Source organism: Colwellia sp. BRX8-9 (assembly GCF_014077245.1).
GTDB lineage: Bacteria > Pseudomonadota > Gammaproteobacteria > Enterobacterales > Alteromonadaceae > Colwellia_A.
In genome coordinates this window covers 115,344-294,535 of record NZ_JACGVN010000002.1, presented here as the reverse complement: position 1 = coordinate 294,535, position 179,192 = coordinate 115,344, and the positions used below count along the sequence as shown (strand labels likewise).

176 protein-coding genes, 1 tRNA gene and 1 riboswitch (1 of these 178 only partly in view) are annotated in these 179,192 nt (G+C 37.9%); of the genes, 91 read left to right on the top strand and 86 right to left on the bottom strand.

The window, feature by feature from the left end; translation table 11 throughout:
• Positions 1–161 precede the first annotated feature (161 nt).
• Complete coding sequence (locus H4J70_RS03080) at positions 162–629, top strand: PH domain-containing protein (RefSeq protein WP_182250607.1); 468 nt, start codon at positions 162–164, stop codon at positions 627–629.
• 12 nt (positions 630–641) lie between these two features.
• Complete coding sequence (locus H4J70_RS20550) at positions 642–770, top strand: hypothetical protein (protein WP_259367984.1); 129 nt, start codon at positions 642–644, stop codon at positions 768–770.
• 20 nt (positions 771–790) lie between these two features.
• Here H4J70_RS20550 and H4J70_RS03075 read toward each other — a convergent pair whose 3' ends face one another.
• Positions 791–1,528 carry a hypothetical protein gene (locus tag H4J70_RS03075; protein WP_182250606.1) on the bottom strand — a complete coding sequence of 246 codons (738 nt, stop codon included), beginning with the start codon at positions 1,526–1,528 and terminating at the stop codon, positions 791–793.
• Between the two features lie 299 nt (positions 1,529–1,827).
• On the opposite strand from H4J70_RS03075, the gene H4J70_RS03070 reads away from it, so the two are divergent.
• From H4J70_RS03070 to H4J70_RS03060, 3 genes are all read left to right on the top strand, one after another.
• A complete protein-coding gene (locus H4J70_RS03070) occupies positions 1,828–2,070 on the top strand; it encodes a hypothetical protein (RefSeq protein ID WP_182250605.1) in 243 nt (80 codons plus the stop codon).
• A gap of 19 nt (positions 2,071–2,089) precedes the next feature.
• Positions 2,090–2,704: a hypothetical protein gene (locus H4J70_RS03065; protein WP_182241747.1), complete on the top strand. Its 615-nt coding sequence runs from the start codon at positions 2,090–2,092 to the stop codon at positions 2,702–2,704.
• A gap of 732 nt (positions 2,705–3,436) precedes the next feature.
• Positions 3,437–3,820, top strand: a complete 384-nt coding sequence (locus tag H4J70_RS03060; protein WP_070374790.1) for a hypothetical protein — start codon at positions 3,437–3,439, stop codon at positions 3,818–3,820.
• Between the two features lie 226 nt (positions 3,821–4,046).
• Here the strand turns inward: H4J70_RS03060 and H4J70_RS03055 are convergent, their stop codons facing one another.
• Positions 4,047–4,187 (bottom strand): hypothetical protein, encoded by a 141-nt coding sequence (locus tag H4J70_RS03055; RefSeq protein WP_182213288.1) that lies wholly within the window; start codon positions 4,185–4,187, stop codon positions 4,047–4,049.
• Between the two features lie 312 nt (positions 4,188–4,499).
• On the opposite strand from H4J70_RS03055, the gene tkt reads away from it, so the two are divergent.
• The 6 genes from tkt (at position 4,500) to H4J70_RS03025 (ending at position 12,067) form a co-directional block, all read left to right on the top strand.
• Positions 4,500–6,488: a transketolase gene (gene tkt, locus H4J70_RS03050; RefSeq protein ID WP_182250604.1), complete on the top strand. Its 1,989-nt coding sequence runs from the start codon at positions 4,500–4,502 to the stop codon at positions 6,486–6,488.
• Positions 6,489–6,602: 114 nt separating this feature from the next.
• A complete protein-coding gene (gene epd, locus H4J70_RS03045; RefSeq protein ID WP_182213568.1) occupies positions 6,603–7,628 on the top strand; it encodes an erythrose-4-phosphate dehydrogenase in 1,026 nt (341 codons plus the stop codon).
• A gap of 52 nt (positions 7,629–7,680) precedes the next feature.
• Complete coding sequence (locus tag H4J70_RS03040) at positions 7,681–8,859, top strand: phosphoglycerate kinase (protein WP_182250603.1); 1,179 nt, start codon at positions 7,681–7,683, stop codon at positions 8,857–8,859.
• A 394-nt stretch (positions 8,860–9,253) separates the two neighbouring features.
• Positions 9,254–10,318, top strand: coding sequence for a class II fructose-bisphosphate aldolase (gene fba, locus H4J70_RS03035; protein ID WP_070374794.1), 1,065 nt, complete (start codon positions 9,254–9,256; stop codon positions 10,316–10,318).
• 143 nt (positions 10,319–10,461) lie between these two features.
• On the top strand, positions 10,462–11,292 hold the full coding sequence (locus H4J70_RS03030; protein ID WP_182250602.1) for a mechanosensitive ion channel family protein: 831 nt from the start codon (positions 10,462–10,464) through the stop codon (positions 11,290–11,292).
• Positions 11,282–12,067 carry a YdiY family protein gene (locus H4J70_RS03025; RefSeq protein WP_182250601.1) on the top strand — a complete coding sequence of 262 codons (786 nt, stop codon included), beginning with the start codon at positions 11,282–11,284 and terminating at the stop codon, positions 12,065–12,067. The genes H4J70_RS03030 and H4J70_RS03025 overlap by 11 nt, the downstream gene beginning before the upstream one ends.
• A 205-nt stretch (positions 12,068–12,272) precedes the next feature.
• On the opposite strand, the gene guaA is transcribed toward H4J70_RS03025, so the two are convergent.
• Both guaA and guaB read right to left on the bottom strand, forming a co-directional pair.
• Positions 12,273–13,850, bottom strand: a complete 1,578-nt coding sequence (gene guaA / locus H4J70_RS03020; protein ID WP_182221150.1) for a glutamine-hydrolyzing GMP synthase — start codon at positions 13,848–13,850, stop codon at positions 12,273–12,275.
• Positions 13,851–14,214: 364 nt separating this feature from the next.
• Complete coding sequence (gene guaB, locus H4J70_RS03015) at positions 14,215–15,687, bottom strand: IMP dehydrogenase (protein WP_182213278.1); 1,473 nt, start codon at positions 15,685–15,687, stop codon at positions 14,215–14,217.
• Positions 15,688–16,127: 440 nt separating this feature from the next.
• Here guaB and xseA point away from each other — a divergent pair, with 440 nt between their 5' ends.
• Positions 16,128–17,471: an exodeoxyribonuclease VII large subunit gene (xseA, locus tag H4J70_RS03010; protein ID WP_182250600.1), complete on the top strand. Its 1,344-nt coding sequence runs from the start codon at positions 16,128–16,130 to the stop codon at positions 17,469–17,471.
• Here the strand turns inward: xseA and H4J70_RS03005 are convergent.
• The 13 genes from H4J70_RS03005 to iscX form a co-directional block, all read right to left on the bottom strand.
• On the bottom strand, positions 17,468–18,151 hold the full coding sequence (locus H4J70_RS03005) for a PilZ domain-containing protein (protein ID WP_182213275.1): 684 nt from the start codon (positions 18,149–18,151) through the stop codon (positions 17,468–17,470). The two genes, xseA and H4J70_RS03005, sit on opposite strands and share 4 nt — an antisense overlap.
• Positions 18,152–18,258: 107 nt before the next feature.
• Complete coding sequence (gene der / locus H4J70_RS03000; RefSeq protein ID WP_182213273.1) at positions 18,259–19,719, bottom strand: ribosome biogenesis GTPase Der; 1,461 nt, start codon at positions 19,717–19,719, stop codon at positions 18,259–18,261.
• A gap of 133 nt (positions 19,720–19,852) precedes the next feature.
• A complete protein-coding gene (gene bamB, locus H4J70_RS02995; protein WP_182213272.1) occupies positions 19,853–21,058 on the bottom strand; it encodes an outer membrane protein assembly factor BamB in 1,206 nt (401 codons plus the stop codon).
• Positions 21,059–21,075: 17 nt separating this feature from the next.
• A complete protein-coding gene (locus H4J70_RS02990) occupies positions 21,076–21,714 on the bottom strand; it encodes a tetratricopeptide repeat protein (protein WP_182221153.1) in 639 nt (212 codons plus the stop codon).
• A gap of 9 nt (positions 21,715–21,723) precedes the next feature.
• Positions 21,724–22,998, bottom strand: a complete 1,275-nt coding sequence (gene hisS, locus H4J70_RS02985; RefSeq protein ID WP_182250599.1) for a histidine--tRNA ligase — start codon at positions 22,996–22,998, stop codon at positions 21,724–21,726.
• Positions 22,999–23,182: 184 nt separating this feature from the next.
• The gene (gene ispG / locus H4J70_RS02980; RefSeq protein ID WP_070374804.1) at positions 23,183–24,301 is read right to left on the bottom strand and encodes a flavodoxin-dependent (E)-4-hydroxy-3-methylbut-2-enyl-diphosphate synthase; all 1,119 of its coding nucleotides are present in this window, start codon (positions 24,299–24,301) and stop codon (positions 23,183–23,185) included.
• A gap of 68 nt (positions 24,302–24,369) precedes the next feature.
• Complete coding sequence (locus H4J70_RS02975; protein ID WP_182221154.1) at positions 24,370–25,368, bottom strand: RodZ domain-containing protein; 999 nt, start codon at positions 25,366–25,368, stop codon at positions 24,370–24,372.
• Positions 25,365–26,588 (bottom strand): type IV pilus biogenesis/stability protein PilW, encoded by a 1,224-nt coding sequence (gene pilW, locus H4J70_RS02970; RefSeq protein WP_182250598.1) that lies wholly within the window; start codon positions 26,586–26,588, stop codon positions 25,365–25,367. The genes H4J70_RS02975 and pilW overlap by 4 nt, the downstream gene beginning before the upstream one ends.
• 122 nt (positions 26,589–26,710) lie before the next feature.
• Entirely contained in the window at positions 26,711–27,883 is a 1,173-nt protein-coding gene (locus tag H4J70_RS02965; protein WP_070374807.1) for a bifunctional tRNA (adenosine(37)-C2)-methyltransferase TrmG/ribosomal RNA large subunit methyltransferase RlmN, read from the bottom strand.
• Between the two features lie 339 nt (positions 27,884–28,222).
• Positions 28,223–28,654, bottom strand: a complete 432-nt coding sequence (gene ndk, locus H4J70_RS02960; protein WP_070374808.1) for a nucleoside-diphosphate kinase — start codon at positions 28,652–28,654, stop codon at positions 28,223–28,225.
• 84 nt (positions 28,655–28,738) lie between these two features.
• A complete protein-coding gene (locus H4J70_RS20970) occupies positions 28,739–28,903 on the bottom strand; it encodes an invasion associated locus B family protein (RefSeq protein WP_182250597.1) in 165 nt (54 codons plus the stop codon).
• Positions 28,904–28,980: 77 nt separating this feature from the next.
• Positions 28,981–30,690, bottom strand: a complete 1,710-nt coding sequence (locus H4J70_RS02950; protein ID WP_182213262.1) for an NAD-dependent malic enzyme — start codon at positions 30,688–30,690, stop codon at positions 28,981–28,983.
• Positions 30,691–30,833: 143 nt separating this feature from the next.
• Positions 30,834–31,034, bottom strand: a complete 201-nt coding sequence (gene iscX / locus H4J70_RS02945) for a Fe-S cluster assembly protein IscX (RefSeq protein WP_070374809.1) — start codon at positions 31,032–31,034, stop codon at positions 30,834–30,836.
• A gap of 297 nt (positions 31,035–31,331) precedes the next feature.
• Between iscX and H4J70_RS02940 the strand changes: the two genes are divergently transcribed.
• From H4J70_RS02940 to H4J70_RS02930, 3 genes are all read left to right on the top strand, one after another.
• On the top strand, positions 31,332–31,577 hold the full coding sequence (locus H4J70_RS02940) for a DUF2164 domain-containing protein (RefSeq protein ID WP_182213260.1): 246 nt from the start codon (positions 31,332–31,334) through the stop codon (positions 31,575–31,577).
• A 184-nt stretch (positions 31,578–31,761) separates the two neighbouring features.
• Complete coding sequence (locus tag H4J70_RS02935; protein WP_182244156.1) at positions 31,762–32,964, top strand: NnrS family protein; 1,203 nt, start codon at positions 31,762–31,764, stop codon at positions 32,962–32,964.
• 132 nt (positions 32,965–33,096) lie between these two features.
• The gene (locus tag H4J70_RS02930) at positions 33,097–34,041 is read left to right on the top strand and encodes a D-2-hydroxyacid dehydrogenase (protein ID WP_182250596.1); all 945 of its coding nucleotides are present in this window, start codon (positions 33,097–33,099) and stop codon (positions 34,039–34,041) included.
• Positions 34,042–34,120: 79 nt separating this feature from the next.
• Here the strand turns inward: H4J70_RS02930 and ahpF are convergent, their stop codons facing one another.
• Positions 34,121–35,686, bottom strand: a complete 1,566-nt coding sequence (ahpF, locus tag H4J70_RS02925) for an alkyl hydroperoxide reductase subunit F (protein ID WP_070374812.1) — start codon at positions 35,684–35,686, stop codon at positions 34,121–34,123.
• Between the two features lie 124 nt (positions 35,687–35,810).
• Positions 35,811–36,374, bottom strand: a complete 564-nt coding sequence (gene ahpC, locus H4J70_RS02920; RefSeq protein WP_070374813.1) for an alkyl hydroperoxide reductase subunit C — start codon at positions 36,372–36,374, stop codon at positions 35,811–35,813.
• A gap of 310 nt (positions 36,375–36,684) precedes the next feature.
• Between ahpC and H4J70_RS02915 the strand changes: the two genes are divergently transcribed.
• A complete protein-coding gene (locus H4J70_RS02915) occupies positions 36,685–37,602 on the top strand; it encodes a hydrogen peroxide-inducible genes activator (protein ID WP_182213253.1) in 918 nt (305 codons plus the stop codon).
• 377 nt (positions 37,603–37,979) lie between these two features.
• Here the strand turns inward: H4J70_RS02915 and H4J70_RS02910 are convergent, their stop codons facing one another.
• Positions 37,980–38,774: an ABC transporter substrate-binding protein gene (locus H4J70_RS02910; protein WP_182213251.1), complete on the bottom strand. Its 795-nt coding sequence runs from the start codon at positions 38,772–38,774 to the stop codon at positions 37,980–37,982.
• A 102-nt stretch (positions 38,775–38,876) separates the two neighbouring features.
• Complete coding sequence (locus tag H4J70_RS02905; protein WP_182213249.1) at positions 38,877–40,247, bottom strand: FAD-binding oxidoreductase; 1,371 nt, start codon at positions 40,245–40,247, stop codon at positions 38,877–38,879.
• A gap of 108 nt (positions 40,248–40,355) precedes the next feature.
• Here H4J70_RS02905 and H4J70_RS02900 point away from each other — a divergent pair, with 108 nt between their 5' ends.
• Positions 40,356–40,961 (top strand): GNAT family N-acetyltransferase, encoded by a 606-nt coding sequence (locus H4J70_RS02900; RefSeq protein WP_083277934.1) that lies wholly within the window; start codon positions 40,356–40,358, stop codon positions 40,959–40,961.
• A gap of 34 nt (positions 40,962–40,995) precedes the next feature.
• Here H4J70_RS02900 and H4J70_RS02895 read toward each other — a convergent pair whose 3' ends face one another.
• A complete protein-coding gene (locus H4J70_RS02895; RefSeq protein ID WP_182221160.1) occupies positions 40,996–42,567 on the bottom strand; it encodes an aminotransferase class V-fold PLP-dependent enzyme in 1,572 nt (523 codons plus the stop codon).
• Positions 42,568–42,865: 298 nt separating this feature from the next.
• Between H4J70_RS02895 and H4J70_RS02890 the strand changes: the two genes are divergently transcribed.
• Positions 42,866–44,686 carry a DUF885 family protein gene (locus tag H4J70_RS02890; protein ID WP_182250595.1) on the top strand — a complete coding sequence of 607 codons (1,821 nt, stop codon included), beginning with the start codon at positions 42,866–42,868 and terminating at the stop codon, positions 44,684–44,686.
• A 71-nt stretch (positions 44,687–44,757) separates the two neighbouring features.
• Here H4J70_RS02890 and H4J70_RS02885 read toward each other — a convergent pair whose 3' ends face one another.
• The 10 genes from H4J70_RS02885 to moaA all read right to left on the bottom strand — a co-directional run bounded on the left by H4J70_RS02885 (position 44,758) and on the right by moaA (position 51,627).
• Positions 44,758–45,507: a HesA/MoeB/ThiF family protein gene (locus H4J70_RS02885; RefSeq protein WP_182221162.1), complete on the bottom strand. Its 750-nt coding sequence runs from the start codon at positions 45,505–45,507 to the stop codon at positions 44,758–44,760.
• A 24-nt stretch (positions 45,508–45,531) separates the two neighbouring features.
• On the bottom strand, positions 45,532–46,620 hold the full coding sequence (gene modC / locus H4J70_RS02880) for a molybdenum ABC transporter ATP-binding protein (RefSeq protein WP_182244161.1): 1,089 nt from the start codon (positions 46,618–46,620) through the stop codon (positions 45,532–45,534).
• Positions 46,620–47,321, bottom strand: a complete 702-nt coding sequence (gene modB, locus H4J70_RS02875; RefSeq protein ID WP_182250594.1) for a molybdate ABC transporter permease subunit — start codon at positions 47,319–47,321, stop codon at positions 46,620–46,622. Before modB ends, modC begins: the two co-directional genes overlap by 1 nt.
• A complete protein-coding gene (gene modA / locus H4J70_RS02870) occupies positions 47,314–48,111 on the bottom strand; it encodes a molybdate ABC transporter substrate-binding protein (protein WP_259367987.1) in 798 nt (265 codons plus the stop codon). The genes modB and modA overlap by 8 nt, the downstream gene beginning before the upstream one ends.
• Before the next feature lie 11 nt (positions 48,112–48,122).
• Positions 48,123–48,599 carry a molybdopterin synthase catalytic subunit MoaE gene (moaE, locus tag H4J70_RS02865; protein WP_070374822.1) on the bottom strand — a complete coding sequence of 159 codons (477 nt, stop codon included), beginning with the start codon at positions 48,597–48,599 and terminating at the stop codon, positions 48,123–48,125.
• Positions 48,600–48,609: 10 nt separating this feature from the next.
• Complete coding sequence (moaD, locus tag H4J70_RS02860; protein ID WP_182213240.1) at positions 48,610–48,858, bottom strand: molybdopterin converting factor subunit 1; 249 nt, start codon at positions 48,856–48,858, stop codon at positions 48,610–48,612.
• A gap of 3 nt (positions 48,859–48,861) precedes the next feature.
• A complete protein-coding gene (gene moaC / locus H4J70_RS02855) occupies positions 48,862–49,401 on the bottom strand; it encodes a cyclic pyranopterin monophosphate synthase MoaC (RefSeq protein ID WP_070374824.1) in 540 nt (179 codons plus the stop codon).
• Positions 49,401–49,943 carry a molybdenum cofactor biosynthesis protein B gene (moaB, locus tag H4J70_RS02850; RefSeq protein ID WP_182213237.1) on the bottom strand — a complete coding sequence of 181 codons (543 nt, stop codon included), beginning with the start codon at positions 49,941–49,943 and terminating at the stop codon, positions 49,401–49,403. Before moaB ends, moaC begins: the two co-directional genes overlap by 1 nt.
• A gap of 57 nt (positions 49,944–50,000) precedes the next feature.
• Positions 50,001–50,654, bottom strand: a complete 654-nt coding sequence (locus H4J70_RS02845; RefSeq protein ID WP_182250592.1) for a molybdenum cofactor guanylyltransferase — start codon at positions 50,652–50,654, stop codon at positions 50,001–50,003.
• Between the two features lies 1 nt (position 50,655).
• The gene (moaA, locus tag H4J70_RS02840; RefSeq protein ID WP_182213234.1) at positions 50,656–51,627 is read right to left on the bottom strand and encodes a GTP 3',8-cyclase MoaA; all 972 of its coding nucleotides are present in this window, start codon (positions 51,625–51,627) and stop codon (positions 50,656–50,658) included.
• Positions 51,614–51,764: riboswitch (molybdenum cofactor riboswitch) on the bottom strand. Its footprint overlaps the gene before it by 14 nt.
• 229 nt (positions 51,765–51,993) lie before the next feature.
• Here moaA and moeA point away from each other — a divergent pair.
• From moeA to ung, 12 genes are all read left to right on the top strand, one after another.
• Positions 51,994–53,229, top strand: coding sequence for a molybdopterin molybdotransferase MoeA (moeA, locus tag H4J70_RS02835; protein WP_182250610.1), 1,236 nt, complete (start codon positions 51,994–51,996; stop codon positions 53,227–53,229).
• A 35-nt stretch (positions 53,230–53,264) separates the two neighbouring features.
• On the top strand, positions 53,265–53,963 hold the full coding sequence (locus H4J70_RS02830) for an alpha/beta fold hydrolase (protein WP_182221166.1): 699 nt from the start codon (positions 53,265–53,267) through the stop codon (positions 53,961–53,963).
• Positions 53,964–53,984: 21 nt separating this feature from the next.
• On the top strand, positions 53,985–55,400 hold the full coding sequence (dbpA, locus tag H4J70_RS02825) for an ATP-dependent RNA helicase DbpA (RefSeq protein ID WP_182213229.1): 1,416 nt from the start codon (positions 53,985–53,987) through the stop codon (positions 55,398–55,400).
• Positions 55,401–55,576: 176 nt separating this feature from the next.
• Entirely contained in the window at positions 55,577–55,942 is a 366-nt protein-coding gene (locus H4J70_RS02820) for a YebG family protein (RefSeq protein ID WP_070374830.1), read from the top strand.
• Between the two features lie 55 nt (positions 55,943–55,997).
• Positions 55,998–56,711: a M48 family metallopeptidase gene (locus tag H4J70_RS02815; protein WP_182213227.1), complete on the top strand. Its 714-nt coding sequence runs from the start codon at positions 55,998–56,000 to the stop codon at positions 56,709–56,711.
• Between the two features lie 526 nt (positions 56,712–57,237).
• Positions 57,238–57,603, top strand: a complete 366-nt coding sequence (locus tag H4J70_RS02810; protein WP_070374832.1) for a response regulator — start codon at positions 57,238–57,240, stop codon at positions 57,601–57,603.
• Positions 57,600–58,208 carry a chemotaxis protein gene (locus H4J70_RS02805; RefSeq protein WP_182213225.1) on the top strand — a complete coding sequence of 203 codons (609 nt, stop codon included), beginning with the start codon at positions 57,600–57,602 and terminating at the stop codon, positions 58,206–58,208. The genes H4J70_RS02810 and H4J70_RS02805 overlap by 4 nt, the downstream gene beginning before the upstream one ends.
• A complete protein-coding gene (locus H4J70_RS02800) occupies positions 58,209–59,156 on the top strand; it encodes a sensor domain-containing diguanylate cyclase (RefSeq protein ID WP_182213223.1) in 948 nt (315 codons plus the stop codon).
• 323 nt (positions 59,157–59,479) lie between these two features.
• Entirely contained in the window at positions 59,480–61,936 is a 2,457-nt protein-coding gene (gene thrA, locus H4J70_RS02795) for a bifunctional aspartate kinase/homoserine dehydrogenase I (protein ID WP_182213221.1), read from the top strand.
• Complete coding sequence (gene thrB / locus H4J70_RS02790) at positions 61,936–62,883, top strand: homoserine kinase (RefSeq protein ID WP_182250591.1); 948 nt, start codon at positions 61,936–61,938, stop codon at positions 62,881–62,883. Before thrA ends, thrB begins: the two co-directional genes overlap by 1 nt.
• Positions 62,884–62,922: 39 nt before the next feature.
• A complete protein-coding gene (gene thrC, locus H4J70_RS02785; protein WP_070374836.1) occupies positions 62,923–64,218 on the top strand; it encodes a threonine synthase in 1,296 nt (431 codons plus the stop codon).
• 66 nt (positions 64,219–64,284) lie between these two features.
• A complete protein-coding gene (ung, locus tag H4J70_RS02780) occupies positions 64,285–64,974 on the top strand; it encodes a uracil-DNA glycosylase (RefSeq protein WP_182250590.1) in 690 nt (229 codons plus the stop codon).
• 75 nt (positions 64,975–65,049) lie between these two features.
• On the opposite strand, the gene rmf is transcribed toward ung, so the two are convergent.
• Both rmf and H4J70_RS02770 read right to left on the bottom strand, forming a co-directional pair.
• Entirely contained in the window at positions 65,050–65,226 is a 177-nt protein-coding gene (rmf, locus tag H4J70_RS02775) for a ribosome modulation factor (protein WP_070374838.1), read from the bottom strand.
• Positions 65,227–65,471: 245 nt separating this feature from the next.
• Positions 65,472–65,714, bottom strand: a complete 243-nt coding sequence (locus H4J70_RS02770; protein WP_070374839.1) for a DUF3820 family protein — start codon at positions 65,712–65,714, stop codon at positions 65,472–65,474.
• 127 nt (positions 65,715–65,841) lie between these two features.
• Between H4J70_RS02770 and H4J70_RS02765 the strand changes: the two genes are divergently transcribed.
• Positions 65,842–66,960, top strand: a complete 1,119-nt coding sequence (locus H4J70_RS02765; protein WP_182250589.1) for a DUF3083 family protein — start codon at positions 65,842–65,844, stop codon at positions 66,958–66,960.
• 2 nt (positions 66,961–66,962) lie between these two features.
• Here the strand turns inward: H4J70_RS02765 and H4J70_RS02760 are convergent, their stop codons facing one another.
• Positions 66,963–67,535, bottom strand: coding sequence for a response regulator transcription factor (locus tag H4J70_RS02760; RefSeq protein ID WP_182221171.1), 573 nt, complete (start codon positions 67,533–67,535; stop codon positions 66,963–66,965).
• Positions 67,532–68,794, bottom strand: coding sequence for a HAMP domain-containing sensor histidine kinase (locus H4J70_RS02755; protein WP_182213213.1), 1,263 nt, complete (start codon positions 68,792–68,794; stop codon positions 67,532–67,534). The genes H4J70_RS02760 and H4J70_RS02755 overlap by 4 nt, the downstream gene beginning before the upstream one ends.
• Positions 68,795–68,957: 163 nt before the next feature.
• Between H4J70_RS02755 and msrA the strand changes: the two genes are divergently transcribed.
• The gene (gene msrA / locus H4J70_RS02750) at positions 68,958–69,503 is read left to right on the top strand and encodes a peptide-methionine (S)-S-oxide reductase MsrA (protein ID WP_182221173.1); all 546 of its coding nucleotides are present in this window, start codon (positions 68,958–68,960) and stop codon (positions 69,501–69,503) included.
• Between the two features lie 99 nt (positions 69,504–69,602).
• On the opposite strand, the gene H4J70_RS02745 is transcribed toward msrA, so the two are convergent.
• From H4J70_RS02745 to folB, 5 genes are all read right to left on the bottom strand, one after another.
• A complete protein-coding gene (locus H4J70_RS02745; RefSeq protein ID WP_310733497.1) occupies positions 69,603–70,451 on the bottom strand; it encodes a tetratricopeptide repeat protein in 849 nt (282 codons plus the stop codon).
• Positions 70,452–70,596: 145 nt separating this feature from the next.
• Positions 70,597–71,751, bottom strand: coding sequence for an acyl-CoA dehydrogenase family protein (locus H4J70_RS02740; RefSeq protein WP_070374843.1), 1,155 nt, complete (start codon positions 71,749–71,751; stop codon positions 70,597–70,599).
• A 137-nt stretch (positions 71,752–71,888) separates the two neighbouring features.
• Positions 71,889–72,704 (bottom strand): undecaprenyl-diphosphate phosphatase, encoded by an 816-nt coding sequence (locus H4J70_RS02735; RefSeq protein WP_182250588.1) that lies wholly within the window; start codon positions 72,702–72,704, stop codon positions 71,889–71,891.
• Positions 72,705–72,752: 48 nt separating this feature from the next.
• Positions 72,753–73,250, bottom strand: coding sequence for a 2-amino-4-hydroxy-6-hydroxymethyldihydropteridine diphosphokinase (gene folK / locus H4J70_RS02730; protein WP_070374845.1), 498 nt, complete (start codon positions 73,248–73,250; stop codon positions 72,753–72,755).
• Positions 73,250–73,624, bottom strand: coding sequence for a dihydroneopterin aldolase (folB, locus tag H4J70_RS02725; protein WP_182218033.1), 375 nt, complete (start codon positions 73,622–73,624; stop codon positions 73,250–73,252). The genes folK and folB overlap by 1 nt, the downstream gene beginning before the upstream one ends.
• A gap of 220 nt (positions 73,625–73,844) precedes the next feature.
• On the opposite strand from folB, the gene plsY reads away from it, so the two are divergent.
• On the top strand, positions 73,845–74,447 hold the full coding sequence (gene plsY, locus H4J70_RS02720) for a glycerol-3-phosphate 1-O-acyltransferase PlsY (RefSeq protein ID WP_310733556.1): 603 nt from the start codon (positions 73,845–73,847) through the stop codon (positions 74,445–74,447).
• A 29-nt stretch (positions 74,448–74,476) separates the two neighbouring features.
• On the opposite strand, the gene tsaD is transcribed toward plsY, so the two are convergent.
• Positions 74,477–75,535 carry a tRNA (adenosine(37)-N6)-threonylcarbamoyltransferase complex transferase subunit TsaD gene (gene tsaD / locus H4J70_RS02715; RefSeq protein WP_070374848.1) on the bottom strand — a complete coding sequence of 353 codons (1,059 nt, stop codon included), beginning with the start codon at positions 75,533–75,535 and terminating at the stop codon, positions 74,477–74,479.
• A gap of 363 nt (positions 75,536–75,898) precedes the next feature.
• On the opposite strand from tsaD, the gene rpsU reads away from it, so the two are divergent.
• From rpsU to H4J70_RS02690, 5 genes are all read left to right on the top strand, one after another.
• On the top strand, positions 75,899–76,114 hold the full coding sequence (rpsU, locus tag H4J70_RS02710; RefSeq protein WP_011045067.1) for a 30S ribosomal protein S21: 216 nt from the start codon (positions 75,899–75,901) through the stop codon (positions 76,112–76,114).
• 38 nt (positions 76,115–76,152) lie between these two features.
• Positions 76,153–76,599, top strand: a complete 447-nt coding sequence (locus H4J70_RS02705; RefSeq protein ID WP_182218037.1) for a GatB/YqeY domain-containing protein — start codon at positions 76,153–76,155, stop codon at positions 76,597–76,599.
• A 199-nt stretch (positions 76,600–76,798) separates the two neighbouring features.
• Positions 76,799–78,556, top strand: a complete 1,758-nt coding sequence (gene dnaG / locus H4J70_RS02700; RefSeq protein WP_182218038.1) for a DNA primase — start codon at positions 76,799–76,801, stop codon at positions 78,554–78,556.
• Positions 78,557–78,670: 114 nt separating this feature from the next.
• Positions 78,671–80,512: an RNA polymerase sigma factor RpoD gene (gene rpoD, locus H4J70_RS02695; RefSeq protein ID WP_146798012.1), complete on the top strand. Its 1,842-nt coding sequence runs from the start codon at positions 78,671–78,673 to the stop codon at positions 80,510–80,512.
• 117 nt (positions 80,513–80,629) lie between these two features.
• Entirely contained in the window at positions 80,630–81,259 is a 630-nt protein-coding gene (locus H4J70_RS02690) for a hypothetical protein (RefSeq protein WP_182250587.1), read from the top strand.
• A 3-nt stretch (positions 81,260–81,262) separates the two neighbouring features.
• Here H4J70_RS02690 and H4J70_RS02685 read toward each other — a convergent pair whose 3' ends face one another.
• Both H4J70_RS02685 and H4J70_RS02680 read right to left on the bottom strand, forming a co-directional pair.
• Positions 81,263–82,423, bottom strand: coding sequence for an MbnH family di-heme enzyme (locus H4J70_RS02685; RefSeq protein ID WP_182250586.1), 1,161 nt, complete (start codon positions 82,421–82,423; stop codon positions 81,263–81,265).
• Positions 82,416–83,252 (bottom strand): MbnP family copper-binding protein, encoded by an 837-nt coding sequence (locus tag H4J70_RS02680; protein WP_182218042.1) that lies wholly within the window; start codon positions 83,250–83,252, stop codon positions 82,416–82,418. Before H4J70_RS02680 ends, H4J70_RS02685 begins: the two co-directional genes overlap by 8 nt.
• Positions 83,253–83,394: 142 nt before the next feature.
• On the opposite strand from H4J70_RS02680, the gene H4J70_RS02675 reads away from it, so the two are divergent.
• Both H4J70_RS02675 and H4J70_RS02670 read left to right on the top strand, forming a co-directional pair.
• A complete protein-coding gene (locus H4J70_RS02675; protein ID WP_182250585.1) occupies positions 83,395–86,154 on the top strand; it encodes a choice-of-anchor B family protein in 2,760 nt (919 codons plus the stop codon).
• A gap of 164 nt (positions 86,155–86,318) precedes the next feature.
• A tRNA-Ile gene (locus H4J70_RS02670) sits at positions 86,319–86,395 on the top strand.
• An 88-nt stretch (positions 86,396–86,483) separates the two neighbouring features.
• Here H4J70_RS02670 and H4J70_RS02665 read toward each other — a convergent pair.
• On the bottom strand, positions 86,484–88,070 hold the full coding sequence (locus H4J70_RS02665) for a hypothetical protein (protein WP_182250584.1): 1,587 nt from the start codon (positions 88,068–88,070) through the stop codon (positions 86,484–86,486).
• A gap of 432 nt (positions 88,071–88,502) precedes the next feature.
• Between H4J70_RS02665 and H4J70_RS02660 the strand changes: the two genes are divergently transcribed.
• From H4J70_RS02660 to H4J70_RS02650, 3 genes are all read left to right on the top strand, one after another.
• Positions 88,503–89,366: a hypothetical protein gene (locus H4J70_RS02660; RefSeq protein ID WP_182250583.1), complete on the top strand. Its 864-nt coding sequence runs from the start codon at positions 88,503–88,505 to the stop codon at positions 89,364–89,366.
• Positions 89,367–89,462: 96 nt separating this feature from the next.
• Complete coding sequence (locus tag H4J70_RS02655; RefSeq protein WP_182250582.1) at positions 89,463–89,963, top strand: hypothetical protein; 501 nt, start codon at positions 89,463–89,465, stop codon at positions 89,961–89,963.
• A 97-nt stretch (positions 89,964–90,060) separates the two neighbouring features.
• A complete protein-coding gene (locus tag H4J70_RS02650; protein ID WP_182250581.1) occupies positions 90,061–90,267 on the top strand; it encodes a hypothetical protein in 207 nt (68 codons plus the stop codon).
• 20 nt (positions 90,268–90,287) lie between these two features.
• Here the strand turns inward: H4J70_RS02650 and H4J70_RS20965 are convergent, their stop codons facing one another.
• On the bottom strand, positions 90,288–90,488 hold the full coding sequence (locus H4J70_RS20965; RefSeq protein WP_404842480.1) for a helix-turn-helix domain-containing protein: 201 nt from the start codon (positions 90,486–90,488) through the stop codon (positions 90,288–90,290).
• 361 nt (positions 90,489–90,849) lie between these two features.
• Between H4J70_RS20965 and H4J70_RS02640 the strand changes: the two genes are divergently transcribed.
• Positions 90,850–92,739 carry an Ig-like domain-containing protein gene (locus tag H4J70_RS02640; protein WP_182250579.1) on the top strand — a complete coding sequence of 630 codons (1,890 nt, stop codon included), beginning with the start codon at positions 90,850–90,852 and terminating at the stop codon, positions 92,737–92,739.
• A gap of 20 nt (positions 92,740–92,759) precedes the next feature.
• Complete coding sequence (locus tag H4J70_RS02635) at positions 92,760–94,772, top strand: S8 family serine peptidase (RefSeq protein WP_182250578.1); 2,013 nt, start codon at positions 92,760–92,762, stop codon at positions 94,770–94,772.
• Positions 94,773–95,038: 266 nt separating this feature from the next.
• Here H4J70_RS02635 and H4J70_RS02630 read toward each other — a convergent pair whose 3' ends face one another.
• Positions 95,039–96,601, bottom strand: coding sequence for a hypothetical protein (locus H4J70_RS02630; protein ID WP_182250577.1), 1,563 nt, complete (start codon positions 96,599–96,601; stop codon positions 95,039–95,041).
• A 295-nt stretch (positions 96,602–96,896) separates the two neighbouring features.
• Entirely contained in the window at positions 96,897–98,060 is a 1,164-nt protein-coding gene (locus H4J70_RS02625) for a site-specific integrase (protein ID WP_182250576.1), read from the bottom strand.
• A gap of 756 nt (positions 98,061–98,816) precedes the next feature.
• Between H4J70_RS02625 and H4J70_RS20545 the strand changes: the two genes are divergently transcribed.
• From H4J70_RS20545 to H4J70_RS02590, 7 genes are all read left to right on the top strand, one after another.
• Positions 98,817–99,542, top strand: a complete 726-nt coding sequence (locus H4J70_RS20545) for a PEP-CTERM sorting domain-containing protein (protein WP_259367983.1) — start codon at positions 98,817–98,819, stop codon at positions 99,540–99,542.
• 701 nt (positions 99,543–100,243) lie between these two features.
• Positions 100,244–100,600, top strand: coding sequence for a hypothetical protein (locus tag H4J70_RS02615; protein ID WP_182218045.1), 357 nt, complete (start codon positions 100,244–100,246; stop codon positions 100,598–100,600).
• A gap of 305 nt (positions 100,601–100,905) precedes the next feature.
• The gene (locus H4J70_RS02610; RefSeq protein WP_182250575.1) at positions 100,906–101,301 is read left to right on the top strand and encodes a universal stress protein; all 396 of its coding nucleotides are present in this window, start codon (positions 100,906–100,908) and stop codon (positions 101,299–101,301) included.
• Between the two features lie 569 nt (positions 101,302–101,870).
• Positions 101,871–102,731, top strand: coding sequence for a sensor domain-containing diguanylate cyclase (locus H4J70_RS02605; RefSeq protein ID WP_182250574.1), 861 nt, complete (start codon positions 101,871–101,873; stop codon positions 102,729–102,731).
• 259 nt (positions 102,732–102,990) lie between these two features.
• Complete coding sequence (locus H4J70_RS02600; protein WP_182218050.1) at positions 102,991–103,959, top strand: HlyD family secretion protein; 969 nt, start codon at positions 102,991–102,993, stop codon at positions 103,957–103,959.
• The gene (locus H4J70_RS02595) at positions 103,956–104,924 is read left to right on the top strand and encodes an ABC transporter ATP-binding protein (protein WP_182250573.1); all 969 of its coding nucleotides are present in this window, start codon (positions 103,956–103,958) and stop codon (positions 104,922–104,924) included. Before H4J70_RS02600 ends, H4J70_RS02595 begins: the two co-directional genes overlap by 4 nt.
• Positions 104,921–106,069: an ABC transporter permease gene (locus tag H4J70_RS02590; RefSeq protein WP_182218053.1), complete on the top strand. Its 1,149-nt coding sequence runs from the start codon at positions 104,921–104,923 to the stop codon at positions 106,067–106,069. Before H4J70_RS02595 ends, H4J70_RS02590 begins: the two co-directional genes overlap by 4 nt.
• Before the next feature lie 125 nt (positions 106,070–106,194).
• On the opposite strand, the gene H4J70_RS02585 is transcribed toward H4J70_RS02590, so the two are convergent.
• The 4 genes from H4J70_RS02585 to H4J70_RS02570 are packed head-to-tail and all read right to left on the bottom strand — an operon-like array spanning position 106,195 to position 108,551.
• Complete coding sequence (locus H4J70_RS02585; RefSeq protein WP_182218055.1) at positions 106,195–106,893, bottom strand: GNA1162 family protein; 699 nt, start codon at positions 106,891–106,893, stop codon at positions 106,195–106,197.
• A gap of 5 nt (positions 106,894–106,898) precedes the next feature.
• On the bottom strand, positions 106,899–107,255 hold the full coding sequence (locus H4J70_RS02580; protein WP_182218057.1) for a DUF4810 domain-containing protein: 357 nt from the start codon (positions 107,253–107,255) through the stop codon (positions 106,899–106,901).
• 16 nt (positions 107,256–107,271) lie between these two features.
• Positions 107,272–107,577, bottom strand: a complete 306-nt coding sequence (locus H4J70_RS02575; protein ID WP_182176360.1) for a hypothetical protein — start codon at positions 107,575–107,577, stop codon at positions 107,272–107,274.
• An 11-nt stretch (positions 107,578–107,588) separates the two neighbouring features.
• Positions 107,589–108,551, bottom strand: a complete 963-nt coding sequence (locus H4J70_RS02570; RefSeq protein ID WP_182218059.1) for a CsgG/HfaB family protein — start codon at positions 108,549–108,551, stop codon at positions 107,589–107,591.
• Positions 108,552–108,991: 440 nt separating this feature from the next.
• Between H4J70_RS02570 and H4J70_RS02565 the strand changes: the two genes are divergently transcribed.
• On the top strand, positions 108,992–109,183 hold the full coding sequence (locus tag H4J70_RS02565) for a DUF3185 family protein (RefSeq protein ID WP_070374865.1): 192 nt from the start codon (positions 108,992–108,994) through the stop codon (positions 109,181–109,183).
• 177 nt (positions 109,184–109,360) lie between these two features.
• Positions 109,361–110,449 (top strand): endonuclease/exonuclease/phosphatase family protein, encoded by a 1,089-nt coding sequence (locus H4J70_RS02560; RefSeq protein WP_182218061.1) that lies wholly within the window; start codon positions 109,361–109,363, stop codon positions 110,447–110,449.
• Between the two features lie 43 nt (positions 110,450–110,492).
• Here H4J70_RS02560 and H4J70_RS02555 read toward each other — a convergent pair whose 3' ends face one another.
• The 10 genes from H4J70_RS02555 to mlaF all read right to left on the bottom strand — a co-directional run bounded on the left by H4J70_RS02555 (position 110,493) and on the right by mlaF (position 117,207).
• On the bottom strand, positions 110,493–111,053 hold the full coding sequence (locus tag H4J70_RS02555; RefSeq protein WP_182218063.1) for a TrmH family RNA methyltransferase: 561 nt from the start codon (positions 111,051–111,053) through the stop codon (positions 110,493–110,495).
• Positions 111,054–111,207: 154 nt separating this feature from the next.
• Positions 111,208–111,810, bottom strand: a complete 603-nt coding sequence (locus H4J70_RS02550) for a flavin reductase family protein (RefSeq protein ID WP_182214623.1) — start codon at positions 111,808–111,810, stop codon at positions 111,208–111,210.
• Entirely contained in the window at positions 111,800–112,249 is a 450-nt protein-coding gene (locus tag H4J70_RS02545; protein ID WP_182214624.1) for an SMI1/KNR4 family protein, read from the bottom strand. Before H4J70_RS02545 ends, H4J70_RS02550 begins: the two co-directional genes overlap by 11 nt.
• A gap of 277 nt (positions 112,250–112,526) precedes the next feature.
• Positions 112,527–113,789: a UDP-N-acetylglucosamine 1-carboxyvinyltransferase gene (gene murA, locus H4J70_RS02540; RefSeq protein WP_182214625.1), complete on the bottom strand. Its 1,263-nt coding sequence runs from the start codon at positions 113,787–113,789 to the stop codon at positions 112,527–112,529.
• Between the two features lie 28 nt (positions 113,790–113,817).
• Complete coding sequence (locus H4J70_RS02535) at positions 113,818–114,075, bottom strand: BolA family protein (protein ID WP_070374871.1); 258 nt, start codon at positions 114,073–114,075, stop codon at positions 113,818–113,820.
• A 12-nt stretch (positions 114,076–114,087) separates the two neighbouring features.
• Positions 114,088–114,402, bottom strand: coding sequence for a lipid asymmetry maintenance protein MlaB (locus tag H4J70_RS02530; protein WP_182176367.1), 315 nt, complete (start codon positions 114,400–114,402; stop codon positions 114,088–114,090).
• Positions 114,403–114,439: 37 nt separating this feature from the next.
• A complete protein-coding gene (locus H4J70_RS02525; RefSeq protein WP_182214626.1) occupies positions 114,440–115,072 on the bottom strand; it encodes an ABC transporter substrate-binding protein in 633 nt (210 codons plus the stop codon).
• Between the two features lie 29 nt (positions 115,073–115,101).
• On the bottom strand, positions 115,102–115,569 hold the full coding sequence (gene mlaD / locus H4J70_RS02520; RefSeq protein WP_070374874.1) for an outer membrane lipid asymmetry maintenance protein MlaD: 468 nt from the start codon (positions 115,567–115,569) through the stop codon (positions 115,102–115,104).
• Between the two features lie 55 nt (positions 115,570–115,624).
• A complete protein-coding gene (gene mlaE, locus H4J70_RS02515) occupies positions 115,625–116,401 on the bottom strand; it encodes a lipid asymmetry maintenance ABC transporter permease subunit MlaE (RefSeq protein ID WP_070374875.1) in 777 nt (258 codons plus the stop codon).
• Positions 116,401–117,207, bottom strand: coding sequence for a phospholipid ABC transporter ATP-binding protein MlaF (gene mlaF, locus H4J70_RS02510; protein ID WP_182202505.1), 807 nt, complete (start codon positions 117,205–117,207; stop codon positions 116,401–116,403). The genes mlaE and mlaF overlap by 1 nt, the downstream gene beginning before the upstream one ends.
• Before the next feature lie 316 nt (positions 117,208–117,523).
• On the opposite strand from mlaF, the gene H4J70_RS02505 reads away from it, so the two are divergent.
• The 12 genes from H4J70_RS02505 (at position 117,524) to mgtE (ending at position 126,930) form a co-directional block, all read left to right on the top strand.
• Positions 117,524–118,507: a calcium/sodium antiporter gene (locus H4J70_RS02505; protein WP_182176370.1), complete on the top strand. Its 984-nt coding sequence runs from the start codon at positions 117,524–117,526 to the stop codon at positions 118,505–118,507.
• 43 nt (positions 118,508–118,550) lie between these two features.
• Complete coding sequence (locus H4J70_RS02500) at positions 118,551–119,516, top strand: KpsF/GutQ family sugar-phosphate isomerase (RefSeq protein WP_182176371.1); 966 nt, start codon at positions 118,551–118,553, stop codon at positions 119,514–119,516.
• 1 nt (position 119,517) lies between these two features.
• The gene (gene kdsC / locus H4J70_RS02495) at positions 119,518–120,063 is read left to right on the top strand and encodes a 3-deoxy-manno-octulosonate-8-phosphatase KdsC (RefSeq protein ID WP_182214627.1); all 546 of its coding nucleotides are present in this window, start codon (positions 119,518–119,520) and stop codon (positions 120,061–120,063) included.
• Positions 120,060–120,626 (top strand): LPS export ABC transporter periplasmic protein LptC, encoded by a 567-nt coding sequence (gene lptC / locus H4J70_RS02490; RefSeq protein ID WP_182214628.1) that lies wholly within the window; start codon positions 120,060–120,062, stop codon positions 120,624–120,626. Before kdsC ends, lptC begins: the two co-directional genes overlap by 4 nt.
• Positions 120,607–121,149, top strand: a complete 543-nt coding sequence (gene lptA, locus H4J70_RS02485) for a lipopolysaccharide transport periplasmic protein LptA (RefSeq protein ID WP_070374881.1) — start codon at positions 120,607–120,609, stop codon at positions 121,147–121,149. Before lptC ends, lptA begins: the two co-directional genes overlap by 20 nt.
• Positions 121,146–121,877 carry an LPS export ABC transporter ATP-binding protein gene (gene lptB / locus H4J70_RS02480; protein ID WP_070374882.1) on the top strand — a complete coding sequence of 244 codons (732 nt, stop codon included), beginning with the start codon at positions 121,146–121,148 and terminating at the stop codon, positions 121,875–121,877. The genes lptA and lptB overlap by 4 nt, the downstream gene beginning before the upstream one ends.
• Before the next feature lie 79 nt (positions 121,878–121,956).
• Entirely contained in the window at positions 121,957–123,465 is a 1,509-nt protein-coding gene (locus H4J70_RS02475; protein WP_182214629.1) for an RNA polymerase factor sigma-54, read from the top strand.
• A 23-nt stretch (positions 123,466–123,488) separates the two neighbouring features.
• On the top strand, positions 123,489–123,776 hold the full coding sequence (gene hpf / locus H4J70_RS02470) for a ribosome hibernation promoting factor (protein ID WP_146798691.1): 288 nt from the start codon (positions 123,489–123,491) through the stop codon (positions 123,774–123,776).
• A gap of 45 nt (positions 123,777–123,821) precedes the next feature.
• Complete coding sequence (gene ptsN / locus H4J70_RS02465) at positions 123,822–124,277, top strand: PTS IIA-like nitrogen regulatory protein PtsN (protein WP_182214631.1); 456 nt, start codon at positions 123,822–123,824, stop codon at positions 124,275–124,277.
• Between the two features lie 31 nt (positions 124,278–124,308).
• The gene (gene rapZ / locus H4J70_RS02460; RefSeq protein ID WP_182176378.1) at positions 124,309–125,163 is read left to right on the top strand and encodes an RNase adapter RapZ; all 855 of its coding nucleotides are present in this window, start codon (positions 124,309–124,311) and stop codon (positions 125,161–125,163) included.
• A 13-nt stretch (positions 125,164–125,176) separates the two neighbouring features.
• Positions 125,177–125,452: an HPr family phosphocarrier protein gene (locus H4J70_RS02455; RefSeq protein WP_182214633.1), complete on the top strand. Its 276-nt coding sequence runs from the start codon at positions 125,177–125,179 to the stop codon at positions 125,450–125,452.
• Between the two features lie 119 nt (positions 125,453–125,571).
• The gene (gene mgtE, locus H4J70_RS02450) at positions 125,572–126,930 is read left to right on the top strand and encodes a magnesium transporter (protein WP_182214634.1); all 1,359 of its coding nucleotides are present in this window, start codon (positions 125,572–125,574) and stop codon (positions 126,928–126,930) included.
• Positions 126,931–127,033: 103 nt separating this feature from the next.
• Here the strand turns inward: mgtE and pmbA are convergent, their stop codons facing one another.
• Entirely contained in the window at positions 127,034–128,401 is a 1,368-nt protein-coding gene (gene pmbA, locus H4J70_RS02445) for a metalloprotease PmbA (RefSeq protein WP_404842431.1), read from the bottom strand.
• Positions 128,402–128,508: 107 nt separating this feature from the next.
• Here pmbA and yjgA point away from each other — a divergent pair, with 107 nt between their 5' ends.
• Entirely contained in the window at positions 128,509–129,033 is a 525-nt protein-coding gene (gene yjgA / locus H4J70_RS02440; RefSeq protein WP_182214636.1) for a ribosome biogenesis factor YjgA, read from the top strand.
• A 153-nt stretch (positions 129,034–129,186) separates the two neighbouring features.
• Here yjgA and efp read toward each other — a convergent pair whose 3' ends face one another.
• Positions 129,187–129,756, bottom strand: coding sequence for an elongation factor P (efp, locus tag H4J70_RS02435; protein WP_070374890.1), 570 nt, complete (start codon positions 129,754–129,756; stop codon positions 129,187–129,189).
• A 56-nt stretch (positions 129,757–129,812) separates the two neighbouring features.
• On the opposite strand from efp, the gene epmB reads away from it, so the two are divergent.
• Both epmB and H4J70_RS02425 read left to right on the top strand, forming a co-directional pair.
• Positions 129,813–130,829: an EF-P beta-lysylation protein EpmB gene (gene epmB / locus H4J70_RS02430; RefSeq protein ID WP_182214808.1), complete on the top strand. Its 1,017-nt coding sequence runs from the start codon at positions 129,813–129,815 to the stop codon at positions 130,827–130,829.
• 38 nt (positions 130,830–130,867) lie between these two features.
• The gene (locus tag H4J70_RS02425) at positions 130,868–131,179 is read left to right on the top strand and encodes a hypothetical protein (protein ID WP_070374891.1); all 312 of its coding nucleotides are present in this window, start codon (positions 130,868–130,870) and stop codon (positions 131,177–131,179) included.
• A 90-nt stretch (positions 131,180–131,269) separates the two neighbouring features.
• Here the strand turns inward: H4J70_RS02425 and H4J70_RS02420 are convergent, their stop codons facing one another.
• The 4 genes from H4J70_RS02420 to H4J70_RS02405 all read right to left on the bottom strand — a co-directional run bounded on the left by H4J70_RS02420 (position 131,270) and on the right by H4J70_RS02405 (position 133,534).
• Positions 131,270–131,779, bottom strand: a complete 510-nt coding sequence (locus tag H4J70_RS02420; RefSeq protein ID WP_182214638.1) for a DUF3016 domain-containing protein — start codon at positions 131,777–131,779, stop codon at positions 131,270–131,272.
• A 111-nt stretch (positions 131,780–131,890) separates the two neighbouring features.
• A complete protein-coding gene (gene sigX / locus H4J70_RS02415) occupies positions 131,891–132,424 on the bottom strand; it encodes an RNA polymerase sigma factor SigX (RefSeq protein ID WP_182214639.1) in 534 nt (177 codons plus the stop codon).
• A 19-nt stretch (positions 132,425–132,443) separates the two neighbouring features.
• Positions 132,444–133,268: a mechanosensitive ion channel family protein gene (locus H4J70_RS02410; protein WP_182214641.1), complete on the bottom strand. Its 825-nt coding sequence runs from the start codon at positions 133,266–133,268 to the stop codon at positions 132,444–132,446.
• The gene (locus tag H4J70_RS02405) at positions 133,268–133,534 is read right to left on the bottom strand and encodes a hypothetical protein (RefSeq protein WP_182214642.1); all 267 of its coding nucleotides are present in this window, start codon (positions 133,532–133,534) and stop codon (positions 133,268–133,270) included. The genes H4J70_RS02410 and H4J70_RS02405 overlap by 1 nt, the downstream gene beginning before the upstream one ends.
• A 261-nt stretch (positions 133,535–133,795) precedes the next feature.
• Between H4J70_RS02405 and H4J70_RS02400 the strand changes: the two genes are divergently transcribed.
• The 5 genes from H4J70_RS02400 to H4J70_RS02380 all read left to right on the top strand — a co-directional run bounded on the left by H4J70_RS02400 (position 133,796) and on the right by H4J70_RS02380 (position 139,800).
• Positions 133,796–134,869 (top strand): OmpA family protein, encoded by a 1,074-nt coding sequence (locus tag H4J70_RS02400; protein ID WP_182214644.1) that lies wholly within the window; start codon positions 133,796–133,798, stop codon positions 134,867–134,869.
• An 854-nt stretch (positions 134,870–135,723) separates the two neighbouring features.
• Positions 135,724–136,701, top strand: a complete 978-nt coding sequence (locus H4J70_RS02395; RefSeq protein WP_182214645.1) for a DUF1852 domain-containing protein — start codon at positions 135,724–135,726, stop codon at positions 136,699–136,701.
• Positions 136,702–136,755: 54 nt separating this feature from the next.
• The gene (locus H4J70_RS02390; RefSeq protein ID WP_182214646.1) at positions 136,756–137,790 is read left to right on the top strand and encodes a methionine synthase; all 1,035 of its coding nucleotides are present in this window, start codon (positions 136,756–136,758) and stop codon (positions 137,788–137,790) included.
• 166 nt (positions 137,791–137,956) lie between these two features.
• Positions 137,957–138,787, top strand: coding sequence for a sulfite exporter TauE/SafE family protein (locus H4J70_RS02385; RefSeq protein WP_182214647.1), 831 nt, complete (start codon positions 137,957–137,959; stop codon positions 138,785–138,787).
• Between the two features lie 128 nt (positions 138,788–138,915).
• Entirely contained in the window at positions 138,916–139,800 is an 885-nt protein-coding gene (locus H4J70_RS02380; RefSeq protein ID WP_182214648.1) for a LysR family transcriptional regulator, read from the top strand.
• 706 nt (positions 139,801–140,506) lie between these two features.
• Here the strand turns inward: H4J70_RS02380 and H4J70_RS02375 are convergent.
• On the bottom strand, positions 140,507–141,682 hold the full coding sequence (locus H4J70_RS02375; RefSeq protein ID WP_182250572.1) for an AraC family transcriptional regulator: 1,176 nt from the start codon (positions 141,680–141,682) through the stop codon (positions 140,507–140,509).
• Positions 141,683–141,972: 290 nt separating this feature from the next.
• Here H4J70_RS02375 and H4J70_RS02370 point away from each other — a divergent pair, with 290 nt between their 5' ends.
• The 3 genes from H4J70_RS02370 to H4J70_RS02360 all read left to right on the top strand — a co-directional run bounded on the left by H4J70_RS02370 (position 141,973) and on the right by H4J70_RS02360 (position 143,174).
• Positions 141,973–142,404, top strand: a complete 432-nt coding sequence (locus H4J70_RS02370; RefSeq protein WP_259367982.1) for a DUF6326 family protein — start codon at positions 141,973–141,975, stop codon at positions 142,402–142,404.
• Between the two features lie 123 nt (positions 142,405–142,527).
• The gene (locus tag H4J70_RS02365) at positions 142,528–142,980 is read left to right on the top strand and encodes a M48 family metallopeptidase (RefSeq protein ID WP_182250570.1); all 453 of its coding nucleotides are present in this window, start codon (positions 142,528–142,530) and stop codon (positions 142,978–142,980) included.
• Positions 142,926–143,174, top strand: a complete 249-nt coding sequence (locus H4J70_RS02360; protein ID WP_182250569.1) for a thermonuclease family protein — start codon at positions 142,926–142,928, stop codon at positions 143,172–143,174. Before H4J70_RS02365 ends, H4J70_RS02360 begins: the two co-directional genes overlap by 55 nt.
• 182 nt (positions 143,175–143,356) lie before the next feature.
• On the opposite strand, the gene H4J70_RS02355 is transcribed toward H4J70_RS02360, so the two are convergent.
• From H4J70_RS02355 to H4J70_RS02340, 4 genes are all read right to left on the bottom strand, one after another.
• Positions 143,357–143,965: a hypothetical protein gene (locus H4J70_RS02355; protein WP_182250568.1), complete on the bottom strand. Its 609-nt coding sequence runs from the start codon at positions 143,963–143,965 to the stop codon at positions 143,357–143,359.
• 763 nt (positions 143,966–144,728) lie between these two features.
• Positions 144,729–146,372 carry a chaperonin GroEL gene (gene groL / locus H4J70_RS02350; protein WP_182244177.1) on the bottom strand — a complete coding sequence of 548 codons (1,644 nt, stop codon included), beginning with the start codon at positions 146,370–146,372 and terminating at the stop codon, positions 144,729–144,731.
• A gap of 120 nt (positions 146,373–146,492) precedes the next feature.
• Complete coding sequence (locus tag H4J70_RS02345) at positions 146,493–146,786, bottom strand: co-chaperone GroES (RefSeq protein WP_070374905.1); 294 nt, start codon at positions 146,784–146,786, stop codon at positions 146,493–146,495.
• 117 nt (positions 146,787–146,903) lie between these two features.
• A complete protein-coding gene (locus H4J70_RS02340; RefSeq protein WP_182214649.1) occupies positions 146,904–147,416 on the bottom strand; it encodes an FxsA family protein in 513 nt (170 codons plus the stop codon).
• A gap of 158 nt (positions 147,417–147,574) precedes the next feature.
• On the opposite strand from H4J70_RS02340, the gene cutA reads away from it, so the two are divergent.
• Positions 147,575–147,886, top strand: coding sequence for a divalent-cation tolerance protein CutA (gene cutA / locus H4J70_RS02335; protein WP_182214650.1), 312 nt, complete (start codon positions 147,575–147,577; stop codon positions 147,884–147,886).
• A gap of 5 nt (positions 147,887–147,891) precedes the next feature.
• Entirely contained in the window at positions 147,892–149,718 is a 1,827-nt protein-coding gene (locus tag H4J70_RS02330; RefSeq protein ID WP_182250567.1) for a protein-disulfide reductase DsbD, read from the top strand.
• A gap of 38 nt (positions 149,719–149,756) precedes the next feature.
• Here the strand turns inward: H4J70_RS02330 and H4J70_RS02325 are convergent, their stop codons facing one another.
• From H4J70_RS02325 to H4J70_RS02315, 3 genes are read right to left on the bottom strand one after another with little or no spacing between them, the layout of a single operon-like run.
• The gene (locus H4J70_RS02325) at positions 149,757–152,219 is read right to left on the bottom strand and encodes a bifunctional diguanylate cyclase/phosphodiesterase (RefSeq protein ID WP_182244179.1); all 2,463 of its coding nucleotides are present in this window, start codon (positions 152,217–152,219) and stop codon (positions 149,757–149,759) included.
• A 13-nt stretch (positions 152,220–152,232) separates the two neighbouring features.
• Positions 152,233–153,417, bottom strand: a complete 1,185-nt coding sequence (locus H4J70_RS02320; RefSeq protein ID WP_182244180.1) for a hypothetical protein — start codon at positions 153,415–153,417, stop codon at positions 152,233–152,235.
• A gap of 1 nt (position 153,418) precedes the next feature.
• A complete protein-coding gene (locus H4J70_RS02315) occupies positions 153,419–153,817 on the bottom strand; it encodes a hypothetical protein (protein WP_182244181.1) in 399 nt (132 codons plus the stop codon).
• A 418-nt stretch (positions 153,818–154,235) separates the two neighbouring features.
• Between H4J70_RS02315 and aroQ the strand changes: the two genes are divergently transcribed.
• From aroQ to H4J70_RS02290, 5 genes are all read left to right on the top strand, one after another.
• Entirely contained in the window at positions 154,236–154,691 is a 456-nt protein-coding gene (gene aroQ / locus H4J70_RS02310; protein ID WP_182214659.1) for a type II 3-dehydroquinate dehydratase, read from the top strand.
• Positions 154,692–154,770: 79 nt separating this feature from the next.
• Positions 154,771–155,208: an acetyl-CoA carboxylase biotin carboxyl carrier protein gene (gene accB / locus H4J70_RS02305; RefSeq protein ID WP_182214661.1), complete on the top strand. Its 438-nt coding sequence runs from the start codon at positions 154,771–154,773 to the stop codon at positions 155,206–155,208.
• Between the two features lie 31 nt (positions 155,209–155,239).
• Positions 155,240–156,586, top strand: coding sequence for an acetyl-CoA carboxylase biotin carboxylase subunit (gene accC, locus H4J70_RS02300; RefSeq protein WP_070374912.1), 1,347 nt, complete (start codon positions 155,240–155,242; stop codon positions 156,584–156,586).
• Between the two features lie 137 nt (positions 156,587–156,723).
• Entirely contained in the window at positions 156,724–156,921 is a 198-nt protein-coding gene (locus tag H4J70_RS02295) for an oxidoreductase-like domain-containing protein (RefSeq protein ID WP_182214663.1), read from the top strand.
• Between the two features lie 30 nt (positions 156,922–156,951).
• A complete protein-coding gene (locus tag H4J70_RS02290; RefSeq protein ID WP_182243128.1) occupies positions 156,952–157,107 on the top strand; it encodes an oxidoreductase-like domain-containing protein in 156 nt (51 codons plus the stop codon).
• A gap of 2 nt (positions 157,108–157,109) precedes the next feature.
• Here the strand turns inward: H4J70_RS02290 and elbB are convergent, their stop codons facing one another.
• From elbB to H4J70_RS02275, 3 genes are read right to left on the bottom strand one after another with little or no spacing between them, the layout of a single operon-like run.
• On the bottom strand, positions 157,110–157,763 hold the full coding sequence (elbB, locus tag H4J70_RS02285; protein WP_182244182.1) for an isoprenoid biosynthesis glyoxalase ElbB: 654 nt from the start codon (positions 157,761–157,763) through the stop codon (positions 157,110–157,112).
• A gap of 1 nt (position 157,764) precedes the next feature.
• The gene (locus tag H4J70_RS02280; RefSeq protein ID WP_182243124.1) at positions 157,765–158,967 is read right to left on the bottom strand and encodes a multidrug effflux MFS transporter; all 1,203 of its coding nucleotides are present in this window, start codon (positions 158,965–158,967) and stop codon (positions 157,765–157,767) included.
• On the bottom strand, positions 158,964–160,412 hold the full coding sequence (locus tag H4J70_RS02275) for a PLP-dependent aminotransferase family protein (RefSeq protein WP_182221204.1): 1,449 nt from the start codon (positions 160,410–160,412) through the stop codon (positions 158,964–158,966). The genes H4J70_RS02280 and H4J70_RS02275 overlap by 4 nt, the downstream gene beginning before the upstream one ends.
• Positions 160,413–160,609: 197 nt before the next feature.
• Between H4J70_RS02275 and H4J70_RS02270 the strand changes: the two genes are divergently transcribed.
• The 3 genes from H4J70_RS02270 to H4J70_RS02260 all read left to right on the top strand — a co-directional run bounded on the left by H4J70_RS02270 (position 160,610) and on the right by H4J70_RS02260 (position 163,744).
• Positions 160,610–161,506 carry a DMT family transporter gene (locus tag H4J70_RS02270; RefSeq protein WP_182214669.1) on the top strand — a complete coding sequence of 299 codons (897 nt, stop codon included), beginning with the start codon at positions 160,610–160,612 and terminating at the stop codon, positions 161,504–161,506.
• A 218-nt stretch (positions 161,507–161,724) separates the two neighbouring features.
• Positions 161,725–162,486, top strand: coding sequence for an ABC transporter substrate-binding protein (locus H4J70_RS02265; RefSeq protein WP_182244183.1), 762 nt, complete (start codon positions 161,725–161,727; stop codon positions 162,484–162,486).
• 148 nt (positions 162,487–162,634) lie between these two features.
• Positions 162,635–163,744, top strand: coding sequence for a M28 family metallopeptidase (locus H4J70_RS02260; protein WP_220470355.1), 1,110 nt, complete (start codon positions 162,635–162,637; stop codon positions 163,742–163,744).
• 69 nt (positions 163,745–163,813) lie between these two features.
• Here H4J70_RS02260 and H4J70_RS02255 read toward each other — a convergent pair whose 3' ends face one another.
• Positions 163,814–166,246: a zinc-dependent metalloprotease gene (locus H4J70_RS02255; protein WP_182250566.1), complete on the bottom strand. Its 2,433-nt coding sequence runs from the start codon at positions 166,244–166,246 to the stop codon at positions 163,814–163,816.
• Positions 166,247–166,468: 222 nt separating this feature from the next.
• Here H4J70_RS02255 and H4J70_RS02250 point away from each other — a divergent pair, with 222 nt between their 5' ends.
• The 4 genes from H4J70_RS02250 to H4J70_RS02235 all read left to right on the top strand — a co-directional run bounded on the left by H4J70_RS02250 (position 166,469) and on the right by H4J70_RS02235 (position 170,635).
• Positions 166,469–167,437: a class 1 fructose-bisphosphatase gene (locus H4J70_RS02250; RefSeq protein WP_182243118.1), complete on the top strand. Its 969-nt coding sequence runs from the start codon at positions 166,469–166,471 to the stop codon at positions 167,435–167,437.
• A 392-nt stretch (positions 167,438–167,829) separates the two neighbouring features.
• Positions 167,830–169,020: a chromate efflux transporter gene (gene chrA / locus H4J70_RS02245; protein WP_182214675.1), complete on the top strand. Its 1,191-nt coding sequence runs from the start codon at positions 167,830–167,832 to the stop codon at positions 169,018–169,020.
• Between the two features lie 152 nt (positions 169,021–169,172).
• Positions 169,173–170,093 (top strand): manganese-dependent inorganic pyrophosphatase, encoded by a 921-nt coding sequence (locus H4J70_RS02240; protein WP_182176428.1) that lies wholly within the window; start codon positions 169,173–169,175, stop codon positions 170,091–170,093.
• A 2-nt stretch (positions 170,094–170,095) separates the two neighbouring features.
• Positions 170,096–170,635 carry a GNAT family N-acetyltransferase gene (locus tag H4J70_RS02235; protein ID WP_182214677.1) on the top strand — a complete coding sequence of 180 codons (540 nt, stop codon included), beginning with the start codon at positions 170,096–170,098 and terminating at the stop codon, positions 170,633–170,635.
• Between the two features lie 446 nt (positions 170,636–171,081).
• Here the strand turns inward: H4J70_RS02235 and fadA are convergent, their stop codons facing one another.
• From fadA to H4J70_RS02205, 6 genes are all read right to left on the bottom strand, one after another.
• Complete coding sequence (fadA, locus tag H4J70_RS02230; protein WP_182250565.1) at positions 171,082–172,245, bottom strand: acetyl-CoA C-acyltransferase FadA; 1,164 nt, start codon at positions 172,243–172,245, stop codon at positions 171,082–171,084.
• 15 nt (positions 172,246–172,260) lie between these two features.
• Positions 172,261–174,429 (bottom strand): fatty acid oxidation complex subunit alpha FadB, encoded by a 2,169-nt coding sequence (gene fadB / locus H4J70_RS02225; protein WP_182214679.1) that lies wholly within the window; start codon positions 174,427–174,429, stop codon positions 172,261–172,263.
• A gap of 420 nt (positions 174,430–174,849) precedes the next feature.
• Positions 174,850–176,085, bottom strand: coding sequence for an ABC transporter permease (locus tag H4J70_RS02220; RefSeq protein ID WP_182214680.1), 1,236 nt, complete (start codon positions 176,083–176,085; stop codon positions 174,850–174,852).
• Positions 176,085–177,296, bottom strand: a complete 1,212-nt coding sequence (locus H4J70_RS02215) for an efflux RND transporter periplasmic adaptor subunit (RefSeq protein ID WP_182214682.1) — start codon at positions 177,294–177,296, stop codon at positions 176,085–176,087. The genes H4J70_RS02220 and H4J70_RS02215 overlap by 1 nt, the downstream gene beginning before the upstream one ends.
• Positions 177,293–178,450, bottom strand: coding sequence for an HlyD family efflux transporter periplasmic adaptor subunit (locus H4J70_RS02210; protein ID WP_182250564.1), 1,158 nt, complete (start codon positions 178,448–178,450; stop codon positions 177,293–177,295). Before H4J70_RS02210 ends, H4J70_RS02215 begins: the two co-directional genes overlap by 4 nt.
• Positions 178,443–179,192 carry the 3' portion of an HlyD family secretion protein gene (locus H4J70_RS02205; protein WP_182250563.1) on the bottom strand. It continues 222 nt past the right edge of the window, so only the last 750 of its 972 coding nucleotides appear in the window; the start codon falls outside the window, past its right edge; its stop codon occupies positions 178,443–178,445. The genes H4J70_RS02210 and H4J70_RS02205 overlap by 8 nt, the downstream gene beginning before the upstream one ends.

Below are 179,192 nucleotides of genomic sequence, written 5' to 3'. Positions count from 1 at the left end.
GGCTATTTAAGGGCTATTTAAGGGCTATTTAAGGGCTATTTAAGGGCTCTAAATTATTAAGTTTTTTACTGATAAGTAGGTAATAACGTGAAAAAGACGGGAAAACAAATTTTTTGCTTAGTTACAGACAGTTTTTCGGACTATAAAAAGGATAGTAGTTAATGGAAGAATACTCGACAAGTAAAGTAATACGAAGTGTTGAAGCTTTTCTGGAAATTGGATTTAAATTAGCGGGTGTTTATATTACCTATCTAGCATTTAATTTTTGCGGTGAATTTCTATTCGAAGGTGATTTCAACTCCGATACATTGTTTAGTTTATTGATGCTACCAGCATTGTACGTTCTGAAGACTGCCCACGTTATTGTTTCACCATATTTTGTACAAGTTAAAATATCAGGAATAGAAGTTGAATCAAGAACGGGGATTCTAACTCAACGCTTAGATAAACTTAATCTCAAAACAGTCGAGAATATTGAGGTAGTAACAACATTGGGAGGAAGATTATTCAAATACAGCACCATTTATTTGTATGCTCATGGTTCGTGGGTTCGTCTACCTTTTTTGAAAAAACCTAATCAAATAAAACTAAAAATTGAAGCTAAATTAAATACGATAAATGGTAATTAAAGCATTAAATGTATGACTCTAAATCGTTTCACTCAGCTAGCTAATGTTTATATTGATGGTACACGTTTGGGTACGCTACTTATCAAGAAAAATTTGGCTGTTAGATACCAAGGAAAAATCAAAAATCATCATCGAGTATGACCATCTGTAAACAATTTATATTAAGTTTTCTTTTCAGATTTTAGTTGGTTAAAAAGAGCCAAACGCTTATCTTGATTTTTATTTTTTTTAATATCTTCATACAAGTGACCAAAGAGGAAGCCCAAAATGACTCCAATAATTATATACTCATAATATAAACCTATTAAGCAACCTACTATGCTAAACATAATACATGTAGGCGTATAACTATTACTGGCGTCATAAAGCTTCATAGTTTTATCAACTTCTTCCCAAATAAGCTTTTTTTCTGATTCTTCAGCCTTTAGTCTTAATAGTTTTTGTTTTTCTAATTCGTAACCATGAAAGTAGTCTTCTTCTTTCATCGGTTGAGTCGTTATCATACTTAAGAGGAATTGATACGTTTCTTGATCTTTAATTAACGCATTCAAAATAAAGTTATTACTGAAAGTTAGTTTAATTGTTACCTCAAGGTTAACAACTTCTGTTGAAACGTTTTGGATTGTTGTCTTCTTCTCACCTGAAAGCGCGGCTACGAGCCCAAATGTGGGACCAGCTATTACAGCCCCTAAAACACCTCTACCAATCATACTACCACTACTGGATTTACTTACAGCATCACCTGTTCCATAGGTTGTCATAGTGCTTGAATTAAGCAGAACTTCGACATTTTCAAGTAAGTCTAGCCTTTGTTCATTCAATAATAATGGCCCATTATCAAATGATTCTTTTATGATAGCTAACTGTGGTGTCCCTGTTTCTAATATGTATATTTCCATAAATATTCCAAATATCTTTAAAGATTCATCCAACCTACCCAGTATAAACAATAAAGGCCTATAAGCTATATGAAATCGATGAATGAAAAAGATTATGTAATAAATTATCTGTAAAATTAAATGTTATTTACACTTAGAAATTATTACACGATAAATAACGCACGCATTTCTATCTATTCAAACTCACACGATCCAATAAATAAGAAATATTTAATATTGAGATCGGCATTAAAGCCTATTTTTCGTACAAGATAAAAATGATATACTGTAATAATATTATTACAAACTAGGTTTTTAAAATGGCGGCAGACAACAAAACATCTACCAATAAATACATGGCTGGCGGTATAAGACATTTAATCAATCAAGCCATTCAAAATGAATTAACCAAGTTACCAGCGACACTTTCAGAGATTAAAGACCCTATCCAAAGATTGAACTTTTTAACAAAACTTATGCCTTTTGTATGCGCCCCCATTAAGCAAGTTGGCGTTATGACTGCTCGTAGAGAAACAGGTGAAGATGATGTTTTTTCACTTTAGTTTTTCGGAGTAAATAGCTATGCCTAAAGGTCATCATTACGGGAGAACACAAAAAAGGGCTTACACTGGTGAGTATCATCGTATATCTGCTAAGACATTTAAAAACTTATTAACTGTCCCATTCGGTAACTACTCACTTAATGCTGACTTTCTTAGTAATGAACATCAAAAATTTAAATTAACAGCATTAGAATGTGGTGTTCGTTTGATGACATTCACCATAAACGATAAACCTCACAAAATAGCCTTAAAGCGAGATAATCGAAGCGCCAGCAATAAACTATACATCACTTGCCCCTACTGCCAAAAACAGCGACAAAGCCTTTACGCGATCAAATACGCTTATGGTTGTCGGCAATGTATCGGATTACATTATGCCTGCCAAAGTGAACGACCGAACGAACGGCTAATGAGGCGCATTAGAAAGCTTAGAAAAGAACTATGGGGTTATGATTGGCCTAATGTAAACAATATGTTTGAACCAATCGCTTATTGGCCTAAACCTAAATGGATGCGCTGGAAAACTTTTAATCTAAAACGAGATAAGATAACCGAGTTAGAAAATAAATACTGGCCTATGGTTGATGTTCAAATGAAAGCTATGTTTGGTCATAATTTTATGCCTGACTGTTAAGATTTGTTAAGGTTTTTCCTAGGTCATAAATAGAATAATTTAAAGTGACTTTTTATTATGGTAACACTCCAAGTAACACTAGAGACAAGACTAAAGCACAAACAAGATACTTAACAGTTAGTTAAGCATTGAAAACGACGTCTCTCAGGGACACCATAATCACTAAACTAAGTCATAATTTAAAAACAGACAACTAGCCTTTTACCGCTAAGTAACCCACTTATAACAGCCCTCACACTTATCATTGCTATAATAAAGTCACAATCAAAGAAATAGCTCTTGGTTAATAAAAATTAACCTGGCACTAAATGAAATATTCACCTGTTTTGTTAATTTTTCTTTAGTTAAAAATACCATTTATAGATCTTTTAAAAGAGAAAGGATTAAAGAAAAACCTGAAAAACAGCATCTTTAATTATTAGCCAAAGCTCGTAATCGGCCTCTATAGCAAGCACATAAGAACCTATAAAGCATATAATATAGGGAATACTCTGCATTGCTCTACCATCACATAATCTACTTTATAGATAACATCATAGGATTGCGCCCCACTTTTAATAGTCCATGTCCAATAAGTAATTTTATCGTTAAACATCAGCTATTAACCTAAAACCCGCTATTTTATTATTAACTAGCTCCTCGATACATTTATCCGTAGATCAGCCTACTAGTAATTCCAAAAACAGACTACAATTGTTGCTTCATCAAATACATTTCACTATGAGTCCCCAAATGGAAAAACACAGATTAAGTTTTGTTCAAATAAACCTTTTAAATGAAAAAATTGCCGAAGTGATTTTTGATAAAGGCGTTTATATCTCAATTGAAATGATGGAAGAAATTGAAACTTTTTTTTGTACTTTTTTTAAAACTGATTTTGGTGTTATCGTCAATAAAATTTATCCTTACACCTATTCACTTGAGGCGCAGTTAACGATGGGTTCTCTAATTCATATGAAATCAATAGCCTCAATCAACTATTCTAAAGAAGGTGTTGCTAACACTGAAGATATTATCAATAAACGTAGTAATGATAAGTTAAACGTTAAGCAGTTTAATGGTTTAGAGCTCGGTCGCCAGCAAGCACTTAAATGGCTACAGAAAGAACTAGCTTGATCGCTGGTTGATTCGGAACATAGACACTCCTTGCCACCTCGGTAACCGCTACTGCTTTACTCTACTTCCTGCATCAATACGGTCACAGCACCGTACTATTGCCTCCATGGATAAGGGTCTATAATTTTTCGTAAAAAAATAACGTGCAGAATGCACTAATGCAGCGTAGAGATAAAAAAGCCCCGTAAACGAGGCCTTTAAAATTCATATAATTTATTACCAACGACTACTCACTGGTAGATTTTTCTATTGTAACTTCCTTGTCACCTACGATTGAGATATTACTCAATGCCGCTGAAACAGCCAATACGATTACCGCAAAAATCACTGTTGTCAGCTTAAATCCTCGTGAAGATGACCTGTTCATAAATGTTCCTGTGTCAGGTTTTATAGTTGTTATTTTGACATCTGTACAAAACTCAACCAATCTATACGATTAACATTGGTAATTCAACCATTTAAAATTAATAAAACAGATAAATTATAAACAATTGACCAGTGAGAGAATGTTATATTAATGGTCTTTTTAGCCATTTGGTCTAAGTAATACCAAAAAAAACACTTATTTGCATAATATCGTTTGCAGTTTAGTGGTGGTCTAGGTGAAAATGGTGGCACTTTCACCCCTCATATACTTAGTTCATTTTAAGTATAAATATAATAAAGATTTGGAGTCAATATGCCGTCTCGTCAAGAACTGGCCAATGCAATTAGAGCTTTAAGTATGGATGCCGTACAGAAAGCGAAATCCGGACACCCTGGAGCCCCAATGGGCATGGCAGATATTGCCGAAGTACTATGGCGCGATTTTCTAAAACATAATCCAACAGATCCAAATTGGACCGACCGCGATCGTTTTGTTTTGTCGAACGGTCATGGCTCAATGCTTATATATTCTTTATTACATTTAACCGGTTATGAATTACCGATTGAAGAATTAAAGAATTTCCGTCAATTACATTCTAAAACACCAGGCCACCCAGAATACGGTTACACCCCAGGTGTAGAAACAACGACAGGACCATTAGGTGCTGGTATTTCTAATGCCGTTGGTATGGCCATTGCTGAAAGAACACTTGCTGCACAATTTAACCGTCCAGGTCACGACATCGTTGATCACTTTACTTATTGTTTCTTAGGTGATGGTTGTTTGATGGAAGGTATTTCTCACGAAGTATGTTCATTAGCCGGCACTTTAGGATTAGGTAAATTAGTCGCCTTTTGGGATGACAACGGTATTTCAATTGATGGTAAAGTTGAAGGTTGGTTTACAGATGATACACCTGCTCGTTTTGAAGCTTATGGCTGGCACGTAATAAGCGTTGACGGTCACGACTCAGCGGCTATAGCGGCGGCAATTACTGCAGCTAAAGCAGTAACGGATAAACCATCAATGATTTGTTGTAAAACAATTATTGGTTTTGGTTCACCAAATAAAGAAGGCACACATGATTGTCATGGCGCACCATTAGGTGATGATGAGATTGCAGCGACACGTAAAGCGTTAAACTGGCCACATGCCCCTTTTGAAATTCCAAGCGATGTTTATGCTGAATGGGATCAAAAAGAAAAAGGCCAATCGAGCCAAGTTTCTTGGAATGACCAATTTTCAGCATACCAACAAGCTCACCCAGCACTTGCTGCCGAATACGAGCGTCGAGTTATTAAAGGTGATTTACCGAGCGATTTCGAAGAAAAAGCCAATGCCTTAGTGCAAGCTTGCCAAGATAAAGGCGAAAATATTGCTTCGCGTAAAGCCTCACAAAATACTATTGAAGCTTTTGGCGCTATATTACCTGAGTTATTGGGTGGTTCTGCTGATTTAGCGGGTTCTAACTTAACGTTATGGTCAGGCTCTAAAGGTATTGAAAAAGACGCTGCCGGTAACTACATTTATTACGGCGTACGTGAATTTGGTATGAGCGGCATTATGAATGGTGTTTCATTGCACGGTGGTTTCATTAATTACGGTGCAACGTTCATGATGTTTATGGAGTATGCGCGTAACGCAGTTCGTATGTCGGCTTTAATGGGTATTCAAAATATATTTGTTTACACTCACGATTCTATTGGCCAAGGTGAAGATGGTCCAACACATCAGCCAATCGAACAGTTAACGAATTTACGTACTACCCCGAATATGGATACTTGGCGCCCATGTGATGCAACAGAATCTGTTGTTGCTTGGAAATCAGCGATTGAACGTAAAAATGGCCCTACGTCATTAATATTTTCTCGCCAAGGTTTACCGGCAGTAGCGCGTAACAGTTCACAAGTAACAGACATTGCCAAAGGCGCTTATGTATTGCAAGACTGTGAGGGTACTGCTGACGTTATACTCATTGCAACGGGTTCTGAAGTATCATTAGCCCTTGATTCTGCAAAACAATTAACCGCTGATGGTAAAAAAGTACGTGTAGTTTCTATGCCGTCAACCAATACTTTTGATGTACAATCAAGCGAATACAAAGAATCAGTATTACCTTCATCTGTGATAAAACGTGTCGCTATCGAAGCTGCTCACACTGATTTTTGGTACAAGTATGTTGGTTTTTCTGGCGCTGTTGTCGGTATGACAACTTTTGGTGAATCTGCACCAGGTAACGTGTTACTTGAACATTTTGGTTTCACCGTGGCAAATGTTGTTAAGACTGTAAACCAGCTTTAATCATTAACTAAAGCCTATAAGTTAAAGCCTTCAAGCGAAATGTATACTCGTTTGAAGGACTTTGACTTTTATAAACACCCTAAATTAATACCATCAACCTATGCCGATAAACTTATGTCTGTAAACATTGCTATTAATGGCTTTGGCCGAATTGGTCGAAGTGTTGCTCGTGCCCTCTATGAGAATGCTGATAACCAATATTTAAAGCTTGTCGCAATTAATGAGCTTGCCGAGCCTAAAGGTATTGCGCATTTATTAAAATATGACACCACCCATGGTCGTTTCCCTTTTTCAGTTGAGTTAGCTGACAATCAGTTAGTTATCGCTGGCGATGTCATACAACTTAGCCATGAAAAGTCCCTCGAAGACATGCCATGGAAAAAACATAACATAGATATCGTTCTTGATTGCACCGGTAAATTTGCCAATCAACACGATGGAAATATTCACTTGAGCCAAGGAGCCAGTAAAGTACTTTACTCTTATCCTGGTGAACAAGACGTTGATGCCACCATTATTTATGGTATTAATCATCAGCAACTCAGTGAAAAAGATAAAATAGTCTCGAACGGCTCATGCACCACGAATTGCGTTGTGCCTGTCATAAAAGTCATTGATGAAGCTTTTGGCGTTGAAAGTGGCAGTATTACCACTATTCATTCCTCTATGCATGATCAACAAGTTATCGACGCTTACCATCCAGATCTTCGTCTTAGTAGAGCAGCAAGCCAATCTATCATCCCGGTTGACACCAAGTTAGCAGCAGGTATTGAAAGAATACTGCCTAAATTTGCTGGACGCTTCGAAGCGATTGCCGTGCGAGTACCAACGATTAATGTTACCGCGATGGATTTAAGCCTAACCTTGTCGACAGATGTTGATATTAACGCGATTAACCAAGCCATTATTCGTGCACAAAACAATGGACTACAAGGAATTTTAGGCTATACAGAAGAACCACTGGTTTCTGTAGATTTTAATCATGACCCACATTCTTGTATTGTTGACGGCAACCAAACGCGTGTTAGCCACAAGCGTTTAGTGAAAATGCTAGTCTGGTGCGATAACGAGTGGGGCTTTGCAAATCGTATGATAGATACGGCAAAAACCATGGCAAAAGATATTCAGCTTAAAAAATAATAACAGTAAAAAACACCCATAACTTTAAAATTTATCGAATAGGAAACAGCAAATGTCAGTAATTAAAATGACCGACTTGGCGCTAGCCAATCAAAGAGTTTTGATCCGAGAAGATCTCAATGTACCTCTTAAAGACGGAAAAATAACCTCTGATGCTCGATTAAGAGCGGCTTTACCTACCCTTAAACTTGCTTTAGAAGCGGGCGCAAAAGTGATGATAATGTCTCACCTTGGTCGTCCAACTGAAGGTGAGTTCAACGAAGAATTTTCATTAAAACCTGTCGTTGACTATTTAGCTGCCGCATTAAATGTCCCCGTGCATCTAGCAAAAGATTACTTAGATGGCGTTGATGCAAAAGTAGGTGAATTAGTTGTTTTTGAAAACATTCGCTTTAATGTCGGCGAAAAAAATAATGATGATATTTTATCAAAAAAATTAGCTGCATTATGTGATGTATTTGTCATGGATGCCTTTGGTACTGCGCACCGCGCGCAATCTAGTACACACGGCGTAGCAAAGTTTGCACCTATTGCTTGTGCGGGTCCACTATTGTCCGGTGAATTAGCAGCACTTGGTAAAGCACTAGACAATCCTGCACGCCCATTAGTGGCGATCGTTGGTGGTTCTAAAGTTTCTACAAAATTAACCGTGTTAGAGTCATTAGCGAAAATTGTTGACCAATTAGTGGTTGGCGGCGGCATTGCAAATACTTTTATAGCAGCAAGCGGACATAATGTGGGTAAATCATTATACGAAGCCGATTTACTTGATGAAGCTAACCGTTTGACGCAGCAGGCAAGAGCAAATGATGGCGATATTCCGGTGCCAACAGATGTTATTACTGGTACAGAGTTTTCAGAAACGGCTGTCGCAACGTTAAAGTCAGTTAACGATGTTAGCGATGAAGATATGATTTTTGATATCGGACCAGATTCAGCGCAGGCACTCGTAGAAATAATTAAAAATGCTGGCACTATTGTTTGGAATGGACCTGTTGGCGTTTTTGAATTTGATCAATTCGGTAGTGGTACAGAAACTATTGCAAGAGCAATTGCCGAAAGCTCAGCCTTTTCAATTGCTGGTGGTGGCGATACCTTAGCTGCTGTTGATAAATATGATATAGCCGATAGAATCTCCTATATTTCAACCGGTGGTGGTGCTTTCTTAGAATTTTTAGAAGGGAAAGTGTTACCCGCTGTCGCTATCTTAGAAGAACGCGCTAAAACGTAAAACACGTTAATTAAATCATCAACGTCAAACCGCTCTTTATTTTATAAAAGGCGGTTTTTTTTAGCTTTCTTTATTATTTCTAAAAAACTTCATAAAAACTATCAACGGCGCTTTCATTACATTTCACTCTTTCGTTGTAAACTTACAAAACAAAAGCACAAATATTCGCTATAAATCGAGTTTATCGACCTTCTTGATAGTAATTATAGAACATTATTTAAAATCGTTATAAATAAACAGATAAAAACCATTAATGGCATTATTTTTTCTTTTGCCATGTCAATTTCTTATCTGATATACTTACGTTACGAAAGCTTAAATTTCACAATGAAACTTGTTTTTTTTGAGATTGGGCAAATAATATATGACATCTTAAACACTTAGGAGTAATTCAATGGCTTTAATTTCTATGCGCCAAATGTTAGATCACGCTGCAGAATACGGATACGGTATTCCCGCTTTTAACGTTAACAACTTAGAGCAAGTTAGAGCAATAATGATCGCTGCAGACAAAACCAATAGCCCGGTTATTTTACAAGGCTCTGCAGGTGCTCGTAAGTATGCTGGCGCTCCTTTTCTTCGTCATTTAATTCTTGCAGCAATTGAAGAATTCCCTCATATTCCCGTGGTAATGCATCAAGATCACGGCACTTCGCCGAGTGTTTGTCAGCGTTCAATTCAAATGGGTTTTTCATCAGTTATGATGGATGGTTCTTTAATGTCTGATGGTAAAACGCCTTCAAGCTATGAATACAACGTTGATGTAACACGCAGAACCGTTGAAATGGCACATGCTTGTGGTGTTTCTGTTGAAGGTGAATTAGGTTGTCTTGGTTCATTAGAGACAGGTGAAGCGGGTGAAGAAGACGGTATTGGTGCAGTAGGGATATTAACAAAAGAACAAATGTTAACTGACCCAGAAGAAGCCGCTGACTTTGTTAAGAAAACTCAAGTTGATGCTTTAGCGATTGCTTGTGGAACTTCTCATGGCGCTTACAAATTTACGCGTCCACCAACAGGTGACATCTTAGCGATTGACCGTATTAAAGCGATACATAACCGTATCCCAAATACCCATTTAGTTATGCACGGTTCATCATCAGTGCCACAAGAGTGGCTTGCTATCATCAATGAATATGGTGGTAATATTCCTGAAACTTACGGCGTGCCGGTAGAGCAAATTCAAGAAGGCATTAAAAATGGTGTTCGTAAAATTAATATTGATACTGATTTACGTTTAGCATCAACGGGGGCAACTCGTCGCTTCTTAGCACACAACCCAAGCGAATTTGATCCACGTAAATTTTTAGCTGAAACCACTAAAGCCATGACTGAAATTTGTATAGCTCGCTATGATTCATTTGGCGCATCGGGTAATGCAGATAAAATCAAACCCATTTCATTAGATACTATGTTTGATTTATATGATGCTGGCAAACTGAACGCTATTATAAAATAACATCAGCTAGCCATTAAGATTAAGGAGCTTCGGCTCCTTTTTTTGTAAATTTTTCGTTATATTATTAGAAAAATGTAATATTATTAGAAATATGTTGTCAAATTCACTATAATATTCCACAATTTTTAAACGGAGTACAAAAAATGGACAATATTACTAATTGGTTAGTTGAAAACCAGGCTATGTTACAAGAAAATCTAATAAAATTTATCATCGCGATCGCTATCTTTGTGATTGGTAAATTTGTCGCAAAACTGATCAGTTCTGCAACAAAAAAAATCCTTACTCACAAAAAATTCGATAATACCGTAACTTCTTTTATCGCTAGCTTAATTTATGGCTTAGTTGTGATGGTTGCCTTTATTGCTGCGATTTCTCACTTAGGTTTTAATACCACCTCATTAGTGGCTATTGTTGGTGCTGCAGGTCTTGCAATAGGCTTAGCATTACAGGGTTCATTATCAAACTTTGCCTCAGGTATTTTGTTAATTTCATTAAAGCCTTTTAAAGCCGGTGATTTTGTTGAGATTTCAGGTACCGCAGGTATTGTTGAAGAGGTTCATGTATTTTCAACACAGTTAAGAACAGGTGATAACAAAACAGTTATTATTCCTAATGGTGGCATTACAAGTGGCACCATTACAAATTATTCAGCTAAAGCAACCAGAAGAATAGATTTAGTCATTGGTGTTGGTTATAGCGCAGATTTAAAACAAACAAAGCAAATACTAAAAGATGTTGTGAGTAATCATGATTTAGTATTAAAAGACCAAGCTATTACTGTTGGTGTTAGTGCCTTAGCTGATAGTTCAGTGAATTTTGTCGTTCGTCCATGGGTAAAAACAGCAGACTATTGGCCTGTGCATTTTGATTTGCTAGAAGCGATTAAAATAGAATTAGACAAAGCTGGTATCGAAATACCTTTTCCACAACTTTCTGTACATGTTAATCAAGAGACCAAAAATGAACAATAAATTAGCAATGGTTGCTTTATGTAGCAGCTTATCACTTAATGCTTTTGCCGAAGAAGCAGTCGCTCCAAAAGATCCATTAAGTATGTCTGCTGAATTAGGCGCACTATTTAAAACGGGTGACAATAAAAGCACAGATATAAAAGCTGGCTTCGATTTAGATCATGAATTAGGTTTATGGCGAAGTACTGTTCGCTTTGACTTGCTTGCAAGTAAAGCAGAGATTGAAGATGAAGAGGGTGTTCAACAATCTCAAACAACAGATCAGCAATGGAAAATAGTCGGTCAAACTAACTATACCATTGGCGCTAAAAAAACTAACTACGTATACGCTAATGTATCTCACGACGATAATCGTTTTGGCGGATTTGAGACTCAAAGCTCTATATCTGCTGGTTGGGGTCGTCGTTGGTTTGAAAGTAAAACAGGCACATTTGATGCTGATATCGGACCCGGTTATAAAAAAGACGTTGTACGTTTAGAAGATGAAAATGGTAATGAGTATACTGAAAACAAGTCTGCTTTCATTATACAAGCACAAGCTTTGTATACGCGTAATTTAAACGAACATGTTAAATTTAAGCAGCGATTTGTTGCTAAGTATGCGACTAAAAGTGGTGAAAACAGTAATTATCAAGCAGAAAGCTCAATAACTACTAAGCTTATTTCAACGTTACAATTAAAAGTTAGTTTTAAGATTGATTATAATACTGATGTTGAAGAAGGCAAAGAAAACACCAATACTCAAACGGCGTTAACGCTCGTTTATAGCTTCTAGTTGACCTAAACTAAGATGCTTTATTTAGCCTTCAACTCTTTTGAAGGCTAAATATATTTCCTTTTCATCCCGACTCTCTCTCAACACAGATCTCATCACCTACTTTATTTTTACTTGTTAGAACCATCTATAAAAAAATAATAAAAAAAAGCCCTAACATTTAAATGCTAAGGCCATTATTATTTATAAGTAATAAAAGTGCTGTTTATTCCCACTCAATCGTCGCGGGTGGTTTACCTGAAATATCATAAACGACACGTGAAATACCATCAATTTCGTTAATGATCCGATTAGACACTAAACCTAAGAAATCATAAGGCAAATGTGACCAACGTGCTGTCATAAAGTCGATGGTTTCAACACAACGTAATGATACAACCCAATCATATTTACGGGCATCGCCCATAACTCCTACTGATTTTACCGGTAAAAATACGGTAAACGCTTGGCTTACTTTGGTGTATAAATCATGCTTGTGTAATTCTTCAATGAAAATAGCATCGGCACGACGTAATAAATCAGCATATTCTTTTTTAACTTCACCTAGAATACGTACACCCAACCCAGGGCCAGGAAACGGATGGCGGTAAAGCATATCGTACGGTAAGCCAAGCTCTAAGCCTATTTTACGTACTTCATCTTTAAATAACTCACGTAATGGTTCAACTAAGCCTAGTTTCATGTAATCAGGTAAGCCGCCAACATTATGATGTGATTTAATAACATGCGCTTTACCGGTCGCTGAGGCGGCCGATTCAATGACGTCAGGGTAAATAGTGCCCTGTGCTAACCATTTGGCATTATCTAACTTATTCGACTCTTCTTCGAAAACATCAATAAAAACATTACCAATAATTTTACGTTTTGCTTCTGGCTCACTTTCACCCGCTAAGCGGTCTAAAAATCTATCTTCGGCTTCAATTTTTATAATATTTAAACCAAAGTGATCGCCAAACATATCCATGACTTGCTGGCCTTCATCTAAACGAAGTAAACCATTATCAACAAATACACAGGTCAATTTATCGCCAATCGCTCGATGTAATAACATAGCAACTACTGATGAATCAACACCGCCTGAAAGACCTAAGATAACTTCGTCGTCGCCGACTTGAGCTTTCATTTTTGCAATAGCATCATCGATGATTGATGATGAAGTCCATAATTTTTCACACTGGCAAATTTCAACAACAAAGTTTTCTAAAATGCGTAAACCTTGTTTAGTGTGGGTCACTTCAGGGTGAAACTGCACACCATAGAATTGCTTTTCTTCGTTTGCCATTGCTGCATAAGCACAACTTGCTGTTTGTGCAACCGTAACAAAGCCTGTTGGTATAGCTGACACTTTGTCGCCGTGGCTCATCCAGACATCTAGTAAAGCATTACCGTTAGTACCAATACTGTCTTCAACATTGTTGAATAACGCAGATTTAGCAATAAGTTCAACCGCGGCATAACCAAACTCTTTGTGCGTTGAACTTTCAACACCACCACCAAGTTGTTCAGCCATTGTTTGCATGCCATAGCAAATACCTAGAACAGGAACGCCAGCGTTATAAACATATTCAGGTGCACGAGGTGAATTTTCTGCAGTGACCGACTCAGGGCCGCCAGCTAGAATGATACCTGTCGGGTTAAAACCTTTAATTTGCTCTTCGGTTACATCCCAAGACCAAAGTTCACAATAAACACCTATTTCACGTACGCGACGAGCAATTAGCTGAGTATATTGTGAACCAAAATCTAAAATTAGTATTCGGTGATCATGAATGTCTTTACTCATGTTGTTTTCCTACTTTAACGCTCGTTATGTCTAAACTTTATACTGCGTTGTATTCGTAATGAAACAAAATCATTTATAAAACCTTATTTATAATAAGATAAGTCATTTGTTTAATTACTCAACAGCCTTGCCTAAAGCTCATTCATTTAGAGCGGATTTATAAAATGAACAGGCTGAGTTATTTATTGATAACTCAGCCTGTAGAATCTTTTGTTTTCCAGTTAACTAAAAGTAACTAAGAATATTTTCAATGCATCAAGTTGAGAATATTTTAGCTCTAGTTCAAGGCGCTAGCGCGGAGTTGACGATAGTCAATGAGCACTTGCAACGCAGAAATCGAGCTTAAATAACTCAACCAATATTACTACCCCATACGATAGTTTGGTGCTTCTTTGGTGATGGTTACGTCATGGACATGCGACTCACCCATACCTGCCGAGGTAATTTTCATAAACTCGGGTTTAGTTCGCATGGTCTCAATATCTTTACTGCCGGTTAAACCCATTGATGAGCGTAATCCGCCCATCTGCTGGTGGATAATTGCAGAAACAGGCCCTTTATAAGCAACACGACCTTCAATACCTTCCGGTACCAACTTGTCAGCTTCGCCATCAGATTTCTGGAAATAACGATCACTTGAACCTTCTTTCTGGCTCATTGCGCCTAAAGAGCCCATACCGCGATATGATTTGTAATAGCGACCTTGATAAAGTTCTACTTCGCCAGGTGCTTCTTCGGTTCCAGCAAACATACTACCAACCATCACACAATGCGCGCCAGCAACCAGTGCTTTAGCAATATCACCAGAGAATCGAATACCACCATCGGCAATAACAGGAATGCCAGTACCTTTAAGCGCTTCTACTGCATTTGAGATAGCCGTTAATTGTGGTACTCCAACGCCAGTTACAATACGCGTAGTACATATTGAACCTGGGCCTATACCAACTTTAACCGCATCTACGCCAACATCGGCTAATGCTTTTGCACCAGCCCCTGTCGCCACATTGCCAGCAACAATTTGTAAGTCAGGATATTTTTGACGGGTTTCTTTTACTCGATCAAGAACACCTTGGGAATGACCATGTGAAGTATCAATTAATAAGACGTCAACACCTGCGGCAACTAACGCGTCAATACGTTCATCAGTACCCGCGCCGACACCGACAGCGGCGCCCACTCGTAAACGACCTAATTTATCTTTACAAGCATTAGGTTTACTTTCAGCTTTTTGATAATCTTTAGCTGTGATCAAACCCACTAATTTAAAGGCATCATCAACCACTAAAATTTTCTCAATACGGTTACTGTGCATTAAGCCAAGTATTTCTTCACGCGCGGCACCTTCTTTAACCGTGACTAATTTTTCTTTAGTCGTCATTAACGCTGAGACAGGCTTAGTTAAGTCTGTTTCAAAGCGTAAATCACGGCCAGTAATTATACCGGTAAGATTGCCATTTTCATCAACAACAGGGAAACCTGAAAAGCCAAGATCATCAGCTTTATGCATGACTTCTTCAATAGTAAAGTTAGCATTGACGGTCACGGGATCGGAAACAATACCACTTTCGTATTTTTTAACTTTTAATACGTTAGCCGCTTGCTCAGCGATGGTCATGTTTTTATGAATAAAACCTAAACCACCTTCTTGCGCTAGTGTAATAGCTAAAGGTGCTTCAGTAACTGTATCCATAGATGCAGATACCATAGGTATATTTAAATTAATTTTACGGGTTAATTTAGTTTTTAAATCGGCCGTATGTGGGAGTACTTCTGAATGAGCAGGTACAAGTAATACATCATCAAAAGTTAGTGCTTCTTGGGCAATTCTTAGCATCGCAACATCTCTCTAAAAAGGTTGGTTAGGGAGTGAATATTGCGGCAGAATTTTAACCGTTTTGTGGTTTAAGAACAACTTAAATTTAACGATAAACTGAAATAATTATCTCTGAGGAGTTTAAAGGAATATATAATTTACTGGTTCCACTTTAATAGGTAAGATCCAAAGGGAATTATAAACGCCTTTAAGCAAGATATTGATTGAAAATAATAGTTATTCTATTATTGAAATCAATAACGTAAAATAAAGTGTTCATAAGCCCCCCTTCGGGAATCGGAATAAGTAATACGCGTCGTTACATTTTATTTAAGGGAATAACCTTTAACAAAAATATGTGCTTAGATTATGATTCGCTTAGGTTTGCTGAAACATTCATATTCAAGCAAAGCAGATATATCGACTCAAATCGCCTTAACATTAGATAAAGTAAGTATTTTATGGCTACGCAGCACATTTTACAGATAAGTGAACTGACGAGAAAAGTTAAGTTCATGCTAGAAAGTGAACTTAATACAGTATGGTTGTGTGGTGAAATCTCAAATTTCATTGCTGCTAGCTCGGGTCATTGGTATTTGTCACTCAAAGACAGTAAATCGCAAGTGCGTTGCGCAATGTTTAAGGGCAACAATCGACGAGTAAGGTTAGCGGGTGGTTCAACGCCTCGCAACGGCCAACAGGTGTTAGTACGCGCCAAGGTTTCTTTGTATGAGCCACGAGGTGATTTTCAATTAATTATTGAAATGATGGAGGATGCGGGTGAAGGTTTATTGCGACAACAATTTGAGCAATTAAAAAGTAAGCTCAATGCACAAGGTTTGTTTGCTCAGCAGTTCAAGCAAGCCATTCCTAAAAATATTAACACGGTTGGCATAGTTACCTCGCCAACGGGTGCTGCAGTTAAAGATATCATATCTGTTTTGCAAAGACGTAATCCAGCAATTACTATCGTTATATACCCTGCACTTGTGCAAGGCGAGCATGCTAAGAATGACATTGTTCATGCCATCGATATCGCTAATCAACGTGAAGAATGCCAAGTATTAATTGTTGGTCGTGGAGGAGGCTCTCTAGAAGACTTATGGAGCTTTAATGAAGAAGACGTAGTCAATGCTATTTTTCATAGCCGCATTCCAATTATCAGCGCTGTCGGTCATGAGGTAGACACAACATTAAGTGATCTCGTTGCTGATTTAAGAGCGCCAACACCTTCAGCGGCAGCAGAACTGGTTTCACAAGACAATAGTGAGTTACAAAGTCGCTTACAAGAATTATCAAAGCGGGCTCAGCAGTTATTTACTCAAAAAGTAAAACAAGAAAACTCAGACCTACAAAACCTTAATCATCGCTTAACGCAAGTTCATCCAGAAAGAAAACTTCAGCAGCATCAACAAAAATCAGATGAATTGAATATTCGTTTAGATAAAGCAATAAAACGTGAATTGGCACGTTTCAAACAAAAACCCGAAAAGTTAGTACGCGATTTACAACACGTAGATCCAACAAAAGTGATCATTCAACATCAAAGTACCTTGCGCCACTTAGATGACAGATTACAACGGGCATTAGACGTTAGCGTAAAAAATAAATCTGAGCACTTTGTTAGCATTATTGAGCAGCTCCATATTGTCAGTCCGCTCGCGACTATTGCCCGTGGTTATAGTGTCAGTCGAAATAGTCATCAGCAAATTGTTCGCACAAAAGATCAAGTGAGTATTGGCGACGAAATATCTATTCAAGTCAGTGATGGTCGTATTTTAAGCCAAGTTATTGATAAGATTTAATTTTCAGCAATAACGGCATGCTGAAGTAACTTTATCACTGATGCTTTACTTTTTTCTTCAAACTTTAAACCGATACAAAGGCCATTAGCTTGTGATTTGTAGCTACAGGTTTCTGCAGAAAACTTTAAATTTCCTAATCCTTGAAAGTCTTCGACAATTAATTCGACAGATTTATTTTTTTCCATCACTAACGACTCGCCGTTAGTGATCAATACTTGGCAGCCATTAACAGAAATATCTATAATGGTCGCTTGCCAATATTCTTTAGCAATATTTATCTTAGCAACAATATCGGTATCAATGCGCATCGCTGAACGTAAGCTTTGTAAGCTAACAGAACGTGGAAAATCAAGAACAATTAGTCTCGAGGGTATTTGTAAGGTTTGTTTAACATTACTGATAAAAGCAACCACCGCGCCCTCATGCCCTTCAATTAAACCTCGCACCGTAATACCAGCACCTTGGGTAATATATTGGGAAAAATTCCCTAATTTATTTGCATCAGGAAATTGCACTAAAACATAATGCTTGGGGAGGTAGCCAATGAAGGTGCTACGAAACTTTGCTTTTTGTCCGGCTGGTGTGGCTATATCGATAGTAATCGTTGAGCCTGACTGCAATAAGCCAAGGTTTCTGTCTAAGCGGTTAACCAATGCAATTTTTTTAGGAGTGGCTGCCATAATGTTAACATTTAAGAATAAGTATTTTAAATGTAGCACTTAGCAAAAAGCCAATCAAATGATTGGCTTCAGTAATGTTAAATTATTATCAAAAAAAACGTAAGTTTTTAGTCTTTCTTATAACCTTCAGTAGCTCTGGCCATTTTCTTTTGCTCGGTATAAGTTAACTTTTTCTTGCCAGCAAACGGGTTACTTGTTTCTCTAAACTCAATTCTAATCGGCGTACCCATTATTTTTAATGATTTACGGTAATAATTCATTAAATAGCGTTTATATGAAACAGGAAGCTTTTTGGCTAAATTACCATGAATAACAATGATAGGTGGATTATAACCACCGGCATGCGCATATTTAAGCTTAATGCGGCGTCCTTGACTCATCGGTGGTTGATGATCAAATGTGGCCATATCTAATATTTTGGTAACCATTGAGGTAGATATACGTTTAGTTGCTGAAATGAAAGCTTCTTCAACTGACTCATATAAATGGCCAACACCGGTACCGTGTAAAGCAGAGATAAAGTGGATACGTGCAAAATCAATAAAACCTAAACGACGATCTAGTTCGGTTTTAATACGATCTTTAACATGCTCTTCTAAACCATCCCATTTATTAACCGCAAGTACCAAAGAACGACCTGCTTCTAAAATAAAGCCCAGTAAACTTAAATCTTGATCGGTAATACCTTCACGAGCATCAATAATTAACAAACAAACATTGGCATCTTCTATGGCACGTAGTGTTTTAATAACAGAATACTTTTCTACAACATCAGTCACGTTTTTACGACGACGAATACCTGCAGTATCAATTAATGTATATTCACGGCCATCATGTTCCATCGGGATATAGACACTATCGCGAGTGGTACCTGGCGCATCAAAAACAACAACGCGGTCTTCACCTAAGATACGGTTAGTCAGTGTTGACTTACCCACATTAGGTTTACCAATGATAGCAAGTTTGATTTTATCATTTTCAAACGGTGCTTCGGCAATTTTTTCTTCATCAGTTTTAGCTGAGAATTCTTGTGAACCATCAAACTCATCATTTTCACGTGCTTCACCAAGTGCTTCTATATGAGGTGTTAATGCCAGTGTTAATAATTGTGTAACACCACGACCATGCGCGGCGGCAATTTTATGAACGGTATCACCCAGTGATAATTCATAAAATTCAGCAACGGCAGAATCAGCATCAATACCATCAACTTTATTCGCAACCAAAAATATTTTCTTATTTTGTTTACGAAGGTAGTCAGCGATACCGATATCCGCTGATGTTAAACCATCACGAGCATCAACCATAAATAAAACAGCATCGGCTTCTGCTATCGCCATTAATGACTGTTCGGCCATTAATGCGTCAATACCTTGTTCATTACCATTAATACCGCCGGTATCAATAACAATAAATGGGTGATCTTCTACTTTCGCTTGACCATATTGACGGTCACGCGTTAAGCCAGGATAATCTGCTACGAGAGCATCTCGGCTTCGGGTTAATCGGTTAAATAACGTCGATTTGCCAACATTAGGACGTCCGACAAGTGCAACAACTGGAAGCATGTTTACCTCTATAAATTCATTTGTAGAGTAAACAACGTCATGCAAAATGCAAAACTTTTACTCTATTTAATAACAAACAACGGCTCCAATGCATTCTGCAATGGAGCCGTTTAATTCTAGCTGATAAAAAGACTTATGGAATTTTTATCGCTTGCAAATCACCATTACGTGATTGTGCGTAAATAATATTTTCGTGTACCGTGGGTGCTATATTTAAACCGCTACTGTCAACTTCATGACGTGCAACGATATCACCTGTTGTTTGGTCGATAAAATGAAGATAGCCTTCAAAGTCGCCAACAACAATATAATCACCAATAATAGCAGGACCGGTAACACCACGATTAGTCAGTGCAAGTTGGCTCCACTTTTCAAAACCGTTTAAACGGTCAACCGCATAAATATGGCCTTTAATATCAGTTAAAAATAGGCTGTTACCACTAATAGCCATATCATGATATGACGAATACTGACGTTCCCAAATCATCCGACCGGTACGTAAATCTATAGCGGTCAAATTACCCTTTACAGAAATACTATAAACTTTATCGCCATAAATAAGTGGCGCAGAGTCAACATCTATGACTCGCTCTAATTGTGTCGAGCCACCGGCTTCACCAACTTCTACTGTCCAACCTTGTTGACCAGTTTCAAGAATATAGACGCTCATGGTTCCATTAGCTGAACCAACCATCACACCACCAGAAGAAATCGCTGGCGAACTAACACCACGTAACGTTAATGCTGGTACTTCTTGTTCGATTTGCCATTCATCTTGACCGTTCGAAGCGTTAAAAGCCTTGATGACACCTGAAGCAGTATTGACAACTAAAATACCAGCATCAATGGCAGGAGCTGCAATAACTTCGCCTTTTACTTTTCCTTGCCAATCAAGCTTACCTGTATCAGCATCTAATGCGAATACTTCGCCATTTTCACTGCCAATAAAGACTTTTTGAATACCTAAAATTGGGCCGCCATTTAATAAAGCAGATTGTCGACGTTCAAAAAAGCCGCGTTCGCCTTTTACATCACTTAAATCTGTTGACCAAATTTCTTCACCATTTTCTAGTTCCAAAGCAACAACATCACCGTAACGACTAGCACTGTAAAGTTTGCCGTAAGCAACATTAGGTTTAATACGTGAAAAATAATCGCTAACACCATTACCGACACTGGTTTCCCAGAGCACATCAGCATCAAAAGCTTGTTTGATTTCTGTTAATTCAGCAACTTTAGTCGCTTCATCTTCTTCGTCAGTTGAAGAACAAGCGACAAGCCCTAAGGACACTAGCGCTATCACTAATAACTTTCTATTAAAGCGTAATTTTTTTAACATATGAATGATTAGCCTCTTTATTTAGCAATCGATGATAATTGGGCTAAATCATTTAATTTCATTTGTAAGGCACCATTATTTGTTTGACCTTCAACGTCAAGTGCTGCTTGATAAGCATTACGAGCAAGTTCTACTTTACCTTGCTTGAAATATGCATCGCCTTTAGTTTCTTCAATCGCACTTTTAAATGACTCTGGCAGTGTAACCGATAGGGTTGCCAATGCTTCAGTGTATTGCTCAAGTTGAATTTGCACACGCGCTAATCGAACACTTGCGATAGCTTTAATACCTTGATTGGTAGAGCTTTCAATAGCACTTGCCAAGTGAATAGCAACTTGTGGCCAATCTTTATGAGTAGCCGCTTCTTTTGCTAGCGCAAGCGCCGTTAATGATGCGTAGCTAGAGTCTTTATTTTCAGCAATAAATTTACTTGCACTTGCTGAAAAAGCCTTTCCGTCTACACCAGCACTTTCCATCACTGTTTGATAAGCATCAGACGTTAAAACTTCATTCTCAAGTTGGGTATCTTTATATACGTTAAAGCCAATAAAACCAGCAAAACCTAAAACTAAACCGGCAATAACTGCAGTACCATTTTCTTTCCAAAAACCTTTGATGGCTTCGACTTGTTGTTCTTCTGTTTGATAAACGTCCACTACTTCACCTTAAATTAAACTGTTTAATAAAGCTGGCACTTGTTCAAGCGACACCTTCTGTTGTTCTTGTTGTCCACGCAAATATTTTATCGTCACGCTTTGCTCAGCAAGTTCATCTTCACCGATGATAATTGCTACTTGCGCACTCGATTTATCTGCCCGTTTCATTTGTTTTTTCATATTACCACCACCGCAGTGGTTTTGTATGCGAATATCTTTAACTTGGTCACGCCATTGTTCACTGAGTAGCGCTGCTTGAATATCAACCCCCTCACCTAAACCAATAACATAAACATCAACTTGTGCACGAATATTGTTAGCTTTTTCTAAGCTCGTTAACATGAGTACCAAGCGTTCAATACCTAAGGCAAAACCAAATGCTGGTGTTGCTTTGCCACCAAGTTGTTCGACTAAGCCATCATAACGACCACCCGCACAAATAGTACCTTGTGCGCCTAAGCTGTCAGTCACCCATTCAAATACCGTACGATTGTAATAATCTAAACCGCGAACTAAGCGGTCATTAATAATATAGTTAATACCCGCAGCATCTAAACGCTGACAAACACCCGCAAAGTGAGCTTTAGATTCATCATCAAAATAATCACTTAATTTTGGTGCGCCCACTAAAGCGGCTTGTACATCTTTATTTTTACTGTCTAAAACGCGTAATGGATTGGTATGCATTCTGCGTTTAGAGTCTTCATCAAGCTGATCTTCTTTTTCTGTTAAGAAAACAACTAAAGCATCGCGATAATTTGCACGCTCTTCATTTGAACCTAACGAGTTTAGCTCTAGTGTGACAAACTCATTGATGCCAAGTTCCCGCCAAAGACGAGAAGTTAGCATAATAATTTCTGCGTCTATGTCAGGTGTTCCAATTCCAAAGGCTTCTAAGCCGAATTGGTGGAACTGACGATAACGACCTTTTTGTGGGCGTTCATGCCTAAACATCGGCCCCATGTACCATAAACGTTGTTCTTGGTTATATAATAAACCATGCTGATTGCCTGCACGCACACATGATGCTGTACCTTCTGGTCGCAGTGTTAAGCTATCACCGTTACGGTCATCAAAAGTGTACATCTCTTTTTCAACGATATCAGTAACTTCACCAATAGATCGTTTAAAAAGTCCAGTAGACTCGACAATCGGCATACGTATTTCAGCAAAACCATAGCTACTAGCAACTCGGCGTAAAACTGATTCAACCATTTGCCAAATAGGAGTTTCAGTGGGTAAACAGTCGTTCATCCCTCTGACGGCTTGTAATGTTTTGCTCAAAGTAAGGCTCTCTTTCATCTATTGTATAAAATAGATATTTATATAAAACGGGAAAAATTAAGTGCAGCGCGCATTATAGGCAGTTTGAGACGAAACGTAAATAGTACAGCTGTGATACCTCAAAATGCAGGTTTCAACTGAACTGTCACCGCTATAACGTTTCGCTCTTTTTAAAGTTATTTTATTACTCTATTTCTTTAAATTTTATTTTGTAAGCCGCATCAAGAAGTTTCGCTTTAGCACGAATTCGCTCTTCGAGCTGGTCTACTAAGTTATTATTATCAAAGCGATCTTTTTGGCGGATGCCATCTAAATAATAACCACTTTTTCGGCTACTACCCGTTAAGCCCAAATCAGAAATAATCGCTTCACCCGGACCATTAACGATACAACCAATAATAGAAACATCCATTGGCGTTAATATATCTTCAATACGTTGTTCTAACGCATTAACGGTGGCGATAACATCAAACTCTTGGCGAGAACAGCTTGGACAAGCAATAAGATTGATACCTCGACTACGTAATTTTAGTGACTTTAAAATATCAAAACCGACTTTAATTTCTTCTATGGGATCTGCTGCCAAAGAAATGCGTAACGTGTCGCCAATTCCTTCAGCTAATAACAAGCCTAAACCTACAGAAGACTTTACTGAGCCAGAGCGCAAGCCACCTGCTTCGGTAATACCAAGGTGAAGTGGGTTATCAATCTGCTTTGCTAATAAACGGTAAGATTCGACCGCAAGAAATACATCTGAGGCTTTAACACTAACCTTAAACTGATCGAAATTAAGCCTATCTAGAATATCAACATGGCGCATTGCCGATTCAAAAAGTGCTTCTGGCGTTGGTTCAGTATATTTCTCTTGGATATCCTTTTCTAATGAACCACCATTTACACCAATACGAATAGGAATATTTAAGTCACGTGCACATTCAACAACACTACGCACTCGGTCTTCGCGGCCGATATTGCCAGGATTAATACGTAAACAATCTGCGCCATACTCAGCAACTTTTAAGGCGATTCGATAATCAAAATGGATATCAGCAACCAGTGGAACTTTCACTAGTTTTTTAATTTCGCGAAAGGCTTCGGCTGCATCCATCGTCGGTACGCTCACCCGAACAATATCAGCACCCACACCTTCTAATGCTTTAATTTGTGCAACGGTTGCTGCCACATCAGTCGTCAACGTATTGGTCATTGACTGCACAGTTATCGGTGCATCGCCACCAACAGGAACATTACCCACCATTATTTGACGAGATTTACGGCGGATGATTGGAGATTCTTTAAACATAATAATTCACAACTTTGGTGGTTTGTCACTTAAGCGCAACAAACGTTATTTATACAAAATGCTAATGACTAATTGGTAACAGGCAAAGTAAATTTAGCGATATTACCACTGTTAAACTGACTCATATCAATGACTTCATCGGCAAAGTTTATTGCCACTAATTCAGGTCTTCCTAGGGTAACATCAAAAGGTGCTTGCCCAGATATTGTCATAACGTAACCCAATTTTTTCACACCCCAAGCAATGCGCTCACCTGTTGAATCTGAAATATTTACCCAACAGTCACCAGAAAAAGTAAAAATGACTTCAGTTAAAGGCACTTCAGTCAATGCTTCCTCTGCTGTTGGGGTATTTTCAACTGCAATGATGTCAGCTTCGCTCACTTGACTATTTTCTACATTAACCGCTGCGGGTGTAATATCATTACTTTGCGGCTCTAACACGGCAGTAGCTAAAGGTGCCTCAGTAATAGTTTTAGTCACGTTATCAATGTTAACTGTCGAAAGATCACTCGTTTGATTTTCGTTAACATCGTCAGCACTTTGAGTAATTATCTCAATATCTTCAGCCAGCGTTTGAGCTTGTTCTTTATTATTTTGCAACCACCACATCATAGTAGAACCAATGAGAATGGCTAAAATGATATAGCTTATCCACATAATACGATTACTTTCTGCTAACTTTTCCGTGCCTTTAGAAAAACTTTGTAGTTTAGAAACTTGTGCTTTAGCTATATTTAATTGTTCATAGCTTACCAATACATCATCTTGAGAAACATTAACTAATTTTGCATAGCTACGTAAATAGCCGCGATTATAAGTTTCCGGCAAATTACTATTAAACAGCTCACTTTCTATCTCATTAACTAAAGTAAGACGAAAATTGAGTTTACTCGCAACCTCTTGCTGAGTTAAGCCTGCTTTTTTTCTAGCATCACTAAGAATTTGTCCCGGCCCAATGATTTTACTATTGTCAGAAAGGTCGTCTTCGGAACTGTTATGCAAGGGTTCTGATGATGCAGTAGCTTGTGCCTTTTTGATATTATTAGGCGTTTCAACATGGGTCATTGGGTTTTCTCTTGTTCAACTTTATTAGTAGCATTGTTGGTTGGCATAGTATCAGTATGCTCTGGTAAATAAACATAGAACGTTTGGCCTAGCTTTAAAATATCGCTACGAGTAATATTATTCCAGCGCTCTAGTGTCTTCATATGAATATTGTATTTTTTTGAGAGGCTAAATAAACTGTCGCCTTTGACAATAATATGTATTTTTGCTTCAAGGTCATCCTTTAACTGTTCTTGGGTATCCTTGATACTCATCGTCTCTACGTTAGTACTTTTAGCAACTGTTGCTTTTTTAGCCTGTTGTTTTAGCCGTTTTTTTTGGGGCTTATTCGGTGACAAAACAACGACACGTTTCGGTGGTAAAGCGTCACTAGTTGTTAATATCGATGCTTGATAAATCTTTGCTAAGTCATCCGCTTCAGTATGCTCAAGCGCATTTAAAATATATTGCTTAGCTTGGTAAGAAGTTGGGAACATTTTTACCAACATACTGGCATAATTTTTAGCTGTACGATAATTGCGCTGCTTTTCAAAAACCTTATAAGCCAATGAAAGTGCTTCAGGACTAAAGCGACGAGTTGCTTTTTCATAACGTTTCAAATAACGTTGCGCGGATTTATAATCGCCAATAGCGTACTGTAAGCGAACCATTTGTAATAAAGCTGATGCACGATTAGGACTATGCTGAATAGATTTTGTAAAGTATTTTTCAGCCTTAACAAATTCACCGGCTTTTAGTTGACAAAGCGCCAGGTTTTCGTAGCTTTGCGAGACCATTAAGTACGTTGGGATTGCTATCGCTTTTAAAGTGTATTTTTCAGCGTCAGCATACTTTTCATGTCGACAAAGAAAAACCCCATAATTATTTAAGGTATCTGGATTTTTTTCATCGATTGATAACGCTTGTTCATAAGCATTGGTAGCAAGCTGTGATTCGCCAACCACATCATAATAATGAGCAAAGGCCGTATAAACTTGGGATAAGTTCGGTGAAAAGCGCTTTGCTTTCTCCAAGTTTAATTTCGCTTGGCTAGTATTTCCCATTTTTAAATAGCCAAGGCCTAATGAAATTCGAGTCATCGCCATTTCATTATTACTTGAGTCACTTTCTACTACAGGTATTGTACTGTCGTTCTCATAATTTTGTGTTACACACCCAGAAAGGACAATTAACAAAGCGATAACGCTCGTTATAAATAACCGCGGCAGAAATTTAATCATATGGCAGAATGTCACTTATCGTAATGTAATAATTACAGATTATACCTATACCCGATCTACTTCAAGATGCTTGTTGAACTAGCATGCTGTCGAACGGGTATAAATACCTCGAGAATAAAGTGTTAGACCAGTTTAACTGAAATCTCTTGGGCTTTAGACTCGTCATTTTTTGAAGAGTTCATTGCTGTTCGCTTTGTTCTATCAAAAACATCACCGGCTAATTGGCCACAAGCTGCATCAATATCATCACCACGGGTACGGCGAGTAATAACGGTTAAACCATATGACTGCAGTACTTTATCAAAACGGTCAATACGTGAATTACTTGAACGTTTATAAGGCGATCCAGGGTAAGGATTAAACGGGATCAGATTGATTTTACTCGGTAAATCTTTCAAAGCGATAGCAAGTTCATGTGCTTGGTCAGTACTGTCATTAACATGATCTAACATCACATATTCAATCGTTGCCTGCTTATTAGCTTTTGAACCATCAATATAACGTCCAGCTGCCGCAATAAACTCTTCTAAAGGATACTTTTTGTTTATCGGGACCAATACATCACGAAGCTCGTTGTTACCCGCGTGAATTGAAATAGCTAATGCACAATCTATTTTTTCTTTTAACATATCAAGCGCCGGTACTACACCAGAAGTACTCACTGTTACTCGACGTTTTGAGAGGCCGTAGCCTAAATCATTTAACATAGTATCAAGCGCTGGAATTAAATTTTTCATATTTAAAAGCGGCTCGCCCATTCCCATCATAACAATATTAGTAATGGGACGTTTTCCAGCGATACGTGTCGCGCCAATATCATTAGCAACACGCCATACTTGACCAATAATTTCGCTCATAGACAAATTGCGATTAAAGCCTTGTTGCGCCGTGGCACAAAACGTACATTCAAGTGCACAACCGACTTGCGAGGATACACATAATGTTGCGCGATCGTTTTCAGGGATCCACACTGTTTCAACTTCTTGACCACCTTCGAGGCGTAAAGAGTATTTTATCGTGCCGTCAGTTGATACTTGCTTTTCAGATATTTCTGGTGCGCTAATTTCTGTTTCACGTTGTAATTTTTCACGTAATTTTTTGTTCAAATTAGTCATTAATTCAAAATCAGAGTAACCAAAATGATATATCCATTTCATCATTTGATCGGCACGAAATGGCTTTTCGCCAATTGAAGCAAAGTATTCACGCATCCCTTGATGGTCCAAGTTTAATAGATTTACTTTCTTCTTTACCGCAGATACGGTCGGGCTTACAACTTCAGTCACTTCACTCATGATTCACTACTTCTCAAACAACAAAATTACAAAAAACAATTGTACAGCTTTCATACAAAACATGACAATTTACAGATCAAATTATATCAAACCTTAACGTTTTTAATTAAATTTCTCTTTTTGTAAAACAGAGAGTTAGTAAATTAAAAAGCTTAAGGTTTATTATAACTCTAAAAATAACAAAAGGATTTTACTGGAAACAGTAAAACCCTTTAATATTCTATTTCTAGATTAAACTAAGTTAATGATGAAAATTCAAAAAGGATAGCGCGGAGCTTACGTTAGTAAGTGAGCACTTTTCTTACAGAAGTTTCGCCATTAACAACGTTTAATATCAGATTAACGAGTGCGTGGGCAAATTTCGTCATCTGAGAAGAAGTAAGCAATTTCACGTGCAGCAGATTCTAAAGCGTCAGAACCGTGAGCAGCATTTTCGTCGATGCTATCAGCAAGATCAGCACGGATAGTACCAGCAAGTGCTTCAGCTGGGTTAGTAGCACCCATGATTTCACGGTTTTTAAGAACAGCGTTTTCGCCTTCTAAAACTTGAACCATAACTGGACCAGAAGTCATGAATGAAACTAAAGCGCCAAAGAAAGGACGTTCGCTATGTTCAGCGTAAAAGCCTTCAGCTTTTTCTTGGCTTAAGTGAATCATTTTAGAAGCAACAATTTTTAAACCAGCAGTTTCAAAACGGTTATAAATTTGACCAATGAAGTTTTTAGCAACTGCGTCTGGTTTTACGATAGAAAAAGTACGTTCGATAGCCATGATAAGCCCTTATATATATTTTAGATAAAATAGGTGTATAAATTTTGGCGCGATTATAGACGAATTTGAACAAAAAAACTAATATTATTCACTTAGTACTCTTTTTGATTTTAATGTCTTGAACCCAGCCTCGAATCCTTCTAGAGATATGGGTAACGTAAGTTGCTTTTTACTCTCTAAAGCAAAAGCGATCATACCGACCTTAGCGTTTTTCATCTCATTGAGTAAAACATCATCGATTTTAATCATACTTTAAGGTGTAAAATAAGCAGATATAAAAAAACTGACATTGAGTCAGTTTTTTTATATGAGTAACAAAATACTAACTACACACTGCTTCGACGATACTGTCGATATTCTGGTTGCCAAAAGTTCTGTTCTATTTTTGCGAGTAAGCTTTCATCATCGATGCGTAAAGCTAAGTTTTGATCAAAAGCTACTTTCGCGACAGCAAAGGCTATTTTACGACTTAAACTGGCAATCTCAGTGAGTGGAGGTAAGAGTTCACCCAGCCCGGTGTTGGCTAATGGTGAAGCTTTAGCAAGAGTTTCGCTGGCAACCATTAACATTTCATCGGTAACACGGTTAATATTGGCTGAAACAATACCCAAACCTAAACCAGGAAAAATATAACTATTATTACATTGCACGATAGGAAAAGTTTTACCTTGATATTCAACGGGTTTAAAGGGACTGCCGGTTGCAACAATGACCTCGCCTTGCGTCCAATTAATGACTTGTGTTGGCGTAGCTTCTACTTGTTTAATAGGATTACTAAGCGGGAAAATAATCGGCATTGGGCAGTGTGATTTCATTGCTCTAATCACAGGTTCGGTAAATAAACCCGGCACACCTGACACGCCGATTAAAATATCTGGCTGAGCATTATTCATCACTTCTAATAATGTCGCATATCGCCCTGAAACAGCCCACGTAGAAATTGTACGAGGTGATTGCACCAGTTTTTGCTGAAAGTCTCGTAAATCAGCCATACCATCGGTTAATAAACCAAAACGGTCGACCATAAAAATTTGACTGCGTGCTTGTTTTGCAGAAATACCTTCACTGACCATTTGCGCAATAATTTGTTCGGCAATACCGCAACCGGCAGAGCCACTGCCAACAAAGACAACTTTTTGCTGTGATAATGTGGTTTCTTTAGCAAGCTTACGCCCTTTAATGCGGCATGCTGCTAGTAAAGTACCGACAGTCACTGAGGCGGTTCCTTGAATATCATCATTGAAACAACAAATTTCATCACGATACTTATTAAGTAATGGTGTGGCATTGGGTTGAGCAAAATCTTCAAATTGCAATAATACATGTGGCCAACGACGTTTCACTGCTTGAATAAACATGTCAACGAACTCGTTGTATTCTTCTTGATTAATACGTTTATGACGACGCCCCATATACATAGGGTCATTCAATAACTTTTCGTTATTGGTACCAACATCGAGCATTACCGGTAAAGTATACGCGGGGCTAATGCCGCCACAAGCGGTATAAAGTGAAAGCTTGCCGATCGGAATACCCATTCCACCTATGCCTTGGTCACCCAGACCAAGAATACGCTCGCCATCGGTAACAACAATGACTTTTATTTTATTTTTTGTCGCATTACGAAGAATATCATCCATGTGATGTCTATCTTCATAAGAAATAAATAATCCACGCGAGCTACGATAAATATCTGAAAATTGCTCACACGCATCACCTACTGTCGGCGTATAAATAATCGGCATCATCTCAGCTAAGTGCGCCTGAACGAGCCTGAAAAATAAAGTTTCGTTGTTATCATGAATTGTACGTAAATAAATATGCTTATTTAAGTTGGTTCGAAACTTATTATATTGCATAAAAGCACGTTCAACTTGCTCGTCTATTGTTTCATAACGGGGCGGCAATAAGCCCATTAAGTTAAAATTAGTGCGCTCCTCTTCGTCAAAAGCGCTACCTTTATTTAATAGGGGGGTTTCTAAAAGACTTGGACCAGCATAGTGGATATATAACGGACGTTTAATATTTATTGTCATAATAATTTTTGATGTAGACCATATGGTTGATGAATAGTCAAAATTCATGGTAGTGATATATGCGGTAGTATAAGCCAGATGAGGTTTATAAAACAATCAATTACCTAAACAAGACTAAAAATTACCCTTAAATTTATCTGCCGCTAATCGACTTCAGAAATCCACGCTAATTGAATGGCCTCAAGCACTCTTTCACCACAATGCTTAGGATCATCATCAAAATTATCGAGGGCTATCACCCATTGCATCAATTCTGGAAAATGTAATTTAAGTGGATCAGCATCCGGATGCTCTTCCATTAAGTCTAATGCTAACTCTAATGAGTCTGTCCAACGATATCCCATATATAACTCCAACTTTTAAAATAAAAGATTAAACCACAATGCATCTATTGCAATCATGATAATTAACCAAATAAACATTCTTCGGTATTTAAGGCAAAATTGACAATCAGTTTGCCACCATTTTTTCAATGTCTCTTTCACTTAAACCACCCACCTTAACGCTTGGTCATAAGTATATACCTATGATACATCAAAGGCGCTACTTCAGCAGGAAATATAATCCCTTAAGATAGAATTGATTGAAATATTATGGTTATAATCTCGTCAAGAATTTTTATTAAAAGAGCAGAGAATAATATGAGTGAAATTAAGTTTTCATCCGCACAAAAAGAGTTACTGGTTCAAAAACTACAGCATTATTTTGCAAGCGAACTTGATCAAGAGCTCGCTCAGTTTGACGCTGACTTTTTGCTTGATTTTTTTACTAAGGAAATGGGCAATCATTATTATAATCAAGGTATTTATGATGCCCAGCAATTATTAACAGAAAAACTTGATTATATTTCTGATGAAATGTATCAATTAGAAAAACCAGCCAACTAATGACCACTGAGCAAAAATAGATTAATTAACTTGAGCCTTAACAATATTCTCTACCCTTTATCTGCAAGATTAATTTTAAATTGTATTATCAAGCGGCAATTATAATAAGAGTTGATTTATCACAACGATTATTCTGATAAATACGCTAATATGGCTTTACTGATTATTTGAAATACAAACTATAATGCAAATTACTGATTTAAATGAAGAGCAGAAAATTCTGCCAATATTTCGCTTAGGCTTTCGACCCTTTTTTTTAGGTGGCGCTGTTTTTAGTTTAATTGCCATTACTTTATGGTTGTTAATCTATAAAGGGACCATTAGCTTTTCACCTTACGGTGGTGGATATTGGTGGCATATTCATGAAATGATTTTTGGTTTCGGCAGTGCCATCATTGTTGGTTTTTTACTCACCGCAGTGCAAAATTGGACAGGTATTGCCAGTGTTAAAGGCAAACCCCTCGCCGCTTTATTCTTGCTATGGTTATTAGGCCGAGTGGTCATGTTAATGCCCGACTTATTAGGGGCAACATTAAGCGCTTTGATAGATTTAAGTTTCTTATTAGCTATCGCTTATACACTCGCCAAACCTATATTAGCGATAAAGCAGTATCGAAATTTATTTTTTGTACCACTATTGGTGATGTTTACCATCGCCAATGGAGAAATGCACTTAGCAACCCTTTACCCACAAAGTTTTTCGTTGAGCTACTCAGGTTATGCCGGTGTTTTATTAGTGGTATTTTTAATGTCCGTTATGTCTGGACGTGTTGTGCCAATGTTCACCGCTAATGGAACACAAACCACAAAAACAACCCCTGCTCCTTTACTTGATAAACTTGCTAATGGCAGTTTACTGCTTGCTATGCTGATGTTGTTGTTACATCCATTGGTGGGTTTTGTGCCGATGTTTTTTGGCATTATCTTAATTTTTGCTGGTTTATTTCAGTTAATTCGTTGGTTGAGATGGCGACCTTGGATAACACTGGGCGTACCACTTTTATGGTCATTACATTTCGCTATTAAATTTATTTGGTTTGGTCTTATCTTATTAGGATTTAGCTACATTATTGATGAAATCCCCAGTAATCATGTTTGGCATCTATTAACCATTGGTGGCATGGGGGGGATTATTTTAGCAATGATTTCTCGTGTTTCTTTAGGGCATTCTGGTCGACCATTAACCCCACCTAAAATGATGTCAGTCGCTTTTGCATCTATTACCCTCTCGGCTATGGTTCGGGTATTTGGGCCTTGGTTAGTACCAGAGAAAACTTTACTCTTTGTCGATATAAGTGGTTTTTTCTGGTTGGTTGCTTTTGGACTCTTTACTTTTTACTACGGGCCAATGTTGCTAAAAGCACGAGAAGATGGTCGTCCTGGTTAAACTAAGTAACACTCATGCCATAAAATAAATATCACATGATAAAACGGTAAACAGAAATATACGCTGATTGCCGTTTTTTTTTATCTTGATTTCTATTAAGCTAACAACATAATTTCTTTTTGACTACTCGCTATGCAAACCGTTTTTTTAGATCAACAAACCTTTAGTGCCAGCATTTCTTTGACCCGTATAAAGTCTGAGGTCAGTACATTAAGCTGTTATGCCACCACCACTGACAGTCAAATTATTGAACGTTGTAAAACGGCTGAGATTATTATCACCAACAAAGTGTTGTTATCTAAAAATATACTCGAGCAATTACCCCAACTAAAATTAGTGTGCATTGCCGCAACAGGTATGAATAATGTTGACCTAGTTGCTGCTAAAGCACTTAACATTGCGGTTAAAAACGTCAGTGGTTACTCACAAGCCTCAGTCAGTCAATATGTCTTTGCGCAAATGCTTGAATATTTCAGTAATACCGCACACCACAACATCAATACTCAACAAGGACATTGGCAAAACAGTGCTACTTTTTGTTTTCATGGCAAAGGAAGTCAAGAATTAGCAGGAAAAACCATCGGCATCATTGGTTTTGGCAACTTAGGTAAAGCGGTAGCGAAAATTGCTCAAGCTTTTGATATGCACGTCATGATTGCTGAACGTCCTAATGCGATAAAAATAAGAGAAAACCGTCATAGCTTTACTGAAGTATTAAATAAAGCCGATGTTATCAGCTTACACTGCCCACAAACCGAGGAGACGATAAACTTAATAAATAGTGAAACTTTAGCGCTTATGAAACCCTCGGCGTTACTGATTAACACGGCGCGAGGTGCACTGGTTAATAGTACGGATTTACTGCAGGCATTAAAGAATAAAATCATATCTCACGCCGTGCTCGATGTATTAGAACATGAGCCGCCAACAGTGAGTCACCCGTTAATTAGTGCATTAATGAAAAAAGAAATCGATAACTTGTCGATAACTGCCCATATTGCTTGGGCCAGTATCGAGTCGCAGCAGCGATTAATTGATTTAGTCGCTTTAAATATTAAAAACTATAAAGCCGTATAAGGTTTATGTATACGGCTTTTGATAAGACACATCTAAACGAATAGCTATACTATAAGTTCAGATGTGTGGTTGATGTTGATTAACTTTCTCTAATAAGATAATCGAATGCTGACAAGGATGCTTTTGAACCCTCACCCATCGCAATAACAATTTGCTTATAAGGCACGGTAGAAACATCTCCAGCAGCAAATATACCCGGCTCAGAGGTCTGACATTTTTCGTCAATGATGACTTCGCCATATTTAGTACATTCAACAACACCCTGTAAAAAATCACTGTTGGGTAATAAGCCTATTTGGATAAATATTCCCGACAAGCTTTGTTGCTTCATCTCCCCTGTTGCTCTATCTTCATAAGCCAGAGCAACAACTTTACCACCTTCAGCAATTACTTCTTTAGTAGCAACATTTTTAATGATGGTGATCTTTTTATGCGCTTCTGCTTTTTCTACCAATATTTTATCTGCTTTCAAGCCAGGTAAGAATTCGAAGACGGTAACATGATTAACCATACTTGCTAAATCTAATGCCGCTTCTATTCCTGAGTTACCACCACCAACCACAGCAACATCTTTACCTTTGAAAAATGGGCCATCACAATGCGGACAATAAGCGACACCAGAACCAATATTTTCTTTTTCTCCTGGTATACCAAGTTCACGCCATTTAGCCCCAGTAGCAATGATCACCGTTTTAGATTCGATAACTTCGCCGCTAGAAAGATGTAGCTTTTTCGGTACTTTGCTCTCGGGCTCACCTTTATCTATTTTTTCAACACGTACAAACTCTCTTGTCGTTATCTCGTAATCATTTAAGTGCGCTTGCATATTACCCGTTAGTTGTGTGCCGGTCGTTTTAGAGACTGAAATTAAGTTCTCAATACCTACGGTATCTTTGACCTGACCACCAAAACGGTCAGCAATAATAGTCACTTTCAAACCTTTACGAGCGGCATAAATAGCAGCAGCAACACCGGCAGGACCTGCGCCTATAACGGTAATATCTTGTAACGGTAACTGCTCGTTGTCATCGCCACCGACAATATAAGGGAAACGTTCGATAAGTTTATCGACTAATTGACCGGTGTCTATTTTTCCATTCGCAAATAATTCGCCATTAAGGTAAACACTCGGTACACCTTGGATATTACGTTCGTCTATTAAGTGCTTAAATAAGCCACCATCAATCATTTCACTGCTGATACCTTCGTTTAATAAGGCAAACTGATTCAACGATTGCACAACATCAGGACAGTTATGGCAACTTAAGGAAATAAATACTTCAAAGTGCAAATCTTCTTTGATTTTTTGCACCATTTTAGTCAAGGTGCTGTCTAATTTCAGTTCGGTACCAGATGACTGTAAAATAGCTAATATCAACGAATTAAATTCATGTCCACTGGGAATACCAGAAAAGTGGATGCCATTATTGTTACCGTCAATTTCTAAGTAGAACGTAATAGGGCTGCGTAAACCATCATCGCGTTCAACAAGTAGTAGATTGTCTGATACTGATGTTAACTGTGTTAAAAATTCTTTTAATTCATTGCGTTTTTGATGTTCACCCGTCTGTAAAACTAGTGATACTTTGTTGGTCATATTTTGGGTATAAGCTTTTACTGCATTTAAAATATCTTCACTTAACATGGGGCTACCTCATTATTTATCTTGTTGAATTTGACATAAGAGCTGTCATTTTGTTGGTTGAAATAAGGAGGAAGAAGTCTGGTTAACCAGAATAACGACTTCCACCCATAACGAGACTGCTGCCTTAGATTTTACCAACTAAGTCTAAACTTGGTGTTAAGGTTGCTTCACCTTGTTCCCAAGCTGCTGGACATACTTCACCGTCATTTTCACGCACATATTGTGCAGCTTTTACATTACGCACCATATCTTTTGCACTTCGACCGATACCACCCGCATGAATATGGGCAACTTGAATAACACCATCTGGGTCGACTAAAAATGTTCCACGGTGTGCCATATGATCTTCTTCAATCATCACATCAAAACCACGAGTAATTGTGCCAGTTTGGTCACCAATCATCGGAAATTTAATTTTACCAATCGCTTCTGAAGAATCGTGCCATGCTTTATGTGAAAAATGTGTATCGGTTGATACCGAGTAAACTTCAACACCAAGACCTTGCAACTCTTCATACTGGTTTGCCATGTCTTCTAATTCAGTTGGACAAACGAATGTAAAATCTGCAGGGTAGAACAAAAAGATTGACCATTTGCCTTTAGTACTCTCAGATGTTACTTCAACAAACTCATCGTTATGAAATGCTTGAGCTTTAAATTCTGGGATAGTTTTGCCTATTTGAGCCATGGGTATTACCTCTGTTATTTAAAAATGTTTAGTTAAATGGTTTTGTTTTAAAAGCATGTTTGCTTTCGATGTGGGTATAGTAGATTCTGTTGAACGATAAATAAATTTGATTAAATAGATTTTAATATTCTAAAAAACAGAATTACCAAATATTTATTATGATAACTAAACAAGAGATTATGCGAATGTCGGTTTCACATTATCCATCGAGAATATCAATATCAAAATAAGTTACCTGCGAACAAGATGACTAATTCAATAAATTCGATTAGGATGACATCTATGTTCAATATAAATTATCGTTATAAATATGATTTCAATAAAACAGCTTCATTACGCACTCGCTATCGAAAAGACTTTACACTTTAAAAAAGCTGCAGAGGCATGTAATGTTTCTCAATCAGCGCTAAGTACGGCCATTAATGAGCTTGAAAAGCAGTTGGGAATGATGATATTTGAGCGCAATAACAAACAAGTCTTAGTCACTCAAAAGGGGCAGCTGATCCTTAATAAGGCTCGCCAAGTAAAACTAGAACTAGATGAATTATTGCAAATTGCGAAAAGCGACAATCAACCTTTTTCTAGTTCGATGTCGATAGGTGTCATCCCAACTATAGGTCCATACCTTTTGCCTAAGGTGTTGCCCGAAGTTAGGCATCAATATCCAAATTTCAAATTGAAGATACTAGAAGAACAATCACATACCTTAGTTGATATGGTGCGAACCGGAGCGATTGATGCAGCGATATTGGCGTTACCCTATCCTATAGAGGGTTTAATGAGTTTCAGTTTTTGGCAAGAAGACTTCTATTTAGTCTGCCATAAGGATGAATGTCCACAGAAAACCCAAGAAATTACCAGTGAAGAGTTAGCGACAGAAAAACTAATGTTGTTAAAAGATGGCCATTGCCTCAAGGAACATGCACTAGCGGCTTGTCAATTACAAAACCCAAAACAAAGTGCTGATTTTGGCTCTGCTAGTTTGCATACACTGATCCAAATGGTTGCCGGTAAACTAGGAACAACGCTCGTACCACAAATGGCCTTAGATCAATTGACTTATAACGAATCTGAACTTCGGGCTATTCATTTAAATGAACCGGGGCCACACAGAACAATCGCGTTAATCATTAGACCTAATTATGTAAGGACCGATGAGCTGACTATCCTCAAAAATATTTTTACCGCACAACTTACTGAAAAGTGCAGTGATCATTATCTTAAATAATCGTTTCATTTTATAGAATTATATATTTAATTTTATGAAATTTACTGAATGATAATGTTAGGTGACAATCGTTTTATCGAAAATAAATCAGGTAACTCAGATGAAAAATATTATTAATAACATCAAGACAATTTTTAATACACCAACAGATAAAAAAGCTGTGGTTAATTGTAACTACTCAAATAATTACTATGGCGATCAGTATTGTCAGACGCAGAAAAAATAAAAGTATGGATGAGGTTAGGCGCTAGTAAGTGTTTATAAAAAACTAGCCCTTGCACACCAATATTGAGTAATAAACATTATAAATCAGTTAGAAATATATTAGCGGCATGACATTACTGTGCCAGTAAACCACTTCACCGAATTAACGTGTGTTATTTAAAATTGAGTTGGTATTTATTTAAAAGGACTTGATAATAAGGTGCTGCTTTAAATTTTTTGATGAGTTGTCCTAGTGTTTCTTTTATTTCTTTCGAATCCGCCCTAGCTTTGGTTAATCCTAGGTAGACTGGCGTTTTCGCAACATAAGGCTCCATCGCCTGAACTTTAGAGATAACATTATTTTTTTTAATCAATTGATTAAAAACATATGGATTAGATATAGCCATATCGATGCGCCTGGTCAGTAACAGCTTTAATAATACTTCTTCAGTTAATGCTGGTAATTTGGTGAGATAGTTAGCGCTATCAAAAGCTTTTCCATAGGAAAACTCTCTTTTGGTTCCAATTGAATAAGGTAATAATTGCTTTAATCGCCCATTATATTGAAAATTATTATCGGCAAGCGTAAATAATTGATTAATCTCATAACCGTAAGAGGGTTCAATAAAGTGATATGTTTTTGCACGCTTTTTATTTTTAAATAATGTAAGTATCAGATCAACTTTACCTTCTGCAACGAGATAAAGTGCTCTTGGCCAAGGTAAAGTGACAAACTCAAAATCATATTTTGAGTTTGCTTTAATATAATCGAGAACATCAATAGTAAAACCTTTTATTTCTCCATTTTCTTTATAATTATAGGGAGAATAACCTATTTCCTCTATAGCGACTTTCAGCGTAACTCTAGCTTTACCTAGATGATTACCGTCTGTCTTTAGACGGTTGTCGGCTAAAATAAAGAACGGAAAAAGGTAAAAGAAAAATAGTAATTTTTTAAGTATCATCATAAGTAAAAGTATAACGGTTTCTTTTTGTGTTTCCAGCGACTGGATTATAAATATTGGCTAACTACCCGTTATTATAGTTGAGTACCTTGCAAAGAAAAATGGCTAGAGCCACTCATCTTTAATCTTTCCATAATGAAAATATCCCCATTGGCCAACCCGTCGCAATGGTGCAAATGGAAATTTTGGTAACTGACAATTATAAAGAGGCAAGTTTTCTATTTTAGGGTCAATAGCTTTTTCAGCGACTTTTTCAGCCAACCGCTTACCTGCTTGCACCGAAAATGACACGCCAGAGCCACAGTAACCCATGCTATAAAAAACATTTTTCTTAGGATTTTGATAAATATGAGGTAAGTCGTCTAGCGACATACAGATCCAACCTGACCAAGCATACTGGTAGTTTAACTTAGCTAACGGTGGAAAACTTGTTTTTAACACTGCCAACAAACGCTGTGCGTAATAAGGATCATCAGCAGACTTGCCCGTTATTGCGCCACGCCCACCAAATAGAATGCGGTTGTCGGGCAGCTTTCTGTAATAGTATTTTAGCGCTCGTGTATCCATCACTACATTCGACGTTAAAAAGTTACAATCGGCTAACTGCTGCTCTGACAAAGGTTCGGTGACAATAATTTGTGAAAGTACCGGCAACGTTCGATCGGTTGTTAATGAATGAAACCCTTTAGGTGTATATCCGTTGGTAGCAATAACAATCTTTTTAGCCGTAACAACACCTTGAGGTGTTATCAATTTTTGTTGGTGCCCTTCATCTAAAATATCTAACACTGGAGAGCTGGTATGAACTTTAGCGCCTGCTTCACGTGCTAATCGCTGATAGCCCCAGGCCAGTTTCAACGGATTTAAACCAAAACCGTCTTGATAGCGAATCGCGCCATAAGCATTTTTATCGTCCATGTATTGTTGACGAACTTCGTTTCTCGTTAAAATCTCCACATCACTATTTTTAATACCTGCAAAGGTTTTTTGTTGCAGTTTTGCTTGGCTAATAAGCTCAGCTAATTTGCTCGGCTTATGCGCTACTTTTAAAAAACCACGCGTTTGTACGTCACAGTCAATACCTTCAGCGATCAGTGATTTTACCGTTTCAACGCCAGCGCACATTTCATCATAAATGCCGCGCATCACTTCTTCACCCCATTTTTGCGCCATATCGCTATAAGACTTACGTCCTGAAGACTTGAGAATAAAGCCAGCATTTCTCCCACTACAACCCCAAGCCGTTTGATTTGCCTCTAACACATGCGCCTTAATACCATGTTCACGCGCTAAATGTAGCGCACAAGAAAGCCCGGTATAACCAGCGCCTATAATAGCAACATCAACATCTACGTCTTGATTAATTTGTCCATCACTTGCTGGGGCATTTGTTTCAACATCTGCATTTTCAGCCCAGTAACTTTTAGGGTATGGGGCACCACAACCAGGAGATTTATCGTGTAAAGGATCGTACATTTTTCAAAACTACTTTAAGAAAGAAAACCACAGAAACTTTACCGTATTTATAGGAAATTTGCTAAGATCAATTTTCTAAAAATCACTTTATTTAAACAAATATAAAAAATGAAAAAACAGTTTAATTCAGTAAAGTCTCAAGTCTTATATCGTGAAATGTTACCCAGCGATTTTTCAGCAATAATTGCCTTAGGCACAGCTGTTCATGGTGCTGGTTATATTGACGACTCAAACATGGGCGTCTGGTATAGAAAAGGTATATTAAAAATAGCTGATAGTAGCGAAATCAATGCAAACTTTGTCGCTTATCTAGATAACGTACTGATAGGTTTTCGCTTAACTTACGCCATTAATCAATGGGAAATTGACGCTTGGTGCAGCCCTGAATTATGGCAACAACCCAGCGAAAAAGTTTGTTATTTCAAATGTAATACCGTTGATGAGAATTATCGTGGTTACGGTGTTGGCAGTCAGCTACTCAAATTATCAACACAAGCAGCAATTAAACAAGGTGCAAATGCGGGTGTTAGTCATTTATGGAAACAAAGCCCCGGTAATAGCGCAGTAAAATATTTCACTAAATGTGGTGGCGTGTTAATTAAAGAACATCCAGAACGCTGGAATGAACTCAGTAAGCAAGGCTATGAATGCCCAGAATGCCCAGACGAATGTCATTGTGTGGCTGCGGAAATGATCATTCACTTTGAAAAATAATCATTACACCACTCATTCGGATGACATTCAGTAACTAGCCAAATATTTTCTTAAATAATGAAGCTGGTGTTTTAATTTCAGCCACGTGATTTTGTACTAGATCCCCCTGACATTGAGTGTCTATCCTTGCAACATCGGGTAGCACTAAGGCATTAAAGTCATTGAGACTTGGATATTCAACCGCAGAATTTTTATGTTCAAAGTCTCCTGTAGCAGGGTTAAAACGGTATTCTTTCGCCCATTCAACAATATTTTCAGTGACTTGATTAATCGCTTCAACAATATACCTGACTTCTTTATCAGAGGTCGTAGGATGAAATGACGCACGTATCCAACCAGGTTTTTCAGCATAATCACCCCTATTAATTTTTTCAGTGATTTTGTTAGACGTATCATGATCAACATTCAATAATATATGACCATAAGTGCCCGCACATGAACAACCACCACGCGTTTGAACACCAAACTTATCGTTGAGCAATCGTACCACTAAATTATAATGAACATTAGGTATGTAAAAAGAAACAATAGCTAAACGGTCTTTAACATTCTTTTCTAGCATCACTACGTTGTCATTTTTGGCTAATTCAGTCATTACATAATCAGTAATTTCTTTTTCACGGGCGGTAATGTTGTTAACGCCCATAGCGTTCTTTACTTTTATCGCTAAGGCAGTACGAATACACTGTAAAAACCCAGGAGTTCCGCCATCTTCACGCATTTCAATATTATTGAAAAAGCTGTGCTCTCCCCATGGGTTGGTCCAAGTGACTGTTCCACCTCCGGGGTGATCGGGTACTCTGTTTTTATAGAGCGCTTTATTGAAGATAAGCACTCCCGAACTGCCAGGCCCACCAAGAAATTTATGAGGAGAGAAATAAATGGCGTCTAAACTTTGCTTGGAGTTTGTTGGATGCATATCAATATCAACATAAGGAGCTGAACAAGCAAAATCAACAAAACATAAGCCGCCGTGTTCGTGCATTTTTTCTGCTAACAAGTGATAAGGGGTTTTAATGCCAGTGACATTGGAACAAGCAGAAAACGAGCCTATTTTTACTTTTCTAGCTTGGTACTTTTCTAACAATAATTGTAGATGTTCAAGCGATGGTAAACCATGGCTGTCAGGGTCAATAATCTCTAACGTGATATCACACTCATACCAAGTAGTTTGGTTTGAATGGTGTTCCATATGGGTAATGAAAACAACGGGTTTATCACAGTCATCGAACTTCACTTGCTCTTGCATACGCTCAGGAATACGTAGACCTAGAATACGTTGAAACTTATTAATAACACCGGTCATTCCTGCTTCTGCCGTGATCAATACGTCATTATCGCAGGCATTTACATGGCGTTTTATTATTTTTTGCGCATCGTGATATGCATTCGTCATCGCACACCCGGTTAAATTAGTTTCGGTATGGGTATTAGCGACAAAAGGCCCTAAGGTATGGCTGATATAATGTTCAATTGGCGCATAAAGTCGACCACTTGCAGTCCAATCAGCATAAACAATATCTAATTGCTTACCATTGATTTCATGGCTTAATGATTGACCAATGATATTATTTCTAAAAGGAAGAAAGTGATTTTCAAGTGACATGATTGACGGCTCGTACGTTGTTTCGATAAATAATTCTAGCAAAACCGCACTAATGAGCAATCAAAAACCAATTAAAACAACCAATACGCAAAATTAATTCATATAAAAGCAATTTATAGAAAAATACTCTAAACTCAACTGCTTTTCGTTAAGATAACGAAAACTCAGTTTCGCGCAAATGCTGTACTTGTCAGGTGCTTGATCGGATAAGAAGAACAATTCGTCGTACAATACTATTTACTTGGATAAAATTACGTTACTTTATTAGCTGTTTATAACCGTAGGAATTTAATAAAATATGAATTTTTCTTTGTGTAAGTTTCTGGTCGTGCCCGCTATTCTTGTTTCACTTAGCGCTTGTCAACTCACCATGAATAGCAAAAACTCGCCACAGACCACCGCTAACGAAAAATTTGATAGTACGGTTAAAGCCCTGTTAGATCATCGTGCCAGTAAAGGTATTTATCAAAAAAGTGCAGCACTAAACGAAGAAAGCTATTGGCCTGATTTATCACCAGAAATGTTGGAAAAAAAATACCAACAACGCCTCACTATCGCGGCAGCATTTGAAAAGATAAATCAAACGTCACTGTCAGACGATAATAAAATTAATTATGCAATTATTAAAGCCCAACTTGATAATAGTATTGCTGAGTATTATTTTAAAGCTCATTACATGCCATTCAATGCTGAATCAGGCTTTCACTCTAATTTAAGTTTTTTCATCAACAATACAGCATTTAATAAAGAAAAAGATATCGACTTCTATTTGAATAAATTATCGGCGCTTCCGCTATATTTTGATCAAAACATTTATTGGATGCAGCAGGGATTATCGACAGGGATCACTCAACCTCAAGCGGTATTAATCGGCTATGAACAGTCAATACTTGCCTTTATTCCTGAGCATGCTGAAAATTCTGAATTTCTTAAGCCTTTTAGCACAGCGTCAAATTTAATTGCACCTGACGTGCTTTCTGATAAAAAAAGCCAGCTTATTGCGCTATTAAAAACTAAAGTTATTCCTGCTTATCAGCACTACTATCAATTTTTTACCAAAGAGTATTTTCCAAATGCCCGTAAAAATATTGGCGTTTCAGCGACAGCTAACGGTAATGAATTTTATCGCAATAGAGTTAAACACTACACCACAACAGATATGACACCTGAGCAAATTCATACCTTAGGTTTGAGTGAAGTAAAACGTATTCGTCAAGAAATGGCTGAAATCATTGTAAAAACTGGTTTTAAAGGGACTTTTTCTGAGTTCACCAATTTCTTACGAACTAATGAACAGTTTTATGCAAAAACGCCGTTAGCGTTACTTAAAGAAGCTGCGTATATTGCCAAACAAATGGATGCTAAATTACCCGCACTCTTTAAGCATTTACCCCGCACACCTTATGGCGTTGCACCAGTACCAGACAGCATCGCACCTAAGTATACTATTGGGCGCTACATTCGTGCGCAAAATGATACTCAGCCCGGTTATTATTGGGTTAATACCTACGCGTTAGACAAACGTCCACTTTATGTATTACCCGCTTTAACCTTACATGAGGGTGTCCCTGGGCATCATCTGCAAATATCATTAAATGGCGAATTAGATAACCTACCTTCATACCGAAGAAATGCCTATATTTCAGCTTTTGGTGAAGGTTGGGGCTTGTATGCTGAATGGTTAGGTATTGAAGCCGGCATATACCAAGACCACTATAGTAATTTTGGTCGCCTGACCTATGAAATGTGGCGGGCAGCCCGTCTTGTTGTTGATACCGGCATGCATGTTATGGACTGGTCAAGAGCGCGTGCCATAAACTTTATGACCGATAACACCGCACTTTCATCACACAATGTGAAAACAGAAATTGATCGTTATATATCATGGCCTGGACAAGCGTTATCTTACAAAATTGGTGAGATAACCATCAGAAATCTCCGTAAAAAAACAGCAGCTGAATTGGGACAAAATTTTGATGTTCGCGAATTTCATCATCAAATTTTGAAAAATGGTTCCGTCCCTCTAAACGTACTTGAAGACCAAATTAACGCCTATATTGCCACAACGTTACTAACAATCGCAGCAGAAGATAAGAAAAAAAGCATCGCAAGTGAGTAGACACTCATAGCCATATGAAGCGACACTGAGTTAGTTCATTTAACTCAGTGTCGTTAATGAGCATGAATTATCTAGCTCGTTCGACAAACCGGACAATCGTCCTGTTTATTTAGGGTAAATTGTTGCCATTGATTTGATAAACCATCAAAGAGATTTAACTGATTAATATGTATGGTGTTGCCTGTTAATAATTTAATGGCCTGTAACGATTGCATACCGGCTATAATCGCTAATACCGGACCGACAATACCAAGGGTTTGACAATTTTGGGTCGGCGCTTTTTCACTTTCAGGAAATAAGCACTGATAGCAAGCACTTGCTGGATTTCGAGGATCAATGACTAATTGCTGACCGTCAAACCCCGTAGCCGCCCCAACGATTAATGGTGTTTTTTGCTCAACACAGATTTTATTTAATAAATAACGTGTGGTGATATTGTCGGTGCAATCAAGGACCACATCGACCTGTTCAATGTAATAGTTTGCTAATTCTTCATCAAGCATCTCATCAACGACTTCAATAGTAATGTCACTGTTATGCTGTTGCAATTTCTCAGCACCAACATCAGCTTTATTATTACCGATATCATTTTCAGTGAATAATATCTGTCGCTGTAAATTGGTCATCTCAACCTTATCACCGTCGGCAATAAATAAAGTTCCTACTCCGGCGGCCGCTAAATATAAACTGGCCGGATTACCTAGCCCACCAACACCAACGATTAGTACTTTGGCTTCACGCAGGGCTAACTGCCCTTGCTCACCTATTTTATTGAGCATAATTTGACGGCTGTAACGTAGTTGTTCGTGTTGAGATAACATCAGCTAAATAGTTCCTAAAGAAAGTTAACGCAGTGAACGTACTGCATTCGCTTTAAATTGAATAAATATACTTTGACCCAGCATTAACGATAAGCGCTTAGCCGACCAAGTCGTAATGGTGACAAAAAAGGGTTGTGCTGAGCAATTAACCGTTATTAGCATTTGAGCATTAGCGCCATCAGACGATATGATATGACTAATTGCTGTTATTTCGCCATGTAAGTGATTAACAATAGAGCTTTCGATAGGTTCATGTAAAGTAATGCTAATATCACTAGCGGCAATAATGCAGCGCACTTTTTTCTTTTTGTCTGATGGACTGTCACAAGCAATAAATATTTGTTGCTCGCCTAAACGTAAACTTGTTAAGCCGTATTCGGGTAAATGCTCTTTCACCATCAATGATAAGCTGGTTTGATGCAATATTTCGTTATTGGTGGTTAGTTGATGAATAACGTGGTGAATATCACCATGATGACTCACTTTTCCTGAAGAAATAACCAATAGCTTATCGGCTAGTTGTTGAAGCTCATCTAAAGAATGGCTGACATATAACATTGGTAAATCAAGCTGTCTCTTGACCCTGTCGAGTAAAGCTAACAAGATAATTTTATTTTTATCGTCAAGTGCACTCAAGGGCTCATCAAGTAATAACAATCTTGGCTCAGCTAATATGGCGCGCGCTAATGCAACACGCTGTTGCTCGCCCCCAGAGAGTTGAGTAACCGCTTTATCGAGCAAGCTTTCAAGCTGGGTGAGTTCAACTATTTCTGCAAAACTTAACCGACAATTCTTATGTCGCTTTTGCCCAAAACGTAGGTTTTCTTCGACATTTAAATGAGGAAACAAGCGACTATTTTGAAAAACTAAACCTATGCGACGTTGATGTGGCGCAACAAACGTTTTTGCCTCGCTATTAAATAAGTATTCATCATCAAGTAATACCTTGCCATGTGCTTGTTGTTCTAATCCGGCGATCACTTTTAATAAGGTTGATTTTCCAGAGCCAGAATGACCAAAAATCCCTGTGATACCGGTTAAAGATATTTTGTCATCAATTGTTAATGAAAACTCGTCATGCTCAACGGTGAAATTTAGTGCTAGCTCAGCCATTAATTAAACCTCTTTGATTTAACTCGTTTATTTTTAGCAGGCCGATTCAGTAAATAAATTAAAGATAATAGAACAAGCGATGAGATAACTAAACTTATTGAAATAAGGTGTGCTTGTGCATAATCGAACGCTTCAACATGATCGAACAAGGCAATTGACAGCACACGGGTTTCACCTGGAATATTACCGCCAATCATTAAGACCACACCAAATTCACCAACCGTATGAGCAAAGCCTAAACTGGCTGCGGTAATAAAACTGGCTTTAGTCATTGGCATAACAACAGTAAAAAATCGATCGAAAGCGCTAGCACCAAGCATAGCTGCTGCTTCTAATAAGTCATCGCCCAATTGCTCAAATGCCTTTTGTAATGGTTGCACAACAAAGGGTAAAGAGTATAAAACAGAGCCAATAACAATAGCAGAGAAGCTAAACGCTAGTTGTTGACCGGTTGCCTGTTGCCAAATTTGTCCTGGAAGGTATTGTGGAGAAAACAACAATAATAAATAAAATCCCAGTACTGTCGGTGGTAGCACTAAAGGTAAAGCCACTAATGCTTCAATAAAAACTTTCAAACGGCTTTTCATTTTAGCGAGATACCAAGCGAGTGGCGTGCCAATTAACATTAAAATAACCGTGGTTAAGCCCGCCATTTTTAATGTAGTGATCAGCGCCAGCATATCTGGGTGGGTATTACTCATTGGCATTGATCTCATTCGACGATGCATAACCTGATTCAGTAATAAACTGTTGAGCTTGCTTACTCATCAACAAGGTAACAAAACGTTCGGCTTGGGCTATTTTTTTACTGTGCTTTAAAATAACTAATTGCTGTTTTATTGGTTGATGTAAATGTGAGGGGATCAATACTCCCTTAAAATTATTGAGCACTAATTGACTATTACTGACAATGCCTAAGTTTACCGCTTGCGAACGTGTTTGCTGAAACGTTTGGCCAATATTAATTCCTTGAATTAATCGGTCTTTATAATCATCCCAACGTTGTAAATTTTCTAATACTTGCTTAGCAGCCTTACCGTAGGGCGCAATCCTGGGGTTAGCAATGGCAAGACGATGTTTATTATTATTAAGGGCTACCAAGAGATCGCTGTCAATATTACCCTTTGCAGACCAGAGAGCTAGCTGCCCAAAAGCATAGGTTTGCAGACTTCCACTCACCGCTAAGCCGCTTGTTGATAATAATTGTGGTCGTTCACTGTCAGCAGATAAAAACACATCAAAAGTAGCGCCATGTTCAATTTGTAGAAATAAAGTACCACTGGATGCCGCGATAAGAATTGGTGATAAAAATTGTTTTTGATTTGAATTAAAGCGAGCTAGTAACTGTTTTAATGTCGGTGCAAAATTCGAAGCAACGGCAATGCGCAAGGGTGCTTCATTCTCACTTACCGTGTCTTTAGCCGCAACTAAAGTTATCGGTAACATAAGTAGCGCTATCAATAAAAAACGAGTAGATATACTCGCCAGCATTAATGCCAAAGCTATTTACTCCACGCCTGTGCTTTTTCTTTATCACTGGCTTTCGCTGCTAACCAGGTTTCACCAAGTTCAGTGAGTTCTTTTTTCCAAAATGGCGCGGCCACTTTTAAAAAATCCATAATAAATTCATTAGCAGCAAATGCATCTTGACGATGTTTACTAGTTACACCAACAAAAACAATTTGTTCACCTATGGCTAACTGGCCGATTCGGTGAATGACTTTTACACGGCCAATATCCCAGCGTTTTTTTGCCGTATCAATGATTTCAGCTAATAGCTTTTCAGTCATATCAGGGTAGTGCTCAAGGAATAATCCTTTAACTTTCAAACCCAAGTTATTATTGCGCACTCGACCACTGAAGGTAACAACGGCACCATCTTCAACATTATCATTCTCTAACAGATTAACTTCAACACCGTGATCAAAGTCTTCGGTTTGAATACTGATCTCTGGGTACTTATTATTGAGACTCGCCATATTAACTATTTTATCCTCCGGTGACGGGTGGAAAGAAAGCCACTTCGTCTCCTGCTTTCACCAAAAAATCATTATTAACCATTTGATGATTAACCGCACAAAGTAATGAATTATTGGTGAGGTAATGTTGCCAATCATTATTTTTTTCACCTAACGCCACTTTAACTTCAGCGACGGTAGTGGCAAGGTCAGCACTTATTTCAGTACCCGCAGAGCCGAGCTGTTCTCGCAACGCGGCAAAAAATATTACTTTGATCATAGCTTATCCTTTATTCTTTGAATCTTCTAAAGCTTGCTCTGCTTTTGCTTGCCAAGAGCCTGATTTACCCCCTTCCTTAGTCATTACACGAATACCGTGAATTTCCATTAAAGGGTCAGCGGCTTTACACATATCAAATAATGTTAAACACGCAACAGCAACCGCTGTTAGGGCTTCCATTTCGACACCCGTTTGTCCGGTTAGTTTACATAAACTTGTCACATGCACTTGGCTACGTTCTTCATCGATGGTGAAATCAACATTTACTTTAGTTAACATCAACGGATGACAAAGAGGAATTAAATCACTGCACTTTTTTGCTGCTTGAATACCTGCAATGCGAGCGACAGAAAATACATCACCCTTTTTATTATCACCTTGGGTAATTAACGACAAGGTATGTGCCGACATTTGGATATAACCTTCGGCCGTCGCAGACCGTGACGTCAGCGCTTTATCGGTGACATCAACCATATTTGCTTCACCACGTTTGTTGACATGGCTTAAGGCGCTAACATGGTTATTATTTGCTAAAGTAGTCATTAGTCGCGCGTCTCACAAACTTCTGCCATTTTTAAATGAGGTACAAAATTACAAGGGCGATGGCTCGCATCAAGTTGCTCTCTAATGAGTTTATCCCAAGCAGTACGACAGGCATTAGTTGAGCCCGGCACACATAAAATAACTGTGCTATTAGCAATGCCGCCAAACGCTCGCGACTGAATTGTCGACGTGCCAATTTCATCAAGCGAAATAGCCCGGAAAACTTCACCAAAACCTTCGACATTTTTATCAAATAAAGGTACTAAGGCTTCAGGAGTATTATCACGAGCAGTAAATCCGGTGCCGCCGGTCGAAATTATCGCTTGGACATTATCGTCAGCAATCCATTTTGAAACAATGGCGCGTAGTTGATAAACATCATCTTTAACAATCACTTTATCGGCAAGTTTATGACCCGCTTCAGTTAAGCGTTCAACAAGTACTTGCCCTGATGTGTCATTTGATTCATCACGGGTATCAGAAACAGTTAATACCGCAATTGATAAGGGAATAAAAGCGTTACCGCTATGTAAAGAGCTCATGATTTTTCCTAAATTTTATTAGTTTTCTGTTGATTGTTAAATAAAAAACGCAAAAATTCACACAGAAAAGCGTTGCTGCGCTTGTTGCCATTCTTGCGGTGTATTGGTATTAAATAAACACTGTGGTGACTTTACAGCTAAAACTTGATGTGGCACTTGTGCAAACATCGAACGAATAGACGGACCATTTTTCTTAGGGTTATTTTTTTCGCTTAACGCACCTTTATTACCTTGCAAATACTGGAGAAAATGCGTGGTAAAGAATTGCTCAACAAAAGCATTGTTAGGTAAATAAAGTGGTAAAAAATGATCAGAAAAAAAGCAGGCTTTTTGAGCTAACTCACCTTTTATTTTTAACTGCGCAAGTGTTTCCTTGGTCATTAAAGGTAAATCAACCGGTAATATCAATAATGATTTAGGTTGGTATTTTTTAATAACACTGTAAATACCCCCCATTGGGCCAAGTTCTGCAAATTGGTCAGTAACAAAATTTTCGCTGTTAACATCAGCCCCATCAATGTTTCCACTGACGACAATGTTATTTATACCAATATTTTTCAGCAAGTTCTTACTAAAACTGAGCATATTTTCTTTGCCATTTACTGCAGTCTTATTACGCATTAACAAAGCTTTATTGCTACCCATACGAGAAGATTTCCCACCCGCTAGCACTACGCCTAAACATCCTTGATTAAACAAAGCTGCATTCATCTTAGCCACCCAACATCGCAAGATTTTTGGTGGCACCGGTGAGTTTATCTTGCAGAAAATGTGTGGCTTTTTTATCGGTCATCATCGCGCGAATCTGTGCTTTCAATGGCTCAATATCATCTTGCTGTAAATACTCTTTTAACGGTAAACCTTCTTCGGTAAATAAGCATAAATGTAATTTACCTAATGAACTGACCCGCAAACGATTACAAGTATTACAAAAGTCTTTACTGTACGGCATAATTAAACCGATTTTACCTTGATAATCAGGATGATAAAACTCTTGTGCTGGGCCTGCTGCTTTATCGTTAACTACAGGTAACCAACCATCTAATATTAAATTTTGCTTAATACGTGCACCTTGTACATGTTGTGCATCAAAAAATTCTTGGTTATCACCCGTTTGCATTAATTCAATAAAGCGCAAAGTCACCGGAGTCACTTTCAGCCAATCAAGAAAGGTTTTAATGTCGTGACCATTGTATTCGCGCATTAATACGGTATTAATTTTAATTGTTGCACGACCATCTGCCAACGCCATATCTATGCCTTTTAAAATATGGGGTAACTTATTATGACCGGTGATTGAATGGAACATGCGCGGGTCAAGACTATCAATACTGATATTAATCGCGTCAATTCCAGCATCTAGCCAGCCTTGCAGATGTTCAGGTAATTTATAACCATTAGTGGTTATCGCGACTTTTTTAATACCGGGCGTTTGCTTACAAGCAGCAATAATTTCAGGTAAGTCTTTACGCAATGAAGGTTCGCCACCGGTAATACGGATTTTCTCTGTACCCATTTGAGCAAAAGCGTTGGCAACACGCTTAATTTCGTCAAAGGATAGAAAATCACGATCATGGTCGCATGAATAACCATCAGGCAAGCAATAGGTGCAACGGAAGTTGCAAACGTCAGTAATAGAGAGGCGCAAGTAATAAAACTTGCGACCGAAGTTGTCTGTTAACATCTCACCTTTCCAAATGTAGGGAGGCTAACAAGTTTCCCTGTTAACCCTGGTGGTTATAGCAAAATTACTATTAACCACGGCTTAAATAGCATTCTAAAAAAAGATTTAGCTAGAAAAGCTCGGCGAATAATTCATTTAATGAATACAAGTATAGTAAACTATTTCACTATTAAAATACGGCTAGACGATAAGTAATTTTGATTTGCATCAAAAAGTCATCACTTTACACGTATTATTGATGAGTAAATTTACGTCATAATAACGTATTCCTATGCCGTTAAGTAAATTGCAATAGACGCGAATGGGAATAACAAGCAGGCGGTGCTAATTTGCCGTGTAAAAATAAATATAAAAGAAGAGTTACTTATGGTTGATTGTTGTTCTGCTCCTGGATTATTACCTTTCGAACAAGCGATGGAAAAAATGTTGTCGGCGATTACGCCGATCGATAAAACTGAGTCGGTTTCTTTAGCATTAGGTTTAAATCGTGTGTTAGCTCTCAACATTTCGAGCCCATTAAATGTTCCTCCTCATCATAATTCAGCTATGGACGGTTATGCCTTTAAATGGGCAAGTTTACAAACGACCGATACATTAACTATGATTGGCCGGTCAATGGCTGGCGCGCCTTTTCAAGGTGAATGTAAAATCGGTGAATGTATTCGTATAATGACAGGTGCAAAATTACCAAGTTGTTGTGATACCGTTGAAATGCAAGAGAACTGCCAAGCAAAAGATACCGGCATTACATTCCTAGAAAACCGAGAATTTAACGATAACATTCGCTTTACCGGTGAAGATATCGCAATAGACCAACCCGTTTTTAGCCGAGGTAAAAAACTTTCGGCGATAGATATTGGTGTACTGGCATCTTTAGGTGTACCAACAGTAGAAGTCTATCGTAAAATTACTGTTGCTGTATTAGCAACCGGCGATGAATTAAAATCTCCGGGCGAAGTCCTTAATGACGGTGATATTTATGAAAGTAATAGCCATGCATTAATTGCGATGTTGACTAAGCTGAATGTTACGGTGATTAATTTTGGTATTATCGCTGACGATGAACAAGCAATACGCACTGCATTTGAACAAGCCGATCAGCAAGCCGATGTTGTAATTTCCTCAGGAGGTGTTTCTGTAGGTGACGCCGATTATACTAAGTTGATACTTGAACAATTAGGCGAAATTGGTTTTTGGAAAATAGCCATGAAACCCGGTAAGCCTTTTGCTTTTGGAAAATTACCTAATAGTTACTTTTTTGGCTTACCCGGCAACCCTGTTTCAGCCTTGGTCACCGCACATCAATTGGCTGTACCCGCATTGTTAAAATTACAGCATGCTCAAGCTAAAAAGTTACCGCTATTAAAAGTAAAAACAGCCACCCAATTAAATAAGCGCGCCGGACGCATGGACTTTCAACGGGCGATATTGTCAACCAATCACCAAGGCGAGATGATAGTTACCAGTACAGGTAGTCAAGGCTCAGGAATTTTAACCAGCATGTCGACGGCCAACTGTTATATTGTTTTACCGGCAAACCAAGGCAACGTTCCCGCTAATGAAATGGTTAACGTGCAACTATTTGATGATGTTATTCAGTAGCGTTATCTATTTTTAGCTTGTTATGAACACACAATATGACGATTAAAATATATTGCCTACCGGGTACCATGTGCGATCAACGTCTGTGGCAGGCTTGCATCACTTACTTACCTGAAAATGTGGAGCTTATCCACATTGCCATCCCCGTAGAAAATAGTATTGATAAAATAGTCACTGCGCTTGAACAAAAATTCCCAGTAGGAAAAATAAATTTAGCGGGTTTTTCTTTAGGGGGATATATCGCGTCGGCTTTTGCGCTGAAATATCCTAATAAAATTAACAAACTACTGCTTATTTCTAATATGTCTTATTTGTTGCCACCTGCTCAATTAAAAGAGCGCAGCCGCACGATTGCTTATGTTAAATTGCATGGTTACTCAGGCATCACCAGCAAACGTATAACTGCCCTGCTGCATGCAAGCAAACACAACAATCAAGGCATCATTAACTGTATTAGAGCAATGGATATTGAGTTGGGTAAGGATACACTTATCCATCAATTAACAGTGACCACCCAACGCGAGAATTTATTAGTAAAACTTCCTACGCTTGCCATCCCCATTCAGTTCTTAATTGGTGATAATGACTCGCTGGTTAAGTTAACGCGCATTACCGCTATTTTAACGCAATCGCCGCTGATTTCTTTAATAACACTTGCCGACACCGGCCATATGTTACCGCTTGAACAACCAGAAAAGTGTGCTGGCAATATGATTCGTTTTTTTATCGAGTAATAAGCATTTAAACAAGGTAAAATGACGTATTATTTTTATGCCAAGGAATTCCCGTTGAGCCAGCTTAGTTTTTCCACCTTACAACTCAAACCTGAGTTAATTCAAAATTTAGAGTCTATGGGTTATCAACAGATGACCGACATTCAAGCCCAAAGCTTGCCAACTATTATTGCCGGTGGTGACGTTATTGCCCAAGGTAAAACAGGCTCTGGTAAAACCGCTGCCTTTGGCCTAGGTGTTTTAGAAAAACTAGACGTAAAACGTTTTCGTATTCAAACACTGATCCTTTGTCCAACACGTGAATTAGCCGACCAAGTAGCGAAAGAAATTCGTAAATTGGCCCGTGCCATCCATAACATAAAAATATTGACCCTTTGTGGCGGTATGCCTTTTGGCCCGCAAGTCGGTTCTTTAGAGCATGGCGCTCATATCATTGTTGGCACGCCAGGAAGAATTGAAGATCATTTAGGTAAAGGCACATTGAAATTAGACGATGTGAATATGCTAGTGCTCGATGAAGCCGACCGTATGCTAGAAATGGGCTTCCAAGCCTCCGTTGACTTTATTATTAGCCAAATTCCTCAACAACGACAAACCTTATTATTTAGTGCAACTTACCCGGCAGAAATTGCCGATATTGCTAAAAAAATAATGCAATCACCGACCAAGGTAACCGTTGAGGGGAATCACGAAGAAAGCACCATATCACAGCATTTTTATAAGGTAGAGAATGACAGCGAGCGTATCGACGGTATCCGTTTATTGTTATTAAAGCATCAACCTGAATCAAGCATCGTTTTTTGTAACACCAAAAAAGACGTACAAATTGTTGTCAATGAACTACGTAATTACGGTTTTAATGTTCAAGATTTACATGGCGATTTAGAGCAAAGAGATCGTACCGAAGTATTAGTTCGCTTTGCCAATAAAAGTATTTCAATTTTAGTCGCCACCGATGTTGCCGCGCGTGGTTTAGACATTGATGCGCTAGATGCAGTATTTAATTATCATATCGCTCGTGATAGCGAAATTCATGTACACCGTATTGGCCGCACAGGCCGAGCGGGTAGCACAGGTATTGCTTGTTCTTTTTTCAGTGAAAAAGAAAGCTACAAAATAGGTTTATTAGAAGATTACCTTGACCGAACTATCGAAGGCGAATTACTGCCAGACGCTAGTGTATTAAACGCCTCGGTGTATTCTCCGAAAATGGCAACAATACAAATAGATGGCGGTAAAAAGCAAAAAGTACGTGCGGGCGATATCCTTGGCGCTCTAACTGGCGATAAAACTATTTCAGCTAGCGAAGTGGGAAAAATTCAATTATCAGATAACTGGGCTTATGTAGCTGTAAGTCGAAAGTTTGCCAAACAAGCCTTTAAAAAACTTAGTGATGGCAAGTTAAAAGGTCGTAAATTTAGAGTGAGATTACTATAGTTACTATCGGTTAAAACAGTATTTATCAATAACGAGGTTTTATAAAATGATTGTATTTTAATGAAAACCTCGTATGATACTGTTGTTTTGTACAGTTAATTTTGATTGTATAAGCGGTTTTAAATCGTATATGATAAAACCATCAAGCGTAATATTGATCCTATAAGGGAAAAAAAATGGCAGTTGAAAGTCGATTTGTCGTCATTAGACAAGGTGTGGAGGTAGAAACATTCATGGATAAAAAAGCAGCAGACGAGTATGACAAAATGCTTGATATGGCTGACAGCTTAGCCGAGATGTTTGAAGCCAGCAGCTTTAATATTGATGAAAAAGTGCGTGAAGAACTCTGTATTTATCTAGCTAAGAATCGTGAAGATGTGCTTGTTGCTTTGCAAGCTAAGAAAGCTAAGCCAGAGACTGCTGCTAAAAAGAACGTTACAGCACCAGTTGAAACAGTAAATAGCACTGACTCGTCGCCAGAAATTGAAGCAACAGCAAAAGTAAAAGCGCCACGTAAGGCTAAAGCGAGCACAAGTAAATAAAGTGCGCTGTACTGGTTTGAATTTATCTTTACTTAACACTAGATAATATTGAATTATGTTGTCATATCAGCTCATTCGTAGCGTTAAAAGAAAAACGGTTGGCTTACAAGTTAAGCACGGAAAAATTATAATCCGTGCGCCAAAATATGTTTCTGAAGATGATATAGCGAACATTGTTAAATCAAAAAGCCTTTGGCTGCACAGAAAAATTGCCGAGCAAAACGCACAACCTGCCACTCAAAATAATCATTATCAAAAAGATAGCCAATTGCTTATTAATGGCGAACTTAAAACACTTGATATTCATTATGGTCTATTTCCAGAAATAACGCTTCATCAAGATATCATCATAGCGACTCTCGCTAGTAAATTAAAAATCAAAGTAGCTGATGATATAAAGAACCAAGATAAATATGTAAAGCAACAACTTGAAGCTTGGTTAAAGCAGCAAACTTATGCTTATATTGATGAAAACTTATCTCATTATGCGGAAAAAATTGGTGTTTTACCCAAATCGTTTAAAGTCAGATTATATAAGTCTAGATGGGGCAGCTGTAATAGTAGAAGTGAACTGAGTTTCAGTTCTTTATTAGCCATGACGCCTAAATGGATTATCGATTATGTAATAGTTCACGAGCTTTGTCATCTTAGGCACATGAATCATTCAACTAAGTTTTGGCAATTAGTTGCGCTTAACTACCCTAACTACGCTTCAGCTAAAACGTGGTTAAAATCCCACCAAAACCAATTACAATGGCCGACTCTTTAATGGTCATAATATCCTCGTAGGGGATAAATGAGCGAATAAATAAATCTTTTTATAAAGAAGATAAAATCAATTCAGTATTAGACTAATAAAATTATCAACAATTTCTTCAACTTACATTATATTGTGGCACGAATATCGCTTAGTATTTGAATACTAATTTAAATTCACAGGATATGACAATTTATTAGCCATTGTTATAATCAATAGATGAAGAGATAAATGATGAAATTCAAAACATACAGCTGGAAAGCTATTGCGATTTATACCCTTTCGACAATAATGTCTATCGTGTTAATTAACCTAATAATCACCTTCTAATTAGGTAAAAAAATAAAAGTATCACGGCAAAATTATCACTAATTTTTGACCGTATTATTATTAGCTTGTTGTTATATTGTGCAATTATTAGAGAGATCTTCATTAAAAGCATAAAAAATCAGCATTTTGTACTTTATTAATTAACAGTACCGCTTATTTAAGGTAGATTAACGCCATAAAATAAAAAAAATAAAGGATTACCCATTACATGAGCTTTTCAGTTCTTGTTTGTGATGACTCTAATATGGCCCGTAAACAAGTTTTACGTAGCTTACCAGAGCAACTATCAGCTAATGCACAATTAGCAAAAAATGGTCAAGAAGCTGTTGAACTTTTACGCAGTCAAGTATTTGACATTCTATTTCTAGACCTTACCATGCCTGTTTTAGATGGCTTAGGTGTACTCCAAACCCTAAAAGATGAAAACATTACACCGGCAATTTTTGTTATATCAGCCGATATACAACCAGAAATGCAAAGTAAAGTGCTTGAACTCGGTGCCAAAGCTTTTTTACGTAAACCAGTTGAATTAGAAGTCCTTAACACTAACCTAAGAAATCATGGTTTTTTATGAGCAACCTCAACTTAAATGAAGATCAGCAAGATTGTTTACAAGAAATAATTAATGTTGCTATGGGTCAAGCAAGTGACCAACTTGCCCGATACTTAAATACCTTTGTTTATTTAAAAGTACCTAGTATTGAACAAGTCAGTACGCTAAGCCTGCTTAACTCGTTAAACAGTGATGAAAATTCTGCTGCGGTAGTAAGTCAAGGCTTCTTTGGTTACGAAGGCATTCGCGGTGAAGCACTGCTTATGTACAAGCCAAAAGATTCTGATCGACTTGCAGATTTACTGGGCTATGAGCCTGATGAATTATCTGTTGAAGAACAAATTATCGACTTAAGCTCTATTTTAACCACCACCTTCTTAAATGTTTTTGCTAAACAAATAGATAATCAAATGTCTTACAGTGCGCCGCGTTTATTAGCGGGTTCACAAAGTGCAATATCCGATCATCTTGCCCAACAATCATTTAATTGGGACTTAGCTTTAAAAGTTAAAATAACTTATCAAGTTACTGACTATTCATTTAATTGCGATATGGTTTTGTTTATTCCTGAGTCAGCAATTATTAATATAAAAACAGTTATTGACAGAATTTTGGAAGAGTTCTAAATGCTTGCTGATGATATTTGTCCTGATATTGCCAACAAATTAAATACCGGTATTCTCATCATAGATAGTCAATACAATATCGTATTTTGGAATCGGTATTTACAAATTCATGCTAACAAAAAGCCTGAAAATGTTATCGGACAAGATATTTTTATTGTCTTTCCCGAGCTGCCAGAAAAGTGGTTCAAAAGAAAAATTGAAAGTGTCTTTCAACTAAAAACCCAGTCTTTTTGCTCATGGGAACAAAGACATCACCTTTTTGAATTGCCTCATACCCGCCCTATGACGACAGACAGTCACTTTATGGCTCAAAACTGTACCTTTTTGCCGCTTGAAAATAAAGAGGCTAACGAGCACGTTTGTATTCTTATCGAAGATGTTACCGATGTATGCCATTACCAAAGTAAGCTAAACAAAACACTTGAAGAGCTTGCACAGGCTAATCGTATCGATGGCTTAACACAAGTCTTTAACCGCAAGCATTGGGAAGAGTGTCTCGAAAAAGAATTTTCGCGCGCACGTCGTTATCAGCATGGTTTAGCGCTTATTATGTTCGATTTAGATCATTTCAAATTACTTAATGATACTTACGGACATTTAGGTGGCGACATAGTATTAATAGAAACCGCTAAAGTGATCAGTGAACTACTGCGCTTAGGTGACTTATTCGGTCGCTATGGCGGTGAAGAGTTTGCAATTATTCTGCCTAATACCGATCTTGTTGGCGCTTTAGATGTTGCTGAGCGGATCCGTGTTGCGATCAGCAAAAATATCATTAACTTTCAAGAAGTCGAAATAAATGTTACCGCCAGTGTTGGTGTTGCAGTCATCACCGAAGCAGACACCCGTTATGAAGACTTAATATCCCGCACAGACCTTGCCTTATATGACGCTAAGGCTTCTGGAAGAAACATAGTTTGCGCTGCAAAAGAGACTATTCCAGCCTAAAAAACTGAATATATTCGCTTTATTATCCAAATAAAACCCTCTTACTGCTTATTTATGAATAAAATATAACTTTTTATTCATAAATAACTATTGACAGTAAAACACTGCTCAGGCATTTTATAACCATGAAAACATTTGTCCGTCGTATTACCATTATTATTATCACTACCACCCTCAATGGGATGGTTGTCATCGGCTGACGTGTAAAAAACACATAAATAAAAGCCCGTGACCCCTTAGGTTCCGGGCTTTTTTTTGTTTTAAGGTTTTAATCATTGCAAGTTCTTTGGCTCGCAAAGAATTTACAATAAAAAGGAAGTAAAATGCGTGTATTAAAGTTTGGCGGTTCATCTCTAGGGTCAGCAGAACGTTTTGTGCAAGTTGCCAAAATTATAGCTGACAAAAGTAACGATTCTGCCGTTGCCGTCGTTGTTTCCGCCCCACAAGGCGTAACCAACCATTTAGTGGCTATGGCAGAGAATATTAGTGATGAAATAAAATTACAGAATGATTTAGAACACTTCAGAAAAGCTATTATAACCATTATTGATGATCTTGGTGCCAGCTTACCAAAATTCAGCCCATTACATGCAGAGCAAGTCCTTATAAACTGGGAGCATAAGCTTTCACGTTATCTGCAGGGTGCGACTATGTTGTCTTATTGTCCGGATCATATCCGCGCTATAATTATCAGCATAGGTGAGCGTTTAAGTGTTGCCTTGCTCGAATCAGTGTTGAACGCACAAAGTATTAAAACGTCTGTTATTGAACCAGAAAAATTTTTAATCACCAACGATGCGTCTCTTAATGCAGTCGCTGATTTAGTCTTATCAAAAGAAAACTTCGAAAACCATTACAACAATCTCAATAAAGTTGCCTTAATGCCGGGTTTCATCGGTGTTAACAAACAAGGGCAAGTAACGACGCTTGGCCGCAATGGTTCTGATTACTCTGCCGCTGTTCTCGCGGTTTGTGCTCAAGCTGAGTGTTGTGAAATATGGACGGATGTTGATGGTGTGTTTAACGCAGATCCTCGCCTAATAAAGGAAGCAAAATTACTTGATTACTTATCGTATCAAGAAGCGATGGAGCTTTCATATTTTGGTGCTAGCGTGCTACACCCAAAAACGATTGGCCCCATCGCTCAATTTCATATTCCTTGTTTGATTAAAAATACCGGTAATCCTGCTGCGCCAGGAACCTTAATATCTAACGAGGATGATCAAACTAAAAAAGTTAAAGCGATATCTAATCTTGATGATTTAACCATGGTCAATGTATCAGGACCGGGCATGAAAGGCATGGTTGGCATGGCAAGTCGTGTATTTGCCACTATGAGTCAAGAAAAAATTTCTTTAGTCTTAATTAGCCAGTCTTCCAGCGAATACTGTATCAGTTTTTGTATTCACACCAGTGATGCTGAATTAGCCGAACTAAGCTTACAACAAGAGTTCGAACTAGAGTTACTCAATGGTTTACTTGAACCGTTGAAGTTACAACATGAATTATCGATTATTTCTTTAGTTGGTGACGGTATGCATCATCAACAAGGAGTTGCTGCTAAGTTTTTCAGTTCATTAGCCCAAGCGCGTGTCAATGTCATCGCTATTGCCCAAGATTCGTCAGAGCGTAGTATTTCTGTTGTGGTAGAAAAACGTAAATGTACTGATGCAATGAAAGTCAGTCATCAAAATTTCTTCACCCACAAACCCACTATTGATGTATTCCTTGTTGGCTGCGGTGTCGTTGGTAGCGAGCTTCTTGCGCAAATTGCTCGTCAACAACCTAAGCTTAAAAAGCAAAATATTTCTTTAAAGGTGTACGGCATTGCTAACAGTAAAGGTATGGTTTTTAATACTGAAGGTATTGATTTAGATAACTGGCAAGCAGAAATGAAAAGTGACGCTGTTCCAGTAAATGTTGAAAACATCAAGGCTTTTGTCCGCGAGAATCACCTGATTAATCCGGTATTAGTCGACTCAACATCTAGTGAGTCTTTAGCGATGAGCTATGTAGAGTACCTTGAAGAGGGTTTTAATATTGTAACGCCAAATAAAAAAGCCAATACTGACTCTTGGCAATACTATCAAGCGTTGCGCAGTGCAGCACAGAAGTCTAACCGTCGCTTCTTATATGAAACAACAGTTGGTGCTGGCTTACCCGTAATTGATACCTTACAAAGCTTGCTAAAAGCGGGTGATGAATTAGTACGTTTTGAAGGGATATTGTCTGGTTCACTTTCCTATATGTTTGGAAAACTAGAAGAAGGTATGACCGTTTCTCAAGCCACCGCTATCGCCAAAGAAAATGGCTTTACCGAGCCTGACCCTCGTGACGATTTAAGCGGTATGGACGTAGCGCGTAAATTGTTAATCATGGCGCGTGAAGCAGGAATACCGCTTGAGTTATCAGATATCTCTATAGAATCAGTGTTACCTGCAAACTTTGATGCGAGTGGTGATGTCAGTGAATTTATGAAGAACTTAGCGAAAATAGATGATGAATTTTCTCAACGAGTAAAAGTCGCAAAAGCTGAAGGTAAAGTTTTACGTTATATCGGCAATATAGTTGATGGAAAATGTAAAGTTGCCATTGAAGCTGTTGCCAATGATCATCCACTTTATAGTGTTAAAGATGGTGAAAATGCGTTGGCAATACATAGCCGTTATTACCAACCACTACCGTTTGTATTACGCGGTTATGGCGCAGGTGCTGCGGTTACCGCCGCCGGTGTGTTTGGTGATCTATTAAGAACATTAGCATGGGAGCAACAGCACTAATGACTATATCTGTTTTTGCTCCCGCATCAATAGGCAACCTAAACGTTGGCTTTGATGTTTTAGGTCTAGCGGTTAAGCCCATTGATGGTACTTTGTTAGGTGATGTAGTTACTATAGAGTTAGCCACAGAGAATAAGCTGATTGTGATTGGTGAATTTGCCAATAAACTACCGGGTAAGGCCACAGACAATATTGTTTGGCATTGTCTAGAGCTATACAACCTAGCACTTGAAAAAGCGCAACAAGCGGTTAAAAAAGTACAACTAACACTAGATAAAAAGATGCCGGTTGGCAGTGGTTTGGGCTCAAGTGCTTGTTCTGTAGTCGCAGCTCTGGTCGCACTCAATGAATTCTATCAGCAATATTTTGATGATAAAACACTGTTATTTATGATGGGTCAAATGGAGGCAAAAATAAGTGGCAGTTTGCATTACGACAATGTCGCACCATGTTATTTAGGTGGTTTGCAATTAATGGTGCCAGACAAACAGCTTATTAGCCAGAGTTTGCCCCTATTTGATCATTGCTACTACGTAATGGCTTACCCAGGTATTAATGTCTCAACGAAAGCTGCGCGCGATGTTTTACCCAAGCAATACAGTCGTGCTGACGCCATTACTTTCGGACAAAATTTAGCAACTTTTGTTGATGCTTGCCACCGTAATGATAAACAACAAGCATTTTCAGTACTCAAAGATGTACTTGCAGAGCCTTATCGTCAGCACTTGTTACCAAAATTTATCGAAGCTAAAGACTATTTAAGCGCTCAAGGTCATTTAGCTGTAGGCATTTCAGGATCAGGGCCTACCTTATTTTGTGTCTGTGATTCGCTTGAAAAAGCCCAAGATAGCGCGCTTTGGTTACAAAAAAATTATTTACAAACAGACTCAGGTTTTGTTCATGTCTGTCAGGTTGACTTAACGGGTGCTGAGAGATTGCCCGCTTAATCACTTTATTAAAAATACCAAATTTATTAGGAATATGTTGTGAAATTTTATAATTTAAAAGAAAACGATGAACAAGTCAGTTTTGCTGGTGCAGTTAAGCAAGGACTAGGAAAAAATCAGGGACTCTTTTTTCCTGAAACAATCCCAGTGTTAGATAATATCGATGAATTACTCGCTATGCCTTTAGTTGAAAGAAGTGTACATGTCCTCTACCCGTTTGTAGAAGGTGATTTAACTAAAGCGCAATTAACTGAGATTGTGACCAGTGCTTTTAACTTTCCAGCACAAATTCAACCCATCAATAAAGACAGAGCTATATTAGAGCTTTTTCATGGTCCAACACTCGCCTTTAAAGATTTTGGCGCGCGTTTTATGGCTAAATGTTTGCAAGTTTTTAGCAAAGATAAAAAGATCACTATATTAACGGCGACCTCAGGTGACACGGGCGCGGCGGTTGCTCATGCTTTTCATAACATTGAAAATATTCGTGTGGTGATCTTATATCCGAAAGGAAAAATCAGCCTGCTACAAGAAAAAATGTTTACGACCTTAGGCGGCAATATTGAAACACTCGCTATTGACGGGAGTTTTGATGATTGTCAGGCGTTAGTTAAAAAGTCATTCGATGATAGAGAGCTAGCTACTACTATAGGTTTAAATTCAGCTAACTCAATAAATATCAGCCGCTTATTAGCTCAGGTATGTTACTACTTTGAAGGGTTTGCACAGTTATCTCGTCAAAAGTGTAAAAGCGAATTAAACGATGTTGTGGTATCGATTCCCAGTGGTAACTTTGGTAACTTAACCGCTGGTTTATTTGCTAAAGCACTCGGTTTACCGATAAAAAGATTTATTGCGGCAACAAATGCCAACGATACTGTGCCTCGTTACCTAAAAACAGGTGAGTGGACGCCTAATGCTACTGTAGCGACAATTTCAAATGCTATGGATGTTAGCGATCCTAACAACTGGCCTCGCGTTGAACATATGCTAAAGTCTGGCATAGTTCCTAGCGATTGTATTAGTTCAGTTTCAATTGATGAAGAACAAACACAGTCAACTGTTTTACAGTTAGCCAAGCTGGGTTACATCAGTGAACCACATGCAGCCGTTGCCTATAAAGCGTTACAGTACAATGCAGATGAAGGTGAATTTGGTGTGTTTTTAGGCACCGCACACCCAGCAAAATTCAAAGAGGTGGTTGAAAGTATTTTAGGACAACCAATCGGTCTACCAAAAGAGCTTGCTGACTGCGCCAGCGAAACCATTTTATCAAAAGATATGGCCGCTAACTTTAGCGACTTACGTGATTATTTATTATTAAACGATCACTAATTTCGTTCAGTTAAAAACACGTTTATAATGGTCGTTAATTTAGATTAACGGCCATTTTTATACCTCATGATAAATCAAAATATTAAGCCGCAATGGCAACAACTTATTAATCAAGAACAAGCCAAGCCATATTTCATCGAACTAAACCAAGTAATTTCTCAACAACGAGCAAAGGGCGAAGTTATATTTCCTGCGCAAAACGATATTTTTAATACTTTTTGTTATCAAGATATTAAAGACACTAAAGTGGTTATTTTAGGGCAAGATCCCTACCACGGTGAAGATCAAGCTCACGGACTCGCTTTTTCTGTGCAACCCGGCATTAAAGTCCCACCTTCATTAGTCAATATTTATAAAGAGCTTGTTAATGAGTTTGCTGACTTTAATAAGCCAAGCCACGGTTGCTTAACGCAGTGGGCAGAGCAAGGGGTGTTATTACTGAATACGGTTTTAACCGTCAAACAAGCACAGGCTCATTCTCATGCTAAGTTAGGTTGGGAAACATTTACTGATGCAGTAATAAAGCACATTAATCAAGAAAGTAGCGGTTGTGTATTCTTACTTTGGGGAGCTCATGCGCAAAAGAAAGGAAAAAACATTAATACCGAAAAGCATTTTGTATTAAACGGGCCACATCCTTCACCTTTATCGGCATATCGCGGTTTTTTTGGCTGTCAGCATTTCTCAAAAACCAACCAATGGTTACAATCAAAAAATATGACTCCGATAAACTGGCAGTTGCCTGAACAAGCATAAGGTTAACTAAAAAAAGATACAGCCCTTAGTAAACATCAGCAAAGGGCTCCTTTTTATTAAAAATAAGATGTTAACTTATAACTTGAATAGTCCTAGATTTTTATCCGTTAACGCATCACGCCAACCCCCTAGCCATTCTGATTTTGCATCCGTATTTTGATAAGGACATTTTTCTTTTGTTTTTCCGGTGAGGCCTGCTTTATAACCATTGGAATGTGCTCTGCCTAGACGATCTCTTTTCTTTGTTTGCATCGATAACTCTCCATCATTGTCTTGGTGATACTTATTAATACTTGTCGAATAAAACAGCAGTCGACAATTCAGTTAAGAATAAGCAAGAGGCTAAATCAAGTAAAATTACGATTAAAAAGTGTTCGACAGTTAATGATTGAGAGCTGAAAAATCCTAATTATAAGATTAAATAAATAAAACAATTTGTTAGCAACAAGCGTTATTACCTATGATTATTAAAAGTTATTTTTATATAAAAAATTATTTTAATGTTGTGGAATACCTAAGCGACTTGAGCGTAACAGTGGTTCTAACATGCCTTCAAGACCATTGAGTTTTATTTCGTAAATTAATTCAAGTTGCTGTCCTAGCTTACCTTCAGGAAAACCTTTTGATTTAAACCACACTAAGTAAGGCTCTGGCAATTTTAGTAAGGGTCTACCTGCATATTTTCCAAAAGGCATTATTTGATTTACAGCATCGAGCAAAGCTTGTTGATCTGAAAACATAGTTTCTCTACTTATTAAATTTTCTTGTCGGGATAATAACTCAAAACCTTTTAACATCATAAAAGTGTCACAAGGTCTATTTATAATCATCCTAAGTTTATCGACTAACTTCAAACAGGGAACGAACATGTCTATAATAAGAAAACGCAGTGCGGCGCACAAAGCTTATATTCCTTCAAATGCGCGAGATAACCAATATATTTTAGCTGAGTTTGCCATTACCGATGAATTAATAGAGTTAATTTCTCCAAATATTTCAACGCATAGCACTCAACCTTACTATGATTTTTATCAAAGTTTATCACAATTATTATTTACGCTAAGTAATGACTATGCGATACAAAGTAGCTTATTTATTGCTAACGATAAATTAGTTCGCGTTCGCTACAGTCAAGAAATGCACCAATGGCAAACCAGCCAGCAAATTTTATTTTATTACGATCCTCAAAGTCATCAATTACAAAATTCTTTTTTTGATGCCAGTATTCGCGCAAAAAAGATCACCCTGCTGTTTTTAGCCTCTGGCGACGACATTCGTTTTAATGCCGCGGCATTTCATCAAAAAGTGACTCGGTTACTGCATAGTTTTATCGAGCAAACAAAATTACCTAACCAAGCGATACGTTTACGTGATCATCAACATCTTACTTATGATTTATTTGCTAAAAATAAAGGCTGCTTAGGCACACAAGCACATAAATTACGGCCGATTGATGAACGCTATAAATCACAAAACGTTGTTATAACACCGAACGCATCGGCAATAAGTTATGCGGTAATTAATCTAACGATTGATAACCGTTTATTGGGTTTAGTCGACATTGATGCCAATTCTAAAGATCCATACAATCCGCTTTATACTTATTTAACTGATACTTTTTCACTGGTGGCTAAGCGCTTTAATTTAAATAATGGGGCGTTAATCGCTAATGGTTTAGTCCCCATTGTCCGACATAGTTTGCATGAAATAATTTCTAAGATGGGTGAGTTACAAATGTTAGGTTATAACCCTAAACAGAGTCCCTGTGGCTTGGTGAGTAAATGGAAAGCCGATGAGTTAGTTGATAACGTACAACTTATCTTTGTGGCTACCGCAGAAGATTCCCAGCACAGCGGCTATGGCAAGTTTATTAACCAAATAGAACAGGCAATGCGTTTATTAGCGACCGAACTCGAAATCCCCATTAATAAAGATGAATTAACGTTAAGGTTTCACCAGCATATTGCTTATAATATTGAAAACTAAGGTTAATCAACTTCGCCATTAACCGTTGGTTTTTTCTGTAGCTTGCGTTGTAGGGTTCTGCGGTGCATTGAAAGCTGACGAGCCGTTGCTGAAACATTACCATTATTAAATTTTAAGACTTGTTGAATATACTCCCATTCAACCTGCTCGGTTGACAACGTTGGCTCATTTATAATGTTTGTTGCTGAATTTGCAGCCAATGTTGATTTTTTTAGCGACGAACTGTTAGCGTTTTTAGCCAAAGCCGATAATAAAGTCTGTGTATCGACCGGCTTGGTTAAGTAATCATCTGCGCCAAGCTTTATTGCGTCAACTGCAGTAGCGATACTGGCAAAACCAGTTAATAAAATAATACGACTCTTTGGCAATAGCTTCCTCATCGGATTAATCAAATTTAAGCCACTTTCATGATGGAGTTTCATATCGAGTAATATGAATTCTGGCAATTGACGATGACAGGTTAATAATGCATCGTTAATATTATCGGCCAACCAACAGCTGTAGCCATGTTTTTCCATACGCCTTTTAAGCGTATTAGCAAAGGTACTGTCATCTTCAACAATTAATAATTTCATTCACTTTTTTCCTGCATATCATTAACCACTAACGGTAACTTCAACGTTACTAATGCACCACCCGCAACGTGATTGGTTAAGGTAAGTGTCACACCTAATCGCTCTAAACTTGCATGACTCAAAAATACCGCCATACCTAATCCTTGCTTGCTGTTTACGGGTTTAACGCCTAACTCACTTAGTGTTAATTGGGTAAAACCACAACCAAAATCACGAATACTGAGTTGCCAATTTTTTTCATCAAACAAGCTAGATAACTCAATTTTATCACTACCGCTGGCTTTAGTGGCTCGAATCGCATTATTAACTAAATTTAAAATCGCTGGCAATAATGAAGCATCAGCCAATACTTTAGCGTTTTCACTGAGTATTGATTGGTGCGTCTCAGACAAAAAGTTCACCCTAACATCAGGATAATTTAAGTTAATATGATCACGCATTTCTTGCACAATATCAGCACAAAGTACCTCTTTTGACTTTTGCTCTTTAATCTCGAAAACCATTTTACGAAACTCAGCTAAACTTCTGCTACAACGTAATAACTGTCCTTGTAGGTCAACAATCGCAGGGTGCTCAGGTAGCTCTTCACTGAGTTCATCGACAAGCAGCTGTACAGTTGCTATCGGAGTAGCGAGCTGATGAGTTATTTGCGCAGAAGCGACCCCTAATGACATAATTTTTTCTTGCTTTAATTGCTCTTCCCGAAAAGCAGCTATCGCCTGTTCTTTTTGAGAAATTCTTCGTGCCATTTGGCCAACAACGGTTGCAACAACAATGCTAGAAAAAAGAAAATTGATCCACATACCAATAAAGTGGCTTTGCATATTGCCATGCATTACTGACATGGGTAATAACCACAATAAAACACTGTATGAAGCAATCGCTAATAGTGCCACACTTCCAAGTAACAGCGGTGTTAACGTCACAGCAGCAATAGCAATAGGAATAAGTAATAACGAGACAAAAGCATTAGTTGCTCCGCCGCTAAAATACAAAATAAGTGAGAGAAATAAGATATCAGCGCAAATCTGCCCAAGTAAGGCGAGCTTATCGGCTTCTTTCCCAGATTTATAATATAAATAGCTGACTAACGTAAATAAAGCTTCAATTGAAATAACAATAATGAGCGGTAACCAAGGCAGCTGATAGTTTAAAACGCCATTAACAAAAAGTATTAATATCAGCTGAATAATAATTGCCGCACTGCGCAATAAAAGAACGGTGCGAACTTGGTTAAACTTTCTAAAAAATAAAGACATAATATTTTTATATTGGTTAATCGTATTTGTTGATGTTACGCTAATTTTTATAATTTTAACTGATCAAAAACAGTTTATTTTAAATTTCAGATAAAAACATATAGACATCTAAACGTCTATTGTTATACAGTTATTTTAATCAAATTTATTAAGGTTTATTTTAATGTCATCACATGAAGAAAAAATCACCCTGGCAGGCGGTTGCTTTTGGTGTATTGAAGGTGCATACAACCAATTAATCGGCATTAAGTCTGCCGTATCAGGTTATATGGGCGGTAGCGCCGCGCTAGCAACTTATGAAGACGTTTGCTCGGGTCAAACCGGTCATGCAGAAGTCGTGCAGTTAACTTTTGATAGCGCAGCGATCACTTCTCGTGAAATATTAGAAGTGTTTTTCACGCTACACGATGCCAGCCAATTAAATCGTCAAGGTAACGATATAGGAACCCAGTATCGCTCAGGGATTTTTTATCACAACAAAGAACAACAGCAAATTGCTGAAGATATTATTAAAGAAGTCGACGCCAGCAATATGTATAGCTCAGCGGTTGTGACCGAAGTAACTCAAGCGTCAGAGTTCTTTTCTGGTGAAGATGTTCATCAAGACTATTTCAATAATAATCCTGGTAATCCTTACTGTCAGGCGATTGTTTCGCCTAAGCTCGCAAAATTTAGAAAAACGTTCGTGGGTAAATTAAAACCATCATAAACTTAAAGCCATATTGTCAGCTTGAGAATAAAATCTCACCTTCCACAAAGTGCGTAACACTGAAGTAATCAGTGTCACGCATCTACTGCCAGTACTGATTTAATACATCAAGGTATACAGTTTTCTGCGAAATTTATTGGCTAATGGATCGCCATCAGGTAAAGCCTTTAACACATCAAGATAAAGATCTTTGCTGGCAGCATCACTACTGTCTTTTTGCATTAAACGAAACAGTAACGTCAACGCTTCTTCATGTCGATTGACTTGGCTGTATTGCGCAACAAGTTGATGTTGTAAAGCAATGTTGTCAACGTCGTCCACTAACTGTGCTTCTAGTGCTTTAATTTCTGGTGAGTCTGCGGCTTGACTGGCAAGCTCAAGTTTAGCGATAAGCGCTTGATAGTGACTGTCTTGGTCAACCATTAAAATAGTGGTTAATAAAGATTCGGCTTCGCTTATTTTACCCGTTTGTAAATAAACATCTGCCATCATTAATTTAATATCGGCACGTTCACTATTAAGTTGATAAGCACTATTAATGACCGTGAAGGCATCATTAATATTATTATCAGCTAATAACTTTTGCGCCTGAATGAGTAATAAGTCTTCTTCTTTAGGTAAATGATTCGCTAAAAATTCTTTTATATTGTCGTCATCTTGTGGCCCAGTTAAACCATCAAGTGGTTGACCATCTTTCACTAAAATCGCCGTAGGTAAACCTTGAATACCAAATTGTTGGGCAATTTGTTGCTGAGTTTGACAATCAACCGTGGCGTATAATATATACTGCTCAAAACCCTGCAAGCCGATGGCTAGCTTATCTTTTAGCTCCAAACTTTCAGGGACCTGTGCCGCCCAAAAGTCAACTAAGACTAACTTCGATTTTGATTCTTCTAAAATAATTTGTTGAAAATTTTCTAGGGTAATTTCAATGGCATTTGTAGTCACATTCACTTCCATTTAGTTTATTGATGAGCGTCTATAATCTATATTTTGGGGCAATTATAAAAAGCGCAAGTGCCTTAATACAAAAAGCTGAACGCCTATCAATAAAGGGACGTTCAGCTTTCGTATCATAGAAGTCTAATAATAATTAGACTTCGTTTAATAACTCACGAGCAATAATGATTTTTTGGATCTCGCTGGTGCCTTCATAAATAGTGGTAATACGTACGTCGCGAGCCATGCGCTCAAGCGGGTATTCTTTAATATAGCCGGCACCGCCCATTAGTTGCAAAGCGTCATAACAAGCAGTATTCGCTTTTTCTGCGGCAAATAACTTCGCCATAGAAGCGGCTTTACCAAAGGGTAACCCTTGTTCTTTAGTATAAGCAGCTTGCATTAACAATAAACGGGCTGCCTCTAAATCTGTGTAACGTTCGGCAAGTTTCCATTGTAAACCTTGGAAGTTTGATAATGCTTGGCCAAACTGCTTACGTTCAGTGATAAAAGCACGAGCGTAATCCATGGCGGCTAAACCAATGCCTAGCGCTAATGAACCAATACCAATTCGACCGCCCGCAAGTTCGCCGACCGCAACGCCAAAGCCTTTATTTTCTTTGCCCATCATGGCACTAGCAGGTATCCGACAATTACTAAAGCTCACTTCATTAGTAGGTGATGCTTTTTGCCCCATTTTTTCTTCTGGCTTACTGACCGTAATACCTGGTGTATTTGCTTCCACTAAGAAACATGAAATACCCTTACCTTTTCGAGCGGTCGCGTCCGTTACCGCCCAAACAACAAAGATGTCAGCAAAGCTGGCACTGGTAATATAGAGTTTGCTGCCATTGAGTACGTAGGCATCACCGTCGAGTACCGCAGAGGTCTTCATGCCAGCAGGATCTGAACCGGCGTCATTCTCTGTTAAACAAAAAGCACCGGCTTTATATTCACCACTACATATTTTAGGTAAATACTTTTGCTTTTGCTCTTCATTACCAACCGCTTGAATAACTTCAGCAACCATATTTGTCACTGATGTTGTTACTGCGGTTGCTGCACATGCGCGTGCTATTTCTGTTATCGCTAAGCTAAAAGCAACCGTGCCTGCTTCAACGCCACCATATTCTGCTTTAATATTTAAGCCCATAAAACCCAGTTCAGTTAACTGCGCAAGGTTGTTGAGGAAAAGTGTTTGATCTTGGGTTTCATCAAGTTCGGCCGCTACAGGAGCTAATTCGCTTTCAGCGAATTTTTTTGCCATATCTTGAATCATCATCTGTTCTTCGGTTAATGATAAATTCATTCGTTACTCACTTTTATATATTAAATTTGTATTTATTTGTATTTAGATGCGTATTTAAAAATTAAATCGCATATTTAAATTTATTATTATTATTTTTTTCTAATTAACTAAACGATAGCAGCACCGATTTAGATCAATCAACCCAGCACAAACCAAAGTAATGCGACACCCAGAACTAAGCGATAGATAACAAATGGCATCATACCGACTTTTTCCAATAGAATAAGAAAGTAGTGAATGCAGGCATAAGCACTAAAAAAAGCTAACACACTGCCAATACCAATAGCATTCCAATCAACAGGACCCGTTTCAGTCATTAATTTTAATGTTAAATAACTCCCCGCCATCGCAATGGCAGGAATTGACAATAAGAAAGAAAATCGAGCCGCATTTTCTCGACTTAAGCCAAGCATCAAACCGATAGTCATTGTTATACCTGAACGCGATGTCCCCGGAATTAATGCTACCGCCTGTGCTAAACCAATCAGCATAGCGCCTTTAAATCCTAGCTTTTCAAAATCAATATGCTCAGTCGCTTTTCTTTTACCCGCTTTAATGTCAGCAAAACCCAGTAAAAATCCAAAAATTAAGGTAGTAGCAGCAATAACCAACGCAGTACGTAAATGTGCTTCGATAAAGTCTTTGCCGAGCAAACCAAATATTCCTAATGGGATAGTCGCAAATAATATCCACCAGGCAAGCTTGCCATCAAAACTAGTATTATCACCTTTTATACTGACCACCCAAGCAACAGCCATATTCGCGACATCTTTACGAAAATATAAAACAACCGCGAGTAATGTTCCAACATGCAAAGCAACATCGAGTGCTAAACCTTGGTCTTTCCAGCCTAAAACAGCTGAGGGTAAGATTAAATGTGCTGAACTTGATACGGGTAAAAACTCCGTTAATCCTTGGAGAATAGCTAAAATAAATATCTCTGTAATGGTCATTGCTTATTATATTCCTTATGTATAATTCAATTTTTTAATATCTAACTTTTATAATTGGCTTGACCAAGAAAAGTCTACTGTGGTTATTTGTTGTTGTGTTTTATCGTAAGCTTGCCAAAGCTGTTGGTACGATTTTTTTAAAATGGGGTGTTTAAGATCTGGCGCTACTTCAGCCAATGGCCATAAAACAAAGGCATTTTCTGTGATCTCGGCACGTGGAATTTGTGCTGGAGTGTCCAACACTAGATCGTCAAACAGTAATAAATCTAAATCTAAGGTGCGTGGGCTATATTTTTTAGCATCAATTTCTCGACCGTTGTTAAGCTCAATTTCGCGGAGTGCTTTAGCCACTTGTACTATATTAAGTTCGGTCGTCGCACCGATCACCATATTATAAAATTCAGCACCGTCGAATCCTACGGCTTTACTAGCAAATAAAGATGATAGCGTTAACTCACCAAGCAGCGCTTCAAGGGCAGTCAATCCTGTCTGTAAATAGTGCTGACGGTCTACATTACTGCCAAGCGAAATATATAAACGCGCCATTACCCATGATTACTGTTATTTGATTGGCTACCACGTTCAATTTCAACGCCAACTGTGATGGCATTATGCACCGCATTAGGCTTGGCTACTTTTAATTTAAGCCAAGGGATCTGATAAGTTTCGATTAAGAATTTAGCCAAACGCTCTGCTAATGTTTCAATTAAATCTACGGGGTTTTTATTAGCAAATTCGGCTATTTTTACTGATATTTCGGCATAATCGAGTGTTTTAGCTAGCTCATCATTTTCGGCCGGTTTGGCGGTATCCCACCCCATAACTAAATCAATCACTAAGGTTTGTTTGATTTCTTTTTCCCAATCGAAAAAACCTATGGTGGTTTGAATACTCAAGCCTTCAATATAAACTTTATCCATTAACGTACACTCATCTTTAATAAAACAACTAAAAATATAGGTCGATTTTACCTGTGCAAAGTTATAAAAACTAGTGGTTGACGGATCAATTCATTTTTTTTATTAATAGACGATAGAAAAACTTATTTCCATTGACATTATGAAAGGCTAGAATATCTAAAATTGTTGAAAACTTGTTATAATTAACCATCATTTTAACAATGAATTGAGAGGTTTTTGTATTAGCGCTCTATTAGTAACACTGATAATAATGCTTGCTGCCTATTTGGTCGGTTCGATTTCTAGTGCTATTTTATTGTGTAAGCTATTAAAACTTCCAGATCCTCGCACTACCGGCTCAAACAATCCTGGCGCCACCAATGTTTTGCGTATCAGTAACAAATTCATCGCTGCACTGGTGCTGGTCTTTGATATCCTCAAAGGCACTATTCCGGTGTGGGGCGCTTATTTCCTTGATTTAGACCCCCTTAATTTAGGGTTAATAGCACTGGCTGCTTGTTTAGGCCATATGTACCCTATATTTTTTAACTTTAGAGGCGGAAAAGGCGTTGCAACCGCACTGGGTGTATTATTACCGATAGGTTTAGATCTTGGGGGTTTATTGATACTGACCTGGGTAAGTGTTATTTATTTTAGCCGATATTCAAGCTTAGCCGCTATTATTACGGTATCGCTTGCGCCTTTTTATATTTGGCTATTAAAACCTCTATATATGTACCCAGTGATGATGCTTTCGGTATTAATTATTTTTCGCCACAAGGACAACATTTGGCGATTAATGAAAGGAGATGAAGGTAAAATATCCTTTACTAAGGCCAAATGAAGTCATTAATGTGCCAACTTTACCGCTAGTTATACCGCTGGTAAAGTATCTAACGGCCAACGTGGTGTCGCTTTAAACGATAAATCTGCATCTGTTCCTGCTTTTAAACGTTGCAAGCCCGCATAAGCTATCATCGCGCCATTATCAGTACAAAACTCAGGACGTGGATAAAAAACTTCTCCACCGAGCTTTTTAGTGATTTCCGCTAATTTTTCTCGAAGCGATGTGTTGGCGCTAACGCCACCAGCAATCACTAAACGTTTTAACTCACACTGCTGCAAAGCACGGCGACATTTTATTGCTAAGGTATCAACAACCGCTTCTTGAAATGCATAAGCGACATCGGCATGAGTTTGTTCATCCATACCTTCATTGCCTTGTGCTTTTTGTAACGCTATTTCTTTGCGAATAACGGTACCCGCAGCGGTTTTTAAACCACTAAAGCTAAAATCTAAACCTGGACGATCTGTCATTGGACGCGGCAATTTATAACGCCCTTTTGTGCCTTTTTCAGCCATCTTCGATAAAGCAGGCCCGCCGGGGTAATCAAGCCCAAGTAACTTAGCTGTTTTATCAAACGCTTCACCCGCAGCATCGTCAACTGATTCACCGAGTAATTCATATCGACCAATGCCGTCAACACGCACTAGCATAGTATGTCCACCCGAAACGAGCAGGGCAACAAAAGGAAACTCTGGCACGTTTTCTTCTAACATAGGCGCGAGTAAATGCCCTTCCATATGATGAACAGGCACAGCAGGAAGTCCCCAGCCGTAAGCTAAACTTCTGCCAATTGAACAGCCTACTAATAATGCACCCACTAAACCAGGCCCTGCAGTATAAGCAACGCCGTCTAGATCAGCAGGGGTTAAGTTAGCTTCTTTTAACACTTCTTTAATTAAAGGTATTGTTTTACGGACATGGTCTCGTGACGCTAATTCAGGAACGACTCCGCCGTAGTCAGCATGAACAGCTATTTGACTATATAAACGATGGGCTACAATACCTTTAGGTAAATCACCTTCTCCGTCATCATAAATAGCAATACCCGTTTCATCACAAGATGTTTCTATACCTAAAATTCGCATAATACCCTTAACCTAAAAGCCTAAATAATGTTTATTTCATTTTATTGAGCGATTTTAACGCCAAATACGTTAGCTATTATACCCATTTGATCAAGGTTGTGATCTACTTTTTTATCAGAAAAATAGATAATGATCAGCGACAACGTTTAATAAATTATTATTCGTTTTCCCCCCGTGAAAGTCAGTGGATATATAATAAAATTAGTATTAAATCAGTTAATTTTAATTTTAGAAAATATTACACTTTACTTTAACTAGTGCTTAGCTTTAGAATACGTCACCCAATTTTGATAGAGTGGGTGTTTGCGAAGCAATAATGCTTAAGCGATACACCAATCATATAGATACATACTAAGGTTATACATGCCAGTAATTAAAGTTAGAGAAAACGAACCATTTGACGTTGCATTACGTCGTTTTAAACGTTCATGTGAAAAAGCAGGGATCCTTTCAGAAGTTCGCCGTCGCGAATCTTACGAAAAGCCTACTTGGGAACGTAAACGTAAGAAAGCTGCCGCTGTTAAGCGTGCTGCTAAAAAAGTTTCTCGTGAAAACGCTCGCCGCGTTCGCATGTACTAAGATACCTTAGTAGTATTTAAGACTATCGAGTAAAATAAATGAGTTTAATAGACCAACTCAGAGATGAAATGAAAGTTGCGATGCGTGCTAAAGACAAATGTCGTCTTGGTGTTATTCGTATGGCCATTTCATCAATTAAGCAAGCCGAAATCGATCATAACCTTGAACCAACTGATGAGAACATCATTGTGATTTTAACCAAAATGGTTAAACAACGCAGAGAGTCCATCAAAATGTTTACTGACGGTGGTCGTGATGAGTTAGCTGCTAAAGAAGCTGAAGAAGTAACCGCGTTAGGATTTTTTCTTCCGCAGCCACTTTCAAGTGAAGAAATTAGTCAGTTAATTACCAAAACTATTGCTGATACCGGTGCTGCTTCAATGGCTGACATGGGTAAAGTAATGGCGGTATTAAAACCATTAATGCAAGGCAAAGCAGACTTAGGCGCAGTAAGTGGCCAAGTTCGTAATACCTTAAATGCATAACGGATTTTACTAAAGCTTACTGTTTTCGTTTTATTAAAATGTACATTTTAAAGCCGTGAAATTTATTTTCACGGCTTTATTGTTTTATATAATACCTATTTATCGTTTCACTTGGGTGAGAAGTTAAAAAACACCTATCCAGTACAGGTCAATTAGGTTTAAAATAACCTTCGCACAAACAACCAAAGAAAATGTAGACATGACTGGTATGATCCCTCGACAATTTATTGATGATTTATTAGCGCGCGCTGATATTGTTGAATTAATTGACTCTCGAGTGCCGCTAAAAAAAGCCGGCAAAAATTATCAAGCTTGTTGCCCATTCCATACCGAAAAGTCTCCCTCGTTCAGTGTTAGCCAAGATAAGCAATTCTATCATTGCTTTGGTTGTGGAGAACACGGTAATGCTATTTCCTTTTTGATGGAATTTGACCGTTTAGAGTTCCCTGATGCGATTGAAGAACTTGCCTCACATTATAATATGGAGGTGCCACGTGAACAGAATAACCAGAGCCCTGCGCAACTAAAGCAGCAACAACAAGTTCATAAACAAAAACAAGATGATTACGAACTGATGGAAAAAATCAGTCGTTTTTATCAACAACAATTAAAAGTTGCTACCGATAAAGATTCCGCCATTGATTATTTAAAAGGTCGCGGCTTAAGCGGTGAAGTGGTGAAGCGCTTTGGTATTGGTTATATCAGTGACGCTTGGGATGGGATGATGAACCATTTTGCCAAAAATCCTGAAAGCACTCAGCAACTTGTAGATTTAGGTATGGCAATCCCTGGCGATAAAAATCGTCCTTATGATCGTTTTAGAGGTCGTATTCAATTCCCCATTCGTGACAAGCGAGGTCGCGTTATTGGTTTTGGTGGTCGTGTATTGGATGATGGTACGCCAAAGTATTTAAACTCTCCAGAAACACGTATTTATCATAAAGGCCATGAACTTTACGGATTATTTGAAGCAAAACAAGCCAATAAACAATTGTCTCGATTGGTCGTGGTTGAAGGCTACATGGATGTTGTGGCATTAGCACAACATGGTGTCGACTATGCTGTAGCGTCGCTCGGTACATCAACCACCCCAGAACAATGCCAAACTTTATTTAGAACCGTTAAAGAAGTTATCTGTTGTTATGATGGTGACCGAGCAGGCCGAGATGCTGCATGGCGAGCCATGGAGAATGCCCTGCCTTTAATCAACGATGGTACGAGTTTAAAATTTGTATTTTTGCCTGACGGTGAAGACCCTGATTCGTTGATCAGAGAAAAAGGTCAACAAGCTTTCGAAGAAATTCTAGATAACGCCACACCCTTGTCAGTTTTTCTTTTTGATCACCTTTCTCTGCAAGTCAATATGAGTACTTTGGAAGGAAAATCAAAAATGATTGAGCTCTTCCAGCCTTACTTAAATAAGCTGCCTGATAGTACCTTGAAAGATTCAATTTTGACTGAATTAGCCAATAAATTCGCCCGTGGCAACGAAAAACGTTTAGACGAATTACGTAAAAAGAACAATCAAAACAACAAGGCGAGTACGGTAAAGAAGCAAAGTAAGATCACACCATTACGCCTTGCTATTGCATTATTACTTGAGCACCCCCATATCATTAGTGCATTACCGGATATTACTATTTTACAACAACTCGATATGCCAGGTATTCCTTTGCTAAATCGACTGTTAGTTTTATGTAAACAAAATTCAAAAATTAACAGTGCTCAGCTTATTGAACATTTTCGAGGGACCACTGAAGGTAGCCAATTAACAAAGTTAATGTGCTTACAACATCATGTTGAACCTGAAAATGCTGAATCGATGTTTATTGATGTAATAGAAAGTTTTTTAAACAAATTTATTGAACAACGTACGGAGCAATTGCTTGCCAAAGAACATGCAACTGGCTTAAGTAAAAGTGAGAAACAAGAATTACATAGTTTGTTAAGTGCGTAGCAAACAAAAATAAGTTGAACAAACTTTAACGCTGGCAATATACTAAGCAATTAGCTATAATTTCCGGCTTACTGTTTTCATTTTGATAGCCATAATTTAGGTGGACACTCGTCAATGAATCAAGCCCCACAATCTAGACTTAAAGAGCTCATTACCAAAGGTAAAGAGCAAGGTTACTTAACTTTTGCTCAAGTTAACGATCACCTGCCACAAGATATAATCGATTCAGACCAAGTTGAAGACATCGTTAGAATGATCAACGACATGGGTATTCAGGTATTCGAAACTGCTCCAGATCAAGATACCTTGATGATGACAGAAGGTAATACTGATGAAGATGCTGCTGAAGCAGCTGCCCAAGCACTTGCTACGGTTGAAAGCGAAATTGGTAGAACAACTGATCCTGTCCGCATGTACATGCGTGAAATGGGTACGGTTGAGCTATTAACGCGTAAAGGCGAAATTGTTATCGCTAAGCGTATTGAAGAAGGCATTAAGGAAGTTCAGCGTAGTGTTGCTGAATATCCGCCGGCAATCAATTTTTTACTCGATATGTGGGACAACTTTGAAGCTGAAGAAGTACGTTTAACCGATATTATCGTTGGCTTTTTAGACCCTGATGCTGAAGAAGAAGAAATTCCAGCAGCAGCGACGCATATTGGTTCAGAGCTTTCAAAAGAAGAGCTCAACGACGAAGATAAGTCTGATGGCGACGAAGAAGATGAGGAAGAAGAAGATACCGGTCCTTGTCCTGAACTTGCTAAAGAAAAGTTCACTCTACTTCGCAATGCCTACGAAAAAGCAAATAAAGTTATTAATGCTAAAGGTCGCGGTCATAAAGACGCACAAGCAGCGATTGATGATTTAGCTGAAGTATTTAAAGAATTCCGTTTAATCCCTAAACTTTTTGATAAGCTTGTTAAAAACATGCGTAGCGTAATGGATAGATTACGTATTCAAGAACGTTTAATCATGAAGCACTGTGTTGTTGGTGCTGGCATGCCTAAAACAACGTTTATCAAAATCTTTCCAGGTAATGAAACCTCTAAAGATTGGTTTAACGAGCAAAAAGCTGCAGGTCATGCTTATTCAGCAAAAATGTCTGATATTGAGTTAGACGTTGAACGTTGTATTTATAAATTAAACCAATTAGAAAAAGAAACGTTCTTAAATGTACACGGTATTAAAGATATTAACCGTCGTATGTCTATCGGTGAAGCTAAGGCTCGTCGTGCGAAAAAAGAAATGGTTGAAGCTAACCTACGTTTAGTTATCTCGATTGCTAAAAAATATACCAACCGTGGTTTACAATTCTTAGATTTAATCCAAGAAGGTAACATTGGTTTGATGAAAGCGGTTGATAAATTTGAATACCGTCGTGGTTACAAATTTTCAACGTATGCAACGTGGTGGATCCGTCAAGCGATCACCCGTTCAATTGCTGACCAAGCCAGAACGATTCGTATCCCTGTACATATGATAGAAACGATTAATAAATTGAATCGTATTTCTCGTCAGATGTTACAAGAAATGGGACGTGAGCCAACACCTGAAGAATTAGCTGAACGCATGATCATGCCGGAAGATAAGATTCGTAAAGTATTGAAAATTGCTAAAGAACCTATTTCAATGGAAACCCCTATCGGTGATGACGAAGATTCACACTTGGGCGATTTTATTGAAGATGGTAATGGCGAACTACCTGTTGACTCGGCTACCGCTGAAAACTTGAAAGATGCGACACACGAAGTATTAGCTGGCTTAACCGCTCGTGAAGCTAAAGTGTTAAGAATGCGTTTTGGTATCGATATGAATACCGATCATACGTTAGAAGAAGTAGGTAAGCAGTTTGATGTTACCCGTGAACGTATTCGTCAAATCGAAGCAAAAGCGTTACGTAAATTACGTCACCCTTCTCGCTCTGAGCAGCTTAAAAGTTTCTTAGACGGCGAATAAAGCTTTCATTTTTAAATAGATGACTTAAAATCCAGTAATTAATTACTGGATTTTTTTTGTCTTTAATTAACTCGACTCAATAATCAGCCAATCAAATTTTTCATAAAAGGACTTTCAATGCGCTCTCTCATTCTACTATTTTCTTTATTTTTAACACTACCTACTTTAGCGGCTAAATCTGGACCTATCGAAGTAACTCCCTTTGCAGGTTACCGTTTGGGAGGAGATTTTACTATTGCTGGAGATTTTTATGGTGTTGATGAACCTCAGTCATTAGCAGTAGATATAGATGAAGGCTCAAGTTTTGGGGTGATTGTTGCTTGGCCTTATGACAATAAACGACAAGGTGAGTTGCTGATAAGTCACTATGAAAGTGAATTAATTCCTGCCAGTTTACTAAGCCCTTATACTAGTGACTTATCGGTAACTTACCTACATATCGGTGGTAATGTGCCACTTTCAAATAGCTTAGTCCCCTTTTGGTTTTCTGGTGGCTTTGGTGTTACGCATTTTTCACCCGAGGCAAAAGAACTTGATGATGAAACTAAACTCTCAGTAAACCTAGGGTTTTACAGTAAATTACAACTCAATGACCGTATAGCGATTCGTTTAGGTGCAAGAGTATATGCGACACTTATTGACTCTCAAGACGCACTTTTCTGTGATAACAATACCTGTAAAATCGCAATATCGAGCGATATGTGGGTGCAAAGTGAATTATCAGCAGGTTTAACCTTCACGTTTTAAGACTTACTTATCAACAATAATATGCTTGGGATCAGATAGAAATGTTTGGTCCGTTAAGGTTTTCAAAAAAGCAATTAAGTCTTCTTTTTCTGCTTTTGTTAAGACAAACCCTTTAATGAACTGACTTTTCAGTGGATTACTTCGACCATCACCTTGATATTTACCCGTAGTAACATTTCGTCCACCCGCGGCATAAAAATCAATAACTTCCGCTAAGCTTCCAATACTGCCGTCATGCATGTAGGGCGCACTAACTTCAATATTACGTAATGTTGGCGCTCTAAATCGGCCATTATCTCTTGCTAACGTTGAAATTTCAGACAAACCAGTATCATGTTTAGGGTAACCTGATTTGTGACTATCACTAACATTATACAAACCCGTATTATGAAAAGGCCTACGATCAATTAGCTGTTTTTCATGACTGGTAGACTGAGTGAAATTAAATCCGCCGTGACAATGATGGCATTCAAGCTGCTCTGAGAAAAATAAATTCATACCGCGCAAAGCCGAGGCAGAAATAGCATTGTCATCAGCCAAATATGCATAGCTATCAAAAGGCGAATTTAAAGAAACTAAACTGCGAACATAGCTCGCTAATGCTTTCACAATTAAATCGAAACTTATGGTTTTTCCTGGGAAGGCTTCAGTGAATAAACGCTGATAACTCTTGGTATTAAATCGCGCTAAAACTTCTTCTTCATGACCGGTTATGCCTAGCTCAACCGGCGATTCACCAAACATAGGTAATAGTATTTGCTGTTCAATAGAGGTTAAACCGTCGTGTGCCCACGTTAACGTTTTGTTATACGCTATATTAACTAAAGCAGAGGCATTACGTCGATGTGGTTGTGCGGTGCTGCCAAATGAATGGGGAATATTTTCACCAAAAGCAAACTCTTGATGATGACAACTTGCACACGCTTGTTGTTGATTAGCTGACAAATTTTTATCAAAAAAGAGTTGTTTACCTAAATTAACTTTTGCTTGGGTCATTGGGTTATCTTGTGGTACTTGTGGTTTAGGAAAACCTTCGATAATTGGCCACTGATAATCACTTTCTAATTTATTATCATCACTACATGACTGCAAAGCCAAGCAAATGCCAAAAGTGAATAAGCACTGAAGTATTAATTTAAGTCGATGTAGAAGCCAATTACCCATTATTTTTTGTCTTAAATAACAACGATTCATTACTAGTATTCGCTCCCAAACCTAAGTTTTTAAATAACATTTTACAACTCTCTTCATCGATTGCCGATTGACAACTATTTTTGCGTGCTAATCCAACATCTCGTACTAACAACGCTAAATCAAATTCAATGGTAGAATTTTCCAAGGTAAAAGGTAAAGCAACAGCCACGCGATTAGGATACAAACATTCATTTTTTGGTGCTCGTACTGGGCTTAATGCTTTACAACCTGTAGAGCCTAGGTGAAATAGCCAGTCATCATTTTGAGAGACTAACTCGGCCCGCATAAATTTATGCCCCCCTTGCCATCCCCAAAACATTGAAGCGTCATTTAATGGGCTAGGCTGGGTTAATGGATTCAGGTGATTAAGTGCAAATGGTACACCTAAAGTAAAACGAATATCAGTAACAACAGCCGCTTCATCTAATGGCATTAATTCGAGTTGCCAATAACCTTTGCCATTTTTTCTATCACATATCTCTCCCAGTAAAGCGACATTGTCTGCTTGATTTGCATTTGTTGTCATCAGCCAAGGCTGCCAACCATTACTACTGGTATTCACTTCAACGCCATGTATAAAAAACTGTAACTGCTGATATTGCCACTTTTGTGATTCGCTACTTTTTAATTCATGAACATCAGAGAAACTGCTTGCACAGTTAATGTCAGTATTTTTATAAACAGCTTGAAAAGAAATTTTTGTGGGCTGTGACTTTTGAAAACATCCTGAAAGTAAGGTAATACTTAACCCAAAAATAGTTGTGACAGATAAAATTTTTTTTAATATATAACGGTTCATTTGAATAAGGCTTAATCGTTGAATGCAAAGTAATATTTACATGAAGTTAAAGTAATGTTAACGAGTTGGTTTTAAATTGTACGTTAACTTGCTATGGTAAAGCCATCAAATATTGAGCAGCTAAATAAAAAACGAGCACATTATGGCTAAAATATCATTACCTCTTGGCATTGCGATTATTTCAATATCTTATTTTTTACTCTCTTCAAATACATTCGCTCATTCAGAGCATGATAAGTCGAGGTTTGTTGCTGTTAATGGCGTAGATAAAGACCGCTGTGATAATGTTCTTAGACCCTGTAAAACAATTGCCTATGCGGTTAGCCAAGCAAACAAAGGTGATAACGTACTTGTTGCTTCAGGCGACTTTACAATCACTTCAAGCGAAGAATTATTTTATTTAAAAAGCGCTCTTGTCTCAGTCGTCGGAGGCTATAATCAGTTTGATCATTACCAATCACAAAGCCCTCAGTCAAATGTTACCACTTTACATAATATTCCAATTGAAATGGTTGATGAGCTTCGTAGCAACGGTTTTAGCGTTATTGCAGATGGTAAAGCCTTTGCTAAAGATAAAGATTTAAAACAAAAACTTGCAAGTTATTATCAACTCAGTGAGAGCCAAGCAAATGAACCTTGTGTTAATGGCAAAGCTGATATTTTTGACTGCAATAACATTGATTTACTCGCTCATTTCCCATTAACTGCAATGTCGAGTGATCCTGTTGAAGGCAACGATATTTGGGGCCATGTAGATTTAAATACGGGTAATGAATTTGCTATTATGGGTGTAAAAAATGGCGTTGTTGTGGTTAATGTTACAAACCCAACCACTCCTGTTGAAGTGGGTACAATAGCTGGAGTAACGTCAACATGGCGAGATGTAAAAGTTTACCAATACTTTGATGAAAATATCAATTTATGGCAAGCCTATGCTTATGTTACAACCGAAGGTGTTCGAAATGGTCCAACAGATTATGTGACTATCATTGACCTTAACAATCTTCCTCATTCAATAACCTTAGTTGAAAAGAATAAAGTCGTCAGTAGAGCCCATAATGTTTATATCACTAATGTTGATCATACCCTTAATATAACGCTTCCAGATCAAACAGCTTCACTGCAACTTATTGGCACAAACAGTAGGGGTGGAGCTTTCCAAAGCTATTCATTAGAAAACCCAAAAACATTAGTCAACGTTACTGCTAACAATTTTGGTAATGGCTACACCCATGATGGGGCTTCTCTTGTTATAGATGATCAACGTTCAGTTAATGATTGTGGTTTAACGTCAGGTAGCTGTACTGTTTTCATTGATTTTAATGAAGACGTCATGAAGTTATGGAATATCACCGATCCAAATAACTCAACTCAGTTAGGTGCGGCTGAATATAACGACGTAGCTCCGAACAATAAATATGTACATTCTGGTTGGGGCACTGAAGATAAGCAGTTCATTTTATTACATGATGAATTTGATGAATTTCGTGGTGGATTAAACACCACTGTTAGAATATTTTCAATTGGGGACCTAACGAACCCAACACAGGTTGGCCAATGGACAGGTCCTACACAAGCGATTGATCATAATGGTTTTGTTCGAGGTAATAGATACTATATGTCTAACTACGAACGTGGCTTAACCATTTTAGACATTACGGATCCTACAACGCCTACTGAAGTTGGGTTCTTTGATACTTTCACACCGAGTAACTCAGCAAGCTTTAATGGTGCATGGGGCGTTTATCCATTTTTACCGTCAGGAAATATTCTCGTTAGCGATATTAACAGTGGTCTGTATGTATTAAAAGATAACGCAAAAGCGTCAACGAAAGGAATGTTCAGCTTTACCAGTAAAAGCACAGAAACCGCTCAAGGAACAACACTCAACCTCATTGTGCAACGTAATGGTTCAGACATTACAGAAAGTACTGCGGTAAGTTACCAAGTAATTCAAGGTAGCGCCAAAAAAGGCACTGACTTTGATGTAGAAAACAACACACTCACTTGGGCTGCAAACGATAATACCAATAAGACAATAAGTATTGATATTGCAGATGACCTAACAAATACCGAATTGTCAGAGTCTTTTTTTATACGTTTATATAATCCAACAAATGGTGCAACACTTGGCTCAAACAGTTACAACACTATCAATATTACTGGGTTAATAGACAAAGGAACGGGAAGCTTTGAATTCGACGAGCAAACAATCGCAGAGAATGTTGATGAATACACCGTAAATGTTAACCGAATGGGTAGCACATCGGGCAGTATCTCATTCCAGTATCAACTGACTTCAGGGCAAGCGATTATTGGTAGCGATATCATTGATGCATCGGGGCAAGTATCTTGGGGCGAAGGTGAAAGTGATACTAAAAAAATTATATTAACTATTATTGATGATATTGAAGAAGAAGAAAATGAAACGTTCACCTTAACCTTATCAAGCATCGATAATAGTCGGTTAGGTAATAATGCAGAGATTATATTCACTATTGCTGATGATGATCAAAATACAGCACCTATGGTTACCCTAAGAGAAAATTTTGAAGTAAATACTAATCAAGGTGTAACGTTAACGGCTCAAGCCATCGATGCAGAAAGCGACAGTATGACCTACTTATGGGAGCAAACAGCAGGCTCAACGGTATCAATAACTAACGCTGATATGTTATCAGCTAGCTTTACAGCCCCAAATAACGCTACCTCGTTAACATTTAAACTTACCGCTACTGATTTCAGAGGCGCATCAAGTACAGGGAGTGTTATTGTTTCAGTAGTCGCACCTGTTGTAGTAACACCAACGCCCAACACACCAAGTAGCGGCGGCACAATATTATGGCTAACAATCCTTTCATTATCTTTATTAACCAAGAGAAAAGTCATTATCAATAAATAGTATCTAGGCAATAGTGATATAAAATCACCCGTATTGCCTAACAATTAAGCGAACAACGTAAAATTTATCATTTTTTAAAAATACGCTAGTGACAACAAAATAAAAAATGCTTATACTTCACGCCGCTTTAAGTTGAAGTCTCAATTTAAAGCGGATAAAAAGATGGCCCCTTAGCTCAGTTGGTTAGAGCATTCGACTCATAATCGACAGGTCCCCTGTTCAAGTCAGGGAGGGGCCACCACTTCTTCTTACAATCCCTTTAAAATAAAGGGTTACAGTATCTTAAGTCAAACTTTTAACACCTTTTTTAACACTCTAATACGCTAACACTACTCAGCTTCGTTGTCTATTAAGCCCAGAAATAGCTCTTTTAGTTCAGGATGCTCTAGTTCTATTTTTGCAATCATTTTATTTTTTAAACCACTAAGTGTATCTATATCTAGCTTACCGTATGAATCCGCTTTTTCTGACGGCAAACGCCCTAGGCATTTTTCTTTCTGTCCCTCTGATGCACCAACATCTAATAACAGTTGTTCAACAATATCTCTAATTCTATGTTGTTGAAAATTTTTAATCTCTTTAAATCCTATTCCATCAGCTCCTCGCGCCTTTTCTTTGTCAAGCAAGCTTTGCTTAACATAGTTAAAGTAATCTCCAAACTTGGTCAAAGGTTTCCCACTATTAAACTCACTTTCGAACATAAATACAGGAATACCACACTTATCTTTCTGTAATAGAACATTATTTACCTGCTTAAGCTTCTCTGTTGTCAGAATGTCAACCAACCTCAATGGTATTGGGTGCCGCACAAAGCCACCTTTACTCTCAAGAGAAGAAATAACAATGGATTGCTTAATAAAGTTTACTGTCTCCCAAAGCTGTGTGTTTGTGCGCTTACGTCTTGTTGATGCCATTAATTGTATAATTAGACTTAATCCTAATCTATCATGCCCAAGGCGATAAGCTTCCTCGATGAATAAAGCTAATGTTGACAACTTAGGTGGTTGTTTATCAGATTTGTCTGCTCGCGAACGATCCCCTTTATTGAATAGCTTTTGCACATCTATTTTAATATTCATCTGGTTCTTAGCGCTATTAATCGCAGCAGGAACAATTTTCATAAGCTCGTTGTTATCGGAAGCCCCCCTGTCTGTAATTGGCCGTTCTAAGAAATCAATTTTAAATGATTCTCGACAGTAGTTAGCCATAAGCTTTTCTCCCCAAGAGCCAGAAAAAAAACGCTTAATAAAACGCTTGATTTTAGTTTGGTACTCTCGCGTTTTTCCTTCCATATGAAACTCTAACAGTTCTCTGAAAGTCTTTAATTCGCGATATTCTCCATTCAAAATATAATTTTTGTCTCTCCATGGATGCTTATCTTTCAAACGCAGTAGAAACCGATCATGAGCGTTTACTAGAGTTTCTATATCTTCATCTCTAAACAGATAATCTTTGTCATACCAGATTAATGAGAAATATTTAGAATGGTTATTTTCTCGTAAAAAAATTGCTTTTCTCTTTTGTCCACATCGAACAGACATTCCCTTATAGCCTTCAATAACTTTATTTGCCTCACCTGAAAACCCTTGCAAGAACTCTTTCATGCACTGCTTAGAGCTTTTATTCTCATTCACCCTTGATAGTTCACAGGACAATTGAGTACTTTCCATGGCATCATTTTTAGCGTCAAATGTAGTATCAACGGTTGCACATGAATAATTAGTTGGTTTAGGAATTGAACTATGTGAATGGGCATTACTTTCTACCAACTCTATCTGACGAGCCATGGAGGAAGCCATAACACATATTTTTCGTAAATCTTTTGGGGAGAAACCCTCACTTGTAAATATATCAGCGACGAACTGTAAGCGTTCATCTTCTAAATGCAATAACGAGCTTGCTATGCTTGTTGGCATAACGCTTTGCTCATTATGTAGGCTCGTTGCTTGCATTCAGATTTATCAGTTAGTAATTAAATAATTACACTTAGTATAGCGGGATGTAACTGTTATCAAAATATTTCTTCATCTAAACATGCGGTAAGTTATTGTATTTGTTGATAACGCATCCTTTACTCTCCCTATTTTTTTATATAAATAAAATATTAACCTACTCATTTAACTGAATTTTTTTTTGCCTATATCTGACTCTTATCCCACCATTTTTTGCAATTTTAACCGCAAAAAATTCTTCTTCTATTGGCGACAGCAAATAGCCAGGAGGGGCTTTAAAGAGTGAAACGATTTTAAAGCCCCTATCTGGCTAATCCTTTCATTTATCAAATTTGTTTTGAACCCCTTGTTTAGATTTACCTATGTGATAAACATTAATTAACAACGAAGAAAATTATGGCAACTCCAAACTGGGTCGTTAAAACAAAACAACTTAAAAAGAATAATTTCTACAACCACATTAATTACTTAACAGATAAAAGTCGCTCCTCACATTTCTACACGAAAATTTATGTGCTGACGGATAACGCGAATAACATAATCAAATCGATAGAATGCCGTCAAAAGGCAAGGAAAAAGGCTGGAGTACGCGGAGGTGGTATTCAAAACGCAGCAACAGTGTTCATCATGTCGCTACCTAGGGAAATTCCTTTGAATAGCAGGCAGTGGTCTAAAATACTTCATCTAACTTACCGTAATATCGCGAAAGAAACAGGGTTAAGCCTAAAAGAAATTCGAGAACACTCTTTTGCTGTGCTTCATGACGAGAGCGAATCACCTGATAAGTGCAGCCATATACATCTTGTCGTGTCTAATGTCATTAATGAAAAAGTGCAGAAGAAAATGACGCAAAAATGTACAACACACACTGTAAAAATGGCCTTCAACGAAGGAGTTAAAGCAACTGTTGGAATAGATAATCTTGATTACACTCCAAAGAGAAGACAAAATAAAAACCGTCCACAGTGGGTCGTTCAAAAAGAAAAAGTAATTAAAGCCGAAAAGAAAATTTTAGCGTTAAAACAAAGCTTTGTAGAGTTGATTAAAAGTATCAAATTATGGGCATCAAACTATCTTTTAAATCTAGTTGAAGCCGCCTCTTTGCAAGCTGAAGAGATCGCTCCAAAACTTAATGATATTGTTCGAATCTCTAATCAAGCAGGTGATGAATTAGGCAACATGATCAGTAATATCGAAGATTTAGACCCTGATATGCCTGACTCAGCCAAAATCACTCCCAAAATAAAAAGGAAGCTTTAAATCAATACCTAATGGCGTTATTTTACTCCTCGCGCTTCCGCTCTTGATGTTTATTTCTGAAATGAGAATTTTAATATAAACAACGGAGAAAAACATATGAACCTACCTATATATTCAATCGCTTATAAATTATCAGAAAAATTAGCCGACGCATTAAATGACGGAACCTGTATCGACTGGCTGAGTCAAGAAATCGAGCTGATGATTGAAGAAGACGTGAGCTTTGCCAATGCACTTAAAGCTACACCTGTAAAATACGCAAAACAGATGTTTGACAAGTTATGGGACGACAGAAGACTGTGGAATGGTAATCGCGCTACAAGTCTTGCTCAATCAATTCAAGACACACACTACGACAATTTAAAACTTATAACATTCGGTAACTTATTAGAATCTGGATTACTATTTCAACTCGCTGTAAGTGCATATAAAGATATACATATTGTTCAGAATGATAACGGCGTAGTAAAAAGGCTCTGTAGCTTAAGTTCTTACTATGATCTCAATGCATACATTAGAATGAAACGACAAGAAGATGATGACGGTACGAATTTGTCATCAACAAATAGAAATCCAAGCGTTAAACCAAAAAAATAAAAAACAACACAACCACTGCATGCCATTGATGTTATTATACATATTTGGATAATAGCCAAACTTAAACTATAATATGCCTCACTTAATGAGGTGTTTTATGTACAACGAACGTATAAAAGAGATCAAAACTTTCTTCGAAGCCGAGCAGCAAATTCCGCTTCGTTCCAACAACGAACGCTGGCAGATCATAGGCTCAATAATTACTCAAGTTAAAACAAAAAAGCTCTACACAGAACATGGACTGAAAATCCATGCCCTAATGCAATCAGCTGGGAAAAACTGGTGGGGAATGACCAGCGTTTAATCTCTCAGTTTTTGTAATAGTCACTGAAACTCAACATCTGAAAATAATAACTCGACAGGCACTGAATATTCGTTAGCGATCTTTAATAGTTGCGAAGCGGATATTCGGTTTAATCCACTTTCAAACTTACTGTATTGATGATTTGACACGCTTAAAACGTTACCAACAGCCTGCTGGCTAAGCCCTTTAAACAATCTAACCCTCTTTAATTGCTGAGAAATTATTTTTACTTCGGTATCTTCACTATTCAGGTTATTTTACACTACCACCTAAGTTTTAGTTGACAGGAAGGGTAAGGCCATTTTAAATAAGATGCCCCATCCTAAAGCTTGATTTATAAAATAATAATAAATTTTTTACGGAAATTGATTAAAAATACGTTGTATTGAAACTTAGCTGTATTGAGTTACTTTAATGCCCACTAGTTTCAATATGTTAATAAACATTTGCCAACAATAAACACTTCGGATCAATCAGTAGCGATTAAGTCGGATATTTGGTACCAGATCTCATTTTTTTACAAAAGGCTCTGCTTGTTTCTTAATAACTAGAGCTTCTTATTTATCTATTCAAGGGAATTCAATGAAGAACAAAGGAAAGTTAATAGCACTTATCATAAGTACATTTATCCTCACAGCGTGTGGCGGCGGAGGTGGTAGTGACAACTCTGGTGGAAACAATGGCGGAGGCGGCACCACACCAATCAATAATGCGCCTACTATATCAACAGATGTTTCATCTGTTACATTAGATGAAAACTCTGCAACTACGTTAACCATCACAACCTCTGATGCGGATGCCGACAATGTGTCTGTTAGTGTGAGTGATAACTCAGATGCTTTCAGTACGAGCTTATCGGGTAACACGCTTACCATCACAGCTATAGATGTTGATGCCGATGTTTCAGGTACAATCACGTTGACAGCAAGCGATGGGAAAGGCGGCAGTTCAATGACAACCATCTCAGTGTCAGTGACGAATATCCCAGACAATGTTTTTCCTATCATATCTACCGAGCAATCTAGTTATGAATTTTTTGAGCAAACAACCAATCGCATCCCCTTACTAATGAGCGACCCGCAAGACGATATCGTGAGTGTTGAGGTAACGACAAGCAATGACTTGCTCACCGTGAACTACGACAGTGACACACAAGAAGCGGTTGTTATCACAGGCGATGTGACCGTAAATACGGAGGATCAAGCCTTTACCGTCTTGGTGACTGATGCCCTTGGTAATACAGCTACAATAGATACGCTCGTGTCTATACTTTTTGTCGAAGTGGTTAATGCTGACCCAAGCATAGTCATCAACACCGACTCAGGCATTGCCGATTACACCGTGATCGACCGTACACAATTGGTTATTCCTTTTACCGCAAGCGATGCAGAAACTGCCGCCAATGCTCTGACGTATGACGTGGTTATTACGGATTTAGATCCGATTGCAAATTTTCCTTTCACCTTTACGTATGAAGTGGACGTGGAAAATCAATTGGTTATCATCCAAATGCCCGCTTCACCAATTACCAGTCACGACTTTAGCGCCAGTATTACCGTGCGCGATGCAGGCAGTCTTACCGCCACTGCCGAGGCACGTTTTACCCTCTTAAAATCCATTTCCTTATCAGAAGTTTCTGTCGAAAACGTGCCTAATATCATGTTTGAGGGACAATCGTACACCCTAACTTATCGTGTAAACGCCCTAGATACCGAGCATTATGCGTTCCATGGTGTCGATTATTACAATGACGGCGACCGCGCTGAAAATTTACTGGATTTTTCAGTCGATGCAACCGCACAAACCATCACCATTACCCCAAAAACAGGCGGTGCAGGTAAAAATATTCCACTGGCATACACCTTTACCTTTCGTGAAGATGGCTTGACCAATTTCGGGCTGATCCGCGTCAATGTAGCCACCGCGTGGAACGCTAATCAAGTCGCCATGAGTGAAAAAGTCGCAGAATTAGGGCGTCACTTATCACAAGGCATGGAATTAGAGTTAGCGGCTGAATTTATGCTTGACGCGTTGTTAATTAACAACACTATCAGTCAACAAACTTACGAAGCACGACTGCTTGCACTGACCAATATTGAAAATCGCGTCATGAATGTGGATGTCGCGAGAAACAACCACAACAGTTACATAGCGACCCTAAACATGAGTGAATTTTATGCCGATGCGTCTAGAGCACAAAACGCGATCAACTTGATTGATGGACTCATTCGCGGCTTAGAAACAACAGGGGTGTACGTGATTGCTATCGTCAATCAGTACGCCACGGAACTTGGCTTAGGCGAGGTGCTAGTCAGTGATAATGCAGAATATACACTGAACACTACGGCACGTGTCTCGCGCTTTATCGGCAACACCAACTATGGCAGTTATGTGAACAGCGAGTGGGTATTCAACAGTGCATTCAAATTCTTAGATGCTATCGCGCGTAAAGCGTATAACAACAGTCTTTAATGATAATGAGGAGAGATAAAATGAAAAAGTTAATATTAAGTGCGATTATCGTCACATTATCAACAATCACGGCACACGCTGACACGTTCAGTGTTGTGGTGAAATGGAAAGAACAAGCCGATTATCAAGCCGCTTTTGATACGCCAAAGCAACGCGTATTACGCGCTAAACAACGCACAGAAAACGTGTCTAACAGTCAGGCAAAAGTCATTGCTTCACCTGCGGTTACCGTCAGCGAATTATCAGGCTATACGTTAGAACACGTACGCTCTGGGGCGAATCGCACCGACACGTACACCGTAGAAGCTAATACGTTTCTTGAAGCAAAACAAGCGCTCATGGCAACAGGCTATTTTGACTATGTCTCGCCAAACACCTTTTACAAAAGTGACCCTGTTAACGTTTCATCGCCTGCTCGTCAAGCAACACCGAGCAACAGCTATCAAGCACAAGCCGTAGAAACAAACGCCTTTAACGACCCGTTTTTTTCAAAACAAGTGGTTTTTCAGTCGCAAGGCGCTTACACCATGGGCGCAGGTGATTTCGTTAAGGCGATGAAATATGTTGCCGCCAACAAACAAATTACCCGCAAAGTGCGCGTCGCGGTGTTAGATCAGGGCAAGTGGTTAAACGAAGATATTACATGGTCAACTGATGAAGTCGATATGTTATCAGGTCAAGTGGCGGCAACCTGTGCCTCTGGTGATGACAACCATGGCGGCGGTGATGTTATTTGCCCCATGAGCGATTATCAAATCGGCACACGCGACAACGATGCAACAGATAAAAGATGGCAGTTCACTTATGACAGTAACAATAATCCTATCTCTGATGGCACGGTCGATATTGGCGGTCACGGACTATCTATAGCTTCCGCTATCGCGATGAAAAATGACAATGGCTTAGGCATTACCGCCCTTAATGATGATGGCGATGTCGAGCTTATTCCTGTGCGTGTCATGAACCCTGATGGCGGCGGCAGTAACGACATTATTGACGGAATTTATTGGGCGGCGGGCATGTCAGTGGCAGATGTGAACGATATTTCAGCCCCTGCGGATGTCATCAACATGAGCTTAGGCGGCAATGACGCCAATGGTTGCTCAGACGCCTTACAAGACGCGGTGAATTACGCGTATGAACGCGGGGTTACCGTGGTCGTGGCGGCAGGCAATAGCTCCGTAGATGCGGCGAATTTTACGACCGCATCGTGTGACAATGTCCTGACCGTAGGCGCTCACGATCTGTCAGGTGAAATCACCAGTTTCAGTAATTTTGGCAAGTTGGTCGATGTAAGTATGTTAGGTAGCAGTGTACACGCCGCCCGCATCAATGGATCTGTTTATGCACAGGACGCACAATCACTCGCATCACTATGTACCAGACCTGACGGCACGATCGGCGGCAATGACGGGTGTTTTGCAACAATCAGCGGCACCAGTATCGCCTCACCGTTAGTAGCGGCAATGGTGGTACAAATTAAAATGGTGCAACCGACCCTTAACCCTGCGGAAATTATGGCAATTATTAAAAATACCGCGCCACGCTATGACACCAACGAAATCGGTCAAACCACACAGCGCAAACATTTATTGCCCAACGCAGGCGCAGGCAACGGCTATAAAGCCGTAGCTTCTACCTTTAGCAGTGAAACAATTGAAACAGGCAACGTGGTACACCAATTTGCCCACATCGTTAATGACGATCAAACGGTGTATTTAGACGCGATTGCAGACCTTATCGGCAAAGAAAAAGCCTGTAATAGCTATCAAGCAAACTTTGGTTATTTTGACAAACCTGTCGCCAATATCCATTACGAAATGTACACGTCAAACACACAAGATGTTGATCTAACCACCAGTAACGCTGAACTTATCGTCCCTGTAGGCGGTGGCGTCTTGGCATATCCAAGCACCACCATCAACATGCAAGGCAGTACACGTCTTGGCGTTAGAGCCTGTGATAGCGGCAACTGTGGTGATATATTCGAACTAGACTTAGCTAGCGCACAAAAACCGACGTATTGTATTTAAATTTAAATAATAGCCCCTCTCTTTTCTAGGGGGTTATTTAGTTCTATATAACTACCACTATTCAGGATAAATAAAGTCATTTATTCTTTGTAGTGGATCAAAGTCGGTCAGATAATTTAGGCTGTGAGGCTTTAATCTAACTTAACAGTCGCAAAAGCCACCAAAGCGGTCATAGGGGTTTAAAGTCAAGCTGTCAAAAAAAGACAGCTTGTATTAGTTCCGATTCAATTTAAATTCTTGGACACCATCATATTTTACATTAATTATTATTCTAATATCTTTGTAAGAGAGTCAATAAGCTCTGTCATTTGATCTAAAATCTTATCGAATGCAGTTATTAGGTCGTTATCGTCAATCTCAAGACGATTAATAGTCTTTTCATACGTTTTACCTCGTCTATGTGCTACTCCCGAAGAACGAACCCCTTGAAGCCCACCCAAGAACCTAGCAGCATCAAAATCTATCTCTTTTGTTTTAATAAATGCAGAAAACAACTTCATAGATTTCTTTTCATCACTAGGCATAACCGCTTTTATACCTTTCACATTTATCGAGTCGATGGTTATTTTAACAAGTGATAAAACTTGTGAATCAAATTCAGATTGTTCACTTTTGGTTAAGCAATGTAATGTATTAAAACAATGTTTATCAGAGTCCGTTAAAGGTAAGAATAAATACCAACCGAATTTTTTAAACCATTCATTTTGAAACCTTTCAAACACGCCCTTAAAGATTAAGTCGGGGCTTTCAGGATTTGACCATTGCCCTAACATACTCCTTTCAAAGTATGTTTTGCTCATCTTTTTATCTTCTACCCCAATATTGAAGCATTTCCAATATTTTTGTTCCGAATGGGGTAAGTCCTTTCCTAAATCACCTAAAAAGACACAAACATGATCTTTTGAATTATTATCAATTCTTAACTGCCAATATCCAATTTTATAAATCATGCTATCTGAAACTTCATATTCTGTAGATGCATTAAAGTATCTTTGTAGAACATCTTTACTAAAAAAAACTTGAGTTAAATAGTGTGGCGAATCGGGATTACCACCAAAATAATCAGCTAGAATAGATGGATCACACGAATGAGATTTTGAATCGTGCTCATCTCCTTCAATGATAAATTCTTCATAGTCTTCTTCTAAACTAACAGGTGATGCATTTTGCTCTGTTAAACCTAGGCACTCTATTAATTTTTTACCTACCACTCTTGTAAAGTTCTTATAACCTTTTACATATGAGTCATTGGAATATTTATCGTATCTAATACTACCTTTTTTAATTATCTCTTCGTTATCAAAATTTTCGTTAAAATGAAAAGTGCTTTCAAAAAACAAAAGTAAATTCATTTGTTTTGCTGCCATGAATGCTTTTAAGAATGAAGCTCTAATTACAATCTCTTTTTTTGAATATCGAATTACTTCAATCTCTTTTCCATTATCATCATCAATCACATATTTAGAGTTTTTAGCGTCATTGTACAATCTCAAGTACAATACTAATTCTTGAAGAAGTTCATTACACTTTTCATTTCTTCCTATAAAGTCTCGAACATAAACCAACGGTAAAAATTCAGATGTATGTTCTTCATAACTTACATCATCACCACACGTTATTATTGAAGGACAACCGCTACCGTATGATAAATCCCACCCGTAAGAGTCCATATAAACTTCCCTTCCGACTATTGGAGATAAACAAGAGTATTGCGAACCATCAACCGTTTTATCATCAGAATCGAGGTTTCTAAATAGAGGAATCCACGTTTCTTTACCTAGTTCATTCTCACAATAAGTAACAAAGTCTGATATTTTATTTTTTGACAAAAGAATCCTTCCTAAATTTATTCATAAGGTATTTTATATGCTTATAATAATACCATCTCAAGGTATGACTATGTTTAAAATCAATATTTAACAGTGTTGCTTTTTAGAGGCAACATACTTCAATGAATTTAGTATTTGAGGAACTATTACTGACAGCTATGAGCTTGCAGCAGACGTTAGCCATAACTATTTGCTAATGTCGTCTTTGCGCTTTAAAAACCATTACGCCGAACTTTAAAAACTTGACAACCCCAGCTCAAGTCACAACCCATGACTTGAACTGGAATGGCACTAGTTAAAGTCCTGAAAATGCTTTGTTTACTGAATCTCTCACTTGATCAAAGTTTGTATGTGCATAGACCATTGTATGCTTTAACGATGTATGACACAGAGCTTTACACACTACGCTAATATCCGTACCCGCCTGAAGTTGCCATGTAGCAAAAGTTCGTCTCAAATCATGCGGTCGTGGTCTTATGTTGGGATTCTCATGATATAAATCCGCTTTTTTTATTGCAGACTTCCATATGGGGTCCCCCCCCGTTACATAACCGTATTTTGAAGTTTTTGAAGCAAAAACAAAAGGAGAATCAGAAGCTCGGCTTCTTCTTTTTATTAGTAAATCTATGACAAATCTATGCAACGGTAACTCATAAACTTTATTCGTTTTGGTATTAGTCGCGGGGATCAGCCACTGGTTATTCGAGAAATTTATTTCCTGCCACTGCATCGTTTTAACATTAGATAACCGCGCTCCTGTGAACAACGCTATTCGATATACATCAGCAACGTCTTGATTATTTTCTTTATCTAATGCTGACAATAGTCGCTTAGCCTCTTCATGAGTCAAATATCGGCTTCGCTGAACTTCTGTCATCTTTGTTACGCTTAGAAATGGATTAATTGATAAATTAATATCGTCTTCATATTCAATCACGTAATTGAATGCTGATTTTATTGCTGTAAGACAACGGTTGTGAACGCTGTAACCTAGTATTTCCAGATCAACAAAAAGTTCCTTGGCTACTTTTCGAGTTACCTCTGCAACAAACCTTTTGCCTATTCGCTGCTTAAGGTGTTTATTATAAGAAACTTCGAGTGCATGAGTCCTACCAGCTATTGTCGCTCTTTTAGATAATTCATTTTCTTGGTATAGATTGAATACGTCGTTAACCGTCAATCCAGTCTCCTGTTCAAGTCTTAAATCAGAAGTAAAGTTAATATAATTTACGGCTCTACTACGAGCTTCATCTACAAGAATTTGGCTGGCATCGCCTAAACGGTGGTTGATGGGTTTATTTTTGACTTTAAACCTGACGTAATAAGTTTTAGTTCCTTGAGAGGTAACCGTAAGCTTTAAATTACATAAAGATTGATCGGAATATGTTCTAGTTTTTAGTTCAGGTTTAAGCGATTTAATCCGAATTTCAGTGAACTTAAATTTAGTGGATTGTTTCATTTTTATATCCTTTTTGACATTAAATTAAAGTGTCAAAAAAGGTTAAAAAAGCCCTAAAACCAGCATAAGAATCGGAACACACACCTCATTACTTCGTTATTTCAAGTCAGGGAGGGGCCACCATTTCTACCTTCTATATCAATCAAACATTTCAAACTCACTACTTTATATATTCGGATTTATTCGTTTATGCAAAATTTAACAAGCTAAATTTTTTGTAGGCTATATTTCTGGAAAACAGAAACTTTGCGGACTTAAAATAAGAGGCGATTACTTTTTTAAATGACTTATAGCTAATCGTTTTTATTAAGCCGAGGTTACATATCAGTTCCTTCCTGTTGAGCACATATTGCCTTAACCTATTGGAATCCGGGTTAAAGTGATTAACCACAAGAACAGCATCACTGACGTTTAACCAAGTTTACTACTGACATCGTTATTTTAGGTGTTCTACACCTGATTATTTATTAACTTTCCTGTAGTTATAGTAATAATTTAACCTTTTCAGTTTGATTTTACTGTCAAGCTAACTTAATCGTATGATTATAAATATTATACAACAAAAACAAGTGGTTGATGAGCTGGGTGTGTCAAGTTATTTTACAATGCAACTTTATTAAAATTCACTTTAAAAATTACAACACTGATATTGTTAACCTTTATAATCTTGGTATGATTATTGTATAATTTAGTAATTATTACTATTTTACCTATTACCTACCAAAACAATGGAAAGGGATTAAAAAGGAAGCACAAATGAAGTTCAAATTATTAAAAGCTGCTATCACTGGCGCAACGTTGCTTGTTACCGGTTTTGCAAATGCAGGTCTTATCACTAACCTTGACGGTCTCAATGGTCTTACAGCTGATTATACAAAGGCTACAGTCGGTAACTTAACAGGAATACCTGGTGGAAGTAATTCTTTCAATAGAGCCGATTTTGGAACATCCAGCGATGCATCAAAAGACAGTGCAACCTTTAAGTTGAATGTTGAAAGCCTGACTGCATTCACCGGAAATAATAAATTTCAATACTTATTTGAATCTGGCGGGGCAGGTAACGGTATAGGTATCTATTACAACGCAGCCAACGAAATCACATTCTCACAACGCACAGGAGCTAGAATTAATACGATCAGTTTAGATGTCACATCGTTGATTGGTCAGAGCTTTGATATTGTTGCAAGTTTATCATTGGACGACAACTTGATGCGTATGTTCATTGGTGAAAATATTTTCTCTGAACAAGCATTAATTACTGGTTCTAACGACTGGGATGGCGGTAACGGTGGAGCATTTGGTAAGGACAATTCGAGTTTAGTTTCAGAGAATAACACAGGCCGAGCTTTCGCAAGCGGTGGACTTTCAGGGTTTGCATATTATCACGACACAGTTGTAGACGTTCCAGAGCCAACTACTCTTGCTATTTTTGCACTAGGTATTATGGGCTTAGCTGTACGCAGATTTAAGAAACAATCTTAATTTATTTTTATAATCTCAATCTATAGAAACATCAATTGTCATGATTGATGTTTTTTTATGTCTGCTTATTTATTACTGTAAACTTTAGATACTTAAAGTGTATTATCAAAATTATGCATCGCTAAACAATTACAAGCATTCATGTTTTCAGCTTTCCTTTCCACCTAAAAGCCACACTCTACGAGAACTGAAAGACACTTTGACCTACTTGTGAAGCCTACTGCACCATTTGTGCTATTTTCATCAATTAGGCTCTTTAAACTCATCTTTTAGATTTTTATAGACCCATGACCGTTTACGACCTCTAGCTTTAGGTTTCTAATAAATCTATTAACGTTACTCACAAAGTGTTAATGAAGCGAATGACTAAGCGGTTTAGTTGTGTATAAAAATGCGTTTAGCTTTACAAATTTTGTATCTACACAACTAAGTAGATTATTTACTCTTTAACACTCCCTATTTTGTTACTCTAAAAAAGCCTTCTGCTGCTTCAGTTAAGCTAGAGAGGTTTTTATTCTCACGCCGGCTTATTGATTATCATGGTTAATAGTAAATTATTAGCAAAACTTTGTTTTAAGTACGTTCATATCAATAATAATTTGTTATTTTTAATGTAGTATAAGATCGGACTTGCTTACTAGGCTATGATCTTTCAAAGCCCTCTAAGAAATAAAAACAAATAGAATAGGGATAAATAAACAATGGTAAACATGTTAATTGCATATCAACTTGATGGCGGTGATGTTATCGAGATTAATCATCCAGAAGAGTTCGAGTTCAAAGATTTAGATGGAAATAGCTTAGGAAATGCTCAGATTATCAAGCGACATAATAACGATCTGATATTAGCCGAAGCTGCATTTGTGATCTCAGCCGAACATGCAAAAGTTATGATACCAAGCGATGCGGCATTCATGGAATCCAAAGCAGGCGTAAAGCAACCTTTTGACTTTAACGGGCTCGTAAAAGGCTGTGGATTTGACTCTGTTAAATATAAATTTGATAAACAAGGTAATGAACCAACTGACTGGGTTATCGCCTATCCTCTACAGCACTAAGCCTAAAAAGGTCGCTAGTCATACCAGTGACCTTTGTTATAGCTTTGAATGGACCAGGTAATGAGATTATTTCAACATCAGGCTAAGCGTATATATCTGTTTCATAACGACTAAATATTGATTTAACTAGAGGGTTTAGTTATCAGGTTAAGAAACATTCATATGTTAACCAAACTTAGTCATATTTTATTATATTTTTTTAACAAAACATAATCGATATGCTCAAGAGAATAAGCTGTACTATTCGCCAACATATTGCATTTTAATCAATATGATATAAAACAAATTATTAATGGAGCTGTAATATGTATAAAACTATTATTTGCGCAATAGAAGCTAGTGATGAAGGACTCGAAGTACTTTCAAAAGCCCATGAGTTATCTCAACTATACCAAGCTAAATTGTTTGTTACTCATATCATCCCACATACATTACTTCCTAAAGACTATCAAAAAGAATTAAAAGAAAGTGCATTACCTTCAATTGAATCAAAAGCCGCATCATTAGGTATATCTAAGAAAGATGTCTCGGTCACATTTGGGAAACCCTACGAGCAAATTTGCATATTTGCAGAAAGAAAAAAGGCAGACTTAATTATACTTGGTACCCACTCTAAAAAAGGTATTCATGCTTTGATTGGGTCAACAGCAAATGGTGTTGCCAATTATGCTAAATGTGATGTTTCACTTATTAAAATTTAAAGTGCTTTTTTTGATAAAAAATCTAAATGTGCTCTTTCAAATAAATAACTAATGCCGCCAACATGGCATTAGTTATTATTAGAGCAATGAAGATTGCACTCTTGGGTTACTTAAAATAGTCATATTAAGTGAAATTACTTTTAGTGGCTCACTATCTCCTTCTAATAACAACGCTAATACCCTGGATATTAAAAGCTCATATACATGAGTATATTTAATAGTAAGTTTAGTTCCTTTAAACCAAACATGAATCGTCAATAACTGGCCTTAAAGTGTTATCTACATATTAATTTTTCGACATTTAATCAGATATTTAATCAGATATTTCATCCATTCTAAAAACCGGATAAAAATCATCTTATCGCTTATAACGTTTCAGGATTATTGTCAGTTACGCGTTTTAGTCATAATGTATATTAGGAAGTGATCACCTTCTCATTCAATGTAGCTGTTGGATATTTAAGCTAAGAAAAATGAATAAATTTTATCAAACTAACATGACTAAAGCTCATTCGTAATATATTATTATTTTTAGGGAATCGTATATAAAAACGGCAGTTATAAGAATTATGGATTTAGATAAATTTAAACAAATTAATAAAGCATTCGATTACCTCTTTGATTCATTGGTGATCACTGACCTACAAGGCATTATTACTGACTGGAATAAAGGCTCTGAAAAATTATACGGCTATTCCAAAAAAGAGATCATTGGTCAGCCTGTTGATATTTTACATCTCCCCGAAGACACCGAACATATTACTTCAGAAGTTATCAGCGCTGTAGAGAAGTACGGAAAATGGACTGGTGAAGTTAGAATGCTCCATAAAGATGGTCATATTGGCTGGATTGAATCTATGTGTGTGCCACTTTTTGATGCTAATCATCAGCTCGTCGGCGCATTAGGTGTAAATCGAGATATATCAGACCGGGTAAAAGAGACTAAACGTCTTGAGCACCTAGCTCATTATGATCAACTGACAGAAATTCCAAATCGATACCTAGTGTTTGACCGAATTGATCACCTAATTGATCAGTCTGAACGTGATATGAGAACTTTTGCGTTGCTTTTTATTGATTTAGATAAATTTAAAATAATTAATGATACCAAGGGTCATGCGTTTGGTGATCAAGTGCTAGTAGAAGTATCTTTACGTCTTAAGCAGTCAATTCGTAATTCAGATACCGTTGCAAGAATTGGAGGTGACGAATTTGTTATTTTACTTGAGAATATGATTGATAAGTCTAATGTAGATTCTGTGATTAAGACTATTATGGATACGATTAGCAGACCCTTTAAGATTAACGATGAAGAGTTAACCGTGAGTTGTAGTATTGGTGTTTCAATTTATCCTGATGATGGTATTACCACCGATAGCTTAATCGCAACAGCAGATAAAGCTATGTATAACAACAAACATAAAAAATGACCTCAGCTGATAAATGAGTTTAGATATTTTCGATGCTATCTTTGATTTTTTGATCTTAAATAAGCACGCTATTAGCCATTAATTTGATTGCTAAAGGTTATTTTAACGAATACTGCTATTACCTCCCCTCTTATTGACCTACTAGTTAATCTTGATGTTCAGCCTAGTTAACAGCTAGCTTATACTAGAGAATAAATTGACTTTTAACTGATTGAGAATAGACTAAAAACTAGGTTATATTTCAATGAGATAAATTATTATGTCTACTAAAGCTTTCGCTACTTGTTCTTGTCTATTCACATTATTTATAACCTTAGCAACACTTAGCGGTTGTGATAACAAAAAACCAGGTATTGCCTTAGGTACGTTAGAAAGAGAACGCATAGCGCACACAGCAACAGTGAGTGAAGTTATCACGGCATTACCTGTTAGTGCAGGTAGTCAAGTTACTGAAGGTACAATATTGGTTAGGCTAGACGACACCCTTCAAAAAGCGTTCGTTGCTAAAGCTCAAGCTCAGATGCAACAAGCAAAAGCTAACTTAGAAAAAGTACATAATGGTGCGCGTAAAGAAGAAGTTGCCGCTGCATCTGCAGAAGTTGAGGGTGCGAAAGCCGCACTGATCAAAAGTGAGGCAGACTATAAACGCACTCAAATACTGATAAAGCAAGCATTATCTAGTCAGGTAACGCTCGAAAACTCCCTTGCATTACGCGATGAAAATAGAGCTAAATTACACAGCGCTCAAGAAAAACTATTACAACTAATTAATGGTGCTCGTATCGAGGACTTACAAATAGCTGAAGCTATTTTAGCAACCGCGGTTGCGGTACTCGACAGTGAAAATAAAAAACTCAATGATTTAACCATTACCGCAAAACGTGATGGTCTATTAGACAATCTTCCATGGAACCTCGGTGAACGTGTCACACTCGGTAGCCCCGTAGCAATTGTATTAGCGGGACGTGCTCCTTTTGCACGTGTCTATGTGCCAGAACCCTACCGAGTAAAAATTAAAGTCGCTGATAAATTAACCGTACAAGTTGATGGTTTAACAGATTCGATTATTGGTACTGTGCGCTGGATATCTTCTGAACCTGCTTTTACCCCTTACTTTGCATTAAACCAAGAAGAGCGTGCAAACCTTATGTATTTGGCTGAAATACAATTACCTGATAGTGCTGCAGAGCTGCCAATGGGTGTGCCAGCGCAAGTTATAATGCCATGAAGCACTTAAACGATAGCCAAGAAAAAAATCTTAATAGCTCTTTTGCGATAAGCGCACAAAAGCTCACTCGAAAATTTGGCCAATTAACGGCAGTATCTGCGCTAGATTTATCTGTAGAGAAGCAAACTATTTACGGATTTTTAGGCCCCAATGGCTCAGGTAAAACCACGGCAATTCGATTGCTGACAGGTTTATTAATTCCAACGAGTGGTCAGGTTAACGTTTTGGGTTGTCATTTACCGCAAGAGGCCAATAAACTGCGAATGAAAATTGGCTATATGACACAAAAGTTCTCTCTCTATGAGGATCTTACCGTTAAAGAGAACTTGCAATTTATCAGTCGAATTTATGGTCTAACGGCTAATCAACAAAAATCACGACTGAGTGAATTATTAAGTACTCATCAATTAACACAGCAAAGTCATCAACTTGTTGGCAGTATGAGTGGTGGTCAAAAACAAAGGCTAGCGCTTGCCGCCGCAGTGATACATAAACCTAAGTTACTCTTTTTAGATGAGCCCACTTCGGCGGTTGATCCGCAAAACCGACGAGAGTTTTGGGAACAATTATTTGATCTTTGCGATCAAGGCACCACAATATTAGTCTCAACGCATTACATGGATGAAGCGGAGCGTTGTCATAAGCTGGCCATCTTAGAAAATGGTATAAAAAGAGCGGATGATAGCCCACAAAACTTAATGAATAATATGGCTGCTCAAGTGGTTGAGGTAGGCGCAAGCAATATACGTCAAATAAAAGAGCACTTAATCAAATTGCCACAAGTGATTTCTGCCGCCCAGCTCGGTACCCACTTACGTGTATTAGTGAATAAAGAAGAAAGTAACCCTATCGCATTATTACAGCGCCAGCCCTGCTTAAATGATACAGCTAAACTTGTTATTGTTAGACCCAGTCTTGAAGATGTCTTTGTTAGTTGCACCGGCCAAGGGGTGACACAGTCATGAAAATATCACTATTAAGAATTCAAGCCATTGTTATAAAAGAACTACTGCAACTTAGACGCGATAGAATGACCTTTGGCATGGTCATAATGATCCCCCTAGTACAATTACTGCTATTTGCCTTTGCCATCAACACTAATGTGCGAGATATCCCAGTTGGTGTTGTAGATCATAGTCAGACATCTTTGAGTAGAGTATTACAGCAAACCGTGGCAGCAACCGGCATTGTTAAATTTACTCACAGTTATTACTCGGTAAAGGAAGCACAAGCCGCTATCGATAGCAGTGAAGTGCGTGCAGTATTAATTATCCCACAAGACGTTAGCCAGCGTTTAGTTCGACACCCAAGTGTAGGTTTTGGTTTGCCGCCCTCGAGTAAACAAGAAACGAGCAGGCCAATAGCACAGTGGTTAGTTGATGGCTCTGATACTGTTATAGCAGGTAGTATTAAAAGTTTACGTAATATGCCACTTACAGAGTTATTAGATAAGCCCGCCAACCGAAATACCGCAACGTTTGAAGTGACCTTACTTTATAATCCAGAGCAACGAAGTGTGGTTAATATAGTGCCTGGACTTGTTGCCGTGATATTAACAATGACAATGATAATGTTTACCTCGGCCGCCATTGTTCGCGAGCAAGAGCGCGGTAATATGGAAATGTTAATTACGACACCACTTAGCTCACTTGAGCTGATGATTGGTAAAATATTTCCCTATATTTTTATTGGTGCGATTCAAGTCTGTATTATTCTTGGTTTAGGTTATTGGCTATTTGACGTCCCCTTTAATGGCGGTTTTGCCCAACTAGCACTTGCGACTTTACTGTTTATTTGCGCCAGCTTAGTACTGGGTTTAGTTATATCAACGATTGCTAAGAACCAATTACAATCAATGCAAATGACAATATTTATTTTACTGCCATCTATATTATTATCTGGTTTTATGTTCCCTTATGAAGGTATGCCACTGCCCGCACAATATATTGCTGAAGCACTGCCAGCGACACACTTTATTCGCTTAATAAGAGGTGTAGTATTACGTGATGTTGCCGTTATTGAGATGAGTTTTGATATGCTATGGTTAATTGCTTTTACCTGTTTTGGCTTACTTGTTTCAGCACTGCGTTTTAAGAAAACACTCGACTAGCTTACCTGATGGTTTCATTGCACAAGCTGAGATATTTGAGTGAAGAAAATAATATAAAAGTGGCGCGAAACTAAGCCACTTTTATATTTTATTATCACACAATATCCTGCATTATTTATAGTGAGTTAATTAGCACTATTATTTTCTGAGGCTTGCTGCAGAATTTGAACTTTCTGGTCTTTAAGGTAGAGAGGATGGTAAGGCCCTACCGGTACTGTACCAACAAACCGGCTATTAGCCTGTCTTGCATAACGGGTGTAATCAGCTGCTGCTGTGTTTACCGCTGTCGCTATTGCGCCAACAATCAACCCAGCTAAACCACCACCATTATTTCCACCACTAAGATCAACAACAACCGTGCCGGTATATTTCCATAACGTCGAAGATGTTTTTGTTGATTTTATTTCTGCTTCAATTGATACGGTTAAGCTTGAAGCAATAACCAAATAGCTAGTGTCCCACTTAAGTATTTTGGTAAATAACACCGCATCCGCACCGAAGTACTCATGAAATTTATTAAGTGGCATGTCGTAAACAAGTTCAGCATCATAAATACCTTCTTGTTTCAATATTTCTGACGTTAGCTCGTATGGAAAAGTATAGTATCCCTGAAACGCGATAGGCATTTCTACCGTAGTCGCATAATAATCTTTCGCATCTGCTGCCGTACTTAAATTGATCGGTGGCATTATTAATAATGAACGTGGTTTTTCATTATACATCTCTGGGAATTCGTCTAGTTTAGTGACGAGGTTGTTACTGACACAGCCTGAAACAAAAACAACAACGAGAGTAACCAACAACGTTCTAGTCTTATTAAACATAATCACTATCCCTGTACCTTAACTTTACTGATCAAATTATTCATAAAGATAACTGATTCTGGATAAACACTTTTTTCCAACTCAAAATAGGAAATTGCCTTTGTGGTATCATTTAACTTTAAGTGCAAATAACCTAAATTGGCGTATACGCCAGGCGGAACACGTAAGCCTTGGTTACCAGAACGTTGAATAACATCTTCTAACGCAAACTTCCATTCGCCTTCAGAAATTTCACCCGCATCCCTTTTCATTGCATAAAATGACTCTGAATATTCACCATAGTCATACATAGGCTTAGGGCCACTTGCACAACCAGTTACTAGCAGTACCGCACAAGCCATCATTAAAATTTTAGTTTTCATTGTGAGTCCTTAGCTGTTATTTAGGTACATTAAATTCTTTTGACTGGCCGTCACCTAACAGTACAATCCTGTTAACTACTGTTACACCATTCTTGGTGATGGTTACTTGCTGTTTACCCGTAGCAACCTTATAAATGTTACGTGCACCTAATTTATCAACAACGAAAGCCTCTCCTTTACCTACTGTCACTTCTGCCCCTTCGGCATTTCCAGTGAAGTAAACATATGATACGGGCTCAGCAGTTCGAACTCCCTCGTTATAACCACAAGCACTTAAGTACATGGCAATAAACACACACAATGATATTTTTAATAATTTCATTTTATAATCCTTTATTTACTTTCTTGAATGTATAACGAAGAGAAGTCATCTGATGCAATGTATTGACTAAAATCACCTGTTGAAATTGAAGCAATTGATATCTCACTTTCTGGGGTGTCACCCATAGAAGTCAGCACAACAATGTTACCTATAGGTTTTCCAGGTAAGGTAATAAACATTCCAGTTTGTGGGTTTTTAACTTTGTTACCTGATTTATAAACAGTAAATTTAGAATTTTCAGAAATATTTTGAGATTTACCGCCAGAGATAATTAGGTTACCTTCATCTGAAGAGAGAATGTAAGATTTCCAAGGTTTATCAAGCATGTTTTCAATAACATTTGAGGCTAAGTCGGTAATAGCCGCATTAAGCACTTTATCATTAAGCGAACTGTCATAGCCTGCTTTATCACCAACGCCCATGACACTGCCCGCTTCAGAGAATGCGATCCCTTTACCAGACTCAGAATAGATTATCTGGCCTGTTGATACATCTATTAATCGAATGTTTACCGTTGCATTGGCTTCTTGTTTTTTAACTCTTGAAAAAATTCCTACTTCACTGGTGTTTTTTCGGCCAAACTCTGAAATAGAACCAACAATTAAAAAGTCAGCCGCATTTTTGAGACTCGTCTCACCGCCAATAGAAAGCTCCTTTTCAACTTGCGCTAGATCTGCACGTTCAAGCATTATAAATCGATCGGTTTCAAACAACTTAGCCGATAATATATCCATAGCTTGCTTACCAATACGATCATTATTTTTATCAATAAAGAAGCTTTGTCCGTATTTAGTTTCATTAGTAAAACGTCCTATCGCAACTTTGCGCTTAAGGTATTTTTTACTGACAACATCCGCTTGCAATGTTTGGCTAACAGCCGCCTTTTTTTGTTTCGTCTCCGTGACGGTTGAATCTTTTACCGTTGCACAACCTGATGCAAGTAGCAAAGATGATACAATTAACAATTTTTTCATGGTGGTACGTTCCTTTTTTTATAATATCGATACTTCTATGTATCGTTAAATTCTTGATAAAATTGTATTAACTACAAATAGTTAAAAATTTTAAGAGTAATATTATACAGGTATAAAAAAGGCTAAATGTAGTCTATACACACTTAATTATGTAAGTTATGTCTTACATTTATAAGGTAAGTCAGCTCGGCTAAACTACAATATAAGTAGTAAAAATGAATTATAAGTCATATTTAAAGTGGGAATTTCGATGATAAATTTTCATCTGTAGGCCTATAACTTAAGCTGATGTTAAGTTTATTAGCGTTTTACAGCGTGATTAAATTGTCGAATTATATTTTGATTGGTGAAAGTGGTAGATAAACTGTTAACATAGCGTTATATGCTTTCGTTAGTATTAACGCGATTAGACTATCGTCTTATAAATATTTGGAGTAGAAATGAATAATAAAATTATTGGTATTACCCTTATCATTATTGGTGTTGCTGTCGCGATTTGGGGTTATAACATTTATGACTCAGCTAGCGCTCAACTTACTCGTACGTTAAGCGGTGATACGCCTGTTGAAGCTTGGGCAGGAATGATCGGTGGTGTTATTGCTGTTGTTATCGGTATCACAAGAGTAAAGTAAGCGTTGATTTTTACAAGTAAACACCTATAAGTGTTTACTTGTAAACTAGGCTTAGCGCTATTTATTTCAATAAATAGCCCATTATATTTTCAACTATTATAAGCATCAGTAAAATCAATCACGAAAATATCGACAGTCGCAAGACATTAAGATTAAGCGAACAAGATTAGGCTCTCAATGTTAACCATACTCATATTTTTCACCCTGTTTACTGTGCTAACAACCCTTTTGCCCTTGTCTCGACATCCCCATTGGATTGTTAGAGGTATGGATTTTCCTCGCTTACAGTTCACTATACTTGCAACGATTTTGTTACTCGCCCATTTTATTTTTCTTGATCCGCAAAGAGTAAGTACGCAGGCACTGATTATTAGCACAACGCTATGTTTGATATGGCAGTTATCTTGGATAATACCCTATACTTTTATTTATCCCAAAGAGGTTAAAACCTCTACTGAATGTGATGCTGATAAACAACTTAGCATTATTACTTCAAATGTTCTGACACCCAATCGTAATGCCGATGCACTGATAGCACTGATTAAAAAACATCAGCCCGATGTGCTAGTCACACTAGAATCAGACCTATGGTGGGAAGAACAGCTTAACGTCCTAGAAACTGACATGCCTTATAGCGTTAAATGCCCACTTGATAATCTCTATGGCATGCATGTATTCTCACGATTACCTATCGCCGAACAAGAAATCTGTTATTTGGTTGAAAAAGATGTTCCGTCAATACACACCACAATAGAGTTGCGTAGCGGCGATAAAGTGCGAGTGCATTTTCTTCATCCTGCGCCACCAAGCCCAACAGAGAATGATGAATCTGCAGAGCGTGATGCTGAGCTGATGATTGTTGCTCGAAGTGTTGCTGACAGTGAGCAACCCGTTATTGTGACAGGCGATCTTAATGATGTTGCTTGGTCTGCTACCACACGACTGTTTCGTAAAATTAGTGGTTTACTTGATCCTCGCGTTGGACGAGGAGTATTTAGCACTTTTCATGTCGACTCCCCATTGGTTCGATGGCCTTTAGATCATTTGTTTCACAGCAAACATTTTACACTACAAAAAATTAAGCGTTTACCGTCAATTGGTTCAGACCATTTTCCGCTGTTAACCCAACTATCGTTTACTGCACTGCGTTGTAATAATCAAGCAGGTATAAAAGCAGACACGGCCGAGCATAAGTGGGCACAAGAAATATCTGAACAACAAAATGTTAGTAAAGGTGATGTACCAAAGCCCGGTGAAACAAGTTAAGCCAATAAACGTTCTGCGTTAATGGCTAACGTTTTATAACGGGTTAATTCGTAACTATATTTGCTGATATCTTGCGGATTTGATCAGCGCACTCAGCTAAGACGATAGCACCAGCCGTTGATACATTTAGAGAATTACCCATACCAAACATAGAAATATGTATTTGATGATGGCTTAGTTTTAATGCCGCTTCACTTACACCCTTGCGTTCATTACCTAACACTAATGCACAAGCAGTGGGATATGCCATCTCTTTATAGTCAACCGACTGCTGGCAGAGTTCTACGCCAAAAACAGTATAACCGTCGTCTATTAATGATTGTAAGCTTGCCGTTGTGCTATCACTGTATTCAATATCGACCCATTTCGCTTCATTTCTAGAGGCCTTTTTCAATTTTTTATCTGAAATTGTGAGTTCGCCACAAATAATAATTTTTTGAATAGCAAAAGCATCCGCTAAACGAATAAATGCACCAATGTTGTAGCTATTAGTGACATGATCTAAAACCAATACTAAAGGGATTTTTGCCTGCTTTACATATTCATCGCGGGTCGGTTTATCTTGTCTGAGGTCTTCTTTACTTAATTGTATTTTTGAATGCATAATAACGGCTCTTATTAGATACTAAACGACTGTCATTCTATTAGTATTCTGACTAATCGATGAGGTCGATATTTGATATTTGATATTTGGTATTTGATATTTGATATTTTTAGTTCGTCACGGTTAACCATTTAAACAAACTTTTATTATAAATTTATGGACGATCAAGGGCTAGATATTCTGAAGTGAGACTATAACCATCTCCGCCCATTTTACCAACAGAATCAATTAACACTTGGTTTATGCCTGCTTCGTTGTATAGGTCATCACGAACATAAATAGACTTTACATCTAAAAGCACAAGCGTTCCTCCAGCAGGTAAATCACCGAGAGTAATAAGTTCTCTTAATGTGCATTCATAACGAATTGGCGACGCTTTAACCGAAAATGGTGCCACGCTACAGCTACCTATTTTATCAACCCCGGCAAAGTCAAACTCACTTTCATCGAGACTAATACTGGCACTCGTTTTGTTCATTTGGGCCAATAATGAGCTATTAACAATATTAATAACACATTCACCCGTTTCTCTTAAGTTTTGTAAGGTGTCTTTATCAAGACCACTGCGCTGCGTTACCTGCGTATAGAGAAGTACCGGAGGATTACAACTGGCCACCGTAAAAAAAGAGTAAGGAGCAAGATTGTCAACACCGTCTTTAGAACGTGTACTGATCCAAGCGATTGGTCTTGGTGTAACACCACCATTGAGTAGGCGATATTTTTCCTGAACGCCAAGTTCTGTAATATCAAAGTTCATTAAACGCCTCCAGCCATTCTGTAAAAGAATTAGCGACCTGATTAACCGTTACCGCCGTGTGATCATAGAACCATACTGCACTGTCTGCTTGTCTGTGCACACAATCACTAAGTTTGAAGCAAAACATACTGCCCTTACAATCAGATGCAAACAAGATATGGCCTTTTGGCATACCGGTCATTTCATATAACTTTGAGAGCGAAAAAACATCATCAAGGCTTAAAAAATCTTGTACTTCGGTAATATCGACACCTAAATCACAGATTTTAGTTAATACATTTGGCGTGTGTACCAAACCGTAAGTCGAAATCAAATATTTATATGCATCAGGCAAGTAAGCAGATAATTTTAATTCTAGCTCGGTTATATCCTCACTGGCTATCGGTACCATGGCGCTTTTACTGCCCCAATTTTTTACAAAAAGATCAATGCTATTCATCTGGATACTCTCATTCTGTTACTGTGTTATTTGTATTGAACACTTTATAACTTGCCAATTTATCGTGCTTTGTTCAAGCTTACCTATAACGTCGCATTCTAGCAGTTTAAGAGAATAGGGTATTGCTAATTAATAGCGTAACGAGTTTACTTATCTGGTTATTTCAGCGAAATAACAACACTGATAATATGCAGCTAAGCCATTCATTATATTGAGCGATAAAAAAAGCACCTAAAAAGGTGCTTTAATCAATCGTATCTTTTATCTTAATTTCAGACTAACTCGCTTTAATGCGCGTAATATTCGCACCAAGTGCTTGTAGTTTATCTTCAATATTTTGGTAACCGCGGTCAATATGATAAATACGGTCAACTTGTGTTTCTGAGGTCGCCACTAAGCCAGCAATCACTAAACTTGCTGATGCACGTAAGTCTGTTGCCATTACTTGCGCACCGTTTAGTGATTCAACACCACAAGAAATAGCGGTATTGCCTTCGAGACTAATATCAGCGCCCATGCGTTGTAGTTCAGGAACATGCATAAAACGATTTTCAAAAATAGTTTCTGTTGTCGTTGCCATACCTTTTGCAATTACGTTCATTGTCACGAACTGTGCTTGCATATCCGTAGGAAAAGCAGGATGAGGAGCAGTGCGAATATTAACCGCCTTTGGTCGCTGATTCATCGTTAGCTCGATCCAATCATCACCGGAGGTAATTTCTGCGCCAGCTTCTTGTAACTTACTTAAAACCGCTTCTAAAGCTTTAGGATCTGTATTTAAACACTTAACCTTGCCTTGAGTAACCGCAGCAGCCACTAAAAAAGTGCCTGTTTCAATACGATCTGGCATAACACGATACTGTGTGCCTGATAACTCGGCAACACCCTCTATGCTCAGTGTATCTGTACCTGCGCCAGAAATTTTAGCGCCCATAGCGTTTAAGCACTTAGCTAAATCAACAATTTCTGGTTCGCGGGCAGCATTTTCGATCGTGGTAATACCGTCAGCTAATGCTGCAGCCATCATCAAGTTTTCAGTGCCGGTAACACTTACCGTATCCATAAAAATGGTCGCACCTTTTAAACGCCCATTATTGCGAGCGATGATATAACCATTTTCAACGTCTATGTCTGCGCCCATTAACTTTAAACCGTGAATATGTAAATTCACTGGTCTTGCGCCAATAGCACAACCGCCGGGCAAAGAAACTTCAGCATGACCAAAACGCGCCAATAACGGACCTAAAACTAATATAGATGCGCGCATAGTTTTAACTAACTCGTACGATGCACGGCAATGATCTATGGTACTTGCATCGATAACTAATTCATTGTCACCAGACCAATGAGCTTTAGCACCTAATTGACTTAGCAATTTAATCGTCGTTTCAATATCATTTAACTTAGGAACGTTACTAAATGTAATAGGTGTCTTAGAGAGAAGTGCTGACATTAATATCGGTAAAGCGGCGTTTTTTGCGCCCGAGATGGTTACTTCACCCTTTAGGGCCGTACCACCTGTTATTTTAAATGCATCCAATAGAATATTCTTATTTGGTTATGAAAAATTAAAGCGGAAGATTAAACATTTTTTCACGCTGCCAAACTGACGTTGTGAAAGTTTTAATCGATACCGCATGAATTGCACCCGCTTTTATAGTCTCTGCTAAAGGTGCATATATTGCTTGTTGCTTCTTTACACGGCTTAATTCACCAAGAAAGTCTGCAACCGCAATCACTTTGCATTGTGATCCATCAAATGCAACATGTAACTCATCAAGTTCAAGGGCATCATTAAGTAATTTTTCTATATCTGAAACTTCCACATTTATCTCCGGTTACTGATTAAGCGTACTATCAGTTTTTGGTAAGAACATATCAACACAACTTAACTGAGCTAATTTAATTAAATCTTTTGGTAAATTATCAAAAGTTAATTGGCAGTCAGTCTTATTACTTAATTCTAGCATGGCAAGTAGCCAAGCTAAACAAGCCGTATCGACTTTTGAAACATTTGACAAATCAAAGATTAACACCCCTGATTTAATCAAAGCTTTTGATTTTTTTTCAAATGAATTATCAATAGTTAATAAGGTTAATTCACCACTAAAAACTACTCGGGAATCTTTTTCAATAAAACTAATTTTCTTCACTTCAATTCCTAATCTTCACAGAAATAGCCTATTAACGCTACTTAAAAACGATTTTTTGATCGCTTTTTTCTTTTAACATTTCAGTAACGTATGGCAAACCTTTTTGACGTATTAAGCCGCTAAGCTCTGCTTCTTTACTATCAAGCAAACTAACACCTTCGGCGACCATATCGTAAGCTTTCCATTCATTGGTTGTGGTATTTCTTCTAACACGAAATGAAATATCAATAGGTGGTCTACCTGGGTCTAAAACCGAGGTTCTAACAGCAACAACCTTAGCGTCATCAAAGTCTCTTTCTGGTTCAAATTCAACTTCTTGTTGCTTATACAAGGTAAAGACTTGTGCATATGAGGTAACTAAATACTCTCTAAAAACATCAACGAAATCAGCTCTGCTTTGCGAAGTTGTTTGTTCAAAGTTTTTAAAACCGATAACTTTCAATGCTGCATATCGGTAATTAATGTAAGGCATCAACTCTTCACGAACGATATCTTTCAATATTTCAGGGTTCTTACGAATCTCTGGTTGTTCGTCAGAAAAACGTTTAAACGTTACTTTCGCTACCGTTTCGATCATCGCGTACGGATTTTTACTGTCAACCGCTTTTGCTGTTGCACTAATACTCACCATTAATGCTAAAGCGATTATTACTGTAAATAATTTTTTCATTATATTACTACTCTCCATTGGTAAACCTGCTAGTCACTTCCTTGACTAAATAAAAATTGTCCTATTAATTCTTCTAATACTAATGCGGGTTTAGTATCTTCAATAAAGTCACCTGGAACTAGCGTGCCTACCGATTCATCAACAAAGCCAGGTCGTAAGCCAACATATTGCTCACCCAACAAACCTGCGGTTAAAATAGAGACCGACGTTGCTTCTGAAAAATTAATATACTGTGTATAAATATCTAAAGTGACTACCGGCGTATAATCTTTTGCATCGATGGTAATATGACTAACACGACCGACAACAACACCACCCACTTTTATCGCTGAACGAACTTTTAGACCGCCAATGTTATCAAACTTAGCATAAAGTTGATATGTCTCACTATTACCGGAAATACCGCTATCAGCAACTTTCAGCGCAAGCATAAGCAACGCAGCAATACCTATTGCTGCAAATAAACCTACCATTAACTCAATTTTTTTCGACACCATGTCTTCCACCAAACCTAAAATAAAAATTATTATAAAAATTAACTAACAGCAAACATTAACTCGCAAACATTAATGCTGTTAATACAAAATCTAACCCTAAAACCAATAATGATGATTGTACAACTGTTGAAGTTGTCGCTCGACTAATACCTTCTGATGTTGGTACACAATCGTAACCTTTATAAACAGCTATCCAAGTGACAACAAAAGCAAAAACAACCGATTTTATCACCCCATTAAGAATATCTTTTTGAAAATCAACTTGAGCCTGCATCACTGACCAGAATGTACCACTGTCTACGCCCAACCATTCAACACCGACGAGATGACCACCTAATATCCCTACGGCAGAAAAAATAGCGGCTAGCAAAGGTAAACTAATAAACCCTGCCCAGAATCTTGGTGCAATCACACGACGTAACGGATCAATTGCCATCATCTCTAAACTTGATAATTGTTCTGTTGCTTTCATTAAACCAATTTCGGCGGTTAATGCCGAGCCTGCACGTCCTGCAAATAATAGTGCTGCAACAACAGGGCCTAATTCACGGAGTAAAGATAGTGCGACCATAGGTCCTAAACTGCCTTCAGCACCATAACCCACTAAAATAGTATAGCCTTGTAAAGAGATAACCATGCCTATAAATAAACCGGATACCACCACTATCATCAGTGAAAGTACGCCAACAGAATATAACTGCTGCACCAATAGAGGAAAGCCTTTACGTACATTCGGCACATGAAGCAATGCAGAAAGTAATAAAACTATTGCTCGCCCTAATCCCGTAATCGTGGCAATAATGTTATGACCTAAACTTTGTAAACTATTCATTATTTAGGCTCCTTACCCATTAATTCATCTTGATAAGGGGCGCTAGGAAAATGAAATGGTACGGGACCATCAGCTTCACCTTGAATAAATTGTTGCACCAGTGGTGATGTTTGCTTACTTATCTCTGACGGTGTGCCATGACCAATAATTTTCTTTTCAGCAATAATATAAATGTAATCGGCAATACTCATTACTTCTGTAACGTCATGTGAGACCACAACTGAGGTTAAACCTAATGCTTCATTTAAATCTTTTATTAAGCGAACAATAACACCCATTGAAATAGGGTCTTGCCCCGCAAAAGGCTCATCATACAAAATAAGTTCAGGATCTAAAGCGATAGCGCGGGCAAGGGCAACTCTTCGTGCCATGCCACCAGAAAGTTCGCCAGGTGCTAAATTTCGTGCACCGCGTAAACCAACGACCTCAAGTTTCATTAATACCATTTTTTCAATTAACGATTCTGACAGGGTACTGTGTTCGCGCATCGGAAAAGCAATATTGTCGTAAACACTCATATCGGTAAATAACGCGCCACTTTGAAACAACATGCTCATACGTTTACGCGCTTCATAAAGTGCACTGCGTGATAATGTTGGAATATTTTGTCCGTCAAAAAGTATTTTACCTGAATTGGGTCTGAGTTGACCGCCAATTAAACGTAATAAGGTGGTTTTACCAATACCACTTGGCCCCATTATCGCGGTAACTTTTCCTTTAGGGATCGACAAACTAATATCATCATAGATCACTCGTTCATCACGTTTAAACGTAAGGTTCTGGATATCGACCAAGTTTTCAGGCATAAGATTTATATAACGTCACTGGTTGTTATTATTAAAGTCAGGTGAATTTTACCTGAGCAATCAAAAAACGTCATTAAAATTGCGTTAAAAATGTAAATAAAAATCGTAAGAAAGCGTGTAAAAACGTAATAAAGTGTAAGATTTTACTCTCAGAAGATATATTTTTGCTTTAATGAAATTTTTACTTTGGCTATTTTTTAACAATGGCATGTAAAAAAACCGCCTTTTGGGCACTTTTTTACCAAGATCTGATTATTTCTCTTTGTTTTTGCTTCGCAACCAGCGACAATTTACGCTCTTAATATAGGAGCCCTTAATGTTATTACAGATTCTAATTTTACTTGTTTCACTTGTTACTCTGGTATGGAGTGCTGATAAATTTGTTTTTGGTGCCTCATCATTAGCAAGAAATTTTGGTATCTCACCGATGATTATTGGTTTAACTATTGTTGCCATGGGTTCATCTGCTCCAGAAATGATGATTGCAGCGACAGCATCTTTAGACGGTAACAATAATACAGCTATCGGTAACGCAATCGGTTCAAACATTACTAACATTGCTTTGGTACTCGGTATAACAGCATTATTTCAACCTTTAAACGTATCCTCATCAACGGTAAGACGAGAAATTCCATTAATTTTAATTGTTACCGCCCTAGCCTATTGGATGCTTTCTGACGATTACTTTGGCTTTAACGAAGGCTTATCACTGATGATCGGCTTTTTTGTTTATATATTTGCGTTACTTTTTATCACCATAAGAGCCTCTAAAACTCGGCCAATTGATGATCCATTGATCATTGAAGCTGAACAAGAAGTGCCTGACGCGGTTAGCAAACCTAAATCTTTACTTTGGCTAGTCGTTGGTATTATTTTCTTACCTATGAGTGCTAGCTACCTGGTCGATTCATCCGTTTTTATTGCTAAAGCATTTGGCATAAGTGACTTAGTGATTGGTTTGACCGTTATTGCCGTTGGCACAAGCTTGCCAGAACTTGCTGCAAGTATTATGAGTATTATCAAGAAAGAAGATGATTTAGCGCTAGGGAGTATTATTGGCTCTAATATCTTTAATATTTTGGCCGTACTCTCGCTCGCTGGCTTAATTGCACCGGGCGAAGTAGATTCAGATGCCGCAGCACGTGACGCTCCTTACATGCTTGGCGTTACCGTATTATTATTTATACTGTGTTTTACTCGTCGTGCCGGAAAGTTTTGCATTGGCCGCTTAAAAGGTTTGTTATTAATAGGCGCTTTTATCGCTTATCAAGCGCTACTTTTTAGTCAAATAAAGCAATAACAAACACTATAATAGCAATTTACAAAATAAAAACGGGCTAATAATGAACGATTTCAAACAACTAGCGTTAGACGTTATTCACATAGAACAACAGGCTATTGCAGAGTTAGCCCAGTACATTGATGAGAACTTTGAATATGCCTGTCAGTTAATGTTTAACTGTAAAGGTAGGGTTATTATTGCTGGCATGGGCAAGTCAGGCCATATCGGTGGCAAGATTGCTGCAACGCTGGCGAGCACCGGCACACCTTCTTTTTTTGTTCACCCTGGTGAAGCAAGTCACGGTGATTTAGGTATGATAACCGGTGATGACGTCGTGTTAACTATTTCGCACTCGGGCGAAACCAGTGAAGTGTTAGCAATAGTGCCAGTCATAAAACGTATTGGCGCTAAACTTATTGCGATGACGGGGAATCCAGCCTCAACCTTAGCAAAACTAGGCGATACCCATGTCTGTGTTGCTGTTTCACAAGAGGCTTGTCCACTAGGATTAGCGCCAACATCAAGTACCACAGCAACCCTAGTAATGGGTGATGCACTCGCTGTTGCCTTATTAAATGCTCGCGGCTTTACCGCTGACGACTTCGCACTCTCTCATCCCGGTGGTAGTTTAGGAAAACGCCTATTACTACGTCTTAGCGATATAATGCATAGTGGTGAGCGCTTACCAACTGTAAATGCTAATGCTAAAATTAAGGATGCGTTGGTTGAAGTATCATTAAAAGGTTTGGGGATGACGGCGGTAGTCGACGAGAGTGGTCAATTACAAGGCTTATTCACTGACGGAGATTTACGTCGTATTCTTGATGAACGTATTGATATACATCTTGATACTATTGCATCAGTGATGACAAAAAATCCCACTGTGGCTCATCAAGATATGCTAGCCGCCGAAGGCTTAAAAATCATGGAAGACAAAAAAATTAATGGTTTAATTATTGTTAATGACAATAATATACCTATTGGCGCAATGAATATGCACGACTTACTAAAATCAGGTCTTATCTAATATGCAAACACTCTATGGCGAAATTACTGACACAGCATTCAATACCATGAAAAAAATAAAGCTGCTGATATGTGATATTGATGGCGTTTTTTCTGATGGCCGTATTTATTTGGGTAACGATGGTGAAGAATTAAAAGCTTTTCACACTAAAGATGGCTACGGCATAAAAGCATTAGGCGCCAGCGGTGTCGATGTAGCGGTGATCACCGGGAGAACATCAAATATTGTCGCAACACGTATGTCAGCCTTAAATGTTAAATATATAGTGCAAGGTGAAGAAAATAAATTACCCGCCTTGAAAACGATGGCTAAGCAATTAAAGCTATCCCTCGAGGAAATTGCTTATATTGGTGATGATATGCCTGATTATGAGTGTATCAACGCTGTAGGCTTGGGTATTGCTGTTAAAGATGCCCACCCAAGTATTTTATCTATCGCAAATTACACCACTTTTAACCATGGCGGTTTTGGTGCTGTTCGAGAAATATGCGATTTAATCATGCTTAGCCAAAACACCTTAGCAAATGCTTCGGGTGCGAGTATATGAATCGACTTTATAGTTTAACCTTGTTGTTTTTTCTAATTGCGGGAGGCGTTTACGGTATAATTGAATGGAGAAATTCCTCAGCACCACAATTACAAGCGATTGATAAGACGCTGACCCCTGATTTTATTGCCGAAAATTTACACAGTAATGTTTATAAACATCAAGGAAGCTTAGCTTATGTTGTTGATGCCCATCGTATGGAACATTACCCTGAGTTAAGTATTACCAACTTTGAGTTTCCTCAATACACACTTCATCCAAAAAATGATGCGCCCGCATGGAAAATATCTGCCAATGAAGGCATATTATACAATAACAACCGGGTAAAATTAGCAAAGCATGTCCGCCTGTTAGCAACAGATCCCGATAGCTTATTACAAGAAGTTCAAGGAAAATACTTTGAACTTGATCTAAAAACTAACATCATAAGTTCAGAACAAGAAATTAAAATTATCGGTAAAGGATTTACCATCGATGGTAAAGGTTTAATTGTCGACTTAAACACCAACCAAATGACACTAACTAAACATGTGAAATCAATTTATGAAATTGTTAAAAAATAGCCTACTGTGCTTATTGTTATCAACTCCGCTATTTTCGTCAGCTTTCGCTGAAAAATTTGATATAAAACAAAAGATTGAAATTAACGCTTCAAGACAAGCCGTTGATCTTAAAAATAAAATATTCAGCTATATTGATAACGTGGTGATCACTCAAGGTTCATTAGTTATACGTGCTGATTTAGTACAAGTGCTGACTCAATCTGGCAGTGAAGAAAAAACCTATATCGCTAAAGGGAAGCCAGCAACCTTTAAACAAACCTTAGCCGATGGCACTCCTCTTAGCTTACAAGCAGACGAAATAAGATATGAGCCCGCAAATAATTTAGTGATAATTTCAGGAAATGCGTTATTACAGCAAGAAGGTAGTGAGGTTAGTGGCAGTAGAATTACTTACAATATTGCCACTCAGTATGTTAATGCTGAAAGTAAATCTAACGAACGCACTAAAACGATTTTTCAGCCGAAAGAAAAAATTAAAGCGACAACCACAGACGCGAAAACTCAGGAAAAAATTAATTTATGAGCACTAGCACCCTAATGGCAAAAGGCCTTGCCAAAGCCTATAAAGGCAGAAAAGTGGTTAAAAATGTCAGTATGCAAGTTTCAGCAGGACAAATAGTCGGTTTACTGGGCCCAAATGGTGCCGGAAAAACAACTTCTTTTTATATGATTGTGGGGTTAGTTGAAAGTGATAGTGGCGATATTATCTTAAATGACGAAAACCTGACGTTAGCGCCTATGCATGAGCGTGCGAGAAAAGGCATCGGATATTTACCACAAGAAGCCTCTATTTTTCGAAAACTCAGTGTTTACGACAATATTATGGCTATTTTACAAACACGAAAAGAATTATCAGATGCTGAACGCGAAGAAAAATTAGAACATCTTGTTGAAGAATTCAACATAGGTCATATCAAAGATAATTTAGGCATGAGCTTATCTGGTGGTGAACGCCGCCGAGTAGAAATTGCTCGCGCATTAGCTGCTGAACCAAAATTTATTTTATTAGATGAACCTTTTGCTGGTGTTGACCCAATTTCAGTAGGTGATATTAAAAAAATTATTCTACACTTAAAAGAACGTGGCATTGGTGTGTTGATCACTGATCACAATGTACGTGAAACTCTCGATGTATGTGAACATGCGTATATTGTTAGTCATGGTGAACTTATTGCAGAAGGTACTGCAGATCAAATTCTTGCAAATCAACACGTAAGAGATGTATACCTTGGTGAACAATTCACGCTATAGTAGTCAGTAAATGAATAGTATCTTCGTATGAAAAAAACGAAAATATCCCATTAAAAATAATAGGAAGTTAATGACCTAAATGCGCCCTACTCTACAACTCCGCATAGGACAACAATTAACCATGACGCCACAATTGCAGCAAGCAATCAAATTGCTGCAACTGTCTACGTTAGAGCTTCAACAAGAAATTCAGGAAGCCTTAGAAAGTAATCCATTATTAGAAATGGATGAGTCTTCAAATAATCCCGAAGATAAAAGTACTGACAACCTTGAAGAAGCTCACACTGCCGGTAATGGTGACGTTAAAGAAGCCCCTGCTTCTGATGGTAGCGAAGACGCTACGCCTACCATTGATGAAATCACCACCACTGAAGCCATGGACAAGAACGATATCCCTGAAGAATTAAACATGGATACCACTTGGGATGATAACTACACGGCCGGTGCAGCAAGTTCAAGCTCAGGCCCAGCTTCAGAAGATTATACTTACCAAGGCGAGACTCAAGACTCCATTCAAGATCATTTGCGCTGGCAAATGGAATTAAGCCCTTTTACCGAAACAGACCGCGCTATAGCGACAGCAATTATTGATGCTGTTGATGACGCCGGTTACTTAACGGTATCTAGTGAAGACATTTTAGAAAGTGTTGCCATTGAAGGAGTAGAGCTTGATGAAATTGAGGTGGTACTAAAACGTATTAACCTCTTTGATCCTGTCGGTGTCGCTGCTCGTTCTATTTCAGAATGTTTAATCATTCAACTTAATCAATTTGACCCCGCTACACCTTGGTTAGCAGAAAGTAAGTTAGTTTTGCGTGACCATATTAATCTGCTGGGTAGCCGAGACTATCGTACATTAATGCGTAAAACTCGACTGAAAGAAGAGCAACTGCGCGAAGTGGTGCGTCTTATTCAATCACTTGATCCTAGACCCGGCGATAGTGTGATGAAGAGTGACGATCAGTATGTTATTCCTGATGTGTCTGTTGAAAAGAAAAATGGCCGTTGGGTGGTCGAATTAAACCCTGATACTGCGCCAAAACTTTCGGTGAATCAGCAATATGCTTCGATGTCACGTTCGATGAAGTCGACAGCGGACACACAATTTATTCGCTCAAATTTACAAGAAGCTAAATGGTTTATTAAAAGCTTAGAAAGCCGTAATGATACCTTATTAAAAGTGTCAAACTGTATTGTGCAACGTCAAATTGGCTTTTTTGAACATGGTAATGAAGCCATGCGTCCAATGGTTTTAAATGATATTGCCGAAGCTGTCGATATGCATGAATCAACCATTTCACGAGTGACGACACAAAAGTACATGCATACGCCACGTGGAATTTTCGAACTGAAGTTTTTCTTCTCAAGCCATGTTGGCACCGAAAGCGGTGGCGAATGCTCATCAACAGCTATTCGTGCATTAATCAAAAAATTTGTTGCTGCCGAAATCCCAGCAAAACCACTTAGTGATAGTAAAATGGCTGATTTATTAGCCGATCAAGGGATAAATGTAGCTCGACGCACCATAGCAAAATATCGAGAGTCACTTTCTATTCCACCTTCTAACCAACGAAAAAGTTTACTTTAACGAAAAGATGAGGAATTAAGCTTATGCAAATTAATCTTTCTGGCCACCATGTTGACATTACCGAAGCTTTACGAGAAAACGTCACGACTAAGATGGCAAAATTAAGCCGACATTTTGATCATATCAATAATGTTCATGTTGTTCTCACCGTTGAAAAATCAAATCAAATTGCTGAAGCGACTGTTCACGTTAGTGGCTCTGATTTACATGCAAAAGCTGAAAATGCTGACATGTATGCCTCTATTGATAGTCTTGTTGTTAAGCTTGACCGGCAAATATTGAAGTACAAAGGTAAAACGAATCAGCATTAATGCTGTTTATCGCCTGTTCACTCACCAAAGAATCTAAGTAGTATAATGAAGTTGCAAGATATCCTTACCCTTGATTGCACCCTGTGTGCGATTAAGGGTACAAGCAAAAAAAAACTCCTTGAAATAATTAGCACAACTGCGGCAAAAAAATTCGACAATATTGATACTCATCAATTATTCGAAAGCTTAATGGCGCGTGAAAAGGTTGGCTCTACCGGCATAGGAAATGGCATTGCGATTCCTCATGGTCGATTAACCAACACGTCACAAGTTATTGCTGTATTGCTGACCAGTGAACAAGCCGTTGAATTTGATGCGATAGACAACCGTGCTGTCGATATTATTATTGCGTTATTTGTCCCCGAAGAAAACTGCCAACAACATTTAGATACCTTACAAAGTATTGCGCAAATATTTAGTACTAAACAGTTCGCAAAGCAAGTAAGAAAATGCCAAAATTCGCAAGAGCTTTTTACTTTAATAAAGCATGCTAAACGTTAATAAAATCTAATAATAATCCAGGAAAACTCAAATGAAACTCTTGATAGTCAGTGGTCGCTCAGGGTCAGGTAAAAGTGTCGCCTTACGTGTACTCGAAGATTTAGGCTACTACTGTGTCGATAATATTCCGGTGAATTTATTGCCTGCATTAGCGCATACCGTTATTAATGATTACGACAAAGTAGCGGTTAGTTTAGATGTACGTAACTTACCCAATGATCCTAATGACGTTTCAGAAATATTAGATTATCTACCAAAAACAGTAAAACTCGATATTCTGTATTTAGATGCTGATGACTCTGATCTTATTCGACGTTTTAGTGAAACGCGTCGTTTACATCCTTTGATTAAACAAAATATCCCACTCGACCAAGCCATCTCTTTAGAGAAAAAGCTGCTTGAGCCTATTTCCACGCGTGCGGGTTTGTATATTAATACCAGCCAGTTATCACCTCATCAATTATCTGATTTAGTGCGTGAGCGAATTTTGGGCAAAACCTCGGCATCTATGGTGGTGGTGTTTGAATCTTTTGGCTTTAAACACGGTGTACCACAAGACGCAGATTATGTTTTTGATGCACGTTTTCTGCCTAACCCTTTTTGGGAAACAGACTTAAAAGGTTTTACCGGTTTAGATCAACCCGTGCGAGACTTTCTTGCTAGCCAACCGATTGTCACTAAATTTATCTGGCAAATTAACAGTTTTATGATGACATGGTTACCCCACTTAGAAAGAAACAATCGCAGCTATATTACTATCGCCATTGGTTGTACGGGTGGAAAACACCGATCGGTTTATATTGCAGAAATATTAGCAAACAATCTTAGAAAAGAACGCGAAGATGTTCAGTCTCATCATCGCGACATTAAAATACAAAGCACTTAATAACGGTCACTGTATGCCAAAATATAATAAATCATTAACCATTAGCAATAAACTGGGATTACATGCACGTGCTGCCACTAAACTTGCCCAGTTAAGCCAAAAGCTTAATGCTAACGTTACTATTTGCTTAGAGGGCAAAGAAGCTGATGCCAGTAGTATTATGGGGTTAATGTTACTGGCCGGTGGCTTTGGAAAAACCGTAGAGGTGATTACCCAAGGAGAAGATGCTCAACAAGCACTTGACGATGTATGCCAGTTATTTTCTGATAAATTTGATGAAGACGAATGATAAAAAGACTGAATAAAAAATAAAGTTACGTTATCATTCATTACAACACCTTAGCCAGCGCATCTTGACTAAGATATAAACAATATAATTTTCGTATTACTGCGGCACAGGAAAACTTTATGCCGGAAATATCAGAGCAACAACAAAATCATCAACGCCTGCAACAAGTCAATAAAGCACTTGGTAGCGGTATGTTTGTGCACGTTCGAAAATTACTACAGAACATGCCAGCTTATGATATTGCTTTAATATTAGAGTCATCTCACCCGAAAAGTCGTGCCGTTTTATGGCAACTTATCGACGCTGATAATCACGGTGAAGTACTTGAAGAACTCAATGAGGAAGTTCGAAAAGGTATTTTAAAAACTATCCGCCCTGAAAAATTAGCCGCCGTTGCTGAAGGCATGGATGTTGATGATTTAGCTGAAGTTTTACGTACTCTACCCGATAGTGTTTATCAAGAAGTATTAAGTGCTATGGACTCGCAAGACCGAGGTCGAGTCGAAGCCGCGTTATCATTTGAAGAAGATACCGCTGGCGGTATCATGAATACCGATACCATAACAATTCGTCCCGATGTAACGGTTGATGTGGTATTGCGCTATTTGCGCTTACGGGGTGATTTACCTGAAGCGACCGATTCTTTTTATGTGGTCGATGGTAAGAATCACTTTATTGGCGCCGTTTCTCTAGCGGCGATCATTACCGCTAAACCTGAAATTATCGTCTCAACACTCATTGATAAAGATATTGAAGCAATTCAAGTGCATTTGTCTGATAGTGACGTAGCGCAACTCTTTGAAAAATTTGATTGGTTCTCTGCACCAGTTATTGATGATGAAGGCCGTTTGCTTGGTCGTATCACGATAGACGATGTTATTGATATTATTCGTGAGGATGCCGAACATTCAATGATGAGTATGGCGGGCTTAGATGGAGAGGCAGATACCTTTGCTCCGGTTTTAAAAAGCACGCAACAACGCTCTATTTGGCTTGGCGTTAATCTCATTACCGCACTACTTGCCGTTGCTGTATCGAGTATGTTCGAAGGTGTTTTAAGCCAACTGGCTATTTTAGCTATTTTAAATTCTTTAGTGCCTAGTATGGGTGGTGTTGCCGGTAACCAAACCTTAACACTGGTTGTTCGCGCCATTGCGCTAGGCCATGTTGGCGACTCAAATGCGAGAATACTTATTCAGAAAGAACTTGCTGTTGGTTTTCTTAATGGCGTTATCTGGGCGGTATTAATTGCTGGTGTTGTGGCTATTTGGCAACAAAATTTAATGCTTGGTGGCGTTATAGCCTTTGCAATGTTAATGAATTTAACCGCTGCTGGTATCGCTGGTGTCGCTATCCCGCTGTTTTTGAAAAGGATGAATATTGACCCTGCTCTCGCTGGTAGTGTGATATTAACAACGATTACCGATGTGGTCGGAATATTCGCTTTCTTAGGTACTGCAACTTTATTCCTAACCTAAACTAGATATTGGCTTATTGAGATCTTGATACCTTTTCAAGATCTCAATACTAGCCTGTTGGTTTTAATAATCAAATGTACCTTATTAAAATAACACGATTTGATTAATTGCCGCCAACCTGCATCTCTTCAATTAACAATGAACCCGTTAAAATACTGCCTCGTAAGTCAACATCACTACCGACAGCAACTAAGCCTTTAAAGATATCAGATAAATTACCCGCAATGGTAACTTCTGATACCGGGTAAGCAATTTCACCGTTTTCAACCCAGAAACCGGCAGCGCCACGTGAATAATCACCATTGACTACATTAACGCCTTGTCCCATTAATTCAGTGACAAGAAAGCCAGTACCGAGTTTTTTCAACATGGCATTAAAGTCACCGCCATTGGCAGAACCTTTGGCATTAATTTGCCAATTATGAATACCACCGGCATGGCCAGTAGATTTAAGTCCTAGCTTACGTGCTGAATAACTGGTTAATAGATAGGTCTCTAAACAACCATCGACAATAATTTCACGGTCAACCGTTTTGATGCCTTCACTGTCGAAAGCACTACTCGCTAACCCTTTTAAAATATGAGGGCGTTCACTGATATTTAAAAAGTCAGGAAAAACTTGTTTGCCAATAGCGTCCATTAAAAAAGATGATTTACGGTATAAATTACCACCGCTGATCGCCGCTATAAAATGTCCAAAAATGGAATTAGCAATGTCGGCACGAAACATCACCGGCACTTTTCCTGTCGGTAATTTTTGAGCATTTAATCTCGAAAGCGCTTCTTTTGATGCTTGCACACCAATAGCGATGCCATTATCCATTAAATCAAAATCACGATTAACGGTGTAAGCATAATCTCTTTGCATATCATCACCTTCAGAGGCGATCATTACGCAGCTTAAACTATGGCGAGAGCTTGGATAGCCAACAATCTGCCCATTGCTATTGCCATACACTTTATAGCCTTCAAAGCTATCAAGTGATGCACCATCTGAGTTAGTAATACGAGGATCATACGCTAGCGCACTATCTTCACATTCTTTGGCGAGTTGAATAGCTTGGTCTGTTGTTAAAACTTTTGGGTGATATAAGTCTAAATCAGCAGGCGACATTTCAAGCATGTCCTTGTCTGCTAATCCTGAACAGTCGTCAACAGAGGTATACTTTGCAATATTAACCGCCGCTTGTACTGTTTGTTTTAACGCCGCTTCTGATAAATCTGCGGTTGAAGCACTCCCTTTACGACCTTGCTGGTAAACAGTAATACCCAATGCACCGTCATTAGTAAACTCAACCGTTTCAACTTCACCAAACCGCGTACCAACACTTAACCCTTGTTGGCGGCTTATAGAAGCTTCAGCTGCATCTGCTCCTAGCGATTTTGCTAAGTCGAGTACTTGTGCTACACGTTGCTCAACGTCTCTTAATTGTTCGTTCATCGATTGTTTAGCGTTCATCGTTTCAGTCATAATTTATTGTTTTCTTCTATAAATGCAGGAAATTGGAGAATATGCGCTGTATACCATAAGCACTTACGAGTATAATAGCGATAATTATCACTTTAATAACGAATATTATGCCCGACTCTGCTAACGATATCGATGAATTAGATGAAGAATTAAAAAGTAAATCAGAAGTAAAGCGCGAAATGATCCAGTTACAAATCTTTGGACAGTCGCTTATTGATTTATCTAAGCATCAGCGCAGTAAAATTCCTTTTACTGAGGAGATTAAGGACGCCTTAATTTTAGCTGATAAAATTAAAAACAAACATGAAGCATTACGTCGCCATGTTCGCCACTTGGCAAGAATATTATCAGAATCTGATTTAGAGCCAATTAAACATGCTCTTGATGTTATGGCAAATAAGCATCAACAAGAAACAGCTAAGTTTGTTAAGCTTGAAAAGATGCGTGATGACGCTATTGATGAGGGTAATGACTTTGTTGAAGCTTTACTGAACGAGCATGAGTCGATGGAAAGACAAAAGCTACGTCAATTAGTACGACAAGCGGCAAAAGAGAAAAAATCAGAAAAGCTTGGCAAGTATTACAAAGAGCTATTTGATTATCTAAAACTTCATACTAGACAGATAAACTAGTCGTTTATCTATAAAAAAACCTGCATCAGCAGGTTTTTTTAATACTAAATTTTATTCATTGCTAAGTGACAATAAAGCTAAGTAGCCCAAATGCACTGGCTACTTATTAAGACGCTTATTGAAAATAGCACAGTAGATAATCGTTAAAAGTGCTTATTTACTTGCACGCGATACGTATTCACCCGTACGCGTATCCACTTTAACTGTCTCACCAATTTGAATAAATAGCGGTACACGAATAACCGCACCGGTATGTAAAGTTGCTGGTTTTCCACCCGTACCGGCAGTATCACCTTTTAATCCTGGATCTGTTTCTGTAACATCTAGATCAACAAAATTAGGGGTTGTTACTGTGATAGGTGAACCATTCCATAAAGTAATGGTACAAAGATCGCCTTCTTTTAACCATTTAATACAATCTACAACTGCTTTTTCATCAGCGGCAATTTGCTCAAAGGTATCATTATTCATAAAATGCCAGAATTCACCGTCAGCATACAAGTAAGCTAGCTCGGTTTCCATTACATCAGCGCCTTCGCAAGACTCGCCTGATTTAAAGGTTTTTTCTAAGACTTTATTAGAAATAAGTTTACGAATTTTTACGCGGCTAAAGGCTTGGCCTTTACCTGGTTTTACTAATTCGTTTTCTAAAATGTTACATGGTTCGCCGTCAATCATTAATTTAAGGCCAGCCTTAAATTGGTTTGTACTAAAATTAGCCATATGAATGTTCTCTTATACTCAAACAAATAACGCAGAGATTTAAATTGAAATTACAAATGCCGCAGATAATACCCCAAATAAGCGAACAATTGCACATTTCTTGGCAAAAAGAGTTAAGTAATGTCGTTACAGATCCGAAAAAGCTTTTAGATATGCTAGAAATTGACAGCCAAGATTATCTGCAACACTTTTCAGCACGTAAGTTATTTCCGGTCCGTGTACCCCGACCTTTTATTACAAGAATGAAAAAAGGCGACTTTAACGATCCGCTGCTTAAACAGGTTATGCCACTCTCTGATGAGTTTGTTGTCTCTGATGGCTATTCAATGGATCCACTAGAAGAGCACGACACTGTTGCCGAAGGCTTATTGCATAAATATAAGCACAGAGTCTTGATGATTATAAAGTCAGGTTGTGCAGTTAATTGCCGTTATTGTTTTCGTCGCCACTTTCCTTATGATGAAAACAGTCCCAATAAAGTTCGCTGGCAGCCGGCGCTAAAATATATTGCCGATCATCCTGAAATTAATGAAGTGATTTTCAGTGGTGGCGATCCTTTAATGGCAAGTGATGATCACCTACAGTGGCTTATTGAACAACTTGAGCCGATTAAACATTTGACACGCTTGCGTATTCATACGCGTTTACCCATTGTTATCCCGCAGCGCATAACAACATCATTAGTGAACATTTTGTCTGAAACTCGATTAAAGGCAACCATGGTTTTACATATTAATCACCCTAATGAAATCGATGATGAAGTAAAGCAAGCACTCGAAAAACTTCGTTTGGCAAGAATTCCTTTGTTCAATCAAAGTGTATTATTAAAAGGAGTGAACGATGACGCCAAACTCTTATGTCAACTCAGCGAAACTTTATTTGATAGTGGTATTCAACCTTATTACTTACATATGTTTGATCCCGTACAAGGGGTTGCTCACTTTGATATTTGTGAAGAAGAGGCAAAAATAATCGTCCAAAAAATGATGGCGATATTACCTGGCTTTTTAATGCCAAAATTAGTACGAGAAATTGCGGGAGAAGCTAACAAAACGCCCATCAATTTGGCATAATAGCGGTATATCAAAACAATCGTCAATATAGAGACACTATGAGCGCAACTGTTAGTAAGCAACTCGTTGATAATATTTCAATTATTTTAAAAAAATCGCTAGCCGCTGATGCGACTTTAGCCGATTTAAGAAAAAACAAGCAAGCAAGCTTTGAGGCAATATTTAAAGCAGACGCTGGTTTCAAATGTTCGGCAAATACTTTTCAGCCTTATGTTGAAGAAGTCGCGAACGATTTAATTTTTTGGCAAAAAACATCAGATCAACAAACGCTAATAGATACGGTAAAGAAAATAGAAAAGCTTTTTACCGTTTTAGCGAACTTTGAAAACAGTGCAACGGTTACCCATTAACGGTACCGCTTAAAAGTAAAAATAAAAAGGCCATCTTTATTGCACTATAAAGATGGCCTTTTGCTTTATATAACGTTAAAAATGTGACGCTTATTTATCAACATAGTCTGCAAAAGCATCTTTAAACCAATCATCAAGCAATTTTTTTTCATAGCCTAACGCATTATTTCTATATTTTAAGCGTCCACCCATCATAAAACTCATATCTTTTAAATTAACATTGTCGCTAAGTATTATGACTTTCTCAGCATTTATTAATGTAAATGATAGTTTTATTCTTGGAAAATAAAGGTCTTTAATCACTCTAATTTGATGTAGACCGCTGGCGAGAACGTCACCCGCTAAATCAATGTCTGTTACGTCTATATTAAGTATTTGAGATGCGGGTAATGCTTTAGCAAGTTTGGATAAATGTTTTTCAAATTCGTTAAACATATTTTCTCGAAAGCGTTTTCGACCTTCCGTTCCTGAATCAATATCTCGGTATTTATCAGGCTCCGTCCAAGTGATGTTCACCTCAGCAGCTTGTGCTGTAGGAATCGTTAAGATCAGACTGCCTAGTATTAAAGCAGTCAATAAAGTGAATAGTGGTTTAATCATCATATATCCTTAACCATAAAGTTTATTAATGCCGAGTGATTTTTTTATATTTACCCTGAATAAAAACGGCCCTAAAATTATCTTATCCATAGTTACACAGGTTACCAAACTTTACTGCTTTAATCGCTGTTGTAAAAAATCTACAACCCTTTTATGACGCATTTTTACCGCTGAAATATTGAGGTGACAAATATCGGCTATTTCTTGAAATTCCAAACCTGTGCGGTAACGTAGTAGCATAATATTACGATCAGCAAAGGACAGGTTAACCATTAATAATGAAAGTGCTGTCCCAAAATCTTCGTGGCTATTATCATCATTGGTTATACTTTCAAGATATTCATCATTGTGTTCGATAGTATCCCAACGGCGATCTCTTATTTTATTGATACATTCGTTATGGGCAATTTTAAATAGCCATGCTTTAAAAGATACCGCCCACTTAAAGTTTTTTAAGTGGGCGAGTACCTTTATAATTATTTCTTGTACGACGTCTTCGGCATCAGGCTGATGCTTAAGTAACTTTACACAGTATCCTTTTAAAACAGGTAAATAAGGTGTAATTAGTTGCTGAAAAAGACGCGTATCATAAGGTAGGCTTGCTTGCACTAAGGTAACAAGCTCGCGTTCATTAAGCGTAGTCAAACCGTAAAATAAGCCTCAACTATTGCTTAATAACTTTATTAGCTAATAAGAAAGTATTCGGTATCGTCGTTAGCGACTCATCGGCTGCCATCACTTTACTCGCAACACTGCCAATAACAGCTAAGGTACCCTTAATGTCTGTTACTTCAATAACGTCACCTATTTGGTACATCTCTCGAAGGTAAACGCCAGCAACAATTTCTTGGGCCATGGCTTTAGTGCCGATACCTAAAGAAATAGCCGCCGCTAAACCGACACTGCCAATAAGTACTGTCATGATGTTATTTAGCAGAGAAACATCTATGTCTAATTGCGTAATAGATAAAGAAACAGTAATAACGATAATAATACCGCGGCATACTTCGGCAACGGAACGGCCATAGTCAACACCAGTATTCTTAGCGGCTATTTTTACACCATTAAAAACAATTTGCGCAACAAAGAAGCCACAAATTAAGACAGCGAGTGAAGCAAGTAATTTAGGTAAAAACAACACCAAAGTGTCGATTAAGCCGGAAAGTACGGTTAAGCCTAAAATATCTAGAGCCGCTAATAAAAAGATAAGTAAGAAGAATGTCGAAATAAGACTAGCAACAACTTGGCTACCCGTTAAAGTAACATCCATTTTTTTCAGCAGTGAATCTAGACCCAGTTTATTTAAAAACGTATCAAAACCAATTTTAATTAATGATTTATTAAGAAAGTTTTTAATGAGTGTTGAAATAATCCAACCGACAAGTAGAAATAAAATAGCGACAATTAAATCAGGTAAAAAAGTAACCACTTTATGCCAAACAGTTATTAAGCCAGAGTAAGCTTTATCTGTGATGTTTTCAGTATCCATTATCTATTCTCATTATTAGTTATGCTATTGCTTGTTATTTTTGGGCAAGGTGCCATCTGTTTAAATATCGGTTTTAAAACTTTCATAAATAGGCTAATAAAAACAACCCAAAGTGAAGCTAAGCCCAATGCAACAAGATCTTTTGTACCTTGCTGATTATTTGCTGTTAAGGTTGCGCGCTTAAAAAGCTGATCATCTGATGTACTAAAAGCAACATCTGCATCACAGCTTAATTCTTTCGCTAAACTCTTTTCTATGTCTTTCATCTCATCCTCGAGCAATAGTTTTATCGCTTTATTCTTTAACGACTGAGCCGTTAAAAAGTCACATTAAATCTGTATGTTTTTTATTCTTATTTTTATCTATACACATTAACTTTTTTAAATCGGGTGCATTCTACGCTAAACAATTTTGAGTTTTAGCGTTAATTTAGTAAAATTAAGAAAAATTTGTGACTTTTGAGTTTCTTATCCGTTATAGAGCCAGAAATTACATCACATTACCCGAAACTTAATAAGGATTTATCCATGAAAACTTTTAACATGACTCTGATAGCTGCATTAATAAGCTCTCCACTAGCTGCAGAAACTATTGATAAAACATGGGAGCTTGGTGTGTTTAGCGACTACATCAAGTCAGATACAAACAAAGAAAACAATATTGACTGGCAACAAATTGAAGCGGGCAAAAGCCTTGGTATTGATTTACAAAAAATCATTAATGAGCGTTGGGACATTCGTTTAGAATTAGCTAAAACACGTTACGACATTGAAAATGGCAATGATAAAGATTACGGAACACGTGCCGGTATCGATGCGATTTATAAAGTTGAAGATAGCAGCTTTTACCTTTTCACTGGTGTAAAGCGCTTTAACAATGTTAAAAGCTATAATGCGGCTAATGTAGGTGCTGGTTATAACCTTCAAATTAATGATCGTTTCTCTCTATACAGCGAAGCCGCTGTTTATCGCGATCTTGATTACGGTCAAACAGATCAAGGTATTAAACTAGGTGTAAAATATACTTTTGGCGATGTTAAAAAATCACCTGTTGTTAACAAAGCTGTTGTTAACAAACCTGTTATGGAAACGATGAAGTCAACAACGCCAGTCGTTAAAAAAGTGATGATGGTTGATACTGACAACGATGGTGTTAGTGATAACAATGACCGTTGTGCTAATACACCGGCAAATGTAAAGGTTGATTCACAAGGCTGTAGCTTATATTCAGAAAAATCAGTCGAAATTAAGTTAAATGTTATCTTTGAAAATAACAGTTCATTGGTTAAGCCAGCAATGGTTGATGATGTTCAGCGTTTAGCTGATTTCATGAAAGAATACCAAAACACAAGTGTTGTTATTGAAGGACACAGTTCGGCTTCTGGTAGTGAAGAATATAACCTAATGCTTTCGCAAAAACGTGCTGATACCATTAAAGGCTTATTAATTAATAAGTTTTCTATCGATGCTAGCCGTTTATCTGCAAAAGGCTTTGGTGAAACACAGTTGATTGCTAAAGGAACTTCGCCTGCAGACAATAGTGTAAACCGCAGAGTTGTAGCGAAAATAGAAACTGTCGTTAAAAAAGTGATTACCAAATAAGGCTAAATTGCCTAACTAAAAGGGAAGCCATTTGGGCTTCCCTTTTTTATTACTTTCAATGAAAGTCTCTTGATAAATCAGTTTACTCGATGTGTATAGAGCGCAGTATTAAAAGCCTATATAACTTTGGGCTAATTAATTACAATGACTCAGATAAAGTGATTATCTGAAGGACATAAGACCTCGTCAATATTATGCATTCGCATTATTGGCCGTAAAATTTACAGACCTTAATAAACAAATAAAGCCCAAATATTCCAACTCCCCATCAAAGTAACTTTTAGGCTATCTTTGCTAGCGGTTGCCACAAAGTTCGCTAAGTTGAAGTCTTTATTTATTTCGACTCTGCCCCGCTTAGCTATCAAATCGGTCATTCTCGCGATTTATCGGCACGGCTTAAAAGTGCTATTTTAAGTGGTCTAAATTTATCTACCAACTCAACTTATATCGCAAAAGATAGCTGCTCATTAATACTCACATTTTAATCTCTCCAGATGAGCGTGATTCTTCTAAAGCGATGTTTGAACAATAATCAGTTTAAAACGAAATGTGTTCTCGTATAACCTCGAAATTACGAGTAGGAATGATCCAAAGCTTATCAATAAACAAACACATGAACACAGCTCATAAATTAATGAAATAAAATCAATTTTATTCATACAACGAACCAAGTATAAAACACACTCTGCTTTTAACTTTAAACCATATTACAGTTGTTTCTCAATTAAGCCTTTAGGTATATACCCAAAAGACGATGAAGACATTGACTGGGAAAACCAAAAAATAAAATTAAAAGCCTCAAAGATCACGAAATAAATTTAGGTTTTATCTCAGGAAATAGGATTACGTTCACAATGAATAAAGACTTTACATTTACTATTAAGAGCACTTGTCTTGATGAAAATTATCAGCCCTCAGACAATACGCGTATCACGACCAACTTTGCTAATTTAGCGAGAGGAAACAGCCGTCAAGCGAACTTACGCAACGCTTTAAATATGATTGACAATAGTTTCAATGCGTTGGCACATTGGGATAATCACCAAGCAGCACGTTATTCTGTCGAACTTGAAATCATTTCCGTTGATATAGATATTGAAGGCAGTGGCCAAACCTTCCCATCAATTGAAATATTGAAAACGAATATTGTTGATCATAAAAATAACAAACGCATTGAAGGCATTGTAGGAAATAATTTTTCCTCTTATGTGCGAGATTATGATTTCAGCGTATTGTTGTTAGATCATAATAAGGGTCAATCAAAATTTAGCATTCCAGATAATTTTGGCGACCTGCATGGGAAGCTCTTTAAATACTTTGTAAATTCGAGTGTTTACCAGCAACACTTTAAGAAGCCACCGGTAATATGTCTCAGTGTTTCTAATAACAAGACCTATCATCAGACTGAAAACCACCATCCCGTATTAGGTGTTGAATACCAGCCAAATGAATCTTCTTTGACTGAGCAATATTTCAAAAAAATGGGCTTACAGGTTCGCTATTTTATGCCACCAAATAGTGTTGCGCCTTTGGCTTTTCACTTCTTTGGTGATTTGCTTAATGATTATACTAATCTTGAGCTTTTAAGCACCATCAGCACGATGGAAACTTTTCAAAAAATCTATCGACCTGAGATTTATAATGCGAATGCTGTTGCAGGTAAATGCTATCAACCAAATTTAATGAATTTAGATCATTCATTAACCCAAATTGTTTATGATCGAGAAGAACGAAGCAAGATGGCTAATCACCAGGGAAAATTTGCTGAAGAGCACTTCATCAAACCCTACCAAACGGTTCTTGAGCAATGGTCTGCTAGTTACGCTCAATAGCTATATTTAATACTTATCTTTTATAAATATCCTAAAATTATGGCATCAACTATCATGAAAAAATTATTACCTACTTCAACGGCAGGCAGTTTACCTAAACCCTCTTGGCTTGCACAACCTGAGACTCTTTGGTCTCCTTGGAAATTACAAGGTGACGAATTAATTGAGGGAAAACAAGATGCTCTACGTTTATCATTACAAGATCAACAACAAGCAGGTATTGATATTGTCAGTGATGGCGAACAAACACGCCAACATTTTGTTACTACATTTCTTGAGCACCTCAACGGAGTTGACTTTCAAAAACGCAAGACCATAAAAATTCGTAATCGCTATGATGCGAGTGTACCTACGGTTGTTGGTGCTGTTTCACGCCAAAAATCAGTTTTTGTTGAGGATGCCAAATTTTTACGTCAACAAACAAAACACCCGATTAAATGGGCGCTGCCAGGCCCTATGACGATGATAGATACACTTTATGATGACCATTATAAAAGTCGAGAAAAGCTAGCTTGGGAATTTGCCAAAATCCTTAATCAAGAAGCCAAAGAGTTAGAAGCAGCAGGTGTTGATATTATTCAATTCGATGAGCCTGCATTTAATGTGTTTTTTGATGAGGTTAATGATTGGGGTGTGGCTTGTTTAGAGAGAGCAATTGAAGGGCTTAAGTGTGAAACAGCTGTACATATTTGCTATGGCTATGGCATTAAAGCCAATACAGATTGGAAAAAAACTTTGGGGTCTCAGTGGCGACAATATGAAGAAGCCTTTCCCAAACTGCAAAAATCTACTATCGATATTATTTCGTTAGAATGTCATAACTCTCATGTACCAATCGAGCTACTTGAACTTATTCGAGGTAAAAAAGTGATGGTAGGAGCCATTGATGTCGCAACCGATATCATTGAAACACCAGAGGAAGTCGCCAAGACCCTACGAGAAGCCCTCAAGTATGTCGATGCCGACAAGCTCTACCCATGTACAAACTGTGGCATGGCCCCTTTATCTCGTAAGGTAGCAAAAGGGAAATTAAATGCGTTAAGTGCAGGTGCAGAAATAGTTAGAAGAGAACTTTCTAATAGTAACTAACTGATATAATAGTGTTTAGTAAAGTAGGCTATGGCTTTCTCACAATCGAGCAAAATTGGCTATGCTTGAGCTATTATTTACTTAAAGACCTAACAACGTATGCTGCAGTTGCCCGTTTAATTGATAGTAGGGTCTTTAGCGTTATTAAAAATAAAAGTAGTCGTTAATGAATATCATTGAATTTATAACAAATAATATCTCACCGTTTTTTGCATTGGTTGCCACAGGTGTATTCGCAGGTATTTTAGCGGGCTTGTTAGGTGTAGGTGGTGGTATCGTAATCGTACCTGTATTATTTTTCTTGTTTCAGAGCTTTGGCGTATCACCAGAGTCTGCGATGCTAGTTGCTACAGCAACCTCACTAGCCACCATAGTACCCACATCTGTTAGTTCTATTCGTTCTCACAATAAAAAAGGTAATGTCGATTTTGACCTGCTCAAACGCTGGGCTGTCTTTATTCTTATCGGGGTATTGGTTGGTAGCTGGTTAGTGACTCTTGTTGAAGGTACTATGCTTACTATGTTGTTTGGGGTGATAGCGGTTTTATCAGCACTAAATATGTTGTTCCGCACGGGGAAATCAGCTGTATACCAGAAACTACCTAATAAAACAGGACAAACGGTTATGGGGGCATCCATTGGCTTTTTCAGTTCTATGGTCGGGATTGGCGGCGGTACTATTTCGGTGCCACTGCTCACTTTATATAACTATCCCGCCCACAAAGCCATTGGCACAGCAGCGGCAATAGGGTTAATAATTTCATTGCCTGGTGCGCTAACAATGCTGACCTTCGGTAGTACGCCAACCGATGCTCCAGCGGGTACATTTGGTTTGGTCAATCTATTTGCCTTCACTTGTATTGTGCCGCTAACCGTATTATTCGCACCGTTAGGGGCATCATTAGCAGCGAAATTAGATGCGGAAAAACTGAAAAAAATCTTTGCCTTCGTATTACTATTTACGGGCTTACGTATGTTGGCGCAACTTTTCTTATAGATTTTATTGCTGTTCATTGTTGTTGAACAGTAAATGATAATTGTAAATCAACTTATTTGATTGATAAAATGAACAGCATTCATCAATCAATAAAGTTCATCATCAAAGCTAAAAACAGGAGTTAACAGGTGTTAGAAAGGATCCATTTAGAAATACTAACCGCAATAAAAGAGCATGGAACCCTAACTAAAGCTGCTGATTCGTTGCACTTATCTCAATCTGCGTTAAGTCACAGCATTAAAAAATTAGAAGGCCAAATTGCTACTCCAATATGGAAAAAAGAGGGTCGAAACCTACGTCTTACAGCTGCTGGAGAGCGTATTCAAACGCTTTCAAATAGAGTATTACCTCAGTTTTTACATACAGAATTATTACTGAGTCAGATTGCAAAAGGTGAAATGGGGGCTCTACGAATTGGCATGGAATGTCATCCTTGTTATCAATGGTTACTTAGAGTCATTCAGCCTTATTTAGAACAGTGGCCGGACATTGATATGGACGTGAAGCAGGAGTTCCAGTTTGGTGCTTTAGGTGCATTGCTTAGCTACGAAATAGATGTACTTATTACACCAGATCCACTCTTTAAACCTAAAATAGTCTACATACCCGTTTTTGACTATGAACATAGGCTGGTCGTTTCAGCGTCTCACAAACTTGCAAAGCAAGCTTTTGTTTTACCCGAGCAATTAAGCGAAGAGGTACTGTTTAGTTACCCTGTTGAGCCGCAAAGGCTCGATATCTTTAGTCAATTTCTTAATCCAGCAAAGTGTTCAGTAAAAAAACACAAAAACATTGAAACAACTGAGATCATGTTACAAATGGTCGCTGCTGGTCGAGGTATTTGTGCCTTGCCGGGCTGGCTAGTAGATGAGTACTCAAAATCAATGCCTATTAAGAGTCTTCGTTTTGGAGAAAAAGGTATTAATAAGCAAATCTTTGTAGGTATTCGCAAGACCGACCAAAATATTGACTACTTAAATGATTTCATTGCTCAAGCTAAAAAAACAAAATAATTAGTTAATCCGGTTTTAGAGGGGCTGCATAAAATTAAAAACCTGCAATAGAAAAGACGGCGAGCTTGTCGCTAATCTATGAGACTGCCTCTTGCTCACCCAGATGGTATTTTGCTCACGACAACAATGAGCTTAAATCCGATTTAACACAAATCAATAAACTAAGGCTGGCAATTCGTATAATTAAGAGCGTAAACATGTTCTTGCATAGTAAATAAAAAAAGCCCGAATATCGCTATTCAGGCTTTTAAATTTTGAGCTATAAATGGTTTTGACTATTTATGCGCAGAATAAACAGTTTACTTCAAGGCGCTTTATTGTGACGTTTAGTGTTTCTTAAACGAAGGATAACGCAACGAAGAAATTAACAGTCTAGACAAGCATAATTGCATTACACCGCCCATACAGAGCTTATCTATTTGTTTTTATTAAAATAGTTTAATGGGAAGCATTACTAATACCCCACTATATACTCCTAACTTTCAAGCACTTAAAATAACCGTTGGAATTCCAACAAAATAATAAAATTTGGGAGCGTTTTATATTGAAATTGATGCCAGCTTTCCCTTATCCAATTGACTTACATCACTTATATATCAATCACTTTTCAATAAAACAGCTTTTCCATTGCCGGAATATTCAGTTAGTCTTATCAGAAGTACTCGTTAAACTCTATAGGTTAACGAGTGCGCCTAATTAGTGATTTTCAATGTGAACTATTTTGCTTACGGAACTCACTTGGGGTTTGTCCTGTTTCTTGTTTAAAGGCTTTATAAAAAGAAGATCTCGCGTTAAATCCAACCTCAAGTGCGATGGTAAGTACTGAATTTTGATTAGCTAATATTTTCGGCTTTGCTGCTTCAATGCGCCACTTATTGATGAAATCAAAAAAGTTTGTGCATAGCGTTTCATTCAGTGTTTGTGAAATATAATTAGGAGAGATAGCTGAATGGTTAGCGAGTTTTTGCAGTGAAAGATTTGAATCTAAATATAACGCCTCTTTACTCATAATGTTATTAATTTTATCTGCAATACGATTGGATTGCTCATTATCTAGCGCTGAACGTTGATACTTCATTGGAGAACTTATTTCAACATTGTCGTCATTATTTCGAACAGCAATATCGACGCTTTCACTATAGCCAGTAAATCCCGGTTTTTGCTGCAAGCCAAAGTGAGCCAAGCTCCATACCAACAGCAGTAACAGCAAACTCTCCGTTCTTATATTAAATAAGAAATTATCAAATAGGTTTGAAGAAAACACAGTAGCCAAAGAAAACAACCAAGTACTAATAGCAATAAATAGTAGCCAGTTCATCCAGTTAAGTGATTTATCGTCATGATTAGAAAATACATTTTTCAACTGTTTTCGATAATCAACCAAACGGTAAATAATTCGAAAAGCGATATATACACATTGACCAAGCCAGAGCATCATCATAACCAATAAACCTATAGCAGTGGTGATAGCTAAAGGGGCAACCACATCAACATCGTCAATAAATATGTCTGTATACATGTCTTTTGGTAAAAGTATTATCATTACAGCAAAGATAAGAGCAGGCCATAACAAAACAAAATGACGGATTTGTTTTCTGTTTAGTTTCCAAGGTTTTTCAGCGGTGATCCCTTCAATATAAAACCATAAACAGGGACACAACAAAAAAAGAGTGGGAAAAACTATCGCGCTGTACAATTGACTCAAGTCAGGAAATTGAGCGTTAACAACTGGCACGAGTGCTATCGTGCTATTGGCAAGTAAGAATATTGCTAAAGGTAAAAAAATTGCAGACTTCATTGCTCGGCTCAAAAGAATAGGAACGCTTAACAATACCTGTCCTAGTATAACCATGCTGATAATCATAACGAAAGGGTCTGTCAAATTTCATACCTTTTTACACACTTGAATATTTAAGCCTTTAATTCTACCTCATTATCTACAAATACACCTAAAAAAGTGTCCGCGCTTCTAGTCTCGGACGACATAAGCTCTTATAAAACCTATTATTTAATCAATCACGGACAAGTTGCAATTACGCCCCTTAGTTATCTTGTCATTGAGCAAGTGTTAATAAAAATGTTGGTATCGTCCTTCACTAAGAATATTAACCATCACTTTTAACCAGATAAATGGGCTACAACAAATAAGAAATGGAGTTACAAATGAGTTCTATGAATAGTACAAAAACAGTTTTTGAAGATTTTCAAATTAACGTCAAACTAAAAATTTCGGCGCTTTGGATAGCGGTTATGTTTTGTTATGTCTATGGAGACTATATACAGATTTATGTACCTGGAATATTAGCAAAAGCGATGGAAGTTAAGGCGACAACTGAAACGCAATTTCAGTTTTTTGCCGTGGCTTTATTGATGGTATTACCCAGTGTGATGATATTTTTTACCTTAGTGGTTAAGCCTAAAATCAATCGTTGGCTGAATATAATACTTAGCACGCTTTATATCATTATGCTTATTGCAACTAATTTGACAGAAACTTGGGGGTTTTACCTATTTTTAACAACAATAGAGGTTTTAATTTCAGTGGTGATTGTTTGGTATGCATGGAACTGGCCGAGGGTTAAGAATAAAGAAATCAGCAAGTAGACAATGAGTAAACACTCAATTAAAGGGTTAAGTAAGGCACACAAAAATGAATACGGCTGACTAGGTGAGTGATAGTTCAGTTTATGTTACACCTTAAAAATATATAAGAATTGGAATTTGCAAATGAAAAAATTAATTTTACTACTCGTATGTATGATGAGTCCTCCACTGTACGCCAGTATAGAGCAAGGCATAACCGCCTTTGAAAATAGAAATTTACCATTAGCTAAAAGCATATTGTTACAGCAAAACGATAAACGTTATCAAAAGCCTCTTTATCTGACTCTGATAGCCGTAAAAGATGGAGAATTAGATGAAGCCGAAGAATATATTAAGCAGGCAATTGAGCTCGACGCTAAAAATGCGGAGGTGCAATTTACCTATGCAAAGATTATGGCGGAACAAGCTGAAGCGAGCAGTATTTTTAGTTTGACGGGTTATATTAAAAAAGTAAAAAAAGAATTTATAGTCGCTGTTGAATTAGCACCAAAAAATATTGAATATCGTGTCTATACGTATAAATGGGGGTTGATACGCCTGAATTACGGAGTAAATACGACAATGAGAAGCAACTAGAAAGGTTAGCAAAACAATTCACTGTAGAGCGTTTGAGAGCTGATAAGAGCATTGTATTGAAGAATATAAAACTTGGTAAATACTTTAGATTGATAGCTGATGTTTATGTTGATGGTGTTAACTTGGGTGAGCAATTAATTAACCAAGGCCATGCTGTAAGGTATGTAGGAAAAACGAAGCAAACTTGGTGTTAGGCCTTGTAATTTTAGTATTTCATAAGGAGATGGCATGGAACCTTATTATTACTAATGCCACTTTTCTGACCTAATGTAGAAACAAAAACGCAGCCTTTAAGGACTGCTTAGTGCCATAAAAGGATGGATTGTGATTGAAATAAAAACCCTCTTTTGGAGGCTGATTGTTATTGTCTTGCTTGTTAGGTGTAATCACTGGCAATATCACGAATCTTTACTTCACCACTTTTAAACTTAAGTAGCTCTTCTTTTAATGTATTCGCTTCTTCAACATCTAAATATGATTTGCTATTAGCAGAACATATTAAACCCATCCCGTTACTACAATAACTGACCACCAAATAATGGTTAGATTTATTACCACTAAAGAATGAATACTTGAATGTGATTGATGAGCTTGTATAGCTATCAAATTGTCCTATGTCCTTGCTGAACATATCACCTTTGCTTTTAGCTTTAGTTTCCCATTCAATGAACTTATCGATATAAGAGATAACAGTATCCACTTCCGTTATATTAACCCATATAGGACTTTTATTAAGATAACTAACACCTTGAAGATAAGTAGAACCAAAACCATTTGCTGAATAGTTTAAGCTCTTTACGTGCCTATTGTCGTAATCATATTCATTTACTTCTGCGAAGGTTGGACGATTTACATAATCACTTGAGAGGCTGTTAAATACTTTAATATCAACGTTAGTAGTAACTCGTGTTGTTTTTATATTGGTAGCTGTTGAGATACAGCCAGTGATAAATAATAAAGTGATTATAATTAGTAAGTGCTTCATTTTATTCCCTATTGTTGCTCTACTATGTACGACAGTGCTTTAGTTTAAATGCCTAATTTTGAAGAAACAATGCTATTCTGGGGGTACAGGCTTCCACCAAGTTAGTTAAGAAAAGTAGCCAATTGCTAGAACTCCTATTAACACCAAAACTTTTAACATAGTAACTCACTTTCCTTGTGCTGATTAATGTCCGCTGCTCGACTTAAGAATACATTAAGTTATTCAATTCGTTATGTCAATTAAGCGCACAAAGGGGATGCAAGTAAATGCCACTAAACATTTATATAATATTTATCTCTAATCTGACAAATTATCATAATAATACAGCAGCAACTATAGCACTCATAAGAAACGGGTTGGAATAACCATCTGATTTTTAAGATAAATAATGATTAAACTGTAACCTTAACTGTAATTTATCTGTGGAAATTTCATAAAAAATGAGAGCTATTCTACAAAACTGGATATTTCAGAACTCCGTTTATTGTGTACGCCTCGACACGATGCAATCGCAAAGGCTATCTGACACCGCCACTATACCCCCTAGGGCTTCCTATGAGTGCATTACAAAGACTTTAGTCTTGTTGCTAAGGGATTCAATATATGGGGTCTTAAAATACTTTAGATAGATTAATATTAGGCTGTGTTGGTTGGGTATTGTCATGCCGTGGTATAACAAAAGGGTTTACTTATGTCTCTACAGATGTCTCTACAGAAAATAAATAAACCCTTTAAAATCAATGGTAAATAGCGTGGGTCGCTGTTACATCATACCGCCCATTCCACCCATACCGCCCATATCAGGCATGCCACCAGCGCCAGCATCTTTTACTGGTGCATCAGTGATCATAGCTTCGGTTGTTAACATTAAGCCAGCGACAGAAGCAGCAAACTGTAATGCACTACGCGTTACTTTAGTTGGGTCAAGAATACCCATTTCTAACATATCACCGTAAGTAGAGTTACCAGCATTGTAACCAAAGTTACCTTTACCGTTACGCACTTCGTTTAATACGACTGAAGCTTCATCACCACAGTTAGCAACGATTTGACGTAGAGGTGCTTCCATTGCGCGAATTGCAACGTTAATACCATGTGTTTGGTCTTCGTTGGCACCTTCAAGGTCTTTGATAAGGTCAGCAGCACGAACTAATGCAACACCACCACCAGCAACAACACCTTCTTCTACCGCGGCACGAGTTGCATGCAATGCATCTTCAACACGGGCTTTTTTCTCTTTCATTTCGATTTCTGTTGCTGCGCCAATTTTAATAACCGCAACACCGCCAGCTAATTTAGCTAAACGTTCTTGTAACTTTTCTTTATCGTAATCAGAAGATGAGTCTTCGATTTGACCACGAATTTGCATTACGCGACCTTGTATATCAGCTTCGTTACCAATACCATCAATAATCGTTGTATTGTCTTTAGTGATAACAACACGTTTAGCTTGACCTAAATCTTCTAATGTTGCTTTTTCAAGCTCCATACCGATTTCTTCAGATATTACCGTACCACCCGTTAATGTCGCGATATCTTGTAACATTGCTTTACGACGGTCACCAAAACCAGGTGCTTTAACCGCTGCAACTTTAACGATGCCGCGCATGTTGTTTACCACTAATGTTGCTAAAGCTTCACCTTCAACATCTTCAGCAATAATTAATAATGGCTTACCTGATTTTGCAACACCCTCTAAAGTAGAAAGTAATTCGCGAATGCTGCCTACTTTTTTGTCTACTAATAGAATGAATGGGCTTTCTAATTCAACAGTGCCACTTTCTTGGTTGTTGATAAAGTAAGGAGATAAATAGCCACGGTCGAATTGCATACCTTCAACAACGTCTAATTCGTCAGTTAACGCTTGACCTTCTTCAACAGTAATTACGCCTTCAGTGCCCACTTTTTCCATCGCTGTTGCGATGATTTTACCGACAGTTTCGTCAGAGTTAGCAGAGATAGTGCCTACCTGCTCAATCGCTTTGTTATCGCTACATTCTTGTGACAAACTTTTTAACGCTTCAACGGCGGCAATAACTGCTTGGTCGATACCACGTTTTAAGTCCATTGGGTTCATGCCGGCAGCAATTGATTTCAAACCTTCATTTACAATAGCTTGCGCTAAAACAGTTGCAGTAGTTGTTCCGTCACCGGCTTCATCATTGGCTTTAGAAGCAACTTCTTTAACCATCTGTGCGCCCATGTTTTCAAATTTGTCTTCTAATTCAATTTCTTTTGCAACAGTAACACCATCTTTAGTGATGATTGGACCACCAAAAGATTTGTCTAATACAACATTACGACCTTTAGGGCCTAATGTTACTTTTACCGCGTCAGCTAAAACATTTACACCACGTAGCATTTTTGCTCGTGCGTCATTTCCAAATAATACGTCTTTTGCAGCCATGTTGTTTCTTCCTATATTTTGTTAGTTTGTCGAACATCGTTCGACTACAATAATTAATACACTGTAAGTTGAGGCTTAGCCTAACGAATTCCTACAGTTTATATAAAGTCAGTAGCGTTACTATGACTCAACAATCGCTAAAATGTCTGATTCAGAAAGGATCAAAACTTCTTCGCCATCAATTTTTTCAGTTTTAACGCCGTAACCTTCACTAAAAATAACTTGGTCACCTACTTTTACGTCTAAAGCACGTACTTCGCCATTTTCTAAAATGCGACCGTTACCGACAGCGATAACTTCACCGCGCGTTGATTTTTCTGCAGCACTTCCTGTTAAAACAATACCACCAGCTGATTTTGATTCTACTTCTTTACGTTTAATTATTACGCGGTCATGTAATGGACGAATGCTCATTAATTTTCTCCTGAGAGTTTATTCACTCTCAATAAATTTAAATAAAAGGTTATAAAACTTTGTTGCAATTAAAGATGGGGCTAATTTAAAACTTCACAAGCCCCGTTAAAAAATTTTTTATTCTTTGCGCTCATACTCACCTTCAAGCGTTTCACCTTGGTGGTGTTCAATCGGCTTCTTAGTGCCTAAACCCTGCTCAAATGGATCAGACGTAACTGGCTGTTCTTGCTGAGTATGCACCGAACTTTGATAAGTAAAACCAGCCGCGCTTTGATTCATGACTAAATGTGACTGCACTGACTTTATCAACAGACTTCTCACACTAGGGATCAGGAGAGATAGCCCAAAAATGTCAGTAACAAAGCCAGGCGTTACTAAAAGTATGCCCGCAACCAGTAAAAGTAGTCCTGCAACTATTTCATCTGAAGGCATTTCTCCTTGCGCCATTTTAGTTTGTACTGAGTTTAAGGTGGCAATCCCCTGCTGTTTAACATTTCTGGCACCCAGCCATGCAGTAATAATAACAATAGCAATTGTTGGCCATGCGCCAAGCCAAGTACCAACATTGATCAGTACCATAATTTCGATAATAGGAACGACAATAAAAAGGATAAATAGAAATCGAAACATTTAAAGTCTCTTCATTAAAAAATTTTATATAAGATGAAACATATATGGGGTTGTGCAGGTCTTTTTCAAGCATCAGGTAAATACAAGCTAGTTCATATGGTAATAAGCTATTAATTGTCATTTAAATAGCTTAAGTTTTTGTTAAGGAAAATACGTTAATGTTTCAATTAATAATGTGCACTTGTCCTGATATTAGCAATGCGAAATTGATTGCAAAACACTTAATACAAGAGAAACTAGCCGCTTGTGTCAATATTATTCCTAACGTTATCTCTGTTTATCGCTGGCAAGATAATATTGAATGTGATGAAGAAATACAGTTAATGATAAAAACACAAACCAATAAGTTTAACGATGTAGCTAGTGAAATTAAACGCTTACATCGTTATGATACCCCTGAAATTATCGCCATGAACATCCAGCAAGGCGACGATAGTTATTTAAACTGGATCACTGAGTCTTTAAAATAGTTGTTATGAAAAAAATTGTCTTACTTTTTTGGTTAGTTTTAACCAGTATTTTTTTACAAGTACCCAATGCTCAAGCTCAAGATTCAATTTTTGATACTTCGTCCGCTTCGTTATTCAGTAACGATGATGAGTTTCTTAGTGTCGAAGAAGCCTTTGAATTTAATTTTCACCAGAAGGATGATCAATTATCTGTTTCCTTTACCATAGCTGAGGGCTATTACTTATATCGTCACCAGTTTAAGTTCAGTGTTGAAAACGCAGAAATAATCCCTGTCGAACTGCCTAAAGGTGAAGACCATGAAGATGAATTTTTTGGTGTTCAGCAAATATTTACCGAACAGCTTAACTTCACTATTAAGCTTGTTAACGCTAATAGTAATGCCAGCATTAAAATACGCTATCAAGGGTGCGCAGCAAAAGGTTTATGCTACCCACCTAAAAGTAAAGTTGTAGCACTATCAAAAGTTAATAATGAAGAAGCCATTAACACCAACAATGTTTTGGCGGCGATATCACCTGATAATGAAACGGGCAATACATCTATTGCCGCTGAAAATGCCAGCGAACAACATCAATTAGCCGATATGCTCAAAGGTGATAATATTTGGCTAACACTACTCGCTTTTTTTGTTGGAGGCTTACTGCTTTCATTTACGCCTTGTGTATTTCCTATGTACCCTATTTTGACCGGTATTATCGTTGGGCAAGGCGATAAATTATCAACGTCAAAAGCCTTTCGTTTATCGTTTGCTTATGTACAAGGCATGGCAATAACTTATACCTTACTGGGCATTGTTGTTGCACTGGCCGGCGCTCAGTTCCAAGCAATGTTTCAACATCCTGCCGTTTTAATTGTGTTAAGTGTTTTATTCATCTTTTTAGCGTTTTCTATGTTTGGAGTTTTTAATCTTGCCTTGCCAAGTAGCTGGCAAAATAAATTGAATAACATCAGTAATAGCCAAAAAGGAGGCTCATACTTCGGTGTTGTTGTTATGGGTGCTATTTCTGGTTTAGTGGCGTCTCCATGTACTACCGCTCCTTTAACAGGTGCTCTGCTATACATTTCACAATCGGGTGATATTTGGTTAGGCGCATCAGCGCTCTACGCATTAAGTTTAGGTATGGGTGTGCCATTACTTGTTTTGGGTAGTTCTGGTGGTAAATTATTACCAAAAGCAGGTACATGGATGACGGTAATTAAAAATGTATTTGGCTTATTACTACTCGCTGTTCCGATATTTTTAATGGAAAGGTTTTTACCTTCATTGGTAACACAAGCCATGTGGGCAATATTGGTCTTATCAAGCGCAGGTTATTTTTATACCGTCAATCAACAGACCCAGAATAACTTTTGGTTTGGTGTGAGAAGTGTGGTGATATTTGTAATGATATTTTTTGGCGCCAACCAAGCTTTTCAACTGATAAGTCCTAGCCAAAATGTTGCTACAAGTAATCAGGAAGCTCCACAACAACACTTTACTAAAGTAGCAACATTACCAGAGTTGTTAGCAGCAGTAGACAATGCGAATGCACAAGGGAAGACTGTAATGGTCGATTTGTATGCCGACTGGTGTATCGCCTGTAAAGAGTTTGAAGAATACACCTTTAATGCCCCGCAAGTACAAAAAGTGCTGAGTAACACGGTATGGTTACAAATTGATATGACTGACTTCGATTCGACTGACAATGCTGAGTTTGCGGAAAAGTATCAAGTACTTGGCTTACCGAGTATTCTCTTCTTTGACCAACAAGGTAAAGAATTAACTCAGCAGCGCGTAACGGGGTTTATGGGCGCAGAAGAATTTACTGAACATCTACAAAAAATCCTTTAACCTTTAACAAGCAAACTTTAACTCGCAGAACTCGCGGGTTAAAGTGCTGATACTTTCCAATAACCATTAATAATTTTTGTATCAAGAAATTCCATCAGTTTGGTTTCAGGAATAGGTTTAGAAAAGTAATATCCTTGAATAATATCACAATCGTTTTCTGTTAAACTGCGTAACTGCGCACTCGTTTCAACACCTTCTGCGATAACCTGCAAACCTAAGTTCTTCACCATAGCAATTGTTGACATAATAATTTGATAATCAGCTCGATTTTCTAACATGCCAAATACAAAGCTTTTATCTATTTTAATAACGTCGACTGGCATTTTTTTCAAATAAGCTAATGACGAATAACCGGTACCAAAATCATCAATGGCAAAACTAAACCCTACATCTCTCAAGCCATTCATCATTTCAATTGCACTATCAATATTTTTTACTAAGGTTTGTTCAGTCAGCTCTAGTTCGAAATGACTTGCCTCAAGCGAGAACTCAGTAAGTAAATCGGTTAGATAAGGGGTTAGATGAGGATCGGCAAATTGACCTGCTGACAGATTTATCGCAATACGGACATCAGTTAAACCCTTATCAATAAAAGTTTGGCAAAGTTCAAAACAGCGTCTGATCACCCAATAACCCAGTTCAACCATGTGCTGAGAATTTTCAAGGAGAGGAATAAAATCTTCCGGCGAAACCATGCCCCGTTCAGGATGCTGCCATCGAAGTAACGCTTCAAAGCCGTATAGTTTTTTTGTTTTTGCATCTAACTGAGGTTGTAAACTTAAGCTAAATTGATTTTTAGCTAAAGCCTGTCTAACTTCACTTTCCATCATCACCCGAAGGGCAACTTTTTTATACATCTCTTCATGGTAAATATGATATTTGGCGCCACCATCATCTTTAGCTTCATACATAGCGATATCGGCATAACTGATCAGATCTTCTGACTTAGTCATTTCTTCAGGAGCAAAGGCTATTCCAATACTGGTACTTACATAAAAAAGGCTATTTTGTATTTTAATTGGTTCTTTAAATGCTTCTAAAATTTCTTGTGCGACAAGCACTGCATCATTTTCATTATCGATATGACCAAGTACCACAACAAATTCATCACCACCAAATCGACAAGCCATATCAACTCTCCGAATACTGGAGCGCAAACGATTAGCCGCTTGAATTAACAACTTGTCGCCATCAGTATGACCATGACTATCATTTACTTTCTTAAAATCATCGAGATCTAAAAATAAAACGGCAATTTGTCCGTCACTGCGTGACACATTGAGAAACGCTTTACGCAGTTGATAGTTAAGCATATTGCGGTTAGGCAATCCCGTTAACAAATCATACATGGCAATATTTTCGAGCTCTTTCGTTTTTTGTTCAATTTCAATATTTAACTGTTCAAGTTCAAAACTTAACTCGGTGGCCGCATTGGCTAAAATATCTAGTTCATCAATATATTTACCATTTCTTTGTAGGTCTGTTTGACGAAACCGATCAAATTCTTTTTTCGCCAATAGAGGTAAAACATCTGACAAGACTAGTAAGCGACGAGTAAAGGGGCTAGCAACAAAATGAACAACAATCACTAAAGCAATAAGCACAACTAAGGTAAAAATTAAAAATTGCCAACGATTTTGCTGATACTTATCTGTAAAAATAGTGGCGTCATCAATCAGTGCCAGGTAATAAAAATCATCACGGGTATTTGCGATGGGAATTAAGTTAATCAGATAACGGCTATCGTTGGCTGTAGCTTTTATACCTTGAAAATTAATCATCTCGCTGTTGACAATTTCTTGGTTCGACATAAATAATTCACTGACTAGTTGAGTATTTGTTGAAGAGATAAATTTAGCGTCAGCAAGTATAATAGCCTCTTTGTTACCTGTTGTTGATACAAGTTTGTCTACACGAGAAAAACTTACAACAGCCAACTCATTATCAAGCGCTTGATTTATATAATAAATCATGTCAACAAGTGAAACTGTCATCGCAACAATCGCCATATCCCCCTTACCGTTTAATACCGGTATGGTGATCAACTGAACACATTGACCCTCACAGTACAAAGTGTGTTCTGGTTGCTGATGTTTTAGTACATTTTCAATACTCAGCTGAACAAATTTAGGAATAGCATTAGAAAGGTATAACTCTTCATTATTTGCTGAAACTAACCATACATTTTCAACATTTTGATTCATTTGCAGGGTATCAAACTGCGCGGCAAACTCTTGGGCTAAAACGTCAAAATCAGCCTGTTCTTTTAACCGCACAATATCTGAAAACGACTCTAGCCACGTCAGTATCTTTTGACGTAATACGTTATTTTGCACAGAAAATTGTGCCTGGCCTTTACGTAAAGTATCACTTTGATATTGGGTGAATTCTTGATTTAACCTTGATAAAGACAAGTAAGAAAAAATAGCCGTTAGGAGCAATAACGCCCCAATAACTAGCACTAATAATTTAACAGGAACGCTAACAAATCTTTTTCTCATCAAGTTAGCCCCGCTAGAACCAGTACATTAGTTGTAAGGCCCACATTTTCCAATGCTCACTGTTCGCCTCTGGGTTGGGTAACACAATAGGATTAACGCGCGCAGCGCCTTTTACCCAATGGTACTCCGCATTGACTCGTAAATTATCAGAAAAATCGTATGAAAACCCTAGCATTTTATCGTGCTGATAAGCAAAATAATAAGGTATGGTGCCAAAACTTTGTTGTTGTAATTGACGGCCTTTTTTATCATCCTTATTTGCATAGAAATTTTCAAAACGACTAATAAATTTCAATCGTTGATTTACCTTGTAAACCGCTTGAACATAACCACCTTGACCAATATTGACTTGGTTAAACTGAGCAGCATAAAAACCTTCCGTTAAAAACCTTGTTTGTAAAATTTCACTGGTAAACTCCCAGTGTTCACCTTCATATATAGCATTCACCGTATAAAACTGAAAAACAAATCGTCCATCAACAAAAAAATCAGGACTCTCATTTTTATAGTTAAATTCTGAATCCAATAAGGTTAGACCAAAGCGCCATTGTGAAAATACTGGCCGCCAATAAACACTCGCCTGCGTATCAAGCTCATGCTCGATATCTCCCTGTGCTAACTTACTAAGAATGACTTCTGAATCATCACTATCAATCGGACTTTTACCACGACTAAAATTGAAATCAAATTCGCCATATTTATCATTATTGTAAGTCAATTTTAATGCAGCACCATCGCCACCAACAGCGATGTCACGAAAGCCATCAAAATAAGTCCCTTGCGGTAACAAAATTGAGGGCCGTGCAAAAGGAATATCACGGGTACTTGAATGTAACCAATGGGCATTTTTAAAACGACCAACAAATAAATTGGCTTGCCACTGCTCTGAACTATAAGCGCTCCAATCCATTAAGAAGTAATCAACACGCAAACCTTCTTTGTAGCGATTGCCCCCGTTTAAATAAACAGCTTGTGCCGCAAAGCGATAATCGTCAGATAATTGATACGAGGTATTAAGTCCTATTTCTGTTAACTTTAACGATATTTCGCCGTTATCATTAACGAAGTTGCTATTGTCGACGTCAATAACGCCTTGCGCAACAAAGCCATGTATTTTTAACGGATCTGCCGAATGCCCTTCCTGTGCGTGCGCATTAAGCGCAAGTAATGCTGATAAGCACATTACTTTATAATTCATTTTATTGATCGATTTTAAGCAGATTGACATCACTTACCTCATTAATATTTTCAATGTAACCAATGGCACCTGTGGTTGATTTAACGGCTTCAATTAACGCTTCTTCACTCAACACCACAGTTGGTGCAATACCCATACCTGAGAAAGTCAATTTGTCCCATATGCGGTCAAGTTGATACGGAAATAAGCGTAAGGTGTCTTTACAAAATTTTTGATGGGTGGGATTAGTACTTGATAAAACAAAAATAGTTATTGGTAGGCCATTGGCCCATTTAGTTTGACGCATTGAATATATACGACGCAACTGAGTGGTTGTTATTGACACAGTATCAGCAGTGATATTGGTAATAACTTCGACCGCATGAGTTGCCGGACTGCCAATTAATATGACAAGAACCATTAATCTGATTAGAATTTGGCTGATAACTAAATCCTTGTTAATGAGAAATAAAGAGCTCTTTGTGTATCTAACAAAGTGCTCCGTAGCCACTAGTAGTAACCGAGTAAAGGAGACCACGCAACCCACTACTATATGTTAACCTGTATATAAAAACCGCTAAACCAATGAATTAATTACTAAATATAGATAATAATATTGTAGTAAATTTTTCCTAAAATACAAAACTTTATTGTCAACTTATTGATAAAAAGTTAACAACAACAGATCAGACCAGTATTTTGCTGCTATATTCTGCGAAAACACTATAATAATCGCTTAACAGCAGAAATGCTCGATTTTGTTATTAGCTGTTCCATCACTCTAGCTTTTATGTGATGATATTTGTAATATTTGCTATTTAATAGGTTTTTCTCAGAAAATGACTACAAAGTTTAAAGTTTTAGTGATAAATGGCCCTAACTTAAATATGTTAGGGAAACGCGAGCCTGAAATTTATGGCGCGCAATCATTAACCGATATTATTGACGATTTAACATTGCAAGCTATACCACTGAGAATTGAATTAAGTCATTTGCAATCAAATGCTGAACACCTACTAATAGAAAAAATACATCAAGCTCATAATGAAATAGACTTTATTGTCATTAATCCCGCCGCATTTACTCATACTAGTATAGCGATACGTGACGCACTCCTTTCTGTGGACATTCCATATATTGAAGTTCATCTTTCAAATGTCCATGCTAGAGAGTCGTTTAGACATCATTCGTATCTATCAGACAAAGCTATTGGTGTTATTTGCGGCTTAGGTGCCGATGGTTATAAATATGCGTTAGCGTCGGCTTATACTTGGTTGACTGACCATAAAAGTTAATGAAAAAACAACAGAGAGTGGCTTAACTTTAGCGGCTCTATTTACAACATAAATTACACATTGATAAAAAGGTATTCAAATGGATATTCGTAAAATAAAAAAATTAATTGAATTAGTACAAGAATCAGGGATTAACGAATTAGAAATTTCTGAAGGTGAAGAATCAGTACGTATTTGTCGTGGCGGTACCATGGTACAAGCTGCTCCAATGATGCACTCTGCTCCTGCTGCTGCACCTATTGCTGCACCTGTAGTCACTGAAACGGCACCTGCTGTTATTTCAGGTCACGTTGTTCGTTCGCCAATGGTTGGTACTTTCTACGCTTCAGCATCACCTGATTCACCTGCATTTGTCGAAGTAGGTAAACATGTCAATGCTGGTGATACTTTATGTATTCTTGAGGCAATGAAAATGATGAACCAAATTGAAGCTGATAAGTCTGGTGTTATTAAAGAAATTCTAGCGGGCAATGAAGACGCTATAGAATTTGACCAGCCGCTATTCATCATTGAATAATCCTATAGATATCAAACAAAAGGATCATTCCATGTTAGATAAAGTTGTTATCGCCAATCGAGGCGAAATTGCACTAAGAATATTACGTGCATGTAAAGAACTCGGTATAAAAACTGTTGCAGTACACTCTACGGCTGACAGAAACTTAAAACATGTTTTATTAGCCGATGAAACTATCTGTATTGGCAAAGCGCCAGCGCCTGACAGCTACCTTAATATTCCTGCAATAATAACGGCAGCTGAAGTCACTAACGCAGTAGCAATACATCCTGGCTATGGTTTTCTAGCTGAGAATGCTGATTTTGCAGAACAGGTTGAAAAGTCAGGCTTTGCCTTTATCGGTCCAAAAGCTGAAAGCATCCGTATTATGGGTGATAAAGTTGCGGCAATTAAAGCAATGAAAATAGCGGGTGTTCCTTGTGTTCCAGGGTCAGATGGCCCGCTTAATGATGATGAAGCGGCCAATAAAGCTCATGCTAAACGTATTGGCTACCCGATTATCGTCAAAGCGGCTGGTGGCGGCGGTGGTCGTGGTATGCGTGTTGTGCGCAGCGAAGAAGATTTAGTCGACGCGATTGCATTAACCAAAAGAGAAGCCGGTACTATTTTCAAAAATGATATGGTTTACATGGAAAAATTCCTTGAAAATCCTCGTCATGTTGAAATTCAAATAATGGCTGATGGTCAAGGTGCTGCAATTCACTTAGGTGAGCGTGATTGTTCTATGCAGCGTCGTCATCAAAAAGTGGTAGAAGAAGCTCCCGCACCAGGTATTACTCCAGAAATGCGCGCCAAAATTGGTGAGCGTTGTTGTAAAGCTTGTATTGATATTAATTATCGTGGCGCCGGCACTTTTGAATTTTTATACGAAAACGGTGAATTCTACTTTATTGAAATGAATACCCGTATTCAAGTTGAGCATCCAGTTACTGAAATGATCACCGGTGTTGATTTGATCAAAGAGCAATTACGTGTTGCTGCTGGTCAACCATTATCTTATACCCAAGATGATATTAAAATCGCTGGCCATTCAATTGAATGTCGTATCAATGCTGAAGACCCTCGTACTTTTGTTCCTTCACCGGGCAAAATCACTCGTTTCCATCCTCCAGGAGGATTGGGTGTTCGTTGGGATTCTCATATCTACGCTGAGTATACGGTACCACCAAATTATGACTCTATGATCGGCAAACTGATCACTTGGGGTGATAACAGAGATGTTGCAATCGCACGTATGCGCAATGCCTTAGCCGAATTAGTGATTGATGGTATTAAAACCAACATTGCCTTACATCAAAATATTTTAAATGATAAAGGTTTTGTTAATGGCGGTGCCAACATCCATTATCTAGAAAAGAAATTAGCTGAAGCTGAATAAGTTTCTACAAATTTAACAATCAAGCCCTGCATCGCAGGGCTTTTTTATATCAGGGATAACGGTATTAAACGTTTACATAAAAGTGAAATTCCTACACCCAAATAGCAATGATGTCGTGTTACCATAGATAACAATATATGGCTTATACTTTACTCATTGAATTTAAAAATATGACTGAATTACTTGAAAAACCTTTACCACCTGCCGATGGTGAATGTTGTGACAGCGCATGTACACCATGTGTTTGGGACAATTTCTATGCAAAGCGTAAAGAATGGCGCCTGCAACAAGTCGCACTAAAAGAAAAACAAGCCCAAGACAACGAGTCAAATTAAGACTAAGCGACTTTCTAAGCGATACTGTGTATGACTGAATTACTTAAAGAACCTTCCCTTCCTGCCGACGATGACTGTTGCGGCGGCGGCGCTTGTTGCCCTTGTGTATGGGACCACTACTATAGTGAATACGAAAAGTGGCGTTTACAACAAGCCGAATTACAAACTGATGCCAAAGCTGAGTAATATTAGCTGAGTAAAATCACTTTTTTCACTAATTTGTTAATACCACTAGCTGCCTCAACAAGTGATGTCGCTAACATGTAGGCCGGTGTTGAAACAAGTTTTCGTTTTCCGTCAATAACAATATCGCCCACTTCACAATCAACGTGTGCTAAACCACGCTTTATTAACGACTCTGCGATATCACGGTCTTTACCAATCGTTGCTTGAACATCCTCACCGTAAATAAGGGGGATCATTGCCGGAGCAATACACATAAAGCCAAGCGGTTTGTCCGCTTTAATAAAGCGTTGAGCAGCAACAAGTACTTCAGCATTTATTTGATAGTTTTCTGCATCAAGCGCGAAGCCACAGAGATTCTTTGCCGCGCCAAAGCCACCAGGGAAAATTAGCGCATCAAATTCTTCATGATAGAGCTCAGTAATGTCTTCAATGTCACCACGGGCAATGCGCGCAGATTCAACCAAAACATTACGTGTTTCATCTTCACTAACCGCGCCAGTTAAATGGTTAATCACATGATGTTGATTAATGTTTGGTGCAAAACAACGATAGCTTGCTCCTTGCTGTTCAATCGCTAATAACGTTAAAACACTTTCATGTATTTCACTGCCGTCATAAACGCCACAGCCAGATAAAATAATCGCTATTTTTTTCATGTTAATCCTTTATTCCTATATTCTTTGTCATATTAGGTAACTGACATAATAAAACAACTATTATCGAGCACCACATCAATAATGCAAATGGTAAAGCACTACCATCATAAAAATACGCTAATATTGGTCCTGCTAATGCGCCAATGCCAAAGCGAAGAGTACCTATTACCGCACTAGCTGTACCTGATTCCCGAGTAAATTCTTGCATAATAAGTGCATCAGCATTGACCGCTATCATCGATAAACTGCCCATCAACGGCAATACCGCAACTGCCGTGTACATTAATGGTAGCTGCAAAAAGTTTACCACCACCAACAATGAAGAAAAACATAACGCAACGATTAAACCGTAGGTCAACATTTTAAATGACCCTTTACGACTAACTAAGCGGGTATTAATAAAATGGGCGGTCATTAACGCCAAAACATTAACGGCAAATAGTAGGCTAAATTCAAATTCCGAGACCTTAAAAACCGTTAGATAGACAAAAGGGATCGCGGTAATATAAGCAAAAAAAGCTAATGAAATAACCATAGACGTAACAATATTTAGTTGTGACTTTTTATTAGATAAGACAATTTTATAGCGTTGCAGAAAACTAACCGGTGCTAAATTTTTCTCACGCTTTACTTCAGGTAAAAATCGATACACCAAGAGTAAAATAATAAAGCTGTAGGCCGCTAAACTTAAAAATATAAGCTGCCAACTATGCAGCAGTAACACTGAGCCAATAGCGGGCGCTATCATAGGCGCTATCATCATAATCATAGATACATAAGAAAACCCTTTGGCGGTATCTTTGCCATATCGCTCTTTTATTGTTCCCGGCACAACAACCGTTGCCGCACTACTAATAAATGCCTGAAAAAATCGTAAGGATAAAAACTGTTCAATACTCGTGACAAACGTTATCGCTATACTCATCACGATAAAACCTGAGATACCGAGCATCACTAATTTTCTTCTGCTGTGTTTATCCGCTTGTGGGCCAAAAAATAACAGACCTAAAGCATAGCCTAGTAAATATATACTCAGGCTATTTTGTACCATTGGCATATCAGTTGACAAATGCTCTGCCAGTATTGGCATTGCCGGCAAATACATGTCGATTGCCAATGGCGAAATAGCAATAATGGCTGCTAATAAGGGTAACAATAATTTTAATGAAAGCTCTGTTTGTTCACTAACTTTTAGGTTTCTCATGATTTTTCCGGATAGTCGTAAACAAGTTTGCCAAGGTCAGCAATCGCTTTGTCTATTTTTTCACACCATTTCACCCCATAGCTAATGCGCATAAAATTTTTATATTGCCCGGTTGGGGAAAAAATTTCACCGGGAGCAAAACTCACCCCCTTAGCAATAGCCTGAGTAAAAAATTGGCTAGTATCAACATGAGAACGGCAACGTATCCATAAGACACTGCCACCTTGTGGCTGTGAAATGCAGACTTCTTTTGGAAAATGACTAGCGATTAAGGCGCGCATCCGCTCGCAGTTATAACGTAAGGTTTTTCTTAACACTTGTAAGTGACGATCATATTCACCACTCATCAAATAATCAGTTAATGTCCATTGCTGTAACATTGGTGTTGAGCAAGACTGGGCGCGTTTAATACGTTTTGCTGCTTCTTCATATCTGCCTGGTAATAGCCAACCGACCCGATAACCTGGTGCAGCGGTCTTTGAAAAAGATGAGCACGTTAGCACTAGGCCTTTTTTGGAGTAAAGCTGCGCGGGTACTGGTCTATCTTTGCTGAAATATAAGTCACTGTAAACTTCATCTTCGATAAGTGGAATATCATGTTTTTCTAATAAACTGACCATATTCTGGCGCTGTTGATTAGTCATCATAGAGCCAAGTGGGTTAGAGATAGCGGTAGAAAACAAACACGCTTTTACCGGATGTTGCTCAATAACTTTAGCCAGTTCTTCAACACAAATCCCCTCTTCAGTGCAGGTATAAACTTCCAGAGCTTTCATACCCAAACTTTCAATTAATTCAATCAAACCAAAGAAACACGGTGATTCTACAGCGATAATATCACCACGTTCTGCGACACACTGTAAGGCAATTGATAGTGCTTCTTGGGCACCACTAGTGATAATTATATCGTCATGATTAATGGCTACGCCTTGCTCATGATAACGAAAAGCAAGGTTTAAACGCAGTTTTGGATCACCATTTACCGGTCCGTAACTAACCGCTTTTTCAGCATTCTTACTCAATACCGAACGCATTAATCGTGCTAAGGCTTTATCTGGTGGGTGTGCATTGACCGGGTTAGAAATACCCAATGCGACAGTATCGGGTAAATGAACAGCTTCATAAACTTGTTCTATTATGCTTCGACATGAGATTTCAACGGGCTGACAACTTGCCCATAATGACCGCATAGGTTTTAAGGTTCGTGCTTGCTTAGCTTTTAAATAATAGCCTGATTGTGGCCTTGCAGAAATACTACCCTGACGCTCTAGTTCAATATACGCTTGTTTTACTGTCGGTATACTTATCTCAAATTGTCTACTGAGTTTACGTAGGCTAGGTAGCTTGTCTCCCGCTCTTATTGCACCACTTTTTTCTTGGTCTTCAACAAAGTCAATGACTTGCTGATATAAAAATTCTGAAGAAGATTTATCTAAAAGTCGCATTTTATTTCACCTCAACAAAAACTGTATAGGTTACATTTTATATTTTTTGTATCTGTTACACAACAGAACTATCTATAAACTAGTGTTTTAGAAATAAGTCGCCCCTAAGAAATAGTACTTCATATAAGAAATGCTGTTACAGTGATTTAGTCAAAATTAATTGAGAAGATTACGCTTAAATTTTTCAGGAAAGAATAATGAACAACACACTATTATATGTGATCACCGTACTTATCTGGGGAACAACTTGGATCGCCATTAATTATCAATTAGGTGATGTTCCCGCCGAAGCATCTATTGTTTATCGTTTTGGCTTAGCAGCACTTCTGCTATTTGCTTATTGTCGTTTTAAAAAGCTCTCACTTGCCTTTAACAAAAAACAGCATCTACAATTTCTGTTCTTTGGTTTGATGTTATTTGGCTGTAATTACTATTTTTTATATTCAGCTCAACAGCATATAAATTCTGCGCTTGCCTCAATCGCTTTTTCAATGATTATGTTTTTCAATGTGGTCAATGCCCGCATTTGGTTTAACACTAAAATTACTCAACAAACTTATCTAGGCGCTTTTCTAGGTTTAACCGGCATTGTGGTTTTATTCTGGCCACAAATTAACGATACCGAGTTAGGCGCAGAAACATTACTAGGTTTATCACTTTGCTTCGTTGGAACATTGTTCGCATCAACGGGCAATATGGTCTCAATGAAAAATAAACTTATGAATTTACCTATGATGCAAGCCAATGCTTGGGGTATGTTTTATGGCTCAATATTTATGACTATATTGCTATTAATACAAGGAAAATCATTTAGTTTTTCATATACCTTACCCTATATTAGTTCGCTGATTTACCTATCGGTTTTCGGTTCTATTATTGCATTTGCCAGTTACTTAACACTTTTAAATAACATCGGAGCCCATAAGGCCTCATATGCAAGCGTGATGTTCCCTGCTGTTGCCGTCGTTATCTCAACGATATTTGAAGGTTTTAGCTGGAATATTTATACTGTCATTGGCTTATTAATTATTGTCGCCGGGAATATTGTTGTGTTAACTAAACCAAAAAAGAAAAATATAATAATAACACCATAAAAGTATCCTACTTTTAAATATATTTATGTTAAATCAGCTTGTTAACCCAAAATGACTTTACCAAGTAATTTATAGGTAATAACATAAGCAGCGTATAAAAACGCTAAGTGACGCTGTTATTTTCAATAAAAATCGAGTTAAAATAAAGGCATAATTTTATTGAGATGCTACTCTTTTTAGAGTGATTAATTTTTATAAAATCATTAATTAGGGGCAAGATGTTAAATAACTCATGGGGTCAATTGTTAATACTAGCGCTATCGTTACTTTTGACGACGAGTGCCGCTTGCCAAAAAATAAATAATAATCATTATTTACCCATAGTAACGTTAAAGTTTGACCCTTCTGGCTCAAATGCTTGGTATCCCTATTATATTAATACCGGTGAAAAACGTGGCATCGTCGTTGACGCCGTAGCCATAATACTCGCCACTGCCAATATAAGTGGTAAGGAAATAATTTTACCGCCAAAACGCACCAATTTATCATTGAAAAATGGTCTCGTTGATTTTGATTTAATTAATCCTGATTGGTTATCTAAAGAGCAACAGTCTGACGACTATGTCTTTAGCGATAGCGTGATCCCAATTAAAGAGCATATTATCTATTTGGCCGGTACCGTTATTCCTGAAAACTTAGGGGAAGATCAACAATTAACCGACCAAGATATAGGTACCGTTCGAGGTTACTATTATCACAATGATAATTTATTTAATCGCCTAGATTACCCTTCAGAAAAAGAGTTAATAAAAGCACTTTTTAGAAAAAGGATCACCTTTGCTATTAGTGGTGATAAACCAGCACAATATTGGGCAAAAATATTATCAGTACCCATTATTTTAGGCCCCGTCCATTCTGATGGTTACTTAAAAATTAGACTAAGAAAAGAGCTAAAATATCTTTTACCCCAAATCAATGATGCCATTCAACGATTAAAAATAGATGGTAGTCTCGAAAGTATTATAAAAGCTTATATATAATGCTCATCGACTTAATTTATAACTAAGTACTTTATAAGGTTAGTTGTTGCGCATTTATTATCGCGCGTAGTTGTTAATAACAAGTGACTCCATTATCCTATTACCTTAAAATAATCCGCTTTATCTCGTCTTAAAATTTAAGGGTAATATGAAATATTTCCATCGCTCAGTGCTACCTTGTTTGCTTTCTAGCTCTTTATTGCTCGTAACATCTTGCTCGTTATCAAGCGAACAAGCCAAAAAAGATAACAATGAAACTGCTGCTTATACCTATCTTAAAGAACTTGTTTCACCCACCGAAGGTATAGGTGCTCGCGAAGCTGGAACGATAAAAGAACAGCAAACAGCCCGCTATATTAAAACTAAATTTGAAAAGTTTGGTTATCGAGTTACCGAGCAAAATTTTTCCTATAACAGTAGAAAAATGGTCGGTGAATCAAAGAACATTATTGCTGAATTTGGTGACGTAACAAAGCCAACCATCATACTTGGCGCACATTATGATTCAACGGCAATGAAAACGGGGTCAATGGGCGCCACAGATAACGGCGCAGGTGTTGCGGCAATGTTAGCGATAGCCCAAGCATTGACCACAAAAATGCCAAATAATTATAGTATTCGCTTTATTGCCTTTGGCGCAGAAGAAATTGGTTTGCAAGGTTCAAACTATTACGTCAACGACTTATTAACCCATAACAAATTAGATAATATCGCAGCGATGATTAATTTTGACACCATAGCAGGTGGCGATAAGGTTTATGTACATAGTGCGCATACACAAGCTTATGATAATTGTAAAAATGAAACTTATAACAGCGACACTTTTATGCGAAATGCCTTACTCAAGGCATCAATTAAGGTGTTAGGCGAACAAAACAAGTATGTTATTCATCCTGACTATGAAGGCTATCCTGAAGGTGTAACTGGCTCTTGGTCTGATCATGCTAGTTTTGCCTGTGCTGGTATTCCTATTGCGTATGTAGAATCAACCAACTTTTCAATTAATGGCCAGAATGGCTTTGATGGTTACTCTCAATCAACCGCAAAAAAATTGTGGACTTGTTATGATAAAAAGACTTCAACAGCTTGTGATAATAAAGCCGAGAAAAACTGGGGAAATATTTGGCATACTCAATTTGACCGTTTAGATAAACTTGATGAAATATTTCCGGGACGTGTTAAGCAGCAGCTTAATAATAATGTTGAGGTGCTAATTGAATTATTAGCTGATCCTGATAAATATTTACCGTCAAAGTAAAAAAATAAAAATAATATTTTAAAGGTGTGGGCGGTTTTATTAAGACTCAAGCCACCCACACTTCAATAATTAACTACCAATAGGTGAACCCGGCGGCATAGTGATACTAGCAGCAGGATGAACAAGTTTTCCTTGCTCAAGACTATGGGTAATCTGCGCTGCTAACAACATAAACTGAGCAGCTAAGCGCTTGTACTTTTTAGAGTCATAATTATCATTTAACCATTCATTTATATTAAGTAAAGCCATATAAACTTCTGCACGCACCTCTGTTACTAAATTTTTGTTATGCCAAAGTGCTAATAAATGCTCAATAACTTGTTGATTGACCCGCTGTTGAACCAACAAAGCCAAGCCCTTTTCAGCCGGTACTTTAATTGACTGTTCTATTAAAGCGTTAATCAATTCTTGCACACTCAAAATACGCTTATCCATTACTGACTGTTGCTGTAAACGTGCTAAACGTTGTTCATTTAAAAGCAAAGACACCGTGTGTTTAGCACTAGCCTGCGCAGCAGAAACCGGATCAAAAGTAAGCCCCGTATTACCAGCAAAACTTTCGCGATTACGATAATAACCATAAGCTTTTGGTGGAATAAGTTTCACTATGTGTTCTGGCAAGGTTAATATTTTTGTATCTAGAGTGGCTAATAAAACCTGCAGCGCTTTTCGCTGCTGTTTACCTGAGACTACCTCCAATGGCTTTAGAACATTTTCTTCTCGCAGTTGATAGCGATAGTCTATACCTGAAATTAATTTTGCTGCGGCGGTAACTTGAAAACGATGAAAATTATAGATGGGCACCAAAACCTCTTCAATTTCTGACAAAGGTCGCCCTAGAGGAATACTATTTAAACCAAAGTCTGTTAGCGCTTTTTCACGTATTTTTAAGACTCTATTAAGCTCATCGGCGGCATCTACTCCGTTGTCCCACAAATGTGCGCGACTATGTGCACTCGAAGAAGAGCGCGCATCTGAGTCTGACATATACAGCAAATCTGCTTGTTGCGCGCTTGCTATAACTTTCGCTAAGTACTCGGCTTCTTTATCAGCCGTTATATTAGCATAACCATAAGCAATAACTGATTTGTCCCAGCGACCAATATCTGTAGCGTAGGCATTTGATAAATCAATTTCACCATTTTTCAAGGTAATTAACGGGTGAGGATAATCCATTACTGAAGCGCGATTATTAGCACTTGCGGCAAAATTATGCGCGATACCTAAAGTGTGCCCAACTTCATGAGCCGACAATTGACGAATGCGTGCTAAAGCCATTTCTTTCATTGGTGAAGTGTCTGTTATAGATGACTTAAAAGGAGATGTTAAGCCCAAAGCAATGAGATAATCTTGACGAACACGTAGAGAGCCCAATGTTACATGCCCCTTTAATATTTCTCCTGTTCTTGGGTCTATCACTGATGAACCATAAGACCAACCTCTTGTCGCTCGATGTACCCATTGAATAACGTTATAACGAACATCCATAGGGTCTGCATCGGCTGGTAACATTTTTACCTGAAAAGCATTTTTATAACCGATGGCTGAAAATGCTTGGTCCCACCAACGAGCGCCATCAAGTAAAGCACTTTTTATAGGTTCAGGTACGCCGGCATCTAAATAATAGATAATAGGTTCAATTGCTTCGCTGACCTCAAGATTTCTATCTTTTTTGTTTAAGCGATGACGTGGAATATTACGCTGAATTAACGGTTGGTCGATAGCACTGGCGTAATCGGCATAACTATTTGACCAAAAGCCACTGTAAGGATGAAAAGTACGTGCTTGGTATTTATCGTCAGGTAATTTAATCAGCGAATGATGTAAGTTCACTGTAACAGCGGTTGAGTCTGGCGTTACTGAGCGTAAGTATTTACCTGCATCAGTTCCTTGGTAAGTCACTGTTGCTTCAAGCTCAGTATTATTAGGAAAGGCCTTGCTGCGTTTTATATAGATACCACTTCGGCTTTCATCAATTTTGAAGTTACCTTGTTGACGTTGTTTAAGTTTACTTGATAATTGATGAATATCAGATAAAAGAAAGGGTGTATAATCAATTAATACTTTTTTACCGTCCTTACTTTCTTTGGCAACTTTAAACCCCCAAATAATAGAGCTGGCAAATGCCTCGCTAACGGCTTTTTTTTCTAAGTTGTTTTCAGTATCCGCTCGATAATAAGTATTAAGTTGGCGGAGAAAGACCTTCTCTCCTACTTTTTCAAAGCGTACTAGACGGGTATCACCTAACTGGCCTCTATCAAGTCCAATATCATTAGAACCGACTCCTTGAGGTAAACCGCTTTGAAATAAAAAGTCTTGTTCAAATTGCTGGACCTCTAAATAAACATTGCCCTTTTTTTTATCATGAAAAAAAGAAAAATAGCCTTGCTGGTGATCTTTATCTTTAACAAAGTCATTATAACTAAGAATTTCTTCGCTGAGCGCGGCTATTGAAAAGGTACTACAAATAAATATTAAAAAGACACCTAGCGTCAGTTTCATCGTTTTTCCCTATTTGATTTTTGGTTCTATAAATATATATTCAAGTCATTCCATTATTTTTGTTATCATTAGCCTTACAGGTGAGGTGATAGCTTTCATCGTCACCTCTAATCGTAAAATAATGTAATATGTAGCTGCTATTATTATTTTACGACATTAAATAACCAACAATTTTATGACTCAATTTTTAAGAGTCTTACTCTAAATCAATTAGGTAACCCGATGCAACGACTAGCACCAGCTTTACGTCAAGATAATGTTCCACTCGATTTAATTTCGCTGATCAAAACGATTTTAGCGGCAACTAAAGAAATTTCATTTCGTGTTAGCCAAGGTCACTTAAGTGATTTGATGGGTTCAACTTTGGATGAAAATATTCAAGGTGAAGTTCAGAAAGAATTAGATGTTGTTGCAAATGAATTACTTAAAGATATTTTATTAGAGTCTGGCTTTGTTAAAGCGATTTCTTCTGAAGAAGAAGATAGCTCTGTTGCAGGTGAAAAAAATGGCAAGTATCTGGTTTCTTTCGATCCACTTGATGGCAGCTCTAATATCGAAATCAACTCATTAATTGGCACAATTTTCTCTATTCATCAAGCACCAAGTGATATGGATGCTAGTGATCCAGACATGTTTAAGCAAGCGGGTAACAAACAACTTTGTGCGGGTTATGTCTTATATGGTCCGTCAACTATGTTGGTAATGACTACGGGTAGCGGTACCCATTTTTATGTACTTGACCGTACTCATGGTGGTTTTTTATTAGTTGAACGTAATGTTCAAGTGCCTGCGGACACACAAGAATTTGCTGTTAACATGTCAAATCAACGTTTTTGGCAAGCGCCTATGCAGAATTACATCAGTGATTTACTTGCAGGTGATACCGGCCCTCGTGGCAAAAATTTCAATATGCGTTGGATTGCCGCTATGGTTGGTGACATTCATCGTGTATTAACACGTGGTGGTATTTTTACTTATCCACAAGATAGTAAAAACCCGCAACAACCACACAAGCTACGCTTAATGTATGAAGCGAATCCAATGAGTTTTCTCATTGAACAAGCGGGTGGACTGGCAATGACCAGTGAAGGACGCATTATGGATATGGAGCCGAACAGCATTCATCAGCGTGTCGAAGTAATTATGGGCTCGAAAAATGAAGTAGAAGCGTGTCTAGCTTATTACAAATAATCGAAAATTAGCATGTATCAACGTGTATAAGTCCAATTAACAGGTTTCTAAAAACAAAGATGAAGCCTGTTTAGCTTATTACAAATAATCAAAAATTAGCATGCATCAACATGTCGAAGTCCAATTAACAGGGCTCGAAAAATGAAGTAGAAGCCTGTTTAGCTTATTACAAATAATCGAAAATTAGCATGTATCAACGTGTATAAGTCCAATTAACAGGTTTCTAAAAACCAAGATGAAGCCTGTTTAGCTTATTACATGTCACTAACATTTTTCTTATGTCGGTAAAAAAGCTCCATTCATTGAGCTTTTTTACCGTTAAATTTAATATTCCCTTCATAGTTTTACGATATAATAGTTAATATAATTGACTGGCTTTTAACGACATTTTTATGAAAAAACTATTTGAAGTATTTTGGCGTTTTCTTTTTTTAGGTTGTATCAGTTTTGGTGGACCTGCCGCACATATTGGCTATTTCCAAAAAACATTTGTCGATAAACTAAAGTGGTTAGATCAAACAAGTTATGCAAATTTAATCTCGTTAAGCCAATTTTTACCGGGTCCTGGCTCTAGTCAATTAGGTTTTGCTATTGGATTGAGACAAGCTGGACTGCCTGGCGGCATTGCCGCATTTATCGGTTTTACCTTACCGTCATTTATTCTTATCTATTTACTCGCCACTAATATTAGCGGTGCTGAACAACCTTGGGTTTTTCATGTTATAAGTGGTTTGAAATTACTGGCTGTGGTTGTAGTGGCTGACGCTTGTTTAACTATGTTTAAAAGTTTCTGTAATAATTACACCCACAGACTTATTGCGGTTATAACAGCGATTGCTTTAATCACTTTACCGAGTTTAACGATGCAAATTTTCATACTGACTATCGCAGCAAGCTTTGGTTTTTTTGTTAATCCATCGTTAAAATCAGTTACCACTGAAGTCACCCAACCTTCAGCTCTAACCTCAAGACAGTTTAAAATACTGCCATTGATGTTGTTCTTAATCATCCTCTTTGCTTTACCACTAGCAACCGTAGTTGGAGCACCGATTAACACAGCCGATATCATGGTCTTATTCAATCAGTTTTTTCAAGCGGGCAGTATGGTCTTTGGTGGCGGACACGTTGTCTTGCCACTATTACAACAAACAATTGGTGAAGCGTTATCGAACGATGTTTTTCTTACCGGTTATGCCGCAGCGCAAGCAGTTCCTGGCCCAATGTTTACCCTAGCGACTTTTCTGGGTGCAGAGCTATTTCCACAAGCCCCTTTAATAGGAGCGACAGTCGCAACCTTAGCAATATTTTTACCTGGATTTTTATTGGTACTCACCTTTGAAAGTACTTGGCAATCATTAGCAACAAAGCCCAAAGTCGCCGGTGCGATTATGGCGGTAAATGCCGCTGTGGTTGGTCTATTATTTTCTGCGCTTTATCACCCTATTTTTACTAGTGCTGTTAGTTCACTATTTGACTTATTTTCTGTGCTTATTGGTTTTTATTTATTACGGATAGTCAAACTGCCTATTATTGTTTTAGTGGTGACATTTGTTGGCGTTGGTTTATTAACGCAATTCTACTAAGTCGGTTATCGCAGAGTAATAAGCGCCTTAGTGCTATTGATATGATTTAGTGCCGATAATGTGAGCTTTAACTTTTCACCGCCATGGTTTGTTTGCTAAAATATCGCCAATTTAAAATATAGCCTCAATATAAACGCTAATACGAGAAACTTATGCCTAATTACGCTGTTGGACACAAAACACCTGATTCAGATTCAATCTGTTCAGCTATCGCCCTTTCCTATTTAAAAACCACGCTAGGTGAAGAAACCGTCCCAGCCCGTTTAGGGGAGCTTTCACCAGAAACTTTATTTATTTTAGACAAGTTTGGTTTTGAGCAACCTGAATTAAAAACAAGTTTTGCTGGCGAAGGTATCTATATTGTTGACCATTCCGACCGTATTCAAGGACCCGATGATATCGATGAAGCAACAATATTAGGTATTATTGATCATCATAAATTAGGCGATATTACTACCTCTACCCCATTAGAAATTTGGGTTCGTCCTGTTGGCTGTACCAATACCATCATTAAAATGATGTACGATTTCTATGATGTAGAAATTCCAAAAAATATTGCTGGTGCAATGATGTGCGCTATTTTGTCTGATACGGTTATTTTTAAATCACCCACCTGTACCACTGCTGATATAAAATGTGTTGAAGCATTAGCTGAAATTGCAGGCATTAGCGACGCAAAAGCCTTGGGTATGGAGATGTTTGAAGTAAAATCTGCCGTATTAGGTACACCTATACGTGACCTAGTCTTACGTGATTTTAAAGACTTTAACATGCATGGCAACTTAGTAGGTATCGGTCAGTTGGAAGTACTTGACCTCGCCATCTTTGATGATATGAAGCTTGAATTATTTGCTGACATTGCAAAATTAAAAGCCGAAGGTAGCCGACACACGGTTTTATTATTACTGACAGACATTATGAAAGAAGGCTCTGAAATGTTAGTTATTAGCGACAATGCTGATTTAACAGAAAAAGCTTATGGCAAACCACTTGTTGACGGTAAAGTATGGTTAGACGGCGTATTGAGTCGTAAAAAACAAGTTGTTCCACCTCTCCAAGATTCGTTAGCTTAAAAATGAAAATCAATAACTCTGCACGACTAAGCTACAAATTAATGTCTGCTGACGATGCAGAGTTATTGTATCAACTTGACCAAGACCCAGAAGTGATGCGTTTTATCAGTGATGGTAATCCGTCGTCTCGCGAGACCATTACAAATGTGTTATTGCCTCGTATGCAAAAATACCTAAGTCCAACTAAAGGTTGGGGATTGTGGCAAGTTAATATCACTGAAACTGATCAATATATTGGCTGGGTGCTTGTGCGGCCGATGAATTTTTTCTCTGCCTTACCTGAGTTTAATAACCTAGAGCTCGGTTGGCGATTTTTTCAAACATCATGGGGCAAAGGTTTTGCCAGTGAAGCGGCTCAACATATTAAAAATGCTTTAGCCATGAATCCTGAATACGAAAAATTTAGCGCCATTGCCGACGAAAACAATCTAGCTTCAATAGGTGTAATGAAAAAAATAGGTATGTCATATCTTAAAACATATCTTCATGTTGACCCATTATTTGAATGTACCGTCGCTTACTATCAGCTTCAAAATACCTAACGGTTAATGTTCTACATTAGCAGTCACCGAGCTTATGTCTTTTCCTGAAAGGGTATTTTTAAATAGCCTGTTCTTACTCGAATAAACCTGAGTATATTCTGTTGATTTATCTGATAATTTTTATATGCTAATACCTTAGCTAAAGGCATAATTTTAATGGGTTGATCATCATAAAACCGATAACAACGACTATACGTTGAGATATCTAACTCAACTTTAATCGTTTCTGACCAAGTATGGTCCCGTTAATTCGTTAATTCGTTAATATTGTAAGCAATCGTCCCCCATCATTTTCTGTATCTTCCCTTTATAATCAATTAATTTATGCACTGAGTAATTAGCACAGATAAAGTACGATTTTGTCGAGATCCTCTTCAAAACAGCGATAAAAAAACTCACCGAAGTGAGTTTTTTTTATCTTGATAATATGCCGTTAAATTTTACAATTAAACGCGTTCAATTACCGTTGCAATACCTTGTCCTAAACCGATACACATAGTCGCTAAACCTATGCTGACGTCTTGACCTTCCATTAGGTTCAATAAAGTACCCGTGATACGCGAGCCAGAACACCCTAATGGATGACCTAAGGCGATAGCGCCACCGTTTAAGTTAATCATATCTTCAGCACGGTCTTCTAAGCCTAGAGATTTAACACACGATAAGGCTTGCGCCGCAAAGGCTTCGTTAAATTCAGCTAGTTCGATATCAGCTAAAGATAAACCTGCACGTTTCAATGCTTTTTTCGTTGCTGGAACAGGACCAAAGCCCATAGTAGACGGATCACAACCTGCAACAGCCATACCACGAATACGCGCACGAGCGGTTAAACCAAGCTCTTTTGCACGATCAGCTGACATCACTAACATTGCTGATGCACCATCAGACAAAGCTGAAGAAGTACCGGCTGTTACTGTACCGTTAACTGGATCAAACACTGGGCGTAAACCGGCAAGCGTTTCAATCGTTGTTTCAGGACGAATAACTTCATCATGTTCAACTAAGGTTAACGCGCCCATTGCATCGTGTCCTTGAGTGGCAACAATTTCATTGTCCCAACGACCAGCAAGTTGTGCTTCATAAGCTTTTCTGTGTGAACGTGCCGCAAAAGCGTCTTGTTGTTCACGGGTAATACCGAACTGCTTACCGAGTAACTCAGCGGTTAAACCCATATTGCCAGCCGCACGAGAAATATATTTACTCAAGGCCGGATCAAAGTCTACATCATACATCATAGGAACATGTCCCATGTGCTCAACACCACCAACGATGAATACATCACCTTGGCCACACATGATGTTAGTTGTTGCATCATGCAAAGCTTGCATTGATGAACCACATAAACGGTTAACTGTTACCGCGCCAACTGTTTTTGGAATGTCTGTTAACAACTGTGCATTACGCGCAATGTTAAAACCTTGCTCTTTAGTTTGCTTAACGTTGCCCCAGATAATGTCTTCAATTAATGAAGGATCTAAATTAGGGTTACGCACTAATAGTTGCTGCATTAAATGCGCTGATAAACCTTCAGCACGAACGTTACGAAAAACGCCAGCTCTAGAGCGTCCCATTGGTGTACGAATACAATCTACAATGACTACTTCTTTCATGTTCTTCTCCTTAGCTTATGCTGTTTTTACGTCGGTGTTGAAATAAGATTTACCTGATTTAGCCATTTCGCGTAATCCATCAGTTACCTGATAAATTTCACCTAAATGCGCATACTTATCAGCCATGGCAATAAAGTTAGTTAAACCTAACGTTTCTAAATAACGAATTGCACCACCTCTAAACGGTGGAAAACCAATACCGTAAATTAAGCCCATATCAGCTTCAGCGGCAGTATCAACAACACCTTCTTCTAAACAACGCACCACTTCATTGACCATAGGGATCATTAAGCGAGCAATAATGTCTTCACTACTAAATTCTTTTTTGTCTGCACAGGTACTTTCAAACAATGCGTAAGCATCAGCTGAAGCTACTTTTGTTGGACGACCACGCTTGTCTTGACCGTAATCATAAAAGCCTTTGCCATTTTTCTGACCAAGACGTTTATTACTGTATAGAGTGCTTACTGGGTCATTATCAATTTTTGCCATACGCGTTGGGAAGCCAGATGACATAACACCCGTACAATGATCAGCGGTATCAACACCCACCACATCAAGTAAGTATGCTGGGCCCATTGGCCAACCAAATTGTTTTTCCATGATTTTATCAACAGCAGCAAAATCAACACCTTCAAGCATTAATTGGCTAAAGCCAGCAAAGTATGGGAATAAAACACGGTTAATATAAAAGCCAGGACAATCGTTAACAACAATCGGTGATTTACCCATTTTAGCCGCGTAAGCAACAACAGCCGCAACGGTTTCTTCAGAAGTTGCTTTACCACGAATAACTTCAACCAATGGCATTTTGTTTACCGGGTTAAAGAAATGCATACCACAGAAGTTTTCTGGACGTTTTACACTTTGCGCTAACAAATCGATAGAAATCGTTGAGGTGTTAGAGGTTAAAATGGCATCTTCAGAAAGAAAGCTTTCTACTTCAGCAAGGACCATACCTTTTACTTTAGGGTTTTCGACTACCGCTTCAACCACGATATCAACATCTTTAACACTATCGTAGCTAAGGGTTGGTGTGATGTTATTTAACACGCCAGCCATAGTCTTAATATTCATACGACCGCGTTCAACTTGCTTGGTTAAAATGCCAGCAGCAGTATTTAAGCCTAAATCAAGTGCTGCATCATTAATGTCTTTCATAATGATTGGCGTGCCTTTATAAGCAGACTGATAAGCAATACCACCGCCCATAATACCCGCGCCTAAGACAGCGGCTTTATTCACTTGTTTAGTCGCCATTTTAGCGGCTTTTTTTGCTTTGCCTTTAACTACTTGATCTGCCATAAACAAACCAATTTGCGCCGTAGCCGCATCAGTTTTAGCAAGCTTAGCAAAGTTTGTATTCTCAATAAGCATGGCTTCTGTTCTACCGAGTAAAGCAGCAGCTTCGATAGTTTTTACCATCATCATAGGTGCAGGGTAATGTTTACCGGCTTTAGCGGCAATCATACCTTTACAGGTATTAAAGGTCATAATTGATTCAACAGGGCTAAGCTTTAACGCTTCAAGTTTCTGTTGACGTTTAGCTTGCCAATTTAACTTACCAGACATTGCTTGTTTAAGCATGTTAATAGCGGCTTCGCGTAAATGCTCTGGCGCAACGACCGCGTCAAGTAAACCAACAGCCATTGCTTGTTCAGGCTTAAACGCTTTACCCGTAGACATCCACTCAACAGCATTATCAGCGCCAATAATTCTTGGTAAGCGCACTGTGCCACCGAAACCAGGAATCAGGCCTAATTTAACTTCAGGTAAACCTATCGAACATGTTGTATCAGCAATACGGTAGTCACAAGCTAAGCTCATTTCACAACCGCCCCCTAAAGCAAAACCATTAAGTGCAACAATTGTTGGTAGCTTAATGTCTTCAAATGAATCAAAAACGTCTGAGCCGCCTTTGATCCAAGGGATAAGTTCCGCTTCAGGAAGTTTAAACATTGTTAAAAATTCAGTGATGTCTGCACCAACAATAAAGTTAGATTTTCCAGACGTTACAAGTACGCCTTTAGCATCTGCACAATTGTTAATAGCAGCAACCACTTCGATATATTCTTTAAAAGTTTGCTGATCAAACTTATTCACTGAGCCTTGTGCATCGAATTTAAATTCAACAATGCCGTCATTCAGTAATTCGGCAGAAAGGTTTTGACCTTGAAATAACATGCCTAGTTTCCTCGTTTAGTGGGATAAAAATAGGGTCTGAACTCAATTAAATGATAATTTAACTGATCAGTTTTTATAATAATAGACGATTGAGTGTGCCTTGAAAGAAAAATAAATGCAAATTTTTTAAACAGGTGTTTTAATTAGGTGTATTAATCTATGGTTTTTTAACTAAGACAGAAAGAATAGCTCGCGGTATAAGCCGATTAATAGGGCCTAAAAGACGATAGACACAAGAGACTAAGATTAATCCTAAAAGCCCGTGCTAGATAAATAAATCGATAAACTAAATTTAACATTCGCCGCTAGCACTCTCGACTAAAAAGCGGCGATAACCTTCAGATAAAAATAAAGAGCAAAGCGTCATCAAATACTAATGACGCTTTAAGTTATAATAACGGGGGGAATAGGTTATCTTAACTAGTCACTTTGTAAGGCATCAATAGGGTCAAGCTTGGACGCTTTAATGGCTGGATAAACACCAAAGGTTAAACCGACTAAAGCACAAATACTAAAAGACAAGATAATGGCACTTGTTGACCATGACACCGCCCATTCAGAATAAAGTGCGATAAGCTCTGAGAGCATAATCCCAAAAAACACCCCCAAGATGCCACCCATAATTGAAATAGTAAAACTCTCAGCAATAAACTGTAAGCGAATATCTTTTTGTGTTGCACCAACCGCACGCAACAAGCCAATTTCTTTGGTGCGCTCTAATACAGTAGCAAGCATTATATTCATAATACCAATTCCGCCCACTAATAAAGAAATACCGGCAACACATGACATGACAATATTAAATATTTGCTGTGTTTGTTTTTGCTGGGCCAATAATGCGGCAGGAATAACTAAGTTATAATCATCGACTTCATTATGACGACGATTAAGCAAATGACTCACGGCTTGCGCTGCACTAATAGGATCAACACTCTCATCAAGCTTAAGTTTAATACTGGTGACTTCACTCGCTAGCTTTTTACTAGCAAATTTATGTATTGCGGTTTTTAATGGAATAAACACCTGACGTTGGTCACCACCGAGCTTTATGCCTTGAAACTCTTGTTTCTTTAAAAATGGCGCTTGTAATACGCCAACCACCTTAAACCAGAGGTGATTAATTTTAATATTTTGACCGATGGCATTGCCTTTTGGAAAAAGCTGTTTTGCGGTTGATGAACCCAGCAGTGCCACCTGAGAAAAGTTTTTATCGTCACTGTCGTTGAGTAAACGCCCTTGTGCTACATGGAATTTAGACAATGCAAAAAAGCTAGCACTCACCCCTGTTGCTTCACCATCACTTTTCCCTTCACCACTGAAAATACTGTAAGTATCGATAAGTTTTTGCGCGCTAAAGGCAGTAACAAAAGGTAATGAACGCGCACTAATCTCACCGTCTCTGATACTTAAACCCGGAGAGTGTTTACGTTGTTCTTGTAGTTCTTTTTCTTCAAAAACTTTCCCTTCAATGATTAAATTATGTAAGCCCATCGAGTCGATCATTTTCATCGCTTCAGCTTCTGCACCTTCACCAATATTAAGCATCGCGATAACCGCACCAACGCCAAAAATCATGCCGAGTAAAGTTAACAACGTGCGTAACTTATGTTGAGCAAGCTCGGAAAAAGTATCCAAAAAAATCGCTAAATATTTCATTAACTATGCTCCTTGTCGGTTAATGCTATTTTCTGACCTACTTTAAGCCCTGATAAAACTTCAACATGGCTTAAACTCGCCTGCCCTAAGGTAACGGGTAATGAAGTGTAGTCGCCATTTTTATACAAGTAGACAAACGTCTGCTTTGCTTCGACAAAAACACTTTGCAACGGAATAATAATTTTTTGGCGGGTGGCGATAATTTCAATATTAGCTTCTAACTTTCTTCCGGGTACAAATAGCTCACTATTTTGCTCGGCTAAAATAACAATAACTTCAAAATATTTTTGTGGATCACCACGCTTTATCGAGGTAGGAAACGGGGCAACTGTCTCAACTTTTCCTTTAAACGGTTTATCCGCATAAGCATTTAAAAAGAAGATTACCGATTTATCTACGGCTAAATTTACCGCCTCACTTTCTAAAACGAATAACTTAACTTTCATGTTACTGATATCAGGTAACTCGGCAATTTTTTGCCCCGGCCATAATGACTGGCCTTCACGTGGTTTTTCTCCGCGCCAATTAGCTTTATAAGCAAGTAAGCCATCGTGCGGTGCTTTAACTTCAAGTTTTGCTAGGCCTTCACTTAACTGTTTTAATTTACTTTTGCTTTGCGCTTGCTTCATTTCCAGCAAGCCCATATCTCCCGCTGAACTGCTACTAAAACTATCATTTTTCCAATAAAGATATTCTTCTTTAGACCCTAAGTACTGGGTGTTTTGTAATGAATCAAGGATGTCTAATTTCGAACGTATTTGATCATCATTGATTGAAAAATTTTCTGCAAAATTTTTCTCTTGACCTACCACGCCAATATCTTTGTTAATTGAGTTAAGTGCTTGAGTAAGCATGCCAGTTTTTTCAATAATTTCTTGTTCGGTGATCGACAATTCACTTTGTCTATCTTTACTTTGAATTTCCATCGCTTCACCGTCAAAGCGGGCAATAACATCACCTTTTTTAACGTGTGAAAATTCTGGTGCTAACCATGAAATGTTTTGTGGTCCTTGTCGACTCATTGGCGCATTTATTACCGTGGCTTTTGCTGCAAACAGTTCGCCTTTTGCCGGGACATTAACGATAAAGTCTTGTTTGGTCACCTCATATAACAAGGGAGCGTTTTCTTGCCCAGAACAAGCGGTTATTGCAATAGATAATAAACTAACGATAAAAGATTTTTTCATTATTGATTGTTGTGAATATTTCATAAAGCCACTATATCTCCTTGTGATAGGCCACTTTTAATGACCACTTTATCTCCGACTATATGAGCAACCTCAATGGTTTCTTCATGATCCGAAAAAAGACCGGTGATTCGAACACTCCCTTGGCCATTTTCTAACTTAACCGCCTGCGATGGCAAAGTTAACGCGTTATCAATCATGGCGGTAACAACCTCAATACGCGCCGTCATGCCTGGACGTATCACCGTACCTTTAGGTTGTTCAAAAGCAATGATTGCATCGAAAACACGGCGTTTATCTTGTGATGACTTATCACGAAAAACACGTCCTAGTTCAACAATACTACCTTGTAAAACAATTTCTTGAGTACCATCAATCATAATTTTAACTTTTTGATTAAGTTTGATTTTACCACTGTCAGGTTCAGCAATTTGTGCTTTTAATTGCATCTGTTCAATAACAGCAAGTTCAACAACCGGTTGGCCAAATTGAATACTCTCACCCACCGCTGGTTTTTCTCCTTGCCAATTAGCTCGGTAGATAACCATACCATCAATCGGTGCTTTAACTTTCAAACGCTCAATGTCACTTTTAAAATCATTTACCTCTGCGGTTAAACGGTTTACTTTTCCTTTAGCTAACTTTAAATTAAGTGCTTTATTGTTTTTATGAAAGATAAGTCGCTCTTTCGCAAGAAACAAATCATTTTCGGCAATAGTAAAATCAATCACAGACTTTTTACGATCATTTTCAGCGCGACTGTTATCAATAATATCGGCTTTACGCTCCGCTTTTTCATATTGCATTTTCTTTTCAGCAATACTGAGAATAAGTTCTTGCTCTGATTCTTCTTCCTTAATTTTCTTATTTTCTAATTCTTTTTGCGCCCGGTCTAAGTCAGCTTGTTTATCAACCAACCTATCCACCACCTTTTTACTGTCAAAGGCAACGATCACTTCGCCTTTTTTTACACGGGTATTCTCCGGTGTTAGCTGCTTAATTTGATACTGCCACATACCAGAAACTGACGGTGGTGCTATCATTGCCGTTTGTTTTGACTCTAATTCTCCACTCGCGGTAACAATTAGACGCACTTGTTCTAACTTCACGGTTTCGCTAGGTGCTTTTTCACAAGCACAAAGCAATACTAACAACATGATTGCAAAATATTTATTCACTTGGGCTTACTCCTGTAAATTCTAATTGAGCGCTCATGCCCGGTAATAACGTTAAGGCTTCATCAAGCGTAAAAGAAAACACAGCGCGATAATAAACATCGTTGCCCCATTCTTTACGTTCTTCGGGTTGGCTCGATATTTCGGTTAATGTAGCTACAAGGTTATATTGTGGAAAAGCATCTAGCTTAAAATCGACAACGCTATCCACACGCATATTTTTATAGTCAACTTCATGTACCCAAGCTTCAATATATAAGCCATTTACCGAAGGAATTTTTGCAATTTCCCAAGAAGGTTGCGCCGTCATACCGACAAATACTTTTTCACCACTCCAAGGATGGATCCCATAAAGTACCGGACCACTTCGCTCGGCATAGCCACTCATCTGCTTGAGTTTGTACTCATTGTATTGCAATTTATCCTGATGCTTTACAATCGTAATTTTTTGCTTAGTCACGGCAACCTGATTAGCGACCTTGACTTGCTTTAAATTTTCGAGTGATTTCGCATTAGCAACAACCGCTTTTTCAAGCTGAAGTTGGTTTTTCTGATAATCATATTCACTTAAATGAACAACAGCAATACCGGCATCAATTCGTGCTTTATCAAGTAATAAAGCCGTTCTCTTTTGTCCGTAAGTCGCTTCTAAAAGTGATTGCTTAGCGCTACTAGTCAAACGAAATAACTCTTCATTCGCGGCAATCAAACTTACTTTTTCTTGTTCTATTTGACTTTGAATTGA

Coding starts and splice junctions, on each gene's coding strand:
- H4J70_RS03030 (WP_182250602.1), top strand. CDS start 10,462: ATGGACAATATTACTAATTGGTTAGTTGAAAACCAGGCTATGTTACAA.
- H4J70_RS03080 (WP_182250607.1), top strand. CDS start 162: ATGGAAGAATACTCGACAAGTAAAGTAATACGAAGTGTTGAAGCTTTT.
- H4J70_RS02895 (WP_182221160.1), bottom strand. CDS start 42,567: ATGTCACTTGAAAATCACTTTCTTCCTTTTAGAAATAATATCATTGGT.
- H4J70_RS02345 (WP_070374905.1), bottom strand. CDS start 146,786: ATGAGCATTCGTCCATTACATGACCGCGTAATAATTAAACGTAAAGAA.
- rapZ (WP_182176378.1), top strand. CDS start 124,309: ATGAAACTCTTGATAGTCAGTGGTCGCTCAGGGTCAGGTAAAAGTGTC.
- fba (WP_070374794.1), top strand. CDS start 9,254: ATGGCTTTAATTTCTATGCGCCAAATGTTAGATCACGCTGCAGAATAC.
- H4J70_RS02590 (WP_182218053.1), top strand. CDS start 104,921: ATGAAAATATCACTATTAAGAATTCAAGCCATTGTTATAAAAGAACTA.
- moaA (WP_182213234.1), bottom strand. CDS start 51,627: ATGTTAACAGACAACTTCGGTCGCAAGTTTTATTACTTGCGCCTCTCT.
- cutA (WP_182214650.1), top strand. CDS start 147,575: ATGTTTCAATTAATAATGTGCACTTGTCCTGATATTAGCAATGCGAAA.
- moaD (WP_182213240.1), bottom strand. CDS start 48,858: ATGATCAAAGTAATATTTTTTGCCGCGTTGCGAGAACAGCTCGGCTCT.
- H4J70_RS02215 (WP_182214682.1), bottom strand. CDS start 177,296: ATGAAATATTCACAACAATCAATAATGAAAAAATCTTTTATCGTTAGT.
- ndk (WP_070374808.1), bottom strand. CDS start 28,654: ATGGCTATCGAACGTACTTTTTCTATCGTAAAACCAGACGCAGTTGCT.
- H4J70_RS02805 (WP_182213225.1), top strand. CDS start 57,600: ATGAGCAACCTCAACTTAAATGAAGATCAGCAAGATTGTTTACAAGAA.
- H4J70_RS02260 (WP_220470355.1), top strand. CDS start 162,635: ATGAAATATTTCCATCGCTCAGTGCTACCTTGTTTGCTTTCTAGCTCT.
- H4J70_RS02395 (WP_182214645.1), top strand. CDS start 135,724: ATGAATAAAGACTTTACATTTACTATTAAGAGCACTTGTCTTGATGAA.
- H4J70_RS02940 (WP_182213260.1), top strand. CDS start 31,332: ATGAGTGAAATTAAGTTTTCATCCGCACAAAAAGAGTTACTGGTTCAA.
- folK (WP_070374845.1), bottom strand. CDS start 73,250: ATGGCGCGTTTATATATTTCGCTTGGCAGTAATGTAGACCGTCAGCAC.
- H4J70_RS02565 (WP_070374865.1), top strand. CDS start 108,992: ATGAATAATAAAATTATTGGTATTACCCTTATCATTATTGGTGTTGCT.
- efp (WP_070374890.1), bottom strand. CDS start 129,756: ATGGCTAATTTTAGTACAAACCAATTTAAGGCTGGCCTTAAATTAATG.
- H4J70_RS02505 (WP_182176370.1), top strand. CDS start 117,524: ATGTTATTACAGATTCTAATTTTACTTGTTTCACTTGTTACTCTGGTA.
- bamB (WP_182213272.1), bottom strand. CDS start 21,058: ATGTTAAAAAAATTACGCTTTAATAGAAAGTTATTAGTGATAGCGCTA.
- H4J70_RS02675 (WP_182250585.1), top strand. CDS start 83,395: ATGGCTAAAATATCATTACCTCTTGGCATTGCGATTATTTCAATATCT.
- moaE (WP_070374822.1), bottom strand. CDS start 48,599: ATGGCGAGTCTCAATAATAAGTACCCAGAGATCAGTATTCAAACCGAA.
- H4J70_RS02910 (WP_182213251.1), bottom strand. CDS start 38,774: ATGATGATACTTAAAAAATTACTATTTTTCTTTTACCTTTTTCCGTTC.
- mlaF (WP_182202505.1), bottom strand. CDS start 117,207: ATGCCTGAAAACTTGGTCGATATCCAGAACCTTACGTTTAAACGTGAT.
- elbB (WP_182244182.1), bottom strand. CDS start 157,763: ATGAAAAAAATAGCGATTATTTTATCTGGCTGTGGCGTTTATGACGGC.
- H4J70_RS02830 (WP_182221166.1), top strand. CDS start 53,265: ATGACGATTAAAATATATTGCCTACCGGGTACCATGTGCGATCAACGT.
- H4J70_RS02965 (WP_070374807.1), bottom strand. CDS start 27,883: ATGAGTGAAGTGACTGAAGTTGTAAGCCCGACCGTATCTGCGGTAAAG.
- H4J70_RS02475 (WP_182214629.1), top strand. CDS start 121,957: ATGCGCCCTACTCTACAACTCCGCATAGGACAACAATTAACCATGACG.
- H4J70_RS02220 (WP_182214680.1), bottom strand. CDS start 176,085: ATGAAATATTTAGCGATTTTTTTGGATACTTTTTCCGAGCTTGCTCAA.
- epmB (WP_182214808.1), top strand. CDS start 129,813: ATGCCGCAGATAATACCCCAAATAAGCGAACAATTGCACATTTCTTGG.
- H4J70_RS02640 (WP_182250579.1), top strand. CDS start 90,850: ATGAAGAACAAAGGAAAGTTAATAGCACTTATCATAAGTACATTTATC.
- H4J70_RS02585 (WP_182218055.1), bottom strand. CDS start 106,893: ATGTTTAATAAGACTAGAACGTTGTTGGTTACTCTCGTTGTTGTTTTT.
- H4J70_RS02635 (WP_182250578.1), top strand. CDS start 92,760: ATGAAAAAGTTAATATTAAGTGCGATTATCGTCACATTATCAACAATC.
- mlaE (WP_070374875.1), bottom strand. CDS start 116,401: ATGAATAGTTTACAAAGTTTAGGTCATAACATTATTGCCACGATTACG.
- H4J70_RS02500 (WP_182176371.1), top strand. CDS start 118,551: ATGAACGATTTCAAACAACTAGCGTTAGACGTTATTCACATAGAACAA.
- H4J70_RS02650 (WP_182250581.1), top strand. CDS start 90,061: ATGTACAACGAACGTATAAAAGAGATCAAAACTTTCTTCGAAGCCGAG.
- msrA (WP_182221173.1), top strand. CDS start 68,958: ATGTCATCACATGAAGAAAAAATCACCCTGGCAGGCGGTTGCTTTTGG.
- der (WP_182213273.1), bottom strand. CDS start 19,719: ATGCTTCCAGTTGTTGCACTTGTCGGACGTCCTAATGTTGGCAAATCG.
- fadA (WP_182250565.1), bottom strand. CDS start 172,245: ATGAAAGAAGTAGTCATTGTAGATTGTATTCGTACACCAATGGGACGC.
- H4J70_RS02975 (WP_182221154.1), bottom strand. CDS start 25,368: ATGACCCATGTTGAAACGCCTAATAATATCAAAAAGGCACAAGCTACT.
- H4J70_RS02810 (WP_070374832.1), top strand. CDS start 57,238: ATGAGCTTTTCAGTTCTTGTTTGTGATGACTCTAATATGGCCCGTAAA.
- H4J70_RS02820 (WP_070374830.1), top strand. CDS start 55,577: ATGGCAGTTGAAAGTCGATTTGTCGTCATTAGACAAGGTGTGGAGGTA.
- ahpF (WP_070374812.1), bottom strand. CDS start 35,686: ATGTTAAGTGAAGATATTTTAAATGCAGTAAAAGCTTATACCCAAAAT.
- H4J70_RS02420 (WP_182214638.1), bottom strand. CDS start 131,779: ATGATTAAACCACTATTCACTTTATTGACTGCTTTAATACTAGGCAGT.
- xseA (WP_182250600.1), top strand. CDS start 16,128: ATGGCTACGCAGCACATTTTACAGATAAGTGAACTGACGAGAAAAGTT.
- H4J70_RS02315 (WP_182244181.1), bottom strand. CDS start 153,817: ATGGTTCTTGTCATATTAATTGGCAGTCCGGCAACTCATGCGGTCGAA.
- H4J70_RS02365 (WP_182250570.1), top strand. CDS start 142,528: ATGAAAAAATTAATTTTACTACTCGTATGTATGATGAGTCCTCCACTG.
- iscX (WP_070374809.1), bottom strand. CDS start 31,034: ATGGGATATCGTTGGACAGACTCATTAGAGTTAGCATTAGACTTAATG.
- H4J70_RS02900 (WP_083277934.1), top strand. CDS start 40,356: ATGAAAAAACAGTTTAATTCAGTAAAGTCTCAAGTCTTATATCGTGAA.
- rpoD (WP_146798012.1), top strand. CDS start 78,671: ATGAATCAAGCCCCACAATCTAGACTTAAAGAGCTCATTACCAAAGGT.
- H4J70_RS02685 (WP_182250586.1), bottom strand. CDS start 82,423: ATGGGTAATTGGCTTCTACATCGACTTAAATTAATACTTCAGTGCTTA.
- H4J70_RS02930 (WP_182250596.1), top strand. CDS start 33,097: ATGCAAACCGTTTTTTTAGATCAACAAACCTTTAGTGCCAGCATTTCT.
- H4J70_RS20550 (WP_259367984.1), top strand. CDS start 642: ATGACTCTAAATCGTTTCACTCAGCTAGCTAATGTTTATATTGATGGT.
- mgtE (WP_182214634.1), top strand. CDS start 125,572: ATGCCGGAAATATCAGAGCAACAACAAAATCATCAACGCCTGCAACAA.
- H4J70_RS02325 (WP_182244179.1), bottom strand. CDS start 152,219: ATGAGAAAAAGATTTGTTAGCGTTCCTGTTAAATTATTAGTGCTAGTT.
- moeA (WP_182250610.1), top strand. CDS start 51,994: ATGGTTGATTGTTGTTCTGCTCCTGGATTATTACCTTTCGAACAAGCG.
- H4J70_RS02295 (WP_182214663.1), top strand. CDS start 156,724: ATGGCTTATACTTTACTCATTGAATTTAAAAATATGACTGAATTACTT.
- H4J70_RS02555 (WP_182218063.1), bottom strand. CDS start 111,053: ATGCATTCAAAAATACAATTAAGTAAAGAAGACCTCAGACAAGATAAA.
- H4J70_RS02370 (WP_259367982.1), top strand. CDS start 141,973: ATGAATAGTACAAAAACAGTTTTTGAAGATTTTCAAATTAACGTCAAA.
- H4J70_RS02405 (WP_182214642.1), bottom strand. CDS start 133,534: ATGAAAGACATAGAAAAGAGTTTAGCGAAAGAATTAAGCTGTGATGCA.
- H4J70_RS02265 (WP_182244183.1), top strand. CDS start 161,725: ATGTTAAATAACTCATGGGGTCAATTGTTAATACTAGCGCTATCGTTA.
- H4J70_RS02890 (WP_182250595.1), top strand. CDS start 42,866: ATGAATTTTTCTTTGTGTAAGTTTCTGGTCGTGCCCGCTATTCTTGTT.
- H4J70_RS20545 (WP_259367983.1), top strand. CDS start 98,817: ATGAAGTTCAAATTATTAAAAGCTGCTATCACTGGCGCAACGTTGCTT.
- lptC (WP_182214628.1), top strand. CDS start 120,060: ATGAATCGACTTTATAGTTTAACCTTGTTGTTTTTTCTAATTGCGGGA.
- dnaG (WP_182218038.1), top strand. CDS start 76,799: ATGACTGGTATGATCCCTCGACAATTTATTGATGATTTATTAGCGCGC.
- H4J70_RS02270 (WP_182214669.1), top strand. CDS start 160,610: ATGAACAACACACTATTATATGTGATCACCGTACTTATCTGGGGAACA.
- H4J70_RS03065 (WP_182241747.1), top strand. CDS start 2,090: ATGCCTAAAGGTCATCATTACGGGAGAACACAAAAAAGGGCTTACACT.
- H4J70_RS02680 (WP_182218042.1), bottom strand. CDS start 83,252: ATGAACCGTTATATATTAAAAAAAATTTTATCTGTCACAACTATTTTT.
- moaC (WP_070374824.1), bottom strand. CDS start 49,401: ATGACTACTTTAGCAAATAATAACCATGTTAGCGCCTTAAGCCATGTC.
- ispG (WP_070374804.1), bottom strand. CDS start 24,301: ATGTTTAAAGAATCTCCAATCATCCGCCGTAAATCTCGTCAAATAATG.
- H4J70_RS02800 (WP_182213223.1), top strand. CDS start 58,209: ATGCTTGCTGATGATATTTGTCCTGATATTGCCAACAAATTAAATACC.
- rpsU (WP_011045067.1), top strand. CDS start 75,899: ATGCCAGTAATTAAAGTTAGAGAAAACGAACCATTTGACGTTGCATTA.
- H4J70_RS02845 (WP_182250592.1), bottom strand. CDS start 50,654: ATGAATGCAGCTTTGTTTAATCAAGGATGTTTAGGCGTAGTGCTAGCG.
- accB (WP_182214661.1), top strand. CDS start 154,771: ATGGATATTCGTAAAATAAAAAAATTAATTGAATTAGTACAAGAATCA.
- H4J70_RS02625 (WP_182250576.1), bottom strand. CDS start 98,060: ATGAAACAATCCACTAAATTTAAGTTCACTGAAATTCGGATTAAATCG.
- H4J70_RS02915 (WP_182213253.1), top strand. CDS start 36,685: ATGATTTCAATAAAACAGCTTCATTACGCACTCGCTATCGAAAAGACT.
- H4J70_RS03025 (WP_182250601.1), top strand. CDS start 11,282: ATGAACAATAAATTAGCAATGGTTGCTTTATGTAGCAGCTTATCACTT.
- H4J70_RS02665 (WP_182250584.1), bottom strand. CDS start 88,070: ATGCCAACAAGCATAGCAAGCTCGTTATTGCATTTAGAAGATGAACGC.
- groL (WP_182244177.1), bottom strand. CDS start 146,372: ATGGCTGCAAAAGACGTATTATTTGGAAATGACGCACGAGCAAAAATG.
- H4J70_RS02410 (WP_182214641.1), bottom strand. CDS start 133,268: ATGGATACTGAAAACATCACAGATAAAGCTTACTCTGGCTTAATAACT.
- H4J70_RS03075 (WP_182250606.1), bottom strand. CDS start 1,528: ATGGAAATATACATATTAGAAACAGGGACACCACAGTTAGCTATCATA.
- H4J70_RS20970 (WP_182250597.1), bottom strand. CDS start 28,903: ATGATTAAAATCGATGATGTTTTACTCAATGAGATGAAAAACGCTAAG.
- folB (WP_182218033.1), bottom strand. CDS start 73,624: ATGGATAAAGTTTATATTGAAGGCTTGAGTATTCAAACCACCATAGGT.
- H4J70_RS02455 (WP_182214633.1), top strand. CDS start 125,177: ATGCCAAAATATAATAAATCATTAACCATTAGCAATAAACTGGGATTA.
- H4J70_RS02600 (WP_182218050.1), top strand. CDS start 102,991: ATGTCTACTAAAGCTTTCGCTACTTGTTCTTGTCTATTCACATTATTT.
- dbpA (WP_182213229.1), top strand. CDS start 53,985: ATGACGTATTATTTTTATGCCAAGGAATTCCCGTTGAGCCAGCTTAGT.
- thrA (WP_182213221.1), top strand. CDS start 59,480: ATGCGTGTATTAAAGTTTGGCGGTTCATCTCTAGGGTCAGCAGAACGT.
- H4J70_RS02250 (WP_182243118.1), top strand. CDS start 166,469: ATGCAACGACTAGCACCAGCTTTACGTCAAGATAATGTTCCACTCGAT.
- kdsC (WP_182214627.1), top strand. CDS start 119,518: ATGCAAACACTCTATGGCGAAATTACTGACACAGCATTCAATACCATG.
- pilW (WP_182250598.1), bottom strand. CDS start 26,588: ATGATTAAATTTCTGCCGCGGTTATTTATAACGAGCGTTATCGCTTTG.
- ahpC (WP_070374813.1), bottom strand. CDS start 36,374: ATGGCTCAAATAGGCAAAACTATCCCAGAATTTAAAGCTCAAGCATTT.
- mlaD (WP_070374874.1), bottom strand. CDS start 115,569: ATGGTGTCGAAAAAAATTGAGTTAATGGTAGGTTTATTTGCAGCAATA.
- chrA (WP_182214675.1), top strand. CDS start 167,830: ATGAAAAAACTATTTGAAGTATTTTGGCGTTTTCTTTTTTTAGGTTGT.
- H4J70_RS02885 (WP_182221162.1), bottom strand. CDS start 45,507: ATGTTATCTCAACACGAACAACTACGTTACAGCCGTCAAATTATGCTC.
- thrB (WP_182250591.1), top strand. CDS start 61,936: ATGACTATATCTGTTTTTGCTCCCGCATCAATAGGCAACCTAAACGTT.
- H4J70_RS02360 (WP_182250569.1), top strand. CDS start 142,926: ATGGGGGTTGATACGCCTGAATTACGGAGTAAATACGACAATGAGAAG.
- H4J70_RS02595 (WP_182250573.1), top strand. CDS start 103,956: ATGAAGCACTTAAACGATAGCCAAGAAAAAAATCTTAATAGCTCTTTT.
- H4J70_RS02400 (WP_182214644.1), top strand. CDS start 133,796: ATGAAAACTTTTAACATGACTCTGATAGCTGCATTAATAAGCTCTCCA.
- moaB (WP_182213237.1), bottom strand. CDS start 49,943: ATGAGCTCTTTACATAGCGGTAACGCTTTTATTCCCTTATCAATTGCG.
- H4J70_RS02760 (WP_182221171.1), bottom strand. CDS start 67,535: ATGAAATTATTAATTGTTGAAGATGACAGTACCTTTGCTAATACGCTT.
- H4J70_RS02235 (WP_182214677.1), top strand. CDS start 170,096: ATGAAAATCAATAACTCTGCACGACTAAGCTACAAATTAATGTCTGCT.
- H4J70_RS02545 (WP_182214624.1), bottom strand. CDS start 112,249: ATGAATAGCATTGATCTTTTTGTAAAAAATTGGGGCAGTAAAAGCGCC.
- H4J70_RS02610 (WP_182250575.1), top strand. CDS start 100,906: ATGTATAAAACTATTATTTGCGCAATAGAAGCTAGTGATGAAGGACTC.
- guaA (WP_182221150.1), bottom strand. CDS start 13,850: ATGAGTAAAGACATTCATGATCACCGAATACTAATTTTAGATTTTGGT.
- H4J70_RS02770 (WP_070374839.1), bottom strand. CDS start 65,714: ATGTTTTCAGATCAACAAGCTTTGCTCGATGCTGTAAATCAAATAATG.
- guaB (WP_182213278.1), bottom strand. CDS start 15,687: ATGCTAAGAATTGCCCAAGAAGCACTAACTTTTGATGATGTATTACTT.
- H4J70_RS02560 (WP_182218061.1), top strand. CDS start 109,361: ATGTTAACCATACTCATATTTTTCACCCTGTTTACTGTGCTAACAACC.
- rmf (WP_070374838.1), bottom strand. CDS start 65,226: ATGCAAACAAAGAAAAGAGATCGTCTAGGCAGAGCACATTCCAATGGT.
- H4J70_RS02755 (WP_182213213.1), bottom strand. CDS start 68,794: ATGTCTTTATTTTTTAGAAAGTTTAACCAAGTTCGCACCGTTCTTTTA.
- H4J70_RS02525 (WP_182214626.1), bottom strand. CDS start 115,072: ATGAAAAAATTATTTACAGTAATAATCGCTTTAGCATTAATGGTGAGT.
- H4J70_RS02425 (WP_070374891.1), top strand. CDS start 130,868: ATGAGCGCAACTGTTAGTAAGCAACTCGTTGATAATATTTCAATTATT.
- H4J70_RS02575 (WP_182176360.1), bottom strand. CDS start 107,577: ATGAAATTATTAAAAATATCATTGTGTGTGTTTATTGCCATGTACTTA.
- H4J70_RS02275 (WP_182221204.1), bottom strand. CDS start 160,412: ATGCGACTTTTAGATAAATCTTCTTCAGAATTTTTATATCAGCAAGTC.
- H4J70_RS03055 (WP_182213288.1), bottom strand. CDS start 4,187: ATGAACAGGTCATCTTCACGAGGATTTAAGCTGACAACAGTGATTTTT.
- H4J70_RS03040 (WP_182250603.1), top strand. CDS start 7,681: ATGTCAGTAATTAAAATGACCGACTTGGCGCTAGCCAATCAAAGAGTT.
- hpf (WP_146798691.1), top strand. CDS start 123,489: ATGCAAATTAATCTTTCTGGCCACCATGTTGACATTACCGAAGCTTTA.
- H4J70_RS03005 (WP_182213275.1), bottom strand. CDS start 18,151: ATGGCAGCCACTCCTAAAAAAATTGCATTGGTTAACCGCTTAGACAGA.
- H4J70_RS02340 (WP_182214649.1), bottom strand. CDS start 147,416: ATGTTTCGATTTCTATTTATCCTTTTTATTGTCGTTCCTATTATCGAA.
- H4J70_RS02905 (WP_182213249.1), bottom strand. CDS start 40,247: ATGTACGATCCTTTACACGATAAATCTCCTGGTTGTGGTGCCCCATAC.
- lptA (WP_070374881.1), top strand. CDS start 120,607: ATGAAATTGTTAAAAAATAGCCTACTGTGCTTATTGTTATCAACTCCG.
- H4J70_RS02550 (WP_182214623.1), bottom strand. CDS start 111,810: ATGAACTTTGATATTACAGAACTTGGCGTTCAGGAAAAATATCGCCTA.
- H4J70_RS03060 (WP_070374790.1), top strand. CDS start 3,437: ATGGAAAAACACAGATTAAGTTTTGTTCAAATAAACCTTTTAAATGAA.
- H4J70_RS02765 (WP_182250589.1), top strand. CDS start 65,842: ATGTCTATAATAAGAAAACGCAGTGCGGCGCACAAAGCTTATATTCCT.
- H4J70_RS02385 (WP_182214647.1), top strand. CDS start 137,957: ATGAATATCATTGAATTTATAACAAATAATATCTCACCGTTTTTTGCA.
- H4J70_RS02935 (WP_182244156.1), top strand. CDS start 31,762: ATGCAAATTACTGATTTAAATGAAGAGCAGAAAATTCTGCCAATATTT.
- ung (WP_182250590.1), top strand. CDS start 64,285: ATGATAAATCAAAATATTAAGCCGCAATGGCAACAACTTATTAATCAA.
- H4J70_RS02570 (WP_182218059.1), bottom strand. CDS start 108,551: ATGAAAAAATTGTTAATTGTATCATCTTTGCTACTTGCATCAGGTTGT.
- accC (WP_070374912.1), top strand. CDS start 155,240: ATGTTAGATAAAGTTGTTATCGCCAATCGAGGCGAAATTGCACTAAGA.
- ptsN (WP_182214631.1), top strand. CDS start 123,822: ATGAAGTTGCAAGATATCCTTACCCTTGATTGCACCCTGTGTGCGATT.
- H4J70_RS02355 (WP_182250568.1), bottom strand. CDS start 143,965: ATGAAGCACTTACTAATTATAATCACTTTATTATTTATCACTGGCTGT.
- modA (WP_259367987.1), bottom strand. CDS start 48,111: ATGCTGGCGAGTATATCTACTCGTTTTTTATTGATAGCGCTACTTATG.
- H4J70_RS02950 (WP_182213262.1), bottom strand. CDS start 30,690: ATGACAATAAATATTAAACGTCCGTTATATATCCACTATGCTGGTCCA.
- H4J70_RS02290 (WP_182243128.1), top strand. CDS start 156,952: ATGACTGAATTACTTAAAGAACCTTCCCTTCCTGCCGACGATGACTGT.
- tsaD (WP_070374848.1), bottom strand. CDS start 75,535: ATGCGAATTTTAGGTATAGAAACATCTTGTGATGAAACGGGTATTGCT.
- H4J70_RS02605 (WP_182250574.1), top strand. CDS start 101,871: ATGGATTTAGATAAATTTAAACAAATTAATAAAGCATTCGATTACCTC.
- modB (WP_182250594.1), bottom strand. CDS start 47,321: ATGAGTAATACCCACCCAGATATGCTGGCGCTGATCACTACATTAAAA.
- pmbA (WP_404842431.1), bottom strand. CDS start 128,401: ATGACTGAAACGATGAACGCTAAACAATCGATGAACGAACAATTAAGA.
- modC (WP_182244161.1), bottom strand. CDS start 46,620: ATGGCTGAGCTAGCACTAAATTTCACCGTTGAGCATGACGAGTTTTCA.
- H4J70_RS02320 (WP_182244180.1), bottom strand. CDS start 153,417: ATGAATTATAAAGTAATGTGCTTATCAGCATTACTTGCGCTTAATGCG.
- H4J70_RS02280 (WP_182243124.1), bottom strand. CDS start 158,967: ATGAGAAACCTAAAAGTTAGTGAACAAACAGAGCTTTCATTAAAATTA.
- H4J70_RS02615 (WP_182218045.1), top strand. CDS start 100,244: ATGGTAAACATGTTAATTGCATATCAACTTGATGGCGGTGATGTTATC.
- H4J70_RS02580 (WP_182218057.1), bottom strand. CDS start 107,255: ATGAAAACTAAAATTTTAATGATGGCTTGTGCGGTACTGCTAGTAACT.
- yjgA (WP_182214636.1), top strand. CDS start 128,509: ATGCCCGACTCTGCTAACGATATCGATGAATTAGATGAAGAATTAAAA.
- tkt (WP_182250604.1), top strand. CDS start 4,500: ATGCCGTCTCGTCAAGAACTGGCCAATGCAATTAGAGCTTTAAGTATG.
- H4J70_RS02705 (WP_182218037.1), top strand. CDS start 76,153: ATGAGTTTAATAGACCAACTCAGAGATGAAATGAAAGTTGCGATGCGT.
- H4J70_RS02815 (WP_182213227.1), top strand. CDS start 55,998: ATGTTGTCATATCAGCTCATTCGTAGCGTTAAAAGAAAAACGGTTGGC.
- H4J70_RS02740 (WP_070374843.1), bottom strand. CDS start 71,751: ATGAATTTATCATTAACCGAAGAACAGATGATGATTCAAGATATGGCA.
- H4J70_RS03070 (WP_182250605.1), top strand. CDS start 1,828: ATGGCGGCAGACAACAAAACATCTACCAATAAATACATGGCTGGCGGT.
- H4J70_RS02660 (WP_182250583.1), top strand. CDS start 88,503: ATGGCAACTCCAAACTGGGTCGTTAAAACAAAACAACTTAAAAAGAAT.
- H4J70_RS02735 (WP_182250588.1), bottom strand. CDS start 72,704: ATGACCATTACAGAGATATTTATTTTAGCTATTCTCCAAGGATTAACG.
- fadB (WP_182214679.1), bottom strand. CDS start 174,429: ATGTTATTTCAAGGTCAAAACCTTTCTGCCGAATTACTGAATGACGGC.
- H4J70_RS02330 (WP_182250567.1), top strand. CDS start 147,892: ATGAAAAAAATTGTCTTACTTTTTTGGTTAGTTTTAACCAGTATTTTT.
- lptB (WP_070374882.1), top strand. CDS start 121,146: ATGAGCACTAGCACCCTAATGGCAAAAGGCCTTGCCAAAGCCTATAAA.
- H4J70_RS02255 (WP_182250566.1), bottom strand. CDS start 166,246: ATGAAACTGACGCTAGGTGTCTTTTTAATATTTATTTGTAGTACCTTT.
- aroQ (WP_182214659.1), top strand. CDS start 154,236: ATGACTACAAAGTTTAAAGTTTTAGTGATAAATGGCCCTAACTTAAAT.
- H4J70_RS02240 (WP_182176428.1), top strand. CDS start 169,173: ATGCCTAATTACGCTGTTGGACACAAAACACCTGATTCAGATTCAATC.
- H4J70_RS02690 (WP_182250587.1), top strand. CDS start 80,630: ATGCGCTCTCTCATTCTACTATTTTCTTTATTTTTAACACTACCTACT.
- H4J70_RS02390 (WP_182214646.1), top strand. CDS start 136,756: ATGAAAAAATTATTACCTACTTCAACGGCAGGCAGTTTACCTAAACCC.
- H4J70_RS02655 (WP_182250582.1), top strand. CDS start 89,463: ATGAACCTACCTATATATTCAATCGCTTATAAATTATCAGAAAAATTA.
- epd (WP_182213568.1), top strand. CDS start 6,603: ATGTCTGTAAACATTGCTATTAATGGCTTTGGCCGAATTGGTCGAAGT.